At 61.2% G+C, this 188,249-nt stretch carries 176 protein-coding genes, 1 other RNA gene, 3 pseudogenes and 1 riboswitch; of the genes and pseudogenes, 78 read left to right on the forward strand and 102 right to left on the reverse strand.

Going from position 1 to position 188,249, the window contains the following annotated elements:
* Nucleotides 1–187: 187 nt before the first annotated feature.
* A complete protein-coding gene (locus tag HU743_RS07485; protein WP_186549326.1) occupies nucleotides 188–637 on the reverse strand; it encodes a cytochrome c in 450 nt (149 codons plus the stop codon).
* Nucleotides 638–765: 128 nt separating this feature from the next.
* On the opposite strand from HU743_RS07485, the gene HU743_RS07490 reads away from it, so the two are divergent.
* Complete coding sequence (locus HU743_RS07490; protein WP_186647908.1) at nucleotides 766–1,938, forward strand: murein transglycosylase A; 1,173 nt, start codon at nucleotides 766–768, stop codon at nucleotides 1,936–1,938.
* A gap of 92 nt (nucleotides 1,939–2,030) precedes the next feature.
* On the opposite strand, the gene HU743_RS07495 is transcribed toward HU743_RS07490, so the two are convergent.
* Nucleotides 2,031–2,414, reverse strand: a complete 384-nt coding sequence (locus HU743_RS07495) for an MAPEG family protein (protein ID WP_186549330.1) — start codon at nucleotides 2,412–2,414, stop codon at nucleotides 2,031–2,033.
* 39 nt (nucleotides 2,415–2,453) lie between these two features.
* Nucleotides 2,454–3,287, reverse strand: coding sequence for an EamA family transporter (locus HU743_RS07500; RefSeq protein ID WP_186647910.1), 834 nt, complete (start codon nucleotides 3,285–3,287; stop codon nucleotides 2,454–2,456).
* 324 nt (nucleotides 3,288–3,611) lie between these two features.
* On the opposite strand from HU743_RS07500, the gene HU743_RS07505 reads away from it, so the two are divergent.
* On the forward strand, nucleotides 3,612–4,781 hold the full coding sequence (locus HU743_RS07505) for an MFS transporter (RefSeq protein WP_186623774.1): 1,170 nt from the start codon (nucleotides 3,612–3,614) through the stop codon (nucleotides 4,779–4,781).
* A gap of 259 nt (nucleotides 4,782–5,040) precedes the next feature.
* Nucleotides 5,041–6,306 carry a sodium:proton antiporter gene (locus HU743_RS07510; protein ID WP_186647912.1) on the forward strand — a complete coding sequence of 422 codons (1,266 nt, stop codon included), beginning with the start codon at nucleotides 5,041–5,043 and terminating at the stop codon, nucleotides 6,304–6,306.
* Here HU743_RS07510 and HU743_RS07515 read toward each other — a convergent pair whose 3' ends face one another.
* Both HU743_RS07515 and HU743_RS07520 read right to left on the reverse strand, forming a co-directional pair.
* Nucleotides 6,307–7,194 (reverse strand): formate/nitrite transporter family protein, encoded by an 888-nt coding sequence (locus HU743_RS07515; RefSeq protein ID WP_186647914.1) that lies wholly within the window; start codon nucleotides 7,192–7,194, stop codon nucleotides 6,307–6,309.
* Between the two features lie 177 nt (nucleotides 7,195–7,371).
* Entirely contained in the window at nucleotides 7,372–7,776 is a 405-nt protein-coding gene (locus HU743_RS07520; RefSeq protein ID WP_016772772.1) for a hotdog domain-containing protein, read from the reverse strand.
* 191 nt (nucleotides 7,777–7,967) lie between these two features.
* A riboswitch (S-adenosyl-L-homocysteine riboswitch) is annotated at nucleotides 7,968–8,066 on the forward strand.
* A gap of 23 nt (nucleotides 8,067–8,089) precedes the next feature.
* Between HU743_RS07520 and ahcY the strand changes: the two genes are divergently transcribed.
* From ahcY to HU743_RS07540, 4 genes are all read left to right on the forward strand, one after another.
* Complete coding sequence (gene ahcY / locus HU743_RS07525; protein ID WP_186647916.1) at nucleotides 8,090–9,499, forward strand: adenosylhomocysteinase; 1,410 nt, start codon at nucleotides 8,090–8,092, stop codon at nucleotides 9,497–9,499.
* A gap of 185 nt (nucleotides 9,500–9,684) precedes the next feature.
* On the forward strand, nucleotides 9,685–10,530 hold the full coding sequence (metF, locus tag HU743_RS07530; protein WP_186549344.1) for a methylenetetrahydrofolate reductase [NAD(P)H]: 846 nt from the start codon (nucleotides 9,685–9,687) through the stop codon (nucleotides 10,528–10,530).
* Between the two features lie 184 nt (nucleotides 10,531–10,714).
* The gene (locus HU743_RS07535) at nucleotides 10,715–11,527 is read left to right on the forward strand and encodes a transporter substrate-binding domain-containing protein (RefSeq protein ID WP_186647918.1); all 813 of its coding nucleotides are present in this window, start codon (nucleotides 10,715–10,717) and stop codon (nucleotides 11,525–11,527) included.
* A 222-nt stretch (nucleotides 11,528–11,749) separates the two neighbouring features.
* A complete protein-coding gene (locus HU743_RS07540; RefSeq protein ID WP_186549348.1) occupies nucleotides 11,750–13,624 on the forward strand; it encodes a DEAD/DEAH box helicase in 1,875 nt (624 codons plus the stop codon).
* 267 nt (nucleotides 13,625–13,891) lie between these two features.
* Here HU743_RS07540 and HU743_RS07545 read toward each other — a convergent pair whose 3' ends face one another.
* Together HU743_RS07545 and HU743_RS07550 are read right to left on the reverse strand one after the other, a co-directional pair.
* Nucleotides 13,892–14,470: a YceI family protein gene (locus HU743_RS07545; protein WP_186623782.1), complete on the reverse strand. Its 579-nt coding sequence runs from the start codon at nucleotides 14,468–14,470 to the stop codon at nucleotides 13,892–13,894.
* 31 nt (nucleotides 14,471–14,501) lie between these two features.
* Complete coding sequence (locus HU743_RS07550; protein WP_186549350.1) at nucleotides 14,502–15,053, reverse strand: cytochrome b; 552 nt, start codon at nucleotides 15,051–15,053, stop codon at nucleotides 14,502–14,504.
* A 453-nt stretch (nucleotides 15,054–15,506) separates the two neighbouring features.
* Here HU743_RS07550 and HU743_RS07555 point away from each other — a divergent pair, with 453 nt between their 5' ends.
* Nucleotides 15,507–15,866 (forward strand): hypothetical protein, encoded by a 360-nt coding sequence (locus HU743_RS07555; RefSeq protein WP_238351706.1) that lies wholly within the window; start codon nucleotides 15,507–15,509, stop codon nucleotides 15,864–15,866.
* A gap of 355 nt (nucleotides 15,867–16,221) precedes the next feature.
* On the opposite strand, the gene HU743_RS07560 is transcribed toward HU743_RS07555, so the two are convergent.
* Nucleotides 16,222–17,994 carry a flavin monoamine oxidase family protein gene (locus HU743_RS07560; RefSeq protein ID WP_186647923.1) on the reverse strand — a complete coding sequence of 591 codons (1,773 nt, stop codon included), beginning with the start codon at nucleotides 17,992–17,994 and terminating at the stop codon, nucleotides 16,222–16,224.
* 224 nt (nucleotides 17,995–18,218) lie between these two features.
* Here HU743_RS07560 and HU743_RS07565 point away from each other — a divergent pair, with 224 nt between their 5' ends.
* Together HU743_RS07565 and HU743_RS07570 are read left to right on the forward strand one after the other, a co-directional pair.
* Nucleotides 18,219–19,625 carry an adenosylmethionine--8-amino-7-oxononanoate transaminase gene (locus HU743_RS07565; protein WP_186647925.1) on the forward strand — a complete coding sequence of 469 codons (1,407 nt, stop codon included), beginning with the start codon at nucleotides 18,219–18,221 and terminating at the stop codon, nucleotides 19,623–19,625.
* A gap of 193 nt (nucleotides 19,626–19,818) precedes the next feature.
* Nucleotides 19,819–20,538: a 16S rRNA (uracil(1498)-N(3))-methyltransferase gene (locus HU743_RS07570; RefSeq protein WP_186647927.1), complete on the forward strand. Its 720-nt coding sequence runs from the start codon at nucleotides 19,819–19,821 to the stop codon at nucleotides 20,536–20,538.
* A 125-nt stretch (nucleotides 20,539–20,663) separates the two neighbouring features.
* On the opposite strand, the gene HU743_RS07575 is transcribed toward HU743_RS07570, so the two are convergent.
* Entirely contained in the window at nucleotides 20,664–21,281 is a 618-nt protein-coding gene (locus HU743_RS07575; protein WP_186631676.1) for a hemolysin III family protein, read from the reverse strand.
* Nucleotides 21,282–21,422: 141 nt separating this feature from the next.
* On the opposite strand from HU743_RS07575, the gene HU743_RS07580 reads away from it, so the two are divergent.
* On the forward strand, nucleotides 21,423–22,337 hold the full coding sequence (locus HU743_RS07580) for a LysR substrate-binding domain-containing protein (RefSeq protein WP_186623791.1): 915 nt from the start codon (nucleotides 21,423–21,425) through the stop codon (nucleotides 22,335–22,337).
* Nucleotides 22,338–22,481: 144 nt separating this feature from the next.
* Here HU743_RS07580 and madM read toward each other — a convergent pair whose 3' ends face one another.
* The 16 genes from madM to pilG all read right to left on the reverse strand — a co-directional run bounded on the left by madM (nucleotide 22,482) and on the right by pilG (nucleotide 40,851).
* Nucleotides 22,482–23,246: a malonate transporter subunit MadM gene (gene madM, locus HU743_RS07585; protein ID WP_186647928.1), complete on the reverse strand. Its 765-nt coding sequence runs from the start codon at nucleotides 23,244–23,246 to the stop codon at nucleotides 22,482–22,484.
* A 1-nt stretch (nucleotide 23,247) separates the two neighbouring features.
* Nucleotides 23,248–23,664 (reverse strand): malonate transporter subunit MadL, encoded by a 417-nt coding sequence (madL, locus tag HU743_RS07590; protein ID WP_186647930.1) that lies wholly within the window; start codon nucleotides 23,662–23,664, stop codon nucleotides 23,248–23,250.
* 65 nt (nucleotides 23,665–23,729) lie between these two features.
* Nucleotides 23,730–24,650: a malonate decarboxylase subunit epsilon gene (mdcH, locus tag HU743_RS07595; RefSeq protein WP_186647932.1), complete on the reverse strand. Its 921-nt coding sequence runs from the start codon at nucleotides 24,648–24,650 to the stop codon at nucleotides 23,730–23,732.
* Nucleotides 24,647–25,267 (reverse strand): malonate decarboxylase holo-ACP synthase, encoded by a 621-nt coding sequence (locus HU743_RS07600; RefSeq protein ID WP_186647934.1) that lies wholly within the window; start codon nucleotides 25,265–25,267, stop codon nucleotides 24,647–24,649. The genes mdcH and HU743_RS07600 overlap by 4 nt, the downstream gene beginning before the upstream one ends.
* Complete coding sequence (gene mdcE / locus HU743_RS07605; RefSeq protein ID WP_186647936.1) at nucleotides 25,261–26,046, reverse strand: biotin-independent malonate decarboxylase subunit gamma; 786 nt, start codon at nucleotides 26,044–26,046, stop codon at nucleotides 25,261–25,263. The genes HU743_RS07600 and mdcE overlap by 7 nt, the downstream gene beginning before the upstream one ends.
* The gene (locus HU743_RS07610) at nucleotides 26,043–26,894 is read right to left on the reverse strand and encodes a biotin-independent malonate decarboxylase subunit beta (RefSeq protein WP_186647938.1); all 852 of its coding nucleotides are present in this window, start codon (nucleotides 26,892–26,894) and stop codon (nucleotides 26,043–26,045) included. Before HU743_RS07610 ends, mdcE begins: the two co-directional genes overlap by 4 nt.
* Entirely contained in the window at nucleotides 26,887–27,186 is a 300-nt protein-coding gene (locus HU743_RS07615; RefSeq protein WP_186647939.1) for a malonate decarboxylase subunit delta, read from the reverse strand. The genes HU743_RS07610 and HU743_RS07615 overlap by 8 nt, the downstream gene beginning before the upstream one ends.
* Nucleotides 27,186–28,046, reverse strand: a complete 861-nt coding sequence (locus HU743_RS07620) for a triphosphoribosyl-dephospho-CoA synthase (RefSeq protein ID WP_186647940.1) — start codon at nucleotides 28,044–28,046, stop codon at nucleotides 27,186–27,188. The genes HU743_RS07615 and HU743_RS07620 overlap by 1 nt, the downstream gene beginning before the upstream one ends.
* Nucleotides 28,046–29,716, reverse strand: coding sequence for a malonate decarboxylase subunit alpha (mdcA, locus tag HU743_RS07625; RefSeq protein WP_186647941.1), 1,671 nt, complete (start codon nucleotides 29,714–29,716; stop codon nucleotides 28,046–28,048). Before mdcA ends, HU743_RS07620 begins: the two co-directional genes overlap by 1 nt.
* Nucleotides 29,717–29,915: 199 nt before the next feature.
* The gene (locus tag HU743_RS07630; RefSeq protein ID WP_186647942.1) at nucleotides 29,916–30,281 is read right to left on the reverse strand and encodes a DUF6124 family protein; all 366 of its coding nucleotides are present in this window, start codon (nucleotides 30,279–30,281) and stop codon (nucleotides 29,916–29,918) included.
* Between the two features lie 531 nt (nucleotides 30,282–30,812).
* Entirely contained in the window at nucleotides 30,813–31,283 is a 471-nt protein-coding gene (locus HU743_RS07635; RefSeq protein ID WP_186647943.1) for a chemotaxis protein CheW, read from the reverse strand.
* The gene (locus tag HU743_RS07640; RefSeq protein ID WP_186647944.1) at nucleotides 31,276–37,197 is read right to left on the reverse strand and encodes an Hpt domain-containing protein; all 5,922 of its coding nucleotides are present in this window, start codon (nucleotides 37,195–37,197) and stop codon (nucleotides 31,276–31,278) included. The genes HU743_RS07635 and HU743_RS07640 overlap by 8 nt, the downstream gene beginning before the upstream one ends.
* An 11-nt stretch (nucleotides 37,198–37,208) precedes the next feature.
* Nucleotides 37,209–39,257: a methyl-accepting chemotaxis protein gene (locus HU743_RS07645; RefSeq protein ID WP_186552294.1), complete on the reverse strand. Its 2,049-nt coding sequence runs from the start codon at nucleotides 39,255–39,257 to the stop codon at nucleotides 37,209–37,211.
* A 213-nt stretch (nucleotides 39,258–39,470) separates the two neighbouring features.
* Nucleotides 39,471–40,010 carry a chemotaxis protein CheW gene (locus HU743_RS07650; RefSeq protein WP_186631714.1) on the reverse strand — a complete coding sequence of 180 codons (540 nt, stop codon included), beginning with the start codon at nucleotides 40,008–40,010 and terminating at the stop codon, nucleotides 39,471–39,473.
* Nucleotides 40,011–40,020: 10 nt separating this feature from the next.
* Nucleotides 40,021–40,386: a twitching motility response regulator PilH gene (pilH, locus tag HU743_RS07655; protein WP_039757553.1), complete on the reverse strand. Its 366-nt coding sequence runs from the start codon at nucleotides 40,384–40,386 to the stop codon at nucleotides 40,021–40,023.
* 60 nt (nucleotides 40,387–40,446) lie between these two features.
* Entirely contained in the window at nucleotides 40,447–40,851 is a 405-nt protein-coding gene (gene pilG, locus HU743_RS07660) for a twitching motility response regulator PilG (protein WP_016772743.1), read from the reverse strand.
* Between the two features lie 225 nt (nucleotides 40,852–41,076).
* Between pilG and gshB the strand changes: the two genes are divergently transcribed.
* From gshB to HU743_RS07695, 7 genes are all read left to right on the forward strand, one after another.
* Nucleotides 41,077–42,042, forward strand: coding sequence for a glutathione synthase (gene gshB, locus HU743_RS07665; RefSeq protein ID WP_186647945.1), 966 nt, complete (start codon nucleotides 41,077–41,079; stop codon nucleotides 42,040–42,042).
* Nucleotides 42,043–42,201: 159 nt separating this feature from the next.
* Entirely contained in the window at nucleotides 42,202–43,101 is a 900-nt protein-coding gene (locus HU743_RS07670; protein ID WP_186647947.1) for an energy transducer TonB, read from the forward strand.
* 211 nt (nucleotides 43,102–43,312) lie between these two features.
* Complete coding sequence (locus tag HU743_RS07675; RefSeq protein WP_186552289.1) at nucleotides 43,313–43,885, forward strand: YqgE/AlgH family protein; 573 nt, start codon at nucleotides 43,313–43,315, stop codon at nucleotides 43,883–43,885.
* Entirely contained in the window at nucleotides 43,885–44,322 is a 438-nt protein-coding gene (gene ruvX, locus HU743_RS07680) for a Holliday junction resolvase RuvX (protein ID WP_186647949.1), read from the forward strand. Before HU743_RS07675 ends, ruvX begins: the two co-directional genes overlap by 1 nt.
* 81 nt (nucleotides 44,323–44,403) lie before the next feature.
* Entirely contained in the window at nucleotides 44,404–44,910 is a 507-nt protein-coding gene (gene pyrR / locus HU743_RS07685) for a bifunctional pyr operon transcriptional regulator/uracil phosphoribosyltransferase PyrR (RefSeq protein WP_186552288.1), read from the forward strand.
* 27 nt (nucleotides 44,911–44,937) lie between these two features.
* Nucleotides 44,938–45,942 (forward strand): aspartate carbamoyltransferase catalytic subunit, encoded by a 1,005-nt coding sequence (locus HU743_RS07690; protein WP_016772736.1) that lies wholly within the window; start codon nucleotides 44,938–44,940, stop codon nucleotides 45,940–45,942.
* The gene (locus HU743_RS07695; protein ID WP_186647951.1) at nucleotides 45,939–47,210 is read left to right on the forward strand and encodes a dihydroorotase; all 1,272 of its coding nucleotides are present in this window, start codon (nucleotides 45,939–45,941) and stop codon (nucleotides 47,208–47,210) included. Before HU743_RS07690 ends, HU743_RS07695 begins: the two co-directional genes overlap by 4 nt.
* Nucleotides 47,211–47,317: 107 nt before the next feature.
* On the opposite strand, the gene HU743_RS07700 is transcribed toward HU743_RS07695, so the two are convergent.
* Nucleotides 47,318–47,752: a TM2 domain-containing protein gene (locus tag HU743_RS07700; RefSeq protein WP_186647952.1), complete on the reverse strand. Its 435-nt coding sequence runs from the start codon at nucleotides 47,750–47,752 to the stop codon at nucleotides 47,318–47,320.
* Between the two features lie 248 nt (nucleotides 47,753–48,000).
* On the opposite strand from HU743_RS07700, the gene HU743_RS07705 reads away from it, so the two are divergent.
* Nucleotides 48,001–48,618 carry a C40 family peptidase gene (locus tag HU743_RS07705; protein WP_186552285.1) on the forward strand — a complete coding sequence of 206 codons (618 nt, stop codon included), beginning with the start codon at nucleotides 48,001–48,003 and terminating at the stop codon, nucleotides 48,616–48,618.
* Nucleotides 48,619–48,741: 123 nt separating this feature from the next.
* Here HU743_RS07705 and HU743_RS07710 read toward each other — a convergent pair whose 3' ends face one another.
* Nucleotides 48,742–49,776 (reverse strand): type IV pilus twitching motility protein PilT, encoded by a 1,035-nt coding sequence (locus HU743_RS07710; RefSeq protein WP_186552284.1) that lies wholly within the window; start codon nucleotides 49,774–49,776, stop codon nucleotides 48,742–48,744.
* Nucleotides 49,777–49,832: 56 nt separating this feature from the next.
* Between HU743_RS07710 and HU743_RS07715 the strand changes: the two genes are divergently transcribed.
* The 9 genes from HU743_RS07715 (at nucleotide 49,833) to HU743_RS07755 (ending at nucleotide 56,547) form a co-directional block, all read left to right on the forward strand.
* A complete protein-coding gene (locus HU743_RS07715) occupies nucleotides 49,833–50,519 on the forward strand; it encodes a YggS family pyridoxal phosphate-dependent enzyme (RefSeq protein WP_186647953.1) in 687 nt (228 codons plus the stop codon).
* Nucleotides 50,520–50,542: 23 nt separating this feature from the next.
* Nucleotides 50,543–51,361 carry a pyrroline-5-carboxylate reductase gene (gene proC / locus HU743_RS07720; RefSeq protein ID WP_186647954.1) on the forward strand — a complete coding sequence of 273 codons (819 nt, stop codon included), beginning with the start codon at nucleotides 50,543–50,545 and terminating at the stop codon, nucleotides 51,359–51,361.
* A gap of 10 nt (nucleotides 51,362–51,371) precedes the next feature.
* Entirely contained in the window at nucleotides 51,372–51,962 is a 591-nt protein-coding gene (locus HU743_RS07725; protein ID WP_090287149.1) for a YggT family protein, read from the forward strand.
* A 204-nt stretch (nucleotides 51,963–52,166) separates the two neighbouring features.
* Nucleotides 52,167–53,306, forward strand: coding sequence for a homoserine O-acetyltransferase (locus HU743_RS07730; protein ID WP_186647955.1), 1,140 nt, complete (start codon nucleotides 52,167–52,169; stop codon nucleotides 53,304–53,306).
* 7 nt (nucleotides 53,307–53,313) lie between these two features.
* The gene (gene metW, locus HU743_RS07735; protein ID WP_034153662.1) at nucleotides 53,314–53,934 is read left to right on the forward strand and encodes a methionine biosynthesis protein MetW; all 621 of its coding nucleotides are present in this window, start codon (nucleotides 53,314–53,316) and stop codon (nucleotides 53,932–53,934) included.
* Between the two features lie 26 nt (nucleotides 53,935–53,960).
* Nucleotides 53,961–54,395 (forward strand): DUF4426 domain-containing protein, encoded by a 435-nt coding sequence (locus HU743_RS07740; protein ID WP_186647956.1) that lies wholly within the window; start codon nucleotides 53,961–53,963, stop codon nucleotides 54,393–54,395.
* On the forward strand, nucleotides 54,392–54,988 hold the full coding sequence (gene rdgB, locus HU743_RS07745) for an RdgB/HAM1 family non-canonical purine NTP pyrophosphatase (protein ID WP_186647958.1): 597 nt from the start codon (nucleotides 54,392–54,394) through the stop codon (nucleotides 54,986–54,988). The genes HU743_RS07740 and rdgB overlap by 4 nt, the downstream gene beginning before the upstream one ends.
* The gene (gene hemW / locus HU743_RS07750) at nucleotides 54,985–56,190 is read left to right on the forward strand and encodes a radical SAM family heme chaperone HemW (protein ID WP_238351707.1); all 1,206 of its coding nucleotides are present in this window, start codon (nucleotides 54,985–54,987) and stop codon (nucleotides 56,188–56,190) included. Before rdgB ends, hemW begins: the two co-directional genes overlap by 4 nt.
* 33 nt (nucleotides 56,191–56,223) lie before the next feature.
* A complete protein-coding gene (locus HU743_RS07755; RefSeq protein WP_047596593.1) occupies nucleotides 56,224–56,547 on the forward strand; it encodes a DUF3392 domain-containing protein in 324 nt (107 codons plus the stop codon).
* 134 nt (nucleotides 56,548–56,681) lie between these two features.
* Here HU743_RS07755 and trmB read toward each other — a convergent pair whose 3' ends face one another.
* The 4 genes from trmB to HU743_RS07775 form a co-directional block, all read right to left on the reverse strand.
* A complete protein-coding gene (gene trmB / locus HU743_RS07760; RefSeq protein ID WP_024014663.1) occupies nucleotides 56,682–57,407 on the reverse strand; it encodes a tRNA (guanosine(46)-N7)-methyltransferase TrmB in 726 nt (241 codons plus the stop codon).
* A 9-nt stretch (nucleotides 57,408–57,416) separates the two neighbouring features.
* Nucleotides 57,417–58,211 (reverse strand): thiazole synthase, encoded by a 795-nt coding sequence (locus HU743_RS07765; RefSeq protein WP_007964131.1) that lies wholly within the window; start codon nucleotides 58,209–58,211, stop codon nucleotides 57,417–57,419.
* Between the two features lie 61 nt (nucleotides 58,212–58,272).
* The gene (gene thiS, locus HU743_RS07770; RefSeq protein WP_186631739.1) at nucleotides 58,273–58,473 is read right to left on the reverse strand and encodes a sulfur carrier protein ThiS; all 201 of its coding nucleotides are present in this window, start codon (nucleotides 58,471–58,473) and stop codon (nucleotides 58,273–58,275) included.
* 71 nt (nucleotides 58,474–58,544) lie between these two features.
* Nucleotides 58,545–58,925 carry a DUF423 domain-containing protein gene (locus tag HU743_RS07775; RefSeq protein WP_186647960.1) on the reverse strand — a complete coding sequence of 127 codons (381 nt, stop codon included), beginning with the start codon at nucleotides 58,923–58,925 and terminating at the stop codon, nucleotides 58,545–58,547.
* A 74-nt stretch (nucleotides 58,926–58,999) separates the two neighbouring features.
* Between HU743_RS07775 and mtgA the strand changes: the two genes are divergently transcribed.
* Nucleotides 59,000–59,722, forward strand: coding sequence for a monofunctional biosynthetic peptidoglycan transglycosylase (gene mtgA / locus HU743_RS07780; RefSeq protein ID WP_186551210.1), 723 nt, complete (start codon nucleotides 59,000–59,002; stop codon nucleotides 59,720–59,722).
* Nucleotides 59,723–59,904: 182 nt separating this feature from the next.
* Here mtgA and rpoH read toward each other — a convergent pair whose 3' ends face one another.
* The 4 genes from rpoH to ftsY all read right to left on the reverse strand — a co-directional run bounded on the left by rpoH (nucleotide 59,905) and on the right by ftsY (nucleotide 64,052).
* A complete protein-coding gene (gene rpoH, locus HU743_RS07785) occupies nucleotides 59,905–60,759 on the reverse strand; it encodes an RNA polymerase sigma factor RpoH (protein WP_186647961.1) in 855 nt (284 codons plus the stop codon).
* A 115-nt stretch (nucleotides 60,760–60,874) separates the two neighbouring features.
* The gene (ftsX, locus tag HU743_RS07790) at nucleotides 60,875–61,900 is read right to left on the reverse strand and encodes a permease-like cell division protein FtsX (RefSeq protein WP_186647963.1); all 1,026 of its coding nucleotides are present in this window, start codon (nucleotides 61,898–61,900) and stop codon (nucleotides 60,875–60,877) included.
* Nucleotides 61,897–62,568 carry a cell division ATP-binding protein FtsE gene (gene ftsE, locus HU743_RS07795; RefSeq protein WP_003229148.1) on the reverse strand — a complete coding sequence of 224 codons (672 nt, stop codon included), beginning with the start codon at nucleotides 62,566–62,568 and terminating at the stop codon, nucleotides 61,897–61,899. Before ftsE ends, ftsX begins: the two co-directional genes overlap by 4 nt.
* Nucleotides 62,565–64,052, reverse strand: coding sequence for a signal recognition particle-docking protein FtsY (gene ftsY, locus HU743_RS07800; RefSeq protein WP_186647965.1), 1,488 nt, complete (start codon nucleotides 64,050–64,052; stop codon nucleotides 62,565–62,567). The genes ftsE and ftsY overlap by 4 nt, the downstream gene beginning before the upstream one ends.
* Nucleotides 64,053–64,396: 344 nt before the next feature.
* On the opposite strand from ftsY, the gene HU743_RS07805 reads away from it, so the two are divergent.
* The 4 genes from HU743_RS07805 (at nucleotide 64,397) to HU743_RS07820 (ending at nucleotide 69,039) form a co-directional block, all read left to right on the forward strand.
* On the forward strand, nucleotides 64,397–65,752 hold the full coding sequence (locus HU743_RS07805; protein WP_186551212.1) for a pitrilysin family protein: 1,356 nt from the start codon (nucleotides 64,397–64,399) through the stop codon (nucleotides 65,750–65,752).
* Complete coding sequence (locus HU743_RS07810) at nucleotides 65,745–67,232, forward strand: pitrilysin family protein (protein WP_186620243.1); 1,488 nt, start codon at nucleotides 65,745–65,747, stop codon at nucleotides 67,230–67,232. The genes HU743_RS07805 and HU743_RS07810 overlap by 8 nt, the downstream gene beginning before the upstream one ends.
* Nucleotides 67,232–67,846, forward strand: a complete 615-nt coding sequence (rsmD, locus tag HU743_RS07815; protein ID WP_186620247.1) for a 16S rRNA (guanine(966)-N(2))-methyltransferase RsmD — start codon at nucleotides 67,232–67,234, stop codon at nucleotides 67,844–67,846. The genes HU743_RS07810 and rsmD overlap by 1 nt, the downstream gene beginning before the upstream one ends.
* Before the next feature lie 197 nt (nucleotides 67,847–68,043).
* Complete coding sequence (locus tag HU743_RS07820; RefSeq protein WP_186647966.1) at nucleotides 68,044–69,039, forward strand: hydrolase; 996 nt, start codon at nucleotides 68,044–68,046, stop codon at nucleotides 69,037–69,039.
* A 253-nt stretch (nucleotides 69,040–69,292) separates the two neighbouring features.
* Here HU743_RS07820 and HU743_RS07825 read toward each other — a convergent pair whose 3' ends face one another.
* The gene (locus HU743_RS07825) at nucleotides 69,293–70,147 is read right to left on the reverse strand and encodes a sulfurtransferase (RefSeq protein WP_186647967.1); all 855 of its coding nucleotides are present in this window, start codon (nucleotides 70,145–70,147) and stop codon (nucleotides 69,293–69,295) included.
* 33 nt (nucleotides 70,148–70,180) lie between these two features.
* Nucleotides 70,181–70,852: a TetR/AcrR family transcriptional regulator gene (locus HU743_RS07830; RefSeq protein ID WP_186551217.1), complete on the reverse strand. Its 672-nt coding sequence runs from the start codon at nucleotides 70,850–70,852 to the stop codon at nucleotides 70,181–70,183.
* A gap of 148 nt (nucleotides 70,853–71,000) precedes the next feature.
* Between HU743_RS07830 and HU743_RS07835 the strand changes: the two genes are divergently transcribed.
* From HU743_RS07835 to HU743_RS07855, 5 genes are all read left to right on the forward strand, one after another.
* Nucleotides 71,001–72,431, forward strand: coding sequence for a coniferyl aldehyde dehydrogenase (locus HU743_RS07835; protein ID WP_186647968.1), 1,431 nt, complete (start codon nucleotides 71,001–71,003; stop codon nucleotides 72,429–72,431).
* 30 nt (nucleotides 72,432–72,461) lie between these two features.
* Complete coding sequence (locus HU743_RS07840) at nucleotides 72,462–73,007, forward strand: twin-arginine translocation pathway signal protein (RefSeq protein WP_186647969.1); 546 nt, start codon at nucleotides 72,462–72,464, stop codon at nucleotides 73,005–73,007.
* A 123-nt stretch (nucleotides 73,008–73,130) separates the two neighbouring features.
* Complete coding sequence (locus HU743_RS07845) at nucleotides 73,131–74,726, forward strand: GMC family oxidoreductase (RefSeq protein WP_186647970.1); 1,596 nt, start codon at nucleotides 73,131–73,133, stop codon at nucleotides 74,724–74,726.
* Between the two features lie 115 nt (nucleotides 74,727–74,841).
* Nucleotides 74,842–75,321 (forward strand): pantetheine-phosphate adenylyltransferase, encoded by a 480-nt coding sequence (gene coaD / locus HU743_RS07850; RefSeq protein WP_042606545.1) that lies wholly within the window; start codon nucleotides 74,842–74,844, stop codon nucleotides 75,319–75,321.
* Nucleotides 75,322–75,483: 162 nt separating this feature from the next.
* Nucleotides 75,484–75,735 carry a YfhL family 4Fe-4S dicluster ferredoxin gene (locus HU743_RS07855; RefSeq protein ID WP_046487844.1) on the forward strand — a complete coding sequence of 84 codons (252 nt, stop codon included), beginning with the start codon at nucleotides 75,484–75,486 and terminating at the stop codon, nucleotides 75,733–75,735.
* Between the two features lie 126 nt (nucleotides 75,736–75,861).
* On the opposite strand, the gene HU743_RS07860 is transcribed toward HU743_RS07855, so the two are convergent.
* The 3 genes from HU743_RS07860 to HU743_RS07870 are packed head-to-tail and all read right to left on the reverse strand — an operon-like array spanning nucleotide 75,862 to nucleotide 77,879.
* The gene (locus HU743_RS07860) at nucleotides 75,862–76,185 is read right to left on the reverse strand and encodes a multidrug transporter (protein ID WP_186647971.1); all 324 of its coding nucleotides are present in this window, start codon (nucleotides 76,183–76,185) and stop codon (nucleotides 75,862–75,864) included.
* Between the two features lie 56 nt (nucleotides 76,186–76,241).
* Nucleotides 76,242–77,054 carry a bifunctional DNA-formamidopyrimidine glycosylase/DNA-(apurinic or apyrimidinic site) lyase gene (gene mutM, locus HU743_RS07865; RefSeq protein WP_186647972.1) on the reverse strand — a complete coding sequence of 271 codons (813 nt, stop codon included), beginning with the start codon at nucleotides 77,052–77,054 and terminating at the stop codon, nucleotides 76,242–76,244.
* A 12-nt stretch (nucleotides 77,055–77,066) separates the two neighbouring features.
* Entirely contained in the window at nucleotides 77,067–77,879 is an 813-nt protein-coding gene (locus HU743_RS07870; RefSeq protein ID WP_186551268.1) for an HDOD domain-containing protein, read from the reverse strand.
* 226 nt (nucleotides 77,880–78,105) lie between these two features.
* On the opposite strand from HU743_RS07870, the gene HU743_RS07875 reads away from it, so the two are divergent.
* The 6 genes from HU743_RS07875 (at nucleotide 78,106) to ilvD (ending at nucleotide 85,855) form a co-directional block, all read left to right on the forward strand.
* Nucleotides 78,106–78,645: a type 1 glutamine amidotransferase domain-containing protein gene (locus tag HU743_RS07875; RefSeq protein WP_186623339.1), complete on the forward strand. Its 540-nt coding sequence runs from the start codon at nucleotides 78,106–78,108 to the stop codon at nucleotides 78,643–78,645.
* 208 nt (nucleotides 78,646–78,853) lie between these two features.
* On the forward strand, nucleotides 78,854–80,050 hold the full coding sequence (locus HU743_RS07880) for a class I SAM-dependent rRNA methyltransferase (RefSeq protein ID WP_034153685.1): 1,197 nt from the start codon (nucleotides 78,854–78,856) through the stop codon (nucleotides 80,048–80,050).
* Between the two features lie 426 nt (nucleotides 80,051–80,476).
* Nucleotides 80,477–81,559: a SagB family peptide dehydrogenase gene (locus tag HU743_RS07885; protein ID WP_186647974.1), complete on the forward strand. Its 1,083-nt coding sequence runs from the start codon at nucleotides 80,477–80,479 to the stop codon at nucleotides 81,557–81,559.
* The gene (locus HU743_RS07890) at nucleotides 81,556–82,533 is read left to right on the forward strand and encodes a diiron oxygenase (RefSeq protein ID WP_186647976.1); all 978 of its coding nucleotides are present in this window, start codon (nucleotides 81,556–81,558) and stop codon (nucleotides 82,531–82,533) included. Before HU743_RS07885 ends, HU743_RS07890 begins: the two co-directional genes overlap by 4 nt.
* A complete protein-coding gene (locus HU743_RS07895; RefSeq protein ID WP_186647978.1) occupies nucleotides 82,526–83,758 on the forward strand; it encodes a multidrug effflux MFS transporter in 1,233 nt (410 codons plus the stop codon). The genes HU743_RS07890 and HU743_RS07895 overlap by 8 nt, the downstream gene beginning before the upstream one ends.
* A gap of 255 nt (nucleotides 83,759–84,013) precedes the next feature.
* Nucleotides 84,014–85,855 (forward strand): dihydroxy-acid dehydratase, encoded by a 1,842-nt coding sequence (gene ilvD / locus HU743_RS07900; protein ID WP_186551228.1) that lies wholly within the window; start codon nucleotides 84,014–84,016, stop codon nucleotides 85,853–85,855.
* Nucleotides 85,856–86,018: 163 nt separating this feature from the next.
* Here ilvD and HU743_RS07905 read toward each other — a convergent pair whose 3' ends face one another.
* A complete protein-coding gene (locus HU743_RS07905; RefSeq protein ID WP_186647980.1) occupies nucleotides 86,019–87,080 on the reverse strand; it encodes a haloacid dehalogenase-like hydrolase in 1,062 nt (353 codons plus the stop codon).
* 242 nt (nucleotides 87,081–87,322) lie between these two features.
* Here HU743_RS07905 and HU743_RS07910 point away from each other — a divergent pair, with 242 nt between their 5' ends.
* Nucleotides 87,323–88,711 (forward strand): L-cystine transporter, encoded by a 1,389-nt coding sequence (locus tag HU743_RS07910; RefSeq protein ID WP_186647981.1) that lies wholly within the window; start codon nucleotides 87,323–87,325, stop codon nucleotides 88,709–88,711.
* Between the two features lie 94 nt (nucleotides 88,712–88,805).
* On the opposite strand, the gene HU743_RS07915 is transcribed toward HU743_RS07910, so the two are convergent.
* The gene (locus HU743_RS07915; RefSeq protein WP_186647983.1) at nucleotides 88,806–89,324 is read right to left on the reverse strand and encodes a dihydrofolate reductase; all 519 of its coding nucleotides are present in this window, start codon (nucleotides 89,322–89,324) and stop codon (nucleotides 88,806–88,808) included.
* Nucleotides 89,325–89,409: 85 nt separating this feature from the next.
* Between HU743_RS07915 and HU743_RS07920 the strand changes: the two genes are divergently transcribed.
* Together HU743_RS07920 and HU743_RS07925 are read left to right on the forward strand one after the other, a co-directional pair.
* Nucleotides 89,410–90,783 (forward strand): DUF2868 domain-containing protein, encoded by a 1,374-nt coding sequence (locus HU743_RS07920; RefSeq protein ID WP_186647985.1) that lies wholly within the window; start codon nucleotides 89,410–89,412, stop codon nucleotides 90,781–90,783.
* Complete coding sequence (locus tag HU743_RS07925; RefSeq protein ID WP_186647987.1) at nucleotides 90,776–92,152, forward strand: GTPase/DUF3482 domain-containing protein; 1,377 nt, start codon at nucleotides 90,776–90,778, stop codon at nucleotides 92,150–92,152. The genes HU743_RS07920 and HU743_RS07925 overlap by 8 nt, the downstream gene beginning before the upstream one ends.
* A gap of 149 nt (nucleotides 92,153–92,301) precedes the next feature.
* Here HU743_RS07925 and HU743_RS07930 read toward each other — a convergent pair whose 3' ends face one another.
* The 6 genes from HU743_RS07930 to HU743_RS07955 all read right to left on the reverse strand — a co-directional run bounded on the left by HU743_RS07930 (nucleotide 92,302) and on the right by HU743_RS07955 (nucleotide 100,890).
* A complete protein-coding gene (locus HU743_RS07930; RefSeq protein ID WP_186647989.1) occupies nucleotides 92,302–93,450 on the reverse strand; it encodes a TIGR03364 family FAD-dependent oxidoreductase in 1,149 nt (382 codons plus the stop codon).
* A gap of 163 nt (nucleotides 93,451–93,613) precedes the next feature.
* Nucleotides 93,614–94,639, reverse strand: coding sequence for a putative 2-aminoethylphosphonate ABC transporter substrate-binding protein (locus HU743_RS07935; RefSeq protein WP_186647991.1), 1,026 nt, complete (start codon nucleotides 94,637–94,639; stop codon nucleotides 93,614–93,616).
* A gap of 36 nt (nucleotides 94,640–94,675) precedes the next feature.
* Nucleotides 94,676–96,400 carry a putative 2-aminoethylphosphonate ABC transporter permease subunit gene (locus tag HU743_RS07940; protein WP_186647993.1) on the reverse strand — a complete coding sequence of 575 codons (1,725 nt, stop codon included), beginning with the start codon at nucleotides 96,398–96,400 and terminating at the stop codon, nucleotides 94,676–94,678.
* The gene (locus HU743_RS07945) at nucleotides 96,400–97,476 is read right to left on the reverse strand and encodes a putative 2-aminoethylphosphonate ABC transporter ATP-binding protein (RefSeq protein WP_186647995.1); all 1,077 of its coding nucleotides are present in this window, start codon (nucleotides 97,474–97,476) and stop codon (nucleotides 96,400–96,402) included. Before HU743_RS07945 ends, HU743_RS07940 begins: the two co-directional genes overlap by 1 nt.
* Before the next feature lie 224 nt (nucleotides 97,477–97,700).
* Nucleotides 97,701–98,564: a LysR substrate-binding domain-containing protein gene (locus HU743_RS07950; RefSeq protein ID WP_186648062.1), complete on the reverse strand. Its 864-nt coding sequence runs from the start codon at nucleotides 98,562–98,564 to the stop codon at nucleotides 97,701–97,703.
* A 16-nt stretch (nucleotides 98,565–98,580) separates the two neighbouring features.
* Nucleotides 98,581–100,890: a heavy metal translocating P-type ATPase gene (locus HU743_RS07955; protein WP_186647997.1), complete on the reverse strand. Its 2,310-nt coding sequence runs from the start codon at nucleotides 100,888–100,890 to the stop codon at nucleotides 98,581–98,583.
* An 84-nt stretch (nucleotides 100,891–100,974) separates the two neighbouring features.
* Between HU743_RS07955 and cadR the strand changes: the two genes are divergently transcribed.
* Nucleotides 100,975–101,424 carry a Cd(II)/Pb(II)-responsive transcriptional regulator gene (cadR, locus tag HU743_RS07960; RefSeq protein ID WP_186647999.1) on the forward strand — a complete coding sequence of 150 codons (450 nt, stop codon included), beginning with the start codon at nucleotides 100,975–100,977 and terminating at the stop codon, nucleotides 101,422–101,424.
* Nucleotides 101,425–101,546: 122 nt separating this feature from the next.
* On the opposite strand, the gene HU743_RS07965 is transcribed toward cadR, so the two are convergent.
* From HU743_RS07965 to HU743_RS07975, 3 genes are all read right to left on the reverse strand, one after another.
* Complete coding sequence (locus HU743_RS07965) at nucleotides 101,547–102,518, reverse strand: thymidylate synthase (protein ID WP_186648000.1); 972 nt, start codon at nucleotides 102,516–102,518, stop codon at nucleotides 101,547–101,549.
* 50 nt (nucleotides 102,519–102,568) lie between these two features.
* Nucleotides 102,569–103,384, reverse strand: coding sequence for a prolipoprotein diacylglyceryl transferase (lgt, locus tag HU743_RS07970; protein ID WP_090287239.1), 816 nt, complete (start codon nucleotides 103,382–103,384; stop codon nucleotides 102,569–102,571).
* A gap of 80 nt (nucleotides 103,385–103,464) precedes the next feature.
* On the reverse strand, nucleotides 103,465–104,247 hold the full coding sequence (locus HU743_RS07975) for a sulfite exporter TauE/SafE family protein (RefSeq protein WP_186551241.1): 783 nt from the start codon (nucleotides 104,245–104,247) through the stop codon (nucleotides 103,465–103,467).
* Between the two features lie 130 nt (nucleotides 104,248–104,377).
* On the opposite strand from HU743_RS07975, the gene HU743_RS07980 reads away from it, so the two are divergent.
* Entirely contained in the window at nucleotides 104,378–105,124 is a 747-nt protein-coding gene (locus HU743_RS07980; protein WP_186648001.1) for an NRDE family protein, read from the forward strand.
* Between the two features lie 159 nt (nucleotides 105,125–105,283).
* Here the strand turns inward: HU743_RS07980 and ptsP are convergent, their stop codons facing one another.
* Both ptsP and HU743_RS07990 read right to left on the reverse strand, forming a co-directional pair.
* Nucleotides 105,284–107,563, reverse strand: coding sequence for a phosphoenolpyruvate--protein phosphotransferase (gene ptsP / locus HU743_RS07985; protein ID WP_186551243.1), 2,280 nt, complete (start codon nucleotides 107,561–107,563; stop codon nucleotides 105,284–105,286).
* A 22-nt stretch (nucleotides 107,564–107,585) separates the two neighbouring features.
* Nucleotides 107,586–108,065 carry an RNA pyrophosphohydrolase gene (locus tag HU743_RS07990; protein WP_003229203.1) on the reverse strand — a complete coding sequence of 160 codons (480 nt, stop codon included), beginning with the start codon at nucleotides 108,063–108,065 and terminating at the stop codon, nucleotides 107,586–107,588.
* A gap of 143 nt (nucleotides 108,066–108,208) precedes the next feature.
* On the opposite strand from HU743_RS07990, the gene HU743_RS07995 reads away from it, so the two are divergent.
* Entirely contained in the window at nucleotides 108,209–108,865 is a 657-nt protein-coding gene (locus HU743_RS07995; protein ID WP_186648002.1) for an HAD family hydrolase, read from the forward strand.
* A 94-nt stretch (nucleotides 108,866–108,959) separates the two neighbouring features.
* Here HU743_RS07995 and HU743_RS08000 read toward each other — a convergent pair whose 3' ends face one another.
* On the reverse strand, nucleotides 108,960–109,373 hold the full coding sequence (locus HU743_RS08000; protein ID WP_186551245.1) for a DUF2269 family protein: 414 nt from the start codon (nucleotides 109,371–109,373) through the stop codon (nucleotides 108,960–108,962).
* Nucleotides 109,374–109,414: 41 nt separating this feature from the next.
* Nucleotides 109,415–110,929, reverse strand: coding sequence for a threonine ammonia-lyase, biosynthetic (gene ilvA, locus HU743_RS08005; protein WP_186551246.1), 1,515 nt, complete (start codon nucleotides 110,927–110,929; stop codon nucleotides 109,415–109,417).
* Nucleotides 110,930–111,232: 303 nt separating this feature from the next.
* On the opposite strand from ilvA, the gene rpiA reads away from it, so the two are divergent.
* Nucleotides 111,233–111,907, forward strand: a complete 675-nt coding sequence (gene rpiA / locus HU743_RS08010) for a ribose-5-phosphate isomerase RpiA (RefSeq protein ID WP_007913886.1) — start codon at nucleotides 111,233–111,235, stop codon at nucleotides 111,905–111,907.
* A 133-nt stretch (nucleotides 111,908–112,040) separates the two neighbouring features.
* On the opposite strand, the gene HU743_RS08015 is transcribed toward rpiA, so the two are convergent.
* The 4 genes from HU743_RS08015 to HU743_RS08030 all read right to left on the reverse strand — a co-directional run bounded on the left by HU743_RS08015 (nucleotide 112,041) and on the right by HU743_RS08030 (nucleotide 116,385).
* A complete protein-coding gene (locus HU743_RS08015) occupies nucleotides 112,041–112,958 on the reverse strand; it encodes an SdiA-regulated domain-containing protein (RefSeq protein WP_186648003.1) in 918 nt (305 codons plus the stop codon).
* 117 nt (nucleotides 112,959–113,075) lie between these two features.
* The gene (locus HU743_RS08020; protein ID WP_186648004.1) at nucleotides 113,076–113,999 is read right to left on the reverse strand and encodes an SdiA-regulated domain-containing protein; all 924 of its coding nucleotides are present in this window, start codon (nucleotides 113,997–113,999) and stop codon (nucleotides 113,076–113,078) included.
* Between the two features lie 284 nt (nucleotides 114,000–114,283).
* Nucleotides 114,284–114,949: a fumarylacetoacetate hydrolase family protein gene (locus HU743_RS08025; protein WP_186648005.1), complete on the reverse strand. Its 666-nt coding sequence runs from the start codon at nucleotides 114,947–114,949 to the stop codon at nucleotides 114,284–114,286.
* Nucleotides 114,950–114,990: 41 nt separating this feature from the next.
* On the reverse strand, nucleotides 114,991–116,385 hold the full coding sequence (locus HU743_RS08030) for an FAD-binding oxidoreductase (RefSeq protein WP_186551250.1): 1,395 nt from the start codon (nucleotides 116,383–116,385) through the stop codon (nucleotides 114,991–114,993).
* Between the two features lie 204 nt (nucleotides 116,386–116,589).
* On the opposite strand from HU743_RS08030, the gene serA reads away from it, so the two are divergent.
* Entirely contained in the window at nucleotides 116,590–117,819 is a 1,230-nt protein-coding gene (gene serA, locus HU743_RS08035; protein ID WP_186551251.1) for a phosphoglycerate dehydrogenase, read from the forward strand.
* 118 nt (nucleotides 117,820–117,937) lie between these two features.
* Here serA and HU743_RS08040 read toward each other — a convergent pair whose 3' ends face one another.
* Complete coding sequence (locus tag HU743_RS08040; RefSeq protein WP_093097349.1) at nucleotides 117,938–118,363, reverse strand: DUF4399 domain-containing protein; 426 nt, start codon at nucleotides 118,361–118,363, stop codon at nucleotides 117,938–117,940.
* Between the two features lie 135 nt (nucleotides 118,364–118,498).
* Between HU743_RS08040 and HU743_RS08045 the strand changes: the two genes are divergently transcribed.
* The gene (locus tag HU743_RS08045; protein ID WP_186648006.1) at nucleotides 118,499–119,068 is read left to right on the forward strand and encodes a transporter substrate-binding domain-containing protein; all 570 of its coding nucleotides are present in this window, start codon (nucleotides 118,499–118,501) and stop codon (nucleotides 119,066–119,068) included.
* 117 nt (nucleotides 119,069–119,185) lie between these two features.
* Here HU743_RS08045 and HU743_RS08050 read toward each other — a convergent pair whose 3' ends face one another.
* Together HU743_RS08050 and HU743_RS08055 are read right to left on the reverse strand one after the other, a co-directional pair.
* The gene (locus HU743_RS08050; RefSeq protein WP_186648007.1) at nucleotides 119,186–119,671 is read right to left on the reverse strand and encodes a DUF523 domain-containing protein; all 486 of its coding nucleotides are present in this window, start codon (nucleotides 119,669–119,671) and stop codon (nucleotides 119,186–119,188) included.
* A gap of 2 nt (nucleotides 119,672–119,673) precedes the next feature.
* A complete protein-coding gene (locus tag HU743_RS08055; protein WP_186551254.1) occupies nucleotides 119,674–120,306 on the reverse strand; it encodes a 2OG-Fe(II) oxygenase in 633 nt (210 codons plus the stop codon).
* A gap of 108 nt (nucleotides 120,307–120,414) precedes the next feature.
* Between HU743_RS08055 and HU743_RS08060 the strand changes: the two genes are divergently transcribed.
* Nucleotides 120,415–121,146 (forward strand): DUF2059 domain-containing protein, encoded by a 732-nt coding sequence (locus HU743_RS08060; protein WP_186551255.1) that lies wholly within the window; start codon nucleotides 120,415–120,417, stop codon nucleotides 121,144–121,146.
* A 129-nt stretch (nucleotides 121,147–121,275) separates the two neighbouring features.
* Here HU743_RS08060 and HU743_RS08065 read toward each other — a convergent pair whose 3' ends face one another.
* Nucleotides 121,276–122,223 carry an alpha/beta hydrolase gene (locus HU743_RS08065; protein ID WP_186648008.1) on the reverse strand — a complete coding sequence of 316 codons (948 nt, stop codon included), beginning with the start codon at nucleotides 122,221–122,223 and terminating at the stop codon, nucleotides 121,276–121,278.
* 98 nt (nucleotides 122,224–122,321) lie between these two features.
* Here HU743_RS08065 and HU743_RS08070 point away from each other — a divergent pair, with 98 nt between their 5' ends.
* Nucleotides 122,322–122,900, forward strand: coding sequence for a DUF6436 domain-containing protein (locus tag HU743_RS08070; protein WP_186631843.1), 579 nt, complete (start codon nucleotides 122,322–122,324; stop codon nucleotides 122,898–122,900).
* Between the two features lie 102 nt (nucleotides 122,901–123,002).
* Complete coding sequence (locus HU743_RS08075) at nucleotides 123,003–125,414, forward strand: penicillin acylase family protein (protein WP_186648010.1); 2,412 nt, start codon at nucleotides 123,003–123,005, stop codon at nucleotides 125,412–125,414.
* 131 nt (nucleotides 125,415–125,545) lie between these two features.
* Here the strand turns inward: HU743_RS08075 and HU743_RS08080 are convergent.
* Nucleotides 125,546–126,266 (reverse strand): annotated as a pseudogene (locus tag HU743_RS08080) (helix-turn-helix domain-containing protein).
* A 342-nt stretch (nucleotides 126,267–126,608) separates the two neighbouring features.
* Between HU743_RS08080 and HU743_RS08085 the strand changes: the two are divergent.
* Nucleotides 126,609–126,880, forward strand: a pseudogene (locus HU743_RS08085) (phosphohydrolase); the annotation flags it as partial.
* 140 nt (nucleotides 126,881–127,020) lie between these two features.
* Here HU743_RS08085 and HU743_RS08090 read toward each other — a convergent pair.
* From HU743_RS08090 to HU743_RS08125, 8 genes and pseudogenes are all read right to left on the reverse strand, one after another.
* Nucleotides 127,021–127,911, reverse strand: a complete 891-nt coding sequence (locus HU743_RS08090) for an ABC transporter permease subunit (RefSeq protein ID WP_024014718.1) — start codon at nucleotides 127,909–127,911, stop codon at nucleotides 127,021–127,023.
* Nucleotides 127,908–128,789, reverse strand: coding sequence for an ABC transporter permease subunit (locus HU743_RS08095; RefSeq protein WP_186648064.1), 882 nt, complete (start codon nucleotides 128,787–128,789; stop codon nucleotides 127,908–127,910). Before HU743_RS08095 ends, HU743_RS08090 begins: the two co-directional genes overlap by 4 nt.
* Nucleotides 128,790–128,824: 35 nt before the next feature.
* A complete protein-coding gene (potA, locus tag HU743_RS08100; protein ID WP_103302476.1) occupies nucleotides 128,825–129,967 on the reverse strand; it encodes a polyamine ABC transporter ATP-binding protein in 1,143 nt (380 codons plus the stop codon).
* 63 nt (nucleotides 129,968–130,030) lie between these two features.
* Nucleotides 130,031–131,128, reverse strand: coding sequence for a polyamine ABC transporter substrate-binding protein (locus tag HU743_RS08105; RefSeq protein ID WP_186648012.1), 1,098 nt, complete (start codon nucleotides 131,126–131,128; stop codon nucleotides 130,031–130,033).
* 187 nt (nucleotides 131,129–131,315) lie between these two features.
* Nucleotides 131,316–132,428, reverse strand: a complete 1,113-nt coding sequence (locus HU743_RS08110; protein WP_186551263.1) for a polyamine ABC transporter substrate-binding protein — start codon at nucleotides 132,426–132,428, stop codon at nucleotides 131,316–131,318.
* 171 nt (nucleotides 132,429–132,599) lie between these two features.
* A complete protein-coding gene (locus HU743_RS08115; RefSeq protein ID WP_186648014.1) occupies nucleotides 132,600–133,964 on the reverse strand; it encodes an aspartate aminotransferase family protein in 1,365 nt (454 codons plus the stop codon).
* Between the two features lie 56 nt (nucleotides 133,965–134,020).
* Entirely contained in the window at nucleotides 134,021–135,379 is a 1,359-nt protein-coding gene (locus HU743_RS08120) for a glutamine synthetase family protein (RefSeq protein WP_186638046.1), read from the reverse strand.
* Nucleotides 135,380–135,725: 346 nt separating this feature from the next.
* A pseudogene (locus tag HU743_RS08125) lies at nucleotides 135,726–135,842 on the reverse strand (gamma-glutamyl-gamma-aminobutyrate hydrolase family protein); the annotation flags it as partial.
* A 278-nt stretch (nucleotides 135,843–136,120) separates the two neighbouring features.
* Between HU743_RS08125 and HU743_RS08130 the strand changes: the two are divergent.
* Nucleotides 136,121–137,497, forward strand: coding sequence for a glutamine synthetase family protein (locus HU743_RS08130; RefSeq protein ID WP_186551266.1), 1,377 nt, complete (start codon nucleotides 136,121–136,123; stop codon nucleotides 137,495–137,497).
* Nucleotides 137,498–137,751: 254 nt separating this feature from the next.
* Complete coding sequence (locus HU743_RS08135) at nucleotides 137,752–138,390, forward strand: TetR/AcrR family transcriptional regulator (protein WP_186648016.1); 639 nt, start codon at nucleotides 137,752–137,754, stop codon at nucleotides 138,388–138,390.
* Nucleotides 138,391–138,552: 162 nt separating this feature from the next.
* Here the strand turns inward: HU743_RS08135 and HU743_RS08140 are convergent, their stop codons facing one another.
* The 8 genes from HU743_RS08140 to HU743_RS08175 all read right to left on the reverse strand — a co-directional run bounded on the left by HU743_RS08140 (nucleotide 138,553) and on the right by HU743_RS08175 (nucleotide 145,817).
* Nucleotides 138,553–138,768, reverse strand: a complete 216-nt coding sequence (locus HU743_RS08140; protein ID WP_003229256.1) for a TOBE domain-containing protein — start codon at nucleotides 138,766–138,768, stop codon at nucleotides 138,553–138,555.
* Between the two features lie 107 nt (nucleotides 138,769–138,875).
* Complete coding sequence (gene ssuB / locus HU743_RS08145; RefSeq protein WP_186648018.1) at nucleotides 138,876–139,682, reverse strand: aliphatic sulfonates ABC transporter ATP-binding protein; 807 nt, start codon at nucleotides 139,680–139,682, stop codon at nucleotides 138,876–138,878.
* Nucleotides 139,679–140,461 (reverse strand): aliphatic sulfonate ABC transporter permease SsuC, encoded by a 783-nt coding sequence (ssuC, locus tag HU743_RS08150; protein ID WP_186638049.1) that lies wholly within the window; start codon nucleotides 140,459–140,461, stop codon nucleotides 139,679–139,681. Before ssuC ends, ssuB begins: the two co-directional genes overlap by 4 nt.
* Nucleotides 140,462–140,470: 9 nt before the next feature.
* Nucleotides 140,471–141,619 carry an FMNH2-dependent alkanesulfonate monooxygenase gene (ssuD, locus tag HU743_RS08155; RefSeq protein ID WP_186549553.1) on the reverse strand — a complete coding sequence of 383 codons (1,149 nt, stop codon included), beginning with the start codon at nucleotides 141,617–141,619 and terminating at the stop codon, nucleotides 140,471–140,473.
* Nucleotides 141,620–141,644: 25 nt separating this feature from the next.
* Nucleotides 141,645–142,610, reverse strand: a complete 966-nt coding sequence (locus HU743_RS08160) for a sulfonate ABC transporter substrate-binding protein (RefSeq protein ID WP_186648020.1) — start codon at nucleotides 142,608–142,610, stop codon at nucleotides 141,645–141,647.
* 89 nt (nucleotides 142,611–142,699) lie between these two features.
* Nucleotides 142,700–143,293 (reverse strand): NADPH-dependent FMN reductase, encoded by a 594-nt coding sequence (gene ssuE, locus HU743_RS08165; protein WP_186648022.1) that lies wholly within the window; start codon nucleotides 143,291–143,293, stop codon nucleotides 142,700–142,702.
* Nucleotides 143,294–143,541: 248 nt separating this feature from the next.
* Nucleotides 143,542–144,180 (reverse strand): peroxiredoxin, encoded by a 639-nt coding sequence (locus HU743_RS08170; protein ID WP_186648024.1) that lies wholly within the window; start codon nucleotides 144,178–144,180, stop codon nucleotides 143,542–143,544.
* 293 nt (nucleotides 144,181–144,473) lie between these two features.
* Nucleotides 144,474–145,817 (reverse strand): OprD family porin, encoded by a 1,344-nt coding sequence (locus HU743_RS08175; protein WP_186648026.1) that lies wholly within the window; start codon nucleotides 145,815–145,817, stop codon nucleotides 144,474–144,476.
* Between the two features lie 368 nt (nucleotides 145,818–146,185).
* Here HU743_RS08175 and tauA point away from each other — a divergent pair, with 368 nt between their 5' ends.
* Nucleotides 146,186–147,172 carry a taurine ABC transporter substrate-binding protein gene (gene tauA / locus HU743_RS08180; protein ID WP_186648028.1) on the forward strand — a complete coding sequence of 329 codons (987 nt, stop codon included), beginning with the start codon at nucleotides 146,186–146,188 and terminating at the stop codon, nucleotides 147,170–147,172.
* 128 nt (nucleotides 147,173–147,300) lie between these two features.
* On the opposite strand, the gene argA is transcribed toward tauA, so the two are convergent.
* Both argA and argE read right to left on the reverse strand, forming a co-directional pair.
* Nucleotides 147,301–148,602 (reverse strand): amino-acid N-acetyltransferase, encoded by a 1,302-nt coding sequence (argA, locus tag HU743_RS08185; protein ID WP_016772647.1) that lies wholly within the window; start codon nucleotides 148,600–148,602, stop codon nucleotides 147,301–147,303.
* A gap of 269 nt (nucleotides 148,603–148,871) precedes the next feature.
* Nucleotides 148,872–150,026, reverse strand: a complete 1,155-nt coding sequence (gene argE, locus HU743_RS08190) for an acetylornithine deacetylase (RefSeq protein WP_186648030.1) — start codon at nucleotides 150,024–150,026, stop codon at nucleotides 148,872–148,874.
* A gap of 156 nt (nucleotides 150,027–150,182) precedes the next feature.
* Between argE and HU743_RS08195 the strand changes: the two genes are divergently transcribed.
* Nucleotides 150,183–151,553, forward strand: a complete 1,371-nt coding sequence (locus HU743_RS08195) for a CYTH domain-containing protein (protein ID WP_186648032.1) — start codon at nucleotides 150,183–150,185, stop codon at nucleotides 151,551–151,553.
* 122 nt (nucleotides 151,554–151,675) lie between these two features.
* On the opposite strand, the gene HU743_RS08200 is transcribed toward HU743_RS08195, so the two are convergent.
* Nucleotides 151,676–152,140, reverse strand: a complete 465-nt coding sequence (locus HU743_RS08200) for an Lrp/AsnC family transcriptional regulator (protein WP_186549570.1) — start codon at nucleotides 152,138–152,140, stop codon at nucleotides 151,676–151,678.
* A 126-nt stretch (nucleotides 152,141–152,266) separates the two neighbouring features.
* Here HU743_RS08200 and HU743_RS08205 point away from each other — a divergent pair, with 126 nt between their 5' ends.
* From HU743_RS08205 to HU743_RS08215, 3 genes are all read left to right on the forward strand, one after another.
* Nucleotides 152,267–152,605, forward strand: a complete 339-nt coding sequence (locus HU743_RS08205) for a hypothetical protein (RefSeq protein WP_186648034.1) — start codon at nucleotides 152,267–152,269, stop codon at nucleotides 152,603–152,605.
* Between the two features lie 92 nt (nucleotides 152,606–152,697).
* Nucleotides 152,698–154,482: a GspE/PulE family protein gene (locus HU743_RS08210; RefSeq protein ID WP_186648036.1), complete on the forward strand. Its 1,785-nt coding sequence runs from the start codon at nucleotides 152,698–152,700 to the stop codon at nucleotides 154,480–154,482.
* 65 nt (nucleotides 154,483–154,547) lie between these two features.
* On the forward strand, nucleotides 154,548–154,868 hold the full coding sequence (locus HU743_RS08215; RefSeq protein ID WP_186648066.1) for a DUF2388 domain-containing protein: 321 nt from the start codon (nucleotides 154,548–154,550) through the stop codon (nucleotides 154,866–154,868).
* A 226-nt stretch (nucleotides 154,869–155,094) separates the two neighbouring features.
* Here HU743_RS08215 and gcvH read toward each other — a convergent pair whose 3' ends face one another.
* The 8 genes from gcvH to HU743_RS08255 form a co-directional block, all read right to left on the reverse strand.
* Nucleotides 155,095–155,478 (reverse strand): glycine cleavage system protein GcvH, encoded by a 384-nt coding sequence (gcvH, locus tag HU743_RS08220; protein WP_186648038.1) that lies wholly within the window; start codon nucleotides 155,476–155,478, stop codon nucleotides 155,095–155,097.
* A 49-nt stretch (nucleotides 155,479–155,527) separates the two neighbouring features.
* Complete coding sequence (gcvT, locus tag HU743_RS08225; protein ID WP_186630648.1) at nucleotides 155,528–156,610, reverse strand: glycine cleavage system aminomethyltransferase GcvT; 1,083 nt, start codon at nucleotides 156,608–156,610, stop codon at nucleotides 155,528–155,530.
* A 154-nt stretch (nucleotides 156,611–156,764) separates the two neighbouring features.
* On the reverse strand, nucleotides 156,765–158,381 hold the full coding sequence (locus HU743_RS08230) for an iron ABC transporter permease (protein ID WP_186630649.1): 1,617 nt from the start codon (nucleotides 158,379–158,381) through the stop codon (nucleotides 156,765–156,767).
* A gap of 158 nt (nucleotides 158,382–158,539) precedes the next feature.
* Nucleotides 158,540–159,544, reverse strand: coding sequence for an extracellular solute-binding protein (locus HU743_RS08235; RefSeq protein WP_186623068.1), 1,005 nt, complete (start codon nucleotides 159,542–159,544; stop codon nucleotides 158,540–158,542).
* 221 nt (nucleotides 159,545–159,765) lie between these two features.
* A complete protein-coding gene (locus HU743_RS08240) occupies nucleotides 159,766–160,983 on the reverse strand; it encodes a 2-octaprenyl-3-methyl-6-methoxy-1,4-benzoquinol hydroxylase (RefSeq protein ID WP_186648068.1) in 1,218 nt (405 codons plus the stop codon).
* Between the two features lie 109 nt (nucleotides 160,984–161,092).
* Entirely contained in the window at nucleotides 161,093–162,280 is a 1,188-nt protein-coding gene (gene ubiH / locus HU743_RS08245) for a 2-octaprenyl-6-methoxyphenyl hydroxylase (protein ID WP_186648041.1), read from the reverse strand.
* Nucleotides 162,277–163,611, reverse strand: a complete 1,335-nt coding sequence (pepP, locus tag HU743_RS08250) for a Xaa-Pro aminopeptidase (protein WP_186648043.1) — start codon at nucleotides 163,609–163,611, stop codon at nucleotides 162,277–162,279. Before pepP ends, ubiH begins: the two co-directional genes overlap by 4 nt.
* A 27-nt stretch (nucleotides 163,612–163,638) precedes the next feature.
* On the reverse strand, nucleotides 163,639–164,199 hold the full coding sequence (locus tag HU743_RS08255) for a YecA family protein (RefSeq protein ID WP_186648045.1): 561 nt from the start codon (nucleotides 164,197–164,199) through the stop codon (nucleotides 163,639–163,641).
* Between the two features lie 125 nt (nucleotides 164,200–164,324).
* Between HU743_RS08255 and HU743_RS08260 the strand changes: the two genes are divergently transcribed.
* The 4 genes from HU743_RS08260 to HU743_RS08275 all read left to right on the forward strand — a co-directional run bounded on the left by HU743_RS08260 (nucleotide 164,325) and on the right by HU743_RS08275 (nucleotide 165,743).
* The gene (locus tag HU743_RS08260; RefSeq protein ID WP_007911197.1) at nucleotides 164,325–164,534 is read left to right on the forward strand and encodes a TIGR02449 family protein; all 210 of its coding nucleotides are present in this window, start codon (nucleotides 164,325–164,327) and stop codon (nucleotides 164,532–164,534) included.
* A complete protein-coding gene (locus HU743_RS08265) occupies nucleotides 164,531–164,848 on the forward strand; it encodes a cell division protein ZapA (RefSeq protein ID WP_186549590.1) in 318 nt (105 codons plus the stop codon). Before HU743_RS08260 ends, HU743_RS08265 begins: the two co-directional genes overlap by 4 nt.
* Nucleotides 164,849–164,878: 30 nt before the next feature.
* Nucleotides 164,879–165,057, forward strand: a non-coding RNA gene (gene ssrS / locus HU743_RS08270) — 6S RNA.
* Between the two features lie 80 nt (nucleotides 165,058–165,137).
* Nucleotides 165,138–165,743, forward strand: a complete 606-nt coding sequence (locus tag HU743_RS08275; protein WP_186549592.1) for a 5-formyltetrahydrofolate cyclo-ligase — start codon at nucleotides 165,138–165,140, stop codon at nucleotides 165,741–165,743.
* Between the two features lie 36 nt (nucleotides 165,744–165,779).
* Here HU743_RS08275 and HU743_RS08280 read toward each other — a convergent pair whose 3' ends face one another.
* Nucleotides 165,780–165,935 (reverse strand): hypothetical protein, encoded by a 156-nt coding sequence (locus tag HU743_RS08280; RefSeq protein WP_186549594.1) that lies wholly within the window; start codon nucleotides 165,933–165,935, stop codon nucleotides 165,780–165,782.
* Nucleotides 165,936–166,132: 197 nt separating this feature from the next.
* Between HU743_RS08280 and HU743_RS08285 the strand changes: the two genes are divergently transcribed.
* The gene (locus HU743_RS08285) at nucleotides 166,133–166,585 is read left to right on the forward strand and encodes an EVE domain-containing protein (protein WP_186648052.1); all 453 of its coding nucleotides are present in this window, start codon (nucleotides 166,133–166,135) and stop codon (nucleotides 166,583–166,585) included.
* Nucleotides 166,586–166,726: 141 nt separating this feature from the next.
* On the opposite strand, the gene HU743_RS08290 is transcribed toward HU743_RS08285, so the two are convergent.
* The gene (locus HU743_RS08290) at nucleotides 166,727–167,134 is read right to left on the reverse strand and encodes a flagellar basal body-associated FliL family protein (RefSeq protein WP_186648054.1); all 408 of its coding nucleotides are present in this window, start codon (nucleotides 167,132–167,134) and stop codon (nucleotides 166,727–166,729) included.
* A gap of 150 nt (nucleotides 167,135–167,284) precedes the next feature.
* On the opposite strand from HU743_RS08290, the gene HU743_RS08295 reads away from it, so the two are divergent.
* Both HU743_RS08295 and glpT read left to right on the forward strand, forming a co-directional pair.
* Nucleotides 167,285–168,262, forward strand: a complete 978-nt coding sequence (locus HU743_RS08295) for an NADPH:quinone oxidoreductase family protein (protein WP_186648055.1) — start codon at nucleotides 167,285–167,287, stop codon at nucleotides 168,260–168,262.
* A 308-nt stretch (nucleotides 168,263–168,570) separates the two neighbouring features.
* Entirely contained in the window at nucleotides 168,571–169,920 is a 1,350-nt protein-coding gene (gene glpT / locus HU743_RS08300) for a glycerol-3-phosphate transporter (protein ID WP_186549602.1), read from the forward strand.
* Here the strand turns inward: glpT and HU743_RS08305 are convergent.
* From HU743_RS08305 to HU743_RS08335, 7 genes are all read right to left on the reverse strand, one after another.
* Nucleotides 169,896–170,564 carry a gamma-glutamylcyclotransferase gene (locus HU743_RS08305; RefSeq protein ID WP_186549604.1) on the reverse strand — a complete coding sequence of 223 codons (669 nt, stop codon included), beginning with the start codon at nucleotides 170,562–170,564 and terminating at the stop codon, nucleotides 169,896–169,898. The two genes, glpT and HU743_RS08305, sit on opposite strands and share 25 nt — an antisense overlap.
* A gap of 301 nt (nucleotides 170,565–170,865) precedes the next feature.
* Nucleotides 170,866–171,834, reverse strand: a complete 969-nt coding sequence (locus HU743_RS08310; protein ID WP_186549606.1) for a CDP-6-deoxy-delta-3,4-glucoseen reductase — start codon at nucleotides 171,832–171,834, stop codon at nucleotides 170,866–170,868.
* Nucleotides 171,834–173,300, reverse strand: a complete 1,467-nt coding sequence (ubiD, locus tag HU743_RS08315) for a 4-hydroxy-3-polyprenylbenzoate decarboxylase (RefSeq protein WP_186648056.1) — start codon at nucleotides 173,298–173,300, stop codon at nucleotides 171,834–171,836. The genes HU743_RS08310 and ubiD overlap by 1 nt, the downstream gene beginning before the upstream one ends.
* Before the next feature lie 80 nt (nucleotides 173,301–173,380).
* A complete protein-coding gene (locus HU743_RS08320; protein ID WP_186648057.1) occupies nucleotides 173,381–175,342 on the reverse strand; it encodes an acyltransferase family protein in 1,962 nt (653 codons plus the stop codon).
* A 138-nt stretch (nucleotides 175,343–175,480) separates the two neighbouring features.
* The gene (gene rho, locus HU743_RS08325) at nucleotides 175,481–176,740 is read right to left on the reverse strand and encodes a transcription termination factor Rho (RefSeq protein WP_057712815.1); all 1,260 of its coding nucleotides are present in this window, start codon (nucleotides 176,738–176,740) and stop codon (nucleotides 175,481–175,483) included.
* A gap of 247 nt (nucleotides 176,741–176,987) precedes the next feature.
* Nucleotides 176,988–177,317, reverse strand: coding sequence for a thioredoxin TrxA (gene trxA / locus HU743_RS08330; RefSeq protein WP_003206727.1), 330 nt, complete (start codon nucleotides 177,315–177,317; stop codon nucleotides 176,988–176,990).
* Between the two features lie 120 nt (nucleotides 177,318–177,437).
* Complete coding sequence (locus tag HU743_RS08335; RefSeq protein ID WP_186549612.1) at nucleotides 177,438–178,142, reverse strand: FCD domain-containing protein; 705 nt, start codon at nucleotides 178,140–178,142, stop codon at nucleotides 177,438–177,440.
* Nucleotides 178,143–178,398: 256 nt separating this feature from the next.
* On the opposite strand from HU743_RS08335, the gene HU743_RS08340 reads away from it, so the two are divergent.
* The 5 genes from HU743_RS08340 (at nucleotide 178,399) to ppx (ending at nucleotide 182,989) form a co-directional block, all read left to right on the forward strand.
* Nucleotides 178,399–179,184 (forward strand): transporter substrate-binding domain-containing protein, encoded by a 786-nt coding sequence (locus tag HU743_RS08340; RefSeq protein ID WP_186549614.1) that lies wholly within the window; start codon nucleotides 178,399–178,401, stop codon nucleotides 179,182–179,184.
* Nucleotides 179,185–179,205: 21 nt separating this feature from the next.
* On the forward strand, nucleotides 179,206–179,874 hold the full coding sequence (locus HU743_RS08345) for an amino acid ABC transporter permease (protein ID WP_042607088.1): 669 nt from the start codon (nucleotides 179,206–179,208) through the stop codon (nucleotides 179,872–179,874).
* Nucleotides 179,871–180,521 (forward strand): amino acid ABC transporter permease, encoded by a 651-nt coding sequence (locus tag HU743_RS08350; RefSeq protein WP_016772621.1) that lies wholly within the window; start codon nucleotides 179,871–179,873, stop codon nucleotides 180,519–180,521. Before HU743_RS08345 ends, HU743_RS08350 begins: the two co-directional genes overlap by 4 nt.
* Nucleotides 180,508–181,245 carry an amino acid ABC transporter ATP-binding protein gene (locus HU743_RS08355; protein WP_186549616.1) on the forward strand — a complete coding sequence of 246 codons (738 nt, stop codon included), beginning with the start codon at nucleotides 180,508–180,510 and terminating at the stop codon, nucleotides 181,243–181,245. The genes HU743_RS08350 and HU743_RS08355 overlap by 14 nt, the downstream gene beginning before the upstream one ends.
* A gap of 241 nt (nucleotides 181,246–181,486) precedes the next feature.
* Nucleotides 181,487–182,989: an exopolyphosphatase gene (ppx, locus tag HU743_RS08360; protein ID WP_186549618.1), complete on the forward strand. Its 1,503-nt coding sequence runs from the start codon at nucleotides 181,487–181,489 to the stop codon at nucleotides 182,987–182,989.
* 170 nt (nucleotides 182,990–183,159) lie between these two features.
* On the opposite strand, the gene ppk1 is transcribed toward ppx, so the two are convergent.
* Both ppk1 and hemB read right to left on the reverse strand, forming a co-directional pair.
* Nucleotides 183,160–185,385 (reverse strand): polyphosphate kinase 1, encoded by a 2,226-nt coding sequence (ppk1, locus tag HU743_RS08365; protein WP_186549620.1) that lies wholly within the window; start codon nucleotides 185,383–185,385, stop codon nucleotides 183,160–183,162.
* 18 nt (nucleotides 185,386–185,403) lie between these two features.
* Nucleotides 185,404–186,417, reverse strand: coding sequence for a porphobilinogen synthase (hemB, locus tag HU743_RS08370; RefSeq protein ID WP_186623317.1), 1,014 nt, complete (start codon nucleotides 186,415–186,417; stop codon nucleotides 185,404–185,406).
* A gap of 207 nt (nucleotides 186,418–186,624) precedes the next feature.
* On the opposite strand from hemB, the gene HU743_RS08375 reads away from it, so the two are divergent.
* Both HU743_RS08375 and elbB read left to right on the forward strand, forming a co-directional pair.
* Entirely contained in the window at nucleotides 186,625–187,284 is a 660-nt protein-coding gene (locus tag HU743_RS08375; protein WP_186648058.1) for a DedA family protein, read from the forward strand.
* A 161-nt stretch (nucleotides 187,285–187,445) separates the two neighbouring features.
* Complete coding sequence (elbB, locus tag HU743_RS08380; RefSeq protein WP_186648059.1) at nucleotides 187,446–188,114, forward strand: isoprenoid biosynthesis glyoxalase ElbB; 669 nt, start codon at nucleotides 187,446–187,448, stop codon at nucleotides 188,112–188,114.
* Nucleotides 188,115–188,249 lie beyond the last annotated feature (135 nt).

The raw sequence follows: 188,249 nt of genomic DNA on the forward strand, positions 1-188,249 counted from the left end.
CGCCCCTGTGGCGAGGGAGCTTGCTCCCGCTCGGCGGCGCCCCTGTGGCGAGGGAGCTTGCTCCCGCTCGGCGGCGCAGCCGTCGTAACCCCGTCTCGACCGAAAACTCGGTCGAATGGTTCAGGGCTGCTTCGCAACCCAGCGGGAGCAAGCTCCCTCGCCACATTGTTACTCACCAGCCCTCAGATTAGTGATCGCGAAACTGTTTATGGCAAGCACTGCAGGCATCTTCAACTTTCTGCACCGCCGGCCCGAGATTGCTGGCCTTGTACGGTTGAACCTGGCTGGCGAGCACCAATTCGCCAGTGGCCGCTTCAAGAGCGCGGGCCATTTTCTGAAACTGTGCCTGCTTGCGCCAGACATCGTCGGTGGCACTGGTGTGGTCTTCCTCACGCACCTGCGGGAAATGCTTCCACGGTTCATGGGACAAGGCATCAAGCTTGACCGCGCCTTCAGCAAATTTCGGCCCGTCGAACGGAATGCGTCCGCGCAACATGCCACCCAGCTCTTCGCTGGTCTTGAGCATCTGTTTGAAAATGGCCTTGCGCTGGCCCAGCGGGGAGTTCGGATCGACACCGCCACAGGCGGACAAGCTCAGGCAGGCCAGCAATACAACAGCAATTCTTTTAAGCGTCATGGTGGCTTCAGGTCACGGAAATCGGCGGCCAGTATCCTCGCGTCACCGCCAAACACCAATAGCCCTATTAAAAATACGGGTTGCCGGAGCGCAGGGAGCACTCGGGTAACCGGCACAGGAATCACTCCATGAACAGCCGTCTCAAGGCCTGGCGTCATCCGCTGATCGCCACCCTTCCCCTGCTGGCGGTTCTCGCCGGCTGCACCGGCGGCGACAGCGCCAAGCCGACAACCCATGCGCTGGCCACCTATTCCAGTGCAACATGGGAAGCCCTGCCGACGGTATCCGACAACGACCTGGTTGCCGGTTTCGGCTCATGGCGCAGCGCATGCACGCGCCTCAAAGCCGATGCGGTCTGGGGGCCGACCTGCGCCGCAGCGGTCAACGTGCCGCAGGATGCCGAAGAAATTCGCGCATTCCTCAAGCAAAACCTTGATGTCTACGGCCTGCGTGCCGAGCACGACAACCCCAATGGCCTGATCACCGGCTACTACGAACCGGTCTACCCCGGCAGCCTGACGCCAACCGAAACGGCGAACGTGCCGGTGTACGGCGTGCCCGAAGACATGATTATCGTCTCGCTGGACAGCATTTACCCGGAGCTGAAGGGCAAGCGCCTGCGCGGACGCCTCGAAGGACGCGTACTCAAGCCTTACGACGATGCGGCGACCATCGAATCCAAAGGCGTGAACGCGCCGGTGGTGGCTTACCTGACCGACCCGATGAATCTGCAATTTTTGCAAATCCAGGGTTCCGGCCGGATCCAGACAGAGGATGGCAAACAGCTGCGCATCGCCTACGCCGACCAGAACGGCCACCCGTACCGGCCGATCGGCCGCTGGCTGGTCGAGCAAGGCGAGCTGAAGAAAGAAGACGTGACCATGAGCGCCATCAGCAATTGGGCCAAGGCCAACCCTTCGCGTATTCCGGAACTGCTGGGCAGCAACCCGAGCTATGTGTTCTTCACCCGCAACCCGGACAGCAACGAAGGGCCGCGCGGCTCGCTGAACGTGCCGTTGACCGCAGGCTACAGCGCGGCGGTGGATCGCAAAGTGATTCCGTTGGGCAGCCTGTTGTGGCTGTCGACCACGCGTCCCGACGGCACGCCGCTGGTGCGTCCGGTCGCGGCACAGGACACTGGCGGCGCGATTGCCGGCGAAGTCCGTGCGGATCTGTTCTGGGGCACCGGTGATGCGGCCGGGCAACTGGCCGGGGATATGAAACAACAAGGCCAGATCTGGATGCTCTGGCCTAAAGGCGCGGCGCTGCCGCAAGTGCCACAGGTGGCCGACAAACCTTGAAAGCAAAAGATCGCAGCCTTCGGCAGCTCCTACAGAGTTGAACACACACCCTATGTAGGAGTTGCCGAAGGCTGCGATCTTTTGATCTTGCTTTACATGGACACAAAAAAGAACGAAGCAATCAACCCCATCCCCACAAACCATACCAGCGACCGCAGAATCGCCCAGTCCGCCAGGTAGCAGATGACGTACAGCAGGCGACTGGTGATAAACAGCACCGCCAGCACATTCACCGTCACCAACTGTGCCGTCCCCACCAGATGCGCAACGATCACCGCCACGGCAAACGCCGGAATCACTTCAAAACTGTTCAATTGCGCCGCATGTGCCCGCCGCGCCAGACCGTTGAGGCTCTCCATAAAGTCCCGCGGGTCATGATTGTCACTTAACCGGTAGCCACCCACGGCCTTGGCAATGCCTGTGCAGACATAGGGCAGAAAAATTGCGATCAACACACACCATAGAGCCACCGTCATAACGCCGTCCTTTTTTCGAGTTATAAAATTCGCGAGTGGTCAGAACTTCATCACCAGCATGCCGATCAGCACCAGCCCACAGGCTAAGAGCCGCGGTCGGCCAAAAGGTTCTTTGAGGTAGCGCATTCCGAACAGCACCACCAGAATCACACTGATTTCGCGCAACGCTGCTGCTTCGGCGATCGACCCCAACTGCATCGCCCACAGCACCAGAGCGTAGCTGAACAACACGCAAAACCCGACCGCCAGACCAAGCTTCCATTGCTCGCGCCAGAACTGCAGGAACGCCGGGCGCCGTGCCACCCACGCCAGCAGCGGAAACGGCCAGGCGCTGAGCAGCGTGACCCAGACCAGATAATCGAGCGGGTGCGACCAGCGCCGCAGCGCCTGCCCATCAATGTAGGTGTAACAGCCGATGCACAAACCGATCAGCGCCACCACCGGCAGCATCGACCACGGCAAGCGCCCGCCGCCGCCACCCTGCCACAGCAGACAGACCATACCGAACGGGATCAGCATGATTCCGAAGATCTGCTGGGTGGTCAGCACCTCACCGGCGAAGATCAGGGTCAACGCCAGCACCACCAAAGGCGACAGCCCGCGCATCAGTGGATAGACGAGGCCGAGATCGCCCACGCGATAAGCCTGTATCAACAGATAACGATACAGCAGCTCGAACGCCGCTGAAGCGAGAATCCAAGGCCAGATCTCAACGGGCGGCAGATTCACAAAGGGCAGCGCGAGGGCGACACACAGCAGCGCCACGGTGTCCATGCACGCCACCACCAGCAACCGTTCGGCGCTGAACTTGATCAGGGTATTCCACGCCGCATGCAGCAGCGCCGCCACCAACACCAGAGCTGTCGCCAGCACAATTGACCCCTTTATTTTTATTAACCCCCGTAGGAGCTGCCGAAGGCTGCGATCTTTTGACCTTGCCTGTAAAAAATCAAAAGCAAAAGATCGCAGCCTTCGGCAGCTCCCACAGTGGACATCCAGAAAAATCCGAAAAAACGATTAGTCAGATTATTGATTCGCGATGTGTCAGCAGCTGTTTATACTGCAAGCAACCACGCCGCACTCAGCTACACACCGAAAAAATCCAATAAAAGCTGCCTGCTCCCGCTCCTCCACGAACGGTCGCTGGCACGCGTATGCCTGATCAAAGCGTCAAGACTACCGACAGAGACCTTGCGCATGCCACTCGCCTTGCTTGCCCTTGCTGTTGCCGCGTTCGGTATCGGCACCACTGAATTCGTCATCATGGGCCTGCTGCCCGATGTCGCCCGCGACCTCGCGGTGAGTATTCCGCACGCCGGCCTGCTGATCACCGGTTACGCCTTGGGCGTGGTGTTCGGTGCGCCCATTCTGGCGATCGGCACGGCCAACATGCCGCGCAAGGCAACGCTGCTGGGCATGACGCTGATGTTCATCCTCGGCAACGTGCTCTGTGCGCTGGCGCCGAACTACGCCACGTTGATGGCCGCGCGCGTGGTCACCGCGTTGTGTCATGGCGCGTTTTTCGGCATAGGCTCGGTGGTTGCCGCCGGACTGGTCGCGCCGAACAAACGCGCCCAGGCGATTGCCATGATGTTCACCGGCCTGACCCTGGCGAATGTGCTCGGCGTGCCGCTGGGCACTGCACTGGGCCAATACGCCGGTTGGCGCTCAACCTTTTGGGCAGTGTCGGTGATCGGCATCATCGCCGCGCTCGCACAATGGCTGTGGCTGCCGAAGCACATCGCCATGGACAAGGCCAACCTCGCCAGCGAGTTCAAGGTACTGGGCAAAGCCAACGTGCTGCTGGCGCTGGGCATGAGCGTGCTGGCCTCGACCAGCCTGTTCAGCGTGTTCACCTACATCGCGCCGATCCTGCAGGACATCACCGGCGTCAGCCCCCACGGCGTGACCGTGATGCTGCTGTTGTTCGGCGTTGGCCTGACCGCTGGCAGCATGCTCGGCGGGCGTTTGGCCGATAGCCGTTTGTTGCCGTCGCTGGTCGGGGTGGCCTTGGCGGTGGTGGTGATTCTCGCGGCCTTCAGTCAGACCAGCCGCGCGGTAGTTCCGGCCGCAATCACCTTGGTGCTGTGGGGGATTTTCGCGTTTGCGCTGTGCCCGATTCTGCAGCTACTGATCATCGATCAGGCCCATGAAGCGCCGAATCTGGGTTCGACGCTGAACCAGAGCGCGTTCAACCTCGGCAACGCGGCGGGCGCATGGATTGGCGGCCTGGTCGTGGCCAGCGGCGCGGATCTGGCAGACCTGCCGTGGACCGGGGCACTGGTCGGCGTGCTGACTGTGCTGACGGCACTGCTGTTCATTTACCTGCAACGTCGGCGAGCGACTGCGGTCAATGTGTCCGACTGACCTCAGCACTGTTGCCAGGCACTCACCCTGTGGCGAGGGAGCTTGCTCCCGCCCGACGACGCAGTCGTCGCAACCCTCGCCTCCTCGGTACGCCTGACCCGCCGCGGTTAAAGAGTTTTTGGGGCCGCTTCGCGGCCCAGCGGGAGCAAGCTCCCTCGCCACAGGGGATATCGTGTGTCCTCGACCTGCACCAGCCCATCCAACCCCTGCGACCAGACTCCGGTCGCGCTCCATTCACCCTCCATCCAAAGGACCCCGGATGCTTGAACTTGTCGCCGCTTTCATCTGCCTCACTACCCTGTTGACCTTCGTCAACTTCCGCTTCATCGGCCTGCCGCCGACCATCGGCGTGATGGTCACCGCGCTGCTGTTCTCGCTGATGCTGCAAGGCCTCAGCGTGCTCGGCTTTCCCGGCCTGGAAGACCGCGTGCAACAACTGATCGGCCAGATCGACTTCGGCGATCTGCTGATGAACTGGATGCTGTCGTTCCTGCTGTTCGCCGGCGCCCTGCACGTCAACCTGAACGACCTGCGCAGCTACCGCTGGCCCATCGGCCTGCTGGCCACGTTCGGCGTACTGATCGCAACCGTGGTGATCGGCAGCCTGGCCTTCTACATCTTTGCTCTGTTCGGCTGGCACGTGAGCTTCCTCTACTGCCTGCTGTTCGGCGCGCTGATTTCGCCGACTGATCCGATTGCGGTACTCGGCGTGTTGCGTACCGCCAACGCGTCAAAGCCGCTGAAGACCACCATCGTCGGCGAGTCGCTGTTCAACGATGGCACTGCGGTCGTGGTGTTCACCGTGCTGCTGGGCATCGCGCAACTGGGCGAAACGCCGACCGTCAGCGCCACGGCCATGCTGTTTGTGCACGAAGCGATTGGCGGTGTGCTGTTCGGCGGGCTGATCGGCTATCTGGTCTATCGGATGATCAAAAGCGTCGAGCAACACCAGATCACCGTCATGTTGACCCTGGCCCTGGTGATCGGTGGCTCGGCCATGTCCACAGAGCTGCACGTCTCGGCGCCAATCGCGATGGTGGTTGCCGGTCTGATCATCGGCAACCTGGGGCGCAATCTGGCGATGAACGACATGACCCGTCGCTACCTCGACGGTTTCTGGGAGTTGCTCGATGACATGCTCAACGCCTTGCTGTTTGCGCTGATCGGCATGGAGTTGTTGCTGCTGCCGTTCAACTGGCTGCACATGGCCGCGGCAGGTTTGCTCGCGGTGGCGATTCTGCTGTCGCGCCTGCTCACCGTAGCGCCGGCAATCCTCTTGCTGCGGCGCTGGCGCTCAGTGCCGGCCGGCACTATCCGCATCCTGACCTGGGGCGGTTTGCGTGGCGGCGTCTCGGTGGCATTGGCGCTCGCCCTGCCGCTGGGCCCGGAGCGCGATCTGCTGCTGAGCATCACCTATATCGTGGTGTTGTCGTCGATCCTGTTGCAAGGCCTGAGCATCGGCAAACTGGTCAAGCACGCGACGCGCAACGAGCCCGCCACAGCGCCTGAGCCAGCGCACCATTGATCATTTCTTGATCGACTGCGGATCGGGCTCTACAGCCTGATCCGCAGACTTCTTCGGCGCCCCGCTCTCGCTGCGAATCTGCGCATGGCTGATCAGGCCAAAGATGAAGCTGCCGCCGATAATGTTGCCCGCCAGGGTCGGCAGGGCAAACACCGCCCAGAAATCACTCCAGGGCAGTTCACCGGCAAAGACCAGGTACGACACTTCTGCCGAGCCGACCACGATATGGGTGAAGTCGCCGAGCGCCATGAAATAGGTGATGAGGATGATGATCCACATCTTCGCGCTCTCCATGGACGGAATCATCCAGACCATGGTGGCGATCATCCAGCCGGAGACGATGCCCTTGGCGAACATCTGCCCGGCGCTGTGCTCCATCACCTTGCGGCCGATTTCCAGGAAAGCGTGGTCGGTCTTGCTGTCGAAGATCGGCAACTCAAGCATCACGTAAGCCACCAGAATCGTGCCGCACAGGTTGCCGACCAACACCACCGTCCAGAGGCGAATCAGCCGTGCGAAATTGAGCAGGGTCGGCTTGGTCATGACCGGCAGCACGGCGGTCAGGGTGTTTTCGGTGAACAATTGCTGGCGAGCGAGAATCACCGCAAGAAAGCCTGCGCAGTAGCCGAAACTGGCGATCACCTTGAATTCGTCACCGTCGGGCAGGCGCGAGTTGAGCAGGCCCATCCCCATCAGCGACAGGCCCATGGTCAGGCCGGCCGCGAGCGCCGACCACCACAGCGCAGCAATGCTGCGCTCCAGTTCCTGATCGCCCTGGGCACGAATGATTTCATGCAGAACCGCCGCGCGTGGCGGCTGGTTTTTCTCGATTTCTTTCTTTTCCTGGGTCGACAGGTCTGGGGTCTTGCCGTCAGTGGGGGTGGTCATGGCGTAGGAAACCGTGGGGGGCGATTTAGCTACGACCGTTGCGCCTGGGAATACGTTCTGTAGGCAGCGGGCAAATCTTCATGCGTTTAAAACAGCTTTCGCGAGCAGGCTCGCTCCCACAGGTACCGTGTGATCCCTGTGGGAGCGAGCCTGCTCGCGAAGAATGCGCCGCCGATCTTATTGAACCGCTTCGTCATCCTTGAACTGGTCTTTCACATATTTGATCTCGGTGCGCCCGTGCGGCGCCGGCAGGCCGTCCTCACCCAGGTTGACGAACACCATCTTCTCGACCGTGAGGATGCTCTTGCGGGTGATCTTGTTGCGCACTTCGCAGGTCAGGGTGATCGAGGTGCGGCCGAACTCGGTGGCGGTGATGCCCAGTTCGATGATGTCGCCCTGGCGCGAGGCGCTGACGAAGTTGATTTCCGAGATGTATTTGGTCACCACGCGCTGATTGCCCAACTGGACGATGGCGTAGATCGCCGCTTCTTCGTCGATCCAGCGCAGCAGGCTACCGCCAAACAAGGTGCCGTTGGGATTGAGGTCTTCGGGTTTTACCCATTTGCGGGTGTGGAAATTCATGGGGGGGCTCCAAGGTTGAGGCGTTTGGGCGTTAGGGGTATTGGCCCCAGCTTCAAGTTTTCAGCTACAAGCTGCAAGTAAAAGCGGATTGGCTGTAACTTGCCGCTTGTAGCTTGCCGCTTGCCACTAGCCGGGCGAAGACAGCTATAATCGCCACCGATTCAGAACGGCTACCGCCGTTTTCCCGCCACCTGTCCGAGGGGCGCTGCAGCAGGTTCGACCTGTCAGGCTCGGATGGGGCGTTGACTGGCTCACGCCGGACACTAAACGCACAACGGCGCCCATTCGCATACATTACGAATGGAGGCTCTTCATGAGCGCTTTCAACACGCCTGCCGATTTTACCGATTACAAAGTTGCCGACATGTCCCTCGCTGCCTGGGGCCGTCGCGAAACCATCATCGCCGAATCGGAAATGCCTGCCCTGATGGGTCTGCGTCGCAAGTACGCTTCCGAGCAGCCGCTCAAAGGCGCGAAAATCCTCGGCTGCATCCACATGACCATTCAAACCGCCGTGCTGATCGAAACCCTGGTTGCCCTGGGTGCCGAAGTACGCTGGTCGTCGTGCAACATTTTCTCCACTCAGGATCAGGCCGCTGCCGCTATCGCTGCTGCCGGCATCCCGGTATTCGCCTGGAAAGGCGAGACTGAAGAAGAGTACGAGTGGTGCCTGGAGCAGACCATCCTCAAGGATGGCCAGCCATGGGACGCCAACATGATCCTCGACGACGGCGGCGACCTGACCGAGCTGCTGCACAAGAAATACCCGCAGGTGCTGGACCGCGTTCACGGCGTGACCGAAGAAACCACCACCGGCGTGCACCGCCTGCTGGACATGCTGGCCAAGGGCGAGCTGAAAATCCCGGCCATCAACGTCAACGACTCGGTGACCAAGTCCAAGAACGACAACAAGTACGGCTGCCGTCACAGCCTGAACGATGCGATCAAGCGCGGTACCGACCACCTGCTGTCCGGCAAGCAAGCGCTGGTCATCGGTTACGGTGACGTGGGCAAGGGTTCGGCGCAGTCCCTGCGTCAGGAAGGCATGATCGTTAAAGTCTCCGAAGTCGACCCGATCTGCGCCATGCAGGCCTGCATGGACGGTTTCGAACTGGTTTCGCCGTTCATCGACGGTATCAACGACGGTTCCGAAGCGAGCATCGACAAAGCGCTGCTGGGCAAGATCGACCTGATCGTGACCACCACCGGTAACGTCAATGTTTGCGACGCGAACATGCTCAAAGCCCTGAAGAAGCGCGCCGTGGTCTGCAACATCGGTCACTTCGACAACGAAATCGACACCGCTTTCATGCGCAAGAACTGGGCATGGGAAGAAGTGAAGCCACAGGTGCACAAGGTTCACCGCACCGGTGCCGGCAGCTTCGACCCACAGAACGACGACTACCTGATCCTGCTGGCCGAAGGCCGTCTGGTGAACCTGGGCAACGCCACCGGACACCCGAGCCGCATCATGGACGGTTCGTTCGCCAACCAGGTACTGGCGCAGATCTTCCTGTTCGGTCAGAAATACGCCGACCTGTCGCCAGCGCAGAAAGCCGAGCGCCTGACCGTTGAAGTACTGCCGAAGAAACTCGACGAAGAAGTGGCCCTGGAAATGGTCCGCGGCTTCGGCGGCGTGGTCACCCAACTGACCAAGCAACAGGCTGACTACATCGGCGTCACCGTCGAAGGCCCGTTCAAGCCGCACGCTTACCGCTATTAAGAGCAGCTGCGAGCTTCAAGCTGCAAGCGGCAAGTAAAAGCGGTTGGTTTACTTGAGGCTTGTAGCTGTCGCTGGCTTCTTCATCGTTATTACGCAGCCGCTGGCTGCAAGCCCAAGCACAAGATTCCGGCGCGCCGCTCTCTTGCAGCTTGAAGCTTGCAGCTTGCAGCTGGAGGTCCCCTCCGATGTCCCAAGACCGTCGCTACAGCTTCGAGTTCTTTCCGACCAAGACCGATGCTGGGCATGAAAAACTGCTTGCCACTGCCCGTCAGCTGGCCACTTACAACCCCGATTTCTTTTCCTGCACCTATGGCGCTGGTGGTTCGACCCGTGATCGCACCCTCAACACCGTGCTGCAACTGGAAAGCGAAGTCAAAGTACCGGCCGCACCGCACCTGTCGTGCGTCGGCGACAGCAAGGACGACCTGCGCGGCCTGCTGAACGAGTACAAGGCGGCCGGCATCAAGCGCATCGTCGCCCTGCGCGGCGACCTGCCGTCCGGCATGGGCATGACCAGCGGTGAGCTGCGTCACGCCAATGAGCTGGTGGAATTCATTCGTGAAGAAACCGCCGATCACTTCCACATCGAAGTCGCCGCCTACCCGGAGATGCATCCGCAAGCGCGCAACTACGAAGACGATCTCGCCAACTTCGTGCGCAAGGCTCGCGCCGGCGCCGACAGCGCGATCACCCAGTACTTCTTCAACGCCGACAGCTATTTCTACTTCGTCGACCGTTTGCAGGCGCTGGGCGTGGACATTCCAGTAGTGCCGGGGATCATGCCGATCACCAACTACAGCAAACTCGCGCGCTTCTCCGATGCCTGCGGGGCGGAAATTCCGCGCTGGATCCGCAAGCAACTGGAAGCCTATGGTGATGACGCGCTCAGCATTCAGCGCTTTGGCGAGCAAGTCGTCACCGAGATGTGCGAACGCCTGTTGCAGGGCGGCGCACCGGGGCTGCATTTTTATTCCATGAACCAGGCCGAACCTAGCCTGGCGATCTGGAATAACCTGAAGTTGCCGCGTTGAAGCAGCTGTAAGCTACAAGCTACAAGCTACAAGCTACAAGCTACAAGCAAGGTCCAGAAATCGCAGCCTTCGGCGGCTCCTGCAGGAGTTGTCGTAGCTGTGATTTTTTGCGTTTGGAGCCGCGAAACAGAGCTTCTGCAGGCGCTTTCTGGCTCTTTGCGGGTTCTCGTCGTAATCTCCAGCCATGCCTTTGATCACGCAAATATTCGCCGTGCTGGTTTTTGCTTGCCTGAGCTTCGCCGCTCGAGGCGAGAAGCTGCGTATTGTCACCGAGCCGTGGGCGCCTTACGTGTACGAAGAGGATGGCCGCAGTCTCGGTCTGGATTACGAAACCACGGCCATCGTGTTCAAGCGCCTGGGCATAGATGTCGAATGGCAGTTCCTGCCGTGGAAACGTTGCCTGTCGATGCTTGAATCCGGTCAGGCCGACGGTGCGCTGGACATCTTTCACAGCGATGAGCGCGACGCCACCCTGCTCTACCCCAGCGAGCCGCTGTCGGACGTCGAGTTCGTGATGTTCTACGCCAATGAGCGCCCACACCCGTTCAACGCGCTCGAACAACTCAAAGGCCTGACCATCGGCACCTCGCCGGGCTATCTGTACAGTCCCGATTTCAGCCAGTCGGACCTGTTTACTCGTGAACCTGCGCCGACCCATGAAGCCAACTTCGGCAAGCTGGTGCGTGGCCGCATCGATCTGTTGATCACTGACCGTCGCGTCGGTCAGCATTTGCTCGACCAGTTGGGTTTGCGCGCGCAAATCAGCGAAAACCCCACCGTCATCAGCCGTCAGAGCCAATTTCTGGCGGTTCGGCGCAATGCGGGCATGGACTTGCTGGTGCAGCGTTTCGGCGCCGAACTCAAGCGTTTCAAGCGTGAACCTGCCTACGCCGAACTGAGCGCACGCTACGGAGCCGCACCTGCCGGCAGTGCGCCGATACGCTCTGCCACGGCCAACGGCAAAACCGTTGAGCAGCAGGAAAGCGGCGCGCGGTGATTGCTCTGTTATACTCCGGCGTTCCCGCCAGGCTCACGCCCGGACGCCCGGAACCGTAAAAGGCCTCACGACCCGCTACAGCGCAGCTTTGCAGCCCGCGCGAGCGCTCCTGACGTGCCTTCGGAACCGCAGCAGGACCGGACGGGATTGCGTCCTCTTAAACGTGATTCGCGCCAGGCAAGACTCCCATTGGGCCAAGCCCTAACTAAAACAGGATTACTCATGTCCTTTGCTTCCCTCGGTCTCTCCGAGGCTTTAGTCCGCGCCATCGAAGATGCGGGCTATACCGAGCCTACTCCGGTGCAACAGCGGGCCATTCCCGCCGTGTTGCAAGGTCGCGACCTGATGGTCGCGGCTCAGACAGGTACCGGTAAAACCGGCGGTTTCGCCCTCCCGATTCTGGAGCGGTTGTTCCCCAACGGTCACCCGGACAAATCCCAGCGTCACGGCCCGCGCCAACCGCGCGTACTGGTCCTGACCCCGACCCGCGAACTCGCGGCTCAGGTGCACGAGAGCTTCAAGATCTACGCCCGTGACCTGAAATTCGTCAGCGCCTGCATCTTCGGCGGCGTCGGCATGAACCCACAGGTCCAGGCCATGTCCCGCGGCGTCGACGTGCTCGTCGCCTGCCCGGGTCGTCTGCTCGACCTGTGCGGCCAGGGCAGCGTTGATCTGTCCCACGTGGAAATCCTCGTCCTCGACGAAGCCGACCGCATGCTCGACATGGGTTTCGTGCACGACGTGAAGAAAGTCCTCGCACGCCTGCCGTCCAAGCGTCAGAACCTGCTGTTCTCGGCGACGTTCTCCAAAGACATCACCGACCTTGCCGGCAAGCTGCTGCACAACCCGGAACGCATCGAAGTGACGCCGCCGAACACCACGGTCGAGCGCATCGAACAACGCGTGTTCCGTCTGCCGGCCAGCCACAAACGAGCACTGCTGGCGCACCTGATCACCGCCGGCGCGTGGGAACAGGTGCTGGTGTTCACCCGCACCAAGCACGGCGCCAACCGTCTGGCCGAGTACCTGGACAAACACGGCCTGCCGGCTGTGGCGATTCACGGTAACAAGAGCCAGAACGCCCGCACCAAAGCCCTGGCCGACTTCAAGGCCGGCGAAGTGCGCATTCTGGTCGCCACCGACATCGCCGCCCGTGGTCTGGACATCGATCAGTTACCGCATGTGGTCAACTTCGAGCTGCCGAACGTCGACGAAGACTACGTGCACCGCATTGGCCGTACCGGCCGTGCCGGTCGTTCGGGCGAGGCGATCTCGCTGGTCGCACCGGACGAAGAAAAGCTGCTGAAAAGCATCGAACGCATGACCAAACAGAAGATTGCCGACGGCGATCTGATGGGCTTCGACTCGAGCACCATCGAAGCCGAGAAGCCGGAAGTCCGTGAGCGTCCGGATGTCCGCAACCCACGCAATTCCCGTGGCCCGCGCGGCGACGGCCCGAATGGCGGCGGCGGTGGCGGCGGTCGTAAAGACAAGGGCAAGGACAAAGGCAAGGAAAAACCGGCCGGCGACCGTGGCGAACGCCCTGCCCGCGCGCAGAAACCACGCGAAGGCACGCCGAGCCGCGAACAGCGTCCGAGCCAGCCACCGCGTGCAGCGGCTGACCGTGCCCCGGACGAGTTCCTTGACGACGATGTGGATAACTTCGGTAACCGCGTTGACTACGTGCCGAAAGCCGCTCCTGCCGGCGGCCGTGGCCGTCGTCCGGGCGCACCGGCGCAAGGCGCTGGCGCTGGTGCACCTCGTGGCGGTCAGCCACAAGGTCGGCAGAACGGTCCGCGCAACAGCAACGGTTCGAGCACCGGCACCCCGCCCGCCAAACGCAGCGGCCCGCGCAACGGCGCTCCGCGCGATGGTCAGTCAGGACGTCGCGACGATTCCGCCCCGCGCAACCGCCGTCCGGCCCGTGACGATCAGCCACGCACCGAGCAGCCGGCCGTGCAGAACCCGCGCAGCAATGGCCCGAAGATCATGCACAAGGAATCGAAAGCCGACCGCTTCCCGACGCCTGAGCAGCTCGATCAACTGCCAAGCCGTCCGCGTGGCGAGAAACCAGCACTGCTGACCCGCAATCGCTGAGTTAACGCCGCAATGAAAAATGCCCCGGTTCGCAAGAGCCGGGGCATTTTTTTACCTCGAATATTTCTGCCACACCGCAATACCCCTGTGGGAGCGAGCCTGCTCGCGAAGGCGTCGGATCAGCTCAATCTCTGCCGAATGACACACCGCTTTCGCGAGCAGGCTCGCTCCCACAAGATATCTTCTACAAGGGGGTCCGTGGTGTGGCAGGCAATAAAAAACGCCCCCGGCCTTGCGATCGGGGGCGCTTTTATGTGGCGCCGAAATTTACTTCGCTTTCACACCTTCAAACGAAACGTACAACTCGACAACATCGGACTTCGGACCGAGGTCTTTCTGCTTGCCGAAATCGGAACGCTTGATAGTGGTGGTGCCTTCGAAGCCGGCACGGTAGCCGCCCCATGGATCTTTGCCTTCGCCCAGGAAAGTCGCTTTGACAACGACAGGCTTGGTCACGCCCAGCAGGGTCAGGTCGCCGGTCACGTCAGCGGTGTTGGCACCGGTGGATTTGACGCTGGTGGAGACGAAGGTGGCCTTGCCGAATTTGCTGGCGTTGAGGAAGTCAGCGCTGGCGATGTGCTTGTCACGCTCGGCGTGGTTGGTGAACACGCTGGCGGTGTTGACGTTGAACTCGATCTTGCTGTCTTCAGGCTTGGCAGCGTCGAAGCTGAACTTGCCGTCGATGTCCTTGAAGGTACCGGTGATGTAGCTGTAGCCCAGGTGGCTGATCTTGAAGTCGACGAAGGCGTGCTGGCCTTCTTTGTCTACGACATAGTCAGCGGCCATTACGTTGGCGGACAGCACGGCAGAACCGATTGCCAGAGCGGCCAGAGTCTTTTTCAACATGCTTTCTTTTCCTTTGAGTCGAGGTTGAATTTCAGGCTTTGCGACCGAGCATTCGAGTGAGGGTCGCATCACGATCGATAAAGTGGTGCTTCAATGCTGCCAACGCATGGAGACCGGAAAAAATTACCAGTGCCCACGCCAGCCAGAGATGAATCACCCCAGCGGTATCTGCCTGATCCGGTAGTCCGGAGAGCAGAGCAGGAACTTCAAACAGGCCAAACACCGGGATCCCGACACCGTCTGCGGTGGAAATCAGGTAACCGGCAATCATCACAGCGAACAGCGCCAGATACAGAAACCCGTGGCCGAATTTCGCGCCGATACGGGTCATGCGGCTGTAGCTTTGCAGCGTAGAAGGCGGTGGGCTGATGAAACGCCACAGCACCCGCAACACCATCACAGCGAGCAGCACCAGACCAATGCTTTTGTGCAGGTCCGGCGCGTCTTTGCGCCAGGTGCTGTAGTAATCCAGCCCGACCATCCACAGACCCAGTGCAAACAGCCCGAAGACCGCCAGTGCCACGCCCCAGTGCATGAAGATGCTGACCCAACCATAGCGCGAAGAAGAGTTACGTAGCTGCATTGCCCAAATCCTGTGAGAACTGCGAACCAAGACTAGCGAGTTATCTATCGAATTAAAGCGGAAAATTTTGCTTTGAAATATCGAGAAATACGATCAAGAGTCTGCGAGCGGGGTGTTAAGGAAGGATTAAAGGCGATTTCGCTGTGGAACGCTTGGACAAATGATCGGTGCTGCGTCATCACTCAAGAGCACCTTGGCGAAGGCACACGCAGACCGTTAACGGGGAAATTCGCAACCGATAACTATGTACCGCTGTTGCCACGGTTGGACCTGTTCGAATGATGCCCCCGTCATCACTTTTAACAGGTGCAAGATATGTCTCTGCGATATACCCCGTTTCAGGCAAGCGGTTCTTCCGTATTGCCGCCCAATCAAACAATGTCGGCCGGCCAGTACCTGCAATCGGACAACGCTCGATTTCGCTTGCTGTTGCAGAGCGATGGAAATCTGGTCATGAAAGAGGGCGAGGCTGACATCTGGATTGCGGACAACAACCAGCCTTACAGCGCAACGTTGCATCCGAAGAGAATGCGCGAGCCGCTGCAATTCGTAATCAGCAACAACGGTTTCCTTTTCGACCCCTCCAGACGGCGACTGTGGATTGCCGAAAGCACGCACAGCCTTGATAAATCGCTGTGGTACAACACTTACATGACGCTTCAGGACGATGGAAACCTGGTGATTTATGACCAGCGCACGGGAAATCTGCGCTGGGCGCGCTTTGGTTTTATTCCCGGGCGAATCCGCAAGCCCAAGCAAAAGTGGCTGAAAAAATTGCCGAACGGCATCGAGTTCTTCAAATGGGAGTTCTAACCGGCGGACGCTGACTAGTTATGCAGTACCGCCGGCGGTTGCAGGCAATCGGCGCTGTAAGGATCTATCTGACAGGTGTGCGCAAGTTCAGAACCATACCCGCCCGGAAAGAAATGCCCATGGGTACAGCCGGAAAGTGTAATCAGCAAAAGTATGAGCGTGAGCGTTTTCATCAAGTGCCTCCAATTTCTCCCAGCTTAAAATGGGCGCTCAGGCAGCCGCTATCACCCCTTTCCGAGTGTCTTGTGGGAAGCCTCCGCTACGCAGGTAAGCCCCGTGGGCGGATCGCGAAGGACATAAATACAGGCCTAAAAAAACGCGACCCGAGGGTCGCGTTTTTCATGGGAGCAAAGCCTTACTGCGCCTTGGTCTCGGCCGGTGTTGCTGGCGCCGCAGGTTTGGCGGCTGGCTTCTTCGCCGGTTCAGTTTTCTTCGCCGGCGCTTTTGCCGCAGGCTTCTTCGCCTCGGTCTTGGCTGCCGGTTTCTTCGCGGCTGGCTTGGCCGCAGCCTTCTTCGCGGGCTCAGCTTTCACCGGGGCCGCTGGCTTCGGCGCTTCCACCGGGGCTGGCGCAGGTGCCGGGGCTGGCGCTGGAGCGACCGGAGCAGGAGCAGGCTCTGGCGCCTTCACCGGCTCAGGCTTCTTGTCGTCATCGGAACCGCCAAACAGGTTAGTGAAGAAATTGCCCTTCTTCGCCGCCACGGCACCCGCCGCGCCTGCCGCTGCGGCAGCCGGAACCACTTTGACCGGTTCGAACGATTTGCCTGCCGCCAAATCTTCAACCTGGCTGGCCGCGCGCTGACCGGTGCGCAACGCACCTTCCAGTGTGCCCGGGTACAAGGTGTCGGTGTGTTCGCCAGCGAACGCTACGCGTTGCAGAGGACGCTCCCACAGGCGCCAGAACTTGCTGATCTGCCCCGGGCCGTAGGCCAGGTAGGCGCCGCCCATCGACGGGTCGGTGCTGTAGCGACGGATTTCATAACCGGTGAACGAGCCACGGGCCTGTGGATAAAAAGCATGCAGACGGATCAACACCTGATCAACCATTTGCTTGTCGCCGAACGCCTGCATGACGCGGGCGTTGTCGCCGGACAGGTTGATCACTACGTTGGCGCCACCCTTCAGCGCCGGCTCGATCCAGAGCATGCCCAGACCGGTATTGCTGTAGATCTCGCCGGACATGCGCGATTTGCTTTCCCACACTGGCGTCTTGAACTTCAGCATGATCTGGTCGCGCCAGCCGTAGTTGGTGCCTTTGATCGCAGCCAGATGCTGGGCATCCAGCGCCGGGGTCAGCTGGATCTTGTTCAGCGCACGCAGCGGCACCGCCAGCACCACGTAATCAGCCTGGTAACCGACGCTGCCGACCTTGACGGTCACGCCGTCCTTGTCCTGGGTCACTGCCGACACTGGCGAATTGGTCTTGATGGTCTTGATCTGTTTGACAAAGGCCTGGGCCAGCACCTGACTGCCACCGACCAGACGCGAGGCGCGCAGGTCACGGTCGGAGACGCCACGATAAACGCGGTTCTGCTGGGCGAAATACAACAGCGACAGGCGCGAAGGCTCGTCGTAGTGGGTGCGGATGTCCTGATTGATCAACTGACGTGCGGTGGCCGGCAGGTTCTGCTTGTCGAGCCAGCTCGACACGGTGATCTGATCCAGCGCGTGGAGGGTGGCGGTCGCTGCCGGGTTCTGCGGATCGTCGATCGAGCGTGCCAGATCGTCGAGGGTTTTCTGGTAGCGCTTGAGCGCATCGGCGGTGGCTGGCTGCTTGGTCGCCAGATCGGCGGCGGTGAAATAATCACCGTCGATCAGATAACTCGGCGTACGCACGAATTCCGGTGCCGGCGTGGTGCCGAGCTTGAAGGTCGAGACGTACTTGTTCAGCACCGGCTGGGTCTTGTCGTTGCCGATCCACTCACTGGTGGCCATGCCCGAACGACCGCCCAGGCTCGGTTTGGCTTCCAGCAGCGTGACCTGCCAGCCCTTGTTTTGCAGCTCATAAGCAGCCGTCAGACCCGACAGGCCGCCGCCGATCACGATTGCGGTTTTATCCTTGGCCAGCGCCGTAACGCTGAACAGCCCCAACATCACCAGCGCACAGGCGCGCAGCCAACCGACAGACATTCAGCGAACTCCGGAAAAAACACGTAGGAAAAATCAGTTGTGCGGGTCAGACGACCCAAAGAACCGCGAAGAATACGTTAGCCATCAAAACGCCGCCAGCGACGTCTATCGGCTCAGACAAAGTAGCTCAATCGACACAATGGGTTGTCCCCGCGCGACGCATTGCATAGGCTTGCCCGATTGTTCGCCCGCGCCTGACGCGAGCCGCCTCGAGGAGACTGTAAATGGGCCTGAATAACCAGTGGATGCAACGCGATCTTGCGGTGCTGTGGCATCCCTGCACCCAGATGAAAGACCACGAACAGCTGCCGCTGATCCCGATCAAGCGCGGCGAAGGCGTCTGGCTCGAAGACTTCGAAGGCAAGCGTTACCTCGACGCGGTCAGCTCGTGGTGGGTCAATGTGTTCGGCCACGCCAATCCGCGCATCAACCAGCGCATCAAGGATCAGGTCGATCAACTCGAGCATGTGATTCTCGCCGGGTTCAGCCATCAACCGGTGATTGAGCTGTCCGAGCGTCTGGTCAATATGACGCCGGAAGGCCTGAACCGGGTGTTCTACGCCGATAACGGCTCGTCCTGCATCGAAGTCGCGCTGAAGATGAGCTTTCACTACTGGCTCAATCGCGGCCAACCCAACAAGAAGCGCTTTGTCACCCTGACCAACAGCTACCACGGCGAAACCATGGCGGCGATGGCGGTCGGCGATGTGCCGCTGTTTACCGAGACCTACAAAGCGCTGCTGATGGACACCATCAAGGTTCCGAGTCCGGATTGCTACCACCGCCCGCAAGGCATGAGCTGGGAAGAGCATTCGCGCAACATGTTCGCCGCCATGGACCAAACGCTGGCCGAGCATCATGACAGCGTCGCGGCGGTGATCGTCGAGCCGTTGATTCAGGGCGCGGGCGGCATGCGCATGTATCACCCGGTGTACCTCAAGCTGCTGCGCGAGGCCTGTGACCGCTACGGCGTGCACCTGATCCACGACGAAATCGCCGTCGGCTTCGGCCGCACCGGCACCATGTTCGCCTGCGAACAGGCCGGCATCCGCCCGGACTTCCTCTGCCTGTCGAAAGCCCTAACCGGCGGCTACCTGCCGCTGGCAGCGTGCCTGACCACTGACGATGTCTACAGCGCGTTCTACGACGACTACCCGACCCTGCGCGCCTTCCTTCATTCGCACAGCTACACCGGCAACCCGCTGGCCTGCGCGGCGGCGTTGGCGACGCTGGATATTTTCGAGCAGGACAACGTCATCGAGAACAACAAGGCGCTCGCTCAGCGCATGGCCTCGGCGACGGCGCATCTGGTTGATCACCCGAACGTCTCGGAAGTGCGCCAGACCGGCATGGTCCTGGCGATCGAGATGGTCAAGGATAAAGCCAGCAAAGAGGCCTACCCTTGGCAGGAACGCCGTGGCTTGAAGGTGTTCCAGCATGCGCTGGAGCGTGGCGCATTGCTGCGGCCGCTGGGCAGCGTGGTGTATTTCCTGCCGCCGTATGTGATCACCCCGGAGCAGATAGACTTTTTGGCCGAGGTTGCCAGTGAAGGCATCGACATTGCGACGCGTGACAGTGTCAGCGTGGCGGTGCCAAAAGACTTCCACCCCGGCTTCCGTGATCCGGGCTGAATCCCGCCCACCCTGTGGCGAGGGAGCTTGCTCCCGCTGGCGGCCGAAGGACTCCGATCCCGAGCGACGCGGTATGACAGAGTTAACCGCGCCAACAAGTTTTACGACTGCTTCGCAGCCGAGCGGGAGCAAGCTCCCTCGCCACAAAAGCGATGCATACTGCAACTACGCGCCCATTTTCCAGAGACCCGAAATGAGACTGTCCCGCTTCTTTATCGACGCCCCGCTGAGCACCGGCGAACACGAACTGCCGGAAGCCCAGGCGCATTACATCAGCCGGGTGCTGCGCATGGCCGAGGGCGATGCCGTGCAGTTGTTCGACGGCTCCGGCCATGAGTTTCGCGGATCGCTGGTGGAAGTCGGCAAGAAGCGTGTCGTCGTGCAGATCGACGAGCAATTCGCCGGGCAGGTCGAATCGCCGCTGCAGATCCACCTCGGCCAGGGCTTGTCCCGGGGCGAACGCATGGACTGGGCGATTCAGAAAGCCACCGAACTGGGCGTGACTGAAATCACGCCGATCTTCAGCGACCGCTGCGAAGTGCGCCTAAAGGATGAACGCGCCGACAAGCGTTTGCTGCACTGGCGTCAGGTGGCAATCAGCGCCTGCGAGCAGTGCGGGCGTTCACGGGTGCCGGTGATCCACCCGCCTGTGCTGCTGGCTGATTGGCTCAAGCAGACCGAAGCCGAGTTGAAGCTGGTGCTGCATCCGGTGGCCGAGCCGCTGGTCAGCCATGCGAAACCGGCGACGCTGGCGTTCCTGATCGGGCCTGAAGGGGGCTTGTCGGATGCCGAAGTCGAGCAGGCCAAGGTCAACGGCTTCCACGCCGCCCGCCTCGGCCCGCGGGTGCTGCGCACCGAAACCGCGCCGGTGGTTGCGCTGGCGGTGGCCCAGCAGCTTTGGGGTGACTTTTAGAGTCTCGATTGGAACACGTCCCTGTAGGAGTGAGCCTGCTCGCGATAGCGGTGCATCAGCCACCACTCATTGACTGAACTGACGCAATCGCGAGCAGGCTCACTCTTACAAGGGAATGGCGGTGTTTAGAGGACATAAAACAGAATCGCCACAAAGTGCAGCAGACTCCCGGCAATCACGAACAGATGCCAGATGCCATGGGCATGCCGCAACCGATGATCCAGGGCAAAAAAGATAATCCCCACCGTATACAGCACGCCGCCCGACGCCAGCCAGGTAAACCCCGCCGTGCCCAATGCGGCGATCAGCGGTTTAACCGCGACCAGCACGATCCAGCCCATCACCGCGTAAATCACGATCGACAGAATCCGCGCTTCGGAACGCGGTTTGATCTCTTGCAGAATCCCGATCAGCGCCAGCCCCCAGACAATCCCGAACAGCGTCCAGCCCCACGGCCCGCGTAACGTCACCAGGCAAAACGGCGTGTAGCTGCCGGCGATCAACAGGTAGATCGAAAAATGATCGACCTTCTTCATGATCGCTTTCTTGCGCCCGCGCACGCTGTGGTACACGGTCGAGGCGCTGTAGAGCACCAGCAAGGTGAAGGCGTAAATCGCCACGCTGACGATCTTCCATGGACTGCCGTCGAGGCTGGCAATCACCAGCATCCACACGCCGCCGATAAACGCTGCGATGGCTCCGACCAGATGGGTCCAGGCGTTAAGTTTTTCCCCGTGATACATGTGTCACACACCTCGTAATCGCTACCGCAAGCGCGCAAGGCTCGGGCCTTGAGCGTAAAAGCGCAATGTTTCTGTTCAGCGTCGCCTGCGCGGCAGGCGGGAATTAGGCACAATCGGCCGATACCAAAAAGAGTCCGCGCCATGCTGATCGACGAAGAATTGACCCTGAAAAAACTCGAGGTGTTCCTCGCCTTCATGCGCACCGGCAACCTCGCCCGCGCCGCCGCCGAACTGCAGACCAGCAATGTCAGCGTGCACCGCGCCATTCACTCATTGGAAAACGCCCTGCGCTGCCCGCTGTTCAAACACGAAGGCCGCAACCTGACACCGCTGGAAAGCGCTTACGTGCTGGAAGAGCGCGCGCAAAAGCTGATCAACGACGTGGTCGAAAGCGTACGCCTGACCCGCGAAGCCGCCGGGTTCTCTGCAGAACGCTTCAAGCTCGGCTCGCTGTATTCACTGACGGTGAAGACCGTGCCGCAGCTGATCATGGGCCTGAAAATCCGCCGCAGCGAACTCAACATCGACCTGATCCTCGGCTCGAACATCGACCTGCTCTACAAACTGAAAAACATGGAAGTCGACGCGATTCTGGTGTCGCTGGACGACAGCATCAATGATCCGGATTGCGAGCAGATTGCGCTGTTCTCCGACGACATCTTCCTCGCCACCCCGGCCGATTCAAAATTCGCTCAGCGCAGTGAAGTGGATCTGGCGGAGGTGCGTGATGAAACTTTCATCACCCTGACCCAGGGTTTTGCCACGCATCAGGACGGCGTGCGGGTGTTCAAACAGGCAGGATTCGAGCCGAAGGTGGCGATGCAGGTGAATGACATTTTCACCCTGCTGAGCATGGTCAGTTCCGGGGTGGGTTATGCACTGCTGCCGGGGCGGATTGCGGCGGTGTACGAAAACCGGGTGAAGCTGATTCCGTTGCAGGAGAAATACCGATTGCAACAGCACATTGGTGTGGTGTTTCTGAAGGCCAAGGAGCGCGATCCGAATCTGCTGGCGTTGCTGGCGGAGTGCCGGATGTATGCCAATCGCCAGGCCTGAAAACACTGTGGCGAGGGAGCTTGCTCCCGCTCGGATGCGCAGCACCCGCAACATCAGGCCACCGGGTCTATCTCGGTGGTAGAAGTTGGGGCTGCTGCGCAGCCCAGCGGGAGCAAGCTCCCTCGCCACAAGAGCACTCAGCGATCAGTCGACAATCGCGCGGACGATGAAGAACAACAGCGACGGCCCCAGCAAGCAGCCCAGCCCAGTGTGAAAGGTCGCCGTCAACGCCCCATACGGCACCAAACGCCGATCCGTCGCCGCCAGCCCCGCCGTCACGCCACTCACCGTTCCGGCCAACCCGCCAAACACCATCGCCGAGCGCGGATTGTCCAGGCCCATCCAGCGCGCCGCCACGGGCGTGCCGACCATCACCAGAATCGCCTTGATCAGCCCGGTGGCGATCGACAGCGCCATCACGTCAGAGGTCGCGCCAATCGCCGCGCCAGTCACCGGCCCGACGATGTATGTCACCGCTCCGGCGCCGATGGTGGTCATGCTCACCGCATCGCGATAACCGAAGGTCCACGCCATGCACGCGCCGACAATGAACGGCAGGATTGTGCCCAGCAGCAAGGCAATCACGCCGATCATGCCGGCCTTCTTGGCTTCGGTGGCCTGCACTTCGAAGGCGGTGGCGACGATGGCGAAGTCGCGCAACATCGCCCCGCCCATCAGGCCGATGCCGGAGAACAGCGTCAGGTCCGCCAGGCCTTTCTGGCCGCCGGTCATCGTGCCGCCGACCCACGCCAGCACCAGACCGATGACGATGGCAATCGCCGAGCCGTGGATGCGCCCGAAGGTCAGGCGTTTGGAAAGAATCACCGACACCCACATGATCACGCCGACGAAGGCGAATGCGGTGATCAGACCGTTGTGTTCCAGACCTTTCTCGATGAGATCCCACATGTCAGCGACCTCCTGCCGGGGTGCCGACCGGGGAAATTTCCGCCGGTTCGTCGGGCAACGGCTCGCCCTTGTGGCTACGGCTGATCAGGGCAATCGTGCAACCGCAGACCACTACCGAACCGATCGCCGCCAGCACCGCCACCGGGCCGCCGTGCAGGGCGGTGACGACGTTCTGTTGCGCGGCCATCGCCACCACCACCGGAATGTACATCGCGCCCCAGAAGCCGACGCCCATCTCGCAATCCTTGGTCATGCCGCCGCGCCTGTGCATCCACAAGCGCGCGCAGATCAGCAGGATCATGGCGATGCCGACCCCGCCGACGTTGGATTTGACGCCCAGCAACACGCCGAGCATGTCACCCATGATCACCCCTGCCAGCGTACAGATCGCGAGCAGCGCCACACCGTAAATAATCATTGTTGTAGTCCTCAATGTGCATCGTCGAATGTTGTTTTTGTTGTTCGAAGCTTGAGTCGGCGGTTTTAGAGTTGGCGGCCACCCTCCTCTCGCAACAGCGCTTGCAAGGTATCGAGGCGGGCACTGTCGAAGGCAGTGACGGTGCCCTGCTCGAACACCCGGCGCGCCAGCCCGGTCAGCACCGCACCGGGCGGCAGTTCGATGTGTAAACGCACGCCGCGCTCGTAGGCGCTTTGCACGGTGCCGCGCCAATCCACCACGCGGCACATGTTGCAGGCGAGGTCGTCGCGCAGCGCTTCTACTTTGGTCACAGGGCGAGCACGGCTACCACTGAGATAGGCAATCCGTGGGGTTTTCAGTTCGACCCTGGCGAAGGCTTCCGCGAGGGCCTGCGCCGGTTTTTCCAGCAGCGGGCAGTGCGATGGCACGCTCACGGCCAGACGTTTCGCCAGTCCGGCGCCACGGCTGCGCGCCAGCTCCGCTACCGTTTGCATGGCCGGGTCGCTGCCGGCGATCACCACTTGGTTATCGGCGTTGATATTCGCCAGATACACCGGTGTTTCTTCGCTGTGCACCTGGGCCAGCAGCGTTTCGACGGTGGACAACTGCAAGCCGATGATGGCGGTCATGCCGTAGCCCTGTGGATAAGCTTGCTGCATCAGTTCACCGCGCAGGCTGACCAGATGCAGCGCATCGCTGAAACCCAAAGCCCCCGCCATCACCGCCGCGGGGTATGCGCCGATGGACAGGCCGGCGACGTAATCAACACTGAGTCCGTCCGCAAGCAACTGCCGCGATGCCGCAACACCAGTGATCAGCAGGCACAGCTGAACCGCCCTTGTTGTGCGCAGCGCCTCGGCAGAATCGAGCAGCAAAACGTCCTCGCCGAGCACATCACTGGCCTCGGCCAGCGTTTCCCCGGGCAAACGCTGGAGCATGCCCGCTCGCTGTGCGCCCTGGCCGGGAAACACCAGCAAACTGCTCACGCTGCCTGCTCCTGCGGGTTCCACGGATCAATTACCAACTCAGCCTGATGTGCATTTTTCAGCAGCACCCGTGCCGAGCCGCTGACCCATTCACGCAAGGCGACCGCGCCGAATGGCGTCTGCAATTGCATGTCGACCCGGCACACGGCCTGATCAAACAAATCGGCCAGTTCGCTTGCCTGATGACGGGTAATCCTCTGCGGCGTACGCAAAATCAAATCAAGATCGCTCGCCTCATGCATCGCAACAAATCCGCTGGCCAATTCAAACCCGACACTGCCGCTGACACCCCAGACCCAACCGCAATCGTCGAGCAGCGGGCGCACTTGCCTCAGCGCGTGCATGACCGGCAAATCACGTTGGCAATCAACATGACTCAACGCTTCAGGACTGACCCGCCGCATAACCGAGTCAACCGCCATGAACGCCGCCAGTCGCTGCTCACGCGCAATCCCACGCACACCGACGGCGACAAAACCTTCAGCGCTCAACGCCCGCCGCACCACCACCGGTTGCCCGGCGGCGAGCGACTCGACGGCCCAGTGCGGCGCATCCGCCGGCAACTGCGCAGGCGTCATGCCCCAGAGCAGGTCGTGAGCCAGTGGCAGATTCACCACTGCGCCCTCAGCAATTCGGGGACACGGCTGGAAGCTGCGCGGTTACTCGCACCAAGGCGCCCTTTCAAATCAACGCTCGTCACATCGCTGATCGCTTGCTTCAGGCACTCGCTCACCCGCGCCAGATCTTCCGCCGTCGGCTGTTCGATCTGCTGCACCGAAAGGGTTTCCCAAAGCAAACCGAGGCTGGCGTAGCTGTCGATGTCGTAGGCCATCGGCGGCACGCTAGAGGCCAGCGCTTCCAGCTCTTCAACGCTGCGCAAGGTGACCCGCGCCGCCGAGGCCTTGCCCATCGCGTGCACCATCACGCCGGGGTCGCGCAAAGCAATCAAGCGATTGGCCTGATAACCGTGAGCCAAAAACGCACCCGACATGGCCTTGCCCACCAACAGCGCAATCACCGCATGCCCAGCCAACCGGGCACGGGCATAACTGTCCGCCGCGCCGGCCAGCGCTTGATGAATGCCGAGGGCCTCTTCGCGCCGACCATAGGCTTGGCTCGGCACATCGACGATGGCGATGATCGGACGCTTCTTCGCGTTGTCGCGGTCGGCGCTGATTGCGTCATCCACAGCCTTGGCCAGACCCCAGCCTTCGAGCAAGCCGACCTCACCGTTCCGGGCGCGGGGAAAACGATTGTCCGGGTCTGCGACCACAGCAATAAAACGCCCCAGCTCACCGTCAGCCACCCGCACGGACGGCGGCAGACCTTCAACGCTTTTAGCGCCCGCGCACAAGGCGTTGAACCAGTGCAAACCGCGCAATGAATAACCGCTCATGAGCGCTCTCCTTGATACAGATCGCGAACCACCGCCGGTTCGATTTGCGGGTCAGTGTTCAAACTGCTGAGGCGTTGCAGAAACCATTCGGCGCGTTGACTGCGCGGCTGCGCCGGCAAGCCTTGCTGGAGCAGTTCGCCGACCTGCTGACGAATCTGCGCCACGTCATCGCCGACATAACGATCCACCAGACCGCTGTTGAAGCGCTGCTCGCCACCGGTCAGGCTCCAGATGAATGGCCTGTCACGGGAATCGTATTCTTCGATCCCTGCTTCCTGCTCGATCACTTGCGGGCCGTTCAGGCCGAGGCGTGCTTCCTGGGTCACCAGCAAATAACTGCACAGCGCCGCAGCAATCGACATGCCGCCAAAGCAACCGACGCTGCCGGCAACGACGCCAACCACCGGTTGGTACCGCTGCAAATCGACAATCGCCGCGTGAATATCGGCAATCGCCGCCAGCCCGAGATTGGCTTCCTGCAACCGCACGCCGCCGGTTTCAAGCAGTAACACCGCGCGGGTCGGGATGCCGTTGCGGTTGTCCTCGGCGGCCAGTTCCAGCGCACCGGCGATCTTCGCCCCACCGACTTCGCCAAGGCTGCCGCCCTGGAATGCGCCTTCAATCGCGGCGATCACCACCGCCAAACCGTCGAGACTGCCCTTGGCGATCACCACGCCGTCGTCGGCCTGCGGCACCACGCCCTGGCGTTCAAGCCATGGCGACATTACCCGTTGAAACGGATCGAGCAGTTCGCGAAAGGTCCCGGCGTCGAGCAAGGCTTTCGCCCGTTGCCGCGCGCCGAGTTCGACGAAGCTGTGTTTGTTGAGCAGCGCTGCGCTGTCAGTCATGGCCGACCTCCTCGAAACCCTGTTCCAGACGCAAGCGCACCACCCCCGGCGTCGCGCCGAAATCGTGGATGTCGATGGCCATAGCCGGCGGCGTAGTGCCGTCGAACATCCGTGCAAACAGGTGCTGCCAGCGCTGCTGTGCGCCGTTGACCGAGGTCTGTACATTGATCGTCAGCTTGCCGGCCAGGCCCGGTTCGATCAGCACTTCCAGATCACCCGAGCCGACACAACCGACCAGCGCACGCCCACGTGGCGGCTGCCCGGCGGGGAATTCAAACGATAGGCTTTCCATCAAAACGCTCCCTGAACAAAGCCGTCGCGCTCGATACGGTCGAGCAGCAGAGTGGCGGCGAGCAAGTCGGCGGCGCCACCGGGCGAGGCATTCAATGCGATGAGTTGTTGATCGAGTTCATGCAAGCGACGGCGGCCGCTGAGAGTGGCGCTGCCGCCGGCATCGAGCACTGCTTGCGCGCCGCGTTGCATGGCGTGCAGGCCGGGTTCGCCGGCGCGGTAGAGCACGCAGGTGTCGGCCAGCTCGGTCATGATTGCGAGCAAGGCGTCGAGCCGAGCGTTCTGTTCGCCGTTGCCGTTGGCGCGGCTTTTGTGCAGTTGCGGCAGGCCGCGTTGCAGCACGGACGGGAAGCCCAGTTGCGCTTCTTCCCGGGCACCGCGTGCGCCGTAGCGCTGGGCGACTTGTGCACCGTGGCTTAACGGTTTCGGTGCATAGCAGTCGTCGAGCAGTGCCAAGCGTGCTGCACAAAACGCCGTAGCGGATTTCGGTTGCAGGGCGGCTGCCGTGACCAGCAATCCCAACGCCCAGATCGCGCCGCGATGGGTGTTGACGCCGTTGGTGGTGGCGAGCATGGCTTGCTCGCCCTCGCGACCGATGCGGCCAATGGCTTCGCGCAGCGGCAAACCGACTTCGCCGATTTCGACCGCTGCCTCAGCCATTTCCTTGAACGCCGGCCACAACGCCAACGCCGAAGCGTGCATCAGGCCCAGGTGCAGGTCGGTGTGCGCGCCATTGCCGCGACGATCCACCAGTGCCGGTTTCGGCGACAGGTCCGCTTCGTCGATCAGCGCGTCCACCGCCAGATCGGCCAGGCGCTCGGCCAGCGACAGCGGCTTCGCTTGCAGGTTGAGTGCGTGCATTACCAGCTCCTGAATTTGGCGGGCGGGTTATAGAGACCGCCGGACCACTCGACCAGATCGGCCACACTTTTCGCCGCGAGCAATTCGCGAGTGGCGTCGGTGCGGCGAATGCCGAGGTCTTCGGGCAAAGCGATCAGGCCTTCTCGGCGCATGCGCTCGGTGTCTTTCGGGTTGTGGCGCAGGCCGATGGCGGTGACGCCAGCGACCGCTGCGATCATCGCTTGGCGTTCCTCCAGCGAGCGCGCCTTGTACAGATAAGCGATGCCTTCTTCGGTGAGCAAATGGGTGACGTCGTCGCCGTAGATCATGATCGGCGCCAGCGGCATGCCGCTTTTCTTTGCCACTTCCACGGCATCGAGGGTTTCGACGAAGGTCGGTTTGCCGCCCTCCTGGAAAGTCTCGACCATTTGCACGACGAGTTTCTTGCCGCGTTCGAGCATCGGTTGCGGCGCATCGCCGTGGCGCATGTCCAGCCACGCCGGGGTGCCGTGACGCCGGCCGCGCGGGTCGTGGCCCATGTTCGGCGCGCCACCGAAACCGGCGAGGCGGCCACGGGTTACGGTCGAGGAATGGCCGTCGCCGTCGACCTGCAGCGTCGCGCCAATGAACAAGTCCACTGCGTACTGCCCGGCGAGCTGGCAGACCATGCGGTTGGAACGCAGCGAGCCGTCGCGCCCGGTGAAGAACACATCCGGGCGGGCAGCAATGTAATTTTCCATGCCCAGTTCGGTGCCGAAGCAATGCACACTCTCGACCCAGCCGCTCTCAATTGCCGGGATCAGCGTCGGGTGCGGGTTGAGGGTCCAGTTGCGGCAGATCTTGCCCTTCAGGCCAAGGGATTCGCCGTAGGTTGGCAGGATCAGTTCGATGGCGGCGGTGTTGAAACCGATGCCGTGGTTGAGCGACTGCACGTTGTGTTTTTCGTAGATGCCACGAATCGCCATCATCGCCATCAACACGTGCACAGGCTTGATGTGCCGTGGGTCGCGGGTGAACAGCGGTTCGATGTAGAACGGCTTGTCGGCCACGACGACGAAATCGACCCATGAAGCGGGAATGTCCACGCGGGGCAATTCGCTGACGTCGTCGACCAATTGGTTGACCTGGACGATGACGATGCCATCGCTGAACGCGGCCGGCTCGATCAGCGCCGGGGTGTCTTCGGTGCTCGGGCCGGTGTAGATATTGCCGGCGCGGTCGGCCATGAACCCGGCCGACAGCACGACGTTGGGGATCAGATCCACGACGAGGCGGGCATAGAGTTCGATGTAGGTGTGGATCGCGCCGACTTCCAGCAATCCGTCTTCCAGCAACTGGCTGATGCGCAGGCTCTGGGTGCCGGCGAAGGAGAAATCGAGCTTGCGGGCGATGCCGCGTTCAAACAGATCAAGATGCTCGGAGCGGCCGACGCTGGGCATGATCATGTGCAGATTGTGAAGCTTGGTCGGGTCGGCCTTGGCCAGCGAGCGCGAGAGAAAATCCGCCTGCTTCTGGTTGTTGCCCTCCAGCACTACGCGGTCGCCGGGATGGATCAACGCTTCGAGCGCGGCGACGATTTTGTCACTGGGCAACACCACGCCATCGGCCAGCCCGCGCACCTTGTCCAGGCGGCGCTGCTTCTCATCACGCCGCCGCGTCCAGCGCGAGTCGGGGGAAAATGTTGTTGTCATGCTCACTCCACGGGGTTCGCTGTCGTGGAGCCAAGTTAGGCGTGTGTGATGAGGGCATCAATCAAGCTGGGTGGTGAATCATTACGCTGAGCGTAATGGTCACGATCGCTTTCGCGAGCAGGCTCGCTCCCACATTTTGGAATGCGCTCCCCTGTAGGAGTGAGCCTGCTCGCGATGGCGTCGGTGGGCTCACCACCTCTCAGTCAGTGGGCACCAACTTGTCCAGCACCCGATTCACCGCCATCTCCGCCACCATGACTATCTGTGCGATGCCCTGCAACGTCTTGCGCTGGGAACCTTCAAGCGAGGCGGCGTGGTTATGCAGCATCACCGTCGCTGAACCAAGGGTTTCACAGGCATCGGCCAGCAGCGATTCGGTGTCGGCGTCGGGATTAGCCATGTACAGCGTGTTTGGGGCGTAAGGCGGGGCCATGAAGTCAGCGCTGGGCGGGCCGAGGTAATGGTCGAGGGCGCGCTCGGCGGCTTCGTGGAATTTCTTCGAGTCGGGGGACTGGTAAGGAGATGCCGGGTCTGTGGCCGGCGGATTTGGCGTTACTTTGAACATAGCTGTGTTCCCGTTGTTGAGCGCCAACCCCTTGGCTACTAAACGAAAGGGAGGCAGCTGTACGCAGGTTAGTAGACCGGGGAACTCAGCTTAAGCCGGCGCGCCGAAGCGCCCTGCGTACAACCACCATCAAGCTCAGATGCGGAACACCTGTGATGAATGCACGGCCATCTGAATTACCGCGGGCTACTAAACCCGATCACTGGGAATCAGTGACCCGATCCAAGTTACGCAGCATGCCTTGGGCGCACAAGCCGGCGGATTCTGGTGCATGCGTAGGCAGGGGCGCAAGGATTTGTAGGCTGGCGGGGCGTAACACTGGGTGTCTTTAAACAGCTGCAGCAGGCAGTGTTTAAGACATGGCAGAAATCTGGGATGCGCCTGTAGGAATGTGGTGATGCAGTTGGCCCCATCGCTGGCAAGCCAGCTCCCACAGTGTCCGAGTTGTATTGGAATTTTGTGTACCACACAAAACCCTGTGGGAGCTGGCTTGCCAGCGATGAGGCCAGTCGGTACACCAGAAAATTCGGATCAGCCCGCTAGGCCAGCCTCCACCAACAACTGCTCCAGCCCCAACAGATCGGGCACCTTCGCCACCTGTTCACCCACCTGCACCGCTGCCTGTTCCAGCGAGCACAACGGCACATCAACGTAGCTCAATTGGCTATCCAGCTTGTACGAACGCGGAATCCCCTGGACCAGCAGCGCGATGAATTTCAGCTGCGGCAACCCGCCCAACGCATTCAGAATCACGATCCGCGCCCGCTCGCCGATGACGATTTTCTGCCCGCAGGCCGACTCGAAACTCATCAGCGGTATCTGCCGCTCGCGCCAGGTTACCCGGCCCAGGTACCACGGCGGCGTGTCCAGGTAGAAAGCGCTGGTCTGGTAATCGATCAGCTCGGCGATGGCGACGTTGGGCAGGATCAGGTTGCGATCGGCCAGCGGCAGCAGCAGCCCGGTGAGTTGGCTGGTGCGCGGGTTATGCCGGTGCTCATGCATGTTTCTTGCTCCACTGGGCGATGCTCTCCAGCAGCACCGATTCCTGATACGGCTTGCCAAGGTAATCGTTGACGCCGATGGCCATGGCGCGGTCGCGGTGTTTCTGCCCGGTGCGCGAGGTGATCATGATGATCGGCAGGTGTTGCAAGCGTTCGTCGTTGCGCACCTGAGTGGCGACTTCGAAACCGTCCATGCGCGGCATTTCGATGTCGAGGAGCATCAGGTCCGGCATGTGCTCTTCGAGCAGCAGCATCGCATCGACGCCGTCCTTGGCGGTCAGCACGTTCATGCCGTGGCGTTCGAGCAAGCGGCTGGTGACCTTGCGCACCGTCACCGAGTCATCGACGACCATGATCAGCAGCGGCTTGTGCGGTTCGCTGTCAATCTCCCCGCGCGCCGGTTCCTGCGCCAGCCGCGCCTGCATCGCACGGATCGGCGCGAGCAGGTCGAGGATCAGCACCACCCGACCGTCGCCGAGTATCGTCGCCCCGGTCACGCCCTGCACCGCCGCGAACTGCGGGCCGAGGCTCTTGACCACGATTTCGCGAGTGCCGGCCATGGCGTCCACCAGCACCGCAATGTGCCGGTCGTTGTAGTGCACCAGCAGCACCGGCAATGGCTGATTCAGCCCGAGCAGCTTTGGCCGTGGCGCGGTTTTCAACAGCTCGCCCAGGTAGCACAGCTCATAGCGCTGGCCGCCGTATTGGTAGCGCGGCGGATCGTGACGGAAATGCCCTTCCAGATCATTCGGCAACACGCGCACGATGCCTTCGATGGTGTTCAGCGGAATCGCATATTGGTCCTCGCCGCACTGCACCATCAACGCGCGGTTGACCGACACAGTGAACGGCAGGCGAATGCGGAAATGCACGCCCTGCCCCGGCACCGAATCGATGCTCATGCTGCCGCCGAGCTGGCGTACCTCTTCATGGACCACGTCCATGCCGACGCCGCGCCCGGAAATCTGGGTGATCTTTTCCGCCGTGGAGAAGCCCGGCTGGAGGATGAATTGCAGCACATCGCGGTCACTGATGTCGGCGTCGGGCGCCAGCAAGCCGCGCTTGATCGCCTTGCGCCGCACGGCTTCCAGCGGCACCCCGGCGCCGTCGTCGCGGATGTCGAACACGATGTCGCCGCCCTCGCGGGACAGGTCGAGGGTAATTTGCCCTTGCGCCGGTTTGCCCGCCGCCAGCCGCACTTCAGCGGATTCGAGGCCGTGATCGACGGCGTTGCGCAGCATGTGCTCCAGCGGCGCGGCCATGCGTTCAAGGACGTTACGGTCCATCTCGCCATCGGCATTGCCGACAACAAACGCGACATCCTTGCCCAGTTCTTCGGCGACCTGACGGACGATGCGTTTAAGGCGCGGCACCATGCGTTCGAACGGCACCATGCGCGTGCGCATCAGGCCTTCCTGCAGTTCTGTGTTGATCCGCCCCTGTTGCTGCAACAGGTTCTCGGCGTCGTGGTTGCGCCGATCGAGGGTTTCCTTGAGGTCGAGCAAATCCGAAGCAGATTCGAACAACGCCCGCGACAGTTGCTGCAACTGCGAATGACGGTCCATTTCCAGCGGGTCGAACTCTTCGTAACCGAGGCGTTCGCCGTCGACTTGCTGACGGCTGAGAATCCGCCCCTGGGTTTCGGTGTCGAGGCGGCGTAACTGATCGCGCATACGCTCGATGGTGGTTTCCATCTCGTTGAGGGCAATCTGCGCATCGTTGACTTGCTGTTCGATTCGCCCGCGAAAGATCGAGGTTTCCCCGGCCAGATTGACCAGCTCATCGAGCAGCTCGGAGGACACCTTGACCATGTCCGCGCCGGCATCGGCGGTCGGCGGCGCAGCCTCGGGCTTGGGCGCAGAGGTCAAGGCAGGCGTCGGTGCCGGCGGCGCTTTGACCTGCGCTGGATGGCTGAAATTCTGGATCGCGCTAATCAGCCGATCGGCTGGCGGACAAGGCTGGCCGGCACGCACGCCATCGAGCATTTGCGCCAGTCGGTCATGCCCACGCTGCACCAGTGCAAATAATTCTGCCGAGGGCTGCAACGCACCGGTGGAGAGGCTTTCGTAAAGAAATTCCAGCTCATGGGCAAGGTCGCCGATCGGGCCGATCTCGACCATCCGCGCGCCGCCCTTGAGCGTATGCAGATCGCGCAGCAGGGTTTCCACTTCCTGACGATTGCCTGGCTCGGCCTGCCAGCGCAGCAGCGCGGCGCCGGAGCTTTCGATGATGTCGAAGCCTTCTTCGAGGAAAATCTCCAGCAACTCCGGATCGTGCCCGGCGCTGTCGTGATCGGCTGGCGCGGACGCTGTAGCGCCGACGGTCTGGCCCTGGCGCAGCTCACGAATGGCTTCAATCAGGTCCTGCGCCGGGTTCGGCGGCTGGTGGTTTTGCAACTGCTCAACCAGCAGCGCCAGACGCGCATGGCTCTGCTGCAACAAGCGGCCAAGGGCTTCGCTGTGGCTATAGCGTCGGTCCGCCAGGCCTTCGTAAAGACTTTCCAACTCTTGAGCCAGGTCGCCGATGGCCTCGACCTCGGCCATCCGCGCGCCGCCCTTGAGGGTGTGAAAATCGCGCTGCAACGAGGACAGCGGCGCAGTGTTATCCGTGTCGCTGAGCCAGCGCCCCAACGCCTGACTGGCGCTGTCGAGAATATCGACGGCCTCTTCGATAAAGATCTCGACGATCTCGTCGTCTGCGTCCGCAGCGTCTGAGGACTGCTGCAATTGCGCGGTGGCACTGCCCAGTTCGTGAATGCTCAGCGTGCGACTGCCATCGCTGCGAATCAGGCCCATGGCCGAGGGATCGAGACCTTCATCGAGCAGATCCTGCAAGGCATGGATCCGCGCCGGTTGCGCGGTGATTTCCTGGCCGGCGGCGAGTTCGTCGAGCATGTTGATCAGCGCTTCGTGGGCCAGTTGCGCCTCGTGAAAAAACCGCTCGCTGACCGCCAGGCTGCTTTCTTCCACCGCGCCATAGAGGTCGAGCAAGGCTTCGCACAACCCGTCGACCGGTGACAGATCGGCGAGGTGCGCGCCCTCGCCCAGGGTGGTCAGTTCATCGAGCAAGGCGCTGAGTTCCTGGCGCTCGCCGGGGTGTTGCTGCCAGCGCTGCAACAGGCTTTCGGCGTCGAGCAGGATGTCCATGCCCTCGGCGAGGAAGTTGTTGATCAGTTGCGGATCGCGCTTGACGCGCAAGCCGGTGTCGGGAGCCTCGAGGTTCGCTTGCAGACGCTCGGCAAGCAGCGCATCGGTGCGCTTGATCAGCGATTGCGCGCCGACAATCGGCGCCAGCGGATCGTGCTTGAGCTGACGCAGGCCGACGCGAAACAGGCCTTCGGCTTCAAGCAGCAACTCCACTTCATCAAGGTCTAGCGGCAACTGGTGCGCCTTGAATTCCCGGGCCAGTTGATCCAGCGACGCGGCGAGTTCAGCCATCGGCAACACACCGGCCATCGAGGCGCTGCCCTTGAGCGTGTGCAGCGCGCGTTGCAGCTCATCGCTGGCCTGCAACGGCACGTGCTCGGCAGCCTGATCGAGGAAACGGTTGAGGCTGGCGAGGTGGGTTTCGGCTTCGTTGCGGAAGATCTCCAGCAACAACGGATCAAGCGCGGCGACGTCATCGGTGTCTTCGGCGGCCAGCGGCTCATCGCCCTTGGCCAGCGCATGGGCGCGTGCGGCGAGCTGGTCGACGTCGCTGCGCTGACGCTGTCGATGAGTGGCGAATTCGCTGATCAGCTCGGGCAGCAGTAACACTGTGTCGTCGAGCAACTCGCGCAGCACTGCGCCGGGTTCGACGCTTTGCTCCAGCACCCGGTTGAGCAGGTTTTCCACGGCCCAGGCCAGTTCGCCGAGGACCAACGCGCGGACCATACGCCCGCTGCCCTTCAAGGTGTGGAAGGCGCGGCGCAGTTCAGTCAGCGCGGCGCGGTCCTGCGGGTGGGCGGTCCAGCGCGGCAGGTATTCGTGGAGAACTTCGAGGACCTCGTCGGTCTCTTCGAGGAACACCTCGCGCAGCTCATCATCGACCGGCTCTTCGTCGGCCGGCGGCGGCATCAGGCTGCCGGGGGTCGTGCGTGCCGGCGGATTGAGCGCCGACAGCGGACTGGCCAGCACTTCGGCCAGCGACTGCACGACTTCGGGATCATCGAGCGTTTGCAGATCCTGCATGACCCGCGCTTCGCTGGGGCTAAGCACCTCGTCGAGCACCGGCACCTGCGCCTCGCCGGGCTGCTCGCTTGGGAAGAAGCCGAGACTGGCAAGGCCGTTCCGGGCGACATCGAGCAGATGCTCGGCGGGTGCCTGTGGGTCATCGCTCAGGCGTTCGAGGTAATACTCGAGGCTGCTGATCACATCGGCCAAGTGATCGAGTTGTTCCCAACCCGGCTCGTGGGCATCGAGCATCAAATGCTCGCGGATAAAACCATTGCAGGCTTCGACCAGACTCGCCGCACGCGTCAGCGGAATCATCGCCAGCGCCCCGCGCACCTGGGTCAGCAGGTCGGGCAGTGGTTGCAGATGCTGGCGGTCCCAATCGGCGTCGATGTAGTCGACGATCATGTCCTTGGCCTGTTGCAGGCAAATGCGCGCTTCCTTGATCACGATCTGGTGGATCTGTGTCAGGTCGGTGGTCGGCAGGCGCGCGTCGTCGGCGCTTTGCGTTTCCACTGTGCCGACCATGCCGGCCAGCGTCGCTTCGACGTAGAGCAAAGCCCCGGCAACGTCCATGAGGATCGCGTCGTTCGGTTCGCGCTGGCCCTGAGCGAGGCTGAGCACTACCGCCAGTTGGTCGATGATGACTTTGCGCGGCTGGCCGAAACCCAGCACCGCGAGGGTGTCGGCGATCTGCCGCAGCGGTGCGAGCAGACTGTCAAGATCCGAGGCGTGCTGGCGGTCGCTGCGCACGAACAGGTCGAGGCGCTCCTTGACCCGCACCAGCTCTTCGCAAAGCGCAGCCAGCACCGAGCGCATGGCATCGCGATCGGGGCCGGCGAGGCGCGCGCGTTCTTCATCGACCATCGCGCTGTCGGGCAACGCGTCGTCCAGGGAGTAGCGATCTTTCATGGTCAGCATCTGCCCGGTGGGATGTTCGGCTTTGGCAATATAGAACAGCAGGCTTTTGAGCAGTTCTGGCGGGGGCGGCTGGTTGAGTCCGGCCATGCCTTGTTCGAGCAGGCGCTTGAGTTCTTTGTCGGCGTCCTTGAACAGACTGCGCAGCGCCGGGCTGTTGCCGATGGCGCCTTCGCGCATGCCCTCGACCAGCGCCGAGGCGACGTGCCACAGCGGACTCAAGGGCGAATCGCCGCTCAGCGTCTCAAGGCGAGTGAAGACTTTGCTCAGGTAATCGAGGTGAGTCTGATCGTCCTGCTCGCGCATCAGCCCGGCCAGAGCCATCTGCAGCATCTGCCGCAGTTTGCGCAGCACATTGGCCAGCTCTGGCGGTTCGAGCAGGGCCAGCGCCTCTGCGCCCAGCGGTGCCGGTTCGGGCAACTGCGGGCTGAACAGACTGGTTTCCGAGAGCAGGCTTTCGCCGCGAGCGCTGCGCAGGTCATTGATCAGCGGTAACACCACCAGCGGCAGGTCGCGGCGGGCATTTTGCACGCGGTCGAGATACGTCGGCAGTTGCCCCATGGCTTGCAGCAACAGGTGCAGGGCTTCGTCGCGGTGCAGTACGCGTTCTTGCTGCAAGGCCTCGACCAGTTGCTCCATTTCTTCGGCAAGCAACGCGGCGCCGTAGAATTCGACCATCTGCAGACTGCCATGTACCTGATGGACGTACGCCAGGCACTCGTCCAGCCCGGGAAAGGCCTGCGGATCATCAAGCACGGCTTCGATCGCCTGATGCGCCAGCCTCAGCGTTTCGGCAATTTCGCCCTTGACCCATTCCAGGGCCACATAGTCGTGCCGATCCCCCATAACCACTCCACTCACGCTTTGTCTGTCGTCGCCGGCAGGGTGAAACCGGATACCGAGCGACGCAACTGACTGGCCATTTTTGCCAGATTGCCGATGCTCTCAGCGGTGGCCGTGGAGCCCGACGAGGTCTGCGAGGTGATCTGCTGGATCACGTTCATCGTCAGCGAGATCTGCCCGGCCGAAGACGTCTGCTGCTGCGCCGCGTTGGAAATGCTCTGGATCAGCGCCGCCAGGGTTTTCGAAACGCCTTCGATTTCTTCCAGGGCCACACCGGCATCCTGCGCCAGTCGCGCGCCGCGCACCACTTCGGTGGTGGTCTGCTCCATGGAAATCACCGCTTCGTTGGTGTCGGCCTGAATCGCCCGCACCAGTGTTTCGATCTGCCGCGTGGCGGCTGAGGATCGCTCAGCCAGACGCTGGACTTCGTCGGCAACCACGGCAAAACCGCGCCCGGCATCGCCGGCCATCGACGCCTGAATCGCCGCGTTGAGGGCGAGGATGTTGGTCTGGTCGGCAATGTCATCGATGAGGCTGACGATGTCGCCGATTTCCTGGGACGACTCGCCAAGGCGCTTGATGCGCTTGGCGGTGTCCTGAATCTGTTCGCGAATGTTGTCCATGCCGTGGATGGTGTTGTGCACCACCTCGTTGCCCTTGTTGGCAATTTCCACGGAACGCTCGGCCACCGCCGACGACTCGGCGGCGTTGGCCGAGACCTGATCGATGGACTCGGCCATGTCGCTGATCGCCGTCGACGCTTCGGAAATCTGCTGGGCCTGTTGCTCCGAGGCCTGCGCCAGGTGCATGGCGGTGGCCTGGGTTTCCTGTACGGCAGCGGCGACCTGGCCGGCGGTGAGGTTGATGGTCGCCACCAGATCACGCAACTGGTCGACGGAATAGTTGATCGAGTCGGCGATGGTGCCGGTGAAGTCTTCGGTCACCGAAGCGGTGACGGTGAGGTCGCCGTCGGCGAGGTCTTCGATCTCGTCGAGCAGGCGCATGATCGCGTTCTGGTTGCGTTCGTTTTTCTCGGCGGTCTCGCGCAACTGGCGGTTGGTTTCGCGGACCATCACCAGACCGATGAGGATGATCGAGGCCAGCGCCAGCAAGCCCAGCACGTAGCCACCGATGGTGTCAGTGTTGCGCCCGCTGGCGAGGTTCTCGAAACCGGTGGCCAGGTGCGAGGCTTCGTCGAGCAGGGTTTGCGACAGGCTGAAAATATTGGTGGCCGACTCGCGCACCTTGAACAATTCCGGCGAGGTTTCGAGGATTTCATCCACGGAGCCGGAGACGAACTGGAACAGTTCGGAGATTTCGCTCAAACGCGCACGGGCGTCGCGGTCTTCGACCTGGCTGATTTTCAGCGCCGGGTTGCCCTGCAACATGCCATTGAGCACCTGACCGAAACGTGTGGCGTCGCGACCAAACGCGTCGGCGGCCTGCTGGGAGTTTTCGTCGCCGGCCAGCACGGTGTTGACCGCGCCGAGGATGCGCTCGGCCAGCAGCGATTGACGCTGGGCCATCGCCACCTGGCCCGCCGGAGCGCCGCGCTGGAGCAGAATTTCCACGACCTTTTCGTATTCGATCTGCAATTGCGGCACGGTTTCGGCCAGGGTCGCGGCGACCTGGTGCAGCGACAGCACGGTCTGCTCGCTGGTGAGGATCGCGTCGGTGTTTTTCAGCAGGCGTTCCCAGTCCAGTTGCACCGCGCGCATTTCCGGGCGCACGGCAGCCGGTGCCGGCGGCAGCCCGGTGTTCGGGTCGCCTTTTTTCAAATAACCCCAGCGCTGGGCAAAATCGTTGCGCGCATCGCTGAGCAATTTGAATGCTGCCGCCTTGCCCGCCGCCGCTTCGGTGGCGTTTTTGGCGATGCGTTGCGAGAGCACGCGCAGCTCACCGGCGTGGCCGATGTACTGCTTGTCGTAGTTCGCCTGGGTGTTGAGGTAGGCGAAGTTGGCGAACAGCAGCATGATGAACACGATCAGTGCGATAAACAGCACGATGATCTGCGCGCGACTGCGCGATCCTTCTGCCGACTTGCCTGTTTTTGCTGTTGTCATCGGTCCTCGCCTATGAAACCTGGCACCTTCAAATGTGGGAGCGGGCTTTGTGGCGAGGGGATTTATCCCCGTTCGGCTGCGAAGCAGTCGCAAAAATATCGCATGCGCTGACAGTGGTCAGGCGTTGCAGATTTTGGGGCCGCTGCGCGACCCAACGGGGATAAATCCCCTCGCCACATGGCCCGCGTCCACATGGGTACTGTGTTGTTCCTGCTATATCGCAACACCCATGAACACCGGGGACCTGGCCAGTGCAAACAGGCTGAACACCCGCCAGTTCTGTTCGCGACGGAAATAGCCTTTGACGAACTCGGCCTTCGAACCCTGGCGCTTGCTGATCGACAGCGGCTCGAAACTGCCCTGCTCGAAATGCTGCAAGCCAATGACCTCGTCGACCATCAGCCCGGCAAACACATCCCCGTGTTCCACCACCAATACCCGCCGTTGTTTACGCAGTGGCGACAGCTCGTGGCCGAAGAACCCGCACAGGTCCATGATCGGCAGCAGCCGCCCGCGCAGATTAGCCACACCCTTGACCCACGGTTTGACCCCGGGCAACTGGGTGAAGCGCGGCTCGTGCAGCACTTCGCTGACTTCGCCCATCGGCGCCACATACCAATGCTCGCCAAGGCGAAAGCCGATGCCGCTCCAGCGATCCTGGCGTGCGGCTTGCGACGGCAGGTCCGCCGCCAGCAGGCGGCAGCGCTGGTCGATCTGCCAGAGCAGTTCGAACGCGGTCAGCGATTCGCTCATGATCGCGCGATCAGCCTTTGAGCACGTTGTTCAGGGTCTTGATCAGGGTGTCTTCGTCGACCGGTTTGGTCAGATAATCCTTGGCGCCCTGACGGGTGCCCCAGACCTTGTCGGTTTCCTGATCCTTGGTGGTGATGATGATTACCGGGATATGCGCGGTGTCGGCGTCCTTGGTCAACTGACGGGTCGCCTGAAAACCGTTGAGGCCGGGCATGACGATGTCCATCAGCACCGCGTCGGGTTTTTCCTGACGGGCCAGGGCCACGCCATCGGCGCCGTTCTCGGCCTTGAGTACTTCATGGCCGTGCTTTTCGAGCATGCCGGTCAGTTTGTACATTTCAGTCGGCGAATCATCGACGATCAGGATACGTGCCATGGTCTTCCCCATTTTTCTGGTCGACTGCCGGCCCGCTGGCCGAGCGTCACTGTGCGTGTCTTACTGCGGCAAAACAGCGGCGAAGCCCGGAACATGGGCCTGGATCGCATTGAGCAGTTCTTCTTTGCTGAACGGCTTGGTCAAAAATTGATCAGAACCGACAATCCGCCCCTTGGCCTTGTCGAACAGCCCGTCCCTGGAGGACAGCATGATCACCGGCGTGGCCTTGAAGGCGCTGTTGTTCTTGATCAGGGCGCAGGTCTGATAACCATCCAGACGCGGCATCATGATGTCGACAAAGATGATCCCGGGATGGTGGTCGGCGATCTTCGCCAGCGCATCGAAACCGTCGATGGCGGTGATCACTTCGCAACCGACATTCTTCAACAATGTTTCGGCGGTGCGGCGAATCGTTTTCGAGTCGTCGATCACCATGACCTTCAAGGCGCTGGACTGCTGTTCCATAAGAGGGTTCTACCGTCGCCTTTGCGAATCAAATTGTCCGTTTTGCTGTGAATTTTGGCCCCAAACCCTTGATAGCCAAGGGGCGGCGCGCTCTGCCAGCCTTTTTAGCACAGTCTCCAGATGCAATCTATCGACGGGTTTTTCCTTGACCCGAAACACGCCCGGCGCCACTCTGGCGGCACTTTTTCAATACCGATCCGGTAGCCAAATTTCGAGGAAAACCCAATGAGCGTTCGCGTCGGGATTGTCATGGACCCTATCGCCAGCATCTCCTATAAAAAGGATAGCTCGCTGGCCATGCTGCTGGCCGCGCAGAAGCGTGGCTGGGAATTGTTCTATATGGAGCAGCGCGACCTGTATCAGGGCGAAGGCCAGGCACGGGCGCGGATGAAGCCGCTGAAAGTGTTCGCCAATCCGGAAAAATGGTTCGAACTGGACGCCGAGCAGGACCATCTGCTGAGCGACCTGGACGTGATCCTGATGCGCAAGGATCCGCCGTTCGACATGGAATTCGTCTATTCCACTTATCTGCTGGAGCAGGCAGAAGCCGCCGGCGTGCTGGTGGTCAACAAGCCGCAGAGCCTGCGCGACTGCAATGAAAAGCTGTTCGCCACGCTGTTCCCGCAGTGCACGCCGCCGACCGTGGTCAGCCGCCGCGCCGACGTGTTGCGCGAGTTTGCGGCGAAACACGGTGACGTGATTCTCAAGCCGCTCGACGGCATGGGCGGCACTTCGATTTTCCGCCATCGTGCCGGCGACCCGAACCTGTCAGTGATCCTGGAAACCCTGACCGCGCTCGGCGGCCAGCAGATCATGGGCCAGGCCTACCTGCCGGCGATCAAGGACGGCGACAAACGCATCCTGATGATCGACGGCGAGCCGGTGGATTACTGCCTGGCGCGCATTCCGGCCCAGGGCGAAACCCGTGGCAACCTCGCTGCCGGCGGCCGTGGCGAAGCGCGTCCGTTGAGCGACAAGGATCGCTGGATCGCCGCCCAGGTCGGCCCGACCCTACGCGAGAAAGGCCTGCTGTTCGTCGGCCTCGACGTGATTGGCGAACACCTGACCGAAATCAACGTCACCAGCCCGACCTGCATCCGCGAAATCGACAATGCGTTTGGCACTGATATTGGCGGGATGCTCATGAATGCCATTGAGAAGAAGCTGCAAGCTGCAAGCTCCAAGCCGTAAGCTTGAAGCCGAGCGACAAGCTTCTAACTTGCAGCTTGCAGCTCGAAGCTTGCGGCTGCCCCTATGCAGCTTGTCGCTTGCAGCTCCAAGCTTGCAGCTAAAAACCAACATTGCGTTATCATGCCGAGCCCAAAAAAACGCGATGTTGGTTTTTCTACGATGACTCTGCCGTCCGATCTGCCCGCTGAACTCGCCCATCGTGGCGTGCGCCCGGCCGATCGCCTCGGTTTTACCCTGTTTCTCGCGGCGCTGATTCATTTGGCGCTGCTGCTGGGTGTCGGCTTCACCATGGTCGAGCCGCAGCAGATCAGCAAAACCCTGGAAATCACCCTGGCCACTTTCAAGGCCGAGAAGAAACCTGAGAAGGCTGATTTCCTCGCCCAGGAAAATCAGGAAGGCAGCGGCACGCTGGACAAGAAGGCGATTCCCAAGACCACCGAGGTCGCCCCGTTCCAGGACAACCAGGTCAAAAAAGTCACCCCGCCGCCGGCCGCCAAGCCAGAAGTGCAGGAAGCTGCGCCCAAGGCAGCGGTGACCACCGTCGCGCCGAAACCGAAAAAGGCGCCGACCCAGAAAGAACAAAGCAAAACCGAGGTCAAACCGACGGTCGACGCGCCGACGTTCGACAGCTCACAGCTGTCCAGCGACATCGCCAGCCTCGAAGCGGAACTGGCCAAGGAACAACAGCTGTACGCCAAACGCCCGCGCATCCACCGCTTGAGCGCCGCCTCGACCATGCGCGACAAGGGCGCCTGGTACAAGGACGACTGGCGCAAGAAGGTCGAGCGCATCGGCAACCTCAATTATCCCGAAGAAGCACGGCGCAAACAGATCTACGGCAATTTGCGTCTGATGGTCTCGATCAACCGCGACGGTTCGCTGTATGAAGTGCTGGTGCTCGAATCCTCCGGCCAGCCGCTGCTCGATCAGGCCGCGCAGCGCATCGTCCGCCTGGCCGCGCCGTTTGCACCGTTTACCGGGGATCTGTCGGATATCGACCGCCTGGAAATCATCCGCACCTGGAAATTTGCCCGGGGCGACAGACTCTCCAGCAACTGACCCCTGCCATGCGAGCCTATGTGGCGAGGGAGCTTGCTCCCGCTGGGCTGCGAAGCGGCCCCGGCTTTTTCGAGATACACCGTGCCAGCAGGTTTACGACTGCTGCGCAGCCGAGCGGGAGCAAGCTCCCTCGCCACAGAGGTCTGATGAAGACCTTTTGCAATGCATCTCCAGCTTGTCAGTTCGCCCCTCGAACGCCACACTAGCGCACATGAAAAACGTCAGCCCCAGCTACCTCAAGCATCACTTCCTGATCGCCATGCCGCACATGGCCGACCCGAATTTTGCCCACACCTTGACCTACATCGTCGAGCACACGGCCAATGGCGCGATGGGGTTGGTGGTGAACAGGCCGCAAGAGTTGAGTCTGGCCGACATCCTCGAACAACTGCGCCCGGACATCGAGCCGCCGGCCCTGTGCGAGCATGTGCCGATCTTCATCGGCGGGCCGGTGCAGACTGATCGCGGTTTTGTCCTGCATCCCGCCGGCCAGATCTTCCAGGCCACCGCGCAGCTGGAAGGCGACCTGGCCCTGTCCACGTCGCAGGACGTGCTGTTCGCCATCGCTGATGGCGTCGGCCCGTCGAAAAGCCTGATCACCCTCGGCTACGCTGGCTGGGAAGCCGGGCAACTGGAAGCCGAACTGGCCGATAACGCCTGGCTGACCTGTCCGTATAACGCCGACATTCTCTTCAATACCAGCAGCGAGTTGCGCCTGGAAGCGGCGGCGCGGCATTTGGGGGTCGACCTCAATCTGTTGACCAGCCAGGCAGGTCACGCCTGATGGCCCTGCGCCTGATTCTCGGCTTCGACTATGGCACCAAACAGATCGGCGTCGCGGTCGGCCAAGTGATTACCGGCCAGGCCCGCGAGCTGTGCACCTTGAAAGCGCAGAACGGCGTGCCGAACTGGGATCAGGTCGAAGCGCTGATAAAAGAATGGAAGCCCGACGCCGTGGTGGTCGGCCTGCCGCTGAACATGGACGGCACGCCCAGCGACATGTGTGCACGCGCCGAGAAGTTCGCCCGACGTCTCAACGGCCGCTACAACTTGCCCTTCTATACTCACGACGAGCGCCTGACCACCTTTGAAGCCAAAGGCGAGCGGCTGGCGCGTGGCGGGCAGAAAGGCAGTTACCGCGACAACCCGGTGGACGCCATCGCCGCCGCTCTGCTGTTGCAGGGCTGGCTCGATGAAAACACTGCATTGTTTGAATCCTGACAAGCGCTTCGGCGCTTTTCTTTTGGTTATAAACCGAGCCTTGTCCGGCAGGACGCGGCCCGGATTCACGAAGGAGCAACCATGAGCCTGCCCAATCCCGCCGATCTGATCAGCCAGATGGCGACCCGCCTCAAGGCGCACCTTGCCCAGCGTGACATCAGCGAACCGCGTTACATCGGCATCCGCACTGGCGGCATCTGGGTCGCGCAGGCGCTGCTCAAAGAGCTGGCCAGCGATGCGCCACTGGGTACGCTGGATGTGTCCTTCTACCGCGATGACTTCAGCCAGAACGGCCTGCACCCGCAAGTGCGCCCGTCCGCCCTGCCCTTCGAGATCGAAGGCCAGCATCTGGTGCTGATCGACGACGTGCTGATGAGCGGTCGGACCATCCGCGCCGCCATGAATGAACTGTTCGATTACGGCCGCCCCGCCAGTGTCACCCTGGTCTGCCTGCTGGATCTGGACGCCGGTGAGCTGCCGATCCGCCCGAACGTGGTCGGCGCCACCCTGACACTGGCCGCCAACCAGCGGGTCAAGCTGTCCGGTCCCGAGCCGCTGACGCTTGAACTGCAAGACGTCACCCTTTAATCCGCCCTATTGAGAGTCCCCCTCGCGATGACGCCTCTAGATACCAAGCGCCCGCTGCAGCTCAATGATCAGGGCCAGCTGCGCCACTTCCTCTCGCTCGATGGCCTGCGCCGCGAGTTGCTGACGGAAATCCTCGACACAGCCGACTCGTTCCTCGAAGTCGGTGCCCGGGCGGTGAAAAAAGTCCCGTTGCTGCGCGGCAAGACCGTGTGCAACGTGTTCTTCGAAAACTCCACGCGCACCCGCACCACGTTTGAACTGGCAGCCCAACGGCTGTCGGCGGACGTGATCACCCTGAACGTGTCGACATCGTCGGCAAGCAAGGGCGAAACGTTGCTCGATACCTTGCGCAACCTTGAAGCCATGGCCGCCGACATGTTCGTTGTGCGCCACGGCGATTCCGGCGCTGCGCACTTCATCGCCGAGCATGTCTGCCCGCAAGTGGCGATCATCAACGGCGGCGATGGCCGTCATGCGCACCCGACGCAAGGCATGCTCGACATGCTCACCATCCGTCGGCACAAGGGCGGATTCGAAAATCTCTCGGTGGCCATCGTTGGCGACATCCTGCATTCGCGGGTGGCGCGCTCGAACATGCTTGCGCTGAAAACCCTCGGTTGCCCGGACATCCGCGTAATCGCGCCGAAAACCCTGCTGCCGATCGGCATCGAGCAATACGGCGTCAAGGTCTACACCGACATGGCCGAAGGCCTGAAAGATGTCGACGTGGTGATCATGCTGCGCCTGCAACGTGAGCGCATGACCGGCGGCCTGCTGCCGAGCGAGGGCGAGTTCTACCGCCTGTTCGGCCTGACCACCGCGCGTCTGGCCGGTGCCAAGCCCGATTGCATCGTCATGCACCCGGGGCCGATCAACCGTGGCGTGGAGATCGAATCGGCGGTGGCCGATGGTCCGCACTCGGTGATCCTCAATCAGGTGACCTACGGCATCGCGATTCGTATGGCCGTGCTGTCCATGGCCATGAGCGGGCAGACTGCGCAACGTCAATTCGAGCAGGAGAACGCCCAGTGAAGCTCAGCATCCTCGGCGCACGCGTCATCGATCCAAGCAGCGGCCTGGATCAAATCACCGACATCCACGTTGAAGCCTGCAAGATCGTCGCCCTTGGCGCCGCGCCGGCCGGTTTCAACGCTGTCGAAACGATTGATGCCCACGGTTTGGTTGCCGCGCCTGGCCTGGTCGACCTCAACGTCGCCCTGCGCGAGCCGGGCTACAGCCGCAAAGGCTCGATCGTCAGCGAAACCCGCGCCGCCGCTGCCGGTGGCGTGACCAGCCTGTGCTGCCCGCCGAAGACCAAACCGGTGCTCGACACCTCGGCCGTGGCCGAACTGATCCTCGACCGTGCCCGCGAAGCCGGCAACACCAAGGTGTTCCCGATAGGCGCACTCAGCAAAGGCCTGGACGGCGAGCAACTGGCCGAGCTGGTGGCCTTGCGTGACGCCGGTTGCGTGGCGTTCGGCAACGGTCTGGAGAGTTTCCGCAACAGCCGCACCCTGTGCCGGGCGCTGGAATACGCGGCGACCTTCGATCTGACGGTGATTTTCAACTCGCAGGATCACGATTTGGCCGAGGGCGGTCTGGCCCATGAAGGCGCCGTTGCCAGTTTCCTCGGCCTGCCGGGCATCCCGGAAACCGCCGAAACCGTGGCGCTCGCTCGCGATCTGCTGCTGGTCGAGCAAACCGGCGTGCGTGCGCACTTCAGCCAGCTGACCAGCGCTCGCGGCGTGGCGTTGATCGCCCAGGCGCAGGCCCGTGGCCTGAAAGTCACCGCCGATGTCGCGCTGTATCAGTTGATCCTGACTGACGAAGCGCTGATCGACTTCAACAGCCTCTATCACGTGCAACCGCCGCTGCGTACCCGCGCTGACCGCGACGGCCTGCGCGAGGCGGTCAAGTCCGGCGTGGTTTCGGCGATCTCCAGCCATCACCAGCCCCACGAGCGCGACGCCAAACTGGCTCCGTTCGGCGCGACCGAGCCGGGCATCAGCAGTGTTGAACTGTTGCTGCCACTGGCGATGACGCTGGTGGAGGATGGTTTGCTCGATCTGCCAACGCTGCTGGCGCGTCTTAGCGCAGGCCCGGCGCAAGCGCTGCGCTTGCCGGCGGGCAAACTGGCAGTGGGCGGTGCGGCGGATATCGTGTTGTTCGATCCGAAGGCATCGACGGTGGCGGGTGAGCAGTGGCTGTCGAAAGGCGAGAACTGCCCGTTCATCGGCCACAGTCTGCCGGGGGTGGTGCGCTATACGCTGGTGGATGGGCGGATCACTCACCAGGCATAACCCCTGTGGCGAGGGAGCTTGCTCCCGCTGGGCTGCGCAGCAGACCCTCTTCTAAATCAAAAGAGGGGCCGCTTCGCGACCCGGCGGGAGCAAGCTCCCTCCCACAATTATTGGAAGGCGCCGCGCTTCTGCGCGTTACGCACCGACACCTGATCGTTCAGCGTCCAGAAGTCATACAGCACGCCCAGAAAGAACAACCCGCCCGTCAGCAGATACAGCAAACCGCTGATCCATTTGCCCTGGTACATCCGGTGCACGCCGAACACACCGAGGAAGGTCAGCAGGATCCACGCGACGTTGTACTCGATGGGCCCGGCGGTAAAGCGCAGGTCTGCTTCGCGATCCATCGCCGGGATCAGAAACACGTCGATCAGCCAGCCAATCCCCAGCAAACCGAAGGTGAAAAACCAGATCGTCCCTGTCACCGGCTTGCCGTAATAAAAGCGGTGCGCGCCGGTGAAGCCGAAAATCCACAGCAGATAGCCGATGACTTTGCTGTGGGTGTCTTTTTCCTGCACACGGGGTAGCTGATAGCTGTTCATTAAGACCTCATTGCACTCGATAGATAAATATTCTTCATTTCTTTGTGACTTTTTTACAGGTGCCCGACGTATGGCAAATGTTACCGTTGCTAGCGCGAAACCCTTGTAGAACCTGACTTCTGTCGGACAATTGCGTACTTTTTGCGCTTTTTTGGTTCCGTAGCAGGCCGAATGAATCGATGAACGGCCTCGGAGCGGCAAAAAAAGCTGTTATAAAGTTGCGCGCTACCACTCAAGAGCCACGCCTAATGCGACCATTTTTCAAGACATGGCTAACTATTTGCCTATTAATGCCACTGGCCGCCCACGCCACCAATCGTGAGCAACGTCTTCCCAACGTCAACGGCTTCACCCCTAAATCCCATGCTTCGGCTCCTTCGAGCAAAAGCAGCAAGAGCAAAACCACCACGCTGAGCAGCAAGAGCCACAGCAAGCTGGTGCCACCGATGGCGAGCAAGGAAAGCAGCAATGTGCTGAGCCGTGCGGTGAACGTTCTCGGTACACCTTATCGTTGGGGCGGCAGCAGCCCAAGTAAAGGCTTTGATTGCAGCGGCCTGGTGAAATACGCGTTCAACGACGCCACCTTCGACCTGCCACGCACCTCCAATGCCATGGCCAGCGGTCACGGCGAGAAAGTCGAGCGCAAGGATCTGAAGCCGGGCGACCTGATTTTCTTCAACATCAAAAGCCGTCGGGTCAATCACGTTGCCATCTACCTGGGCAACGACCGCTTCATTCACGCCCCGCGCCGCGGCAAAGCGGTAAGCATCGACACGCTGAACAAACCGTACTGGCAGAAGCACTACGTCGTGGCCAAGCGGGTGTTGCCGAAAGAGCAACAGCAGTTGCGCGTAGTTCAGCGCTAACACGCGATCAAACTGTGGCGAGGGAGCTTGCTCCCGCTTGAGTGCGCAGCGCTCACAAGCTTGTGGGCCCGCTGCGCAGCCCAGCGGGAGCAAGCTCCCTCGCCACAGGACCGAGTTATCTCCTCAGAAATTATCCGGGGTACGCGCCTTCTCCCGCGCGTGCTCGCGGCTGATCAAGCCCTTGGTCACCAGATCCTTCAGGCACATGTCCAGTGTCTGCATGCCCAACGACCCGCCGGTCTGAATCGCCGAATACATCTGCGCCACCTTGTCTTCGCGGATCAGATTGCGGATCGCCGACGTGCCGAGCATGATTTCGTGCGCCGCCACCCGCCCGCCGCCGATCTTCTTGATCAGCGTCTGCGACACCACCGCCAGCAATGACTCCGAGAGCATCGAGCGGACCATGGACTTCTCGTCCCCGGGAAACACGTCGACCACGCGGTCGATGGTCTTGGCCGCCGAGGTCGTGTGCAACGTGCCGAACACCAGATGCCCGGTCTCAGCGGCGGTCAGCGCCAGGCGAATGGTTTCCAGATCGCGCATCTCGCCAACCAGAATCACGTCCGGATCTTCACGTAGCGCCGAGCGCAGCGCGGTGGCGAAACTGCGGGTATCGCGATGAACTTCGCGCTGATTGATCAGGCATTTGCGCGACTCATGAACAAATTCGATCGGATCTTCAATGGTCAGGATGTGATGATGCCGATGGGTGTTCAGGTAGTCGATCATCGCCGCCAGCGTAGTCGACTTGCCGGAACCGGTCGGCCCGGTCACCAGCACCAGCCCGCGCGGCGCATCGGTGATCTTGCGGAAAACATCGCCCATGCCGAGGTCTTCCATGCTCAGCACTTTCGACGGAATGGTGCGGAACACCGCGCCAGCGCCACGGTTCTGGTTGAACGCGTTGACCCGAAACCGCGCGACACCGGGCACATCGAAGGAAAAATCGGTTTCCAGATTTTTCTCGAAGTCGACCCGCTGGGTGTCGTTCATGATGTCGTAGATCAATTCGTGTACTTGCTTGTGGTCCAGCGCTGGCAGATTGATCCGCCGCACATCACCATCGACACGGATCATCGGCGGCAGGCCGGCCGACAGGTGCAGGTCGGAAGCGCCCTGTTTGGCGCTGAAGGCCAGCAGTTCAGTGATATCCATAGCGTCCCTCAATTCCAGTAGAATGCCGCGAACCTACAGACCGCCGGCGCCTCTTGATGTCCACGATAGCAGACAACATCGCCCTCGTTAGTTCACGCATTCAGGCCGCGACTGCCGCTGCCGGACGACCTGAAAACAGCGTCCAGCTACTCGCCGTGAGCAAGACCAAACCTGCCCAGGCCCTGCGTGACGCCTACGCCGCCGGCCTGCGCGACTTCGGTGAGAACTACCTGCAGGAGGCCTTGAGCAAACAGCTGGAGCTGGCCGACCTGCCCTTGATCTGGCACTTCATCGGCCCCATTCAATCGAACAAGACTCGCGCGATTGCCGAGCATTTCGACTGGGTGCACTCCGTGGATCGCCTGAAAATTGCCCAACGCCTGTCCGAACAACGCCCGGCCGAGCTGCCACCACTGAACATCTGCATTCAGGTCAATGTCAGCGGCGAAGCGAGCAAATCCGGCTGCACCCCGGCCGATCTGCCAGCGCTGGCCGAGGCCATCAGTCAACTGCCGCGTTTGCATCTGCGCGGTTTGATGGCGATTCCCGAGCCGACCGAAGAGCGCGCCGAGCAAGATGCTGCCTTCGCCGCCGTGCAGACATTGCAGGCGAGCCTCAATCTGCCACTCGACACATTGTCCATGGGCATGAGCCACGACCTCGAGTCGGCCATCGCCCAAGGCGCCACCTGGGTGCGGATCGGTACCGCGCTGTTTGGCGCCAGAGATTATTCCCAGTCTTGAACGTTTCCAGATAAGGACCACACATGAGCAACACACGTATTGCGTTTATCGGTGCGGGCAACATGGCGGCCAGTCTGATTGGCGGCTTGCGCGCCAAGGGTCTGGAAGCGGCGCAGATCCGCGCCAGCGATCCGGGCGAAGAAACCCGCGCCAAAGTCAGCGCCGAACACGGCATCGAAACCTTTGCCGAGAACGCCCAGGCCATCGACGGCGTCGATGTCATCGTGCTGGCGGTCAAGCCACAGGCGATGAAAGCCGTGTGCGAGGCGCTCCGCCCGGGCCTGAAGCCGCATCAACTGGTGGTGTCGATTGCCGCCGGCATCACCTGTGCGAGCATGACCGCGTGGCTCGGCGAGCAGCCGATCGTGCGCTGCATGCCCAATACCCCGGCACTGCTGCGTCAGGGCGTCAGCGGCTTGTACGCCACCGACGAGGTAACCGCCGAGCAGCGTCAGCAAGCCGAAGAGCTACTGTCCGCCGTTGGCATCGCCCTGTGGCTGGAAGAAGAGCAGCAACTCGACGCAGTCACGGCGGTCTCAGGCTCTGGCCCGGCGTACTTCTTCCTGCTGATCGAAGCCATGACCGCTGCCGGCGTGAAACTCGGCCTGCCCAAGGCAATCGCTGAACAGCTGACCGCGCAAACCGCGCTGGGCGCCGCGCACATGGCGGTGTCCAGCGACGTTGACGCCGCCGAACTGCGCCGCCGCGTGACCTCGCCGAACGGCACGACGGAAGCGGCGATCAAATCATTCCAGGCTGGCGGCTTCGAAGCGCTGGTCGAAACCGCACTCGGCGCCGCCGCGCACCGCTCGGCCGAAATGGCCGAACAACTGGGCAAATAAGGAGCCTTTCATGATCGGATTGAACACCGCAGCGGTTTACGTGCTGCAAACCCTCGGCAGCCTGTACCTGCTGATCGTACTGCTGCGCTTCGTCCTGCAACTGGTGCGGGCGAATTTCTATAACCCGCTGTGCCAGTTCATCGTCAAAGCCACCCAGCCGCTGCTCAAGCCTCTGCGCCGGATCATCCCGAGCCTGTTCGGCCTCGACATGTCGTCGCTGGTGCTGGCGATCCTGGTGCAACTGCTGCTGATGGCGCTCACCCTGTTGCTGACCTACGGCACCACCGGCAATCCGCTGCAACTGTTGATCTGGTCGCTGATCGGCGTCACCGCGCTGTTCCTGAAGATTTTCTTCTTCGCCCTGATCATCAGCGTGATCCTGTCGTGGGTCGCACCGGGCAGCCACAATCCGGGTGCCGAACTGGTCAACCAGATCTGCGAACCGGCACTGGCGCCGTTCCGCCGCTTCCTGCCGAACCTGGGCGGCCTGGACCTTTCGCCGATCTTCGCTTTCCTCGCGCTGAAATTGATCGACATGCTGGTCATCAACAATCTGGCGGCGATGACGATGATGCCGGAGATCCTGCGTCTGCTGATGTGAGGTGGTGCGCTCGGTCTGATTCACCGAGTCGCCTTTTTCGCGAGCAGGCTCGCTCCCACAGGGGATTGCATTTCGACTGTGGGAGCGAGCCTGCTCGCGAATGGCCGCACCTCGGTCCAGAGCGAACACGCCAGCCTGATCGTTGCTTGCCGCTAACCCCCCCGGTCTTTAGACTTACGCCTCATTTCAACGAGAGCAGGGTCGATGCCAACTGCCTTCCCCCCCGATTCTGTTGGTCTGGTAACGCCGCAAACCGCGCATTTCAGCGAACCGCTGGCGCTGGCCTGTGGTCGTTCGCTGGCCGCCTATGACCTGATCTACGAAACCTACGGCACGCTCAATGCGCAGGCGAGCAACGCCGTGCTGATCTGCCACGCCCTGTCCGGCCATCATCACGCCGCCGGTTATCACAGCGTCGACGACCGCAAGCCCGGCTGGTGGGACAGCTGCATCGGCCCGGGCAAGCCGATCGACACCAACAAGTTCTTCGTGGTCAGCCTGAACAACCTCGGCGGCTGCAACGGCTCCACCGGCCCGAGCAGCGTCAACCCGGAGACCGGCAAGCCGTTCGGCGCAGACTTCCCGGTGCTCACCGTGGAAGACTGGGTGCACAGCCAGGCGCGTCTCGCTGACTTGCTCGGCATTGGCCAGTGGGCGGCGGTCATCGGCGGCAGCCTCGGCGGCATGCAGGCGCTGCAATGGACCATCACCTACCCGGATCGCGTGCGTCACTGCCTGGCCATCGCTTCGGCGCCGAAGCTGTCGGCACAGAACATCGCCTTCAACGAAGTCGCGCGTCAGGCGATCCTCACCGACCCGGAATTCCATGGCGGTTCGTTCCAGGAAGCGGGCGTGATCCCCAAGCGCGGCCTGATGCTGGCGCGCATGGTCGGGCACATCACCTATCTGTCCGATGACTCCATGGGCGAGAAATTCGGCCGTGGCCTGAAAAGCGAAAAGCTCAACTACGACTTCCACAGTGTCGAGTTCCAGGTCGAAAGCTACCTTCGCTATCAGGGCGAGGAGTTCTCCGGTCGTTTCGATGCCAATACCTACTTGCTGATGACCAAGGCGCTGGACTACTTCGATCCGGCGGCGAACTTCGACGATGATCTGGCAAAAACCTTCGAAAACGCCACGGCGAAATTCTGCGTGATGTCATTCACCACTGACTGGCGCTTCTCCCCGGCCCGTTCGCGGGAATTGGTGGACGCGCTGATGGCCGCGCGCAAGGACGTCAGCTACCTGGAAATCGACGCGCCGCAGGGCCACGACGCCTTCCTGATTCCGATCCCGCGTTATTTGCAGGCGTTCGGCAATTACATGAACCGCATTTCGTTGTGAGAAAGCCATGAGAGCTGATCTGGAAATCATCCAGGAATGGATCCCCGCCGGCAGCCGCGTCCTCGACCTCGGTTGCGGTGACGGTGAACTGCTGACCTGGCTGCGCGACAACAAGAACGTCACCGGTTATGGCCTGGAAAACGACGCCGAGAACATCGCCGAGTGCGTGGCCAAGGGCATCAACGTCATTGAGCAGGACCTGGACAAAGGGCTGGGCAACTTCGCCAGCAACAGTTTCGACATCGTCGTCATGACCCAGGCCCTGCAAGCCGTGCATTACCCGGACAAGATCCTCGACGAAATGCTTCGCGTCGGCCGCCAGTGCATCATCACTTTCCCGAACTTCGGCCACTGGCGCTGCCGCTGGTATCTGGCAAGCAAGGGCCGCATGCCAGTGTCGGAGTTCCTCCCTTACACCTGGTACAACACGCCGAACATCCACTTCTGTACGTTCGAGGATTTCGAAGAACTGTGCCGCGAACGTGATGCGAAGGTCATTGATCGGCTTGCCGTGGATCAACAGCACCGCCACGGGTGGGCCAGTAAGCTATGGCCTAATCTGTTAGGTGAAATCGGTATCTACCGCGTCAGCAGTCCGCAACTGGCGGACCACAAGGTCGCGGTCTGAGCCGAGCCATTTCGAGGAGCACGAACATGAGTCGTCTAGCGTTGTTGTTACTCACCGCCTGCCTGAGCGCTGGCGCCATCGCGGCGGACGTCATCAAGGGTGAACGCAAGGAAACCTTCGGCGACGTCACGGTGCACTACAACACCTTCAACTCGACGTTTCTGCAACCAGACATCGCCAAGGCTGCCGAGCTGATCCGCAGCAAGAACCAGGGCGTGATCAACGTTTCAGTGATGAAGCACGGCAAACCGCTGATCGCCAGCGTCACCGGCACGGTCAAAGACCTGACCAGCCAAAGCGTGCCGCTGAGTTTTCGCCAGGTCACCGAGCAGGGCGCGATCTACTACATCGCCCAGTACCCGGTGCCCCAGCAGGAAACCCGCACCTTTGAAATCAAGGTGCAGAACGGCGACAAGATCCACACTATCCACTTCAACCAAGAACTCTTTCCCGGCGAATGATGAACATCAAGCAGCTCGTACTGGCCAGCCATAACGCCGGCAAACTCAAAGAACTCCAGGCCATGCTCGGCGAATCGGTGCAACTGCGTTCGATTGGCGAGTGGAGCAAGGTCGAGCCTGAAGAAACCGGTCTGTCGTTCGTCGAGAACGCAATTCTCAAGGCACGCAACGCCGCGCGCATTTCCGGTTTGCCGGCACTGGCCGACGATTCCGGGCTGGCGGTGGATTTTCTCGGCGGCGCACCGGGTATTTATTCGGCGCGTTATGCCGACGGCCAGGGCGATGCAGCGAACAACGCCAAACTGCTCGAGGCGCTGAAAGACGTGCCGCAAGCCGAGCGTGGCGCGCAATTCGTTTGCGTATTGGCGCTGGTGCGGCATGCCGACGATCCGCTGCCGATCCTCTGCGAAGGTCTGTGGCACGGGCGCATCCTCACCGCTGCCAGCGGCGAACACGGCTTCGGTTATGACCCGTTGTTCTGGGTGCCGGAGCGCGACTGCTCCAGTGCCGAGTTGAGCCCGGCCGACAAGAACCAGATCAGCCACCGCGCCCGTGCAATGGATCTGCTGCGCCAGCGTCTGGGCCTGAAATGACCACTGATTCTTCCGCGTCGCCGCTGATCTTCGGCGGCGCCGCGTCTTCGCCTCGGGCGCCGCTGCCAACCTTGCCGCCTCTGGCGCTGTACATCCACATCCCGTGGTGTGTGCGCAAATGCCCTTATTGTGACTTCAACTCGCACACCGCCAGCCCCGTGCTGCCGGAGCAGGAATACGTCGACGCGTTGCTGGCCGATCTCGATCAGGATCTGCACGCTGTTTACGGCCGTGAAATCAGCTCGATTTTCTTCGGTGGTGGCACGCCGAGTCTGTTCAGTGCCGAGGCGCTTGGACGCTTGCTGAAGGGTGTCGAGCAGCGCATCCCGTTCGCCAGCGATATCGAAATCACCCTTGAGGCCAACCCGGGCACCTTCGAACAAGCGAAGTTCGTGGCGTACCGTCAGTTGGGCATCAATCGCCTGTCGATCGGCATCCAGAGTTTCCAGCAGGAAAAGCTTGAGGCACTGGGCCGAATTCACAACGGCGACGAAGCCGTGCGCGCTGCCGGCATGGCTCGGCAGGCCGGGTTCGACAACTTCAATCTCGACTTGATGCACGGTTTGCCCGATCAGTCGCTGGACGACGCCTTGAGCGACCTGCGTCAGGCCATCGCGCTGAATCCGACGCATATCTCGTGGTATCAGCTGACGCTGGAGCCGAACACGGTGTTCTGGAATCAGCCGCCGGTGCTGCCGGAAGACGACACGCTGTGGGACATTCAGGAGGCCGGGCAGGCGCTGCTGGCCGAGCACGGTTACGCGCAATACGAAGTGTCGGCCTATGCCCAAGCCGGGCGGCCGGCGCGGCATAACCTCAATTACTGGAGCTTCGGCGATTTCATCGGCATCGGCGCCGGTGCGCATGGCAAGCTGAGTCATCCGGACGGGCGCATTGTGCGGACCTGGAAGACCCGTCTGCCGAAGGACTATCTGAATCCGGCGAAGAGCTTTCAGGCCGGCGAGAAATCGCTGACCAATGAGGAAATGCCGTTCGAATTCCTGATGAATGCCCTGCGCCTGACCGCCGGGGTGGACTCGCGCCTGTACAGCGAGCGTACCGGTCTGTCTCTGGACACGCTTGCCGAAGGCCGGCGCGAGGCCGAACAAAGCGGTCTGTTGCAGGTCGAACCGTCACGTCTGGCGGCCACCGAACGCGGCCAGCTGTTCCTCAACGATTTGCTGCAACAATTTCTGAACTGAGCCCAACCCCGAACGGCAGCCCAAGGAAAACCCATGGATTTGATACTCGACCTGCTCGCCACTGTCTCCCGCTGGAGCCGCAGCAACCTCTCGGAAATCGCTCTGGCGCTGGTCGGTTGCCTGCTGGTGCTGTTTGGCGCCGATTTCAAAGGCTGGGTCGAGCAACGCCTGGGCAGCATCGCCGGCGCCTTGCGCGTGCCACTGATGGCCCTGCTGTGTGTGATAGGCAGCGGCGCCGCGCTGATCTATGCCACGCCGTGGGTAGTGAGGGGTTTGAGCCAGTTCAACAACTACAGCCTGGCGCCGGTGTTGCTGGTGGTGCTGGTGTTGATCGGCGTCGTCGCGGATCGCCGTTGATCTGTCAGCCGCTTGTGATCGTTCCCATGCTCCGCGTGGGAATGCCTCAATGGACGCTCTGCGTCCGCTTTGGGACGCGGAGCGTCCCGGGCTGCATTCCCACGCAGAGCGTGGGAACGATCATTGCGTGATGCTTAAGCGATCTTTTCGAACTTCAGATCCCACACGCCATGGCCAAGACGTTCGCCGCGGCGTTCGAACTTGGTGATCGGGCGTTCGGCCGGGCGCGGCACGCACTTGCCGTCTTCGGCGAGGTTGCGGTAGCCCGGGGCGACGTTCATCACTTCCAGCATGTATTCGGCGTACGGTTCCCAGTCGGTGGCCATGTGCAAAATACCGCCGACCTTCAACTTGCTGCGCACCAGTTCGGCAAACGAAGCCTGGACGATACGGCGCTTGTGGTGGCGGCTCTTGTGCCACGGATCGGGGAAGAACAGCATCAGGCGGTCGAGGCTGTTGTCGGCGATGCAGCGGTTGAGCACTTCGATCGCATCGCAATCGTAAACCCGCAGATTGGTCAGACCTTGCGTCAGTACGCCATTGAGCAGGGCGCCGACACCCGGACGGTGTACTTCAACGCCGATGAAATCCTGTTCCGGCGCCGCCGCGGCCATTTCCAGCAGCGAGTGGCCCATGCCGAAACCGATTTCCAGCGAGCGCGGTGCCGAGCGGCCGAACACCTGGTCGTAATCGACCGGCGCATCGGCCAGCGGCAGCACGTACAGCGGCGCGCCCTGATCCAGGCCGCGTTGCTGGCCTTCGGTCATGCGCCCGGCGCGCATCACGAAACTCTTGATGCGGCGGTGTTGGCGCTCGTCGCCTTCGTCCGGCTGGACAGGCGTGTCGTTCGATTCAGTCATCAATGGCTCTTACTTGATCAGACCATCCAGCGGCGAAGAGGCGCTGGCATAGAGTTTTTTCGGCATGCGGCCGGCGAGGTAAGCCAGACGGCCCGCGACGATAGCGTGCTGCATGGCTTGGGCCATCATCACCGGCTGCTGGGCGTGGGCGATGGCCGAGTTCATCAGTACGGCGTCGCAACCCAGTTCCATGGCGATGGTCGCGTCGGAAGCGGTGCCGACGCCGGCATCGACCAGCACCGGGATCTTCGCTTCTTCAAGGATGATCTGCAGGTTGTACGGATTGCAGATGCCCAGACCGGAACCGATCAGACCGGCCAGCGGCATCACGGCGATGCAGCCGATTTCCGCCAGTTGCCGGGCGATGATCGGGTCATCGCTGGTGTAGACCATCACGTCGAAGCCTTCCTTGACCAGCGTTTCGGCGGCCTTGAGGGTTTCGATCACGTTGGGGAACAGGGTTTTCTGGTCGGCCAGCACTTCCAGCTTCACCAGGTTGTGGCCATCGAGCAGCTCACGAGCGAGGCGGCAGGTGCGCACCGCTTCGATGGCGTCGTAGCAACCGGCGGTGTTCGGCAGGAAGGTGTAGCGATCCGGCGACAGCACTTCGAGCAGGTTCGGCTCGCCTTCGATCTGGCCCAGGTTGGTGCGGCGCACGGCGAAGGTGACGATCTCGGCGCCCGAGGCTTCGATGGCCTGGCGAGTTTCTTCCATGTCACGGTACTTGCCGGTACCGACCAGCAAACGCGACTGGTAAGTACGACCGGCCAGCACAAAAGGCTTGTCGCTACGAACGATGCTCATGGGGAATCCTCTTCAAGGGTGAGGGTCTTGCAGAATGCTTGCCCTTGCGGGCCGAGGGCGATCAGCCGCCGCCGATGGCGTGGACGACTTCGACATTATCGCCGTCGTTCAATGGGGTATCGGCATGCTGGCTGCGCGGGACGATGTCCAGATTGAGCTCGACCGCCACCCGGCGTCCGGTCAGTTCCAGACGGGTGATCAGGCCCGCAACGGTTTCACCGTCGGGCAATTCAAAGGGCTCACCGTTCAACTGAATGCGCATGCACAACGCCGCCATCATTTTTAGGGGCTGGCATTCTAGCCCGATCATGACCTAAAGGTCAGTACCAAGCGTCAAGCGATTAGCTGCAAGCGCCAGGCGGCGAGGCCGAGGCAAACCCAACCGGTGAGAAACGCGAGGCCGCCGAACGGGGTGATGATGCCGAGCTTGCTGATGCCGGTCATGGTCAGCAGATACAGGCTGCCCGAGAACAGTAGAATACCAACGGCGAAGGAAACGCCGGCCCAAGTGACCAGCCGGCCTTGAATCTGCGTGGCCAGCAATGCCACGCCGAACAATGCCAAGGTGTGCACCAGTTGGTAGGTGACGCCGGTGTGAAAAATCGCCAGGTACTCCGGGGTCAGACGGTTTTTAAGGCCATGGGCGGCAAAGGCGCCCAGCGCCACACCGGTAAAGCCGAAAAAAGCGGCCAGCATCAAAAAGCCACGCAGCATGGGGAACTCCAGTCAGACGCGTTCGGCAGGGTCTGTATAATGGCCCGCTCCACGGGTTCGGCCAAGCCATCTCTATGCTGCGTTCAATTTTCCGTCGTCTCACAAAGGCCCTGCTCTGGTTCGCCGGTGGCAGTGTCTTGCTGGTGTTGGTGTTTCGCTTTGTGCCACCGCCGGGAACGGCGTTGATGGTCGAACGCAAGATCGAGTCCTGGGTCGACGGTGAGCCGATCGATCTGCAACGCAGCTGGAAGCCGTGGGACGAGATCTCCGACGACCTCAAGGTGGCTGTGATAGCCGGCGAGGACCAGAAATTTCCCGAGCATTGGGGCTTCGATCTGCGCGCGATCCAGGCCGCACTGGCCCATAACGAACTGGGCGGCTCGATTCGCGGCGCCAGCACCTTGAGTCAGCAGGTGTCGAAAAACCTGTTTCTGTGGTCTGGCCGCAGCTATCTGCGCAAGGGCCTGGAAGCGTGGTTCACCGCGCTGATCGAGGTGTTCTGGCCCAAGCAGCGAATTCTTGAGGTGTACCTGAACAGCGTCGAATGGGATGACGGCGTGTTTGGCGCTGAAGCGGCGGCCCGGCATCACTTTGGCGTGAGCGCGAGGTCTTTGTCGCGCCAGCAGGCGAGTTACCTGGCGGCGGTGCTGCCCAATCCGCGGGTGTGGAGCGCGAGTCATCCGACTGGTTATGTGTCCCGTCGGGCGGGCTGGATTCGGCAGCAGATGAGTCAGCTGGGTGGGGACAGTTATTTGCTGGGGTTGAATGATTCGCGGCGGGCGCCTTGGTCGGAATAACACTGAACATCCAGTATAGGAGTGAGCCTGCTCGCGATAGCGGTTTGTCAGTAACGAAGATGTTGCCTGATACACCGCTATCGCGAGCAGGCTCACTCCTACAGGGGGGTTTGTGTGGAACCGGAAATCAAAACGCCCCGATCATCGCTGATCGGGGCGTTTTTTTGTTACTGATTCGCCAGTTACGCGGCGATCGACAACTTGAGCTTGTTCATCGCGCTTTTTTCGAGCTGACGGATTCGCTCGGCCGACACGTTGTACTTCTGCGCCAGGTCGTGCAGCGTGGCTTTCTCTTCAGCCAGCCAGCGCTGATAGAGGATGTCACGGCTGCGCTCGTCCAGCACTTCCAGGGCTTCGTGCAGGTTGGTGTTGGAGTTGTCGCTCCAGTCGGCATCTTCCAGTTGACGCGCCGGGTCGTACCGGTGGTCTTCCAGATAGTTGGCCGGCGACTGGAAAGCGCTGTCATCGTCGGCCTCTGCAGCCGGGTCGAAGGCCATGTCATGGCCGGTCAGACGACTTTCCATCTCACGCACTTCCCGCGGCTCGACGCCGAGGCTTTCCGCCACACGGTGGACTTCCTCGTTGTTCAGCCATGCCAGACGTTTCTTCTGGCTGCGCAGGTTGAAGAACAGCTTGCGCTGGGCCTTGGTGGTCGCGACTTTCACAATGCGCCAGTTGCGCAGGATGAATTCGTGAATTTCCGCCTTGATCCAGTGCACGGCGAACGACACCAGACGCACACCCATTTCCGGGTTGAAGCGCTTCACGGCCTTCATCAGACCGACGTTACCTTCCTGGATCAGGTCAGCCTGAGCCAGACCGTAGCCGGAATAGCTACGGGCAATGTGTACGACAAAACGCAGGTGGGCGAGCACCATCTGCCGAGCCGCCCCCAAATCCTGCTCATAGTAGAGACTCTCGGTCAGTTCACGCTCCTGCTCCGGCGTCAGCAATGGAATGCTGTTGACGGTGTGCACGTAGGCTTCCAGGTTCGCACCCGGAACCAACGCATACGCAGGTTGCAAAGAATTGGTCATACGAAAAAACCTCCCACTTACATACTCGTGCCTCTCGGCACTGCGAAAAATTGACCGGGAACTCAGGTACAAGTTCCCATAAAAACCGCAAGGTCAATCACGCGCAAAAAAGATTCTACTTCGGCGCCAGCTCCCTGAGATGACGTGCGACTGCAATCCATGCACCGATATAACCCAACAGCACCGCGCCAAGCAAGAGCGACAGACCGTCGGCCGCTGGCACGCCGGCCAGGGCGAAATCACTGCCGTACAAGCCGGCCAGTCCAACCACCGCATCGTTCAGCCAGTTCAGGCCGAACGCCAAAACGCCCCAGGACAGCAGTCCTGCACCGAAGCCATACAACGCGCCCATATAAAGGAAAGGGCGGCGCACATAACTGTCAGTGCCGCCGACGAGTTTAATCACTTCTATCTCGGTGCGGCGGTTTTCAATATGAAGACGAATGGTATTGCCTATCACCAAAAGTAATGCAGACACCAAAAGTACTGTCAGACCGAAGACAAAGCGGTCGCCCAGCTTGAGGATGGCGGCCAGACGCTCGACCCAGACTAGATCAAGTTGCGCCTGTTGTACCTTGGGCAGCTCGGAAAGTTTTTGTCTTAATGCTTCGAGTGTCGGCTTGTCGACTTCGTTCGGTGTGACTAAAACCACACCCGGCAAAGGGTTCTCAGGCAACTCACGCAGGGCTTCGCCCAGGCCGGACTGCTGCTGGAACTCTTCCAGCGCTTGATCGCGGCCGACATATTCGGCATCAGCTACGCCGGGCATACCTTTGATCTGCTCACGCAGCGACTCGCCCTGCTCCGGGCTGGCGTCGAGTTGCAGGTACAGCGAAATCTGTGCCGCGCGCTGCCAGGAGCCACCGAGACGCTCGACGTTGTTAAGCAACAGCGAAAGCCCCATCGGCAGACTCAACGCAACGGCCATCACCATGCAGGTGAAGAAGCTGCCGATCGGCTGTTTGCCGAGACGGCGCAGGCTGTCGAGCAGACTGGCGCGATGGCTTTCAATCCAGGCGCGGAACAGCGTGGCAAAGTCCGGACCGTCGTCATCGTCATGTTTTTTCTTTTTCGGCGGTTGCGGGTCGGCGGCCTTCGGGGCCACGCGCTCGGAAACCTTCGGACTGCGTGTTGCACTCATACCCCGGCCTCCCCGTCGCCGATCAAGCGACCGCGTTGCAGGGTCAGCATGCGATGGCGCATACGCGCGATCAGCGCCAGGTCGTGACTGGCGATCAGCACGCTGGTACCCAAACGGTTGATGTCTTCGAACACGCCCATGATTTCGGCGGCCAGACGCGGGTCGAGGTTACCGGTCGGCTCATCCGCCAGCAGCAAGGCCGGGCGGTGAACAATGGCGCGGGCAATGCCGACGCGCTGTTGCTGACCAGTGGACAGGTCGCCCGGGTACAGATCAGTTTTATCCGACAGCGCCACACGCTCCAGCGCCGAATCGACGCGTTTGGCGATCTCGGCCTTGGACAGGCCGAGAATCTGCAGCGGCAACGCGACGTTATTGAACACCGTGCGATCAAACAGCAACTGGTGATTCTGGAACACCACGCCGATTTGCCGGCGCAAAAACGGGATCTGCGCGTTGCTGATGGTGCTCAGGTCTTGCCCGGCGAGCAGCAGTTTGCCGCTGGTCGGGCGCTCCATCGCCAGCAACAGGCGCAACAGCGTGGATTTACCGGCCCCGGAGTGGCCGGTGACAAACAGGAACTCGCCACGACGGACTCGAAAGCTCAGCTCATGCAAGCCGACGTGACCGTTCGGGTAGCGCTTACCGACCTGTTCGAAACGAATCATGAACGCTCCCGCTCGGCAAACAGTGCCTGGACAAAGGGTTCGGCTTCAAAGGTACGCAAATCGTCGATGCCTTCGCCGACACCGATGTAGCGGATCGGCAGGCCAAACTGCTTGGCCAGGGCGAAAATCACCCCACCCTTGGCGGTGCCGTCGAGCTTGGTCAGCGCCAGCCCGGTCAGTTCGACGGTCTGGTTGAATTGCTTGGCCTGGTTGATGGCGTTCTGGCCAGTACCGGCGTCGAGCACCAGCAGCACTTCGTGCGGCGCGTCGGCGTCGAGCTTGCCAATGACCCGGCGAACCTTTTTCAGCTCTTCCATCAGGTTGTCTTTGGTGTGCAGACGCCCGGCGGTGTCAGCGATCAGTACGTCGATGCCACGGGCCTTGGCGGCCTGCACGGCGTCGAAGATCACCGACGCGGAGTCAGCACCGGTGTGCTGAGCGATGACCGGGATCTTGTTGCGCTCGCCCCAGACCTGCAATTGCTCCACGGCCGCGGCACGGAAGGTGTCGCCGGCGGCCAGCATGACTTTCTTGCCTTCCAGTTGCAGTTTCTTCGCCAGTTTGCCAATGGTGGTGGTTTTGCCGGCGCCGTTGACGCCAACCACCAGAATCACGAACGGCTTGTTCTGCGAGGCGATTTTCAGCGGCTGTTCGACTGGTTTGAGCATTGCTGCCAGCTCGGCCTGCAGGGATTTGTACAGCGCGTCGGCGTCAGCCAGCTCCTTGCGCGCAACCTTCTGGGTCAGGCGCTGAATGATTTGCGTGGTGGCTTCGACGCCTACGTCAGCAGTGAGCAGGCGGGTTTCGAGGTCGTCGAGCAGTTCATCGTCGATGGTCTTGCGGCCTAGGAACAGACTGGCCATGCCCTCGCCGATGCTGGCGCTGGTTTTCGACAGGCCTTGCTTGAGACGGGCGAAGAAACCGGCTTTGGTTTCTTCGGTGCGTGGGGTTTCGACCGGCGTTTCTACAGAGCTTTCGACCGGCACGATCGAAGCGACAACTGGCGCAGCGGCAATCGGTGCAGGCTCGGACGGCTGGGCAAGCGGCGTGTTCGGGTCGGTAATCGCCGGCGCTGGCTCAACAACCGGTGCAGGCTCAGGCTCCACAGCAACCTCGGTAACCTCGGTAACCGGCGCCGGAGTCACTGGCGTCATCTGCGGCGCAGCTTCTTCGACGAAGGCCGCCGGTTCTTCCGCCGCCGGCAAATTAGGCCTCGGCTCGGCGGCGGGCGTCAGCGGCAACTTGGCAGCGGCCGGCGTTTCAGGCTCGGCTTCTGCCTGCGGTTGCAGCACTGGCTCGGCGATCGGCAGAACAATCGGTGCCGGCTCTTCTTCTATTACAGGTGCTGGCGCCGGAGCCGGCTCAGGAATCGCGGGCGGCTGTTCGACGACGGTTTCCTGCGATTTCTTCCGCAGCCATCCGAACAGGCTTTTCTTCTCGCCAGCCGCAGCTGGGGTCTTCTTGTCGTCGTTGGAACCAAACATGGAGGACGGCTATCTCACGGTAGCGACGCGCCAACAGGGCGCCCCGGCAAATAAATATTCGATGCAGAACAGACTGTGTTTCATCCAGCTTGTTCACGGGCAACATTTTGTCGAGGCACGTAAGGCACCTCAAGGATCGTTTTAACGATGGTCTAAACCGGTGAAAATCGGCGAAAAGGCAGCGTCTGGTTGCCAAACCGCTGCTTTGTGCCGCAAACCCATTCAGCCTTGTCAGGTCGCTGAACCTGATAGACGTGGTCGCCGGTAAAACGGATCAGTATCCTAGCACCTCCTCGCCCGCCTAGGCTAAGACCAAGCGGGCAGCCCAACAGGTTGAAAAACGAATGAATGCTCTAGCCCGCCGCGCTGCCGGCCTGCTGCTCAGCGCAGTCTGCCTGCCCCTTTCGGCCCTGGCGGCCGACCCGCAACCGACCCATGAATTCACCCTCGACAACGGCCTCAAGGTTGTCGTGCGCGAGGACCATCGTGCGCCGGTGGTTGTCTCGCAGATCTGGTACAAGGTTGGCTCCAGCTATGAGACCCCGGGCCAGACCGGCCTGTCCCACGCGCTCGAACACATGATGTTCAAGGGCAGCGAAAAAGTCGGCCCCGGCGAAGCCTCGCTGATCCTGCGCGACCTCGGTGCCGAAGAGAACGCGTTCACCAGCGACGACTTCACGGCGTATTACCAAGTGCTGGCCCGCGACCGCCTCGGCGTGGCCTTCGAGCTGGAAGCCGACCGCATGGCCAATCTGCGCCTGCCGGCCGACGAGTTCGCCAAGGAAATCGAAGTCATCAAGGAAGAGCGCCGCCTGCGCACCGATGACAAGCCGATGTCCAAGGCCTACGAGCGCTACAAGGCCATGGCCTACCCGGCCAGCGGCTACCACACGCCGACCATCGGCTGGATGGCCGATCTGGAACGCATGAAGGTCGAAGAGCTGCGCCACTGGTACCAATCCTGGTACGCGCCGAACAACGCCACGCTGGTGGTGGTCGGTGACGTCACCCCGGACGAAGTGAAAACCCTCGCCCAGCGCTATTTCGGTCCGGTCGCCAAGCGCGACGTCCCGGCGGCGAAAAAGCCGCTGGAACTGGCCGAGCCCGGCGAGCGCCAGATCACCCTGCGCGTGCAAACCCAGCTGCCGAGCCTGATGCTCGGTTTCAACGTACCGAGCATTGCCACTGCCGAAGACAAGCGTTCGGTGAACGCCTTGCGCCTGATCTCCGCCCTGCTCGATGGCGGCTACAGCGGGCGCATCCCGACACAACTGGAGCGCGGCGAAGAACTGGTCTCCGGCGGCTCGTCGGACTATGACGCCTACACCCGTGGCGACAGCCTGTTCACCTTGTCGGCGACGCCGAACACGCAGAAGAAAAAGACCCTCGCTCAGGCTGAGGCCGGCTTGTGGAAACTGCTCGAGCAGCTGAAAACCACCGCGCCGTCTGCCGAAGAGCTGGAACGCGTGCGCGCCCAAGTCATCGCCGGTCTGGTCTACGAGCGTGATTCGATCACCAGCCAGGCCACCGCTATCGGTCAACTGGAAACGGTCGGTCTGTCGTGGAAGCTGATGGACACTGAACTGGCCGATCTGGAAAGCGTGACTCCGCAAGACATCCAGAACGCCGCGAAAAAGTATTTCACCCGCGAACGTCTCAGCGTCGCCCACGTCCTGCCACTGGAGACGACTCATGAGTAAGCGCACATCCCCACGCCTGTTGCTCGGCCTGATCGGCGTGGCCGTGATCGGCTCTGCTGCGGTGTACCTGTCACCAAGCGCTGACAGCCATGCCAGCGAAGCACTGGATAACGCCAAAACCAGCCAGAAACTGCAATCGCTCGCCGAGCTCGACGGCAAGGCCCCCGCCAGCCGCAAGCTAGACGTGCAGACCTGGAACACCGCTGAAGGCGCCAAAGTGCTGTTCGTCGAAGCCCATGAGCTGCCGATGTTCGACATGCGCCTGATCTTCGCCGCGGGCAGCAGTCAGGACGGCAACGCCCCTGGCCTCGCGGTGCTGACCAACGCCATGCTCAACGAAGGCATCGCCGGCAAAGACGTCGGCGCCATCGCTCAGGGTTTCGAAGGCCTCGGTGCCGATTTCGGTAACGGTGCGTTCAAGGACATGGCGCTGGCCTCCCTGCGCAGCCTGAGTGCCGCCGATAAACGTGAACCGGCGCTGAAGCTGTTCGCCGAAGTGGTCGGCAAACCAACCTTCCCGGCGGACTCCTTCGCGCGCATCAAGAACCAGATGCTCGCCGGTTTCGAATACCAGAAACAGAACCCCGGCAAACTGGCCAGCCTGGAGCTGATGAAGCGCTTGTATGGCGATCACCCGTACGCGCATTCGAGCGACGGCAACCCGCAGAGCGTGCCGAAGATCAGCCTCGCGCAATTACGCGAGTTCCACGCCAAGGCCTACGCGGCGGGCAACGCGGTGATCGCTCTGGTCGGCGACCTGTCGCGGGCCGAAGCCGAGGCGATCGCCAATCAGGTCTCCTCCGCCCTGCCGAAAGGCCCGGCGCTGGCGCCGATCGCTCAGCCGCAGGAACCGAAGGCCAGCGTCAGCCACATCGAATTCCCGTCCAAGCAAACCAACCTGATGCTCGCGCAACTGGGCATCGACCGTGACGATCCGGATTATGCGGCGCTGTCGATGGGCAACCAGATTCTCGGTGGCGGCGGTTTCGGTACGCGCCTGATGAGCGAAGTGCGCGAGAAACGTGGCCTGGCCTACGGTGTGTATTCGGCGTTCAGCCCGATGCAAGCCCGCGGCCCGTTCATGATCAACCTGCAGACCCGCGCGCAAATGAGCGAAGGCACGCTGAAACTGGTGCAGGACGTACTCGCCGATTACCTGAAAAGCGGGCCGACGCAGAAAGAACTCGACGACGCCAAACGCGAGCTAGCCGGCAGTTTCCCGCTGTCCACCGCGAGCAACGCCGATATCGTTGGCCAACTCGGCGCCATGGGCTTCTATAATCTGCCGCTGAGCTATCTGGACGACTTCATGCGTCAGTCCCAGAGCCTGACCGTGGAACAAGTCCGCGAGGCCCTGAACAAACACCTGAGCACGGATAAAATGGTCATCGTTACCGCCGGCCCGACCGTGCCGCAAGAGCCGTTACCGGCCCCATCTGACAAACCTGCCGAGCAACCGCTCGGGGTTCCGGAGCATTAATGGCCACTCGACCAGCGAAAAAACCTGCGCAAAACGTGCACAACGGCGTGAATCAGCTGCGCATCATTGGCGGCCAGTGGCGCAGCCGCAAACTCAGCTTCCCTGACGCACCGGGCCTGCGCCCGACGCCGGATCGCGTGCGTGAAACCCTGTTCAACTGGCTCGCGCCGTATGTTGAGGGAGCCAAAGTCCTCGATCCGTTCGCTGGCAGCGGCGCGCTGTTTCTCGAAGCGCTGTCCCGTGGCGCGGCCATGGGCCAGGCGCTCGATGCCAGCAACATTGCCGTCTCCAGTCTCAAAGAACACCTCGGCACCCTGCGCTGCACCAACGGTCAGGTACAGACCGCCGACGCGCTGCGCTATCTGGAAACCCAGACCGCGACGCCGTTCGATCTGGTGTTCCTCGACCCGCCGTTCAACCAGAACCTGCTGCCAGCGGTTTGCACATTGCTGGAAGAACGTCAGTGGCTGGCGGCGGATTCGTGGATCTACACTGAAAGCGAGACAGCGCCCTCGACTCTGGGCCTGCCGGGCAACTGGCGCCTGCACCGTGAACAGAAATCGGGGCGGGTTTACTACGCGCTGTGGCAGCGCACGGCAGACATCGCCGATTAGTCCAAGGCGAGCAAGTATCTGTGGCGAGGGAGCTTGCTCCCGCCGGGTCGCGAAGCGGCCCCTCTTTTTCTACTAAAAGCAGGGGACTGCTGCGCAGCCCAGCGGGAGCAAGCTCCCTCGCCACAATGAGCCTGTGTATTCCGAAAATTGACTATCGGCCTTGTGGGCCTCATCACATCGCTGCATCGAGAACCATCGTGTCCGCCTCTTCAGAACGGTTTATCCCCGCCTTCGGCCTCGGCAATCCACACTTGCAAACCTTGTGGGGGCCGCTGTGGCGCAAGACCGTGCACATCTCACGCGAGCGCGAGCGACTCTGGCTAGAGGATGGCGACTTTCTCGACCTCGACTGGCACGGCCCGCACAGCGCCGAGGCACCGCTGGTACTGGTGCTGCACGGTCTGACGGGTTCGTCCAATTCGCCCTACGTGGCGGGCATTCAAAAGGCACTGGCCGATCAGGGCTGGGCCAGTGTCGCGCTGAACTGGCGCGGTTGTTCCGGCGAACCGAACCTGTTGCCGCGCAGCTACCACTCAGGCGCCAGCGAAGACCTTGCCGAAGCTATCCAACACCTGCGCGCCAAGCGCCCGCTGGCACCGCTGTACGCGGTTGGCTATTCACTGGGCGGCAATGTACTGCTCAAACATCTGGGCGAAACGGGTAGCAACAGTGGCGTGCTCGGCGCGGTGGCGGTGTCGGTGCCGTTCCGCCTCGATCAGTGTGCCGATCGTATCGGCCAGGGATTTTCCCGGGTCTATCAGGCGCACTTCATGCGCGAGATGGTCGCCTACATCAAGAACAAGCAGCGCCAGTTCCAGCATGACGGGCGTGAGGACGGGCTGGCAAAACTGGCGGCGCTCGGCTCGCTGGAAAACATGCGCACGTTCTGGGACTTCGACGGCCGGGTGACGGCACCGCTGCACGGTTTCACCGACGCCGAGGATTACTACCGCCGCGCTTCAAGCCGCTACTACCTCGGCGAGATTCGCACACCGACCCTGATCATTCAGGCCGCGGACGATCCGTTCGTGTTCCCCCACAGCCTGCCGCAAGCGGCTGAGCTGTCGGACTGTACGCAGTTCGAATTGCAGGCGCGTGGCGGGCATGTCGGTTTCGTCGACGGCTCGATTCGTCAGCCCGGTTATTACCTGGAGCGGCGTATTCCGCAATGGCTGGCCGCCGCTGGTCTGTGAGCGCCGAGTAACCTCTTGTAGGAGTGAGCCTGCTCGCGATGCGGTGTGTCCGTCAGCAATCATGCTGGACGTGCCGACGCCTTCGCGGGCAAGCCCGCTCCCACGCGGATTTGCGCTTTGATCAGATTTTGCGATGTGGCACAAGACTATGTGGGAGCGGGCTTGCTCGCGAAAGTGGTGTGTCAATCAGCGCTGAATTCACAGACAAACCGCTATCGCGAGCAGGCTCACTCCTACAGGAGGTTTGTGGTGGTTATTCGCCCGTGGCGATGCCGCGCGAAGGCTCGTTGATCCACTCGCTCCACGACCCGGCGTACAGCGCGCCCAGCGGATAGCCCGCCAGGCACAGCGCGAACAGGTTGTGACACGCCGTTACTCCGGAACCGCAATAGGCAACCAGGTCCGCTGGCGAACGCTCACCGAGCTTCACGGCAAAGCGCTGCTTGAGTTGCGCCGCCGGCAAGAAGCGGCCATCGCTGCCAAGGTTGTCGGTGAATGCCGCGCATTGCGCGCCGGGAATATGCCCGGCAACCGGATCAATCGGTTCGACCTCGCCTTTGAAACGCGGCAGCGCGCGGGCGTCGAGCAGGGTCAGCGTTGGCTGGCCGAGGCGCTGCTGCAATTGTTCGGCGCTGAGCAGCAGGCGCATGTCAGGCTGACCGGTGAAACTGCCCGGCGTCACGCTTGGCGGATCCAGGCTCAGCGGCAGGCCAGCCGCGTGCCAGGCCTTGAGCCCGCCATCGAGGATAAACACACCGTCACGCTTGCTCAGCCACGCCAGCAACCACCACGCCCGCGCGGCATATGCGCCCGGGCCGTCGTCATACAAAACCACCTCGCTGTCATTGCTGACGCCCCAGGCTTGCAGGCGCTCGATCAAGGCTGCCGGCTCCGGCAATGGATGGCGACCCGTTACGCCCTTCTCGACCTTACCGCTGAGGTCACGCTCCAGGTCCGCAAAGCTCGCCCCGGCAATGTGCCCTTCGGCGTAGCTGCGTTGGCCGTAGTCCGGATCTTCGAGGGCGAAACGACAATCGAGAATCACCAGCCCCGGCTGCTCTTTGCGGGCATCGAGGGCTTGCGGGCTGATCAATTGCGCTATCGGCATAACGGGGCTCCTGGTGGCTTTCAACACTACGGTTTATTGCACGTCTTCGAGGGCCTGGGCCAGCGGTACGTAGAACTCGTCGAACAGGGCATTGACTTGCTCACGCGCCTGCTCGGTGACGAATCCCGCCTCCAGCACCAGCACCTGGTACACGCCACGCTTTACCGCCTGTTCGCTGAGGTGATTGGAATTCTCCCGGGTGGTGCACAGAAAACGCACCCACGACGTCAGGATGATCCAGGCGTTGAGGGTCAGCGATTCGATCTGCACGCGATCCATTTTCAGGATCCCGGCGGCGACGAAACCTTCGTAGATCGCCGCGCCCTGGATCACGCAGCGCTGGGAAAAGCGTCGGTAACGCGCAGCCAGTTCCGGGTCGCTGTCGAGCAGATGTTCGAGATCGCGATGCAGAAAGCGGTAACGCCACATCGCCGACAGCAATTCCTTGAGATAGAAACGCTTGTCTTCGACGGTTGCCGCGCGCCCCTGCGGCGGACGCAGGAAGCTGTCTACCAGCGCTTCGTACTCGCTGAACAACACAGCGATGATCGCCTGCTTGTTAGGGAAGTGGTAGTACAGGTTGCCCGGAGAAATCTCCATGTGCGCGGCGATGTGGTTGGTACTGATGCTGCGCTCGCCCTGTTGATTGAACAGCTCCAGGCTGTTCTGCACGATGCGCTCGCTGGTTTTTATTCGTGGGGCCATGGCTTGAGCTTTAATTCAGAGTGCGTAGACGGAGCATCTTACGACCTAACCGGAAATGGATAAAACACTGCTGTGCCGGGAAGTCATTTGACTTTCTAGAGCATAGACTCTAAAAAGTCCTCCACTACAATAAAATCCGGAGCCTTCGATGACCGCCGACATTGCTTATCTGCAGACGTTGCAACAGCCACTGGACGAGCTGGATCGGTTGTTCGAAGCGCAACGCGCCGCTTATGCACTCAACCCGATGCCACCCGCCCCACAGCGCCAGCAATGGCTGAAGGCATTGCGCGAACTGTTGAGCAGCGAGCGTCAGGCATTGATCGAGGCCATCAGCGCCGACTTCAGCCATCGCAGCGCCGATGAAACCCTGCTCGCCGAACTGATGCCGAGCCTGCACGGCATTCACTACGCCAGCCGCCACCTCAAAGGCTGGATGAAACCGTCGCGACGCAAGGTCGGTGTCGCTTTCCAGCCCGCTTCAGCGAAAGTGGTGTATCAACCGCTGGGGGTGGTCGGTGTGATCGTGCCGTGGAATTACCCGTTGTACCTGGCCGTCGGCCCGATGGTCGGCGCATTGGCGGCGGGCAATCGAGTGATGCTCAAGCTCAGCGAATCGACCCCGGCCACCGGACTGCTGCTCAAGCAATTGTTCGCGCGGATTTTCCCCGAAGACCTGGTCTGTGTAGTGCTCGGCGAGGCCGATGTCGGCGTGGCGTTCTCGCGCCTGCCCTTTGATCACCTGCTGTTCACCGGCTCCACCAGCGTCGGCAAACATGTCATGCGCGCTGCCGCAGAAAACCTCACCCCGGTCACCCTGGAGCTGGGCGGCAAGTCCCCGGCCATCGTGTCCCGCGAGGTCCCCCTCAAGGACGCCGCCGAGCGTATCGCCTTCGGCAAAACCCTCAATGCCGGACAGACCTGCGTCGCCCCCGATTACGTGCTGGTGCCGGAAGACCGCATCGGTGCCTTCGTCGAAGCCTATCGCCAAGCCGTGCAGGGCTTTTACCCAAGCCTGGCGGACAACGCCGATTACACCGCGATCATCAACGACCGCCAGTTGGCGCGCCTCAACGGCTATGTCAGCGACGCGACCAGCAAGGGTGCGCTGTTGATTCCGTTGTTCGAGCAAGGCCAGGGCCGACGCATGCCGCACAGCGTGCTGTTGAATGTCAGCGACGAGATGACCGTGATGCAGGACGAAATTTTCGGTCCGCTGCTGCCGATCGTGCCGTATCGGGATCTGGAGCAGGCATTTGCTTACATCAATCAGCGGCCTCGTCCTCTGGCTCTTTACTATTTCGGCTACGACAAACGCGAACAGCAGCGCGTGCTGCACGAAACCCATTCGGGCGGCGTGTGCCTCAACGACACCCTGCTGCACGTGGCACAAGACGACATGCCGTTTGGCGGCATCGGCCCTTCAGGCATGGGGCATTACCACGGCCACGAAGGTTTTCTGACTTTCAGCAAGGCCAAAGGCGTGTTGATCAAACAGCGCTTCAACGCGGCGCGATTGATTTACCCGCCGTACGGCACATCGATCCAGAAGCTGATCCAGAAGCTGTTCATCCGCTAAATAGCTGTCACTGCCCGGGTAATAAAAACAATGCACCCAAGCCTGACCGAAACACCTGCCCTGTCGCGCCGTGGCCTGCTGAAATTCAGCCTCGGCGCCACGGCGTTTCTCGCCACCGCCGGGCTTGGGGCGAGCCTCAGCGGCTGCTCTTCAAGCGTTATGGCCAACGGCTTCGTCGCGCTGCGCGACGGCGACCTGTTGTTTTTGCGCGCACTGATCCCAGTGATGCTTGACGGCGCCGTGGCCGCGGCGAACATGCCCGCTGCGGTGGACGGCACGCTCAAGTCGCTGGACTACAGCCTTGATCGCCTGTCGCCGGAAATGCTCAAGCTCACCCGGCAACTGTTCGACGTGCTGGGCATGGCCGTGACCCGTGGGCCGCTGACCGGCATTTGGGGCAGTTGGGAAAATGCCAGTCCCGAAGCGATGCGCAGTTTTCTCGAGCGCTGGGAAAACAGTTCGTTGAGCCTGCTGCGCATGGGCCATAGCTCGTTACAGCAAATGGTGATGATGGCCTGGTATACCCGCGCCGAATCCTGGGCTCATTGCGGTTATCCCGGGCCGCCGAAGATCTGACAACCGCGTCGCGGCTTTCGCGAGCAGGCTCGCTCCCACAGGAAAAATGCATTTCAGAATGTGGGAGCGAGCCTGCTCGCGAAGAGGCCCTCAAAAAACAATAAAAACCAGAGAACCTGATCGATGCCCGTACCCGACCCCTTCCGCGAAGGCCTCGCCCGAGGCTGGAAAACTTACAACGGCGCGCAACTGACCGACGACCTCAGCCTTGAAGCCGATGTGGCAATCATCGGCAGCGGCGCCGGCGGTGGCACCACGGCGGAAATCCTCAGCGCGGCCGGCTACAAGGTCCTGTTGATCGAAGAAGGCCCGCTGAAAACCAGTTCCGACTTCAAACTGCTCGAAGACGAGGCCTACAGCAGCCTCTATCAGGAAGGCATCGGCCGCATGAGCAAGGACGGCGCGATCACCATCCTGCAGGGCCGCGCAGTTGGCGGCACGACGCTGATCAACTGGACGTCCAGTTTCCGCACGCCCGAGCCGACCCTCGAACACTGGGCCAAAGAACACAACGTCACAGGCCACAGCCCGGCAGAGATGGCGCCGTGGTTCGAAAAGATGGAACAGCGCTTGGGCGTGGCCCCGTGGAGGGTTCCGCCCAACGCCAACAATGACGTGATCCGCAAAGGCTGCGAACAGCTCGGCTACAGCTGGCACGTGATTCCGCGCAACGTACGCGGCTGCTGGAACCTCGGTTATTGCGGCATGGGCTGCCCGAGCAACGCCAAGCAATCGATGATGGTCACGACCATCCCCGCAACGCTGGAAAAGGGCGGCGAGCTGCTGTATCTGGCGCGGGTGGAAAAGCTGCTGATCAGCGGCGACAAGGTCTCCAGCCTGCATTGCGTGGCGATGGACGAACGCTGCGTCGAACCGACCGGACGCCGCATCACGGTCAAGGCGCGGCACTACGTACTGGCCGGCGGCGGCATCAACAGCCCGGCGCTGTTGCTGCGCTCAGATGCCCCGGATCCGCATAAATGCCTGGGCAAGCGAACCTTTCTGCACCCGGTGAACATGTCCGCCGCGCGCTTCGCCGATGTGGTCAATCCGTTTTACGGCGCGCCGCAATCGATTTATTCCGACCATTTTCAGTGGAAGGACGGCACCACCGGACCGATGGCGTTCAAGCTGGAAGTACCGCCGCTGCACCCGGCGCTCGCGGCCACCTTACTCGGTGGTTTTGGTCAGGAAAACGCACAACACATGGGCGATCTGCCACACACCCACGCGATGCTCGCATTGCTGCGCGACGGTTTTCACCCTGACAGCGTGGGTGGCTCGGTCGAATTGCGCAGCGACGGTTCGCCAGTGCTTGACTATCAGGTTTCGCCCTACGCCTGGGAGGGGCTGCGTCGGGCCTTTCACGTCATGGCCGAAATCCAGTTCGCCGGTGGCGCGCAATCGGTAATGCCGATGCACGCCGATGCGCGTTACGTGAAGACCCTTGGCGAAGCTCGCACACTGATCGATGGCCTGAGTCTCGAGCTGTACCGCACGCGACTGGGCAGCGCCCACGTCATGGGCGGCTGCACGATGGGCGAGGACCCGAAAAACGCGGTCACCGACAGCCTCGGTCGCCATCATCAGCTCAGTAATCTGTCGATTCACGACGGCTCGCTGTTCCCCACCAGCATCGGCGCCAACCCGCAGTTGTCGGTGTATGGCCTGACCGCGCAACTGGCCACGGCGCTTGTCGACCGGCTGCAAAACCCATGAATTTTCGCAATATTGCCATCGTCTATAGTGCTTTCTTACCCAACAGGCGACTTGGCCGACCGGGAAGGCTGCGATACCATCCGACTCCCCAACGGACTCCCGCCAGGACGACGCGATGAACCGAGTGTTGTACCCAGGTACCTTCGACCCTATTACCAAGGGCCATGGCGATCTGGTCGAACGCGCCTCGCGCCTGTTCGATCACGTGATCATTGCGGTCGCCGCCAGCCCGAAAAAGAACCCGCTGTTCCCGCTGGAACAACGGGTCGAACTGGCTCGCGAGGTCACCAGACACCTGCCGAACGTGGAAGTGGTCGGTTTCTCGACGCTGCTCGCGCATTTTGCCAAGGAGCAGAACGCCAATGTGTTCCTGCGTGGCCTGCGCGCGGTGTCGGACTTCGAGTACGAATTCCAGCTGGCCAACATGAACCGCCAGTTGGCCCCGGATGTGGAGAGCCTGTTCCTCACCCCGTCGGAGCGTTACTCGTTCATCTCGTCGACACTGGTGCGGGAAATTGCCGCGCTGGGTGGCGATATCAGCAAGTTCGTTCACCCGGCCGTAGCCGACGCATTGACCCTGCGCTTTAAAAAGTAAGCGCTGCCGAAGGCTCGGGCTGCGATCAGACGATCTTTCGATCCTGAAATGATCGCAGCCGAGTGCCCTTGATCGCCCCCGCGTGCACTGCGAGCGCCAATGCGGCACAATTGCGCGCATTGATTTATAGCGCCCGGGCGTGCCGCCCCGGCTGGAGTTAGCATGTCCCTGATCATCACCGACGATTGCATCAACTGCGACGTCTGCGAACCCGAGTGCCCGAACGCCGCCATCTCCCAAGGCGAAGAGATCTACGTGATCGACCCGAACCTGTGCACCCAGTGCGTCGGCCACTACGACGAACCGCAGTGCCAGCAGGTCTGCCCGGTGGATTGCATTCCGCTGGACGAAGCCCATCCGGAGACGGAAGAGCAGTTGATGGCGAAGTACCGCAAGATTACCGGCAAGGCCTGAGCCTTCAGCGCCTTTACCGACGCTATCGCGAGCAGGCTCACTCCTACATTGGAACGGGTTTCAACTGTAGGAGTGAGCCTGCTCGCGATGAGGCAATCAGCAGCACCCAAAAAATCCCTGATCAGCTCACTCGCGCTGCTCGAACCCCTCCCCCGTACACCCCAGACACCGCACAAACGCCGCCTTCGCCGGATCCACCACCAGCGCCTGCCCTGCATCCCCCACACCGCCACCCAACGCGGTAAACGGCAGAGACACCACAAACGCCCCCGCACCGATCACCGTTGCCACCACCAGCATAGGTCGGGCAATCAGCAAGTCGCCGAGCATGGCGTAAGCCGGAGGATTCTGGATGGTGTAGCGCGGATCACCGCTGCCGCTTTCCGAAGCCTGAGCCAGCAGGCTGGAACACAGCAGCACAGTGATGAAGAGGACTTGCAGGACTTTCATGGCACGATCCTTCGGGCTGTACAGTGAGACTTCTCACTATAGACCGGAGGATTTTTTCAGGTCTGGCAACGCGGGCAAAACACGCTGGCGCGCTGGCCCAGCTTCACTTCCCGCAGCCCGGTACCGCAGACTTTGCAGTGTTCACCGCCTCGGCCGTAAACAAACAGTTCCTGCTGGAAATACCCCGGCTGGCCGTCACCGCCGATAAAGTCCCGCAGCGTCGTACCACCACGCTCGATGGCTGCGGCGAGGATGCGTTTGATCTCGATCGCCAGCTTCAGGTAACGCCCCCGGGAAATCCCCCCGGCCTCGCGACGTGGGTCAATCCCGGCGGCGAACAGCGCTTCGGTTGCGTAAATATTACCCACCCCGACCACCACCGCGTTATCCATGATGAACGGCTTGACCGCCATCGAGCGCCCGCGCGACAGCTGGAACAAGCGCTCGCCATCAAATAGATCGGTCAGTGGCTCCGGCCCGAGGCGAATCAGCAATTCGTGGTTGAGCGGGTCGGTACTCCAGAGCATTGCACCGAAACGCCGTGGGTCGGTGTAGCGCAGGGCCAGCCCCGACTCCAGTTCGATATCGACGTGCTCATGCTTGAGCGCCGGCAAGCCAACCTGGACCAGACGCAGATTACCCGACATGCCCAAGTGGCTGATCAAGGTGCCGACCTCGGCATTGATCAGCAGGTACTTGGCGCGCCGCTCGACCAGCACGATACGTTGCCCCGACAGACGCACATCGAGATCGTCAGGGATCGGCCAGCGCAACCGCCGGTCACGCACAATCACCCGGCTGACGCGCTGGCCCTCCAGATGCGGAGCAATGCCCCGGCGGGTGGTTTCGACTTCCGGCAATTCAGGCATGGCTTCCTCGGATCAATGCGCGCCGAGGTCGCGGATGGTTTGTTTGAGGGTTTCGAAGTCGTAGTCCGACAGACCGACGTAATCGAGCACCAGCGGGCCGACCGCCTGCCATTCGAAATCCTCGGTCTGGTTGCCCAGCACCCGGTACGAGGCGCAAATGTGCTCGGCCATTTTCAGAATCGCCAAGAGGTTTTTCAGCTGACTGTTCTTCGACGATTCGTCGCTGAAAATCGCCAATGCGTTGTGGTGGTTGGCGATGGCGGCGCTGACATGCTCCGGCAGGCGCCACGACTTGGCGGTGTAGTAACCGACCACGGCGTGGTTGGTGTTGAACACGCGGTTCTCGGTATCAACCACCCGGCAGTCAGGGCTGGCACTGGCGTAGGCCTCTTCCAGCACGGTCATGTAATTGGGGAAGCGTTGCAGCATCAACGGCACGCCGCAGTCGTGGAACAGGCCCAACGCGTAGGCTTCGTCGCCGGCCTGGGTGCCGATGCGCTTGGCCAGGGTCAGGCAGGTCATTGCCACATCCTGCGCGGTGTCCCAGAAACGGTTGAGGGTGACGATGGTGTCGTCATTCATCTCGCCCTTGATCGACTGCGCGTTGATCAGGTTGATGATCGAACGGCTGCCCAGCAGGTTCACCGCGCGCTGGATCGAGGTGATCTTGTTGCTCAGGCCGTAATACGGCGAGTTGACGATTTTCAACAGCGCGCCGGACAGGCCGGGATCCTGGGAGATCAGCCTGGCGATCACCTCCAGGTCCGGGTCGGGCATGTACTGCTCCATTTGCAGATCCACCATGATCTGCGGTTGCGCCGGCACGCTGATGCCTTGCAGCGATTGTTGAATCTGTTCGGTGGTCAGCTCTTGGGACATAAGTACACACTCTGGGACAGGCGGCGATTCTAACCGCTGAAACCGCAGGGCGACACACCGGCAGGCACATCGCTGGAACTTTCATCCGCGCGCAGGCTTCGGACTCTGTAGGGCGCGTCGCACCGTTGTGGTCCGGCGCGAAGCAAACTCCCACAGACTCAGGAGCTTACCGATGGCAATTTCCCTCAGCGGCAAACGCGTCGCTTTTTTGGTAACCGACGGTTTCGAGCAGGTTGAATTGACAGGTCCCAAGGACGCCCTCGAACAGGCTGGCGCGCAGGTCGATATTCTTTCGGCCGAGGCCGGCACGGTCAAAGGCTGGAACCATGACAAACCGGCGGACGACTTCCCGGTCGCCAACACCTTCCAGGCCGTGAGCATCGATCAATACGATGCCGTGCTACTGCCGGGCGGCGTGCAGAACTCAGACACCATTCGCATCGATCAGGACGCTCAGCATCTGGTCAAGACTGCCGCCTCGGCCGGCAAACCGATTGCCGTGATCTGTCATGGCAGCTGGCTGCTGATCTCGGCGGGCCTGGTCAATGGCAAAACCATGACCAGCTATAAAACAGTCAAGGACGATCTGGTCAACGCCGGTGCGAATTGGGTCGATCAAGAGGTGGTCAAGGACGGCAATTTGATCAGCAGCCGCCAGCCGGATGATGTGCCGGCGTTCAGTCAGGCCTTGATTGACGCGCTGGCGGCGTAACATGCCCACCTGTGGCGAGGGCGCTTGCTCCCGCTCGGCTGCGCAGCAGACGCAAACCCTGCGACCCGGCTTTCACTGGCCGGCCATGTAATGGTTTGGGGCCGCTGCGCAGCCCAGCGGGAGCAAGCTCCCTCGCCACAGGTCCATTCACCAGCCAAACAGGCCGAGCAACACGCTATACTCCCGCTCTTTTTTCCGGAGCGACGTCATGTCCCTGCCTAGCCTGCGCCTCAAAGCCAACGCCGACCGTCGCCTGCGCAACGGCCACTTGTGGGTCTACAGCAACGAAATCGATGTCGCCGCCACGCCGCTGCACGGCTTCAATGCCGGCGATCAAGCCATCCTCGAAGCCGCCGGCGGCAAGCCGCTGGGCATCGTTGCGATGAGCCCGAACAACCTGATCTGTGCCCGCCTGCTGTCGCGCGACATTAAAGTGGCGCTGGACAAATCCCTGCTCGTGCACCGCCTGAACGTTGCGCTGTCGCTGCGCGAGCGCCTGTTCGACAAGCCGTTCTATCGCCTGGTCTATGGCGATTCCGACCTGCTGCCGGGCCTGGTGGTCGACCGTTTCGGCGATATCCTGGTGGTGCAGATCGCCTCTGCCACCATGGAAGCGCACAAAGACGACGTGATCGCCGCGCTGACCCAAGTGCTCAAGCCAAGCGGCATTCTGTTCAAGAACGATTCCGCCGCGCGTGACGCCGAAGGCCTCAACCGCTACGTCGAAACCGTGTTCGGTCTGGTTCCGGAATGGGTCGCGCTGGAAGAGAACGGCGTGAAGTTCGAAGCACCGGTCATTCAAGGGCAGAAAACCGGCTGGTTTTACGATCACCGCATGAACCGCGCGCGCCTGGCGCCTTACGCCAAAGGCAAACGCGTCCTCGACCTTTATAGCTACATCGGCGGCTGGGGCGTGCAGGCTGCCGCATTCGGCGCCAGCGAAGTGTTTTGCGTGGACGCATCGGCGTTCGCCCTCGATGGTGTCGAGCGCAACGCTGCGCTGAACGGCTTTGCCGACAAGATGACCTGCATCGAAGGCGACGTCTTCGAAGCCTTGAAAGAACTGAAGGCCAGCGAAGAGCGTTTCGACGTGATCGTGGCCGATCCGCCAGCGTTCATCAAACGCAAGAAGGACATGAAAAACGGCGAAGGCGCCTACCGCCGCCTCAATGAGCAAGCCATGCGCCTGCTCAACAAGGACGGCATTCTGGTCAGCGCTTCGTGCTCCATGCATTTGCCGGAAGATGACCTGCAGAACATCCTGCTGACCAGCGCCCGCCACCTGGATCGTAATATCCAGCTGCTCGAGCGCGGTGGCCAGGGTCCGGATCACCCGGTACACCCGGCCATCGCCGAAACGCGCTACATCAAGAGCATCACCTGCCGTCTGCTGCCCAACAGCTGATTGACACGCGATTGAACGGGGAGCCAGCGGCTCCCCTTTTTTTTGCGCGCCCCTTCCAACTGGCAACTTCCTACATTAGGTTCCCACTGGAACGCAGGAAATTTCCCTGCATAATTAATTACTCAAACTTATCCTACAAGTTAACGCTCGACGCACGACAAGTCCGACAAAATCGTTGGAATATTCCTACTTAATATCCGCTTGCGAATATTCCATTACAAACTATTATTGAGTTGTCGCCATGAGGCGACTTCAACTATCAAACGAACAAGGAGTTCATGCTATGAAAGTTATTTCTATGGAAAGCAACAAAATCGCAAACCTGGCATTTCTGGTAGCGCCTAAAGCCCGCTAAGCACGTCTAGACGCCGGAGAGTGCCGGCAATCCGGCGTCTACAAGACATTCAACCAGAGTGACTCTCCAACATGCACGTCAATCCTTATTTGTTTATATTACCGCGCACGCCTGCCCAAATCGTCTGGAACTATAAAGACCATATTCAGTACGAACTGGATCTGGAACACTCGTCACGCCTCGGCCAACTCATCAACAACCCCGGCCTGTTCGACAAACAGAACAACATCGACCTGCAACTACTGGATGCCGGTATATTAACTTCGCAGAAGACGGATATTCCGCCATGGGGCTGGGATGAGCTGTCGAGAATCTTTCATATCGGTACACAAAACATCCCCAGCCAAAAAAACCCGCAAACGATCGATGAATGGGCCAGGCAATACCTCCAACACTGCAACGACGTGCTGGCCAGCCCTGCGCCTGATACCACACGCCTGCCCAACCCCTTGGGTGAAACCATCGCCCTCCCCACACCCGCCATCCCGGACCCTGACAGCCTGACCGACGTGCTGACCCGACGGAAAACCTGTCGCTCATTCACGGGTCGCGCCGTTTCACTCGCCGATGCCAGCACCCTGCTGTATTGGTCTTTCGGCTATCTGCGTGAGCGCGATCCTTCCGGGGACGGCATCGCCGAAGGCCTCGAAGCACGACGCAGCAGCCCTTCAGGCGGCGGCTTGAACGCCTGCGAATGCTTTGTCCTCGCCCAGCATGTCGATGGCCTGGAGCCGGGGGTTTACGCTTACCACCCGGACAGACATGCGCTGACACCGGTGAGTCCGCAGCTGCAATCTCCGCTGGGCCTGTTGCTGGGTGGGCAGCATTTCATCAATAACCTGCCGCTGGGGCTGTTCATCACGGCCCGGTTCGACAAGCTATGGTGGAAATACCAACATTCGCGCGCCTATCGAATGGCCTTCGTCGAGGCCGGCCATCTCTCGCAAACCCTGCAGATGGTCGCCACGGCGCTGGGCCTCGGCACCTGGCTGACGGGCGCTTTTGCCGACGCGCAGGTCGAGGCGTTGCTAAAGGTTGCAGGCCGCGCAGAACAACCCTTGTTTTTTGTCGGCTGCGGCGAAAGCGACGGCGAAGCGATGTGCCTGGAAATGCGCGAGCTGTTGCAGCGACAGCCCTGTGAGTCGCAGCCATGAGCACACTCACCGACGCTCAGGATACGCCGCCTGTTTCCTGGGCCCTGCGATTCACCCTGGGTGACTGGGACCGTCGCGCCTCGGTGCGTAACAGCCAACACGATTACCAGTTGCCGGACGACCTGCAGGAACAACTGCAAGCACGGTTCTGGTTTCCGCCGACGTTCCTGCCCTATCTGGCCCATCCGGCCATCGTCGCCGCCGGCAGTGTTGTGGCGCATCGCCTGTGCGCCAATCATCTGGTGCATTTTCTCGATTACACGACGCTGCTCGAACACCGCATCGTCAATCGTGCCGTCGAAGTCATCGTTCACGAAGAACTGCCGATGTTCGTTCCGGCGCAAATGAAAACCGCCGCCCTGCAGCTGTACACCGACGAGGGCTACCACGCACTGTTCTCCAATCGTCTTGCCGAACAGATTGCCGGTTTTTACGGTTTCACCGGGCGTCCGGTCATGCCGTTGCGGATCACCCGACTCAACGCCCTGATCGCCCGCACGCCCGAAAGCCATCGCCCGCTGGCCTGGTTTCTGCTGGGCTTTGTCTCGGAAACCATCATCGCCCGGGAATTGCTGGATGTGTGCCGGGACAGTCTGGTGTCCAGCGTCAGCGACATGCTGCGCGACCACCTGACCGACGAGGCGCGGCACAGCCGCTATTTCAGCGAAGTGTTCCATTACCTGTGGCTGACCCTGAACGCCCGGCGGCGCACATTTGCGGCCCGGACGCTGGTGGACATCCTCGGAATTTTCTTTGAGGTCGATGAAGGCTGGTTGCAGCAAAGCCTGCGCGGGGCCGGCATCGGCGACGAAGCGATCGAGGAGATTCTCGCCAGCCTGACCCACCGGGAAGCCAAACGCCTGCGCGCCAGAAACGGCGCTATCGCGACCCTGCATGCATTAAAAAAGGCCGGTTTTTTCGCCTTGCCCAACAACTGCAAACGCTTCGCCAAGGCGGGACTGATCGATGAATGAAAACAGCTCTGCGGTCACCTCGCGGCAAAAACGCGGGGCGGTCAGTCTCTTGTTGGCGATGGTCTTGCTGGGGGTGTTTCCACTGGATGTGCTGCTGCCTTCCTTTCCAGCCCTGGCCGCTCACTTTCACCACACCCCGGCGGACATAGCGCTGTCCATCAGCCTGTTCGCCCTGGGCATCGCGTTCGCCCAGTTGCTGATTGGCCCGCTGTCGGACGCCATTGGCCGCAAAGGCTTGTTACTGACCGGCATGACGGTCTCGATGGTCGGTGCCCTTGGCTGCGTGGTGACCAGCGACTACACCGTGTTCCTGATCTTTCGGGTGGTGCAGGCGCTGGGTTGCGGTTGCTTCGTCCTGTCCCAGGCGCTGGTCCAGGATCTGTTCGAAGGCGAGGAACGTGACCGTCTGCGCATCCTGATGGTCACGGCCACAGGAATCTTCATCTCGGTCTCGCCATTGGCCGGCACCTTTTTACAGGCCACCCTCGGCTGGCGTGGCAGTTTCTGGCTGTTCACGCTGCTGGCGGCGCTGGTATGGCTTAAAGCCTGGTGGTTTCTGCACAACGACCGCCCGACACACCGGGACAGGCCGCTGGGTTTCATTCGTTCTTATCGCAAAGTGCTGGGCAACGGCGAGTTTGTCGGCTACTGGCTGATCTCGGCATTTGCGTTCGCCTGCCACTTTTCGTTCATCGTGATATCGCCGTTGATTTTCATGGATCAACTGCAACTGGCGCCGTATGACTTCTCGCTGGTTCTGCTGGCTTACGGTGCGGCCTACGTCGTCGGCGGCCTGGTCGCCACAGTATTGAGCCGACGGATAAACCCCGAGGAGCAAATCGTCGCAGGGCTGAGTCTGATTCTGTTGTCAGGGCTGGTGATGCTCATCCTGTCGTCCGCTTTCACCTTGACCATCACCAGCGTGCTGATTCCCATGCTGATCTGTACCGCCGGCACCACCATCGCTCGCCCGGCCGCCACCTCGCGGGCCATGGATATTTTTCCGCACATCGCCGGCACCTCGGCTTCGGCGGGCAGCATCATCATTTTCATCTGCGGCGGTTTGATCAGCGCGCTGATCAGCCTGAGCCCCACCAACCTTCAATCGACCCTGGCGTGCAGTTTCCTGCTGCTCAGCGGCGTGGCGCTGCTGCTGAACCAGTGGATCAGCCGCCGCCGAACACACCTGGCCGGCCATGGCGTTGCGCAACCGAGACGCCCATAAACCTGCCGGTCGTCATTCCGCACACCGTGACAGCGGGGGAACAACACGTTGCGCCATTCCCTCCAGACGCCAGCGGTGTAGAATCGCTGGATTCATCGCCATTCATCCCCGGCGGGTTTATGAGCTCAGGCTGAGACCAGCGGCGATCCCGCAACGTCATCGGCAACTTCCGGACACACGGCCATTTCTGAGTGTCCCTGAGGTCAACAGAAGCTCACTCCCCTTAAGTACCTGATTAGCCGCCCGGAGTGCTCCATGCCAGATTACCGCTCGAAAACATCCACCCACGGCCGCAACATGGCCGGCGCCCGCGCACTGTGGCGCGCCACCGGGATGAAAGATGACGACTTCAAGAAGCCGATCATCGCCATTGCCAACTCGTTTACCCAGTTCGTGCCGGGCCATGTGCACCTCAAGGACCTGGGTCAACTGGTCGCCCGTGAAATCGAACGCGCCGGCGGTGTAGCGAAAGAATTCAACACCATCGCCGTGGATGACGGCATCGCCATGGGCCACGACGGCATGCTCTATTCGCTGCCGAGCCGCGAGATCATCGCCGACTCCGTCGAGTACATGGTCAACGCCCACTGTGCCGACGCCATCGTCTGCATTTCCAACTGCGACAAGATCACTCCGGGCATGCTGATGGCTGCCTTGCGCCTGAACATTCCGGTGATCTTCGTTTCCGGCGGTCCGATGGAAGCCGGCAAGACCAAGCTCGCCGCCCACGGTCTCGACCTCGTCGATGCCATGGTGATCGCCGCCGACTCCAGCGCGTCCGACGAGAAAGTCGCCGAGTACGAGCGCAGCGCCTGCCCGACCTGCGGTTCGTGCTCCGGCATGTTCACCGCCAACTCAATGAACTGCCTGACCGAGGCGCTGGGCCTGGCCTTGCCGGGCAATGGTTCGACCCTCGCCACCCACAGCGACCGCGAACAGCTGTTCCTGCAGGCCGGCCGGACCATCGTCGAGCTGTGCAAGCGTTACTACGGCGAGAACGACGAGTCGGTACTGCCGCGCAACATCGCCAACTTCAAGGCGTTCGAGAACGCGATGATGCTCGACATCGCCATGGGCGGTTCGACCAACACCATCCTGCACTTGCTCGCTGCCGCCCAGGAGGCCGAAATCGATTTCGACCTGCGCGACATCGACCGTCTCTCGCGCAGCGTTCCACAGCTATGCAAAGTCGCACCGAATATCCAGAAGTACCACATGGAAGACGTGCACCGCGCCGGCGGCATTTTCAGCATCCTCGGCTCGCTGGCCCGCGGCGGTCTGCTGCACACCGACCTGCCGACCGTGCACAGCCGCAGCATGGAAGAGGCCATCGCCAAGTGGGACATCACCCAAACCACCGACGAAGCCGTGCATCACTTCTTCAAGGCAGGTCCTGCGGGCATTCCGACGCAAACCGCATTCAGCCAGTCGACTCGTTGGGAAACCCTCGATGACGACCGTGAAAACGGCTGCATCCGCAGCTTCGAACACGCCTATTCGAAAGAGGGTGGTCTGGCCGTGCTGTACGGCAATATCGCGCTGGACGGTTGCGTGGTGAAAACCGCCGGTGTCGATGAATCGATCCACGTCTTCGAAGGCAATGCGAAAATCTTCGAAAGCCAGGACAGCGCGGTGCGCGGCATCCTTGCCGACGAAGTGAAAGCAGGCGATATCGTGATCATTCGCTACGAAGGGCCGAAAGGCGGCCCGGGCATGCAGGAGATGCTCTATCCGACCTCGTACCTGAAATCCAAAGGCCTGGGCAAAGCCTGTGCCCTGTTGACCGACGGCCGCTTCTCCGGCGGCACTTCGGGCCTGTCCATCGGTCACGCTTCGCCAGAGGCTGCGGCCGGCGGCGCAATCGGCCTGGTGCAGGACGGTGACAAGGTGCTGATCGACATTCCGAACCGCTCGATCAATCTGTTGGTCAGCGACGAAGAACTGGCGGCACGCCGGATCGTGCAGGACAGGAAAGGCTGGAAACCGGTCGAACAGCGTCCGCGCAAAGTGACCACAGCGCTGAAGGCCTACGCCCTGCTGGCGACCAGCGCCGACAAGGGTGCGGTGCGCAACAAGGCGATGCTCGACGGCTTGTAAGTCTTAAGCGTCATAAAAATGCCCCGCCAAGTGCGGGGCATTTTTTTGCCTGACTAATTTAGCTGGTGAACATGATGGCCCCATCGCGAGCAGGCTCGCTCCTACAGGGGAACGCATTTCAATCTGTAGGAGTGAGCCTGCTCGCGATGGGGACGACGCGGTATTACTGAATATCCTCCGGCTTGACGATCACCCAGTTCTTGTCCGCCGTCACCGGCAAACCTTGCTTGGCCTGGGCCGCGGCGTGCTTGGCCATCATTCCGTTGATCTGGGCCATGTACTTGTCCTTGCGGTTGATCCACAAGTGAATGCCGCCCTTGGCCACGTCGACATCATGGAACAGCATGTAGCCATCGCTAGTCGGGGTGTCGCCACCCACTAGCACCGGTTTTTTCCATTCGTCGATATAAGTGAGGATCGCGGCGTGCTTGCCGGCCATCCAGGTGGCCGGGGTCCACAGATAAGGGGTCAGCTCCAGGCCGAGGTTAGCCTGCTCGTCGTATTTGCCGGCGGTGATCTGCTTGCGTGCGGTGGTCAGTTCGCCGCTCTTGCGGTCCTTGAGCAGCAGCGAAACGCCGATAACGTTCTGCGGCTTGACGTTGTAGCCGTACTTCGGATCCGCCGCGACCATGCGCACCAATTCTTCAGAGGCCGCGGTCATCACGTAGACCTCAATGCCGTTCTCCATCAGCTTGTTGTACAGCTCCTGCTGACCGGTGAAGATTTTCGGCGGGTTGACGTCAAGTGTCTTCACCACATCGCCTTCGTAGTAAGTCGCGGGCACCGGTTTGCCCGACGCCATCAGCTCATCAACGTAGCCCTTGAGTTCCTTGAGGGTGAAACCGGAAAACACCTGCGCCACCCACGGGTAGCAGACCATGTCGTCGATTTCGCAGAGGCGGTAGTAGTAACTGAACAGGCTTTCCTTGTGCTCGGCGGTGTCCTTGAACGGCATCAGTTTCAGCGAGGGATCGAGCTTGTCGCGGGTGATCAGGCCCTTGTTTTCCATGAACGGCAGCAGGGATTCTTCGAGGTCGTAGCGGTAACTGGTGTTGTCCATGTCGAACACCGCGTAGTTACCCTTGTTGGCATTGGCGGCGATCATCGCGTCGAGCGCCTTGGCCTGATCCGCCGGCCAGTGTTTGAGGTCAGTGGCAAAGGCCTGGCTGGCGAAGGCCAGACCCACACTCAGCGCAACAGCCAGATATTTCGGTGCGAACTTCATAAGCCTCTACTCCCCGCGTTGAAAGAGCTCGACCGTAACAAATCGATATGACGAACTTCGCCTGCCAGCGACCGTCCGCGTCCGTTTTACGCCAGATGCTTTGCCGAGAACGACACGCGCTTATTCCAAAAACGACGGAGAGCCTGCGATTTTGGTATTAATTCATTGCAAATCAAGCTGTTAGGCTTATCGGTTCGCAGCAGCCCCGGACGGCTGTTGGCACAGTCTTTCCTGGAGTCCTCATGAACCTACCGTTGATTCTCAACCTGCTGGTGTTCCTCGCCCTGCTCTTGGGCCTGGCGCAGACCCGCCACACCTCATGGAGCCTGGCGAAAAAAGTCCTGCTCGCGCTGGTTCTGGGTGTGGCCTTCGGCGTGGCGCTGCACACGATTTACGGTGCCGGCAATCCGGTGCTGAAAGCCTCGATCAGTTGGTTTGATCTGGTCGGCAACGGCTACGTGCAGTTGCTGCAAATGATCGTCATCCCGCTGGTATTCGCCTCGATCCTCAGTGCCGTGGCGCGTCTGCACAACGCTTCGTCGCTGGGCAAAATCAGTTTCCTGACCATCGGCACGCTGCTGTTCACCACGGCCACTGCCGCATTGATCGGCATCGGCCTGACCAATTTGTTCGGCCTCACCGCTGAAGGTCTGGTCGCTGGCACCCAGGAAATGGCTCGCCTGCAAACCATTCAGAACGACTACGCCGGCAAGGTCGCCGACCTGAATGTGCCGCAACTGCTGCTGTCGTTCATTCCGCAGAACCCGTTCGCCGACCTGGCGCGGGCAAAGCCGACCTCGATCATCAGCGTGGTGATTTTCGCAGCGTTCCTCGGGGTTGCTGCCCTGCAGTTGCTCAAGGACGACGTGGAAAAAGGTCAGAAAGTGATCAATGCCATCGACACCCTGCAAGCCTGGGTGATGCGTCTGGTGCGTCTGGTGATGAAGTTGACGCCGTACGGCGTGCTGGCGCTGATGACCAAAGTGGTCGCCAGCTCCAACCTGCAGGACATCATCAAGCTCGGTAGCTTCGTAGTCGTGTCGTACCTCTGCCTGGGCCTGATGTTTGTGGTGCACGGCGTGCTGGTATCGGCGGCCGGGATCAACCCGCTGCGTTTCTTCCGCAAAATCTGGCCGGTGCTGACGTTCGCGTTCACCAGCCGCTCCAGCGCGGCGACCATTCCGCTGAGCATTGAAGCGCAGACACGTCGTCTGGGCATTCCGTCGTCGGTCGCCAGTTTCGCCGCTTCGTTCGGTGCGACCATCGGCCAGAACGGTTGTGCCGGTCTCTATCCGGCGATGTTGGCAGTGATGGTGGCGCCGACGGTCGGCATCAACCCGCTGGATCCGCTGTGGATCGCGACGCTGGTGGCGATTGTCACGTTGAGTTCGGCCGGTGTGGCCGGGGTCGGTGGCGGCGCGACGTTCGCCGCACTGATCGTGCTGCCAGCGATGGGCTTGCCGGTATCACTGGTGGCGCTGCTGATTTCGGTCGAGCCGCTGATTGATATGGGCCGTACCGCGCTGAACGTGAGTGGCTCGATTACCGCGGGTGCGATTACCAGCCAGGTGATGCAGCAGACGGATAAAGAATTGCTGGATGCCGATGAGCATGCGCAGCTAGTCAGCTGAAGCTGCAAGCTGCAAGCTGCAAGCTGCAAGCTGCAAGCTGCAAGCTGCAAGCTGCAAGCCAATCAGCTTTTACTTGCAGCTTGTAGCTTGAGGCTCAAAGCTGCTTTTTCTCCCAAACCTCAAAGCTGTACGCGGGCTTGTCGCCCTCAGCCGGATTCGGCACGTTCGAGACCAGCGTCCACTCGCTCAAATCAAACGCTGGAAACCACGCGTCGCCCTCCGGGCTCAGCGCCACGCGGGTCAGGTACAGCCGATCGGCCTGTGCCAAGCCTTGCGCATACAGTTGCGCCCCGCCAATCAACATCAACTCATCAACGCCCTGCTCTTTCGCCCACTCTTCGGCGCGAACCACTGCTGCCTCAAGCGACGGATAAACCTCGGCGCCTTCAAGCACCAGCTCTGGCTGGCGGCTGACGACGATGTTCAAGCGCCCCGGCAGTGGCCGACCGAGCGAATCCCAAGTCTTGCGGCCCATGATGATCGGCTTGCCGAGCGTGGTCGCCTTGAAGTATTTGAAGTCCCCCGGCAGGTGCCAGGGCATGCTGTTGTCGACGCCGATCACGCGGTTTGCACCGAGGGCTGCGATCAGGCTTAAAGGGAGTGATTTAGTCATGCCGGCGAGGATACCAGAGCCGCGCTTACCCCGATAAGCGCCACAGCGGTTATGCTCAGCGCTCGATCAAGCAACGGGACGCCGCGTGACTGAACTGACTCCATTGCAAAACCTCTGGCTGACTGAAACCGTGCGCCTGCGCGAAGAACACGCAGGCCCCCTGGACGACCTGGAAGCCAATCGGCTGGCCCGTGCGGCCGGCGGCGATCTGCCGGGCCGCATTCAGCGCCGTGCGTTATGGCTGGCCGAACGCGACGGACTGACGGCTGCGCTCAAGCACTGGCTGCAAGGCGCGCGTCTGGCGCTGGTGTTGTTGATGATCTTCGCGGTGCTGAGCGGCGCCGGTCTGGCCTTCGCCGCACTCGGGCAGACGCCCGTGAATGTGTTCTGGGCTTTGGGCAGTCTGCTCGGGATCAATCTGATTCTGTTGTTGAGCTGGGCGCTGGGCTTGATCTTTGCCGGCGAACACGGCGCCACGCTCGGGCGTTTGTGGTTGTGGCTCAGCGAAAAACTTGCCCGCGACGCCAAAGCCGCGCAACTGGCGCCGGCCCTGCTGCTGATGCTGCAACGCAAGAAACTCAACCGCTGGGCGCTCGGCACGCTGGTCAATGGCCTGTGGCTACTGGCGATGTTCAGCGCGCTGATCCTGCTGCTGACGCTGATGGCGACCCGGCGCTACGGCTTCGTCTGGGAGACCACGATTCTCGGCGCCGACACGTTTATCTCTATCACCCAGGCCCTCGGCTATCTGCCTTCGCTGATCGGCTTCAACGTGCCGACGGTCGAGATGATCCGCGCCAGCGGCAACGGCGCCCTCGACATCGAAAGCGCCCGGCAGGCCTGGGCGAGCTGGCTGGTCGGTGTGCTGATGGTGTACGGCGTGCTGCCGCGACTGCTGCTGGCGCTGTTGTGTTTCTGGCGCTGGAACAGCGGCAAAGCCTCGCTGCGTCTGGACCTGAATTTGCCCGGCTACGCACAACTGCGCGAGCGGCTGATGCCGACCAGCGAACGCCTCGGCGTCAACGACCCGGAGCCGGCGCAATTGCATCGCGTCGAAAGCCAGGCCGGCGAGCTGGCCAGCGAAGGCGCGCTGCTGGTCGCCATCGAACTCGACGAGCAGCGCCCATGGCCGCCCGCGCTGCCGAAAAACGTCAATAATGCCGGCATCCTCGACAGCCGCGAATCCCGCCACAAACTCCTCGAACAACTGAGCCGCTTCCCGCCGGCGCGGTTGGCGATTGCGTGTGATCCGCGGCGCTCGCCGGATCGCGGCAGCCTCGCCTTGATCGCTGAACTGGCCCGCAATGCCGGCGCCACCCGGGTCTGGCTGCTGCAAGCGCCACCCGGCGAAGGCCTGGACGCCGAACGCCTGGGTGACTGGCACGTCGCGCTGCAACAGCTGGAGTTGCCGTTCGCCGATTGCGCGCCGATGAACTGGCTGGAGAGCGGACATGACTGATGCACGCAAGGCACCGCTGAAACTCGCGGTGGTCGGCCACACCAACGTCGGCAAGACCTCGCTGCTGCGCACGCTGACCCGCGATGTCGGTTTCGGCGAAGTCTCCCATCGACCGAGCACCACCCGGCACGTCGAGGGCGCGCGGCTGTCGGTGGATGGCGAGCCGTTGCTCGACCTCTACGACACGCCGGGGCTGGAAGACGCCATCGCCCTGCTGGATTTTCTCGAGCGCCTGGAACGCCCCGGCGAACGCCTCGACGGCCCGGCGCGACTGGCGCGGTTCCTCGACGGCAGCGAGGCGCGCCAGCGTTTCGAGCAGGAAGCCAAAGTGCTGCGGCAACTGCTCGCCTCGGATGCCGGCCTGTATGTGATCGATGCCCGTGAACCGGTGTTGGCGAAATATCGCGATGAACTGGAAGTGCTCGCCAGTTGCGGCAAACCGCTGCTGCCGGTGCTCAATTTCGTCAGCAGTGCCAACCATCGCGAGCCGGATTGGCGCGAAGCATTGGCGCGGCTGGGGCTGCATGCGCTGGTGCGTTTTGACAGCGTTGCGCCGCCCGAGGACGGTGAGCGCCGACTGTACGAAAGCCTCGCGCTGCTGCTGGAAAACGCCCGGCCGCAGCTGGAGCGCTTGATTGCCGACCAACAGGCGCAGCGCCTGGCGCGTCAGCAAAGTGCGGCGCGCCTGATTGCCGAATTATTGATCGACTGCGCCGCGTGCCGTCGCAGTGTGGTCAGCGAAGCCGAGCAGGAGCAGCAAGCGATCAGTGAGTTGCGCAAAGCGGTGCGTCAGCGCGAACAGCGTTGTGTCGAGGCGCTGCTCAAACTCTACGCGTTCCGCCCCCAGGACGCGGCCGCCAGTGATCTGCCGTTGCTTGATGGGCGTTGGGGCGATGACTTGTTCAACCCCGAGACCCTGAAGCAACTCGGCGTACGCGTTGGCGGCGGTATTGCTGCCGGGGCCGCGGCCGGGGCCGGCGTGGATTTGCTGGTGGGCGGAATTACCCTCGGCGCAGCGGCATTGGCCGGGGCGATTGCCGGTGGCGCGCTGCAAACGGCGCGCAGTTATGGCAGCCGCCTGCTCGGCAAGATCAAGGGCCAGCGGGAATTGACGGTGGACGATGCGGTGCTGCGCCTGTTGGCGTTGCGCCAGCGGCAGCTGTTGCTGGCGCTTGATCAGCGCGGGCATGCGGCGCTGGACAGCATTCAGGTGGCCACGCCTGTGGACAAGACCTGGCGCGAGGGCAAGTTGCCCGAAGCCTTGAACAAGGCCCGGGCGCATCCGCAGTGGTCATCGCTCAATCCGCATCCGAAACTGAATCAGGCGGAGCGGCAGGAGCAGATTGAGGCTTTGGCCAAAGATTTATAGCGACTGGTCTGGCCTCTTCGCGAGCAGGCTCGCTCCCACATTGTAGTGGTCACAACACAAAACCCTGTGGGAGCGAGCTTGCTCGCGAATGCAGCACCGCGGTTCAGAGGCTTACCCACAAGCAGTCGCGCCGCTTTCTCTGCGCGGGATCATCTGTGGGTCGTTCCTGCCTCCTCCAAAAGCTGCACGATATTGCGCTCGGCCAGCGCCGGGCCGACGCTCATGCCGACGCCGCTGTGCATCAGCGCCACACTCAAACCCGGTGCTGGGCGCAGGAACGAAAACGGCGCCGGCCCGCGAGCACCATAGACGCCCTGCCAGCGCTCGACCACTTGCACCTTGCAGCCCAGCGTCTGCTCGGCCAGTTCGAGCATCCAGTTGTCGATCTGCTCGGCGTTGAACGGTGAGGCATCGCTGCCGTAATGATGCGAATCGCCAATGATCAGTTCGCCATAGGGGGTCGGGCTGATCAACAGGTGAATGCCGTTGGCGTGCAGGTGTGGCTGATCGCGACAGATCTGTGCCTGCACCGCCGCTGCTTCCGGCAAATCGGCGAACGCGCCGTAGTGCACACAGCTCAAACCGGTGAGCACAGCGTGTTGCAGATTCAGCTCGATTTGCGGTTTTGCGCGGAGCATCTGCAACTGGCAGATTCGCGGCTCGAGTGCGGCGATCGGCTCGGCCAGCAGGGTTTGATAGTCGTGACCGGAACAGACGATGATTTGCGGCGAAGTGAAGTCGCCGGCAGTGCTGCTCAGACGCCCCGATTCAACGTCGCGCACCAGTGTGGAAAAGTGGAACTCGACGTTGAGGTCGCGCCGCAGGTAGTCAACCAATGCCGGAATCGCTTCGCGCGAATACAGCTGTTGATCGTCGATGCCGTGCAGCGCCGCGCGGTGATGGCTGAACTGGCCGTTGTACAGATCACGCAGGGCGGCGCCGCGCAGCAGGTCAACGTTGTAGCCGTGCTCGATCGCGCGGCCGGCGCAGAAGGCTTCGAGCAGATGCTCTTCGGCTTCGTTACGGGCGAACAGGTATGAGCCGTTGCGCTTGATCTGCAGGCCGGCAAGTTGCGCCCAGTCGCCCCAGATTTCGCGGCTGGCCCTGGCCAGCTCCAGCATCGCGCCGGGTGGCTGGCCGGTGACCAATGCCTGGCCGAAGTTGCGCACCGAGGCGCCGAGGGGGGTGGCGGTGCGTTCGAACACCGCGACTTTGAGACCGCGTTTGGCGGCGGCGTAGGCATGAGAGAGGCCGAGGATGCCGGCGCCGATGATGAGCAGGTCTTTGGGGTGTGTCATAGAGTCAATCCCGCTTTTGTGGCGAGGGAGCTTGCTCCCGCTCGGCTGCGCAGCAGTCAACTTCAGCAGATGTAGAGTGCCTGACACTACTCATTTGCAGAATTTGGGACCGCTTCGCGCTCCAGCGGGAGCAAGCTCCCTCGCCACAGGATGTGTGAGTCAGTTACTTGGCGACAACCTTTTCGGACTTGCCGTCATAGCGCTTGCGCCACTCGGCCAGGATCGCGTCGCGGTTCTTCGACGCCCAGGCGAAGTCATTTTTGATCAGGCGCTGCTCATAATCGGCCGGCAATTCGGTCTGCGGCTTGGCGATCCCCGGCTGGGCGAGCACGGCGAAGTTTTCTTTGTACAAATCCATCGCCTCGGCACTCGCCGAAAAATCAGCCAGCTTTTTCGCCGCTTCTTCATGCGGTGTGCCTTTGATCACCGCTGTCGCTTCGATCTCCCAGCCCAGGCCTTCCTTCGGCAGGATGATGTCCAGCGGCGCGCCTTGGCGCTTCAACTGTACGGCTGGATACTCAAAGGAAATGCCGATTGGAAACTCGCCTGCTGCCGCCAGTTTGCAAGGCTTGGAACCGGAGTGAACGTACTGGCCGATGTTCTGGTGCAGACCGTCCATATAGGCCCAGCCCTGCGGCTCGCCGAAGGTTTGCAGCCAGGCGCTGACGTCGAGAAAACCAGTACCGGACGAGGCCGGGTTGGGCATGACGATCTTGCCCTTGTACTCAGGTTTGGTCAGGTCCTGCCAGCTCACCGGCTTGGTCAGCCCCTGCTTCTCGGCTTCGACGGTGTTGAAGCAGATCGTCGCGGCCCAGACATCCATGCCGACCCACGCCGGCGGGTTGGCGGCGTCGCGGTAGTTCGCGCCGATCTTGTCCAGATCCTTCGGCGCATAGCTTTGCAGCATGCCTTGCTGATTAAGAATCGCCAGGCTGGACGCCGCCAGGCCCCACACCGCATCCGCCTGCGGCCGGGCCTTTTCAGCCAGCAGTTTGGCGGTGATGATTCCGGTGGAATCGCGCACCCATTTGATCCCGATGTCCGGGTTGGCCTTTTCAAAGGCTTCCTTGTAGGACTTCAGTTGCTCGGCTTCGAGGGCGGTGTACACCGTCAACTCGGTTTTTGCCGCGAAGGCATTCAGGCTGAACGTCGCGAGCACAGCAGCGGCCAGGGCCATAGGCTTGAACATGAGCGGATTCCTGTCTTGAGCGTTGAAGGTGTGATTTCAGTGACCGGGCGCGGTTTGCCGCCAGGCCTGGGAACGGCGCAGCAAGCCGCGCGAAGCCCACGCCAGCAGCAGCGACACGCCCGCCGAGGTGAACAGAATCAGAGTCGACATCGCCGCCGCGCCGCCAACGTTGCCGGCGTCGTCCATGTTGAGCACCGCCACTGCGGCAAGGATGGTGTCGGGGCTGTAGAGGAAAATCGCCGCCGACACCGTGGTCATCGCCGAGACGAACAGGTAGCGCACGATATCCAGCAGCGCCGGCAGGCAGATCGGCACGGTCACGCGCAGGAAGTGGCGGTACAGCGGCGCCTTGAGCGACAGCGCGGCGGCTTCGAACTCGGCGTCGAGTTGGCGCAGCGCGGTGGTCGCGGTCATTTGCGCGGTGGTCAAATAATGCGCAATGGTGCAGACGATCAGCAGCGTCATCGTCCCGTATAGAACGTGCAACGGGTTGCCGCTGAGATTGAAGAAGAACACGTAGCCCAACCCAAGTACCAAACCCGGCACCGCCATCGGTACAAAACTGAGCATGCGCAAGGTCAGGTTCAGCCCGGGTTGGGTGCGGGTTTTCTCCATCAGATAAGCGCCAGTGAAGATCAGCACACTGCCGATCAGTGCCGTGCCCAACGCCATCTTCAAACTGTTGCTGTAGGCGAGCCAGCCACCGCCGGCGGTCTCGTTGAACTGATAGCGGTTGAGCGACAGCGACAGATTGTATGGCCAGAATTTCACCAAGGATGAGAACACCGCCATGCCAAACACCAGCAACAGCGTGGCGCTGATCAACAAGACAATCGCCAGATAGCAACCATCGCGCAGCTTGGACGGCAACGGTTTGAACACCTGTGCGCGTCCGCTCATGGAATCGCCGTGACGCCGACGCAACCACGCATCGACGCCAAAACTGAACAGTGCCGGCAGCAGCAACACCATGCCGATCAACGCGCCGCGCCCGAATTGCTGCTGACCGACCACGGCTTTGTAGGCCTCAAGCGCCAGCACTTGATAGTCGCCGCCGACCACCACCGGCACCCCGAAATCGGTGATGGTCAGGGTGAACACCAGACAGAACGCGGCAAACACCGCTTGGCGCGTCGCTGGCCAGGTGATGCTGCGAAACGCCTTGGCCGGACTGGCGCCCATGCTCGACGCCGCATCGAACAACCGCGCATCGGCCAGCGACAACGCCGAGAGCAAAATCATCAGCGCATGGGGAAAGGTGTAAATCACCTCGCCCAGCACAATCCCCCAGAACCCGTAGATGTTGTCCGACAGCAGCCCGCGCAGCAGGCCCTGGTTGCCGAACAGATAGACCAGCGCAATCCCCGGCAGCATCGATGGAGCCATCAGCGGCAGCAGGGAAATCCCGCGCCAGACGCCCTTGGCCGGAATCAGCGTGCGTTGCAGCGCGTAGGCAAACAGGTAAGCCAGCGGTACGACGATGGCGGCGACGCTGAGGGAAACTTTCAGGCTGTTGCCGAGCAGCCAGTGGAAATTCGCGCTGGTCAGAAGTGTTTTCGCCGCGAGCCAGCCACCGCCCTGCCCGGCGTCATTGCTGAAGCCGCGCCAGAAGATTGCCAGCAATGGCAGCAGTACGGCGAGGCCGAGCAATACCAGCAGTAGAAGTTTGCCACCGACCACGAACAGGCGATCGCCGATCTCGGCGCGGGACGTCGGCCGTACCCGCTTGTCCGGCAGCGGCAAGGCGATCGGGGCGCTCATCAGGCGAACACCTGCAAGCTGCGCGGCGGCAAGGCGACCATGATCTGCTGGGCGCCGAGGCGTGGCATGGCTTCCGGCGCCAGTTCGGCGAGCAGCGCATGGCCCGGCAGTTGATCAAGTTCGAAGCTCATGCGGCAGCGGTTGCCGAGGAAGGTAATTTCGCGAACCTTGGCCGGAAACAGGTTTTCTTCGTGCACCAGCGGATTGACGTTGATCGCCTCGGGGCGGCAAAACAGTCGACCCGACGCGCTCTGCACGCTGCCATCGGCCAGGCGCAGATTCATGCCGCCGACCTGGGCGTGGCTGTCACTGCTGCGCTGGAACGGCAGCCAGTTGCCCTGCCCGACGAACTCGGCAACAAACGGCGTGGCCGGACGGTTGTAAATTTCCTGCGGCGTGGCGTATTGCTCGACGCGGCCGTTGTTCATCACCGCAATGCGGTCGGCCATCAGCATCGCTTCGTCCTGATTGTGCGTGACCATCAGGGTGGTGATGCCGAGGTTGCGCTGCAGCTGACGCAGCTCGGTGCATAGATGCTCGCGCACGCGAGCGTCGAGGGCCGACATCGGCTCGTCGAGCAACAACAGCGACGGGGCCGGCGCCAACGCTCGGGCCAAGGCAACGCGCTGTTGCTGGCCGCCGGACAATTGCCCGGGGTACTTTTTCTCGCTGCCGGTGAGACCGACCAGCTCCAGCATCTGACCGACGCGACGGCGCACTTCGTCGCGACCGCTGCCGGCGAGGCCGTAGGCAATGTTCGCTTCGACGGTCAGATTGGGGAACAGCGCGTAGGACTGGAACAAAATCCCGTAGTCCCGGGCCTGCGGTGCGAGGTGCGAAACGTCGCGCTCGCCCAGATACAACTCGCCGCTGTCCTGCTTCTCCAGCCCGGCGATGCAACGCAGCAGCGTGGTCTTGCCACAGCCCGACGGGCCTAGCAGACACACCAGTTCACCGGCGGCGACATCAAGGGAGACATTATCCAGCGCGGTGAAGGCGCCGAAGCGCTTTTGCACGCCGCGCACTTTCATCGGCGCGCCGGGATGGGTCAGGGCAGTGGCGATGGCAGGATTCATGGACAAACCTCATCAAGCAGATGGGGCCAATCCTAGAGCTGTAATGCGTCCGTCATGTGGCAGTGAGGCAAAAACGGCTGATAGTGGTATTCGGGGATTTTCGTTCAAATGAAGCGTTGCCCGCACTGGCGCCATCGCGAGCAGGCTCACTCCTACAGGGGGAACGCATTCCCACTGTAGGAGTGAGCCTGCTCGCGATGAGGCCAGTCGGCACACTCGAAAATTCAGGCGGGGGACATCTCTTGGGCCAAGCCGAGGAATGCCGCCGGCAACCGCGCCCCTTTGCGCTCCTTGAGGCAATACAGATACTCCGGAATCTGCGGCGCATTCTCGATGGTCAGCACGCGCAGTTGCGGATCGTGCGGCACCTCCTGGCGGGCAATGATGCTGATGCCGATATTGCGCAGCACCGCCTCGCGGATCGACTCGCGGCTGCCGATCTCCAGCAGCGGTCCGAAACTGACCCCGGCACTGGCCAGCAACTCTTCGGTCAGCCGCCGCGTGGTCGAACCCGACTCACGCATCAACAGCGTATGCCCGGCCAGAGCACTCAATGTCACATGCTGCTGCGCCGCCAGCGGATGATTACGGTGCACCGCGAGTACCAGCGGATCGGTGCCGAGCACGCGGCGAATCAACCGCGCGTCGTCGAGCAACTGTGAGGATGCCGCCACGTCGACGCGGTAATCCTCCAGCGCTTCGAGCACTTGCTGCGAGTTGCCGATTTCCACCGACACTTCCACCTGCGGCAAACGCTCGCGAAAGGTTTTTACCAGATCAAGGATGTAATACGGCGCGGTGGCGGCAATGCGCAACGTGCCCTGTACCTGGCCGCTGTTGCGCAGAAAGAACTCGATGTCCGCTTCTTGCTGCAACAGCGCTTTGACCATCGGCAGCAAGCGCGCACCTTCATCGCTGACACTCAGGCGGCGGCCGCCACGGTAGAACAACTCCACCGAATACTGGCTCTCCAGGTTACGGATCTGCGTGGTCACGGTCGGTTGGCTGAGGCCGAGTTTCTTCGCCGCCAGCGTGATGCTGCCCAGGCGGGCGACCCTGTAGAACGCTTTCAGCTCGGCACTCAGCACAACCATCCCTCATTGTTTATTTGCGCAGCAGACGCAAACCGTTGAACACCACCAGCAGGCTCACGCCCATGTCGGCGAACACCGCCATCCACATGGTGGCGAGCCCGGCGAAGGTTACCCCAAGAAAGATCGCCTTGATCACCAAAGCCAGGGCGATGTTCTGTTTCAAGATGCTGGCCGTGTTGCGCGACAGGCTGATGAATGCCGGGATCTTGCGCAGATCATCATCCATCAGGGCGACATCCGCGGTTTCAATCGCCGTATCGGTGCCGGCGGCGGCCATGGCGAAACCAATTTCGGCGCGGGCCAATGCCGGAGCGTCGTTGATGCCGTCACCGACCATGCCGACCCGGTGGCCCTGCTTGTACAGATTTTCGATGGCTTGCAGTTTGTCGGTCGGCAGCAAGTCGCCCCGCGCTTCGTCGATACCGACTTGGGCGGCAATCGCTTGGGCAGTGTGGACGTTGTCGCCGGTGAGCATCAGGGTTTTCACCCCAAGTTCATGCAATTGGCGAATCGCCTCGCGACTGCTTTCCTTGACGGTATCGGCCACTGCAAACAGCGCCAACGGGCCGGACGGGTCCAACAGCAACACCACTGATTTGCCCTGTTTCTCCAATGCAAACAGCTTTTCTTCCAGCTGCGGCGAACACAGCCCCAGTTCTTCGACCAGACGATGGTTGCCCAAGTGATAGGTCTGGCCGTTGATCTCACCTTTGACGCCGCGACCGCCAAGCGCTGTGAAGTTATCCACAGTGAGCACTTCAAGTTTTTTATCCACAGCGGCGTTGGCGATGGCCAGCGACACCGGGTGATCGGAGCGCCCGGCCAAGGCAGCGGCAATTGCCGGCGCTGTGGCATCGGCGGTCGGGTCGAGCGACAGGTAGTCGGTCTGCACCGGTTTGCCGTGGGTGATCGTCCCGGTTTTATCCAGCGCCAGGTAATCGAGCTTGAACCCGCCCTCCAGGTACACGCCGCCCTTGACCAGAATACCCTTGCGCGCCGCCGCCGCGAGGCCGCTGACGATGGTCACCGGCGTGGAAATCACCAGCGCACATGGGCAGGCGACCACCAGCAACACCAGCGCGCGGTAGATCCAGTCGAACCACGCAGCGCCCATGAACAAGGGGGGTACGATCGCCACGGCCAAGGCAAAGACAAACACCACCGGCGTGTAGATTTTCGAGAATTGATCGACGAAGCGCTGGGTCGGAGCCCGCGCGCCCTGGGCCTGCTCAACGGCATGAATGATCCGCGCCAGGGTCGAGTTGTTCGCTACGGCGGTAACGGTGTATTCCAGCGAACCGGCCTGGTTGATGGTGCCGGCAAAGACTTTGTCGCCGATGGTCTTGTCTACCGGCAGGCTCTCACCGGTGATCGGCGCCTGGTCGATGGTCGAACTGCCACTGACTACTTCGCCGTCCAGGGCGATGCGCTCGCCGGGTTTCACCCGCACACGGGCGCCGAGTTCAACGCTTTTCACCTCTTGTTCGAGCCAGTTGCCGTCGGCCTGCAACACCGTCGCCTGCTCCGGGGTCATCTGCATCAGACCGCTGATCGCATTGCGTGCGCGGTCCAGCGAGCGCGCTTCGATCAACTCGGCAACCGTGAACAGGAACATCACCATCGCCGCTTCTGGCCATTGGCCAATGAGGATTGCGCCCGTTACGGCGATGCTCATTAATGCATTGATGTTGAGGTTGCGGTTCTTCAGGGCGATCCAGCCCTTTTTGTAAGTGCCGAGGCCACCGCCAAGAATCGACACCAGTGCTACGACCGCCACCACCCAGTCCGGCGCGGCGTTGGTGAAGTGGATAACTTCGGCTGCCAGCGCGGTCACGCCAGACAGCGCCAGTGGCCACCAGTGCTTTTTCACTGGCGTCGGGGCCGGCGCGTCGACGCCCGCCTCCAAAGGTTCGGCGTGCATGCCGAGGGATTTGATCGCCGCCGTGATCGGTGCGGTGTCCGCCAGGTTATGGGTCACGCCGAGTACACGGTTGATCAGGTTGAATTCCAGCTGCTGAACGCCGGCCAGTTTACCGAGCTTGTTCTGGATCAGCGTCTGCTCGGTCGGGCAATCCATGGCTTCGATGCGGAAACTGCTCAGCCGTGCATCGGCGCTGGTCTTTTCACTCAGTTGCACCAGCGCGGGCGCTGCGGCTTTCGACGAGCAGCAGGCGTCTTCGTGCGAATGAACCGGGGCCGGCGCAGCGGCTTTCGAACCACAGCAAGAGTCGCCGCCATGCGCATGTTTATGCACAGGCAGCAGTTTATGACTGTGATCGTGCCCGTCGCCGGGCTTGTGGTTGTGCAGGGAATCGCTCATTGGTCGCGTCCATGAAGGTGCCTGTTGCCAAGTAAAGACCCTGTAGCCACTATAGGGTCAAGCACCCTTTTGGAGATTGCCGCGATGAAGATCGGAGAACTGGCCAGACTCACCGACTGCGCCGTAGAAACCATCCGCTACTACGAGCGCGAAAACCTGCTGCCGGAACCGGCGCGCAGCGACGGCAACTACCGCGTCTACACCCAGGCCCACGCCGAGCGCCTGACGTTCATCCGCAACTGCCGCACCCTCGACATGACCCTTGAAGAAATCCGCAGCCTGCTCGCCCTGCGCGACAGCCCGCAGGATCAGTGCGAGAGCGTCAATGCGTTGATCGACGAACATATTCAACATGTGAAGGCGCGGATTGACGGGCTATTGGCCTTGCAGACGCAACTGTTCGAGCTGCGCCAGCGTTGTGGCGAAGGGCCGGAGGCGGATCAATGCGGGATCTTGCAGCGGCTGGAGGTGAGTGGCGGGGTGGTTGCGACAGAGGTTGAGCATTCCCACGTAGGCCGCAGCCACGGCCACTGAAAACACCGAATATCCCTGTGGGAGCTGGCTTGCCAGCGATAGCGTTCTGTCAGCCACATTAATGTTAAATGTGCCGCCGCAATCGCTGGCAAGCCAGCTCCCACAGGTTTAATGGCAGACCTTCAGACCGCCATCGGCGCGGTCATCGGCGGATGATGCTCATAGCCTTCCAGCGAGAAATCGCTCGGCTCGACCCACTCCAGCCACTCCGGCTGATACACACCCGTCTTGGCAAACTCCGGCACGCGGTCGGAGATCTTCAGTTTCGGCATGGCAAACGGCTCGCGCTTGAGCTGTTCGTTGAGCATGTCCAGGTGATTTTCGTAGACATGCGCATCACCGATGAAATAGGTGAACCAGCGCGGCGTGTAGCCGGTCAGGCGACCGATCAGACTCAGCAGTGCGGCGCCTTCGGTGAGGTTGAACGGCGTGCCCAGACCCAGATCGTTGGAGCGGATGTACAGGGTCAGCGAGATCTCTTTGGTCTCGACGTTCGGGTGGAACTGGTACAGCAGATGGCACGGCGGCAGGGCCATTTCATCGAGCTGGGCGCAGTTCCAGCCGTGGAACAGGATGCGACGGCTGCCCGGATCGTTGATGATCGTGTCGACGCACTGGCGCACCTGGTCGATGGCTTTGTACAGCACCACGTAGGCCTGACCGTCTTCTTCGCCTTGGGCAATCTGCTTGTAGCCGTTGCTCAAGGTTTGTTTGATGGCGGCAGTGTTGCTCAGCGGGATCTGCTTGTACGCCGGCCATTTGCGCCATTGCACGCCGTAGATTTCGCCGAGGTCGTCGTCGCCCTGACGGAACGGGTTGGCCAGCCATTGCGCGTTTTCGTTGGCGTTCTGGTCCCAGACCTTGCAGCCCAGCGCGCGGAATTGCGCGGCGTTGTTCACGCCACGCAGAAAGCCGCACATCTCGCCGATGGCGGATTTGAAGGCCATCTTGCGCGTGGTGATCGCCGGGAAGCCTTCCTGCAGATCGAAACGCAGCATCGCCCCGGGGAAACTGATGGTGTTGATGCCGGTGCGGTTGGCCTGTTTGGTGCCGTTCTGGATGACGTGCGAGACCAGTTCGAGATATTGCTTCATGAGTTACCTGTGTCTTTTGAGCCCCGGCGTCGCGCGCCGGGGTTCGTAGTTTAAGCCGTCGGGGCGAGCGGCGCTGCCGGGGCGCGACGATAGGCCAGCCAGATCAGGAACAGCCCGCCGACAATCATCGGCACACACAGTACCTGGCCCATGGTCAGCCAGTTCCACGCGAGATAACCCAACTGGGCATCCGGCACGCGAACGAACTCGACGATGAAACGGAAGATGCCATAGAACAACGCGAACATCCCGGAAACGGCCATGGTCGGGCGCGGTTTGCGCGAGAACAGCCAGAGGATCAGGAACAGCGCCACGCCTTCGAGGGCAAACTGATACAGCTGCGACGGGTGACGCGGCAGTTGCGCCGGATCGCTGAACGGCGGGAACACCATCGCCCACGGCACGTCGGTGGCCTTGCCCCACAGCTCGGCGTTGATGAAATTGCCGATACGCCCGGCGCCCAGACCGATCGGCACCATCGGCGCAACGAAGTCCATCAGTTGGAAGAACGACTTGCCATTGCGCTTGCCGAACCACAATGCCGCCAGCATCACGCCGATGAAACCGCCATGGAACGACATGCCGCCCTTCCACACCTCGAAAATCAGCGTCGGGTTGGCCAGGTACGCGCTCAGGTCATAGAACAGAACGTAACCCAGACGGCCGCCGACAATCACGCCCATCGACAACCAGAACACCAGATCGGAGAGTTTCTCCTTGGTCCAGGTCGGGTCGAAGCGGTTGAGCCGACGCGACGCCAACAGCCACGCGCCGCCAATGCCGATCAGGTACATCAGACCGTACCAGTGGATTTTCAGCGGACCGATGGCCAGGGCCACCGGGTCGATCTGCGGGTAAGGCAGCATTGCGACTCCTCGTTAGAGTTGAAAGCGAAAATTCCCGGGCGACGCTGCCACCTCAGGATTAAGCCAGGATTGCCGCGCGATCAAAGCAGGAAGCTCAAACCTACGCAAAACAGCAACGCGGCGAACAGCCGCTTCAGCAAGCGCGGCGACAACCTGTGCGCCAGACGCGCGCCGAGACGGGCGAACACCATGCTGGTCAGGGCGATGCCCAGCAATGCCGGCAAATACACAAAACCGAGACTATGGGCCGGCAACAACGGATCGTGCCACCCCAGAATCATGAAACTTAATGCACTGGCCAAGGCAATCGGCAGACCGCAGGCCGACGAGGTCGCCACGGCTTGCTGCATCGGCACACTGCGCCAGGTCAGGAACGGCACGGTCAGCGAACCGCCACCGATGCCAAAAATCGCCGACGCCCAGCCAATGACGCTGCCGGCCACGGTCAGACCGAGTTTACCCGGCACCGTTCGGCTGGCCTTGGGTTTGACATCCAGCGCCAATTGCACGGCTATTACCAGGGCGAACACGCCGATGATCTTTTGCAGGTTCGGCCCGGAGATCGCCTCGGCGGTCAAGGCACCGAACCCGGCGCCGAGCAGAATGCCCACGGTCATCCACATGAAGATCGGCCAGCGCACCGCGCCCCGACGGTGATGCTCACGCACAGCGTTGACCGAGGTGAAAATGATCGTCGCCAGCGAGGTACCGACCGCCAGATGCGTGAGAATCGACGGGTCGAAGCCTTGCAAGGTGAAACTGAACACCAGCACCGGGACAATAATGATCCCGCCGCCAACCCCGAACAGCCCGGCCAGCACGCCTGCGCAGGCGCCCAGCGCCAGATAGAGCAGAAATTCCATGTCCTTCTCCCAGACGCATCCCCGAAACAGGAGCGGCATGGTAACGGATGCGCGGCCTTCTGCTCCACTGGCGATGGATGCACGGGCGCCAGATGCGTAGAGTGAGCAAAAAACACACAAGGACGACCTTATGTGCCTGATTGTTTTCGCCTGGCGCCCGGGCCATGCCCTGCCGCTGATCGTCGCGGCCAACCGCGACGAGTTCTACGCCCGGCCAAGCCTGCCGCTGGCGCCGTGGCCGGAGGCGCCGCAGGTGCAGGCCGGGCGTGATCTGGAAGCTGGCGGCACCTGGCTGGGGATTGGTGCCAACGGGCGCTTTGCTGCGCTAACGAATATCCGCGATCCGCAGCAGCCGCCGGCGACCAAATCCCGTGGCGAACTGGTGGCGCGGTTTCTCGTGGATGATCTGTCGATTGATGATTATTTGCGCGATGTGGTCGGTCGTTCGGCGGAGTACGCCGGGTTCAACCTGTTGCTCGGCAATGCCCATGAGCTGTGGCACTTCAATGCGCGGGCGTCGGAGCCGGTGATGCTTGAGCCTGGGATTTATGGGTTATCCAACGCGGGACTGGATACGCCATGGCCGAAACTGCTCAAGGCCAAGGCTGCGTTGAACGCGGTGCTGGACGATCCGCAGCCGGAGCGGCTGTTGGCGTTGTTGAGCGATGCGCAGACCGCGCCGCAGGCCGAGTTGCCGAACACCGGGGTGGGGCTGGCGACAGAATCGCTGCTGTCGAGTGTATTCATTGCCAGCCAGAGTTACGGGACGCGGGCGAGTACGGCGTTGATTGTGCAGGCGGACGGGACGCGGCGGATGGTGGAGCGCAGTTTTGGGCCGTATGGCGGGCACTTGGGTGAGGTGGAGATCACTATTTGAAGCGACATCAATGTGGGGCGAGGGAGGCTTGTCGAATCGTCGCACCGTCCCGCTCGGCTGCGCAGCAGTCGCAACAGACAAATGTGATGACATTGGCCCGATTGGGAGCGCTTCGCACTCCAGCGGGAGCAAGCTCCCTCGCCACAGACCCATCAGCGACTAGAGGGCCTTGGTGACCACCGGCGGATTCATCTTGGCCAAGCCGAGATTTTTCAGCGCCAACTGCAGTGAGCTGTGGATAACTTGCGGGTTATCGATGGTCATCAGCTCAGCCAGCAACGCCTGGGCCTTGCTCAGATTGACCTGGCGCAACATCCATTTCACCTTCGGCAGGTTGGTGGCGTTCATTGACAGGCTGTCGAAGCCCATCGCCATCAGCAGCACCGCCGCCGCCGGATCACCGGCCATTTCGCCGCAGATGCTTACCGGTTTGCCTTCGGCATGAGCGTCGCGCACCACGGTTTGCAGGGCTTGCAGCACCGCCGGGTGCAGGTAGTCGTAGAGATCGGCCACCCGCGGGTTGTTGCGATCGACCGCCAGCAAATACTGGGTCAAGTCGTTGGAGCCGACGGACAGGAAGTCGACCATCCGCGCCAGTTCTTTGGTCTGGTAAACGGCTGCGGGAATTTCGATCATCACCCCGATCGGCGGCATCGGCACGTCGGTGCCTTCGTCGCGCACCTCGCCCCAGGCACGGTGAATCAGGTGCAGGGCTTCTTCGAGTTCGTGGGTGCCGGAGATCATCGGCAGCAGAATCCGCAGGTTGTTCAGGCCTTCGCTGGCCTTGAGCATCGCGCGGGTCTGCACCAGGAAAATTTCCGGGTGGTCGAGGGTGACGCGGATACCGCGCCAGCCCAGGAACGGGTTGTCTTCCTTGATCGGGAAGTACGACAGCGACTTGTCCCCGCCGATGTCGAGGCTGCGCATGGTCACCGGTTGCGGGTGGAACGCGGCGAGCTGCTCGCGGTAGATCGCCAGTTGCTCCTTCTCGCTCGGGAAGCGCTGGTTGATCATGAACGGCACTTCGGTGCGGTACAGACCGACCCCTTCGGCGCCGCGCTTCTGCGCCCGCGCCACATCGGCGAGCAGGCCGGTATTGACCCACAGCGGCATGCGGTGACCGTCGAGGGTCACGCACGGCAAGTCGCGCAGGGTGTCGAGACCCAGCGCCAGTTGTTTCTCTTCTTCGACGACCTCGGCGAACTGCTTGCGCAGCACTTCGCTCGGGTTGGTGTAGACCTCGCCACGGGTGCCGTCGACGATCATTTCAATGCCGTCGACCTTGGCGTACGGCAGGTCAACCAGGCCCATTACCGTCGGAATGCCCATGGCCCGGGCGAGAATCGCGACGTGGGAGTTACCCGAACCGAGTACCGAGACCAGACCGACCAGCGTGCCTTCCGGCACCTCGCCGAGCATTGCCGGGGTCAGCTCTTCGCTGACCAGAATGGTTTTTTCCGGGTAGACCAGGTTCTGCTGGCGCTCTTCCTGCAAATAGGCGAGCAGGCGGCGACCGAGGTCTTTGACGTCCGAGGCGCGCTCACGCAGGTAGGCGTCGTCCATCAGTTCAAAACGGTTGACGTGTTCCGTGACCACCTGACGCAGCGCGCCCTGCGCCCACTGGCCGGTCTTGATCACGGTGGTGATTTCGCTGCCCAGCGAGGCATCGTCGAGCATCATCAGGTAGACATCGAACAGCGCACGTTCTTCCGGACGCAACTGAGTCGCCAGCTTGGCGGACAACGCGCGCATGTCGGCGCGCACGCCTTCGATGGCGGTCTTGAACAGCGCCAGCTCAGCGTTGATGTCGGTGATGGTCTTGTCCGGCACCACGTCCAGATCCGCCGGCGGCAGCATGACCACCGCAGTACCGACGGCAGCACCCGGTGAACCCGGCACGCCAACGAACTTGGCTTCCTGTATGCCTTTGCCCTGACGACCCAGACCACGGATCGAGCCGGTGGCCTCGGCGTGGGCGATAACGCCGGCGAGCTGCGCGCTCATGGTCACGAGGAAGGCTTCTTCGCCCTCGTCGAACTGGCGTCGCTCTTTTTGCTGGATGACCAACACGCCGACGACGCGGCGGTGGTGGATGATCGGTGCACCGAGGAACGAGGCGTAACGCTCTTCACCGGTTTCGGCGAAGTAGCGATAACGCGGGTGATCCGCGGCGTTCTCGAGGTTCAGGGGTTCTTCACGCGTGCCGACCAGACCGACCAGACCTTCGTTGGGAGCCATGCTGACCTTGCCGATCGAGCGCTTGTTCAAGCCCTCGGTGGCCATCAGGACAAAGCGGTTGGTCTCGGGGTCAAGCAGGTAGACCGAGCAGACCTGGCTGCCCATGGCCTCTTTGACGCGCAACACAATAATCCCCAACGCCGCCTTGAGATCCTTGGCGGAGTTAACTTCCTGGACGATCTTGCGCAGCGTATTGAGCATGGCTCGGGGTCGAACTCCGTCGTCAGTCGCGCGCTAAAAGGCGCGGGGCAAGCTCTTTGAGGGCGCGGCGATACACCTCGCGCTTGAATGTCACCACCTGGCCCAACGGATACCAATAGCTGACCCAGCGCCAGCCATCGAACTCCGGTTTACCGGTCAAATCCATCCGCACCCGCTGCTCGTTGGAGATCAGGCGCAGGAGAAACCATTTCTGTTTCTGGCCGATGCACAGCGGTTGGCTGTGAGTACGCACCAGACGTTGCGGCAAACGATAGCGCAACCAGCCTCGGGTACAGGCCAGTATTTCAACATCTTCACGTTCCAGGCCAACTTCTTCGTTCAGCTCGCGGTACAAGGCGTCTTCCGGCGTCTCCTCGGGGTTGATGCCCCCTTGCGGAAACTGCCAGGCGTCCTGATTGATACGGCGAGCCCATAGCACCTGGCCGGCGTCATTCGTCAGAATGATCCCGACATTGGGGCGGAAACCATCGGGGTCGATCACGGCAACAACCTCGCAAACGCATGTCGCCGCATTGTTCCACAAAGCTTGATCAGGCGGCAACGAAGGTTCCTACCTTATGTGCACTCTTGTGAAAAGACCGTATTCTTGTCGCCTTTTTACTGACTTTTCAGCGGGTAACTGCAATGCGCCTGGCTCTATTCGATTTGGACAACACCCTTCTGGGCGGCGACAGCGATCACGCTTGGGGCGATTATCTGTGCGAGCGCGGCTTCCTTGACCCGGTCGCCTACAAGGCGCGCAACGACGAGTTCTATCAGGATTACCTGGCCGGCAAGCTGGATAACGCCGCCTACCTGAACTTCTGCCTGGAAATTCTCGGCCGCACCGAGATGGCTGTGCTCGATCAATGGCACAGCGATTACATGCGCGACTGCATCGAGCCGATTGTGCTGCCCAAGGCGCTGGAATTGCTCAAGCAGCACCGCGACGCCGGCGACAAATTGGTGATCATCACCGCGACCAACCGCTTCGTCACTGCACCGATCGCCGTGCGCCTGGGCGTCGAAACCCTGATCGCTACCGAATGCGAGATGGTCGATGGCCGCTACAGCGGGCGCAGCACTGACATCCCGTGCTTCCGTGAAGGCAAGGTGACGCGGCTCAATCGTTGGCTGGAAGAGACTGGTTATTCGCTTGAGGACAGCTATTTCTATAGCGATTCGATGAATGACTTGCCGTTGCTGGAGCAGGTGGCGAATCCCGTTGCTGTGGATCCGGATCCGAATTTGCGCGCCGAAGCCGAGAAGCGTGGCTGGCCGGTGATTTCGTTGCGCGGCTGACATCGCTATCGCGAGCAGGCTCATTCCTACAAGGGAACGCATTTCAAATGTAGGAGTGAGCCTGCTCGCGATCGGGCCAACCCGGTCTCAAGCCTTAAACCGGCTTGGCCCCCATCAACGCCGCTATGGCGACAAATCCGACGCCGCTGACAATCGCCAGCGCCAGATTGAATGTCCGATTGCCCTTTCCGCTTGTCCACAGCCGATTCAGCCGAACCAGCAGCCAGACCGCACTGAACGCGGCCACGGCATAGATCACGCTGGACCCCAGGATCCACAATTGCCCCAACGGCCAGCCAACCAGGTGCACCAGCCACCAGCCAGTGAACGGCATGCTGAGCATAGCGATCAGCATCAAACACCAGATAAACAGCCAGGGCCGCTGCATCGTGCTGGCCGCCCCTTCGCTGCGATTACGCCAGGTCAGGGCGGCAAGCCCCAGTCCGCTCGCGAGTATGACTACGGTCGCCGCGACGTGAAGGACTTTCAGGGTAGTCAGGGTTTCCATGCAGTTCTCATCCGTAGGTCCATGCCCATCAGCGTAGCCGCTCAGCCAAGAAACAGCTGATAAGCCGGGTTGTCGCTTTCGTCCCAGTACGGGTAGCCGATTTCAGCCAGCGCCGCCGGCACCAGATGACGCTCGTCATGGGGCACTTGCAGGCCGGCGACCACGCGGCCGTCCGCCGCGCCGTGGTTGCGGTAGTGGAACATCGAAATGTTCCAGCGCCCGCCGAGCTTGTTGAGGAAGTTGAACAGCGCGCCCGGACGTTCCGGGAATTCGAAGCGCAGCACCACTTCATCGACCACCTGCGCCGCGCGACCGCCGACCATATGGCGGATGTGCAGCTTGGCCAGCTCATTGTCGGTCAGGTCGATCACCGGGAAGCCCTGCTCGGTCAGGCTCGCCAGCAAGGCGCTGCGTGGGTCATTGTCAGGGTGAGTCTGCACGCCGACGAAGATGTGCGCTTCGCTGCCCGTGTTGTAGCGGTAGTTGAATTCGGTGATCTGGCGCTTGCCGATGGCCTCGCAGAAGGCTTTGAAGCTGCCGGCTTTCTCAGGGATGGTCACAGCGATGATCGCCTCGCGACCTTCGCCCAGTTCGGCGCGCTCGGCGACGTGGCGCAAGCGGTCGAAGTTGACGTTGGCGCCGGAATCGATGGCGACAAAGGTCTGGCCGCTGACACCGCGCTGCTCGACGTACTTCTTGATCCCGGCCACGCCCAACGCGCCGGCAGGCTCGGTAATCGAGCGGGTATCGTCGTAGATGTCCTTGATGGCCGCGCAGATCTCGTCAGTGCTGACGGTGATCACTTCATCGACGTAATCCTTGCAGATGTCGAAGGTGTGCTGGCCGATCTGCGCCACCGCCACGCCGTCGGCGAAGATGCCCACGGTCGGCAGGACAACGCGCTCACCGGCGGCCATGGCCGCTTGCAGGCAGTTGGAGTCGTCGGGTTCGACGCCAATCACCTTGATGTCTGGCCGTAGATATTTGACGTACGCGGCGATACCGGCGATCAGCCCGCCGCCGCCGACCGGGACGAAAATCGCGTCCAGGGGTTGCGGGTGCTGACGCAGAATCTCCATCGCCACGGTGCCCTGCCCGGCAATGGTGTGCGGATCGTCGTAGGGATGGATGTAGACGTAGCCTTTCTCGTCGACCAGTTTCAGCGAGTAGGCCAGCGCCTCGGGAAACGAATCACCGTGCAGCACTACTTTGCCGCCCCGCGAGCGCACGCCTTCAACCTTGATTTCCGGGGTGGTCTTGGGCATGACGATGGTGGCTTTGACGCCCAATACTTTTGCCGCCAGAGCCAGACCCTGCGCATGATTGCCCGCCGAAGCAGTGACCACGCCACGGGCGCGTTCTGCGTCGCTCAGTTGGGTCAACTTGTTATAGGCGCCGCGAATCTTGAACGAGAACACTGGCTGCAAGTCTTCGCGCTTGAGCCAGATGTCGTTGCCCAGCCGCTCGGAGAGCTGGCGAGCGTTGTGCAGCGGGGTTTCTACGGCAACGTCATAAACGCGCGAGGTGAGGATCTTTTTGACGTACTGTTCGAGCATCGGAAAGCATCACTGAGCGGGTTGGGCGGGACCGGGGAGTCTAACCCGGCTTTCAACCGGACGACCACACTAAACAGGTGGTTTTAAAGCATGGATCTCCATTGTGGCGAGGGAGCTTGCTCCCGCCCGGCTGCGCAGCAGTCGCAAAAACTGCGCACGCGGTCTTTCATAACGAATGGCGGGGACCGCTTCGCGCTCCAGCGGGAGCAAGCGCCCTCGCCACAGGAAGGTTTCCCCCCGCACCGCCGCGGGGCCTATAATGCCGGCCTTTCTGCCCACCCCTTGCCCGCTTCCGGAGCCCGCATGACCCAGGATCAACTCAAACAGGCCGTAGCCCAGGCCGCCGTCGACTTCATCCTGCCGAAACTCGACGACAAGAGCATCGTCGGCGTCGGCACCGGCTCCACCGCCAACTGCTTCATCGACGCCCTGGCCCAGCACAAGGGCGCGTTCGACGGCGCGGTCGCCAGCTCCGAAGCCACCGCCGCACGCCTCAAGGGCCATGGCATTCCGGTGTATGAGCTCAATACCGTCAGCGACTTGGAGTTTTACGTCGACGGCGCCGATGAAAGCGACGCGCACCTGAACCTGATCAAGGGCGGTGGCGCCGCCCTGACCCGCGAGAAGATCGTCGCCGCCGTGGCCAAGACGTTCATCTGCATCGCCGACGCCAGCAAACTGGTGCCAGTGCTCGGTGAATTCCCGCTGCCGGTGGAAGTGATCCCGATGGCGCGCAGCCACGTCGCTCGCCAATTGGTCAAACTCGGTGGCGACCCGGTGTACCGCGAAGGCGTGCTGACCGACAACGGCAACATCATCCTCGACGTGTTCAACCTGCAGATCACCAACCCGGTGGAGCTGGAAGCGCAGATCAACGCCATTGTCGGCGTGGTCACCAATGGCCTGTTCGCGGCGCGCCCGGCGGATTTGTTGTTGCTGGGGACCAGCGAAGGTGTGAAGACCCTCAAGGCTGAATAAATGTCTTCAGGCGGTGAAATTCCTCTGTAGGAGTGAGCCTGCTCGCGATAGCGGTCTGTCAGTCGACATCAATATCAACTGACAGACCGCTATCGCGAGCAGGCTCACTCCTACAAAGGTTTTGTGGTGTTGGTTAGTTTTGTGCAGGCTTTTTGAAGACGTAAAACAGATTCGGCTCGCTCACCAGGTACAACGTCCCGTCATCATCCATCGCAATCCCCTCGGCCTGCGGCACGGTTTTCTGCAAACCCTGACGCCCGCCGCTGATCGACATAGTGCTCAACGGCCGCCCGTCGACATCCAGCTCGATAATCAACCGCGATTCATCTGACAGCGCCAGCAGGTGCCCACTGCGTTCGTCGTACTGCAAGCTCGACAGATCACGCACGAACATCCCGGCATCACGCTTGGGGTTGTTGATCACGTGCACGGCGTAGGTTTTGTCCGGTTTGAAATGCGGAAAGCCGTGGACTTCATAGATCAGCATCGGGTCGCGCTCTTTCGCCACGAACAGCCGTTTACCCACTGAATCGTAAGCCAGCCCCTCAAAACCCTTGTTGCTGGCCATGTGCACGCCGAGCGTCATTTGCTCGGCATCCTCGGCATCGAGAAACGTTGTGTCGGCGTCGAGGTGGATCTTGATCAGTCGCTGCTGGCGCTCGTCGGTAATGACATAAGTGTCAGCGCTGATGTACTCCACCGCTTCCGGATCGCCAAAGCCGACCAGAGCAATGCGTCGCAGGATCTTGCCTTCCAGCGACAATTCGATCAGTTCAGAGTTTTTGTTGGTGACGGTGAACAGGCTTTTGCGCACCGGATCGTAGGTCAGCGCCGAGACGTCATCGTCGAGCCCGTCGATCGGCCGCGCCTCGATCGTCACCCGATACTGACCCAGCCCGATCGCCTCGCTGCTCAACGGCTGCCACAACGTGTGCAGGTTGAACCAGGCGCGCTCGAACAGGCGCAGGTATTGGCCGATCGCGATCAACGCGATCAGGGCGATTACCGACAAGAGGATGACCAGCGGTTTGGGACGGGCAAGTCGACGCATTCGGGCGGGCTCGGATTCAAAACAGGCCGATGAAATATCATGCCCGTCTGAATTGAAGCTTAATGGCCACTTGCCTGCCACGACAACCGCACAATTCCGCGATTGTTGTAGGGAAAGTTACTTGTGCTTTTCGAAACGGTAGAACAGGTTCGGCTCACTGACGATGTACAGGGTGCCGGCCTCGTCCATGGTCACGCCTTCGGCGCGGGGGATGGTGCCTTTCAAACCGTTGAAATTGCCGAGCAGGGTCATGAAGCTGACTTGCTCACCGGTCTCGTCCAATTCCAGCAACAAGTGCGAGTCGGCGGACAACACCAGCCAATGGCCGGTGCGCGGATCGACGGCCAACGCCGAAAGATTGCGGATATCCAACTCATCGCTGGGCAGTTTCTGCTTGTCCCCCGTCAACGTCTGGCTGCCATCGCTTTTCCAGGTGAACAGCGCCGGCGGCCGCTCTTCACCCAGCACCAGTTGCTGATTGCGCGGATCCCAAGCGATGGCTTCGAAGGCTTTGTTCTGGTCTTTCGACGGGCCGAGGTCGTATTTGGGGAAGTCGGCGATGTTCAGCTCGCGAGTCGCGGCATCGACCTTGACGATCGACAGCGTGTGTTGACGCTCATCGACGATCGCCAGCAGACCGTTCTCCATTACCGTCAGGCCTTCCGGATTGCTCCAGCCCACCAGCGGCATTTTGCGCAGCACCTCGCCTTGCAGGCTGAGTTCGGCGAGAAACGGATTTTTGCCCATCACTGAAAACAGGGTTCTGGTCTGCGGGTTGTAGGCCAGGTCCGAAGCTTCGTCTTTCTCCATGCCCGGCAGCGGCTTGGCATCGATCACCACTTGGTAGTCCGGCAGCCAGACGCTCTCCTTCTGCTCGGCCTTGCTCTCGAAGCGTTCCAGCACCCAGAGCACGCCGCGATCGTCCCAGTGCATGGCGAACGCCAGCCCATAGGCCGCAGCGATGATCAATAACAGCCAGGCGTACCAGCGCAGGGCGAAACGGGAGCGACGTGTGGGTTTCTGCTGAGTTTGAGAGGACATCAAGGGACGCGTTCCGAAAATTCAGGCTAAGGGTAATAGCACAAAGAGGCCGGCTCAGACGCCAGAATGGCGGAAATTATCCAAAGAGGATGTGAAAAAAACGGGAAATGGCGGGATTGGCGTGTTGGTTTGTGGGCCACAACACACAACAAAGGTGAAAGGGACAATTGTGGCGAGGGAGCTTGCTCCCGCTGGGGCGCGAAGCGGCCCCGCTTTTAATGAAACAGCAGGGGGCCTGCTGCGCAGTCCAGCGGGAGCAAGCTCCCTCGCCACGGATCCGCGAGTTAGCGCACGCTGCTGGTAAAGCGGCTCGCGCCCGGGAGTTCGAGGACGATCTCATCGCCGACGTTCAGCGGCCCGACACCCACCGGCGTGCCGGTCAGGATCACGTCACCGGCCTGCAGCGAGAAACAGCCGGCCATGTGCTGGATCATCGGCACGATCGGGTTGAGCATCGCGCTGCTGTTACCGTCCTGGCGCACTTCGCCATTGATGGTCAGGCGAATGCCAATGTCGGTCAGGTCGGCAAAGGTGCTGCCCACCACAAACGGGGCGAGTACCGCTGCGCCGTCGAACGATTTGGCGATTTCCCACGGCAGGCCCTTGGCTTTCAGCTCGGCCTGCTTGTCGCGCAGGGTCAGGTCCAGCGCCGGGGCGAAACCGGAAATGGCGTCGAGGACTTCTTCGCGGCTCGGCTTGGTCGACAGCGGCTTGCCGATCAACACGGCGATCTCCGCCTCGTAGTGCACCGAGCCGCGCTCGGTCGGAATGCTGAACCCGCCTTCCAGCGGCACCACGCAACTGCCCGGCTTGATGAACAGCAGCGGCTCGGTCGGGACCGGGTTGTCCAATTCCTTGGCGTGTTCGGCGTAATTGCGGCCAATGCACACGACTTTCCCGATCGGGAAGTGAATGCGCGTGCCGTCGACGTACTGGTGCTGATAGCTCATTTACCGACTCCTGCCTTCATTGATTCAACAGAGATTACCGATCAAACCGCAAAGATCTTGCCCGGGTTCATGATGCCGTTCGGGTCGAACACTGCCTTGACCGCTTTCATGTATTCGATTTCGACCGGCGAGCGGCTGTAGGTCAAGTAATCGCGCTTGGTCATGCCGACGCCATGCTCGGCGGAAATCGAACCGTTGTACTTCTCCACGGTTTCGAACACCCACTTGTTGACGGTCGCGCACTTGGCGAAGAACTCGTCCTTGCTGAGGTTTTCCGGCTTGAGAATGTTCAGGTGCAGGTTGCCATCGCCGATGTGGCCGAACCAGACGATTTCGAAGTCCGGGTAGTGCTCGCCGACAATCGCATCGATTTCCCGCAGGAAGGCTGGCACTTTCGAGACCGTCACCGAGATGTCGTTCTTGTAAGGGGTCCAGTGCGAAATGGTCTCGGAGATGTATTCGCGCAGTTTCCACAGGTTCTGCAACTGGGTTTCGCTCTGGCTCATCACGCCGTCCAGCACCCAGCCCTGCTCGACGCAATGTTCGAAGGTTTCCAGCGCGCTGTTGGCCACTTCTTCAGTGGTCGCTTCAAATTCCAGCAGGGCGTAGAACGGGCACTCGGTGCCGAACGGGGCCGGTACGTCGCCACGGCCGAGCACTTTGGCCAGGGCCTTGTCGGAGAAAAATTCGAACGCAGTCAGATCAAGCTTGCCCTGAAAGGCGTGCAGCACCGGCATGATCGAATCGAAATCGGCGGTACCGAGGACCATGGCGGTGAGGTTTTTCGGCGCGCGGTCCAGGCGCATGGTCGCTTCGACGACGAAACCCAAGGTGCCTTCGGCGCCGATGAACAGCTGTCGCAGGTCGTAACCGGTGGCGTTCTTGATCAGGTCCTTGTTCAGTTCGAGCACGTCGCCCTTGCCTGTGACGACTTTCATGCCGGCCACCCAGTTACGGGTCATGCCGTAGCGAATCACCTTGATTCCGCCGGCATTGGTGCCGATGTTGCCGCCAATCTGGCTGGAACCCGCCGACGCGAAGTCGACCGGGTAATACAAGCCATTTTCTTCGGCGACATTCTGCAGATGTTCAGTGACTACGCCCGGCTGGCACACGGCGGTGCGGTCGGTGAGGTTCACGTCGAGGATCTGGTTCATGTAATCGAACGAGACAACCACTTCGCCGTTGGCCGCCACCGCAGCGGCAGACAGCCCGGTGCGTCCGCCCGACGGCACCAGCGCGACCTTGCGCGCGTTGGCCCAGCGGACCACGGCCTGGACTTGTTCGATGGTCTTGGGAAACACAATGGCGCTCGGCGCCGGAGCAAAATGCCTGGTCCAATCCTTGCCGTATGCGTTCAGGGAGTCGGCGTCAGTCAAGACCTTGCCAGCTTCGACCAGGGACTTCAGTTCATCAATCAGCGCAGGATTGGTCATCGACAGAACTCTCGAACAATTCATGGTCATCCTGAGAACGCTTCACGTCGCAGGAATGAGTGTTTAGCGGGGTGGCTATGCTAGCATACCGACCCCGCAGGACAGTGCCCAAGGCCTGATCCGCGGTGACGGCATTCTTGTCGTCCGGGTCAGCGTCTGCTGGCTATCTCCTGCCATTTTTCTCCGGGATACAGGTTTACGCAGATGAGCAAGACTTCTCTCGATAAGAGCAAGATCAAGTTCCTTCTTCTCGAAGGCGTCCACCAATCGGCTGTCGACGTCCTCAAGGCGGCGGGCTACACCAGCATCGAGTACCACACCAGTTCTCTGCCGGACGCCCAGCTCAAGGAAAAGATCGCGGACGCTCACTTCATCGGCATTCGCTCGCGCACGCAACTGACCGAAGAGATCTTCGATCACGCGAAGAAGCTGGTCGCGGTCGGCTGTTTCTGCATCGGCACCAACCAGGTTGACCTCGGTGCGGCCCGCGAGCGCGGTATCGCCGTGTTCAACGCGCCGTACTCCAACACCCGCTCCGTGGCCGAGCTGGTGCTGGCCGAAGCGATCCTGCTGTTGCGCGGCATCCCTGAGAAAAACGCGTCCTGCCACCGTGGCGGCTGGATCAAATCCGCAGCCAACTCCTTCGAGATCCGTGGCAAGAAGCTGGGCATCGTCGGCTACGGCTCGATCGGCACGCAGCTGTCGGTTCTGGCTGAAGGCCTGGGCATGCAGGTGTTCTTCTACGACACCGTGACCAAGCTGCCGCTGGGCAACGCCACGCAGGTCAACAACCTGCACGAGCTGCTGGGCATGTCCGACATCGTCACCCTTCACGTTCCTGAAACTGCGGCGACCCAGTGGATGATCGGTGAGAAGGAAATCCGCGCCATCAAGAAGGGCGGCATCCTGATCAACGCCGCACGCGGCACCGTGGTCGAGCTGGACGCCCTGGCGGACGCGATCAAGGACAAGCACCTGATCGGCGCGGCCATCGACGTGTTCCCGGTGGAGCCACGCTCCAACGACGAAGAGTTCGAAAGCCCGCTGCGTGGCCTCGACAACGTGATCCTGACCCCGCACATCGGTGGCTCGACCGCCGAAGCGCAAGCCAACATCGGTCTGGAAGTGGCGGAAAAACTGGTCAAGTACAGCGACAACGGTACCTCCGTCTCGTCGGTGAACTTCCCGGAAGTGGCCCTGCCGGCTCACCCTGGCAAGCACCGCCTGCTGCACATCCACGAGAACATCCCGGGTGTGATGAGCGAGATCAACAAGGTCTTCGCCGAAAACGGCATCAACATCTCCGGTCAGTTCCTGCAGACCAACGAGAAGGTTGGCTACGTGGTCATCGACGTCGACGCCGAATACTCGGAGCTGGCGCAAGAGAAGCTGCAACACGTCAACGGTACTATCCGTAGCCGGGTTCTTTTTTAAGAACAGCTACAAGCCTCAAGCTACAAGCGGCAAGTGATGTTCGCTTTTGCTTTAACTTGAGGCTTTCAGCTTGAAGCTTGCAGCTGTAAAAAAGGGAGTCCCGAAGGACTCCCTTTTTTTATTTCACGTTTACGGTGATTTTTTCCGAAACGATCGATGGGTCGAACGGCATGTGGCCGCTGTCGCCGAGAATCAGCTGCAAGGTGTGCTTGCCCGGGGCCAGTTTGATCGTGGCTTCGGTCTGCGCCTTGCCGAAATGCATGTGGTGGGCGTCAGTCGGGATCGGCGCGCCTTCGGCCGGCAGGTCGTCGACGTCGATCAGCAGGTGATGGTGGCCGGTGTTTTTGGTGACGTCACCCGCCGGGGCCAGCGCGATGTTCTTGACGCCGAACTTGACCTTGAATTCCTGCGAGACGGTGGCCCCGTCCTCGGGAGAAACGATGAACACTTCAGCATCCTTGGGCGCCGGCGTTGCCGCACTGGCCAGCACCGAAACACCCATCAGCACACCGGCCAACGCTGCACGTGACATAAAGCTTTTCATTTTCTTCTCCAGTTTTTCCGTAAAATCCGCACGGTCATGACAACTTCATGACCATTCGTTGTCGAAGGCACTCGACAACCATAGCAAAGCGAGCCTGAATCAGAGCGTCGCGATAATGATTTCAAAGGAGTGACCATGCGTTTTCTGCCTGGCCTGATCTGCCTGCTACCCCTTCTGAGCCACTTGGCTCACGCCGAACTGATTGATGACGTCAACGACCGTGGCGAGTTGCGCATAGCCCTTGAGGCTAATACACCGCCGTTCAATTACAAGGAAGGCGACACACTCACGGGGTTCGAGGTCGAGCTGGGGCAACTCCTGGCCCGGGAGCTGGATGTGCGCGCCGACTTCATCGTCACCGACGAGGCCGATCTGCTCCAGGGCGTTGAAAGTGGCAAGTACGACGTCGCGCTCAATCACATAGCACTGACACCCGAACTCAAGGAACGTTTCGACGTCAGCACACCGTACGGCGAGGTCGATGGGCAACTGCTGGCGAAGAAAGACGAGACACGCCGGCCGATGGTGCTGGTGCAGGCGTTGACCGAAGAAAAGCCGAAAGCGCCGCAGTCGGTGGAACTGGCGATTCCGTTTCAGAAGGGCAACCCGGCGTTTCAGGCCAGCCTTGAGAGTGCGATGCAGCGGATCAAGGCCGATGGGCGGCTCGATGCGCTGACCGAGAAGTGGCTCACCGCCCCCCGGTAAACACAGAACCTCTGGGAGCGGGCTTGCTCGCGAATGCGGTATGTCGTTCGATAATCATTGACTGACACACCGCTATCGCGAGCAGGCTCACTCCTACACGGGATTTTCGGCGATCCTTTAGATGAGGGCTGCCAGGGCCTGCGCGGCTTGCGACAGCTCAAGCTCACTGAACACCTGAACCCCATGACGCTTGAGCAGCGCAGCCGTTACGCCTTCGCCGGAGACTTTCACTCCGCTGAATGTGCCATCGTAAGTCAGCAAATTCCCGCAAGAGGGACTGTTGGCCTTGAGCACCGCCACCCGAATACCGTGCTTTTGCACCAACTCTAGTGCTTGCCGCGCACCGTCGAGAAACTGCGCGCTGACATCCTCGCCATCGGTGGTGATCACTGCGGCCACGCCATCAAGCACCTCTGCGCCCTGCCCGCCGGGAATCTCCGCCGCGGCCCTCGGCGTCGGCAAACCACCCGCCACCTCAGGACACAGCGGCACTACGCGTCCTTCGGCAATCCATTGTTCAAGTTGATCGAACGGCCCACTGGCGCCACCGTCATAACGCACGCGATGGCCCAACAGGCAACGACTGACCAGAATCTTGTCCATGCTCAAAACGGCTCGTTGCCACGGCGACGGAACCATCCGGTCAGCGACAGCCGCTCGCGGTTGGCCGGCAGCACTTCGTGGGGCACTTCGCCGGAAAGAAACACCACCAGACAGCCGCCGGTCGGCTGCACGTCGTGCACGCGTCCGTCCTTGAGGTACATGCGCAACTGACCGCCATCCTCCGGCAGCCACGCCTCGTTGAGGTAAATCACCGCCGAGACCATGCGCCGGTCGTCATCGCGGAAGCGGTCGACGTGCTTGCGATAAAACGCGCCGGGTGGGTACAGGGCGAAATGGCATTCGAAGTCTTCAAGGCCCAAAAACAGGCCGCGATTGAGCGCTTCGCGCAGGCTGTCCATCAGGCTCAGATAACGGTCAGTGGCCTCGGCCTGGCCCGGGTCGATCCACTGAATGTGGTCGCCACGAATGCCCTCGCGAATCTCTGAAAACGGCCCGCGGCCGACCGCCGCCGGCGCCAGTTCACCCTCGGCTTCACGTTGACGGCACTCGGCCGCCAGCTCGCCGGTCAAACCGGCAGGCAGGAAAATGTTCTGCTGCGACCAGCCGTGTTCGGCCAGGTCGTCGACAATACGTAACAGCAGCGGGTGTTCAGAGGATATCGGCATGGCGCGCATAGTATGCCGGCGGCACCAAATCCGACAGAGCCGCGCGGCGCCTTGATACGAATTCTCGACAAGTACCGGCACCGCACGGAGAATAGTCGGCTGCTGACAGGAGTCCCTATGCGCCGTTTGCTTTTTTCACTGTTGATGTTCTGCGTTTTGCCTGCCTGGGCGGACGGCCACGATCAGCTCTACAAGGTCGCCGGCTGGCCAGAACAACGCGCGCATTTCAACGACGCCCTGAGCGCCGCCCAGCAGCGCTATCAGAACAGCCTGCCGCCGGCAGTGTTTCAGGCACTGGTGAACAATAGCAATCAGCGCTTCGCGCCCCAGGCCATGGATCAACGTGCCGAAGCGCAACTGCGGCAGAAACTCGCCGACCCGAAGCCGGCGCTGGCGTTCTTTCAGTCACCGCTGGGCAAGAAAATCGTCGCCGCCGAACTGCTCGCGACCCGCCGCGATCAATTGGCGAAAAATGCCAAGGGCCTGCCGAAAATGCAGGCCAGCGACACGCGTCTGCTGATTATCGGCCACCTCGCCCAGGCGCTGCCCGCGCGCGAGGCTGGCGCCGAAGTCAGCCTGGCGATTGCCGGCGTTGCGGCGGACAGTTTGAGTTCGATGATTCCGGGGTTGCTCGGCGGCGGTCAGGCCCAGGGCATGTTGAATGGTCAGCGTCAGCGCCTGATGGATCAGATTGGCGCCGATTTGAACAACACCCTGCTCTATGTCTATCGCGACTTGTCGGATGAAGAGCTGGAAGAGTTTGCGACGTTTGCCGAGTCGACCGAGGGCAAGGCTTACTATCAGGCGGCATTGGCGGCGATTCGGGCGGGGTTGGCGGTCGGGCAATGATCTTCATCGCCTGACAGACCGCCATCGCTGGCAAGCCAGCTCCCACAAGTTTCTGGGGCGCTCCATAGATTTTGATCAATGCAAAACCCTGTGGGAGCTGGCTTGCCAGCGATGGGGCCCTCACATTCGCTAGAGATTCCGGCCCCTGATCCGCTTGCTCAAGAACTCGAAATACTCCTCGCGCATCTCCGCCGTCTCATTGGCCAGATGATGGCGCGCCTCAGCCAGCAGCAGAATCTGCGGCCGGTCGAACTTCCATTTCAATACCTGCAGATTGTGCTGCCAGTCCACGGTCATGTCCGCCTGCCCCTGAATGATCAGCGGCCGTCGCGGACTTTTTCTGGCGTGCTCGACGCGAATGATCCAGCGCGACAGCGCGCCTACCCATTGCGTCGGCAGGCGCCGGGGCTGTAACGGATCGGCCTGCAAAAATGGCAAGAAGTCCGGATCGTTGGAGTTCTCGCTGAAGCGCCGCGCGACGCCTCGGACAAAGGGCCGCAGCAGGTAATAGCTCAGCTGCGACCAGCCCCACGCTCTTGGCCGCACCAGCGGCGCCAGCAAAATCACCTGGCCCTGCGCCGGACTGTGCTCGCCATGGTTGAGCAGGTGATCGACGACAATCGCGCCACCAGTGCTCTGCCCGCACAAATGCCACGGCTGTGGCAGCGCGATCGTATTGGCTTCGGCGAACAGCGCTTGCAGCATGTGCTGATATTCAGCGAAATCACGAATGCTCGCCCGTGGCCCGCTCGACAGACCATGCCCCGGCAAGTCGCAGGCGATCACGGCAAAATCCTGGTCCAGCGCCCACTCGATCACATGCCGATACAGCCCGACGTGATCGTAGTAACCGTGCAACAGAAACAGCGTGCCCTTGACCTTCTCCGGCCACCAGCAATGGCTGACCAGCTCGTAGCCATCGACCTCGAAACGGCCCATGCCGCGCCAGACATCGCGCTCGGCAAAGTCGGTTTTGTAGAAGCGCTGATAAGCCTTGGCCTCGTCCGATAACGGCTGCCACTCGGCCAAGGGCTTGAGGCTCGCGCGTAAATGATCGGGGTCGAAAGTATCAGGCATGCGGTCATTCCAAAGCGGTAAACAGACTTTATCGGCCTGCGATATTCATCTGTCGCGGCAAGCATGGCAAGCTAGCCCGCCTCTGAGGACTCAAATCCATGCGTTCGCCCTACCGCACCGCACTGTTCGCCAGCCTGCTCGCGCTGATCTGCGCCGGGGTGCTGTGGGCGGCATATGACTGGTTTCAGGGGCGTTATCTGCGTGCGTTCAGCGAACACACCGCCGTATTTTCCGGCGATCCGCTGCGTCTGCCGGACAACCTCGCCGGGCCGGGCAATATTCGTCTGGTGCACTTCTGGGACCCGGCGTGCCCGTGCAATGTCGGCAATCAGCAGCACCTGACCGAAATGGTCGAACAGTTCGGCGCCCGCGGCGTGGAGTTTTTCGCCGTGCAAAGGCCCGGCAGCCATGGCCAGTTGCCCGCCACCCTCGCCAGCCTGAAAAGCATCATCGTCCTGCCCGGTTCCGAACAGATCCCCGCCAGCCCCGCCGTGGCGATTTGGGACCGCAGCGGCAAACTGGCCTACTTTGGCCCGTACAGCGAAGGCCTGACCTGCAACTCCAGCAATAGTTTTATCGAACCGATCCTGCATGCCCTGACGGAAGATCGCCCGGTCGATGCCACGCATACCTTGGCGGTGGGGTGTTATTGCCCGTGGCCGGTTGAGACGAAGTAAGGCATTCCGGACTTTTCAAGGACAGCGCTGCACCGCACAGATGCTCTGTGCTAAATGTTTGCAGCCCGACGGGCGGCCCACTCGCCTGCACAAGGAGTCACCATGAAGCGCGCGTTGATCGTTGTTGCCTTGCTCATCGTTGTCCTGCTCTGCGCCGCCGGCGGGTACGTCTACAGCAAACAACCGACACGTCAGGGCCAGGTCGAACTGCGCAACCTGCAAGGCTCGGTGACCGTGCGTTACGACGAGCGCGGTGTGCCGCATATTCGCGCCGAGAACGAAACCGACCTGTATCGCGCCCTCGGTTATGTGCACGCTCAGGACCGGTTGTTCCAGATGGAAGCCATGCGCCGTCTCGCCCGGGGTGAGCTGGCCGAAGTGCTGGGACCGAAACTGCTCGACACCGACAAGCTGTTCCGCAGCCTGCGCATCCGCGAACGTGCGACCAGTTACGTCGCCAGCCTCGACAAGCAGTCGCCGGCGTGGAAGGGCCTGCAAGCGTATCTGGATGGCATCAACCAATATCAGGACACCCACACCGCGCCGATCGAGTTCGACGTGCTGGGCATCCCCAAGCAGCCGTTCACTGCCGAGGACAGCATCAGCGTCGCTGGGTACATGGCCTATAGTTTTGCCGCCGCGTTTCGCACCGAGCCGCTGCTGACCTACGTGCGCGATCAGCTCGGCGCCGACTACCTGAATGTCTTCGATCTCGACTGGCAAGCCAAAGGCGTTCTGGCCACCGATCACGCCAAGCACAAACCAGCTCTCGCCGCTGGCGACTGGCAAGACCTCAACACCCTCGCCCGCCTCAGCGAGCAGGCACTGATTGACAACGGCCTGCCGCAGTTCGAAGGCAGCAACGCCTGGGTCATCGCCGGCAGCCGCAGCCAGAGTGGCAAGCCGCTGTTGGCCGGCGATCCGCACATTCGTTTCTCGGTGCCGTCGGTGTGGTACGAGGCGCAGTTGTCGGCGCCGGGCTTCGAACTGTACGGACATCATCAGGCACTGGTGCCGTTTGCGTTTCTGGGACACAACCTGGATTTCGGCTGGAGCCTGACCATGTTCCAGAACGATGACCTGGATCTGATCGCCGAGAAGGTCAACCCGGACAACCCCGATCAGGTCTGGTATCGCGGCCAGTGGACCGACATGGTCGTCACCGAGCAGCAGATCAATGTGAAAGGCCAGGCGCCCGTGACCATCACCTTGCGCCAGTCGCCGCATGGGCCGATCGTCAACGATGCCCTCGGCAGCGCTGCCGGAAAAACACCGATTGCGATGTGGTGGGCCTTCCTCGAAACGCCGAACCCGATTCTTGAAGGCTTCTATCAGCTCAACCGCGCCGACACCCTGGCCAAGGCACGCACTGCGGCGGCCAAGGTGCAGGCGCCGGGTCTGAATCTGGTCTACGCCAACGCCAAGGGCGACATCGCCTGGTGGGCCTCGGCCTTGCTGCCCAAGCGTCCGGCCGGGGTAAAACCGGGGTTCATTCTTGACGGCAGCACGCCTGAGGCGGACAAGGACGGCTACTACCCGTTCAGCGCCAATCCGCAGGAAGAAAATCCGGCGCGCGGCTATATCGTTTCGGCCAACTTCCAGCCCGTCTCGCCGACGGGGATGGAAATTCCCGGTTACTACAACCTCGCCGATCGCGGCCGGCAGCTCGATCTCCAGCTCAGCGACAACCGCGTGAAGTGGAGCAACGAGGCCAATCAGAAATTGCAGTTGGGCACAGCGACCGCTTACGGGCCGCGACTGTTGAAACCGCTATTGCCGGTGTTGCGTGAGGTGGTGAGTGATCCGGCGCAACTGAAGCTGGTCGAGCAACTGGCGCAGTGGCCTGGCGACTACCCGCTGGACTCGGTCACGGCGACGGTGTTCAACCAGTTCCTCTACGACCTCGCCGATGCGGCCATGCGCGATGAGTTGGGCAATGCCTTCTTCGAGACGCTGTTGTCGACGCGGGTGGTCGATTCCGCACTGCCGCGACTGGCGGCGAATGTCGATTCAGCGTGGTGGGACAATCGCAGCACGCCGGCCAAAGAGAGCCGCGCCGATGTCGTGCGCACCGCATGGGCGGCGAGCATGGCGCATCTCAAGCTGATGCTTGGCGACGATGTGGCGGGCTGGCAGTGGGGCGCGGCGCACACTTTGACCCACGGCCATCCGCTGGGGCAGCAGAAGCCGCTGGATCGCCTGTTCAATGTCGGCCCGTTCGCGGCACCGGGCAGTCATGAAGTACCCAACAACCTCTCGGCGAAAATCGGCCCGGCACCATGGCCGGTGACTTACGGGCCGTCGACACGGCGGCTGGTGGATTTTGCCGATCCGGCGCATGGCTTGACCATCAACCCGGTCGGCCAGAGTGGTGTGCCGTTTGACCGGCACTATGACGACCAGGCTGAAGCGTATATCGAGGGGATTTATGTGCAGGCGCATTTCAGTGAAGAAGAGGTGCTGGCGAATACGCGCAGTACGTTGAGGCTGTTACCGGCGCGCGCTGCGCAATAAATCTCGGCTGGATTGGCAGGTCCCATCGCGAGCAGGCTCACTCCTACATTGATCGAATTCCTTCAGGAAAAACGCGGTTAATTGTAGGAGTGAGCCTGCTCGCGATGCGGCCCTTCCAGTCGATACTCGTCTCAGAGGATCACGGCAAAATTCAGCCGAAACTGCTGCGGCGTCACGCCCAGCCGTCGGTTGAACACGCTGCGCATATGTTGCGCATCGCGAAACCCGCACTGGTACGCCACGGTTTTCAGCGGTGCCGCTGTGCTTTCGAGCATCACCCGCGCCGCATCCACGCGCGCCCGTTCGACAAACTCCGCAGGCGTTATCTTGGCCTCTCGCGTGAACACCCGGGAAAAATTCCGCGCACTCATGTTGGCCGCACGGGCCAGATCGGCAATCGTCAGATCCCCGGTGAGATTGGCCAATACGTACAGCTGCACCATCGCCACCGCCGACGTCGGTTCGGCATGTGGCGTGAGGAAAGGACTGAACTGCGATTGCCCGCCCGAGCGCTGGGTGAACACCACCAGGCGTTTCGCCACGTTCAGCGCGACCTCGGCGCCATGGTCACGCGCCAGCAGGTAGAGCGACAGGTCGATGCCCGCCGTGACCCCGGCCGAGGTGTAGAGGGTGTCGTCCTCGACATACAGACGATCCGCCTCAACCCGCGTCGTCGGACATAGTCGCGACAAGGCCTCGGCATCGTTCCAATGGGTGGTGACTGTGCGCCGCTCCAGCATAGTGATCCTGCGCTGCGAGGAAACGGTTGGCCTCGGCAAACACATCCATGGGGCCGCTGACGTCCAGCGATTGCACGCCGGGGAATACGACGATGGCGACGGATTTGTTCATCTCCCTCGAGATCTCCTCTGAACCTGTGGCGAGGGAGCTTGCTCCCGTTCGGCTGCGCAGCAGTCGTAAATCCGGCTACGCGGTCTGTCTGGCAAAACCGCATCGACTGTCTTGGGGCTGCCATGCAGCCCAGCGGGAGCAAGCTCCCTCGCCACATTGGATCGCAGTCGATTCCCAAAAGGTCAGTTGGCATGATTTGCAGGTGGATTGGCAAGGATCGCAGCCACGGTGCAATTGTCCGGCTCCAGGCCTGAGAACAGGCTTTCCCCATCAACGCCACAACGGCGTTTCGCTGAGGAAAACCAAAATGACCAGCACCACCGCCGGCATCAAAATCCCGCGACCGTGGCGCTGGTCACTGCCGGTGTGGAGATGGATGTGCTGGGCATCGATTACGCCGCGTTCAGCAGCGTGCAGCGCGAAGCCGTGGTGCAGCGCATCCACGCGGAGAGGGTTTCAAGGAATGCATCATCTGCGCGTTTGCCGACGGCTTGCGCCATCGTCCGCAGACCACGTTTGGCAACGTGAAGACTGATGTGCTGGTGGATCAGGAGCCGGGGTTCAGGCCGATGAACTTTGTCGAGGTCATCCGCAATTCTCCCTGGACTGCATAAATCCCCTGTAGGAGTGAGCCTGCTCGCGGTGGCGTCGTGTCAGCTGAATAATGCTTGGCTGACACACCGCTATCGCGAGCAGGCTCACTCCTACAGTTTGGATTTGGGTTGACCTCGGGAATGAGGCCAACCCGACCGGCTTATACGGTTTGTGGCGCTGGCGCGCGGCGGGCGTCCGGTTGCTTCCACGAATCGGCCGCGCTTTCTTCGATGGCTTGCTGGATGGCTTTTTTGCGTGCTTCTTCGGCGCGGCGGCTGAAGAACCACACCAGGAAGGTCACCAGCGACACCGCCAGCAGTATCAGGCTGGCCACGGCGTTGATCTCCGGCTTCACGCCCAGACGCACCGCCGAGAACACTTCCATCGGCAAGGTCGTCGACCCCGGGCCGGACACGAAGCTCGCCAGCACTAGGTCATCCAGCGACAGCGCGAACGACATCATCCCGCCCGCCGCCAGCGACGGTGCGATCATCGGGATGGTGATCAGGAAGAACACCTTCCACGGCCGTGCGCCCAAGTCCATTGCCGCTTCTTCGATCGACAGGTCCAACTCACGCAAACGCGCCGAGACCACCACCGCAACATACGCCGCACAGAATGTGGTGTGGGCGATCCAGATGGTGACGATGCCGCGTTCCTGCGGCCAGCCGATCATCTGCGCCATCGCCACGAACAGCAGCAACAGCGACAGACCAGTGATCACTTCCGGCATCACCAGCGGCGCAGTCACCAGGCCGCCGAACAGCGTGCGGCCCTTGAAGTGGGTGATGCGCGTCAGCACGAATGCCGCCAGCGTACCCAGCGCCACCGCGGCAACCGCCGTGTAGCAGGCGATTTCCAGCGAGCGCAGCACCGAGCCCATCAATTGCGAGTTATCGAGCAGGCCGACGTACCACTTGATCGACCAGCCGCCCCACACCGTTACCAGTTTGGAGGCGTTGAACGAGTAGATGACCAGGATCAGCATCGGCAGATAGATGAACAACAAACCCAGTACCAGCATCAGGCTGGAGAAACGGAAGCGCTTCATTCTTTACCCTCCATTTCCTTGGCCTGACTGCGGTTGAACAGGATGATCGGCACAATCAGGATCGCCAGCATCACCACCGCCAGCGCGGACGCCACCGGCCAGTCACGGTTGTTGAAGAATTCTTGCCAGAGCACCTTGCCGATCATCAGGGTTTCCGGACCGCCGAGCAGTTCCGGGATCACGAATTCGCCGACCACCGGGATGAACACCAGCATGCAGCCGGCAATGATCCCGTTCTTGGACAGCGGAATGGTGATTTTCCAGAAGCTGTTGAAGGTGCTCGACCCCAGGTCCGAAGCGGCTTCCAGCAAGCTGTTGTCGTGCTTCACCAGGTTGGCGTACAGCGGCAGGATCATGAACGGCAGGTACGAATAGACCACGCCGATATACACAGCGAGGTTGGTGTTGAGAATCTGCAGCGGTTCGTCGATCAGGCCCATGCTCATGAGGAAACCGTTGAGCAGGCCGTTGTTGCTGAGAATGCCCATCCACGCGTAGACGCGGATCAGGATCGCGGTCCAGGTCGGCATCATGATCAGCAGCACCAGCACCGTTTGCAGCTCTTTGCGGGCGCTGGCGATGGCGTAGGCCATCGGGTAGCCAATCAACAGACAGAGCACGGTGCTGATAAAGGCCATTTTCAGCGAGCCGAGGTACGCGGCGATGTACAGCTCGTCGCCCGCCAGCATCGCGTAGTTGCCCAGGTTCAGCAGCAGTTGCAGCTTCTGCTCGGCGTACGTGTAGATCTCGGTGTACGGCGGGATCGCCACATCGGCTTCGGCGAAGCTGATCTTCAGGACGATGAAGAATGGCAGCATGAAGAACAGGAACAGCCAGATGAACGGCACCCCGATGACCATCTGCCGGCCATTGGGGATGATTCGGTTGATACGCCGTTTGAATTTGCGCATGTTCATGAGCGAAGCACCACACCGCTGTCATCTTCCCACCACACGTAGACCTGATCGCCCCAGGTCGGACGCGCGCCGCGGCGTTCGGCGTTGGCGACAAACGACTGCACCAGTTTGCCGCTCGGCAATTCGACGTAGAACACCGAGTGACCGCCCAGATAGGCGATGTCGTGCACCTTGCCGCTCGACCAGTTGTACTCGCAGGTCGGTTGATCGGCGGTGACCAGCAGTTTTTCTGGACGGATCGCGTAGGTGACCGACTTGTCCTGCACCGAAGTGCTGATGCCGTGGCCGACGTAGATCTGCCGGTCGAGGTCCTTGCAGGTGATGGTCGCGTGGCCTTCGGCGTCGTCGATTACTTCGCCTTCGAAGATGTTCACGTTACCGATGAATTCGCAGACCAGACGGCTGGTCGGGGTTTCGTAGATGTCGATCGGGCTGCCGATCTGGGCGATCCAGCCCAGGTGCATGATCGCGATGCGCTCGGCCATGGTCATGGCCTCTTCCTGATCGTGGGTCACCATCACGCAGGTCACGCCGACGCGCTCAATGATTTCCACCAGTTCCAGTTGCATCTGCGAACGCAGTTTTTTGTCCAGCGCGCCCATCGGTTCGTCGAGCAGCAGCAGCTTCGGCCGCTTCGCCAGGGAACGCGCCAGCGCCACCCGCTGACGTTGACCGCCGGACAATTGATGCGGCTTGCGCTTGGCGTACTGGCTCATCTGCACCAGCTTGAGCATCTCGGCCACGCGGGCGTCGATTTCAGCCTTGGGAATCTTGTCCTGCTGCAGGCCGAAGGCGATGTTCTGCGCCACGGTCATGTGCGGGAACAAGGCGTAGGACTGAAACATCATGTTGATCGGACGTTCGTACGGCGGCATGTCGGTGATATCGACGCCGTCGAGGAAGATGCGCCCCTCCGTGGGCCGTTCGAAGCCTGCGAGCATGCGCAGCAGGGTCGACTTACCCGAACCCGAACCGCCGAGCAGGGCGAAGATCTCGCCCTTCTTGATTTCCAGGGACACGTCGTCCACGGCAATCGTCTCGTCGAACTTCTTCGTGACCCGATCGATTTTGACCAGCACCTGTTTCGGTGTCTGGTCGCCCTCGAGGGCTTTCTTGTAGGCGCCGGAGGCAACTGCCATTTACGAAACTCCCAACAGAAGCAGCGGTTCGCCACGCAAGACGAACCCTGGATAGTTTGTGCGTTATTTGCCCGACTTGACCTTGGTCCAGCTACGGGTCATCAAACGCTGAATATTGGCTGGCAACTCGGTCGACACGTAGGTCTTGTCGAGGACTGCTTGCGGCGGATAAACCGCTTCATCGGTGCGAATGGATTGTTCCATCAGCGTGTCCGAACCCGGGTTGGGGTTGGCGTAACCGACGTAATCACTGACCTGGGCGATCACCTCAGGTTTCAGCAAGTAGTTGATGAACGCGTGGGCTTCTTTGACGTTGGACGAGTCCTTGGGGATCGCCAGCATGTCGAACCACAGCGCGCCGCCCTCTTTCGGGATCGAGTAGGCGATGTTGACGCCCTTCTTGGCTTCCTCGGCACGGTTCTTCGCCTGGAAGATGTCGCCGGAGAAACCGATGGCCACGCAGATGTCGCCGTTGGCCAGATCACCGATGTATTTCGAGGAGTGGAAATAGGTCACATAAGGCCGCACCGCGAGCAGCTTGGCGGTGGCTTTTTCGTAATCCTTGGTGTTGGTGCTGTTGGCGTTCAGGCCCAGGTAATTGAGCATGGTCGGCATCATTTCATCGGCCGAATCGAGGAACGCAACGCCGCAGCTGTGCAGCTTCTTGATGTTTTCCGGCTCGAACAGCACGGCCCAGGAATCGATCTTGTCGATACCGAGCACGGCTTTGACCTTGTCGACGTTATAGCCGATGCCGTTGGTGCCCCACAGATACGGCACGGCGTAAAGGTTGCCGGGATCGTTCTGTTGCAGGCGCTTGAGCAGCACCGGGTCGAGATTGGAATAATTAGGCAACTGCGCCTTGTCGAGTTTCTGGAATGCGCCCGCCTTGATCTGCTTGCCAAGGAAATGGTTGGACGGCACGACCACGTCGTAACCGGTGCGTCCGGCGAGCAGCTTGCCTTCCAGGGTTTCGTTGGAATCGAAAACGTCGTAGACCGGTTTGATCCCGGTCTCTTTCTCGAAGTCGGCCAGGGTCGATTCGCCGATGTAATCCGACCAGTTATAAATATGCACCGTCCCGGCGGCCTGGGCACCGACCATGAACGTCAGGCCGGCAGCGGCCAGCAGGGCATTGCGCAACGAAGAAAAAATAGGCAAGTGGAGGTCCTCTAAATTAGTTGGGCCCAAGTTGCCCCGCGCTGCATGACAGCCATGGCTGCCCGACAACAAAACCGGCGCGCAACTTACCCTCGAAAAACCGATCCAGCAAAACTTTCCGTCATTTAATTATTCCGCTGGCCGCCGTCGCGGCGACGACGGCCAGCGGTTGTGGCATCAAACCGGCTTATTTGCCCGATTTGATCTTGGTCCAGCTACGGGTGATCAGACGCAGCGTCGCGGCGTCCAGATCGCTGATCGCATAGAGCTGCTTCTTCACTTCAGCCGACGGATAGATGCTTGGGTCGCTGGTGATGTCCTTGTCCACCAAAGGCGTGGCGGCCTTGTTGCCATTCGGGAAACGCACGGCATTGGTGATGCCGGCCATCACTTGCGGCTCGAGCAGGTAGTTCATGAACTTGTAGGCCGCCTCGACGTTTTCGGCATCCTTCGGAATGGCGACCATGTCGTAGAAAGTACCGGCGCCTTCTTTTGGAATGGTGTAGGCCAGTTTGACCTTGTCACCGGCTTCCTGGGCGCGGGTCTTGGATTGCTCCAGGTCACCCGAGTAACCGACCGCTACGCAGATATTGCCGTTGGCCAGGTCGGAGATGTACTTGGACGAGTGGAAGTAGGCGACCGAAGGACGAATCTTGAGGAACAGGTCTTCGGCGGCTTTCAGGTCAGCCTTGTCCTTGCTGTTGGTCGGCTTGCCCAGATAGTGCAATGCCGCCGGAATCATCTCGGTCGGGGCATCGAGGAAGCTCACGCCGCAGCTTTTGAGTTTCTCGATGTTTTCCGGCTTGAACACCACGTCCCACGAATCGATCTTGTCGATGCCCAGTGCAGCCTTGACCTTGGCCGGGTTGTAGCCGATGCCGATCGAACCCCACATGTATGGGAAGGCGTGTTTGTTGCCCTGGTCGCTGGCGTCGCCAACAGCCTTGAGCAGGTCTTCGTCGAGGTTTTTCCAGTTCGGCAGTTTGGACTTGTCCAGTTCCTGGTAAACGCCGGCCTTGATCTGCTTGGCGAGGAAGTTGTTGGAAGGCACCACGATGTCGTAACCGGACTTGCCGGCCAGCAGCTTGGCTTCCAGCGTTTCGTTACTGTCGAAGACGTCGTAGACGACTTTGATCCCGGTGGCTTTTTCGAAGTTGGCCACGGTGTCCGGCGCGATGTAGTCGGACCAGTTGTAGACGTGCAATACCTTGTCGTCCGCCTGAACCGCACCCGCCATCATGCCCGCCATGGACAGCGCGAGCAGAGTCTTGCCAGCTAGCTTTTTACCTAATGCCTTCATGCGTCATGCTCCAAATTTTTTCTTTTTTGAACCACTGTGTTCAGCGGCCGAACCCGGACAACTGGAACCGCGGCTAGTCTGGCAAGATCCGAGGCGCTCTTTCAAGGAAAGACGGCCTTTCTGACAGCTTTGGGCGAGTGTGCCGCAGCTCCCCCGCTCAAAGCCTAGCACCTAGGCCTGCAGCGCACCGAGGGTCAGGTCCAGACACTTGCGTGCCTTTGTAACCAGCTCATCGATCTCCGCTTTGCTGATCACCAGCGGCGGCGCGATGATCATGGTGTCACCCACGGCGCGCATGATCAGGCCGTTGTCGAAGCAGAACTGCCGGCAGATCATGCCGACGCCCTTGCCTTCGTAACGCTTGCGTGTGGCCTTGTCCTGCACCAGCTCGATCGCCCCTAACAGGCCGACGCCGCGAACTTCACCCACCAACGGGTGATCGTTCAGCTCGCGCAGACGTTTCTGCAAATACGGTGCCGTTTCGTTGTGGGCGTTCTCGATAATTTTCTCATCGCGCAGGATGCGGATGTTTTCCAGACCCACCGCCGCTGCCACCGGATGCCCGGAGTAGGTAAAGCCGTGGTTGAAGTCGCCGCCCTCATTGAGCACCGCTACCACCGAATCACGCACGATCAGGCCACCCATAGGGATGTAGCCGGAGGTCAGGCCCTTGGCGATGGTCATCATGTCGGGCGCAAGGTCGTAGAAATCGCTACCGAACCACTCACCGGTACGGCCGAAACCGCAGATCACTTCATCGGCGACGAAGAGGATGTCGTACCTGGCGAGGATTTCTTTGATGCGCGGCCAGTAAGTGTCGGGCGGAATGATCACGCCACCGGCACCCTGGATCGGCTCGGCAATAAAGGCACCGACGTTGTCGACGCCGACTTCGAGAATCTTCTCTTCCAGTTGATTGGCCGCCCAGACGCCGAACTCTTCCGGGGTCATGTCGCCGCCTTCGGCGAACCAGTACGGCTGGGCAATGTGGACGATGCCCGGAATCGGCAAATCGCCCTGCTCGTGCATGTAGGTCATGCCACCCAGGCTGGCGCCGGCCACGGTCGAACCGTGATAACCGTTCTTGCGGCTGATGATGACTTTCTTGTTCGGCTGGCCTTTGATCGCCCAGTAGTGGCGAACCATACGCAGCATGGTGTCGTTGCCTTCGGAGCCGGAGCCGGTGAAGAACACATGGTTCATGCCTTGCGGCGCAACGTCAGCGATGGACTTGGCCAATTCCAGCGCCGGCGGGTGGGCGGTCTGGAAAAACAGGTTGTAGTACGGCAGCTCGCACATCTGTTTGGCGGCAGCATCGGCCAGTTCATCGCGGCCGTAACCGATGGCCACGCACCAGAGGCCGGCCATGCCGTCGAGGATCTTGTTGCCTTCGCTGTCCCACAGGTAAACGCCCTTGGCGTTGGTGATGATCCGCGGGCCCTTCTCTTTCAGTTGCTTGAAGTCACTGAACGGGGCCAGGTGGTGATCGCTGCTCAGCGCTTGCCACTCACGGGTTTGCGGGTTGTTGCTGGTCATGCCAATTCTCCTTGTTATCGGTGAAGGCGCGACGGCTGGCCGCCGCGCCCGGCGCATCAGACGGCGAAGAGCAGGTACTCACGCTCCCAGGAACTGATCACGCGCTTGAAGTTTTCATGCTCGGCCCGCTTGACCGCGACGTAGCCTGTGATGAAAGTCTTGCCGAGGTACTTCTCGACAGTCTTGCTGTTTTCCATGCGTTCCAGCGCGTCTTCGATGGTCAGCGGCAGACGCAGGTTGCGGCGCTCGTAACCACGACCGACAACCGGCGCGCTCGGATTAAGGCCTTCAACCATGCCGATGTAACCGCAGAGCAGGCTCGCGGCGATCGCCAGATAAGGGTTGGCGTCGGCGCCCGGCAAGCGGTTTTCCACACGACGGTTCTGCGGGCCGGCGTCCGGTACGCGCAGGCCGACGGTACGGTTCTCTTCGCCCCACTCGACGTTCACCGGCGCCGAGGTGTCCGGCAGGAAGCGGCGGAACGAATTGACGTTCGGCGCGAACAGCGGCAACAGCTCGGGGATCAGTTTCTGCAGACCACCGATGTGGTGCAGGAACAACTGACTCATGGTCCCGTCTTCGTTAGAGAAGACGTTCTTGCCGGTCTGAATGTCGATGATGCTCTGGTGCAGGTGCATGGCGCTGCCCGGCTCGCCGGTCATCGGCTTGGCCATGAACGTCGCGGCCACGTCGTGCTTGAGTGCGGCTTCGCGCATGGTGCGCTTGAACACCAGAATCTGGTCGGCCAGCGACAAGGCATCGCCGTGACGGAAGTTGATTTCCATCTGCGCCGTGCCGTCTTCGTGGATCAGCGTATCAAGGTCCAGCTCCTGCAGTTCGCACCAGTCGTAGACGTCTTCGAACAGCGGGTCGAATTCGTTCGCCGCTTCGATGGAGAACGACTGGCGACCGATTTCCGGACGGCCCGAGCGGCCAATCGGCGGCTGCAACGGATAGTCGGGGTCGTCGCTGCGCTTGGTCAGGTAGAACTCCATCTCCGGCGCCACGATCGGCTGCCAGCCCTTGTCGGCATACAGCTTCAAGACTTTCTTGAGCACGTTGCGCGGAGACAGCTCGATCGGGTTGCCTTGCTTGTCGTAGGTGTCGTGGATCACTTGCGCGGTTGGCTCGATGGCCCATGGCACCAGGTACACGGCGTTCTGGTCGGGACGGCAGATCATGTCGATGTCGGCCGGGTCGAGCAGTTCGTAATAGATGTCGTCTTCGACGTAGTCGCCGGTCACGGTCTGCAACAGCACGCTTTCGGGCAGACGCATGCCTTTCTCGGCGATGAACTTGTTGGTCGGCGAAATCTTGCCCCGGGTGATGCCGGTCAAGTCGGCGATCATGCATTCGACTTCTGTGATCTTGTGGTCTTTCAACCAATCGGTGAGCTGGTCGAGGTTGTTACTCATAAATGCCTCTGGGCTGAGTCTCCTGACGCAAGGTCAGGCAAAGTTTGACGCCTGGGGCGTCGCGTTAAAGGGGGCTTGCTCGCGCAGTGCCGGCTTACGCCTGGCACCGCGCATAAACAATGAAAGAGGAGCTTACCTGCCCTTTACGCTGGCGTTGCATTTCCCGTGCACTTTCGAAACGTGCAGCCACCCGTGCAGAATCACGAGCACGGCGCTGCGCGCGGCACGGGCTTTGAGCATGAAAGAGTTCTATAGTGAGAGGAGACGCCATAAAGCGGATGCTAGGCCCGAGGTCCAGAATATCGGACGCTGCCGTTTTGCCGGTTGTTGACGACGATGTCGTCGACAGGTTGCGCGCCTTGCTGGCTGCGCTACGGACGGATTGATCGCCACTGATGTGATGAGCATGCAGACCGGACTGTTGCGAGCAGTCGGTGATGCCGATTAACGGCAGGCGAGACATGAAGCACCCCGGTATTATTGCTGTTATGGGTTTGACCGGAGCTTAGCCTTGTTCATTTTTTTACACAACACCCCCGTAAAAAATACAACACGGCCTGCTCAAGCCCGCGGTTGGTGAGCATCTGCAAGGGCAAAAACAGCCTAAAAATGCCCCATAAATGCCCTCGCAGCGCTTTTTTAGGGCAAAAAAGGCCTCGCTTGACTTCGGCAGGCCGTTCGGGTTGACTGAAACCAGAAAAGATCAATGATTGATATTTTTAACAACAAAGGTGTTGCATCATGTCGGTACCCCCGCGTGCCGTTCAGCTTAACGAAGCGAACGCGTTCCTTAAGGAACATCCTGAGGTTCTGTACGTTGACCTTCTGATTGCGGATATGAATGGTGTGGTGCGCGGCAAGCGCATCGAACGCACCAGCCTCCACAAGGTTTACGAGAAAGGCATCAACCTGCCGGCCTCTCTATTTGCTCTGGATATCAACGGCTCCACGGTGGAAAGCACCGGTCTGGGCCTGGACATCGGCGACGCCGATCGTATCTGCTATCCAATCCCCGATACCCTGTGCAACGAGCCATGGCAGAAGCGCCCTACCGCGCAGCTGTTGATGACCATGCACGAACTCGAAGGCGACCCGTTCTTCGCCGATCCGCGCGAAGTACTGCGCCAGGTAGTGGCCAAGTTCGATGAACTGGGGCTGACCATCTGCGCCGCCTTCGAACTCGAGTTTTACCTGATCGACCAGGAAAACGTGAACGGCCGCCCACAGCCGCCACGCTCGCCGATCTCGGGCAAACGTCCGCACTCGACGCAGGTTTACCTGATCGACGACCTCGACGAATACGTCGACTGCCTCCAGGACATTCTCGAAGGCGCAAAAGAACAAGGCATCCCGGCCGATGCAATCGTCAAGGAAAGTGCCCCGGCGCAGTTCGAAGTCAACCTGCACCACGTTGCCGACCCGATCAAGGCCTGCGACTACGCGGTCCTGCTCAAGCGTCTGATCAAGAACATCGCCTACGACCATGAAATGGACACCACCTTCATGGCCAAGCCGTATCCGGGCCAGGCGGGTAATGGTCTGCACGTGCACATTTCGATTCTGGACAAAGCCGGCAAAAACATTTTTGCCAGTGAGGATCCCGAGCAGAACGCCGCGCTGCGTCACGCGATCGGCGGTGTGCTCGAGACCCTGCCCGCGCAGATGGCTTTCCTCTGCCCGAACGTCAACTCCTACCGTCGCTTCGGCGCGCAGTTCTACGTACCGAACTCGCCGTGCTGGGGCCTGGACAACCGCACCGTGGCGATCCGCGTGCCGACCGGCTCCTCCGATGCCGTGCGTATCGAACACCGCGTTGCCGGCGCCGACGCCAACCCGTACCTGCTGATGGCTTCGGTATTGGCCGGCGTGCACCACGGTCTGGTCAACCAGATCGAACCGGGCGCGCCTGTCGAAGGCAACAGCTACGAGCAGAACGAACAGAGCCTGCCGAACAACTTGCGTGATGCCCTGCGCGAGCTGGACGACAGCGAGGTGATGGCCAAGTACATCGATCCGAAGTACATCGATATCTTCGTCGCCTGCAAGGAAAGCGAGCTGGAGGAGTTCGAACACTCCATCTCCGACCTTGAGTACAACTGGTACTTGCATACTGTTTAAGTGGTTTGCAGCTATATAAAAACGCCGTTGGCTATTCAGCCAGCGGCGTTTTTTTATGGCCGAGCACTTTCCCCTGTGGTGAGGGAGCTTGCTCCCGCTGGGTTGCGCAGCAGCCCCAAGACCATACGACTCGGTTTGCCAATTGTACGACTGCTGCGCAGCCGAGCGGGAGCAAGCTCCCTCGCCACAGGGACTGTGTTGCATTCGGGATGGGCGCTCCGCGTACAATGCCCGCTGCCCCGCAGGAGACTTCCATGACGCGTCCCGCCACCGTCCGCAAACCCCGTGCCCGCAGTCAGGCGCGGATCGATTCGATACTCGACGCCGCGCGCACGCTGCTGGCCGCCGAGGGTGTGGCGAGCCTGTCGATCTACAGCGTCGCCGAGCGCGCGCAGATTCCGCCCTCTTCCGTGTATCACTTTTTCGCCAGCGTCCCGGCACTGCTCGAAGCGCTGACAGCGGATGTCCACGCGGCGTTTCGCGCGTGCCTGCAAGCACCGATCGACCATGACGCGCTACGTGACTGGCGCGATCTGTCGCGGCTGGTGGAGCAGCGGATGTTGGAGATCTACGGCGAAGATGCGGCTGCGCGGCAACTGATTCTTGCGCAGCACGGACTGACCGAAGTGACCCAGGCTGACCGTCAGCATGACCTGGAACTGGGCGACCTGATGCACAAACTGTTCGACCATCATTTCGAGCTGCCGAGGCTGCCGGACGATGTCGATGTGTTTGCCCTGGCGATGGAACTGGGCGACCGGGTTTATGCACGCTCGGTGCAGCAGCATGGGCAGATCACCCCGCGCATGGCCGAGGAAGGGATGCGGGTGTTTGATGCTTATATCAGCCTCTATCTTCCGCCCTATCTACCCAAAAGATCTTTAGTGATCTGACTGGCCTCATCGCTGGCAAGCCAGCTCCCACAAGGGATTTATGACCGACAAATAACTCTGTGGGAGCTGGCTTGCCAGCGATGGCCGCGCCGCCGGTTTCAAGCCAGGCACAAAAAACCCCGAAGGGCTCACACCCCCCGGGGTTGTTTTTCGCTCACCGGCTTACAACTTGGCGATCGATACCTCGGTGGATTTCACAAAGGCGATCACTTCGCTGCCCACCACCAGTTCCAGTTCTTTCACTGAACGTGTGGTAATCACCGATGTGACGATGCCCGAAGCGGTCTGCACGTCGATTTCCGACAGCACGTCGCCGAGGACGATTTCCTTGATCGAGCCTTTGAACTGGTTGCGCACGTTGATGGCTTTGATAGTCATGATATTTCTCCTGAGGTCGAAATAAGCTGCAAATGGCAAGCTTCAAGCGGCAAGCAAAAGCACAGCGCTTTTACTTGTAGCTTGTAGCTTGTAGCTAGCAGCTGCTTTCATTGCGCCCAACGCAGTTGCGTAGGCAGGGGTGAAACGGGTTCCGGCGCCGGCGGTTCGCCGGGCAGGGACAGAACACGATTAAGCACTTCGGTTTCCAGCGCGGCGAGGCGATGCGAGCCACGGACCCGAGGGCGTGGCAGTTCGATGTGCAGATCGAGGCCGACCTCGCCGTCCTCGATCAGGATCACCCGATCGGCAATCGCCACCGCTTCGCTGACGTCGTGGGTCACCAGCAGCACGGTAAAACCGTGTTGCTGCCAGAGCCGTTCGATCAGTTGCTGCATCTCGATGCGGGTCAGCGCATCCAGCGCGCCAAGCGGTTCGTCGAGCAGCAGCAAACGCGGCTGATGGATCAGCGCGCGAGCCAGCGCGACCCGCTGCTTTTGGCCACCGGACAAGGCTGCCGGCCACTCATCGGCGCGATCCGCCAGACCCACCGCTTCCAGTGCATCCAGCGCTTGCTGACGCCAGTTGCCCTTGAGGCCGAGGCCGACGTTGTCGATGATCTTTTTCCACGGCAGCAGGCGCGCTTCCTGAAACATCAATCGCGTATCGTCCCGCGCCTGACTGAGCGGCGCGGAGCCGGCAAGCAAGTCGCCGCCAGTCGGTTGATCGAGGCCGGCGAGCAAACGCAGAAACGTACTCTTGCCACAACCGCTGCGCCCGACCACGGCGACGAATTGCCCCGCCGGAATGTGCAGGTCGATGTCGCGTAGCACTTGGCGTGAGCCAAAGGTTTTCTGCAGGTTGCGCACGGCCAGCGGAATCCCGCGCAGCAGGCGTGGAGGTTGCTGAGCGGTCATGCTGCACCTCCCTTGGCAACCTGATAGGCCGGATGCCAGCGCAACCACACGCGTTCAAGTCCACGAGCCGCGAGGTCGGCGAGTTTGCCGAGCACGGCGTAAAGCAGGATCGCCAGTACCACCACGTCGGTCTGCAAGAACTCGCGGGCGTTCATCGCCAGATAGCCGATGCCCGAGCTGGCCGAGATGGTTTCGGCGACGATCAGCGTCAGCCACATGAAGCCCAGGGCGAAGCGCACGCCGACCAGAATCGATGGCAGCGCGCCCGGCAGAATCACCTGCCAGAACAGGCTGAAACCGCCCAGGCCATAACTGCGCGCCATCTCCACCAGCGCCGGATCGACGTTGCGGATGCCGTGGTAAGTGTTGAGGTAAATCGGGAACAACGTACCCAGCGCCACCAGAAAAATCTTCGCCGACTCGTCGATGCCGAACCACAGAATCACCAGCGGAATCAGCGCCAGATGCGGCACGTTGCGGATCATTTGCACCGAACTGTCGAGCAGGCGTTCGCCCCATTTCGACAGGCCAGTGATGAAACCCAGCACCAGGCCAATGCTGCCGCCGATGGTGAAACCCAGTGCCGCGCGCCAGCCGCTGATCGCCAGATGCGTCCAGATTTCGCCGCTGCGCACCAGACTGACACCGGCCTCGATCACCGCCACCGGCGCCGGCAGAATCCGTGTCGACAGCCAGCCCGCCGACACCGACAACTGCCACACCGCCAGCAGCAACACCGGCAACGCCCAAGGCGCGAGGCTGTGGATAAATTTCTTCATGGCCGCGCCTCAGCTCTGCGATGCGGCTTTGGGCAGGATGTCGTTGGCGACCATCTCGCCGAACGGGCTGACATAACCGGCGCTTTTCGGCAGTTCCGGGCGCTCGACGTCGAGGTGCGGAAACAGCAGTTCTGCCACGCGATACGATTCTTCAAGGTGTGGATAACCGGAGAAGATGAAGGTGTCGATGCCCAGATCGGCGTATTCCTTGACCCGCGCCGCCACGGTCGGGCCATCGCCGACCAGTGCCGTGCCGGCACCGCCGCGCACCAGACCGACACCGGCCCAGAGGTTGGGGCTGACTTCGAGATTATCGCGGCTGCCGCCGTGCAGGGCGGCCATGCGTTGCTGGCCGACCGAATCGAAACGCGCCAGCGAAGCCTGGGCACGCTTGATGGTGTCGTCGTCCAGGTGCGAGATCAGCCGATCCGCCGCTTGCCAGGCTTCAGCATTGGTTTCACGCACGATCACATGCAGACGAATGCCGAAACGCACGGTGCGCCCAAGCTTGGCGGCTTTGGCCCGCACTTGTGCGATCTTCTCGGCCACTGCGGCCGGCGGCTCGCCCCAGGTCAGGACCATTTCCACCTGCTCGGCGGCCAGATCCTGCGCCGCTTCCGATGAACCACCGAAGTACAGCGGCGGACGCGGTTGCTGAATCGGCGGATAAAGCAGCTTGGCGCCTTTGACGCTGATGTGTTCGCCGTCGTAATCGACGGTCTCGCCTTCCAGCACGCGGCGCCAGATGCGGGTGAATTCCACCGAGGCCTGATAGCGTTCTTCATGGTTGAGGAACAGACCGTCACCGGCCAGTTCTTCCGGGTCGCCACCGGTGACCAGATTGAACAGCGCGCGCCCGCCGGACAGACGATCCAGCGTCGCTGCCTGCCGCGCCGCGACCGTCGGGGAAATGATCCCGGGACGCAGGGCGACAAGGAATTTCAAACGCTGGGTCACCGGGATCAGCGAGGCCGCGACCAGCCACGAATCTTCGCAAGAACGCCCGGTGGGAATCAGCACACCGCCGAAGCCCAGACGATCCGCCGCTTGCGCGACCTGTTGCAAATAGCCGTGATCAACCGCGCGGGCGCCTTCGGCGGTACCGAGATAGTGGCCGTCGCCGTGGGTAGGCAGGAACCAGAAGATATTGAGGCTCATGGAGTGGTCTCCTTGGGGATTCGAATTACTGCGCGGTAGCCACAGCGGCCGGTGGGGTCCAGATCACGTCCTTGATGCTCAACGGCTTGGGAATCAGCTTGAGCTGGAAGAACGTGTCAGCGATTTTCTGTTGCGCGGCGACTACTTCCGGGGTCAGGAACAGCGCGCCGTAACCCTGGCGTTTCACCGAGGTCAGGGTGATGTCCGCCGGCAGGCCGAGCAGTGGCGCGACCTGTTGGGTCACGTCTTCAGGATTGGCTTTCGACCACTCGCCGACGGCGCGCACTTCTTCGACGAGGGTCTTGATCACCTCGGGATTTTTCTGCGCGTAAGGTTTGGTCGCGAGATAGAACTGGTGGTTGTCGACGATGCCTTTGCCGTCGCGCAGGGTGTGCGCCTGCAATTGCTTTTCGGCGGCAGCCTGGTACGGATCCCAGATAACCCAGGCGTCGACACTGCCGCGCTCGAACGCAGCGCGGGCGTCGGCTGGCGGCAGGAATACGGTTTGAATGTCGGTGTATTTGAGGCCGGCGTCTTCCAGTGCACGCACCAGCAAGTAGTGGACGTTGGAGCCTTTGTTCAGGGCGACTTTCTTGCTTTTGAGATCGGCCACCGATTTGATCGGCGAGCCTTTCGGCACGAGGATCGCTTCGCTGTTCGGCGCTGGCGGTTCATAGGCGACGTAGAGCAGATCGGCGCCGGCCGCTTGGGCGAATACGGGCGGCGTCTCGCCGGTCACGCCGAAGTCGATCGAGCCGACGTTCAGGCCTTCCAGCAGTTGCGGGCCGCCGGGGAATTCAGTCCACTGCACGTCGACGCCTTGCGCGGCGAGGCGTTTTTCCAAGGTGCCTTTGGCTTTGAGCAGCACCAGGGTGCCGTACTTTTGATAACCGATCCGAAGCGTCTCGGCCTGGGCTTGAGTGATGGCGCCGAAGGACACAGCCGCAGCAAACAGAGCGACCAGACCACGACGCAAAAATACAGTGCGCATTGCGCTCTCCTTTTTGCTGTTGGGTTTTGGCTGCACCTGCTTGCCCGTTGGCGGGCGAGTAAGGCCAGTACTTCAAATTTCGGTGTGGCTTAAATGCTCCAGCGAGCATTCAACAAACGTTCATTCAGCAGGCCCGGCTCCAGCGGTTTCGGTCGGCGCGCCATGGCGCCGATGAACTGGTCCAGCGCCTCGTGCAACCGTTGCTCCAGTGCCGGCGCCAGTTGCGCGGCAGCACTGCCTTCGCCGTAAGCGATCTGGCTGTCCTCGGCGAAAATGCCCTGAAGCATTTCCTGGGCCTTCAGCGCCGACAGCACAGGCTTGAGGGCGTAATCGACGACCAGCATGTGGGCGATGCTGCCACCGGTGGCCATCGGCAAAACAATCTTGTGGTTCAAGGCACGCTCGGGCAGCAAATCCAGCAGGGTTTTCAGCGCCCCGGAAAACGAGGCCTTGTACACCGGGGTAGCGATGAGCAGGCCGTCGGCGTTTTCGATCTGTTGCAGCAGGTCGAGGACCTTCGGGCTGTCGAAGCGGGCGTGGAGCAAATCCTCGGCCGGGAAGTCCCGCACCTGATAACTCACCACTTCCACCCCTTGCTGTTGCAACCAGCGTTGCGAACGCTCCAGCAGCACCCCGGAACGGGAGCGCAGGCTGGGGCTGCCACCGAGTGAGACGACCAGCATTGCAGATTCCTTTAAGCGTTACCGGCGATTCGCGGGCTGCGATCTCGCTTCATTGGGAGTGACCTTACCAGCTGATTTATATATCCATAAATCATATTTATTCATTTGGTTATGCATTTAAGAGATATGCCGTTGAGCCGAATTCAGGCGAAAAAAAAGGCCGTCGAAACGGCCGAAATTCCCCTGCGTTGTAGCCGCACACTGATCGTTCCCATGCTCCGCGTGGGACCGAGCGGATTTCATAGGTTTTACTTGTTGGGTTGCGGCGTCAGGCGCAGGTACGGCTTCACCGCACGATAGCCTTTCGGGAAGCGCTGCTTGATTTCTTCCTCATCCTTGAGCGACGGCACGATCACCACCTCTTCACCGTCCTGCCAATTGGCTGGCGTGGCCACTTTGTAGTTGTCGGTGAGTTGCAACGAGTCGATCACCCGCAGGATCTCGTGGAAATTGCGCCCGGTGCTCGCCGGGTAGGTGATGGTGAGGCGGATCTTCTTGTTCGGATCGATGACAAATAGCGAACGCACGGTCAGGGTGTCATTGGCGTTCGGGTGGATCAGGTCGTACAGATCAGAAACCTTGCGATCGGCATCGGCCAGGATCGGAAAGTTGACGACGGTGTTCTGGGTTTCGTTGATGTCTTCGATCCACTTGTGGTGCGAGTCCACCGGGTCCACCGACAGCGCAATGGCCTTTACGCCACGCTTGTTGAACTCATCCTTGAGCTTGGCAGTGAAGCCCAGCTCGGTGGTGCACACCGGGGTGAAATCCGCCGGGTGGGAAAACAGCACGCCCCAGCTATCGCCCAGCCATTCGTGGAAACGAATCTTGCCGGCGCTGGAGTCTTGTTCGAAATCGGGGGCGATGTCGCCGAGTCTGAGGCTCATGGTGCTGCTCCTGATGTGGGTTGGGAGACAACAACTGTAGCTCGGGATGGATCAGCGTGAAAAAGAATAAATAACTAGATATCTAGATCATTAGAGAATATTAAACATCTGTTCATTGGACACCGGCCAGCATCGCGACGAACATCGGTCGCAAGGTTCGAGAAGGCCTTGAGTTGCAGCAAAGAGGGAATCGAGAAGGGCTTACGGGGGTGAGCCTGACTCGAAACACAAAAGCCCCGTCCGGCGCGATGCCGGACGGGGCTTTTTTTTGCTTCAGTGACTTGAGCGCGCTATTACAGCAGCGGGATCGAGTAGCTGAGAATCAGGCGGTTTTCGTCCTGCGAACGGGTGTTCGGCAGGTCGGTGCGCCATACAGCGTTTTTCCACATCAGGCCGACGTTCTTGAACGGGCCTTCCGGTACGACGTAACCGATGGTGAAGTCGCGTTCCCATTCGGAGCGGTTCGAAGCGCTTTCGCGGCCGTTGGAGCCAACGGTGTCGATGCTGTCGCCTTTGAGGTAAACCACACCAGCGGTCAGGCCAGGTACGCCGACTTTGGCGAAGTCATACGAGTAGCGAGCCTGCCAGGTTTTCTCGCCGGCACGGTTGAACTTCTGGATCTGCATGTCGGTGATGGTGTAGTTCGACGAACCGTCACCCTGGTTCAGCCAAGGGAAGTCGCTGCTGCCATTGGAAACCTGATAGCCACCACCGAAAGTGTGACCGGCAACGGTGTACAGGAACAGGCCGCTGTACAGGTTGTTGTCGACTTCACCGCGACCGTTACGAACGCCGGTGTAGTTACCGGTGCTGTAGTAGGCCGGGTCGGTGCCGTTTTTGCCGTCATCGGAGCTGTTGAAGTAACGGAAGTCAGATTTCAATACGCCCGGGCCGATGGACCAGTTGTGAACCAGACCCAGGAAGTGCTGCTTGTAGAATTCTTCCAGGTTGCCGTAGTAGTACTGGGCAGTCAGGTCTTTGGTGATTTTGTAGTCACCACCGGCGTAGATGAACTTGTTGCTGTCACGGAAACCGGCACCGCGGGTGTTGGCGCCGCTGATAGACAGGTTTTCGTTGTTGCTGGAGTTACGACCTTTCACGGCTTCGATCTGGCCGCCGACCAGGGTCAGATCCTTGATCTCGCCGGAAGTGATCTGGCCGCCCTGCCAGGTTTGTGGCAGCAGGCGACCGTCGTTGGTGATGATCACCGGGTTTTTCGGCTGCAGGGTACCCAGCTTCAGTTCAGTCTGAGAGATCTTGGCTTTGGCAGTCAGACCCAGGCTGGAGAAGTTGTCCACGGCCTTGCCGTTGGACTCGCTCGGGAACACGGTGCCGCCGTAAGCAGTACCAGCGTTGCCGTTGGTACCGCCGCCCGAATCAAGACGCACGCCCAGCAGGCCGATGGCGTCGATACCGAAACCGACGGTGCCTTGGGTGTAGCCAGAGATGAAGCGCAGATCGAAGCCTTGGCCCCACTCTTCGTTCTTGTTGGCGCCAGCGCCATCGCGGTTGTCGGTGTTGATGTAGAAGTTACGCAGACCCAAGGTAGCCTTGCTGTCTTCAATGAAACCGGCGGCGCCTGCCTGCTGCGCCATAACCCCAACGGCCACGGCCAGGGCCAAGGTGGACTTGTTCATGTATCGCTCCTCTCGTTTCTAATTCTTGTGTTCCTGGTTCGGGGTCGATTTGCCCTGAATCCTAAGATGCGCGATTAGCGCCAGACCGTGACTGACAAGTCAATCGTAACCTTGTGTGTCTACGACCATCGTCTAATCGCAAGTGATTTGGTCCCTGCAGAGTAATGACGTCCTGATAAACCGAAAAAGAATTATTTCATTCCTTTTCATACCATTCGGATATATGGCCCACTAATGGCCATCTGCACCGGGAGACAGCGTATCGGCGCCTAAGCTCATTCCTAAATGGTATTTGTTGCCCTTTTTTTAGATCGATTAGCTTTGGCGTTCTCCCAACACGTCAAATCCCATCGAAAAGGCGACGCATCATGGCGAAACGCGCACTATCAAGTCAATTTGTTACAGTTTGTGTATCGGCGCTGATTTCTTTTTCAACACAAGCCGCCGGTCTGACGGTGGGTTATCAGACCGGTATCGATCCGAGCAAGGTGCCACAGGCTGACGGCGTCTATGAGAAAACCATTGGCGAGAACATCGACTGGCGCCGCTTCAACAGCGGCCCGGAAGTTGTGACAGCCATTGCTTCCGGCGATGTGCAGATTGGCAATCTCGGCTCCAGCCCCTTGGCTGCAGCGGCCTCGCGCAATTTGCCAATTGTCGCCTTCATTGTCTCGGCGCAGATCAACGCCGCCGAGGCGCTGGTGGTGCGCAATGGCAGCGGCATCGACAAGCCGCAGGACCTGATCGGCAAGACCATCGCCACGCCGTTCGTGTCCACATCCCACTACAGTCTGCTCGGCGCACTGAAGCACTGGGGCCTGAACACGTCGCAAGTCAAAGTGGTAAACCTGCAACCCGCTGAGATCGCTGCGGCATGGAAGCGTGGCGACATTGACGGGGCGTTTGTCTGGTCACCAGCGCTGGGTGAGATCCGCAAGACCGGCAAGACCCTGACCGACGCCGCGCAGGTCGGCCAGTGGGGCGCGCCGACTTTCGAGGTGTGGGTCGCGCGCAAGGATTTTGCCGAGGAGCATCCCGAGATCGTGGCGAAATTTGCCAAGGTCACCCTGGACTCGTTCGCTGACTACGCGGCGCACAAAGACAGCTGGACTGCCGACTCGGTGCCGGTACAGAAAATCGCCAAACTGACCGGTGCCAATACCGCCGATGTGCCGGAATTGCTCGCCGGCTCTACTTTCCCCGACGCCAAGGCGCAGCAAACCACGGCGCTGCTGGAGGGTGGTACGGCGAAGGCGATTGCTGAAACGGCGAAATTCCTGAAGGAGCAGGGCAAGGTCGAGACGGTGCTGCCGGATTACTCGCCGTACGTCAGCGCGAAATTCATCGCCGACTGACCCTGTGGCGAGGGAGCTTGCTCCCGCTGGAGGCCGACGGACTCCCTGTACCTGCGGACGCAGGTTTTTGGGGCCGCTTCGCAGCCCAGCGGGAGCAAGCTCCCTCGCCACAGGAGACCTCGCTGTTTTCAGAGGGTCTTTTCGAAGATTTTCGAGTTGCGCTGGTAGTTGTACAGCGAAGCCCGCGCCGCTGGCAGGCGTTCGACGCTGCTCGGCTCGAAGCCGCGCTCGCGGAACCAGTGCGCCGTGCGTGTGGTAAGCACGAACAACGTCTTCAAGCCCTGCGCCCGCGCCCGCGTCTCGATACGTTCGAGCAATTCATCGCCGCGACCGCCATGGCGGTATTCCGGGTTCACCGCCAGACACGCCAGTTCGCCGGCGTCGGAATCGGCAATCTGATACAGCGCCGCACAGGCGATGATCATGCCTTCGCGCTCAACCACACTGAACTGTTCGATCTCGCGCTCCAGCACTTCACGCGAGCGGCGCACCAGAATCCCCTGCTCTTCCAGCGGGCTGATCAGGTCGAGCAAACCACCGACGTCCTCAATCGCCGCCTCGCGCACCAATTCGAACTGCTCTTGCGCCACCAGCGTGCCGCCACCGTCACGGGTGAACAGCTCGGTCAGCAGCGCGCCGTCTTCGGCGTAGCTGACGATGTGGCTACGCGCAACGCCACCACGGCAGGCTTCAGCGGCGGCATCGAGCAACTCCGCCTGATAATTGCTCATGCCCAGACGCTGCAAATGCGCCGGCACCTGTTGCGGACGCAGCTCGCGCACCAGTTTGCCGTTTTCGTCGATAAGGCCGAGTTCGGCACCGAACAGCAGCAGTTTATCGGCGCCCAGATCAATGGCTGCGCGTGTGGCGACGTCTTCGCAGGCCAGGTTGAAGATCTCCCCGGTCGGCGAATAGCCCAGCGGCGACAGCAATACGATCGAACGCTCATCAAGCAGGCGGTTGATACCCTTGCGATCGACCCGACGCACTTCGCCGGTGTGGTGATAGTCGACACCTTCAAGCACGCCGATCGGCCGCGCCGTGACGAGGTTGCCGCTAGCCACGCGCAGTCGCGAGCCCTGCATTGGCGACGAAGCCATGTCCATCGACAGGCGGGCTTCGATGGCGATGCGCAACTGGCCGACCGCATCGATCACGCATTCCAGGGTGGCGGCATCGGTGATGCGCATGCCGTGATGGTAATGGGGGGTCAGGCCGCGTGCGGCGAGGCGCGTTTCAATCTGCGGGCGCGAACCGTGCACCAGCACCAGACGCACGCCAAGGCTGTGCAGCAGGACCAGGTCGTGAACGATGTTGCCGAAATTCGGATGCTCGACGCCGTCGCCGGGCAGCATGACGACGAAGGTGCAATCGCGGTGGGCATTGATATAAGGAGAAGCGTGGCGAAGCCAATTGACGTATTCGGGCATGAACCTGGGCCTGTAAATAAGTAGCAGCCGAAAAAAAGGGGCGAAACGAAAAACGCACAGCGGGCTGATGGTTATCGTCGGAACAGGCTTGGCGACACGCGCGCTCTCCTCATGAATACGGGTTGGGGTGCAGGCAATTTACCGGGTTCGATCAGACAAAACACAGATCTCTTTGTGGGAGCGGGCTTGCTCGCGAAGGCGTAGTGTCAGGCGACATTAATGTTTCTGAAACACCGCCTTCGCGAGCAAGCCCGCTCCCACAGGGGGTATCACGGTTTGTCCGAGCTCAGGCAGTAATGTTCAATCAACTGCCGAATCAGATGCACGGTAGGCTGCAAACGTGACATTTCAAGGTATTCGCCAGGCTGATGCGCACAAGCGATATCGCCCGGGCCGAGCACGATGGTTTCGCAACCAAGGCGCTGAAGATAAGGCGCTTCGGTGCCGAACGCCACTGCTTCGGCACGATGACCGGTGAGCTTTTCGGCAATGCGCACCAGTTCTGCGTCCGCATCCTGCTCGAACGGCGGCACCTCCGGGAACAACGGCTTGTAGTCGATCTTCACTTTATGCCGTTCGGCCACTGGATTGAGCTTGCGCAGGATTTCCGCGCGCAGCACGCTCGGGTCCATGCCCGGCAGCGGGCGCAAGTCGAACTCCAGCGAGCACTGGCCGCAGATGCGGTTGGGGTTATCGCCGCCATGGATGCAGCCGAAGTTCATGGTCGGTTGCGGCACGCTGAATTGCGCGTTGTTGAACTCACGCTGCCACAACAGGCGCAAACCGCGCAGTTCGCCGATCGCATCGTGCATGGCTTCGAGCGCACTGTGGCCCAGACGCGGGTCCGAGGAATGGCCACTCTGCCCAAGGATGTCGATGCGCTCCATCATGATGCCTTTGTGCATGCGGATCGGTTTGAGCCCGGTGGGCTCACCGATCACCGCCGCGCGGCCCAGCGGTTGCCCGGCTTCGGCCAGTGCGCGGGCACCGGACATCGAGCTTTCTTCGTCGCAAGTGGCGAGGATCAGCAGCGGTTGCCTGAACGGTTGATCGAGCAGCGGTTGCACGGCTTCGATGACCAGCGCAAAGAAGCCCTTCATGTCGCAACTGCCCAGACCGACCCAGCGACCGTCGACTTCAGTGAGCTTCAGCGGGTCGGTCTGCCATAAAGCATCGTCATACGGCACCGTGTCGCTGTGCCCGGCCAGCACCAGCCCGCCGGGGCCGCTGCCGAAACTGGCGAGCAGATTGAATTTGCCGGGACTGACCTGGCGGATATCGCAGTTGAAACCCAGCTCGCCCAGCCACCCGGCGAGCAGATCGATCACCGCCCGATTGGACTGGTCGAGGCTCGGTTGGGTACAGCTGACCGATGGCGTGGCAATCAGCGCCGCGAACTGGTCTTGCATGGACGGCAAAGGCATCGCTGACTCCAACTCCCGATTTGAGGTCCATCATAGAACCATCCGGCGCTCGGAATAAACCGCCGCAGGGCGTAGGAAGTTTGAGTCCTGTACACTGCACGGCCTTGGCAGCCACACATTCCCCCGGCTGCGCTCCCGATCCTGGATTTTCCGGCCATGCAAAAAGAAACCGAAATCAAACTCCGCGTCAGCCGCGAAACCCTCGCCGCCCTGCGCGAGCACCCGCTCCTGAAAAAACGCAACAAAAGTGGCTGGGAACGCCGTGAGTTGATGAACCAGTACTTCGACACTCCCGAGCGCGACCTGGCCCAGGCCAAAGTTGCCCTGCGCCTGCGCAAGGACGGTGACGAAGTGATTCAGACCCTCAAGACCCGTGGCCACAGCGTCGCCGGTTTGTCCGAGCGAAACGAGTACGACTGGAAACTTGCCAAAGCCAAACTCGACGTGAAGAAACTCGACGGCGAATGCTGGCCCGAGTCGCTGGCCGAGCTGGACAAGAAAACCCTCAAGCCGATCTTCACCACCGATTTCGTCCGCGAGCGCGCCGAAATCGCCTGGGGCCGTGGCAAGACCAAAGTGGTCATCGAGGCCGCGCTGGATCTGGGTCACGTCGTGGTCGGCAAGCAGAAAGAAGAAATCTGCGAGCTGGAACTGGAATTGCGCGAAGGCGAGCCGGCCGCGCTGCTGGAGCTGGCCGCTGAACTGGCCGAAACCCTGGCGTTGATGCCGTGTGACATCAGCAAGGCCGAGCGCGGTTATCGCCTGCACGACGCCAACAGCTACTCGCTGAGCCTGCCGGCGCCAGAGCTGACGCCGGAAACCCAACTGGACGATGCCTTCGCCGCGCTGAGCTGGCACTTGCTCGGCAGCAGCCAGCGTCTGGCCGAACAGTATCGCTTCAACGGCCATTGGCGCCTGCTGCTGGACTGGGTCGAGAACCTTGCCGAAATGCGCGCCCTGCTCAGCAGCCTCGGCCAGGCGGCGCCGCGTCAGTCGACCCACGATCTGCGCGTGGCCCTTGATGCCTTGCTGGAAGACTGGCGCCCGCTGGTGCAGGTCGGCATCGAAGACGAAGACGTGCGCAAAGCCGCGCCGGAGCAGTTCCTCGAAGAACTCGAAGACCCGCGCTGGGGGCAGTTCTCACTGAACGCTTCGCGCTGGTTGCTGGCCCGCACCTGGACCGTCGACCGTAACGTGCGCGGCAACCGCCAGGGTGGCGCGCAGTTGCACAGCTGGTTGCCGCGCCTGCTGGGCGAAGAAGCCACGGCCCTGCAGTTGCAGCGTTATCAGCAGCAGCCGGAAGATCTGGCTGAGCAACTGCCGCGTATCGAGCGTATTCAGGTCTGGCTGCACCATGCACGCAATGTGCTGGACATCGCGGAAATGGATCGTCTGTACGGCGAACTGAACAAACTGGCGCAATTGGCCAACGAGCCGACCATCACCGACGAACTGCTCGATGCGCGCAAGCAGCAGGCGATTGCGGTGTACCAGAACCGCGCGTGGAAAATGCTCCTGCGCATGTGATCCCCCTGTGGCGAGGGAGCTTGCTCCCGCTGGAGGCCGGAGGACTCCCTGTACCTGCGGACGCAGGTTTTTGGGGCCGCTTCGCAGCCCAGCGGGAGCAAGCTCCCTCGCCACAGTTGTTGTCAGACGGGCAGGCTGGTGGTGGACTTGATCTCCGACAGCGCCACAATCGAGTTCACTTCCTGTATCCCCGGCACCAGCGACAGTTTTTCGAAGAAGAAGCGCTCGTACGCCTCGATGTCCGCCGCGACAATGCGCAACAGAAAATCCACCGCGCCCATCAGCACATAACACTCCAGCACTTCCGGAAAGCCGCGAATCGCCTCGGTGAATTCAGTGAAATTCGAGCGGCCATGGGCGTTGAGTTTGATCTCGGCGAAAATCTGCGTATTCAGGCCGATCTTCTTGCGATCAAGCAACGTCACCTGACCGCGAATGATGCCCTCCTCTTTCATACGCTGAATCCGCCGCCAGCACGGCGACTGCGACAGGCCCACCTGCTCGGCGATCTGCGCGCTCGACAGCGAAGCGTCTTCCTGTAACAAGGCGAGGATCTTGCGGTCGTAAGCATCCAGATCGCTGTGCATAAAAAAACCTCGAAAGTCAGCTACTGCGAATTATCCAGTTCGATATATCGCCAATAGCGTCGATCATAGCCAAGAAATACCCCGCACCGAATGTAAAAATTCCTCCAGTGATTTTGGAGACTCGCCATGCCGCACCTTGAAGCCGTGAACAGCACACCGACTCGCGCCGATGTCTGGAATATCAATAACGCACACTGCCTGGCGCAGTACCGGATTCTCGCCGAGGCCGAGCCGGATCTGCTGGTGCGGGTGCTGAATCTGTTTGCGCTGCAATGCCTGACGCCGGAGCAGGTGAGCGTGCAGCGGCGCGACGATCTGCTGTCGATCGACCTGGTCATGAGCGGCCTGAGCTGGCATCGCGCGCAAGTGATCGCGGATAAACTTCGTAATCTGATCAGCGTCTGCTCGGTGAGTCTGCACAACGCCGACGCGACGTGGGATGCGCCAGCGCAGGCCGCCGGCTGACAAATCCGGCAACGGCTTCGTCGGGTAGTGGCCCAACGGTCAGCAGGGCCACGACTATCCTTTTGTGCATGACGCTCAAAAAGGAAAGCCGCATGTCCGTTCAATTTGTCACTCAGGACCGCTGGCTGGACCTCAACGAGGTATTACGTGAACTGGTCGCACAAGGCTTCATTTGCCAGGACTCGGCGGAACAGGCGCTCAATGCCCGCCGTCGCCACGCTGCGCACGGCCAGATGCATCCACTGGAATTCATCGCCAGTCAGCAGCTCGACGACCTCAGCCGCCCGGGCAAGCACCTCGACCTGGAGAGCCTGACCCTGTGGCTGGCACAACAGGCCGGCCAGCCGTACTTGCGCATCGACCCGCTGAAAATCAACGTCGCGGCGATCACGCCGCTGATGTCGTATGCCTTCGCCCAGCGCCACAAGATTCTCGCCGTCGCCGTGGATCGCGATTCGGTGACCGTGGCCAGCGCCCAGCCTTATGTCAACGGCTGGGAGGCCGATCTGACCCACGTGCTGAAGCTGCCGATCAAACGGGTCGTGGCCAACCCGGTGGATATCCAGCGTTTCAGTGTCGAGTTCTTTCGTCTGGCGAAATCGGTCAGCGGCGCCAGCAATGCCGATGCTCAGGGCAGCAACCTCGGCAACTTCGAACAGTTGCTCAACCTCGGCGCCAGTGATCAGGAGCCGGACGCCAACGACGCGCACATCGTCAACATCGTTGACTGGCTGTTCCAGTACGCCTTCCAGCAGCGCGCCAGCGATATCCACATCGAACCGCGCCGCGAACACGGCACCGTGCGCTTTCGCATCGACGGCGTGTTGCACAACGTTTACCAATTTCCGCCGCAGGTGACCATGGCGATCGTCAGCCGCTTGAAGAGCCTCGGCCGCATGAATGTCGCGGAAAAGCGCAAACCCCAGGACGGCCGGGTCAAGACCAAGACCCCGGATGGCGGCGAAGTCGAGCTGCGTCTATCAACGTTGCCAACGGCATTCGGCGAAAAAATGGTCATGCGGATTTTCGACCCCGAAGTGCTGCTGAAGAATTTTGACCAACTGGGCTTCAGCGCCGACGACCTGCGCCGCTGGCAGGACATGACCCGCCAGCCCAACGGCATCATTCTGGTCACCGGGCCAACCGGTTCGGGCAAGACCACTACGCTGTACACCACGCTGAAAAAACTGGCGACGGCGGAGGTCAACCTCTGCACCATCGAAGACCCGATCGAGATGGTCGAGCCGGCCTTCAACCAGATGCAGGTGCAACACAACATCGACCTGAGCTTCGCCGCTGGGGTGCGTGCGCTGATGCGACAGGACCCGGACATCATCATGATCGGCGAGATCCGCGACCTCGAAACCGCTGAAATGGCGATTCAGGCCGCGTTGACCGGGCACCTGGTGTTGTCGACCCTGCACACCAACGATGCACCGAGCGCCATCAGCCGCCTCCTCGAACTCGGCGTGCCGCATTATCTGATCAAGGCCACCGTGCTAGGGGTCATGGCCCAACGGCTGGTACGTACCTTGTGCCCGCACTGCAAGGCGCCGCTGACGCTTGAGGATGAAGACTGGCAAACGCTGACCCGGCCCTGGCAGGCGCCGCTGCCGAGCAATGCGCAGCGGGCGATCGGTTGCCTGGAGTGCCGCGATACCGGTTATCGCGGACGCGCCGGGGTCTACGAAATCATGCAATTGAGCGACAGCCTCAAGGCCTTTATCACTCCGGACACTGACCTCACGGCAATCCGCCGCCAGGCCTTCAAGGAAGGCATGCGCAGTCTGCGCCTGTCCGGCGCGCAGAAAGTTGCGGCGGGGCTGACCACGGTAGAAGAAGTGCTGCGGGTGACGCCACAAAGTGAGTTGAAATAAGTCGGCACGGAACTGGATCCGGGGTTGGCAATCCAACGCCGTAGTTAATCCCCAGGAGTCATCTCATCATGCGTCTCAAAGTTGCTGTCGCCACCCTGGCCCTGCTCTCGCTTCCCGTTGGTTCGGCCATAGCTGACAGCTTTTGGCGTAACGTCATTTCCTCCGGTGCCACCACCGGTTCGACCTACCTGACCTTCAAGGATCACAAACTGATCGTCGCCGCTCAGGATGACGCCGGCAGTTTCGTTGCCAGTGACGGCGGCATTCGCGGCCCGTATCTGGAAGCGGCGATGCAGAAAGTCCGCGCCGACAACCCGGGCCTGCAGGCTACGGACATGGAACTGGCGAATGCGATTCTGGCGAAGAACGCCGTGGCGTCCGAATAAGCTTCGCGCACATGCAAATGCCGCTCAAACGAGCGGCATTTTTTTGCGCGGATTTCAAATTCAACACAAAACCCTTGTAGGAGTGAGCCTGCTCGCGATAGCGGTGAATCAGTCGCCGAAAATATAACTGCCAGACCGCTATCGCGAGCAGGCTCACTCCTGCATTGGATTTGCGTCACCCACAAAAAAGCCCCGATGAATCGGGGCCTTGGGCATTGCCAGCGAATTACTCGCCGATGGCAGCCTTGTAGGCGCCGGCATCCAGCAGCTTGCCCAGTTCGGCCTCGTCGCTTGGCTTGAGCTTGAAAATCCACGCGCCGTACGGATCGGAGTTCAAAAGCTCCGGCGAGCCGCCCAGCTCTTCGTTGATCGCGATGACTTCCCCGCTGACCGGGGCATAGATGTCAGACGCGGCCTTCACCGACTCGACCACGCCGGATGGGTCGCCGGCAGCAAACACCTTGCCCACTTCGGTCAGTTCGACGAACACCACATCGCCCAGCGCTTCTTGCGCGTGATCGCTGATGCCCACGGTGACGGTGCCGTCGGTTTCCAGGCGTGCCCATTCATGACTTTCGGCGAAACGCAGTTCGGCAGGGATATCGCTCATCTTTGGTGTCCTCAGCAATCAGGTCAGCGGTCAGGCCCGCCGGGAAAGGTTAGATCAAGGTTTTGCCATGGCGCACGAAGGTCGGTTTGACCACTCGCACCGGGTACCACTTGCCACGAATTTCCACTTCGGCGCGGTCGGCAGTTGCCATCGGAACACGCGCCAGGGCAATCGATTTGCTTAGCGTAGGAGAGAAACTACCACTGGTGATCTCCCCTTCGCCAACATCCGCGATGCGAACAACTTGATGAGCGCGCAAAACGCCGCGTTCTTCCAGCACCAGACCGACCAGTTTGTGCGCCACGCCAGCGGCTTTTTCCGCCTCCAGGGCGGCGCGGCCAATGAACTGGCGCGAGGCCGGTTCCCAGGCGATGCTCCAGGCCATGTTCGAGGCCAGTGGCGAAACGTCCTGATGAATGTCCTGACCGTAGAGGTTCATTCCGGCTTCAACCCGCAGGGTGTCGCGGGCACCGAGGCCGATCGGGGAAATACCGGCACCGACCAGATCGTTGAAGAAGCCCGGCGCCTGGTCCGCCGGCAGCGCGATTTCCAGGCCGTCCTCACCGGTGTAACCGGTGCGGGCGATAAACCAGTCACCGTCGGTGTGGCCTTCAAAAGGTTTGAGTTGCTGGATCAGCGCGGCACGCGACTGGCTCACCAGTTCGGCGATCTTGTGCCGGGCTTGCGGGCCCTGAATGGCGAGCATGGCCAGTTCGGTGCGCTCATGCAGTTGCACGTCGTACTCGCCGAGCTGCGCGTTCATCCACGCCAGATCCTGATCGCGGGTCGAGGCGTTGAACACCAGCCGGTACGCCTCATCGAGACGGTAGACGATCATGTCGTCGACGATGCCGCCGCGCTCGTTGAGCATGGTGCTGTACAACGCTCGGCCGGGGCTGTGCAGGCGCTCGACATCATTGGCCAGCAAATGCTGGAGCCAGGCCTTGGCCTGGTGGCCGCAAACATCGATCACAGTCATGTGGGATACATCGAACACCCCGCAATCACGGCGCACCTCGTGGTGTTCCTCGACCTGCGAGCCGTAATGCAGTGGCATGTCCCAACCGCCAAAATCGACCATCTTCGCGCCAAGCGCGAGGTGCAGGTCATACAGAGGCGTACGCTGTCCCATGGGTTTCTCCTTCCGGGCGTGGCGAAGGTGCGGACTGCCGCTGCACGGGCGAAAGCCTTGAATTACAGGCTTTGAGCCGATCCCAGCGAACAGGTCCGTCAGACGAACCGCACCGAATGCCGCGCATTGTAGCCGCATGATTCAGGACTGACGACTAAGTGTTTCGGTGCGCCGAGCGGCGGATCAAACCGATGACTGGCAACAGGCCGACCAGAACCAGGGTCAGCGCTGGCAGCGACGCCCGGGCCCACTCCCCTTCACTGGTCATTTCAAAGATGCGCACGGCCAGTGTGTCCCAGCCAAACGGGCGCATCAGCAGGGTCGCTGGCATTTCCTTGAGTACATCGACGAACACCAGCAATGCAGCGCTCAGCGTGCCGGGCAGCAACAACGGCAGATACACTTTGAAAAACAGTCGCGGCCCACTGACACCCAGACTGCGTGCCGCTTCGGGCAAAGACGGCCTTATACGCGCCAGACTGCTTTCCAGCGGCCCGTACGCCACAGCAACGAAACGCACCAGATAGGCCATCAACAACGCCGCCAGACTGCCCAGCAGCAACGGCTTGCCCGCGCCGCCCAGCCAGGCGGACAGCGGAATCACCAGCTCGCGGTCCAGATAACTGAACGCCAGCATGATCGACACCGCCAGCACCGAACCCGGCAAGGCGTAGCCAAGGTTGGCCAGGCCGACCCCGGAGTCGATCGCGCGGGTCGGTGCCAGTCGCCGCGCAAACGCCAGCAGCAACGCCACGCTGACAGTGATCAACGCGGCCATCGCGCCCAGGTACAGGGTGTGCAGGATCAGTCCGGCATAGCGCTCGTCGAGATCGAAACGCCCGCGCTGCCAGAACCAGACGATCAGTTGCAGGACCGGGATGACGAAGGCACAGGCGAACACCAGACCGCACCAGCTCGTGGCCGCCAATGCCTTGAACCCGCGCAAGTGATACAGCGCCTTGACCCGGGGCCGCTCGTTACTCGCCCGGTTCGCCCCACGCGCCCGGCGTTCGCCGTACAGCACCAGCATCACCACCAACAGCAACAGACTGGCCAGTTGCGCGGCGCTGGGCAGGCTGAAGAAGCCGTACCAGGTTTTGTAGATCGCAGTGGTGAAAGTGTCGAAGTTGAATACCGACACCGCACCGAAATCGGCGAGGGTCTCCATCAGCGCCAGCGCCACACCGGCGCCAATCGCCGGGCGCGCCATCGGCAACGCCACGCGCCAGAACGCCTGCCAGGGCGATTGCCCAAGCACCCGCGCCGCTTCCATCAGGCCTTTGCCCTGGGCGAGGAATGCGGTGCGTGCCAGCAGGTAAACATAGGGATAAAAGACCAGCACCAGCACAACAATCACCCCGCCGGTCGAGCGTACCCGTGGCAGGCGCAGGCCCGCGCCGAACCCTTCGCGCAGCAGGGTCTGCACGGGGCCGGCGAAATCGAGCAGGCCGACAAAGACGAACGCCAATACATAAGCCGGAATGGCGAAAGGCAGCATCAGCGCCCAGTCCAGCCAGCGCCGACCGGGGAATTCGCAGAGGCTGGTGAGCCAGGCAAGGCTGACCCCGAGCAGGGTCACACCGACACCGACACCGAGGATCAGCGTCAGGGTATTGCCGAGCAGGCGCGGCATCTGGGTTTGCCACAGGTGCGACCAGATCTGCTGATCGATGGTCTGCCACGACAGCAGCAGGACACTCAGGGGCAACAGCACCAGCGCGGCGATGGCGAAGACGATGGGGTACCAGCGGCGTTGGGCGGGGTGGGCCAAAGAAACGATCTCGTTCAAATGATTGTGCCCACGCTCTGCGTGGGCACACATCCTGTGACGCTCTGCGTCACGCTTTCATGGGCCGCTTCGCGCCCCGGCGGGAGCAAGCTCCCTCGCCACAGAGTTATCACTGGACATCGCGTGGTCAGCAGAGCGGGTCAGTTCCAACCCGCCCGATCCATCATCCGGATCGCTTCAGCCTGACGCTTGCCCGCCACTTCCACCGGCAAGGTATCAGCAATGAACTTGCCCCATGCTGCGACTTCTTCGGAAGGTGCCACCGCCGGGTTGGCCGGGAATTCCTGGTTTACGTCTGCGAAGATTTTCTGCGCCTCAGGTGTGGTCATCCACTCGACCAGCGCCTTGGCCGCTTCCGGGTGCGGCGCATGCCTGGTCAGGCCGATGCCCGACAGGTTGACGTGCACGCCACGATCCGCCTGGTTCGGCCAGAACAGTTTCACCGGCAGGTCCGGCTTCTGCTTGTGCAGGCGACCGTAGTAGTAGGTGTTGACGATGCCAACATCACATTGCCCGGCGTTGATCGCCTCAAGCACCGCGACGTCGTCGGAGAACACGTCGGTGGACAGGTTATTGACCCAGCCCTTGAGAATCTTCTCGGTCTTCTCGGCACCGTGCACTTCGATCATGGTCGCGGTCAGCGACTGGTTGTAGACCTTCTTCGCGGTGCGCAGGCACAAGCGACCTTCCCAGTTCTTGTCAGCCAGCGCTTCGTAAGTGGTCAGCTCGCCCGGCTTCACCCGTTGGGTCGAATAGGCGATGGTCCGCGCGCGCAGGCTCAGACCGGTCCAGGCGTGGCTGGAGGCGCGATATTGCAACGGGATATTGGCGTCGATGGTTTTCGAGGTGAACGGCTGCAAAATGCCCATTTGCTCGGCCTGCCAGAGGTTGCCGGCATCGACGGTGAGCAGCAGGTCGGCGGTAGCGTTCTCGCCTTCGGCCTTGATGCGCTGCATCAGCGGCGCTTCCTTGTCGGTGATGAACTTGATTTTCACCCCGGTCTTGGCGGTGTAGGCGTCGAAGACCGGTTTGATCAGTTCGTCGATACGCGAGGAATAAACCACCACCTCGTCGGCGGCCTGGGCCGTGGTGCTGCCGATCAGGGTCAAGGCCAGTGCAGTCAGAAGACGCTTGGGTGCCAACATGGGAGTGGTCTCTCGGTCGGGAATTGTGAGGCAAATGATAAGGACTCACATTTACCACCACAATCGAACACTTGCTGAAGGCGTTACCAGATGTTGCACAGGCTGAAATGTGCTGTGACTGGACTGGCGCCATCGCGAGCAGGCTCACTCCTACAGGGGAACGCATTCCAATTGTAGGAGTGAGCCTGCTCGCGATGAGGCCATCAAACTCAGTGCATATCTTAGGGCTTGGCGAGGGCCGGAAGATCACCGGTCAAACCGAGGGCTTCACGCACAAACAAAGCCTTCGCCTCGGGCATTTGATCTACCAGTTTCAGCCCGGTATTGCGCAACCAGCGCAGCGGCAGCGGATCGGCCTGGAACAAGCGTTCAAAGCCTTCCATCGCCGCCATCAGCGCCAGGTTGTGCGGCATGCGCCGGCGCTCGTAGCGACTCAGCACTTTCACGTCCGCCAGACGTTCGCCGCGCTCGTGCGCTTGCAGCACAACCTCCGCCAGCACCGCCGCGTCGAGGAAACCCAGGTTCACACCCTGTCCCGCCAACGGGTGGATGGTGTGCGCCGCGTCACCGATCAGCGCCAGGCCTTCAGCCACGTAGCGCTTGGCGTGACGCTGACGCAGCGGCACGCACACACGTGGATCGGCACTGACGACCTCACCGAGGCGCCCTTCAAAAGCACGCTCCAGCTCGGCACAGAACGAAGCATCGTCCAGCGCCATCAAGCGTTCGGCCTCGCTCGGCGTGGTCGACCAGACAATCGAGCACCAATCCTGCCGCCCGTCACGCTCAAGCGGCAGAAACGCCAACGGTCCGTGGTCGGTGAAACGCTGCCACGCGGTTTTGCGGTGCGGCTGGCGGCTGCGCACGCTGGTGACGATGGCGTGATGCAGGTAATCCCATTCGCGAGTGGCGACACCGGTCAGGCGGCGCACCGCCGAGTTCGCGCCATCCGCGGCAATCACCAGCGGCGCGCGCAACTGGCGGCCATCGGCCAGTGTCAGCAACCAGTCATCGCCGGAGCGGCGCATCTGTTCCAGACGGGCGTTGGCCAGCATGCCCAGATCGCAGTCGTGCAGACGGTCGAGCAAGGCGTCCTGCACCACGCGGTTTTCGACGATGTGACCAAGCACATCGGCATGCACGCTGCTGGCCGAGAAATGTATCTGCCCGGTGCCGCTGCCATCCCAGACGTGCATGTCGGTGTAGGGACTGCTGCGGCGCCCGGCGATGCCGTCCCACACGCCGAGGCGTTGCAGAATCCGCTGGCTGGCCGCCGACAAGGCACTGACGCGCGGCTCGAAAGGTGCGGCCGCGTCGAAGGGCTTGACGCTCAGCGGGCTGCCGTCGAGCAGCAGCACTTCCAGCCCGCTGTTCTGTAGCGCCAGCGCCAGGGCGCTGCCGACCATTCCGGCTCCGACAATCAGCAGATCTGCGCGCATTTCCATGCTTTAAGCCTGTCTCGCTTGCGGCTCGAGCCGCACGTAAAGGGTTTTACCGAGCGCGCCAGTTGGCGGCGCGATCCTGAAAATGAAAGTGCCGGTCAGCCACTCAAGCATCCGGACGCGTTCCCAACCCCATGGCCTGCCGGGCAAACCAGCGCTTGGCCGGAGGCAGCAGGTCGAGGCCGAGCAGGCCGATATTACGGCCCAGCGAGACCAATGGCTGCGTGCTGCCGAACAAGCGCGTGACCTGATCGGAGAAGCCGACGGTGAGGTCCTGATCCAGACGCTGCCGCTCGCGATACGCCTGCAACGTGGCAAAATCGCCCAGCCCTTTGTCGCTGCTCAGCAGCGCGGTTGCCAAGGCATCGGCATCGCGCAGCGACAGGTTGAAGCCCTGCCCGGCGATCGGGTGCAGGCTGTGCGCGGCGTTGCCGAGCACGGCCAGGTGCGAACGCACCTGTTCTTCAGCCTCGACCAGCGCCAGCGGATACAGATGCCGCGCGCCGACCTGTTTCAACGTGCCGAGGCGATAGCCGAACACGCCCTGCAACTCGCTGAGAAAATCACGTTCGCTCAACGCCGTCAGACGCTGCGCGTCCATGCCCAGCCGCGTCCAGACCAGCGCACAGCGGTTGTCCGGCAGCGGCAGCAGCGCCATCGGCCCTTCGTCGGTAAAGCGCTCGAACGCCATGCCGTTGTGCGCTTCGCTCGGGGTGATGTTGGCGATCAGCGCACTCTGGTTGTACGGCCGCTGGCGCACGTTGATCCCCAACTGCTCGCGCAGTCCCGAACGACCGCCATCGGCGAGTACCGCAAGGTCGCATTCCAGCGTGGTTTCATCGTTGAGGGTCAGGCGATAGCCATCGGGCAACGGCTCCATCCGCATGACCTCGGCCGGGCAGCGCCAACTGATCACGTCTTTGTCGAGGTGTTGCCACAGGCATTGGCCGAGCCAGGCGTTTTCCACCACGTAACCCAGCGCAGGCACGCCCTCTTCCATCGCCGACAGCCGGGCGGTGGAGAAACGGCCACGGTCAGACACATGAATCTGTTTGATCGGTTCGGCGCGGCGGGAGATTTCCTGCCAAACGCCCAGGTGCTGGTAAATCTGCCGCGAGCCGAACGACAGCGCTGAGGAACGCGCATCGTAGCTCGGCTGCCAACTGTCGCCGGGGGCGAACGGTTCGATCAGCACGATTTTCCAGCCACGGGCCTTGGCTCCGGCCTGCAAGGCCAACGCCAGACTGGCGCCGACCAGGCCGCCACCGATGATTGCCAGATTGACTCGACTCATGCCGCGTGTGTCCTTGCTTGTGCCATCAACGCTTCGATCTCGGCGACGGTTTTTGGCACGCCGCGGGTGAGAATTTCACAACCGGTTTTGGTCACCACCACGTCGTCCTCGATGCGCACGCCAATGCCACGCCATTTTTTCGCTACATTCTGGTTGTCCGGGGCGATGTAGATGCCCGGCTCGACGGTCAGCGCCATGCCGACTTCGAGTACTCGCCATTCGCCGCCGACCTTGTATTCGCCGACGTCGTGCACGTCCATGCCCAGCCAGTGACCGGCACGGTGCATATAAAACGCTTTGTAGGCTTCGCTGGCGATCAATTCATCAACCCCGCCTTGCAACAAGCCCAGTTTCACCAAACCCGAGGTAATCACTCGCACCGTGGCTTCGTGCGCCTGGTTCCAGTGCTTGTTCGGGGCGATTTCGGCGAACGCCGCTTCCTGCGAAGCCAACACCACTTCGTAGATCGCTTTCTGTTCCGGCGAAAACTTGCCGTTGACCGGCCAGGTGCGGGTGATGTCGCTGGCGTAGCAGTCGATTTCGCAACCGGCGTCGATCAGCACCAGATCGCCGTCCTTGAGCAACGCGTCATTCTGCTGGTAATGCAGGATGCAGCTGTTGCGACCGGCCGCAACGATCGAGCCGTAGGCCGGCATCTTCGCCCCGCCCTTGCGGAACTCGTAATCCAGTTCGGCTTCGAGGCTGTACTCATACAGCCCGGGACGGCTGGCCTGCATCGCGCGGATATGCGCCTGGACCGAGATTCGTGCCGCTTCGCGCATCACCTTCACTTCTGCCGCCGATTTATACAGGCGCATGTCGTGCAGCAGATGATCCAGGGCAACGAATTCATTCGGCGGCTGCGCGCCAAGATGCGCCTTGGAGCGGATCACGTTGATCCAGTCCATCAGGTGCCGGTCGAATTCCGGGTTGCTGCCCATCGCCGAATACACCCGGTCGCGGCCTTCGATCAGGCCCGGGAGAATGTCGTCAATGTCGGTAATCGGAAACGCATCGTCAGCACCGTAATCGCGGATCGCGCCTTCTTGCCCGGCGCGCAAGCCATCCCACAATTCGCGTTCGGCGTTGCGTTCACGGCAGAACAGGATGTACTCGCCATGCTCACGGCCGGGCATCAGCACGATGACGGCTTGCGGTTCGGGAAAACCGCTGAGGTACTGGAAGTCGCTGTCCTGGCGGTAGACGTGCTCGACGTCGCGGTTGCGGATAGCCACCGCGGCGGCGGGCAGGATCGCGATGCTGTTGGGTTCTATCTGCGCCATCAGCGCCTTGCGGCGACGGCTGTATTCCGCTTTGGGGATATGGATCATGGGCAGATGGCTTTCCCTGACACGCGATTAATGCAGCGACGGCTTGGCCGCTGGCGGCACGTCGGCTTTCTTGGTTTCCGAGAACAGCAGCAGCGGCGCGACGCGCAGGTATTCCATGACTTCCATGTAGTCGGACTCGCCGTCTTCGGATTCTTCCAGTGCGTCCTGCACCTGAGAAATGGCTGCCAGATCCTGCAGCACTTCCGTTGCTTCAACACTGAGCATGCTGCTGTCGCGGCAGTTCAGGCCGAAGCCGCTGAGGAAGCCCTGACACCATTGGCCCAGTGCAGCGGCGCGGTCGGTCAGTGGCGCGTCGTCGGTCGGCAACAGCAGAACGACGGTAACGTCGTCGCCGGTCAGCTCGCCCTTGACCATCTCCTGCAAGCCGATCAGGGCGTTGCGGACGTTGTCCTGGATGTCGCCTTCGAGCAGTTCGGCGGCGTCGATCAGCCAGCCTTCGTGATCGAAGCCGGCGCCGGCGCAACTGCGTCCGAGCAGCAGGCCATGCAGTTCGGCAGGCGAGACGTTGTGGCCGCTGGTGGTCAGCAGGGTGGCAAAGGCTTGGTACGGAGAATTCTGAATGGGCATGGGCAGCTAGGCGCCAGACGGCGCTATGTCTAGAATGAAGGCCTTGTATCCTACATCGACAGCCCCGCCAAGACCATTAAAGGCTGTCCGCCAGTTCCCACCCATCAGACGAACACGTGGACCCAATGGAAGACACCGACCTGCAAGCGCTGATGGCCAGACTCGAACTGCTGATTGGCCGAGTCGAGCAACTAAAGAGTCAAAACGCACTCTTACTAGCTCAGGAAAAAACCTGGCGCGAGGAACGCGCTCACCTCATTGAAAAAAACGAAATCGCCCGGCGTAAGGTCGAATCGATGATTTCGCGCCTCAAGGCCCTGGAGCAAGACTCATGAGTTCAAGCAATAGCGTCACCGTGCAGATCCTCGATAAAGAGTATTCGATCATCTGCCCGCCGGAAGAACGCAGCAATCTGGTCAGCGCCGCCCGCTACCTCGATGGCAAGATGCGCGAGATCCGCAGCAGCGGCAAAGTCATCGGCGCCGACCGCATCGCCGTGATGGCCGCGCTGAACATCACCCATGACCTGTTGCACAAGGAAGAGCGTCCGGATATCCAGGCCAGCGGTTCGACCCGTGAGCAAGTGCGCGACTTGCTCGATCGTGTCGATCTGGTGCTCGCCGACGAGCAGAGCACCGGCAAGGGCTGATTCGACTGGCGGCTTGAGGTATACTCGCGGCACTCCCTGGGGTGCTTGCCAGTTGACGATGTCCCGGAGCCGATTCGCACTACCCTGGAAGTTGCACGTTGGGCTGGTGTGCATGTCCGCTAGACGGAAAGCCTTAAAGTCTACTGCTTCTTCCACCTTGAACTTTCGGGTTCAAGGGCTGAGTTGACAGCGGTACATCCGGGGAGCCTGATTCGAATCCGATGTCGGTGTGTGCCGACATCGGATTTTTTATGCGTACGTTTTTGCATCCACCTGCCGAAGCCGAACCATGACCGAACCCGCGCTGCTGCCCCGCCCGCAACTCCGCCGCCTGCTGCGCAAGGCGCGCCGCGCCCTGACGCCGAGCGAGCAACGCCAGGCCGCCCAGGGCCTGTTCCGGCAACTGGCGCAAGACCCGCATTTTCGCCGGGCGAAACACATTTCCCTGTACCTGCCCACCGACGGTGAAATCGATCCGCGTCTGCTGCTGCGCGAAGCGCAACGCCGGGGCAAGGCGACCTATCTGCCGGTGCTCAGTGCATGGCCGCGGACCAAAATGGTCTTCCAGCGCATCCGCCCCGGCGAAAAGCTCATCCCCAATCGCTTCCGCATCCTTGAGCCACGGGCCAATCTGGCTCGGCAACGCAAGGTCTGGGCGCTGGATCTGGTGCTGCTACCCTTGGTGGGCTTTGACGATGTCGGCGGGCGACTGGGGATGGGCGGCGGCTTTTACGATCGCAGCCTGGCGTACCTGGCGCGGCGCAAAAAGTGGCGCAAGCCGACGCTGCTGGGTCTGGCCCATGAATGTCAGAAAGTCGAACGGTTGGCGCAGGCAAGCTGGGATGTACCGTTACAGGGCACGGTCACCGACAAGGCGTGGTATTTCGCGGGATAGGACGCCGCGCAGAACAGCGGCGTCGAGCAAGTCGTTTCAGCGTTTGAACGCGGTCGACTGTTGAACCTGTTGCGCCACTTCAATCGGCGCATCGGTCTTGGCGGTCCACAGGCTTTGCGCATAACCGGTGGTTACAACGCCCAGGCCGAACAAAATTACCAAAGTCCATAGCAAATCCGGTTTGCGTTTCATCGATTGCCCCCCTCAAGGCACATCATCACGATGACAGCAGCGGTTTCCATTCGTAGGCCGTGCAGCAGCGTCAAGCTTTAAAGGCCGGCATTTTGCGACAACGTGAACCCGCGCGCAAATGCTGACGTCAACCGACTGTCGGTTTGTCATAAAATTGCCCGACAACCTGCCCAATGACCGCTTCAGGAGCACACCACATGGCCTACTGGCTGATGAAATCAGAGCCCGACGAACTCTCGATCAAGGCTTTGGAGAAGCTCGGCAAGGCGCGCTGGGACGGGGTTCGCAACTATCAGGCACGCAACTTCCTGCGGGCGATGGCGGTGGGCGATGAGTTCTTTTTCTATCATTCCAGTTGCCCGGAACCGGGAATTGCAGGGATTGGCAAAATAATCGAAGCGGCCTATCCGGATCCGACGGCGCTTGAACCCAAGAGTCATTACTTCGATTCCAAGGCGACGCCGGAGAAAAATGCCTGGAGCGCGATCGATGTGGCGCACGTCGAGACGTTTGCGCGGGTGTTGAAGCTCGATTATCTGAAGCAGCAAACGGCGCTGGCCGAGCTGCCGCTGGTGCAGAAGGGATCGCGGCTGTCAGTGATGCCGGTGACGGCGGAGCAGTGGGCGGCAGTGATTGCGCTCAAGCCCTGATTCATTTTGCGCCTGCCAAAATGCAATCGCTGGCAAGCCAGCTCCCACAGGTTTTTCGGGTGGTCACTAATTAAGTGTTCACTGAAAATCCCTGTGGGAGCTGGCTTGCCAGCGATGGGGCCCGCCCGGACAGCAGAGGACTTACTGAATGATCAGGTTGTTGAACAACAGATCCTCAACCACCGGTTTGCCGGTCTCGTCATTCATCACTTGCTGGGTCTGCTTCAGCGCTTCCTGACGCAGTTTTTCCTTGCCTTCGATGCTACCCATCGCCTCGGCGCTCTGCTGGGTAAACAGCGCCACCAGTTGGTTGCGGATCAGCGGCTCGTTGGCCTTGACCAGTTTGGTCGCTTCATCGCCCGTCACGCGCAAGGCCACATCGGCCTTGTAGACCTTGAGCTTCGTCGTGCCGTCCAGCCCATAGTTGCCGACGAACGGCGGGCTCAGGGTGATGTAGTTGACCTTCGGCGCCGCGCCTTCTTTGGCTTCTTCGGCCGAGGCTGCCAGAGGCAGAGTTAGGGCCAGCAATAACATGATCCACGCTTTCACAATTCGCTCCTTATCCGGTTTGCGGCCTAGCATAACGACCCGCCGCGCAAGCACAAGCTTATGGCTGACTATCAGGGCCGGGCATGCTCGTTGACCCGTTGATTCACACACCTACACTTATCGGCCATCACTCCCAAAGGAATAGCCCTGATGAAAGCCGTGCTGTGCAAAGCCTTCGGCCCTGCCGAATCGCTGGTGCTGGAAGACGTCGCCAGTCCTGTCGCCAAGAAGAACGAAATCCTGCTGGACGTGCACGCCGCCGGGGTGAACTTCCCGGACACGCTGATCATTGAGGGCAAGTACCAGTTCAAGCCGCCCTTCCCGTTCTCGCCGGGCGGCGAGGCGGCCGGCGTGGTCCGCGAGGTCGGGGAAAAGGTCAGCCATTTGAGGGTCGGCGACCGGGTCATGGCCCTGACCGGCTGGGGCAGTTTCGCCGAGCAGGTCGCCGTTGCCGGCTACAACGTGCTGCCGATTCCTGAGTCGATGGATTTCAACGTCGCTGCCGCCTTCAGCATGACCTACGGCACCTCGATGCATGCGCTCAAGCAGCGCGCCAACCTGCAAGCGGGCGAAACCCTGCTGGTGCTCGGTGCCTCCGGCGGCGTCGGCCTCGCCGCTGTGGAAATCGGCAAAGCCATGGGTGCCCGGGTCATCGCCGCTGCCAGCAGCGCCGAGAAACTCGCGGTGGCTAAAGCGGCTGGTGCCGATGAGCTGATCAACTACAGCGAAAGCAATCTCAAGGACGAAATCAAACGCCTCACCGACGGCCAGGGTGCGGACGTGATTTACGACCCGGTCGGCGGCGACCTGTTCGACCAGGCCATTCGTGCCATCGCCTGGAACGGTCGCCTGCTGGTGGTCGGTTTCGCCAGCGGACGCATCCCGGAACTGCCGGTCAACCTCGCCCTGCTCAAAGGGGCGGCCGTACTTGGGGTGTTCTGGGGCTCTTTCGCCCAGCGCCAGCCGCAGGACAACGCGGCGAATTTCCAGCAACTGTTCGGCTGGTTTGCCGAGGGCAAGCTCAAGCCGCTGGTGTCGCAAGTCTATCCGCTGAGCAATGCGGCGCAGGCGATTGATGATTTGGGCCAGCGTAGAGCCGTAGGCAAGGTGGTGGTCCAGGTGCGCTGATTCCGTAGAGCGATCCGGATCAGGACCCGGATCGCTTTGGTCTTTGAGCTTCATTGCCTTCATGCCTTCCTTTTAGCATGCAGGACTTTTCCCCAAGAATTGCCTTACTTCGACCCGCCAAACCGCAGAATCCCGCCAATATGATTATTCCCACAACGTCCTGCGTTTATACCTGAGCGACATGTTCATAAAGGAACGCTCGACAGCTCAAATTTCCGCTGTTTTGCCGACGTGAAGCGGTGCTATTTTCGGTAACGAAACTGTAACATTCGCATCCGCAGTCAAAACAAGAAAACTGGAGCTCTTGAATGTTTGCTTTCTTTCGTCCTGCCGCACATCAGGCTCCATTGCCTGAAGAAAAAATAGACAGCACCTACCGGCGCCTGCGCTGGCAGATCTTCGCCGGTATCTTTATCGGCTACGCCGGTTACTACCTGCTGCGCAAAAACTTCTCGCTGGCCATGCCTTACTTGATCGACGAAGGCTACAGCCGGGGCGATCTGGGCCTGGCGATGTCGGCGATCGCCATCGCCTACGGCTTGTCGAAGTTCCTCATGGGCCTGGTGTCCGACCGTTCCAACCCGCGCTTCTTCCTGCCGTTCGGCCTGCTGGTGTCGGCGGGGGTGATGTTCGTTTTCGGTTTCGCGCCCTGGGCAACGTCCAGCGTGACCATGATGTTCATCCTGCTATTCATCAATGGCTGGGCCCAGGGCATGGGCTGGCCGCCAAGCGGACGGACGATGGTGCACTGGTGGTCGCAGAAGGAACGCGGTGGTGTGGTCTCGGTGTGGAACGTGGCGCATAACGTCGGCGGCGGCCTGATCGGCCCGCTGTTCCTGATCGGCATGGGCCTGTTCAACGATTGGCACGCGGCGTTCTATGTGCCGGCTGCCGTGGCGCTGGGCGTGGCGGTATTTGCCTTCATCACCATGCGCGATACCCCGCAATCGGTAGGCCTGCCACCGATCGAGCAATACAAGAACGATTACCCGGAAGGCTACGATGCCAGCCACGAAGACGAATTCAGCGCCAAGGAAATCTTCGTCAAATACGTGCTGCGCAACAAAATGCTCTGGTACATCGCGCTGGCCAACGTCTTCGTCTACCTGCTGCGCTACGGCGTACTGGACTGGGCGCCGACCTATCTGAAGGAAGCCAAGGGTTTCACCGTGGATAAAACCTCGTGGGCCTATTTCTTCTATGAGTGGGCGGGCATCCCGGGCACGCTGTTGTGCGGCTGGATGTCGGACAAGATCTTCCGTGGCAACCGTGGCCTGACCGGCATGGTGTTCATGGCACTGGTGACAGTCGCCACGCTGGTTTACTGGCTCAATCCGGCCGGCAACCCGATGGTCGACATGATCGCGCTGCTGTCGATCGGCTTCCTGATCTACGGCCCGGTGATGCTGATCGGTTTGCAGGCGCTGGAACTGGCACCGAAGAAGGCCGCCGGCACCGCAGCGGGATTCACCGGTCTGTTCGGTTATCTGGGTGGTTCGGTCGCGGCCAGCGCGGCGATGGGCTACACCGTCGACCATTTCGGCTGGGACGGCGGCTTTGTGTTGCTGGTGAGCGCTTGCCTGCTGGCGATGGCCTTCCTTGCGCCAACGCTATGGCACAAGCAAGTCGCCAGTCAGAGCCGCGAAGCGGTCGCTTGATCACTGTGTGATTTACAGCGCTTGAGCCGCGCCTCCAGATTGCGGTCTGGCATGGCGTGGCTGCGCAGGGCGTGGGCGGTCTGCTCGACATAATCGCGAGTGGTGCCGTAACGCCCGCAAGCGCTTGCGAACACCTGGCTCAGCACATGATCCGGCAAGTTGCCGGCATAGCTGGGCAGGTGTCGCTCCAGAACGAATCCCAAGGCCTGTACCCGAGTACCATCTTCGAGCCGGCAATTGAGCCAGTGCGGGCGATAGGAAGGGAACGGCATTTCACGTTTCCACAGGGCATACAGCGCGGTATCGAGATTGTCCTCCGGCAAACGGTAGGCAAAACCGCTGCAGGAACCGCCGCGATCCAGACCAAATACCAGACCGGGCATTTCCGGCGTACCACGGTGCTCATGGGACCAGAGGTACAAGCCGCGATGATAGCCATGCACACGACCGCGCATGCGCTCGACCGCTGTGCATTCCGGTCGCCAGATCAGCGAGCCATACGCGAACAGCCACACCGGTCCGCCCTTGTGGCGAGCCATGGTCGATTGCATGGAAGCGAGAAGTTGTTCGTGCGTCAGCTGCGGCCCAAGATCGAGTCGCGGAGGGTAAGCCAGGTTCAGAATTGCGTTTTCAATGGCGCTCATGGCGAATAGCGTTCAGCTCCCCGCGGGTGAAGAATTACTTAATAGAACGCACCGCTGTAACAGTAAGGCACATATGTTTTAAGGCAAATTAAGTGCCACTGATTAATTGCCTATTAATATATAACCTAGCGGTATTTATGTAATTACTTAAATACCGATCGGCTATATGCAGAGTTATAACGCATTACCAGCGCTACGCATAAACCAATGTGGGAGCGAGCTTGCTCGCGAAAGCGATCGGTCAGTCGACATCAATGGTGACTGCCAAACCGCATTCGCGAGCAAGCTCGCTCCCACATTTTCAAGAGCGCGGTGCGTAGGCGAATACGTCAGCGCGCATCTGATGCGCATCCATTCCCGCTTCGACCAGCGCGTCCAGCGTGCCGTAGACCATGGCGGGCGAACCGCTGGCATAGACGTGCAACGGTTTCAGGTCGGGGAAGTCCTCGCAAACCGCTTCATGCAGCATCCCGCAGCGCCCTTCCCAGCCACACTGATCGCTGACCACTTTGTGCAGAAACAGGTTGGGCAGTTTCAGCCATTCGTCCCAATGTTCGATCTGGTAGAAATCTTCCGGGCGGCGGACGCCCCAGTACAGATGCACCGGATGCTTGAAGCCTTCAGCGCGGCAATGTTCGATCAGACTGTGAATCTGGCCCATGCCGGTACCGGCGGCGACCAGCACCAGCGGGCCGTCGGGCAATTCGGCAAGGTGGGTATCGCCGAACGGCAGTTCGACGCGCACCAGCGTGTTGCGTTGCAGTTGCTCGATCAGGCTCAGTGCACTGGCTTCGCGCGCCAGCACGTGAATTTCCAGATCGCGCCCGCCATGGGGCGCCGAAGCCATGGAAAATGCTGATTTCTCGCCGCTCTCGCGCTCGATCATCAGGTACTGGCCGGCGTGATAGCGCGGCGGTTTGCCCGCCGGCGCACGCAGACGCACCCGCCAGGTATCGCCGCCGACCTCACGGCATTCAATGACCTGACAGGACAGGCTGCGCACCGGCAACTCGCCCAGCGCCAGCACGCCATCCCAGAGCAACACGCAGTCTTCCAGCGGCTCGGCGATGCAAGTGTAGAACTCGCCATGATCGTGCACGTTGCCCGCCTGTTCGACGCGGCCTTCCACCAGCAGCGCCGCACACACGTGACAATTACCGTTGCGGCAGCTTTGCGGGCAGTCGTAGCCCAGGCGCCGCGCGCCGTCGAGAATCCGCTCACCGGGCCGTATCTCAAGCACCGCTCCGGAGGGCTGCAGGGTTACACGCATCAATCTATTCCTAATTGATTCCATATGGCATCGATCCGCTGGGTAACGGCGTCGTCCTTGACAATCACACGGCCCCACTCGCGAGTGGTCTCGCCCGGCCACTTGTGGGTGGCGTCCAGACCCATCTTCGAACCCAGGCCGGAAACCGGCGAGGCGAAGTCGAGATAGTCGATGGGCGTGTTATCGATCATCACCGTATCGCGCTTGGGGTCCATGCGCGTGGTGATGGCCCAGATCACATCATTCCAGTCACGGGCGTTGATATCGTCGTCGGTGACGATAACGAACTTGGTGTACATGAACTGTCGCAAAAACGACCAGACACCGAGCATCACGCGCTTGGCATGCCCCGGATACGACTTCTTCATGGTCACGATGGCCATGCGGTACGAGCAGCCTTCCGGCGGCAGGTAAAAGTCGGTGATCTCCGGGAACTGCTTTTGCAGGATCGGCACGAACACTTCGTTGAGTGCCACGCCGAGAATCGCCGGCTCATCCGGCGGACGACCGGTGTAGGTGCTGTGGTAGATCGGCTTGATCCGGTGAGTGATGCGCTCGACGGTGAACACCGGGAAGCTGTCGACTTCGTTGTAGTAACCGGTGTGGTCGCCGTAGGGGCCTTCATCGGCCATCTCGCCCGGATGAATCACGCCTTCGAGGATGATCTCGGCGGTGGCCGGCACCTGCAGGTCGTTGCCACGGCACTTGACCAGTTCGGTGCGGTTGCCGCGCAGCAGACCGGCGAAGGCGTATTCGGAGAGGCTGTCCGGGACGGGCGTCACCGCACCGAGAATCGTCGCCGGGTCGGCGCCAAGCGCCACGGACACCGGGAACGGCTGGCCCGGGTGCCTCTCGCACCACTCGCGAAAATCAAGGGCACCGCCACGGTGGCTGAGCCAGCGCATGATCACCTTGTTGCGGCCGATCACCTGCTGGCGGTAGATGCCGAGGTTCTGGCGCTCCTTGTTCGGACCTTTGGTGACGGTCAGACCCCAAGTGATGAGCGGGCCGACGTCGCCGGGCCAGCAGGTCTGCACTGGCAGCATCGCCAGATCGACGTCATCGCCTTCGATGACGACTTCCTGGCACACCGCATCTTTGACGACTTTCGGCGCCATCGAGATGATCTTGCGGAAAATCGGCAGCTTCGACCACGCGTCCTTCAAGCCCTTCGGCGGCTCCGGCTCCTTGAGGAAGGCCAGCAGCTTGCCGATTTCGCGCAGCTCGCTGACCGACTCGGCGCCCATGCCCATGGCCACGCGTTCAGGGGTGCCGAACAGGTTGCCGAGCACCGGAATGTCGTAGCCCGTGGGCTTTTCGAACAACAGCGCCGGCCCCTTGGCCCGCAGCGTGCGGTCGCACACCTCCGTCATCTCCAGCACCGGCGAGACGGGAATGTGGATGCGTTTCAACTCTCCGCGCTGCTCAAGCTGCTGCACGAAATCCCGAAGATCCTTGAATTTCATTGACGATGGCACCCTCAAAATAGGCGTACATCCTACCTGCTCTGACGGGCAAACAGCAGCCCGTCAGTGCCCGGCATCGCTCAATTTTGGCTTGCGCCCAGCAGCATCGGCGCAAACAGCGGACTCAGCCGCGCGCTGCCGGCGTCGGAAAGGTGATCGGCGTCCTTGTACTGCGAGTGGCCATCGACATCAATCATGCACAGGCCGTCCTTGCACATCAGCGGCGTCGGGTCGATGACGTGCACACCGGCATCCGCTGCATTCATCGAGCCGAACAGCTCAGTGAAGAATTGCTGGCGAGCCAGATGTTCGCCGAGCGGGCGACCCAGCCCTTCTGCCGAACGGCCGATGCGCGCCAGGCTGGTCAGGCGACTGATGTAGCTCTTGTGCTGCAGCGGTACTTCCTTGAACAGCCAGACCTGCACGCCAGCCTCGCGCAGCTCGCCGACCTGCGCCTTGATCGCGGCCGCCATGCGCTTCTCGGACTGCGCAACATTGCGCGAAGGATCGAGCAGGAACTGCTTGTCGCCGTCGCCGTCCTCGCGGCCGTAGACATACAAACTCCAGTTTGCCGCCAGCACCACGTCCTTGATGCCCAGTTCACGGACCAATTGCATGTTGCGCTGGTTGAATTGCTTGCACTGCGGGCGCAAGGCGTCATCGATGATCGGCGGGCATCCCGTGAGGCTGTAAAGCCACACCGGCTGACCGTCACGCTGGCTATTGCCTTCGATGGCCGGCAGCAGCGCAGCGGTATGACTGTCGCCCCAGAACATCTTCGTCGGGACAATCTTCTGATCGCCGCCCACGCGACACGCCTTGTCCAGCGTCTTGTCCTTGCTCATGTGCATGCATTTCATTTGCCCGGCGTTCCATTCCTGGGACTGCGCATATTCGAGGGCCTTGCCGCTCAGACGCTCAGGCACGCCGTCCGCCGAACGGATGGCCGAGCCGACCACGGCCAGCGCAGTAATGGAAACAAGCCCACCGACCAGCACCGAGTTACGGCTGGCAAACACGCGCTTCTCGCGAAACGGCAGCTCGACACAGCGCAGGCTCAGCCACGCCAGCGCCACTGCCAGCGCAATCCAGCCAACAGCTTCCAGCGGCTGAATGCCGTCGATAGAGATGGCGTTGGCATACACATAAATCGGCCAATGCCACAGGTACAGCGAGTAGGACAACAGACCGATCCACACCATCGGCCGCAGGCTCAACAGCTGGCCGGCCAAGGTCGGGCCACGTGCGCCCGACCAAATCAATGCAGTCGTACCGAGCACCGGCAACAACGCTGCCCAACCCGGAAACACCGTGGTTTTGTCAAAGGTGAATACCGCCAGCAGCACCGCCGCCAGTCCGGCCAGGCCGACCGCTTGTCGAACCCAAAGCCGCGGCGCGTGCTTTGCTGCCGGCAGTACCGCGAGCATGGCGCCGCAGAGCAGTTCCCAGGCGCGGGTCGGCAGCGAGAAGAAAGCGAATTCCGGACGGCGCTCGATGTAAACGATGTTCAGCCCGAACGACACCAGCAGCACCGCGAACAGCATCCAGCGCCAGTGCCGGACGTAACGCATCAACAGCACCATCATTAGCGGGAAGAAGATGTAGTACTGCTCTTCTACCGCCAGCGACCAGGTATGCAGCAACGGTTTCAGATCCGACGCCGGCTCGAAATAGCCGTCTTCGCGCATGAACAGGATGTTGGAAATGAACAGCGACTGGTAACGAATCGTCCGTCCCAGGTCGGACAGGTCTTTGGCCGTCAGCAGCAACCAGCCCAACGCTAGAGTCACCACCACGACTAGCGTCAGCGCCGGCAGAATGCGCCGGGCACGACGGCCCCAGAAATCGAGAAAGCTGAAGCGCTGCGCACTGATTTCACGGAACAGGATCGAGGTGATCAGAAAACCGGAAATGACGAAGAAAACGTCGACGCCGACAAAGCCGCCGCTGAATGTAGTGAATCCGAAATGAAACAGCACGACGGGAAGAACCGCGAGTGCGCGTAAACCGTCGATATCACGGCGATTGCCAAACGTGTGCATGTAAAACCTTACCTGTTCTGGATACAGAGTCCCTTGAAGGCGCGAAGTTAGCAGCCGCGCAAGCTTCAATCCAGATACAAATAAAATCGCAGGCAAAAAAAGCGCCCCTCGCGGGACGCCTTTTTCAACGACTTGCTGTTATTTGCGCTTCATCGACAAGAAAAACTCGTCGTTGGTCTTGGTCGTTTTCAGCTTGTCGACCAGGAACTCGATGGCAGCGATTTCGTCCATCGGGTGCAGCAGCTTGCGCAGAATCCACATGCGCTGCAGCTCGTCGTCGGCGGTCAGCAACTCTTCGCGGCGAGTGCCGGAACGGTTGATGTTGATGGCCGGGAACACACGCTTCTCGGCGATCCTGCGATCCAGAGGCAGCTCCATGTTGCCGGTACCCTTGAACTCTTCGTAGATCACTTCGTCCATCTTCGAGCCGGTTTCAACCAGCGCGGTGGCGATAATGGTCAGCGAGCCGCCTTCTTCGATGTTGCGCGCCGCACCGAAGAAACGCTTCGGCTTCTCCAGGGCGTGGGCATCGACACCACCGGTCAGGACCTTGCCGGAGCTCGGGATCACGGTGTTGTAGGCACGGGCCAGACGGGTGATGGAGTCGAGCAGGATCACCACGTCTTTCTTGTGTTCGACCAGGCGCTTGGCCTTCTCGATGACCATTTCGGCCACTTGCACGTGACGGGTCGGCGGCTCGTCGAACGTCGAGGCGACCACTTCGCCGCGCACGGTGCGCTGCATTTCGGTCACTTCTTCCGGACGCTCGTCGATCAACAGCACGATCAGATGAACTTCCGGATTGTTACGGGCGATGTTCGCGGCGATGTTCTGCAGCATGATCGTCTTGCCGGCTTTCGGTGGCGCCACGATCAGGCCACGCTGGCCTTTGCCGATCGGCGCGCACAGGTCGATCACACGGCCGGTCAAGTCTTCGGTGGAACCGTTACCGGCTTCCATCTTCATGCGCACGGTCGGGAACAGCGGCGTCAGGTTCTCGAAGAGAATCTTGTTCTTCGCGTTCTCCGGACGATCGAAGTTGATCGTGTCGACCTTGAGCAGGGCGAAATACCGCTCACCTTCCTTCGGAGGGCGAATCTTGCCAACGATGGTGTCACCGGTGCGCAAGTTGAAGCGGCGGATCTGGCTTGGCGAGACGTAGATATCGTCAGGGCCGGCCAGGTAGGAAGCGTCTGCGGAGCGCAGGAAGCCGAAGCCGTCCTGGAGAATCTCCAGCACGCCATCACCGGAGATTTCCTCGCCGCTCTTGGCGTGCTTTTTCAGCAGGGAGAAAATCACGTCCTGCTTGCGCGAACGGGCCATATTTTCTATGCCCATCTGTTCGGCCAATTCGAGCAGTTCGGTAATCGGCTTTTGCTTGAGTTCAGTCAGATTCATATAGGAATGACGTAATCATTTATGGAGGGGGGAAATTAAGCTTTTGGCTTAATGAGGCCGCGCCGCGGAGAAGGCGACAGGATCGCGAACTAATTCGAAAAGGAGTGCGTCGGCGACGGCTAGCAGGGGGCAGTGGAGAAACCAGTGCGGGGCCGAATGTACCACCTGAGTTTCGGAGCGTCTAGCCCTGAATACGCAAAAAGCCCCGCGAATTGCGGGGCTTTTTTTCAGCGTTTTACTGCGACGCTTAGATGTTGGCGTCGAGGAAAGCCGCCAGTTGCGACTTCGACAGGGCGCCGACCTTGGTCGCTTCAACGTTGCCGTTCTTGAACAGCATCAGCGTCGGGATACCGCGCACGCCATGCTTGGCCGGGGTTTCCTGGTTTTCGTCGATGTTCAGTTTGGCGACGGTCAGCTTGCCTTTGTAAGTCTCGGCAATTTCGTCCAGAACCGGTGCGATCATTTTGCAAGGGCCGCACCATTCAGCCCAGTAGTCGACCAGGACAGCGCCTTCGGCCTTGAGTACGTCGGCTTCGAAGCTAGCGTCGCTAACGTGTTTGATCAGATCGCTGCTCATGGAATTCTCCAGGTTGTAAGCAAAAAAACGTGGCCCATCATAGCCGCCCTTCCCTTGTTCAGGAAGTCGCAGATGATTGAGTGTTGCTATGGCCCTTGATGAGTTTCGGTATAGCTCAAATCACCCGGCGACGGGAGCGATGAAGGCGATTCCGGTACGCAGGGCCGCATTGCGCACGTGTTCCTGCATGGCTTTTTGCGCAGCCGCCGACGCACGGCGGGCCAGAGCGCGGAGGATCTTGCGGTGTTCCTGCCAGGTTTCCATGGCGCGCTCGGCGCGGATGAACGGCAGTTTCTGGCTTTCGAGAAAGATTTCGGCGCTGGCGGTGAGGATGCTCAGCATCGCCTGATTACCACTGGCCAGCAGGATGCGCCGATGGAATTCGAAGTCGAGTTTCGCCGCCGCTTCGAAGTCGCCGCCGCGCAATTGCTCGCGCATCGCCGCGACGTTGTCTTCCAGCGCATCCAGATCAAACGTGCTCAACGTGGTCGCTGCCAGCCCGGCGGCAAAACCCTCCAGCGCGTAGCGCAGCTGGAAGATGTCCAGCGGCGAGGCCTGCTCCGCGAACGGCCAGCCCGGCGCTTCGCCGCGCGGCAGCTCCACCGGCGACTGCACAAACACGCCCTTGCCCGGTTGAATACTGACCACGCCCAACGCGCTCAGCGACGACAACGCCTCACGCAGCGATGCCCGGCTGACGCCCAGTTGCAGCGCCAGATCCCGTTGCGAAGGCAAGGCAGCGCCAGCGCCGAAGCCCTGTTCGGTGATCAGTTTGCGGATCGCTTGCAGCGCCACTTCGGGTACGGCGCGGGAGATCGAATTCATGGTTTGCGGACGCGTCAGGGCCAAGGTGCGGCTAGTTGTAAAGCTATTCGCCGAGTCCGGCAAGTCGTGCCCCAGCGGGGTTCGGCGCGCACCGTCGATGCGCCATCGCAGTGCGAAATGCGACCTGACTGTTCAGACCAGTAAGACCGAACGAAGCCGCTGATACCGCGGCTTGCGCAGGCAAATGCCAAGCGTTGGCACGGCCCATGCTCTGTCCGATCGCAGAAACCACTTCCCGCCGATCCGGAGATTGTCCATGACCCAGCGTTACAGCGCCCTCCTCGCTTCCCTGTTTGCCGGCCTGCTGCTGTGCCAGGCTCCCGCTCACGCCGACGGTCTGGACGACGTGGTCAAACGCGGCACGCTGAAAGTTGCCGTGCCTCAGGATTTCCCGCCGTTCGGCTCGGTCGGCCCGGACATGAAGCCGCGCGGACTGGACATCGACACGGCGAAACTGCTCGCCGACCAGCTCAAGGTCAAACTTGAGCTGACCCCGGTCAACAGCACCAACCGCATCCCGTTCCTCACCACCGGCAAGGTCGATCTGGTGATTTCCAGCCTCGGCAAAAACGCCGAGCGCGAGAAAGTCATCGATTTCTCCCGCGCCTACGCGCCGTTCTACCTCGCTGTGTTCGGCCCGCCAGACGCCGCCATCACCAGCCTCGACGACCTCAAAGGTAAAACCATCAGCGTTACCCGCGGCGCCATCGAAGATATCGAACTGACCAAGGTCGCCCCCGAAGGCGTGACCATCAAACGCTTCGAGGACAACAACTCGACTATCGCCGCTTACCTGGCCGGCCAGGTCGATCTGATCGCCAGCGGCAACGTGGTGATGGTCGCCATCAGCGAAAAGAACCCGAAGCGCGTGCCAGCGCTGAAAGTGAAGCTCAAGGATTCGCCGGTTTACGTCGGTGTGAACAAGAACGAAGCGGCGCTGCTGGCCAAGGTCAACGACATCCTCAACACCGCCAAGGCTGACGGCGCACTGGAAAAGAACTCGCAGACCTGGCTGAAAGAGCCGCTGCCGGCCGATCTCTGATCGACTGCGCGGGAGACCTTCATGGCTTATCAGTTCGATTTTTTGCCGGTGGTGGAAAACACCGACCTGCTGCTGCGCGGCGCACTGTTCACCCTTGAGCTGACCGCCATCGGCGCGTTGCTCGGGGTGGGCGTGGGCATTGTCGGGGCGCTGGTGCGGGCGTGGCACATCCGCCCGTTCTCGGCAATCTTTGGCGTTTACGTCGAGTTGATCCGCAACACGCCGTTTCTGGTGCAGTTGTTCTTCATCTTCTTCGGCCTGCCGTCGCTCGGTGTGCAAATCTCCGAGTGGCAGGCGGCGGTGCTGGCAATGGTGATAAACCTCGGCGCCTATTCGACCGAGATCATTCGCGCCGGCATTCAGGCGATCCCCCGTGGGCAACTGGAGGCCGCCGCAGCCTTGGCCATGACGCGCTTCGAAGCGTTCCGCCACGTGGTGCTGCTGCCGGCGCTGGGCAAGGTCTGGCCGGCGCTGAGCAGCCAGATCATCATCGTCATGCTCGGTTCGGCGGTGTGCTCGCAGATCGCCACGGAAGAACTGAGCTTCGCCGCGAACTTCATTCAGTCGCGCAACTTCCGCGCCTTTGAGACCTATGCGCTGACCACGCTGATCTACCTGTGCATGGCGCTGCTGATCCGCCAATTGCTCAACTGGTTCGGTCGCCGGTTCATCGCCAGGAGCAGCCAATGAGCGACTTCACTTTCTGGGACATCCTGCGCAACCTGCTCACCGGCCTGCAATGGACGCTGGCGCTGTCGCTGGTGGCGTTCATTGGTGGCGGCCTTGTCGGACTGCTGATTCTGGTGATGCGCATCTCGAAAAACACCTTGCCGAGCAGCATTGCCCGCACCTGGATCGAGTTGTTCCAGGGCACGCCATTGTTGATGCAACTGTTTCTGGTGTTCTTCGGCGTAGCCCTGGCAGGGATCGAGATTTCGCCGTGGATGGCCGCGGCGATCGCCCTGACCCTGTTCACCAGCGCCTATCTGGCGGAGATCTGGCGCGGTTGCGTCGAGGCCATTCCCCACGGTCAGTGGGAAGCCTCCTCGAGCCTGGCGCTCAATCCGCTGGAGCAACTGCGCTACGTGATCCTGCCGCAGGCGCTGCGCATCGCTGTGGCGCCAACCGTGGGCTTCTCGGTGCAAGTGGTCAAAGGTACGGCGGTGACGTCGATCATCGGCTTCACCGAACTGACCAAGACCGGCGGCATGCTCGCCAACGCCACGTTTGAACCGTTCATGGTCTACGGCCTCGTCGCCCTCGGCTACTTCCTGCTCTGCTACCCCCTGTCCCTCAGTGCGCGCTACCTGGAAAGGAGACTGCATGCCTCTGCTTAGAATTTCCGCCCTGCATAAATACTACGGCGATCACCATGTACTCAAAGGCATCGACCTCAGCGTCGAGGAAGGCCAGGTGGTGGCGATCATCGGCCGCAGCGGCTCGGGCAAGTCCACGTTGCTACGCACCCTCAATGGTCTGGAGTCGATCAACGACGGCGTGATCGAAGTCGACGGCGAATACCTCGACGCCGCCCGCGCCGACTTGCGCAGCCTGCGGCAGAAAGTCGGCATGGTGTTCCAGCAGTTCAACCTGTTCCCGCACCTGACCGTGGGCGAGAACGTCATGCTGGCGCCGCAAGTGGTGCAGAAAGTGCCGAAGGCCAAGGCCGCGCAATTGGCGCGCGAGATGCTTGAACGTGTCGGCCTGGGGGAAAAATTCGATGCCTTTCCGGACCGGTTGTCTGGCGGTCAGCAACAGCGCGTGGCGATCGCCCGGGCTCTGGCGATGTCGCCGAAAGTCTTGTTATGCGATGAAATCACCTCGGCGCTCGATCCGGAACTGGTCAATGAAGTGCTCAGCGTGGTGCGGCAACTGGCGAAGGAAGGCATGACCTTGATCATGGTCACCCACGAAATGCGCTTTGCCCGGGAAGTGGGCGACAAACTGGTGTTCATGCACCACGGCAAGGTACATGAGGTGGGAGATCCGAAGGTGCTGTTTGCGAATCCGCAGACGGCGGAATTGGCCAACTTCATTGGCACCGTGGAAACCGCCAACTGACGCTGCACATACCTGTGGCGAGGGAGCTTGCTCCCGCTCGGCTGCGCAGCAGTCGTAAAACCCGCCGACCGCGAATGGCCGGGCTGTCGCGGTGAATGGTTTAAGGGCCGCTTCGCAACCCAGCGGGAGCAAGCTCCCTCGCCACAGAGGTTGTACCAAATCAAGGCTTTGCGCCATGTGCGTTGGCGCCAGCGTTTGATCGTGGCACGATGGCGGGGTTATCGACCGAGACCCCCTGACCATGCCGCAATCCCAAGCCAAGAATCTGTCCCTGATCGCCGCAATCGACCTGGGCTCCAACAGCTTTCACATGGTCGTGGCCAAGGCCCAGAACGGCGAAATCCGCATCCTTGAGCGCCTCGGCGAAAAGGTGCAACTGGCCGCGGGTATCGACGACGCGCGCCAGCTCAACGAAGAATCGATGCAGCGCGGCCTCGATTGCCTCAAGCGTTTTGCCCAACTGATCAACGGTATGCCGCTCGGCGCCGTGCGCATTGTCGGCACTAACGCCCTGCGCGAGGCGCGCAACCGCGGCGAATTCATCCGCCGTGCCGAAGAAATCCTCGGCCATCCGGTGGAAGTCATTTCCGGTCGTGAAGAAGCGCGACTGATTTACCTCGGCGTGTCGCACACCCTCGCCGACACCCCCGGCAAACGCCTGGTGGCCGATATCGGCGGCGGCAGTACCGAGTTCATTATCGGCCAGCGTTTCGAGCCGTTGCTGCGTGAAAGCCTGCAAATGGGTTGCGTGAGCTTTACCCAGCGCTATTTCAAGGACGGCAAGATCACCCCCGCCCGCTACGCCCAGGCCTATACGGCGGCGCGGCTGGAGATCATGAGCATCGAACACGCCCTGCACCGCCTGACCTGGGATGAAGCCATCGGCTCCTCGGGCACCATTCGCGCCATCGGCCTGGCGTTGAAGGCCGGCGGACACGGCACAGGCGAAGTCAATGCCGAAGGCCTGGCCTGGCTCAAGCGCCGGCTGTTCAAACTGGGCGACGCCGACAAGATCGACTTCGAAGGCATCAAGCCTGACCGCCGGACCATTTTCCCGGCGGGCCTGGCGATTCTCGAAGCGATTTTCGATGCCCTCGAACTGCAACGCATGGACCACTGCGACGGCGCCCTGCGTGAAGGCGTGCTGTACGACCTGCTCGGCCGCCATCATCACGAAGACGTGCGCGAACGCACCCTGACCTCGCTGATGGAGCGTTACCACGTCGACCTGGAACAAGCCGCGCGGGTGGAACGCAAAGCCCTGCATGCGTTCGACCAGGTCGCGGTGGACTGGGAGCTGGACGACGGCATCTGGCGCGAACTGCTGGGCTGGGCGGCGAAAGTGCACGAAGTCGGCCTCGACATCGCCCACTACCACTACCACAAACACGGCGCCTACCTGATCGAACACTCGGACCTTGCCGGTTTCTCCCGCGAAGACCAGCAAATGCTCGCCCTGCTGGTGCGCGGCCACCGACGCAACATTCCCAAAGACAAGTTTGCCGAATTCGGCGACGACGGCATCAAGCTGATCCGCCTTTGCGTGCTGCTGCGCTTTGCCATCCTGTTCCACCACATTCGTGGCACTCAGGCGATGCCGCAGGTGGTGCTGCACGCCAATGGCGACAGGCTGGAAGTGGAATTCCCGGAGAACTGGCTGGAAGAAAATCAACTGACCCAGGCAGATTTCGGGCTGGAGGCAGATTGGCTGACGCGGGTCGGCATCGTCCTCACGGTGCACTGACAAACTGTGGCGAGGGAGCTTGCTCCCGCTGGACTGCGCAGCAGGCCTACGCTCTTAAAACAAGGGCCGCTCCGCGCCCCAGCGGGAGCAAGCTCCCTCGCCACAGGTTGAATCAGTACAGACACAAAAAAGGCGATCCCGAGGGATCGCCTTTTTTATTGCGCTGACGGTCAGCTGCTCACCGGCAATATCGGACTGCCCAACCGCTCCAGCAACGTCGCCTGCGCACTGCGCGGGTTCTGGTTGCCGGTTGGCGTGTTGCGGATGTAGCGGCCATCCGACTGCAAGCTCCAGCTGTGGGTGTTGTCGGTCAGGTACAGCTCCAGCTCTTTCTTGACCCGGGTCAGCAGCTTCTTGCCCTCGACCGGGAAGCACGTCTCGACACGCTTGTCGAGGTTGCGCTCCATCCAGTCGGCGCTGGAGAGGAACATCTGCTCCTCGCCGCCGTTGAGGAAGTAGAACACTCGGGTATGTTCCAGGAAGCGGCCGATGATCGAGCGCACGTGAATGTTGTGCGAGACCCCGGCGATGCCCGGACGCAGGCAGCACATGCCGCGCACCACCAGATCGATACGCACGCCCGACTGGCTGGCCTTGTACAGCGCGCGGATGATCTTCGGATCGGTCAGCGAGTTGAACTTGGCGATGATGTGCGCCGGTTTGCCTTCAACGGCGAACTGGGTTTCGCGGGCAATCATGTCGAGCATGCCCTTCTTCAGGGTGAACGGCGCATGCAGCAGCTTTTTCATGCGCAGCGTCTTGCCCATGCCGATCAACTGGCTGAACAGTTTGCCAACGTCTTCGCACAAGGCGTCGTCGGAGGTCAGCAGGCTGTAATCGGTGTAAAGCTTGGCGTTACCGGCGTGATAGTTACCGGTGCCGAGGTGCGCGTAGCGGACAATCTCACCGGCCTCACGACGCAGGATCAGCATCATCTTGGCGTGGGTCTTGAAACCGACCACGCCGTAGATCACCACCGCACCGGCCGCTTGCAGACGGCTGGCCAGTTGCAGGTTGGACTCTTCGTCGAAGCGCGCACGCAACTCGATGACCGCCGTGACTTCCTTGCCGTTACGCGCGGCATCCACCAGCGCGTCGACGATCTCGGAGTTGGCCCCGGAGCGGTACAGCGTTTGCCGTACGGCGAGCACATGCGGATCTTTCGCCGCCTGACGCAGCAGGTCGACTACTGGCGTGAACGACTCGAACGGGTGCAGCAGCAGGATGTCCTGCTTGCTGACTACGCTGAAAATGTTTTCGCTGTTCTGCAGCAGTTTCGGGATCTGCGGGGTGAACGGCGTGTATTGCAGCTCCGGATGGCTGTCCAGACCGGTGATACTGAACAGACGCGTCAGGTTGACCGGGCCGTTGACCTGGTACAGCTCGGTCTCGCTCAGGTTGAACTGCTTGAGCAGGTAGTCCGACAGGTGTTTCGGGCAGGTGTCGGCGACTTCCAGCCGCACCGCATCACCGTAACGACGTGAGAACAATTCGCCACGCAGCGCGCGAGCCAGGTCTTCGACGTCTTCGGAGTCGAGCGCCAGGTCGGCGTTTCGGGTCAGACGGAACTGGTAGCAACCTTTTACCTTCATGCCCTGGAACAGGTCGTCGGCATGGGCGTGGATCATCGACGAAAGGAATACATAGTTGTCGCCGGGGCCGCCGACTTCTTCCGGTACCTTGATGATCCGCGGCAGCAGGCGCGGGGCCGGAATAATCGCCAGACCGGAATCGCGACCGAAGGCGTCGATACCTTCGAGCTCGACGATGAAGTTAAGGCTCTTGTTCACCAGCAACGGAAACGGGTGCGTCGGGTCGAGACCGATCGGGGTGATGATCGGCGCAATCTCGTCGCGGAAATAACGGCGCACCCAGGTCTTGAGTTTGGTCGTCCAGTTGCGCCGACGGATGAAGCGTACCTGATGCTTTTCCAGCTCAGGCAGGAGGATGTCGTTGAGGATCGCGTATTGGCGGTCCACATGACCGTGGACCAGATCGCTGATCCGCGCCAGCGCCTGATGCGGCTGCAGACCATCAGCGCCGGCCTGCTCACGGGCAAAGGTGATTTGCTTTTTCAGACCGGCAACGCGGATTTCGAAGAATTCGTCGAGGTTGCTGGAGAAGATCAGCAAGAACTTCAGTCGCTCCAGCAACGGGTAGGACTCGTCCAGCGCCTGTTCCAGCACGCGGATGTTGAACTGCAATTGCGAAAGCTCGCGATGGATGTACAGGCTGCTGTCATCCAGACCGGGAATGGCGATCGCCGGCACCGCCGCAACCGGTTCGGCCGCCGGCGCGGGTGGCGCAGGCTCCAGTTCCGGCGGGGTTTCGGTGACTTGCTCGACCACCGGCTGAGCTTCTTTTACGGCAACTTCAGTGAGTCCTTCGGTATTCATGGAATGTTCCTGGGAGGGCTATTTCTGCTCTCGTAACAATTGAGCGGCACGAACGGCAAAGTAAGTCAGGATGCCATCTGCACCGGCACGTTTAAAGGCGGTCAATGATTCGAGAATCACCGCTTCGCTCAACCAGCCATTCTGGATCGCTGCCATGTGCATGGCGTATTCGCCACTGACCTGATAGACGAAGGTCGGCACCTTGAAGGCATCTTTGACCCGAAAAAGAATGTCCAGGTACGGCATGCCCGGTTTGACCATGACCATGTCCGCGCCTTCAGACAAGTCCGCGCCGACTTCGTGCAGCGCTTCGTCGCTGTTGGCCGGGTCCATCTGATAAGAGGCCTTGTTCGCTTTGCCGAGGTTCGACGCCGAACCCACGGCATCGCGGAACGGGCCGTAATAGGCGCTGGCGTACTTCGCCGAGTAGGCCATGATCCGCACATTGACGTGGCCGGCCACTTCCAGCGCTTCACGGATCGCCTGGATGCGCCCGTCCATCATGTCCGACGGCGCGACGACCTGCGCGCCGGCGTCGGCGTGGGACAACGCCTGGCGCACCAGTGCGTCAACGGTGATGTCGTTCTGCACGTAGCCGTCGGCGTCGAGAATGCCGTCCTGACCGTGGGTGGTAAATGGATCGAGCGCCACGTCGGTGATCACGCCCAGTTCCGGGAAGCGCTCACGCAACGCACGGGTGGCACGCTGGGCGATGCCGTCGGGATTCCAGGCTTCGGCGGCGTCGAGGGATTTCAGTTGCGGCGGTGTGACCGGGAACAGCGCCAGCGCCGGAATGCCCAGCTCGACCCATTGGGCGGCTTCTTCCAGCAGCAGGTCGATGGTCAAACGCTCCACACCCGGCATCGAGGCCACGGCTTCGCGGCGGTTTTCACCGTCGAGCACAAATACCGGCAGGATCAGATCATCGACCGTCAGCACGTTTTCCCGCACCAGCCGCCGCGAAAAATCATCACGGCGATTGCGGCGCAGGCGAGTGGCAGGGAACAGACGATTGGCGGGGGTAAAGCTCACGGCGGACTCCTGAGCCCGCGCAAACGGGCGAGCGTGACAGTTATAGACGGTCATTATGACGAACGGATGACAGTTGTGTGAGGGCTGTGACAGGTAGCCGCATTCCATTCTCAGTGCAGGAATTGTTCACGTCGAGACACATTTCGATACTTTCCTGAATGTGTCCGAAGGGTTAGGCTGCGCGTTCATTTCGCCAGCACCCAGACAATGCTCCAACAATTTCTGCATGACTTCGGCTACTTTGCCCTGTTTCTCGGCACGTTCTTCGAAGGCGAAACCATCCTCGTGCTCGCGGGTTTTCTCGCGTTCCGTGGCTATATGGACATCAACCTGGTGGTGGTCGTGGCGTTCTTCGGCAGCTATGCCGGCGATCAGCTGTGGTACTTCATGGGGCGCAAGCACGGGCGAAAATTGCTCGCGCGCAAACCGCGCTGGCAAATGATGGGCGACCGCGCGCTGGAGCATATCCGCCGGCACCCGGACATCTGGGTGCTGAGCTTCCGCTTCGTCTACGGTTTGCGCACAGTGATGCCGGTGGCGATCGGCCTGTCCGGATATCCGCCGGGACGCTATTTGCTACTCAACGGTATCGGCGCGGCGATCTGGGCAACGGCGCTGGCGGCGGCGGCGTATCACTTCGGCGCGGTACTCGAAGGCATGCTCGGCAGCATCAAGAAGTATGAGCTATGGGTGCTGGGCGCCCTGCTGTTGCTGGGCCTCGGCCTGTGGCTGCGTCGACGCTTCAAGAACGCCCGCCTGGCCAGACAGGTCTATCAGGACGAGCAAATCGCCAAAGCAGCCCAGGCTGAACAATTGCGCGAGGCCGAGTCGGCCAATCCTGCCGAACCAAAGACGCCGGCTGACTGATTGCGGGCGCTTGCGCCCGACAGCCGGCAAATAATGAACACCCCGCCGTCGTTGCGATCCATGTAGAAAGCGCTCTGTCCCGGTGTTGGCCGGCGCTTGCCGCTCTGGCAACCCGCAGCAATATAGTGGACATTGAGCGCCATGAATCTGGAGAGAAGCCCATGAGCAAAAAAGTTGCAGTGATCCTGTCCGGCAGTGGCGTCTACGACGGCGCCGAGATCCACGAAAGTGTCATCACCCTGCTGCGCCTGGATCAGCGAGGCGCGCAGGTGCAGTGCTTCGCTCCGAACGTTGCGCAGCTGCATGTGATCAACCACCTGACCGGTGAAGAAATGCCCGAATCGCGCAACGTGCTGGTGGAGTCGGCGCGCATTGCCCGCGGCAACGTCAAGGATATCCGCGACGCCGACGTCGATGACTTCGATGCGTTGATCGTGCCCGGCGGCTTCGGTGCGGCAAAGAATCTGTCGAACTTCGCCGTCGAAGGCGCCGGCTGCACCGTACAACCGGATGTGCTGGCCTTGGCCGAGGCGTTTGCCGAAGCCGGCAAACCAGTCGGGCTGATCTGTATCTCACCGGCACTGGCGGCGAAAATCTACGGACCGGGCGTGACCTGCACCATCGGCAACGATGCCGACACTGCCGCCGCAATGAGCAAAATGGGCGCGACCCACGAGGACTGCGCCGTGACCGAAATCGTTGAAGACAAGGCGCGCAAACTGGTCACCACACCTGCTTATATGCTGGCGCAGACCATCAGCGAGGCGGCGTCCGGGATCAACAAACTGGTCGACCGCGTGCTTGAGCTAACGCACGAAAACGACGTCTGAGGTTTTCCTTCGACTAAATGAATACTGAACCCTGTGGGAGCGGGCTTGCTCGCGAAAGCGGTGCGTCATATCGATTGCGGTCGAATGCCCATTTTTTATGTGTGCGGATTAAGCCAGACATGCAGTCACTGTTCT

It is taken from the genome of Pseudomonas sp. SWRI99 (assembly GCF_014270125.1).
In the GTDB taxonomy this organism is placed as follows: Bacteria; Pseudomonadota; Gammaproteobacteria; order Pseudomonadales; family Pseudomonadaceae; genus Aquipseudomonas; species Aquipseudomonas hamedanensis.

Excerpts from the sequence above, each read along its gene's own strand:
- HU743_RS07650 (WP_186631714.1), bottom strand. The coding sequence starts at position 40,010 with ATGAGCGAATCGCTGACCGCGTTCGAACTGCTCTGGCAGATCGACCAG.
- HU743_RS08070 (WP_186631843.1), top strand. The coding sequence starts at position 122,322 with ATGCGTTCGCCCTACCGCACCGCACTGTTCGCCAGCCTGCTCGCGCTG.
- HU743_RS08075 (WP_186648010.1), top strand. The coding sequence starts at position 123,003 with ATGAAGCGCGCGTTGATCGTTGTTGCCTTGCTCATCGTTGTCCTGCTC.
- HU743_RS08050 (WP_186648007.1), bottom strand. The coding sequence starts at position 119,671 with ATGGACAAGATTCTGGTCAGTCGTTGCCTGTTGGGCCATCGCGTGCGT.
- HU743_RS07755 (WP_047596593.1), top strand. The coding sequence starts at position 56,224 with ATGGATTTGATACTCGACCTGCTCGCCACTGTCTCCCGCTGGAGCCGC.
- ssuB (WP_186648018.1), bottom strand. The coding sequence starts at position 139,682 with ATGACCGCTCAGCAACCTCCACGCCTGCTGCGCGGGATTCCGCTGGCC.
- cadR (WP_186647999.1), top strand. The coding sequence starts at position 100,975 with ATGAAGATCGGAGAACTGGCCAGACTCACCGACTGCGCCGTAGAAACC.
- HU743_RS07540 (WP_186549348.1), top strand. The coding sequence starts at position 11,750 with ATGTCCTTTGCTTCCCTCGGTCTCTCCGAGGCTTTAGTCCGCGCCATC.
- HU743_RS08320 (WP_186648057.1), bottom strand. The coding sequence starts at position 175,342 with ATGCACACGTTTGGCAATCGCCGTGATATCGACGGTTTACGCGCACTC.
- mdcE (WP_186647936.1), bottom strand. The coding sequence starts at position 26,046 with ATGAGCGGTTATTCATTGCGCGGTTTGCACTGGTTCAACGCCTTGTGC.
- HU743_RS08120 (WP_186638046.1), bottom strand. The coding sequence starts at position 135,379 with ATGAGTAACAACCTCGACCAGCTCACCGATTGGTTGAAAGACCACAAG.
- HU743_RS08355 (WP_186549616.1), top strand. The coding sequence starts at position 180,508 with ATGCCTCTGCTTAGAATTTCCGCCCTGCATAAATACTACGGCGATCAC.
- ahcY (WP_186647916.1), top strand. The coding sequence starts at position 8,090 with ATGAGCGCTTTCAACACGCCTGCCGATTTTACCGATTACAAAGTTGCC.
- ssuD (WP_186549553.1), bottom strand. The coding sequence starts at position 141,619 with ATGAGCCTCAATATCTTCTGGTTCCTGCCTACCCACGGCGACGGCCAC.
- tauA (WP_186648028.1), top strand. The coding sequence starts at position 146,186 with ATGGCGAAACGCGCACTATCAAGTCAATTTGTTACAGTTTGTGTATCG.
- rsmD (WP_186620247.1), top strand. The coding sequence starts at position 67,232 with ATGGCCACTCGACCAGCGAAAAAACCTGCGCAAAACGTGCACAACGGC.
- HU743_RS07980 (WP_186648001.1), top strand. The coding sequence starts at position 104,378 with ATGTGCCTGATTGTTTTCGCCTGGCGCCCGGGCCATGCCCTGCCGCTG.
- proC (WP_186647954.1), top strand. The coding sequence starts at position 50,543 with ATGAGCAACACACGTATTGCGTTTATCGGTGCGGGCAACATGGCGGCC.
- HU743_RS07620 (WP_186647940.1), bottom strand. The coding sequence starts at position 28,046 with ATGCACGCACTCAACCTGCAAGCGAAGCCGCTGTCGCTGGCCGAGCGC.
- ftsE (WP_003229148.1), bottom strand. The coding sequence starts at position 62,568 with ATGATTCGTTTCGAACAGGTCGGTAAGCGCTACCCGAACGGTCACGTC.
- HU743_RS07975 (WP_186551241.1), bottom strand. The coding sequence starts at position 104,247 with ATGGAATTTCTGCTCTATCTGGCGCTGGGCGCCTGCGCAGGCGTGCTG.
- HU743_RS07495 (WP_186549330.1), bottom strand. The coding sequence starts at position 2,414 with ATGACGGTGGCTCTATGGTGTGTGTTGATCGCAATTTTTCTGCCCTAT.
- HU743_RS07945 (WP_186647995.1), bottom strand. The coding sequence starts at position 97,476 with ATGAATCCTGCCATCGCCACTGCCCTGACCCATCCCGGCGCGCCGATG.
- HU743_RS07835 (WP_186647968.1), top strand. The coding sequence starts at position 71,001 with ATGACCGCCGACATTGCTTATCTGCAGACGTTGCAACAGCCACTGGAC.
- serA (WP_186551251.1), top strand. The coding sequence starts at position 116,590 with ATGAGCAAGACTTCTCTCGATAAGAGCAAGATCAAGTTCCTTCTTCTC.
- HU743_RS07675 (WP_186552289.1), top strand. The coding sequence starts at position 43,313 with ATGAAAAACGTCAGCCCCAGCTACCTCAAGCATCACTTCCTGATCGCC.
- HU743_RS07930 (WP_186647989.1), bottom strand. The coding sequence starts at position 93,450 with ATGACACACCCCAAAGACCTGCTCATCATCGGCGCCGGCATCCTCGGC.
- HU743_RS08025 (WP_186648005.1), bottom strand. The coding sequence starts at position 114,949 with ATGAGCTATCAGCACCAGTACGTCGACGGCACGCGCATTCACTTCCCG.
- HU743_RS07580 (WP_186623791.1), top strand. The coding sequence starts at position 21,423 with ATGCTGATCGACGAAGAATTGACCCTGAAAAAACTCGAGGTGTTCCTC.
- HU743_RS08040 (WP_093097349.1), bottom strand. The coding sequence starts at position 118,363 with ATGAAAAGCTTTATGTCACGTGCAGCGTTGGCCGGTGTGCTGATGGGT.
- HU743_RS08375 (WP_186648058.1), top strand. The coding sequence starts at position 186,625 with ATGCTCCAACAATTTCTGCATGACTTCGGCTACTTTGCCCTGTTTCTC.
- gshB (WP_186647945.1), top strand. The coding sequence starts at position 41,077 with ATGAGCGTTCGCGTCGGGATTGTCATGGACCCTATCGCCAGCATCTCC.
- ptsP (WP_186551243.1), bottom strand. The coding sequence starts at position 107,563 with ATGCTCAATACGCTGCGCAAGATCGTCCAGGAAGTTAACTCCGCCAAG.
- ftsY (WP_186647965.1), bottom strand. The coding sequence starts at position 64,052 with ATGTTTGGTTCCAACGACGACAAGAAGACCCCAGCTGCGGCTGGCGAG.
- HU743_RS08175 (WP_186648026.1), bottom strand. The coding sequence starts at position 145,817 with ATGAACAAGTCCACCTTGGCCCTGGCCGTGGCCGTTGGGGTTATGGCG.
- HU743_RS07710 (WP_186552284.1), bottom strand. The coding sequence starts at position 49,776 with ATGGATATCACTGAACTGCTGGCCTTCAGCGCCAAACAGGGCGCTTCC.
- HU743_RS07485 (WP_186549326.1), bottom strand. The coding sequence starts at position 637 with ATGACGCTTAAAAGAATTGCTGTTGTATTGCTGGCCTGCCTGAGCTTG.
- pilH (WP_039757553.1), bottom strand. The coding sequence starts at position 40,386 with ATGGCACGTATCCTGATCGTCGATGATTCGCCGACTGAAATGTACAAA.
- ilvA (WP_186551246.1), bottom strand. The coding sequence starts at position 110,929 with ATGCTCGAACAGTACGTCAAAAAGATCCTCACCTCGCGCGTTTATGAC.
- HU743_RS08310 (WP_186549606.1), bottom strand. The coding sequence starts at position 171,834 with ATGCGTGTAACCCTGCAGCCCTCCGGAGCGGTGCTTGAGATACGGCCC.
- HU743_RS08335 (WP_186549612.1), bottom strand. The coding sequence starts at position 178,142 with ATGAATTCGATCTCCCGCGCCGTACCCGAAGTGGCGCTGCAAGCGATC.
- HU743_RS07765 (WP_007964131.1), bottom strand. The coding sequence starts at position 58,211 with ATGAGCATCGTTCGTAGCGACAAGCCTTTTGTGCTGGCCGGTCGTACT.
- mdcA (WP_186647941.1), bottom strand. The coding sequence starts at position 29,716 with ATGACAACAACATTTTCCCCCGACTCGCGCTGGACGCGGCGGCGTGAT.
- HU743_RS08045 (WP_186648006.1), top strand. The coding sequence starts at position 118,499 with ATGCGTTTTCTGCCTGGCCTGATCTGCCTGCTACCCCTTCTGAGCCAC.
- HU743_RS08090 (WP_024014718.1), bottom strand. The coding sequence starts at position 127,911 with ATGAAGCGCTTCCGTTTCTCCAGCCTGATGCTGGTACTGGGTTTGTTG.
- HU743_RS07575 (WP_186631676.1), bottom strand. The coding sequence starts at position 21,281 with ATGTATCACGGGGAAAAACTTAACGCCTGGACCCATCTGGTCGGAGCC.
- gcvH (WP_186648038.1), bottom strand. The coding sequence starts at position 155,478 with ATGAGCGATATCCCTGCCGAACTGCGTTTCGCCGAAAGTCATGAATGG.
- HU743_RS08350 (WP_016772621.1), top strand. The coding sequence starts at position 179,871 with ATGAGCGACTTCACTTTCTGGGACATCCTGCGCAACCTGCTCACCGGC.
- HU743_RS07610 (WP_186647938.1), bottom strand. The coding sequence starts at position 26,894 with ATGACTGACAGCGCAGCGCTGCTCAACAAACACAGCTTCGTCGAACTC.
- HU743_RS08340 (WP_186549614.1), top strand. The coding sequence starts at position 178,399 with ATGACCCAGCGTTACAGCGCCCTCCTCGCTTCCCTGTTTGCCGGCCTG.
- HU743_RS07535 (WP_186647918.1), top strand. The coding sequence starts at position 10,715 with ATGCCTTTGATCACGCAAATATTCGCCGTGCTGGTTTTTGCTTGCCTG.
- HU743_RS07875 (WP_186623339.1), top strand. The coding sequence starts at position 78,106 with ATGGCAATTTCCCTCAGCGGCAAACGCGTCGCTTTTTTGGTAACCGAC.
- HU743_RS07940 (WP_186647993.1), bottom strand. The coding sequence starts at position 96,400 with ATGAGCGCCCCGATCGCCTTGCCGCTGCCGGACAAGCGGGTACGGCCG.
- HU743_RS08140 (WP_003229256.1), bottom strand. The coding sequence starts at position 138,768 with ATGACTATCAAAGCCATCAACGTGCGCAACCAGTTCAAAGGCTCGATC.
- HU743_RS07705 (WP_186552285.1), top strand. The coding sequence starts at position 48,001 with ATGCGACCATTTTTCAAGACATGGCTAACTATTTGCCTATTAATGCCA.
- HU743_RS07645 (WP_186552294.1), bottom strand. The coding sequence starts at position 39,257 with ATGACAACAGCAAAAACAGGCAAGTCGGCAGAAGGATCGCGCAGTCGC.
- HU743_RS08305 (WP_186549604.1), bottom strand. The coding sequence starts at position 170,564 with ATGAGCGCCATTGAAAACGCAATTCTGAACCTGGCTTACCCTCCGCGA.
- HU743_RS07560 (WP_186647923.1), bottom strand. The coding sequence starts at position 17,994 with ATGTCTGTCGGTTGGCTGCGCGCCTGTGCGCTGGTGATGTTGGGGCTG.
- ubiH (WP_186648041.1), bottom strand. The coding sequence starts at position 162,280 with ATGAGTCGAGTCAATCTGGCAATCATCGGTGGCGGCCTGGTCGGCGCC.
- pilG (WP_016772743.1), bottom strand. The coding sequence starts at position 40,851 with ATGGAACAGCAGTCCAGCGCCTTGAAGGTCATGGTGATCGACGACTCG.
- mtgA (WP_186551210.1), top strand. The coding sequence starts at position 59,000 with ATGCTGCGTTCAATTTTCCGTCGTCTCACAAAGGCCCTGCTCTGGTTC.
- rho (WP_057712815.1), bottom strand. The coding sequence starts at position 176,740 with ATGAATCTGACTGAACTCAAGCAAAAGCCGATTACCGAACTGCTCGAA.
- HU743_RS08135 (WP_186648016.1), top strand. The coding sequence starts at position 137,752 with ATGACGCGTCCCGCCACCGTCCGCAAACCCCGTGCCCGCAGTCAGGCG.
- HU743_RS08235 (WP_186623068.1), bottom strand. The coding sequence starts at position 159,544 with ATGTTGGCACCCAAGCGTCTTCTGACTGCACTGGCCTTGACCCTGATC.
- pepP (WP_186648043.1), bottom strand. The coding sequence starts at position 163,611 with ATGATCCATATCCCCAAAGCGGAATACAGCCGTCGCCGCAAGGCGCTG.
- HU743_RS07905 (WP_186647980.1), bottom strand. The coding sequence starts at position 87,080 with ATGAAGTTCGCACCGAAATATCTGGCTGTTGCGCTGAGTGTGGGTCTG.
- HU743_RS07825 (WP_186647967.1), bottom strand. The coding sequence starts at position 70,147 with ATGCCGATAGCGCAATTGATCAGCCCGCAAGCCCTCGATGCCCGCAAA.
- HU743_RS07545 (WP_186623782.1), bottom strand. The coding sequence starts at position 14,470 with ATGTTGAAAAAGACTCTGGCCGCTCTGGCAATCGGTTCTGCCGTGCTG.
- HU743_RS08260 (WP_007911197.1), top strand. The coding sequence starts at position 164,325 with ATGGAAGACACCGACCTGCAAGCGCTGATGGCCAGACTCGAACTGCTG.
- HU743_RS07630 (WP_186647942.1), bottom strand. The coding sequence starts at position 30,281 with ATGTTCAAAGTAACGCCAAATCCGCCGGCCACAGACCCGGCATCTCCT.
- HU743_RS07955 (WP_186647997.1), bottom strand. The coding sequence starts at position 100,890 with ATGAGCGATTCCCTGCACAACCACAAGCCCGGCGACGGGCACGATCAC.
- hemW (WP_238351707.1), top strand. The coding sequence starts at position 54,985 with ATGACCACTGATTCTTCCGCGTCGCCGCTGATCTTCGGCGGCGCCGCG.
- HU743_RS08280 (WP_186549594.1), bottom strand. The coding sequence starts at position 165,935 with ATGAAACGCAAACCGGATTTGCTATGGACTTTGGTAATTTTGTTCGGC.
- HU743_RS07855 (WP_046487844.1), top strand. The coding sequence starts at position 75,484 with ATGTCCCTGATCATCACCGACGATTGCATCAACTGCGACGTCTGCGAA.
- HU743_RS07520 (WP_016772772.1), bottom strand. The coding sequence starts at position 7,776 with ATGAATTTCCACACCCGCAAATGGGTAAAACCCGAAGACCTCAATCCC.
- HU743_RS08130 (WP_186551266.1), top strand. The coding sequence starts at position 136,121 with ATGTCGGTACCCCCGCGTGCCGTTCAGCTTAACGAAGCGAACGCGTTC.
- mutM (WP_186647972.1), bottom strand. The coding sequence starts at position 77,054 with ATGCCTGAATTGCCGGAAGTCGAAACCACCCGCCGGGGCATTGCTCCG.
- metW (WP_034153662.1), top strand. The coding sequence starts at position 53,314 with ATGAGAGCTGATCTGGAAATCATCCAGGAATGGATCCCCGCCGGCAGC.
- HU743_RS07640 (WP_186647944.1), bottom strand. The coding sequence starts at position 37,197 with ATGGGGGATCGGCACGACTATGTGGCCCTGGAATGGGTCAAGGGCGAA.
- ppk1 (WP_186549620.1), bottom strand. The coding sequence starts at position 185,385 with ATGAATACCGAAGGACTCACTGAAGTTGCCGTAAAAGAAGCTCAGCCG.
- rpoH (WP_186647961.1), bottom strand. The coding sequence starts at position 60,759 with ATGACCAATTCTTTGCAACCTGCGTATGCGTTGGTTCCGGGTGCGAAC.
- ftsX (WP_186647963.1), bottom strand. The coding sequence starts at position 61,900 with ATGAGTGCAACACGCAGTCCGAAGGTTTCCGAGCGCGTGGCCCCGAAG.
- argE (WP_186648030.1), bottom strand. The coding sequence starts at position 150,026 with ATGCCTTTGCCGTCCATGCAAGACCAGTTCGCGGCGCTGATTGCCACG.
- trmB (WP_024014663.1), bottom strand. The coding sequence starts at position 57,407 with ATGACTGAATCGAACGACACGCCTGTCCAGCCGGACGAAGGCGACGAG.
- potA (WP_103302476.1), bottom strand. The coding sequence starts at position 129,967 with ATGGCAGTTGCCTCCGGCGCCTACAAGAAAGCCCTCGAGGGCGACCAG.
- HU743_RS07965 (WP_186648000.1), bottom strand. The coding sequence starts at position 102,518 with ATGAAGCAATATCTCGAACTGGTCTCGCACGTCATCCAGAACGGCACC.
- HU743_RS07730 (WP_186647955.1), top strand. The coding sequence starts at position 52,167 with ATGCCAACTGCCTTCCCCCCCGATTCTGTTGGTCTGGTAACGCCGCAA.
- HU743_RS08015 (WP_186648003.1), bottom strand. The coding sequence starts at position 112,958 with ATGCGTCGACTTGCCCGTCCCAAACCGCTGGTCATCCTCTTGTCGGTA.
- ubiD (WP_186648056.1), bottom strand. The coding sequence starts at position 173,300 with ATGAAATTCAAGGATCTTCGGGATTTCGTGCAGCAGCTTGAGCAGCGC.
- ilvD (WP_186551228.1), top strand. The coding sequence starts at position 84,014 with ATGCCAGATTACCGCTCGAAAACATCCACCCACGGCCGCAACATGGCC.
- HU743_RS08020 (WP_186648004.1), bottom strand. The coding sequence starts at position 113,999 with ATGTCCTCTCAAACTCAGCAGAAACCCACACGTCGCTCCCGTTTCGCC.
- HU743_RS07885 (WP_186647974.1), top strand. The coding sequence starts at position 80,477 with ATGCACGTCAATCCTTATTTGTTTATATTACCGCGCACGCCTGCCCAA.
- HU743_RS07845 (WP_186647970.1), top strand. The coding sequence starts at position 73,131 with ATGCCCGTACCCGACCCCTTCCGCGAAGGCCTCGCCCGAGGCTGGAAA.
- HU743_RS07775 (WP_186647960.1), bottom strand. The coding sequence starts at position 58,925 with ATGCTGCGTGGCTTTTTGATGCTGGCCGCTTTTTTCGGCTTTACCGGT.
- HU743_RS07700 (WP_186647952.1), bottom strand. The coding sequence starts at position 47,752 with ATGAACAGCTATCAGCTACCCCGTGTGCAGGAAAAAGACACCCACAGC.
- madM (WP_186647928.1), bottom strand. The coding sequence starts at position 23,246 with ATGTGGGATCTCATCGAGAAAGGTCTGGAACACAACGGTCTGATCACC.
- HU743_RS07840 (WP_186647969.1), top strand. The coding sequence starts at position 72,462 with ATGCACCCAAGCCTGACCGAAACACCTGCCCTGTCGCGCCGTGGCCTG.
- HU743_RS08205 (WP_186648034.1), top strand. The coding sequence starts at position 152,267 with ATGCCGCACCTTGAAGCCGTGAACAGCACACCGACTCGCGCCGATGTC.
- trxA (WP_003206727.1), bottom strand. The coding sequence starts at position 177,317 with ATGAGCAGCGATCTGATCAAACACGTTAGCGACGCTAGCTTCGAAGCC.
- HU743_RS08265 (WP_186549590.1), top strand. The coding sequence starts at position 164,531 with ATGAGTTCAAGCAATAGCGTCACCGTGCAGATCCTCGATAAAGAGTAT.
- HU743_RS08285 (WP_186648052.1), top strand. The coding sequence starts at position 166,133 with ATGGCCTACTGGCTGATGAAATCAGAGCCCGACGAACTCTCGATCAAG.
- ssuE (WP_186648022.1), bottom strand. The coding sequence starts at position 143,293 with ATGCTGGTCGTCTCACTCGGTGGCAGCCCCAGCCTGCGCTCCCGTTCC.
- HU743_RS07725 (WP_090287149.1), top strand. The coding sequence starts at position 51,372 with ATGATCGGATTGAACACCGCAGCGGTTTACGTGCTGCAAACCCTCGGC.
- HU743_RS07935 (WP_186647991.1), bottom strand. The coding sequence starts at position 94,639 with ATGTTCAAGCCTATGGCCCTGGCCGCTGCTGTGCTCGCGACGTTCAGC.
- coaD (WP_042606545.1), top strand. The coding sequence starts at position 74,842 with ATGAACCGAGTGTTGTACCCAGGTACCTTCGACCCTATTACCAAGGGC.
- HU743_RS07505 (WP_186623774.1), top strand. The coding sequence starts at position 3,612 with ATGCCACTCGCCTTGCTTGCCCTTGCTGTTGCCGCGTTCGGTATCGGC.
- HU743_RS07690 (WP_016772736.1), top strand. The coding sequence starts at position 44,938 with ATGACGCCTCTAGATACCAAGCGCCCGCTGCAGCTCAATGATCAGGGC.
- HU743_RS08195 (WP_186648032.1), top strand. The coding sequence starts at position 150,183 with ATGCAAAAAGAAACCGAAATCAAACTCCGCGTCAGCCGCGAAACCCTC.
- rdgB (WP_186647958.1), top strand. The coding sequence starts at position 54,392 with ATGATGAACATCAAGCAGCTCGTACTGGCCAGCCATAACGCCGGCAAA.
- HU743_RS08170 (WP_186648024.1), bottom strand. The coding sequence starts at position 144,180 with ATGAGCCTCAGACTCGGCGACATCGCCCCCGATTTCGAACAAGACTCC.
- HU743_RS07895 (WP_186647978.1), top strand. The coding sequence starts at position 82,526 with ATGAATGAAAACAGCTCTGCGGTCACCTCGCGGCAAAAACGCGGGGCG.
- ppx (WP_186549618.1), top strand. The coding sequence starts at position 181,487 with ATGCCGCAATCCCAAGCCAAGAATCTGTCCCTGATCGCCGCAATCGAC.
- HU743_RS07860 (WP_186647971.1), bottom strand. The coding sequence starts at position 76,185 with ATGAAAGTCCTGCAAGTCCTCTTCATCACTGTGCTGCTGTGTTCCAGC.
- ruvX (WP_186647949.1), top strand. The coding sequence starts at position 43,885 with ATGGCCCTGCGCCTGATTCTCGGCTTCGACTATGGCACCAAACAGATC.
- HU743_RS07565 (WP_186647925.1), top strand. The coding sequence starts at position 18,219 with ATGGGCCTGAATAACCAGTGGATGCAACGCGATCTTGCGGTGCTGTGG.
- HU743_RS07510 (WP_186647912.1), top strand. The coding sequence starts at position 5,041 with ATGCTTGAACTTGTCGCCGCTTTCATCTGCCTCACTACCCTGTTGACC.
- HU743_RS07890 (WP_186647976.1), top strand. The coding sequence starts at position 81,556 with ATGAGCACACTCACCGACGCTCAGGATACGCCGCCTGTTTCCTGGGCC.
- pyrR (WP_186552288.1), top strand. The coding sequence starts at position 44,404 with ATGAGCCTGCCCAATCCCGCCGATCTGATCAGCCAGATGGCGACCCGC.
- metF (WP_186549344.1), top strand. The coding sequence starts at position 9,685 with ATGTCCCAAGACCGTCGCTACAGCTTCGAGTTCTTTCCGACCAAGACC.
- HU743_RS07995 (WP_186648002.1), top strand. The coding sequence starts at position 108,209 with ATGCGCCTGGCTCTATTCGATTTGGACAACACCCTTCTGGGCGGCGAC.
- HU743_RS07715 (WP_186647953.1), top strand. The coding sequence starts at position 49,833 with ATGTCCACGATAGCAGACAACATCGCCCTCGTTAGTTCACGCATTCAG.
- HU743_RS07810 (WP_186620243.1), top strand. The coding sequence starts at position 65,745 with ATGAGTAAGCGCACATCCCCACGCCTGTTGCTCGGCCTGATCGGCGTG.
- HU743_RS07740 (WP_186647956.1), top strand. The coding sequence starts at position 53,961 with ATGAGTCGTCTAGCGTTGTTGTTACTCACCGCCTGCCTGAGCGCTGGC.
- HU743_RS07635 (WP_186647943.1), bottom strand. The coding sequence starts at position 31,283 with ATGCATGAGCACCGGCATAACCCGCGCACCAGCCAACTCACCGGGCTG.
- ssuC (WP_186638049.1), bottom strand. The coding sequence starts at position 140,461 with ATGAAGAAATTTATCCACAGCCTCGCGCCTTGGGCGTTGCCGGTGTTG.
- gcvT (WP_186630648.1), bottom strand. The coding sequence starts at position 156,610 with ATGGGACAGCGTACGCCTCTGTATGACCTGCACCTCGCGCTTGGCGCG.
- HU743_RS07670 (WP_186647947.1), top strand. The coding sequence starts at position 42,202 with ATGACTCTGCCGTCCGATCTGCCCGCTGAACTCGCCCATCGTGGCGTG.
- HU743_RS08060 (WP_186551255.1), top strand. The coding sequence starts at position 120,415 with ATGCGCCGTTTGCTTTTTTCACTGTTGATGTTCTGCGTTTTGCCTGCC.
- lgt (WP_090287239.1), bottom strand. The coding sequence starts at position 103,384 with ATGCTGCCTTACCCGCAGATCGACCCGGTGGCCCTGGCCATCGGTCCG.
- HU743_RS07910 (WP_186647981.1), top strand. The coding sequence starts at position 87,323 with ATGAACCTACCGTTGATTCTCAACCTGCTGGTGTTCCTCGCCCTGCTC.
- thiS (WP_186631739.1), bottom strand. The coding sequence starts at position 58,473 with ATGCGCATTCAGTTGAACGGTGAGCCCTTTGAATTGCCCGACGGTGAA.
- HU743_RS08030 (WP_186551250.1), bottom strand. The coding sequence starts at position 116,385 with ATGACCAATCCTGCGCTGATTGATGAACTGAAGTCCCTGGTCGAAGCT.
- HU743_RS08110 (WP_186551263.1), bottom strand. The coding sequence starts at position 132,428 with ATGAAGGCATTAGGTAAAAAGCTAGCTGGCAAGACTCTGCTCGCGCTG.
- HU743_RS07550 (WP_186549350.1), bottom strand. The coding sequence starts at position 15,053 with ATGCAGCTACGTAACTCTTCTTCGCGCTATGGTTGGGTCAGCATCTTC.
- HU743_RS08200 (WP_186549570.1), bottom strand. The coding sequence starts at position 152,140 with ATGCACAGCGATCTGGATGCTTACGACCGCAAGATCCTCGCCTTGTTA.
- HU743_RS07915 (WP_186647983.1), bottom strand. The coding sequence starts at position 89,324 with ATGACTAAATCACTCCCTTTAAGCCTGATCGCAGCCCTCGGTGCAAAC.
- HU743_RS08240 (WP_186648068.1), bottom strand. The coding sequence starts at position 160,983 with ATGCGCGCAGATCTGCTGATTGTCGGAGCCGGAATGGTCGGCAGCGCC.
- HU743_RS08255 (WP_186648045.1), bottom strand. The coding sequence starts at position 164,199 with ATGCCCATTCAGAATTCTCCGTACCAAGCCTTTGCCACCCTGCTGACC.
- HU743_RS07555 (WP_238351706.1), top strand. The coding sequence starts at position 15,507 with ATGAAAGAGGGCGAGGCTGACATCTGGATTGCGGACAACAACCAGCCT.
- HU743_RS08055 (WP_186551254.1), bottom strand. The coding sequence starts at position 120,306 with ATGCGCGCCATGCCGATATCCTCTGAACACCCGCTGCTGTTACGTATT.
- glpT (WP_186549602.1), top strand. The coding sequence starts at position 168,571 with ATGTTTGCTTTCTTTCGTCCTGCCGCACATCAGGCTCCATTGCCTGAA.
- HU743_RS08275 (WP_186549592.1), top strand. The coding sequence starts at position 165,138 with ATGACCGAACCCGCGCTGCTGCCCCGCCCGCAACTCCGCCGCCTGCTG.
- elbB (WP_186648059.1), top strand. The coding sequence starts at position 187,446 with ATGAGCAAAAAAGTTGCAGTGATCCTGTCCGGCAGTGGCGTCTACGAC.
- HU743_RS08115 (WP_186648014.1), bottom strand. The coding sequence starts at position 133,964 with ATGACCAGCAACAACCCGCAAACCCGTGAGTGGCAAGCGCTGAGCAGC.
- HU743_RS07515 (WP_186647914.1), bottom strand. The coding sequence starts at position 7,194 with ATGACCACCCCCACTGACGGCAAGACCCCAGACCTGTCGACCCAGGAA.
- HU743_RS07880 (WP_034153685.1), top strand. The coding sequence starts at position 78,854 with ATGTCCCTGCCTAGCCTGCGCCTCAAAGCCAACGCCGACCGTCGCCTG.
- rpiA (WP_007913886.1), top strand. The coding sequence starts at position 111,233 with ATGACCCAGGATCAACTCAAACAGGCCGTAGCCCAGGCCGCCGTCGAC.
- argA (WP_016772647.1), bottom strand. The coding sequence starts at position 148,602 with ATGCCCGAATACGTCAATTGGCTTCGCCACGCTTCTCCTTATATCAAT.
- HU743_RS08345 (WP_042607088.1), top strand. The coding sequence starts at position 179,206 with ATGGCTTATCAGTTCGATTTTTTGCCGGTGGTGGAAAACACCGACCTG.
- HU743_RS07490 (WP_186647908.1), top strand. The coding sequence starts at position 766 with ATGAACAGCCGTCTCAAGGCCTGGCGTCATCCGCTGATCGCCACCCTT.
- HU743_RS08065 (WP_186648008.1), bottom strand. The coding sequence starts at position 122,223 with ATGCCTGATACTTTCGACCCCGATCATTTACGCGCGAGCCTCAAGCCC.
- HU743_RS07805 (WP_186551212.1), top strand. The coding sequence starts at position 64,397 with ATGAATGCTCTAGCCCGCCGCGCTGCCGGCCTGCTGCTCAGCGCAGTC.
- HU743_RS08160 (WP_186648020.1), bottom strand. The coding sequence starts at position 142,610 with ATGCGCACTGTATTTTTGCGTCGTGGTCTGGTCGCTCTGTTTGCTGCG.
- HU743_RS07830 (WP_186551217.1), bottom strand. The coding sequence starts at position 70,852 with ATGGCCCCACGAATAAAAACCAGCGAGCGCATCGTGCAGAACAGCCTG.
- madL (WP_186647930.1), bottom strand. The coding sequence starts at position 23,664 with ATGATTATTTACGGTGTGGCGCTGCTCGCGATCTGTACGCTGGCAGGG.
- HU743_RS07615 (WP_186647939.1), bottom strand. The coding sequence starts at position 27,186 with ATGGAAAGCCTATCGTTTGAATTCCCCGCCGGGCAGCCGCCACGTGGG.
- HU743_RS07925 (WP_186647987.1), top strand. The coding sequence starts at position 90,776 with ATGACTGATGCACGCAAGGCACCGCTGAAACTCGCGGTGGTCGGCCAC.
- HU743_RS08000 (WP_186551245.1), bottom strand. The coding sequence starts at position 109,373 with ATGGAAACCCTGACTACCCTGAAAGTCCTTCACGTCGCGGCGACCGTA.
- HU743_RS08295 (WP_186648055.1), top strand. The coding sequence starts at position 167,285 with ATGAAAGCCGTGCTGTGCAAAGCCTTCGGCCCTGCCGAATCGCTGGTG.
- HU743_RS08210 (WP_186648036.1), top strand. The coding sequence starts at position 152,698 with ATGTCCGTTCAATTTGTCACTCAGGACCGCTGGCTGGACCTCAACGAG.
- HU743_RS07570 (WP_186647927.1), top strand. The coding sequence starts at position 19,819 with ATGAGACTGTCCCGCTTCTTTATCGACGCCCCGCTGAGCACCGGCGAA.